This window comes from Clostridium yunnanense (assembly GCF_016595795.1).
GTDB lineage: Bacteria > Bacillota > Clostridia > Clostridiales > Clostridiaceae > Clostridium_AR > Clostridium_AR yunnanense.
Genome location: NZ_JAENHN010000006.1, coordinates 57,672 through 279,928, shown reverse-complemented (window position 1 = coordinate 279,928; position 222,257 = coordinate 57,672). Strand labels below are relative to the sequence as shown.

The 222,257-nt window shown below is 31.3% G+C and carries 198 protein-coding genes, 1 pseudogene, 3 riboswitches and 1 other annotated feature (1 of these 203 only partly in view); of the genes and pseudogenes, 154 read left to right on the top strand and 45 right to left on the bottom strand.

The features are described 5' to 3' along the window. Positions 1-112: 112 nt before the first annotated feature. From JHL18_RS02320 to JHL18_RS02275, 10 genes and pseudogenes are all read left to right on the top strand, one after another. Positions 113-847, top strand: a pseudogene (locus JHL18_RS02320) (TIM barrel protein); the annotation flags it as partial. Positions 848-1,166: 319 nt separating this feature from the next. Then, the gene (locus JHL18_RS02315; RefSeq protein ID WP_200266015.1) at positions 1,167-2,096 is read left to right on the top strand and encodes an ArsR/SmtB family transcription factor; all 930 of its coding nucleotides are present in this window, start codon (positions 1,167-1,169) and stop codon (positions 2,094-2,096) included. Positions 2,097-2,405: 309 nt separating this feature from the next. Next, a complete protein-coding gene (locus JHL18_RS02310) occupies positions 2,406-3,419 on the top strand; it encodes a hypothetical protein (protein WP_200266014.1) in 1,014 nt (337 codons plus the stop codon). 110 nt (positions 3,420-3,529) lie between these two features. Next, on the top strand, positions 3,530-4,795 hold the full coding sequence (locus JHL18_RS02305) for an extracellular solute-binding protein (protein WP_200266013.1): 1,266 nt from the start codon (positions 3,530-3,532) through the stop codon (positions 4,793-4,795). 156 nt (positions 4,796-4,951) lie between these two features. Further along, positions 4,952-5,821, top strand: coding sequence for a carbohydrate ABC transporter permease (locus JHL18_RS02300; RefSeq protein WP_200266012.1), 870 nt, complete (start codon positions 4,952-4,954; stop codon positions 5,819-5,821). A gap of 18 nt (positions 5,822-5,839) precedes the next feature. Further along, positions 5,840-6,682, top strand: a complete 843-nt coding sequence (locus JHL18_RS02295; RefSeq protein ID WP_200266011.1) for a carbohydrate ABC transporter permease — start codon at positions 5,840-5,842, stop codon at positions 6,680-6,682. 33 nt (positions 6,683-6,715) lie between these two features. Next, a complete protein-coding gene (locus tag JHL18_RS02290) occupies positions 6,716-8,488 on the top strand; it encodes a glycoside hydrolase family 2 protein (protein ID WP_200266010.1) in 1,773 nt (590 codons plus the stop codon). Between the two features lie 180 nt (positions 8,489-8,668). Next, on the top strand, positions 8,669-9,070 hold the full coding sequence (locus JHL18_RS02285) for a hypothetical protein (protein WP_200266009.1): 402 nt from the start codon (positions 8,669-8,671) through the stop codon (positions 9,068-9,070). Between the two features lie 365 nt (positions 9,071-9,435). Further along, complete coding sequence (locus JHL18_RS02280) at positions 9,436-9,825, top strand: hypothetical protein (RefSeq protein WP_200266008.1); 390 nt, start codon at positions 9,436-9,438, stop codon at positions 9,823-9,825. A gap of 27 nt (positions 9,826-9,852) precedes the next feature. Continuing rightward, positions 9,853-10,671, top strand: coding sequence for a hypothetical protein (locus tag JHL18_RS02275; protein WP_200266007.1), 819 nt, complete (start codon positions 9,853-9,855; stop codon positions 10,669-10,671). A 301-nt stretch (positions 10,672-10,972) separates the two neighbouring features. Here JHL18_RS02275 and JHL18_RS02270 read toward each other — a convergent pair whose 3' ends face one another. Beyond that, positions 10,973-12,013, bottom strand: a complete 1,041-nt coding sequence (locus JHL18_RS02270) for a glycoside hydrolase family 43 protein (protein ID WP_200266006.1) — start codon at positions 12,011-12,013, stop codon at positions 10,973-10,975. A gap of 510 nt (positions 12,014-12,523) precedes the next feature. Here JHL18_RS02270 and JHL18_RS02265 point away from each other — a divergent pair. The 8 genes from JHL18_RS02265 (at position 12,524) to JHL18_RS02230 (ending at position 28,135) form a co-directional block, all read left to right on the top strand. Then, entirely contained in the window at positions 12,524-15,673 is a 3,150-nt protein-coding gene (locus JHL18_RS02265) for an alpha-mannosidase (protein WP_200266005.1), read from the top strand. Between the two features lie 197 nt (positions 15,674-15,870). Next, positions 15,871-17,526 carry a hydroxylamine reductase gene (hcp, locus tag JHL18_RS02260; RefSeq protein WP_200266004.1) on the top strand — a complete coding sequence of 552 codons (1,656 nt, stop codon included), beginning with the start codon at positions 15,871-15,873 and terminating at the stop codon, positions 17,524-17,526. Positions 17,527-17,868: 342 nt separating this feature from the next. Next, positions 17,869-18,312: a MarR family winged helix-turn-helix transcriptional regulator gene (locus JHL18_RS02255; protein WP_200266003.1), complete on the top strand. Its 444-nt coding sequence runs from the start codon at positions 17,869-17,871 to the stop codon at positions 18,310-18,312. A gap of 4 nt (positions 18,313-18,316) precedes the next feature. Continuing rightward, positions 18,317-20,044, top strand: a complete 1,728-nt coding sequence (locus JHL18_RS02250; protein ID WP_200266002.1) for an ABC transporter ATP-binding protein — start codon at positions 18,317-18,319, stop codon at positions 20,042-20,044. 1,517 nt (positions 20,045-21,561) lie between these two features. Next, positions 21,562-23,424 carry an ABC transporter ATP-binding protein gene (locus JHL18_RS02245; protein ID WP_243277763.1) on the top strand — a complete coding sequence of 621 codons (1,863 nt, stop codon included), beginning with the start codon at positions 21,562-21,564 and terminating at the stop codon, positions 23,422-23,424. Positions 23,425-23,939: 515 nt separating this feature from the next. Continuing rightward, positions 23,940-27,026: a type 2 lanthipeptide synthetase LanM family protein gene (locus JHL18_RS02240; protein ID WP_200266001.1), complete on the top strand. Its 3,087-nt coding sequence runs from the start codon at positions 23,940-23,942 to the stop codon at positions 27,024-27,026. 152 nt (positions 27,027-27,178) lie between these two features. After that, positions 27,179-27,880, top strand: a complete 702-nt coding sequence (locus JHL18_RS02235) for a flavodoxin family protein (protein ID WP_200266000.1) — start codon at positions 27,179-27,181, stop codon at positions 27,878-27,880. Between the two features lie 87 nt (positions 27,881-27,967). After that, complete coding sequence (locus JHL18_RS02230) at positions 27,968-28,135, top strand: hypothetical protein (protein ID WP_200265999.1); 168 nt, start codon at positions 27,968-27,970, stop codon at positions 28,133-28,135. 380 nt (positions 28,136-28,515) lie between these two features. On the opposite strand, the gene JHL18_RS02225 is transcribed toward JHL18_RS02230, so the two are convergent. Continuing rightward, a complete protein-coding gene (locus JHL18_RS02225; RefSeq protein WP_200265998.1) occupies positions 28,516-29,334 on the bottom strand; it encodes a MerR family transcriptional regulator in 819 nt (272 codons plus the stop codon). A gap of 99 nt (positions 29,335-29,433) precedes the next feature. Between JHL18_RS02225 and JHL18_RS02220 the strand changes: the two genes are divergently transcribed. The 4 genes from JHL18_RS02220 to JHL18_RS02205 all read left to right on the top strand — a co-directional run bounded on the left by JHL18_RS02220 (position 29,434) and on the right by JHL18_RS02205 (position 34,855). After that, a complete protein-coding gene (locus JHL18_RS02220; RefSeq protein WP_200265997.1) occupies positions 29,434-31,542 on the top strand; it encodes an FAD-dependent oxidoreductase in 2,109 nt (702 codons plus the stop codon). A gap of 13 nt (positions 31,543-31,555) precedes the next feature. Beyond that, on the top strand, positions 31,556-32,800 hold the full coding sequence (locus tag JHL18_RS02215) for an NADH-ubiquinone oxidoreductase-F iron-sulfur binding region domain-containing protein (protein WP_200265996.1): 1,245 nt from the start codon (positions 31,556-31,558) through the stop codon (positions 32,798-32,800). Between the two features lie 60 nt (positions 32,801-32,860). Beyond that, positions 32,861-34,315: an FAD-dependent oxidoreductase gene (locus tag JHL18_RS02210; protein ID WP_200265995.1), complete on the top strand. Its 1,455-nt coding sequence runs from the start codon at positions 32,861-32,863 to the stop codon at positions 34,313-34,315. Between the two features lie 198 nt (positions 34,316-34,513). Continuing rightward, on the top strand, positions 34,514-34,855 hold the full coding sequence (locus JHL18_RS02205; RefSeq protein WP_200265994.1) for a zinc ribbon domain-containing protein YjdM: 342 nt from the start codon (positions 34,514-34,516) through the stop codon (positions 34,853-34,855). A gap of 180 nt (positions 34,856-35,035) precedes the next feature. Here the strand turns inward: JHL18_RS02205 and JHL18_RS02200 are convergent, their stop codons facing one another. Continuing rightward, on the bottom strand, positions 35,036-36,301 hold the full coding sequence (locus JHL18_RS02200) for a DUF2334 domain-containing protein (RefSeq protein WP_200265993.1): 1,266 nt from the start codon (positions 36,299-36,301) through the stop codon (positions 35,036-35,038). 285 nt (positions 36,302-36,586) lie between these two features. On the opposite strand from JHL18_RS02200, the gene JHL18_RS02195 reads away from it, so the two are divergent. Next, positions 36,587-37,375, top strand: coding sequence for a gluconate 5-dehydrogenase (locus JHL18_RS02195; protein WP_200265992.1), 789 nt, complete (start codon positions 36,587-36,589; stop codon positions 37,373-37,375). Positions 37,376-37,680: 305 nt separating this feature from the next. Continuing rightward, positions 37,681-40,086, top strand: a complete 2,406-nt coding sequence (locus JHL18_RS02190) for a histidine kinase N-terminal 7TM domain-containing diguanylate cyclase (protein WP_200265991.1) — start codon at positions 37,681-37,683, stop codon at positions 40,084-40,086. 153 nt (positions 40,087-40,239) lie between these two features. Here JHL18_RS02190 and JHL18_RS02185 read toward each other — a convergent pair whose 3' ends face one another. Continuing rightward, the gene (locus JHL18_RS02185; RefSeq protein ID WP_200265990.1) at positions 40,240-40,644 is read right to left on the bottom strand and encodes a pyridoxamine 5'-phosphate oxidase family protein; all 405 of its coding nucleotides are present in this window, start codon (positions 40,642-40,644) and stop codon (positions 40,240-40,242) included. Between the two features lie 537 nt (positions 40,645-41,181). Here JHL18_RS02185 and mvk point away from each other — a divergent pair. From mvk to JHL18_RS02160, 5 genes are all read left to right on the top strand, one after another. After that, positions 41,182-42,156 carry a mevalonate kinase gene (mvk, locus tag JHL18_RS02180; protein ID WP_200265989.1) on the top strand — a complete coding sequence of 325 codons (975 nt, stop codon included), beginning with the start codon at positions 41,182-41,184 and terminating at the stop codon, positions 42,154-42,156. 5 nt (positions 42,157-42,161) lie between these two features. Beyond that, positions 42,162-43,139: a diphosphomevalonate decarboxylase gene (gene mvaD, locus JHL18_RS02175; RefSeq protein WP_243277762.1), complete on the top strand. Its 978-nt coding sequence runs from the start codon at positions 42,162-42,164 to the stop codon at positions 43,137-43,139. Between the two features lie 68 nt (positions 43,140-43,207). Continuing rightward, entirely contained in the window at positions 43,208-43,480 is a 273-nt protein-coding gene (locus JHL18_RS02170; protein ID WP_200265987.1) for a hypothetical protein, read from the top strand. Between the two features lies 1 nt (position 43,481). Further along, the gene (locus tag JHL18_RS02165; protein WP_200265986.1) at positions 43,482-44,840 is read left to right on the top strand and encodes a tripartite tricarboxylate transporter permease; all 1,359 of its coding nucleotides are present in this window, start codon (positions 43,482-43,484) and stop codon (positions 44,838-44,840) included. Positions 44,841-44,866: 26 nt separating this feature from the next. Beyond that, positions 44,867-45,991: a phosphomevalonate kinase gene (locus JHL18_RS02160; RefSeq protein WP_200265985.1), complete on the top strand. Its 1,125-nt coding sequence runs from the start codon at positions 44,867-44,869 to the stop codon at positions 45,989-45,991. 216 nt (positions 45,992-46,207) lie between these two features. Here the strand turns inward: JHL18_RS02160 and JHL18_RS02155 are convergent, their stop codons facing one another. Together JHL18_RS02155 and JHL18_RS25760 are read right to left on the bottom strand one after the other, a co-directional pair. Next, positions 46,208-46,645 (bottom strand): ImmA/IrrE family metallo-endopeptidase, encoded by a 438-nt coding sequence (locus JHL18_RS02155; RefSeq protein WP_200265984.1) that lies wholly within the window; start codon positions 46,643-46,645, stop codon positions 46,208-46,210. A 23-nt stretch (positions 46,646-46,668) separates the two neighbouring features. Continuing rightward, entirely contained in the window at positions 46,669-47,073 is a 405-nt protein-coding gene (locus tag JHL18_RS25760) for a helix-turn-helix domain-containing protein (protein ID WP_243277760.1), read from the bottom strand. Positions 47,074-47,335: 262 nt separating this feature from the next. Between JHL18_RS25760 and JHL18_RS02145 the strand changes: the two genes are divergently transcribed. The 29 genes from JHL18_RS02145 to JHL18_RS02000 all read left to right on the top strand — a co-directional run bounded on the left by JHL18_RS02145 (position 47,336) and on the right by JHL18_RS02000 (position 72,613). Beyond that, positions 47,336-47,560 carry a helix-turn-helix transcriptional regulator gene (locus JHL18_RS02145; protein WP_200265983.1) on the top strand — a complete coding sequence of 75 codons (225 nt, stop codon included), beginning with the start codon at positions 47,336-47,338 and terminating at the stop codon, positions 47,558-47,560. A gap of 125 nt (positions 47,561-47,685) precedes the next feature. Beyond that, positions 47,686-47,826: a hypothetical protein gene (locus JHL18_RS02140; RefSeq protein WP_200265982.1), complete on the top strand. Its 141-nt coding sequence runs from the start codon at positions 47,686-47,688 to the stop codon at positions 47,824-47,826. Positions 47,827-47,895: 69 nt separating this feature from the next. Continuing rightward, the gene (locus tag JHL18_RS02135) at positions 47,896-48,228 is read left to right on the top strand and encodes a hypothetical protein (RefSeq protein WP_207752947.1); all 333 of its coding nucleotides are present in this window, start codon (positions 47,896-47,898) and stop codon (positions 48,226-48,228) included. 226 nt (positions 48,229-48,454) lie between these two features. Continuing rightward, complete coding sequence (locus JHL18_RS02125; protein ID WP_200265980.1) at positions 48,455-48,916, top strand: siderophore-interacting protein; 462 nt, start codon at positions 48,455-48,457, stop codon at positions 48,914-48,916. A gap of 180 nt (positions 48,917-49,096) precedes the next feature. Then, entirely contained in the window at positions 49,097-49,600 is a 504-nt protein-coding gene (locus JHL18_RS02120) for a terminase small subunit (protein WP_200265979.1), read from the top strand. Then, the gene (locus JHL18_RS02115; RefSeq protein ID WP_200265978.1) at positions 49,587-50,843 is read left to right on the top strand and encodes a PBSX family phage terminase large subunit; all 1,257 of its coding nucleotides are present in this window, start codon (positions 49,587-49,589) and stop codon (positions 50,841-50,843) included. The genes JHL18_RS02120 and JHL18_RS02115 overlap by 14 nt, the downstream gene beginning before the upstream one ends. A 13-nt stretch (positions 50,844-50,856) precedes the next feature. Next, complete coding sequence (locus JHL18_RS02110) at positions 50,857-52,347, top strand: phage portal protein (protein WP_200265977.1); 1,491 nt, start codon at positions 50,857-50,859, stop codon at positions 52,345-52,347. Then, a complete protein-coding gene (locus tag JHL18_RS02105; protein ID WP_200265976.1) occupies positions 52,340-53,956 on the top strand; it encodes a phage minor head protein in 1,617 nt (538 codons plus the stop codon). Before JHL18_RS02110 ends, JHL18_RS02105 begins: the two co-directional genes overlap by 8 nt. Next, the gene (locus tag JHL18_RS02100; RefSeq protein ID WP_200265975.1) at positions 53,956-54,438 is read left to right on the top strand and encodes an SMI1/KNR4 family protein; all 483 of its coding nucleotides are present in this window, start codon (positions 53,956-53,958) and stop codon (positions 54,436-54,438) included. Before JHL18_RS02105 ends, JHL18_RS02100 begins: the two co-directional genes overlap by 1 nt. A 171-nt stretch (positions 54,439-54,609) precedes the next feature. Continuing rightward, on the top strand, positions 54,610-55,920 hold the full coding sequence (locus JHL18_RS02095; RefSeq protein ID WP_200265974.1) for a phage minor head protein: 1,311 nt from the start codon (positions 54,610-54,612) through the stop codon (positions 55,918-55,920). 96 nt (positions 55,921-56,016) lie between these two features. Beyond that, positions 56,017-56,529: a pentapeptide repeat-containing protein gene (locus JHL18_RS02090; protein ID WP_243277759.1), complete on the top strand. Its 513-nt coding sequence runs from the start codon at positions 56,017-56,019 to the stop codon at positions 56,527-56,529. A 712-nt stretch (positions 56,530-57,241) separates the two neighbouring features. Further along, a complete protein-coding gene (locus JHL18_RS02085; RefSeq protein WP_200265973.1) occupies positions 57,242-57,865 on the top strand; it encodes a phage scaffolding protein in 624 nt (207 codons plus the stop codon). A gap of 16 nt (positions 57,866-57,881) precedes the next feature. Beyond that, positions 57,882-58,697 carry a hypothetical protein gene (locus tag JHL18_RS02080; RefSeq protein ID WP_200265972.1) on the top strand — a complete coding sequence of 272 codons (816 nt, stop codon included), beginning with the start codon at positions 57,882-57,884 and terminating at the stop codon, positions 58,695-58,697. Between the two features lie 108 nt (positions 58,698-58,805). Further along, a complete protein-coding gene (locus tag JHL18_RS02075; RefSeq protein WP_200265971.1) occupies positions 58,806-59,363 on the top strand; it encodes a hypothetical protein in 558 nt (185 codons plus the stop codon). After that, entirely contained in the window at positions 59,363-59,689 is a 327-nt protein-coding gene (locus tag JHL18_RS02070; RefSeq protein ID WP_200265970.1) for a phage head completion protein, read from the top strand. Before JHL18_RS02075 ends, JHL18_RS02070 begins: the two co-directional genes overlap by 1 nt. Next, on the top strand, positions 59,689-60,123 hold the full coding sequence (locus JHL18_RS02065) for an HK97-gp10 family putative phage morphogenesis protein (RefSeq protein WP_200265969.1): 435 nt from the start codon (positions 59,689-59,691) through the stop codon (positions 60,121-60,123). Before JHL18_RS02070 ends, JHL18_RS02065 begins: the two co-directional genes overlap by 1 nt. Then, positions 60,120-60,488: a hypothetical protein gene (locus JHL18_RS02060; RefSeq protein ID WP_243277758.1), complete on the top strand. Its 369-nt coding sequence runs from the start codon at positions 60,120-60,122 to the stop codon at positions 60,486-60,488. The genes JHL18_RS02065 and JHL18_RS02060 overlap by 4 nt, the downstream gene beginning before the upstream one ends. Before the next feature lie 3 nt (positions 60,489-60,491). Beyond that, positions 60,492-61,103, top strand: coding sequence for a hypothetical protein (locus tag JHL18_RS02055; RefSeq protein WP_200265968.1), 612 nt, complete (start codon positions 60,492-60,494; stop codon positions 61,101-61,103). Positions 61,104-61,143: 40 nt separating this feature from the next. Beyond that, entirely contained in the window at positions 61,144-61,572 is a 429-nt protein-coding gene (locus tag JHL18_RS02050; RefSeq protein WP_200265967.1) for a hypothetical protein, read from the top strand. Then, entirely contained in the window at positions 61,533-61,847 is a 315-nt protein-coding gene (locus tag JHL18_RS02045; protein ID WP_200266030.1) for a hypothetical protein, read from the top strand. Before JHL18_RS02050 ends, JHL18_RS02045 begins: the two co-directional genes overlap by 40 nt. Positions 61,848-61,851: 4 nt before the next feature. Continuing rightward, positions 61,852-63,789 carry a phage tail protein gene (locus JHL18_RS02040; protein ID WP_200265966.1) on the top strand — a complete coding sequence of 646 codons (1,938 nt, stop codon included), beginning with the start codon at positions 61,852-61,854 and terminating at the stop codon, positions 63,787-63,789. A 3-nt stretch (positions 63,790-63,792) separates the two neighbouring features. Further along, positions 63,793-64,500: a phage distal tail protein gene (locus JHL18_RS02035; protein WP_243277757.1), complete on the top strand. Its 708-nt coding sequence runs from the start codon at positions 63,793-63,795 to the stop codon at positions 64,498-64,500. Positions 64,501-64,606: 106 nt separating this feature from the next. Beyond that, on the top strand, positions 64,607-64,855 hold the full coding sequence (locus JHL18_RS02030; protein WP_200265965.1) for a hypothetical protein: 249 nt from the start codon (positions 64,607-64,609) through the stop codon (positions 64,853-64,855). Next, positions 64,842-65,069 (top strand): hypothetical protein, encoded by a 228-nt coding sequence (locus tag JHL18_RS02025; protein WP_200265964.1) that lies wholly within the window; start codon positions 64,842-64,844, stop codon positions 65,067-65,069. Before JHL18_RS02030 ends, JHL18_RS02025 begins: the two co-directional genes overlap by 14 nt. Before the next feature lie 20 nt (positions 65,070-65,089). Further along, on the top strand, positions 65,090-70,609 hold the full coding sequence (locus JHL18_RS02020) for a phage tail spike protein (RefSeq protein ID WP_200265963.1): 5,520 nt from the start codon (positions 65,090-65,092) through the stop codon (positions 70,607-70,609). A 1-nt stretch (position 70,610) separates the two neighbouring features. After that, on the top strand, positions 70,611-70,916 hold the full coding sequence (locus tag JHL18_RS02015; RefSeq protein WP_200265962.1) for a hypothetical protein: 306 nt from the start codon (positions 70,611-70,613) through the stop codon (positions 70,914-70,916). A gap of 249 nt (positions 70,917-71,165) precedes the next feature. After that, positions 71,166-71,369 (top strand): BhlA/UviB family holin-like peptide, encoded by a 204-nt coding sequence (locus JHL18_RS02010; protein ID WP_200265961.1) that lies wholly within the window; start codon positions 71,166-71,168, stop codon positions 71,367-71,369. Positions 71,370-71,390: 21 nt separating this feature from the next. Beyond that, positions 71,391-71,648 (top strand): phage holin family protein, encoded by a 258-nt coding sequence (locus JHL18_RS02005; protein ID WP_200265960.1) that lies wholly within the window; start codon positions 71,391-71,393, stop codon positions 71,646-71,648. Between the two features lie 68 nt (positions 71,649-71,716). Then, on the top strand, positions 71,717-72,613 hold the full coding sequence (locus tag JHL18_RS02000) for a peptidoglycan recognition protein family protein (protein WP_200265959.1): 897 nt from the start codon (positions 71,717-71,719) through the stop codon (positions 72,611-72,613). Between the two features lie 526 nt (positions 72,614-73,139). Here the strand turns inward: JHL18_RS02000 and JHL18_RS01995 are convergent. Both JHL18_RS01995 and JHL18_RS01990 read right to left on the bottom strand, forming a co-directional pair. Continuing rightward, on the bottom strand, positions 73,140-73,562 hold the full coding sequence (locus JHL18_RS01995; RefSeq protein ID WP_200265958.1) for an HIT family protein: 423 nt from the start codon (positions 73,560-73,562) through the stop codon (positions 73,140-73,142). 901 nt (positions 73,563-74,463) lie between these two features. Then, complete coding sequence (locus JHL18_RS01990) at positions 74,464-74,853, bottom strand: YmaF family protein (protein ID WP_200265957.1); 390 nt, start codon at positions 74,851-74,853, stop codon at positions 74,464-74,466. Positions 74,854-75,086: 233 nt separating this feature from the next. Between JHL18_RS01990 and JHL18_RS01985 the strand changes: the two genes are divergently transcribed. Both JHL18_RS01985 and ald read left to right on the top strand, forming a co-directional pair. Beyond that, positions 75,087-75,263 carry an aspartyl-phosphate phosphatase Spo0E family protein gene (locus tag JHL18_RS01985; protein WP_200265956.1) on the top strand — a complete coding sequence of 59 codons (177 nt, stop codon included), beginning with the start codon at positions 75,087-75,089 and terminating at the stop codon, positions 75,261-75,263. 145 nt (positions 75,264-75,408) lie between these two features. Continuing rightward, positions 75,409-76,527 carry an alanine dehydrogenase gene (gene ald, locus JHL18_RS01980; protein WP_200265955.1) on the top strand — a complete coding sequence of 373 codons (1,119 nt, stop codon included), beginning with the start codon at positions 75,409-75,411 and terminating at the stop codon, positions 76,525-76,527. 214 nt (positions 76,528-76,741) lie between these two features. On the opposite strand, the gene JHL18_RS01975 is transcribed toward ald, so the two are convergent. Together JHL18_RS01975 and JHL18_RS01970 are read right to left on the bottom strand one after the other, a co-directional pair. Next, positions 76,742-77,914 carry a 3D domain-containing protein gene (locus tag JHL18_RS01975; RefSeq protein ID WP_200265954.1) on the bottom strand — a complete coding sequence of 391 codons (1,173 nt, stop codon included), beginning with the start codon at positions 77,912-77,914 and terminating at the stop codon, positions 76,742-76,744. Between the two features lie 404 nt (positions 77,915-78,318). Beyond that, positions 78,319-79,140 carry a polyadenylate binding domain-containing protein gene (locus JHL18_RS01970; protein WP_200265953.1) on the bottom strand — a complete coding sequence of 274 codons (822 nt, stop codon included), beginning with the start codon at positions 79,138-79,140 and terminating at the stop codon, positions 78,319-78,321. A 923-nt stretch (positions 79,141-80,063) separates the two neighbouring features. On the opposite strand from JHL18_RS01970, the gene JHL18_RS01965 reads away from it, so the two are divergent. The 8 genes from JHL18_RS01965 to JHL18_RS01930 all read left to right on the top strand — a co-directional run bounded on the left by JHL18_RS01965 (position 80,064) and on the right by JHL18_RS01930 (position 88,991). Continuing rightward, positions 80,064-82,154 carry a sensor histidine kinase gene (locus JHL18_RS01965; protein ID WP_200265952.1) on the top strand — a complete coding sequence of 697 codons (2,091 nt, stop codon included), beginning with the start codon at positions 80,064-80,066 and terminating at the stop codon, positions 82,152-82,154. 307 nt (positions 82,155-82,461) lie between these two features. Further along, entirely contained in the window at positions 82,462-83,625 is a 1,164-nt protein-coding gene (locus JHL18_RS01960; protein WP_200265951.1) for an ABC transporter substrate-binding protein, read from the top strand. Positions 83,626-83,663: 38 nt separating this feature from the next. Further along, the gene (locus JHL18_RS01955) at positions 83,664-84,539 is read left to right on the top strand and encodes a branched-chain amino acid ABC transporter permease (RefSeq protein ID WP_200265950.1); all 876 of its coding nucleotides are present in this window, start codon (positions 83,664-83,666) and stop codon (positions 84,537-84,539) included. Between the two features lie 8 nt (positions 84,540-84,547). Next, positions 84,548-85,504, top strand: a complete 957-nt coding sequence (locus JHL18_RS01950) for a branched-chain amino acid ABC transporter permease (protein ID WP_200265949.1) — start codon at positions 84,548-84,550, stop codon at positions 85,502-85,504. Continuing rightward, positions 85,504-86,280 (top strand): ABC transporter ATP-binding protein, encoded by a 777-nt coding sequence (locus JHL18_RS01945; RefSeq protein ID WP_200265948.1) that lies wholly within the window; start codon positions 85,504-85,506, stop codon positions 86,278-86,280. Before JHL18_RS01950 ends, JHL18_RS01945 begins: the two co-directional genes overlap by 1 nt. A gap of 1 nt (position 86,281) precedes the next feature. Continuing rightward, on the top strand, positions 86,282-86,986 hold the full coding sequence (locus tag JHL18_RS01940; protein WP_200265947.1) for an ABC transporter ATP-binding protein: 705 nt from the start codon (positions 86,282-86,284) through the stop codon (positions 86,984-86,986). A 197-nt stretch (positions 86,987-87,183) separates the two neighbouring features. Then, complete coding sequence (gene uvsE, locus JHL18_RS01935) at positions 87,184-88,143, top strand: UV DNA damage repair endonuclease UvsE (RefSeq protein WP_200265946.1); 960 nt, start codon at positions 87,184-87,186, stop codon at positions 88,141-88,143. A 320-nt stretch (positions 88,144-88,463) separates the two neighbouring features. Further along, complete coding sequence (locus tag JHL18_RS01930) at positions 88,464-88,991, top strand: WYL domain-containing protein (protein WP_207752946.1); 528 nt, start codon at positions 88,464-88,466, stop codon at positions 88,989-88,991. 209 nt (positions 88,992-89,200) lie between these two features. On the opposite strand, the gene JHL18_RS01925 is transcribed toward JHL18_RS01930, so the two are convergent. Further along, positions 89,201-90,106, bottom strand: coding sequence for a DMT family transporter (locus JHL18_RS01925; RefSeq protein WP_338025434.1), 906 nt, complete (start codon positions 90,104-90,106; stop codon positions 89,201-89,203). A 140-nt stretch (positions 90,107-90,246) separates the two neighbouring features. Here JHL18_RS01925 and JHL18_RS01920 point away from each other — a divergent pair, with 140 nt between their 5' ends. After that, a complete protein-coding gene (locus JHL18_RS01920) occupies positions 90,247-90,762 on the top strand; it encodes a peptidoglycan recognition protein family protein (protein ID WP_200265943.1) in 516 nt (171 codons plus the stop codon). Between the two features lie 107 nt (positions 90,763-90,869). On the opposite strand, the gene JHL18_RS01915 is transcribed toward JHL18_RS01920, so the two are convergent. The 3 genes from JHL18_RS01915 to JHL18_RS01905 form a co-directional block, all read right to left on the bottom strand. Then, a complete protein-coding gene (locus JHL18_RS01915) occupies positions 90,870-92,102 on the bottom strand; it encodes a DEAD/DEAH box helicase (protein WP_200266025.1) in 1,233 nt (410 codons plus the stop codon). A 453-nt stretch (positions 92,103-92,555) separates the two neighbouring features. Beyond that, positions 92,556-93,914: a PFL family protein gene (locus JHL18_RS01910; RefSeq protein WP_200265942.1), complete on the bottom strand. Its 1,359-nt coding sequence runs from the start codon at positions 93,912-93,914 to the stop codon at positions 92,556-92,558. A gap of 35 nt (positions 93,915-93,949) precedes the next feature. Then, on the bottom strand, positions 93,950-94,219 hold the full coding sequence (locus JHL18_RS01905) for an ACT domain-containing protein (protein WP_200265941.1): 270 nt from the start codon (positions 94,217-94,219) through the stop codon (positions 93,950-93,952). Between the two features lie 355 nt (positions 94,220-94,574). Beyond that, positions 94,575-94,666: riboswitch (glycine riboswitch) on the bottom strand. A gap of 197 nt (positions 94,667-94,863) precedes the next feature. Between JHL18_RS01905 and cbiB the strand changes: the two genes are divergently transcribed. The 4 genes from cbiB (at position 94,864) to JHL18_RS01885 (ending at position 99,887) form a co-directional block, all read left to right on the top strand. Beyond that, positions 94,864-95,826: an adenosylcobinamide-phosphate synthase CbiB gene (gene cbiB, locus JHL18_RS01900; protein ID WP_200265940.1), complete on the top strand. Its 963-nt coding sequence runs from the start codon at positions 94,864-94,866 to the stop codon at positions 95,824-95,826. Beyond that, positions 95,807-96,895 (top strand): aminotransferase class I/II-fold pyridoxal phosphate-dependent enzyme, encoded by a 1,089-nt coding sequence (locus JHL18_RS01895; protein WP_200265939.1) that lies wholly within the window; start codon positions 95,807-95,809, stop codon positions 96,893-96,895. The genes cbiB and JHL18_RS01895 overlap by 20 nt, the downstream gene beginning before the upstream one ends. A 185-nt stretch (positions 96,896-97,080) precedes the next feature. Continuing rightward, positions 97,081-97,641, top strand: a complete 561-nt coding sequence (locus JHL18_RS01890) for a nitroreductase family protein (protein ID WP_200265938.1) — start codon at positions 97,081-97,083, stop codon at positions 97,639-97,641. Positions 97,642-97,934: 293 nt separating this feature from the next. Beyond that, positions 97,935-99,887 (top strand): GTP-binding protein, encoded by a 1,953-nt coding sequence (locus JHL18_RS01885; RefSeq protein ID WP_200266024.1) that lies wholly within the window; start codon positions 97,935-97,937, stop codon positions 99,885-99,887. 166 nt (positions 99,888-100,053) lie between these two features. Here JHL18_RS01885 and JHL18_RS01880 read toward each other — a convergent pair whose 3' ends face one another. Both JHL18_RS01880 and infC read right to left on the bottom strand, forming a co-directional pair. Further along, the gene (locus JHL18_RS01880; protein WP_200265937.1) at positions 100,054-100,536 is read right to left on the bottom strand and encodes a CarD family transcriptional regulator; all 483 of its coding nucleotides are present in this window, start codon (positions 100,534-100,536) and stop codon (positions 100,054-100,056) included. Between the two features lie 215 nt (positions 100,537-100,751). Further along, positions 100,752-101,285: a translation initiation factor IF-3 gene (infC, locus tag JHL18_RS01875; protein ID WP_420839204.1), complete on the bottom strand. Its 534-nt coding sequence runs from the start codon at positions 101,283-101,285 to the stop codon at positions 100,752-100,754. A gap of 240 nt (positions 101,286-101,525) precedes the next feature. Here infC and JHL18_RS01870 point away from each other — a divergent pair, with 240 nt between their 5' ends. The 4 genes from JHL18_RS01870 (at position 101,526) to JHL18_RS01855 (ending at position 104,526) form a co-directional block, all read left to right on the top strand. Further along, on the top strand, positions 101,526-102,401 hold the full coding sequence (locus JHL18_RS01870; protein WP_200265936.1) for a response regulator: 876 nt from the start codon (positions 101,526-101,528) through the stop codon (positions 102,399-102,401). Then, positions 102,383-102,847, top strand: a complete 465-nt coding sequence (locus JHL18_RS01865) for a chemotaxis protein CheX (protein ID WP_200265935.1) — start codon at positions 102,383-102,385, stop codon at positions 102,845-102,847. The genes JHL18_RS01870 and JHL18_RS01865 overlap by 19 nt, the downstream gene beginning before the upstream one ends. A gap of 305 nt (positions 102,848-103,152) precedes the next feature. Beyond that, positions 103,153-103,620: a chemotaxis protein CheX gene (locus JHL18_RS01860; RefSeq protein ID WP_200265934.1), complete on the top strand. Its 468-nt coding sequence runs from the start codon at positions 103,153-103,155 to the stop codon at positions 103,618-103,620. 30 nt (positions 103,621-103,650) lie between these two features. Continuing rightward, complete coding sequence (locus tag JHL18_RS01855; RefSeq protein ID WP_200265933.1) at positions 103,651-104,526, top strand: DMT family transporter; 876 nt, start codon at positions 103,651-103,653, stop codon at positions 104,524-104,526. A gap of 76 nt (positions 104,527-104,602) precedes the next feature. Here the strand turns inward: JHL18_RS01855 and JHL18_RS01850 are convergent, their stop codons facing one another. After that, the gene (locus JHL18_RS01850) at positions 104,603-105,106 is read right to left on the bottom strand and encodes a folate family ECF transporter S component (protein ID WP_200265932.1); all 504 of its coding nucleotides are present in this window, start codon (positions 105,104-105,106) and stop codon (positions 104,603-104,605) included. A gap of 68 nt (positions 105,107-105,174) precedes the next feature. After that, a riboswitch (THF riboswitch) is annotated at positions 105,175-105,276 on the bottom strand. Positions 105,277-105,564: 288 nt separating this feature from the next. Here JHL18_RS01850 and JHL18_RS01845 point away from each other — a divergent pair. The 4 genes from JHL18_RS01845 (at position 105,565) to JHL18_RS01830 (ending at position 110,254) form a co-directional block, all read left to right on the top strand. Next, a complete protein-coding gene (locus JHL18_RS01845) occupies positions 105,565-106,386 on the top strand; it encodes a YdcF family protein (RefSeq protein WP_200265931.1) in 822 nt (273 codons plus the stop codon). A gap of 200 nt (positions 106,387-106,586) precedes the next feature. After that, on the top strand, positions 106,587-107,060 hold the full coding sequence (locus JHL18_RS01840; RefSeq protein WP_200265930.1) for a MarR family winged helix-turn-helix transcriptional regulator: 474 nt from the start codon (positions 106,587-106,589) through the stop codon (positions 107,058-107,060). Continuing rightward, on the top strand, positions 107,044-108,504 hold the full coding sequence (locus JHL18_RS01835; protein WP_200265929.1) for an MFS transporter: 1,461 nt from the start codon (positions 107,044-107,046) through the stop codon (positions 108,502-108,504). Before JHL18_RS01840 ends, JHL18_RS01835 begins: the two co-directional genes overlap by 17 nt. A gap of 397 nt (positions 108,505-108,901) precedes the next feature. Then, a complete protein-coding gene (locus tag JHL18_RS01830) occupies positions 108,902-110,254 on the top strand; it encodes an APC family permease (RefSeq protein ID WP_200265928.1) in 1,353 nt (450 codons plus the stop codon). A 123-nt stretch (positions 110,255-110,377) separates the two neighbouring features. Here the strand turns inward: JHL18_RS01830 and rpsD are convergent, their stop codons facing one another. Together rpsD and JHL18_RS01820 are read right to left on the bottom strand one after the other, a co-directional pair. Continuing rightward, on the bottom strand, positions 110,378-110,956 hold the full coding sequence (gene rpsD, locus JHL18_RS01825) for a 30S ribosomal protein S4 (RefSeq protein WP_200265927.1): 579 nt from the start codon (positions 110,954-110,956) through the stop codon (positions 110,378-110,380). 299 nt (positions 110,957-111,255) lie between these two features. Continuing rightward, entirely contained in the window at positions 111,256-111,696 is a 441-nt protein-coding gene (locus JHL18_RS01820; RefSeq protein WP_200265926.1) for a hypothetical protein, read from the bottom strand. Positions 111,697-112,119: 423 nt separating this feature from the next. Here JHL18_RS01820 and JHL18_RS01815 point away from each other — a divergent pair, with 423 nt between their 5' ends. The 8 genes from JHL18_RS01815 (at position 112,120) to JHL18_RS01780 (ending at position 122,569) form a co-directional block, all read left to right on the top strand. After that, positions 112,120-113,100 (top strand): ribonuclease Z, encoded by a 981-nt coding sequence (locus JHL18_RS01815; protein ID WP_200265925.1) that lies wholly within the window; start codon positions 112,120-112,122, stop codon positions 113,098-113,100. A 111-nt stretch (positions 113,101-113,211) separates the two neighbouring features. Further along, entirely contained in the window at positions 113,212-113,421 is a 210-nt protein-coding gene (locus JHL18_RS01810; protein ID WP_200265924.1) for a hypothetical protein, read from the top strand. 88 nt (positions 113,422-113,509) lie between these two features. After that, the gene (locus tag JHL18_RS01805) at positions 113,510-114,406 is read left to right on the top strand and encodes a DUF2156 domain-containing protein (RefSeq protein WP_207752944.1); all 897 of its coding nucleotides are present in this window, start codon (positions 113,510-113,512) and stop codon (positions 114,404-114,406) included. Between the two features lie 12 nt (positions 114,407-114,418). Continuing rightward, the gene (locus JHL18_RS01800) at positions 114,419-114,970 is read left to right on the top strand and encodes a GNAT family N-acetyltransferase (protein WP_200265923.1); all 552 of its coding nucleotides are present in this window, start codon (positions 114,419-114,421) and stop codon (positions 114,968-114,970) included. Between the two features lie 442 nt (positions 114,971-115,412). Next, a complete protein-coding gene (locus tag JHL18_RS01795) occupies positions 115,413-116,405 on the top strand; it encodes a DUF4003 family protein (RefSeq protein WP_243277756.1) in 993 nt (330 codons plus the stop codon). A 412-nt stretch (positions 116,406-116,817) separates the two neighbouring features. After that, complete coding sequence (locus JHL18_RS01790) at positions 116,818-119,139, top strand: VIT and vWA domain-containing protein (protein ID WP_200265922.1); 2,322 nt, start codon at positions 116,818-116,820, stop codon at positions 119,137-119,139. A gap of 130 nt (positions 119,140-119,269) precedes the next feature. Then, entirely contained in the window at positions 119,270-120,130 is an 861-nt protein-coding gene (locus JHL18_RS01785) for a DegV family protein (protein WP_200265921.1), read from the top strand. 705 nt (positions 120,131-120,835) lie between these two features. Beyond that, complete coding sequence (locus JHL18_RS01780) at positions 120,836-122,569, top strand: ferredoxin hydrogenase (protein ID WP_200265920.1); 1,734 nt, start codon at positions 120,836-120,838, stop codon at positions 122,567-122,569. Between the two features lie 330 nt (positions 122,570-122,899). On the opposite strand, the gene dusA is transcribed toward JHL18_RS01780, so the two are convergent. Then, positions 122,900-123,925, bottom strand: a complete 1,026-nt coding sequence (gene dusA, locus JHL18_RS01775; RefSeq protein WP_200265919.1) for a tRNA dihydrouridine(20/20a) synthase DusA — start codon at positions 123,923-123,925, stop codon at positions 122,900-122,902. A gap of 302 nt (positions 123,926-124,227) precedes the next feature. Beyond that, a riboswitch (Lysine riboswitch) is annotated at positions 124,228-124,400 on the top strand. A 187-nt stretch (positions 124,401-124,587) separates the two neighbouring features. On the opposite strand from dusA, the gene JHL18_RS01770 reads away from it, so the two are divergent. Continuing rightward, a complete protein-coding gene (locus tag JHL18_RS01770; protein ID WP_200265918.1) occupies positions 124,588-125,787 on the top strand; it encodes an aspartate kinase in 1,200 nt (399 codons plus the stop codon). A 131-nt stretch (positions 125,788-125,918) separates the two neighbouring features. On the opposite strand, the gene JHL18_RS01765 is transcribed toward JHL18_RS01770, so the two are convergent. Together JHL18_RS01765 and JHL18_RS01760 are read right to left on the bottom strand one after the other, a co-directional pair. Beyond that, positions 125,919-126,599, bottom strand: coding sequence for a DUF554 domain-containing protein (locus JHL18_RS01765; RefSeq protein ID WP_200265917.1), 681 nt, complete (start codon positions 126,597-126,599; stop codon positions 125,919-125,921). A 32-nt stretch (positions 126,600-126,631) separates the two neighbouring features. Beyond that, positions 126,632-127,744, bottom strand: a complete 1,113-nt coding sequence (locus tag JHL18_RS01760) for a M20 metallopeptidase family protein (RefSeq protein ID WP_200265916.1) — start codon at positions 127,742-127,744, stop codon at positions 126,632-126,634. 292 nt (positions 127,745-128,036) lie between these two features. Between JHL18_RS01760 and JHL18_RS01755 the strand changes: the two genes are divergently transcribed. Beyond that, positions 128,037-129,311: a DL-endopeptidase inhibitor IseA family protein gene (locus tag JHL18_RS01755; RefSeq protein ID WP_200265915.1), complete on the top strand. Its 1,275-nt coding sequence runs from the start codon at positions 128,037-128,039 to the stop codon at positions 129,309-129,311. Positions 129,312-129,518: 207 nt separating this feature from the next. On the opposite strand, the gene trhA is transcribed toward JHL18_RS01755, so the two are convergent. Continuing rightward, positions 129,519-130,166 carry a PAQR family membrane homeostasis protein TrhA gene (gene trhA, locus JHL18_RS01750; RefSeq protein WP_200265914.1) on the bottom strand — a complete coding sequence of 216 codons (648 nt, stop codon included), beginning with the start codon at positions 130,164-130,166 and terminating at the stop codon, positions 129,519-129,521. A 227-nt stretch (positions 130,167-130,393) separates the two neighbouring features. Between trhA and JHL18_RS01745 the strand changes: the two genes are divergently transcribed. The 3 genes from JHL18_RS01745 to JHL18_RS01735 all read left to right on the top strand — a co-directional run bounded on the left by JHL18_RS01745 (position 130,394) and on the right by JHL18_RS01735 (position 132,190). Beyond that, a complete protein-coding gene (locus JHL18_RS01745) occupies positions 130,394-130,975 on the top strand; it encodes a DUF1836 domain-containing protein (protein ID WP_200265913.1) in 582 nt (193 codons plus the stop codon). Between the two features lie 30 nt (positions 130,976-131,005). Continuing rightward, the gene (locus tag JHL18_RS01740; protein WP_200265912.1) at positions 131,006-131,734 is read left to right on the top strand and encodes a PAS domain-containing protein; all 729 of its coding nucleotides are present in this window, start codon (positions 131,006-131,008) and stop codon (positions 131,732-131,734) included. 66 nt (positions 131,735-131,800) lie between these two features. Next, positions 131,801-132,190 (top strand): hypothetical protein, encoded by a 390-nt coding sequence (locus JHL18_RS01735; RefSeq protein WP_200265911.1) that lies wholly within the window; start codon positions 131,801-131,803, stop codon positions 132,188-132,190. A gap of 254 nt (positions 132,191-132,444) precedes the next feature. Here the strand turns inward: JHL18_RS01735 and JHL18_RS01730 are convergent, their stop codons facing one another. Then, the gene (locus tag JHL18_RS01730; protein WP_420839205.1) at positions 132,445-132,942 is read right to left on the bottom strand and encodes an HD domain-containing protein; all 498 of its coding nucleotides are present in this window, start codon (positions 132,940-132,942) and stop codon (positions 132,445-132,447) included. 362 nt (positions 132,943-133,304) lie between these two features. On the opposite strand from JHL18_RS01730, the gene adhE reads away from it, so the two are divergent. Continuing rightward, entirely contained in the window at positions 133,305-135,905 is a 2,601-nt protein-coding gene (gene adhE / locus JHL18_RS01725; protein WP_200265910.1) for a bifunctional acetaldehyde-CoA/alcohol dehydrogenase, read from the top strand. A gap of 424 nt (positions 135,906-136,329) precedes the next feature. On the opposite strand, the gene dapF is transcribed toward adhE, so the two are convergent. Next, positions 136,330-137,298: a diaminopimelate epimerase gene (gene dapF, locus JHL18_RS01720; protein WP_200265909.1), complete on the bottom strand. Its 969-nt coding sequence runs from the start codon at positions 137,296-137,298 to the stop codon at positions 136,330-136,332. 553 nt (positions 137,299-137,851) lie between these two features. On the opposite strand from dapF, the gene JHL18_RS01715 reads away from it, so the two are divergent. The 4 genes from JHL18_RS01715 to speE all read left to right on the top strand — a co-directional run bounded on the left by JHL18_RS01715 (position 137,852) and on the right by speE (position 140,363). Next, on the top strand, positions 137,852-138,418 hold the full coding sequence (locus JHL18_RS01715; RefSeq protein ID WP_200265908.1) for a hypothetical protein: 567 nt from the start codon (positions 137,852-137,854) through the stop codon (positions 138,416-138,418). A 116-nt stretch (positions 138,419-138,534) separates the two neighbouring features. Continuing rightward, positions 138,535-138,708 carry a small, acid-soluble spore protein, alpha/beta type gene (locus JHL18_RS01710; RefSeq protein ID WP_200265907.1) on the top strand — a complete coding sequence of 58 codons (174 nt, stop codon included), beginning with the start codon at positions 138,535-138,537 and terminating at the stop codon, positions 138,706-138,708. 369 nt (positions 138,709-139,077) lie between these two features. Next, positions 139,078-139,494 (top strand): adenosylmethionine decarboxylase, encoded by a 417-nt coding sequence (speD, locus tag JHL18_RS01705; RefSeq protein WP_200266019.1) that lies wholly within the window; start codon positions 139,078-139,080, stop codon positions 139,492-139,494. Between the two features lie 17 nt (positions 139,495-139,511). After that, on the top strand, positions 139,512-140,363 hold the full coding sequence (gene speE, locus JHL18_RS01700) for a polyamine aminopropyltransferase (RefSeq protein WP_200265906.1): 852 nt from the start codon (positions 139,512-139,514) through the stop codon (positions 140,361-140,363). A gap of 141 nt (positions 140,364-140,504) precedes the next feature. Here speE and JHL18_RS01695 read toward each other — a convergent pair whose 3' ends face one another. Further along, positions 140,505-140,774, bottom strand: coding sequence for an acylphosphatase (locus JHL18_RS01695; RefSeq protein WP_200265905.1), 270 nt, complete (start codon positions 140,772-140,774; stop codon positions 140,505-140,507). 252 nt (positions 140,775-141,026) lie between these two features. Here JHL18_RS01695 and ndk point away from each other — a divergent pair, with 252 nt between their 5' ends. Next, on the top strand, positions 141,027-141,443 hold the full coding sequence (gene ndk, locus JHL18_RS01690; RefSeq protein ID WP_200265904.1) for a nucleoside-diphosphate kinase: 417 nt from the start codon (positions 141,027-141,029) through the stop codon (positions 141,441-141,443). Positions 141,444-141,465: 22 nt separating this feature from the next. Here ndk and JHL18_RS01685 read toward each other — a convergent pair whose 3' ends face one another. Genes JHL18_RS01685 through JHL18_RS01665 form a run of 5 tightly spaced genes read right to left on the bottom strand, consistent with a single transcriptional unit; the run spans position 141,466 to position 145,738 of the window. Further along, a complete protein-coding gene (locus tag JHL18_RS01685; RefSeq protein ID WP_200266018.1) occupies positions 141,466-142,521 on the bottom strand; it encodes an extracellular solute-binding protein in 1,056 nt (351 codons plus the stop codon). A gap of 4 nt (positions 142,522-142,525) precedes the next feature. After that, on the bottom strand, positions 142,526-143,302 hold the full coding sequence (locus JHL18_RS01680; protein ID WP_200265903.1) for an ABC transporter permease: 777 nt from the start codon (positions 143,300-143,302) through the stop codon (positions 142,526-142,528). Next, the gene (locus tag JHL18_RS01675; protein ID WP_338025431.1) at positions 143,296-144,132 is read right to left on the bottom strand and encodes an ABC transporter permease; all 837 of its coding nucleotides are present in this window, start codon (positions 144,130-144,132) and stop codon (positions 143,296-143,298) included. Before JHL18_RS01675 ends, JHL18_RS01680 begins: the two co-directional genes overlap by 7 nt. Continuing rightward, positions 144,132-145,181 carry a spermidine/putrescine ABC transporter ATP-binding protein gene (gene potA / locus JHL18_RS01670; RefSeq protein ID WP_338025433.1) on the bottom strand — a complete coding sequence of 350 codons (1,050 nt, stop codon included), beginning with the start codon at positions 145,179-145,181 and terminating at the stop codon, positions 144,132-144,134. Before potA ends, JHL18_RS01675 begins: the two co-directional genes overlap by 1 nt. Positions 145,182-145,198: 17 nt before the next feature. Continuing rightward, positions 145,199-145,738 (bottom strand): helix-turn-helix domain-containing protein, encoded by a 540-nt coding sequence (locus tag JHL18_RS01665; RefSeq protein WP_200265900.1) that lies wholly within the window; start codon positions 145,736-145,738, stop codon positions 145,199-145,201. Between the two features lie 438 nt (positions 145,739-146,176). On the opposite strand from JHL18_RS01665, the gene JHL18_RS01660 reads away from it, so the two are divergent. The 3 genes from JHL18_RS01660 to JHL18_RS01650 all read left to right on the top strand — a co-directional run bounded on the left by JHL18_RS01660 (position 146,177) and on the right by JHL18_RS01650 (position 148,246). Continuing rightward, on the top strand, positions 146,177-147,268 hold the full coding sequence (locus JHL18_RS01660; protein ID WP_200265899.1) for a GNAT family N-acetyltransferase: 1,092 nt from the start codon (positions 146,177-146,179) through the stop codon (positions 147,266-147,268). 108 nt (positions 147,269-147,376) lie between these two features. Further along, positions 147,377-147,802, top strand: coding sequence for a DUF2721 domain-containing protein (locus JHL18_RS01655; RefSeq protein WP_243277754.1), 426 nt, complete (start codon positions 147,377-147,379; stop codon positions 147,800-147,802). 45 nt (positions 147,803-147,847) lie between these two features. Next, positions 147,848-148,246: a hypothetical protein gene (locus JHL18_RS01650; protein ID WP_200265897.1), complete on the top strand. Its 399-nt coding sequence runs from the start codon at positions 147,848-147,850 to the stop codon at positions 148,244-148,246. A 28-nt stretch (positions 148,247-148,274) separates the two neighbouring features. Here JHL18_RS01650 and JHL18_RS01645 read toward each other — a convergent pair whose 3' ends face one another. Continuing rightward, the gene (locus JHL18_RS01645; RefSeq protein ID WP_200265896.1) at positions 148,275-150,806 is read right to left on the bottom strand and encodes a transglycosylase domain-containing protein; all 2,532 of its coding nucleotides are present in this window, start codon (positions 150,804-150,806) and stop codon (positions 148,275-148,277) included. 92 nt (positions 150,807-150,898) lie between these two features. On the opposite strand from JHL18_RS01645, the gene yunB reads away from it, so the two are divergent. Next, entirely contained in the window at positions 150,899-151,558 is a 660-nt protein-coding gene (yunB, locus tag JHL18_RS01640) for a sporulation protein YunB (protein ID WP_200265895.1), read from the top strand. Between the two features lie 17 nt (positions 151,559-151,575). Here yunB and hpt read toward each other — a convergent pair whose 3' ends face one another. Continuing rightward, on the bottom strand, positions 151,576-152,103 hold the full coding sequence (gene hpt, locus JHL18_RS01635; RefSeq protein ID WP_200265894.1) for a hypoxanthine phosphoribosyltransferase: 528 nt from the start codon (positions 152,101-152,103) through the stop codon (positions 151,576-151,578). A gap of 322 nt (positions 152,104-152,425) precedes the next feature. On the opposite strand from hpt, the gene hflX reads away from it, so the two are divergent. The 19 genes from hflX (at position 152,426) to JHL18_RS01540 (ending at position 170,333) form a co-directional block, all read left to right on the top strand. Beyond that, complete coding sequence (gene hflX, locus JHL18_RS01630) at positions 152,426-154,216, top strand: GTPase HflX (protein ID WP_200265893.1); 1,791 nt, start codon at positions 152,426-152,428, stop codon at positions 154,214-154,216. 77 nt (positions 154,217-154,293) lie between these two features. Further along, positions 154,294-154,848: a hypothetical protein gene (locus JHL18_RS01625; protein WP_200265892.1), complete on the top strand. Its 555-nt coding sequence runs from the start codon at positions 154,294-154,296 to the stop codon at positions 154,846-154,848. A 52-nt stretch (positions 154,849-154,900) separates the two neighbouring features. Continuing rightward, positions 154,901-155,122: a hypothetical protein gene (locus JHL18_RS01620; protein ID WP_200265891.1), complete on the top strand. Its 222-nt coding sequence runs from the start codon at positions 154,901-154,903 to the stop codon at positions 155,120-155,122. A 90-nt stretch (positions 155,123-155,212) separates the two neighbouring features. Next, positions 155,213-156,106 carry a nucleotidyltransferase domain-containing protein gene (locus JHL18_RS01615; RefSeq protein WP_200265890.1) on the top strand — a complete coding sequence of 298 codons (894 nt, stop codon included), beginning with the start codon at positions 155,213-155,215 and terminating at the stop codon, positions 156,104-156,106. Positions 156,107-156,149: 43 nt separating this feature from the next. Next, entirely contained in the window at positions 156,150-157,586 is a 1,437-nt protein-coding gene (gene pdxR, locus JHL18_RS01610) for a MocR-like pyridoxine biosynthesis transcription factor PdxR (protein WP_200265889.1), read from the top strand. Further along, on the top strand, positions 157,567-158,214 hold the full coding sequence (locus JHL18_RS01605) for a YigZ family protein (protein WP_200265888.1): 648 nt from the start codon (positions 157,567-157,569) through the stop codon (positions 158,212-158,214). The genes pdxR and JHL18_RS01605 overlap by 20 nt, the downstream gene beginning before the upstream one ends. A 175-nt stretch (positions 158,215-158,389) precedes the next feature. Continuing rightward, on the top strand, positions 158,390-159,130 hold the full coding sequence (locus JHL18_RS01600) for a YebC/PmpR family DNA-binding transcriptional regulator (RefSeq protein ID WP_200265887.1): 741 nt from the start codon (positions 158,390-158,392) through the stop codon (positions 159,128-159,130). A gap of 286 nt (positions 159,131-159,416) precedes the next feature. Next, on the top strand, positions 159,417-159,710 hold the full coding sequence (locus tag JHL18_RS01595; protein WP_200265886.1) for a hypothetical protein: 294 nt from the start codon (positions 159,417-159,419) through the stop codon (positions 159,708-159,710). Then, entirely contained in the window at positions 159,710-160,474 is a 765-nt protein-coding gene (locus JHL18_RS01590; protein ID WP_200265885.1) for a distal tail protein Dit, read from the top strand. Before JHL18_RS01595 ends, JHL18_RS01590 begins: the two co-directional genes overlap by 1 nt. Before the next feature lie 2 nt (positions 160,475-160,476). Further along, positions 160,477-162,543 carry a BppU family phage baseplate upper protein gene (locus JHL18_RS01585; RefSeq protein WP_200265884.1) on the top strand — a complete coding sequence of 689 codons (2,067 nt, stop codon included), beginning with the start codon at positions 160,477-160,479 and terminating at the stop codon, positions 162,541-162,543. Positions 162,544-163,058: 515 nt separating this feature from the next. Continuing rightward, on the top strand, positions 163,059-163,775 hold the full coding sequence (locus JHL18_RS01580) for a PBECR4 domain-containing protein (RefSeq protein WP_200265883.1): 717 nt from the start codon (positions 163,059-163,061) through the stop codon (positions 163,773-163,775). 311 nt (positions 163,776-164,086) lie between these two features. Then, positions 164,087-164,434 carry a hypothetical protein gene (locus JHL18_RS01575; protein WP_200265882.1) on the top strand — a complete coding sequence of 116 codons (348 nt, stop codon included), beginning with the start codon at positions 164,087-164,089 and terminating at the stop codon, positions 164,432-164,434. A 68-nt stretch (positions 164,435-164,502) separates the two neighbouring features. After that, the gene (locus JHL18_RS01570) at positions 164,503-166,563 is read left to right on the top strand and encodes a phage tail spike protein (RefSeq protein ID WP_200265881.1); all 2,061 of its coding nucleotides are present in this window, start codon (positions 164,503-164,505) and stop codon (positions 166,561-166,563) included. Positions 166,564-166,575: 12 nt separating this feature from the next. Further along, the gene (locus tag JHL18_RS01565; RefSeq protein WP_200265880.1) at positions 166,576-166,842 is read left to right on the top strand and encodes a hypothetical protein; all 267 of its coding nucleotides are present in this window, start codon (positions 166,576-166,578) and stop codon (positions 166,840-166,842) included. Between the two features lie 177 nt (positions 166,843-167,019). After that, the gene (locus JHL18_RS01560; RefSeq protein WP_200265879.1) at positions 167,020-167,520 is read left to right on the top strand and encodes an LptM family lipoprotein; all 501 of its coding nucleotides are present in this window, start codon (positions 167,020-167,022) and stop codon (positions 167,518-167,520) included. 107 nt (positions 167,521-167,627) lie between these two features. Continuing rightward, positions 167,628-167,831: a BhlA/UviB family holin-like peptide gene (locus JHL18_RS01555; RefSeq protein ID WP_200265878.1), complete on the top strand. Its 204-nt coding sequence runs from the start codon at positions 167,628-167,630 to the stop codon at positions 167,829-167,831. A 19-nt stretch (positions 167,832-167,850) separates the two neighbouring features. After that, positions 167,851-168,525, top strand: a complete 675-nt coding sequence (locus JHL18_RS01550) for a peptidoglycan recognition protein family protein (RefSeq protein WP_243277761.1) — start codon at positions 167,851-167,853, stop codon at positions 168,523-168,525. 392 nt (positions 168,526-168,917) lie between these two features. Next, positions 168,918-169,100, top strand: a complete 183-nt coding sequence (locus JHL18_RS01545) for a hypothetical protein (protein WP_200265876.1) — start codon at positions 168,918-168,920, stop codon at positions 169,098-169,100. A 720-nt stretch (positions 169,101-169,820) separates the two neighbouring features. After that, positions 169,821-170,333, top strand: a complete 513-nt coding sequence (locus tag JHL18_RS01540) for a hypothetical protein (RefSeq protein WP_200265875.1) — start codon at positions 169,821-169,823, stop codon at positions 170,331-170,333. Positions 170,334-171,339: 1,006 nt separating this feature from the next. Here JHL18_RS01540 and JHL18_RS01535 read toward each other — a convergent pair. The 6 genes from JHL18_RS01535 to sufC all read right to left on the bottom strand — a co-directional run bounded on the left by JHL18_RS01535 (position 171,340) and on the right by sufC (position 178,931). After that, a complete protein-coding gene (locus JHL18_RS01535; RefSeq protein ID WP_200265874.1) occupies positions 171,340-173,565 on the bottom strand; it encodes a sensor domain-containing diguanylate cyclase in 2,226 nt (741 codons plus the stop codon). Positions 173,566-174,012: 447 nt separating this feature from the next. Beyond that, a complete protein-coding gene (gene sufU / locus JHL18_RS01530) occupies positions 174,013-174,441 on the bottom strand; it encodes a Fe-S cluster assembly sulfur transfer protein SufU (protein WP_200265873.1) in 429 nt (142 codons plus the stop codon). Next, a complete protein-coding gene (locus JHL18_RS01525) occupies positions 174,428-175,654 on the bottom strand; it encodes a cysteine desulfurase (protein WP_200265872.1) in 1,227 nt (408 codons plus the stop codon). Before JHL18_RS01525 ends, sufU begins: the two co-directional genes overlap by 14 nt. Continuing rightward, positions 175,647-176,756, bottom strand: a complete 1,110-nt coding sequence (gene sufD, locus JHL18_RS01520) for a Fe-S cluster assembly protein SufD (protein ID WP_200265871.1) — start codon at positions 176,754-176,756, stop codon at positions 175,647-175,649. The genes JHL18_RS01525 and sufD overlap by 8 nt, the downstream gene beginning before the upstream one ends. 13 nt (positions 176,757-176,769) lie before the next feature. After that, on the bottom strand, positions 176,770-178,170 hold the full coding sequence (gene sufB, locus JHL18_RS01515) for a Fe-S cluster assembly protein SufB (protein ID WP_200265870.1): 1,401 nt from the start codon (positions 178,168-178,170) through the stop codon (positions 176,770-176,772). 8 nt (positions 178,171-178,178) lie between these two features. Continuing rightward, complete coding sequence (gene sufC, locus JHL18_RS01510; protein WP_200265869.1) at positions 178,179-178,931, bottom strand: Fe-S cluster assembly ATPase SufC; 753 nt, start codon at positions 178,929-178,931, stop codon at positions 178,179-178,181. A 208-nt stretch (positions 178,932-179,139) separates the two neighbouring features. Between sufC and JHL18_RS01505 the strand changes: the two genes are divergently transcribed. From JHL18_RS01505 to JHL18_RS01410, 20 genes are all read left to right on the top strand, one after another. Further along, positions 179,140-179,727 carry a hypothetical protein gene (locus JHL18_RS01505; protein ID WP_200265868.1) on the top strand — a complete coding sequence of 196 codons (588 nt, stop codon included), beginning with the start codon at positions 179,140-179,142 and terminating at the stop codon, positions 179,725-179,727. A gap of 481 nt (positions 179,728-180,208) precedes the next feature. Continuing rightward, positions 180,209-180,814 (top strand): Holliday junction branch migration protein RuvA, encoded by a 606-nt coding sequence (ruvA, locus tag JHL18_RS01500; RefSeq protein WP_200265867.1) that lies wholly within the window; start codon positions 180,209-180,211, stop codon positions 180,812-180,814. 13 nt (positions 180,815-180,827) lie between these two features. Further along, positions 180,828-181,865, top strand: a complete 1,038-nt coding sequence (gene ruvB, locus JHL18_RS01495) for a Holliday junction branch migration DNA helicase RuvB (RefSeq protein WP_200265866.1) — start codon at positions 180,828-180,830, stop codon at positions 181,863-181,865. Between the two features lie 11 nt (positions 181,866-181,876). Further along, positions 181,877-182,902 carry a tRNA preQ1(34) S-adenosylmethionine ribosyltransferase-isomerase QueA gene (gene queA, locus JHL18_RS01490; RefSeq protein ID WP_200265865.1) on the top strand — a complete coding sequence of 342 codons (1,026 nt, stop codon included), beginning with the start codon at positions 181,877-181,879 and terminating at the stop codon, positions 182,900-182,902. A gap of 23 nt (positions 182,903-182,925) precedes the next feature. Further along, a complete protein-coding gene (gene tgt / locus JHL18_RS01485) occupies positions 182,926-184,065 on the top strand; it encodes a tRNA guanosine(34) transglycosylase Tgt (RefSeq protein ID WP_200265864.1) in 1,140 nt (379 codons plus the stop codon). Between the two features lie 32 nt (positions 184,066-184,097). Then, positions 184,098-184,379 carry a preprotein translocase subunit YajC gene (gene yajC, locus JHL18_RS01480; RefSeq protein ID WP_200265863.1) on the top strand — a complete coding sequence of 94 codons (282 nt, stop codon included), beginning with the start codon at positions 184,098-184,100 and terminating at the stop codon, positions 184,377-184,379. Between the two features lie 53 nt (positions 184,380-184,432). Beyond that, the gene (locus JHL18_RS01475; RefSeq protein WP_200265862.1) at positions 184,433-184,801 is read left to right on the top strand and encodes a TIGR04086 family membrane protein; all 369 of its coding nucleotides are present in this window, start codon (positions 184,433-184,435) and stop codon (positions 184,799-184,801) included. A 69-nt stretch (positions 184,802-184,870) separates the two neighbouring features. Beyond that, entirely contained in the window at positions 184,871-185,008 is a 138-nt protein-coding gene (gene scfA, locus JHL18_RS01470; RefSeq protein ID WP_128212712.1) for a six-cysteine ranthipeptide SCIFF, read from the top strand. Positions 185,009-185,078: 70 nt separating this feature from the next. Beyond that, complete coding sequence (gene scfB, locus JHL18_RS01465) at positions 185,079-186,440, top strand: thioether cross-link-forming SCIFF peptide maturase (RefSeq protein ID WP_200265861.1); 1,362 nt, start codon at positions 185,079-185,081, stop codon at positions 186,438-186,440. A gap of 76 nt (positions 186,441-186,516) precedes the next feature. Further along, the gene (gene secD / locus JHL18_RS01460) at positions 186,517-187,782 is read left to right on the top strand and encodes a protein translocase subunit SecD (protein WP_200265860.1); all 1,266 of its coding nucleotides are present in this window, start codon (positions 186,517-186,519) and stop codon (positions 187,780-187,782) included. 5 nt (positions 187,783-187,787) lie between these two features. Further along, complete coding sequence (gene secF / locus JHL18_RS01455; RefSeq protein WP_200265859.1) at positions 187,788-188,657, top strand: protein translocase subunit SecF; 870 nt, start codon at positions 187,788-187,790, stop codon at positions 188,655-188,657. A 148-nt stretch (positions 188,658-188,805) separates the two neighbouring features. Beyond that, on the top strand, positions 188,806-189,657 hold the full coding sequence (locus tag JHL18_RS01450; RefSeq protein WP_200265858.1) for a DHH family phosphoesterase: 852 nt from the start codon (positions 188,806-188,808) through the stop codon (positions 189,655-189,657). A 38-nt stretch (positions 189,658-189,695) separates the two neighbouring features. Continuing rightward, complete coding sequence (locus tag JHL18_RS01445; RefSeq protein WP_200265857.1) at positions 189,696-190,214, top strand: adenine phosphoribosyltransferase; 519 nt, start codon at positions 189,696-189,698, stop codon at positions 190,212-190,214. A 181-nt stretch (positions 190,215-190,395) separates the two neighbouring features. Then, the gene (locus JHL18_RS01440) at positions 190,396-192,579 is read left to right on the top strand and encodes a RelA/SpoT family protein (RefSeq protein ID WP_200265856.1); all 2,184 of its coding nucleotides are present in this window, start codon (positions 190,396-190,398) and stop codon (positions 192,577-192,579) included. A gap of 15 nt (positions 192,580-192,594) precedes the next feature. Further along, positions 192,595-193,044 carry a D-aminoacyl-tRNA deacylase gene (dtd, locus tag JHL18_RS01435; RefSeq protein WP_200265855.1) on the top strand — a complete coding sequence of 150 codons (450 nt, stop codon included), beginning with the start codon at positions 192,595-192,597 and terminating at the stop codon, positions 193,042-193,044. Positions 193,045-193,056: 12 nt separating this feature from the next. After that, positions 193,057-193,656 carry an MBL fold metallo-hydrolase gene (locus JHL18_RS01430; protein ID WP_200265854.1) on the top strand — a complete coding sequence of 200 codons (600 nt, stop codon included), beginning with the start codon at positions 193,057-193,059 and terminating at the stop codon, positions 193,654-193,656. A gap of 26 nt (positions 193,657-193,682) precedes the next feature. Then, positions 193,683-195,107 (top strand): coproporphyrinogen III oxidase, encoded by a 1,425-nt coding sequence (locus tag JHL18_RS01425; protein WP_200265853.1) that lies wholly within the window; start codon positions 193,683-193,685, stop codon positions 195,105-195,107. A 16-nt stretch (positions 195,108-195,123) separates the two neighbouring features. Next, a complete protein-coding gene (gene hisS / locus JHL18_RS01420; RefSeq protein WP_200265852.1) occupies positions 195,124-196,380 on the top strand; it encodes a histidine--tRNA ligase in 1,257 nt (418 codons plus the stop codon). 11 nt (positions 196,381-196,391) lie between these two features. After that, positions 196,392-198,176: an aspartate--tRNA ligase gene (aspS, locus tag JHL18_RS01415; protein WP_200265851.1), complete on the top strand. Its 1,785-nt coding sequence runs from the start codon at positions 196,392-196,394 to the stop codon at positions 198,174-198,176. 285 nt (positions 198,177-198,461) lie between these two features. Continuing rightward, complete coding sequence (locus tag JHL18_RS01410) at positions 198,462-198,758, top strand: metal-sensitive transcriptional regulator (protein WP_200265850.1); 297 nt, start codon at positions 198,462-198,464, stop codon at positions 198,756-198,758. A gap of 184 nt (positions 198,759-198,942) precedes the next feature. Here JHL18_RS01410 and JHL18_RS01405 read toward each other — a convergent pair whose 3' ends face one another. Together JHL18_RS01405 and JHL18_RS01400 are read right to left on the bottom strand one after the other, a co-directional pair. Beyond that, positions 198,943-199,410, bottom strand: a complete 468-nt coding sequence (locus JHL18_RS01405) for a threonine/serine exporter family protein (RefSeq protein WP_200265849.1) — start codon at positions 199,408-199,410, stop codon at positions 198,943-198,945. A 1-nt stretch (position 199,411) separates the two neighbouring features. Then, complete coding sequence (locus tag JHL18_RS01400) at positions 199,412-200,179, bottom strand: threonine/serine exporter family protein (RefSeq protein WP_200265848.1); 768 nt, start codon at positions 200,177-200,179, stop codon at positions 199,412-199,414. 530 nt (positions 200,180-200,709) lie between these two features. Between JHL18_RS01400 and glyA the strand changes: the two genes are divergently transcribed. The 3 genes from glyA to ymfI all read left to right on the top strand — a co-directional run bounded on the left by glyA (position 200,710) and on the right by ymfI (position 203,925). After that, complete coding sequence (gene glyA / locus JHL18_RS01395) at positions 200,710-201,945, top strand: serine hydroxymethyltransferase (RefSeq protein WP_200265847.1); 1,236 nt, start codon at positions 200,710-200,712, stop codon at positions 201,943-201,945. A 241-nt stretch (positions 201,946-202,186) separates the two neighbouring features. Continuing rightward, entirely contained in the window at positions 202,187-203,122 is a 936-nt protein-coding gene (locus JHL18_RS01390) for a dipeptidase (RefSeq protein ID WP_200265846.1), read from the top strand. Between the two features lie 59 nt (positions 203,123-203,181). Further along, positions 203,182-203,925: an elongation factor P 5-aminopentanone reductase gene (gene ymfI / locus JHL18_RS01385; RefSeq protein ID WP_200265845.1), complete on the top strand. Its 744-nt coding sequence runs from the start codon at positions 203,182-203,184 to the stop codon at positions 203,923-203,925. Between the two features lie 56 nt (positions 203,926-203,981). Here ymfI and JHL18_RS01380 read toward each other — a convergent pair whose 3' ends face one another. Together JHL18_RS01380 and JHL18_RS01375 are read right to left on the bottom strand one after the other, a co-directional pair. Further along, positions 203,982-205,493, bottom strand: a complete 1,512-nt coding sequence (locus tag JHL18_RS01380) for a sensor histidine kinase (protein ID WP_200265844.1) — start codon at positions 205,491-205,493, stop codon at positions 203,982-203,984. Beyond that, positions 205,490-206,164 (bottom strand): response regulator, encoded by a 675-nt coding sequence (locus JHL18_RS01375; RefSeq protein WP_200265843.1) that lies wholly within the window; start codon positions 206,162-206,164, stop codon positions 205,490-205,492. The genes JHL18_RS01380 and JHL18_RS01375 overlap by 4 nt, the downstream gene beginning before the upstream one ends. Positions 206,165-206,412: 248 nt before the next feature. Here JHL18_RS01375 and JHL18_RS01370 point away from each other — a divergent pair, with 248 nt between their 5' ends. The 3 genes from JHL18_RS01370 to JHL18_RS01360 are packed head-to-tail and all read left to right on the top strand — an operon-like array spanning position 206,413 to position 209,494. Further along, a complete protein-coding gene (locus JHL18_RS01370) occupies positions 206,413-207,684 on the top strand; it encodes a M16 family metallopeptidase (RefSeq protein ID WP_200265842.1) in 1,272 nt (423 codons plus the stop codon). Then, positions 207,677-208,318: a recombination regulator RecX gene (gene recX / locus JHL18_RS01365; RefSeq protein ID WP_200265841.1), complete on the top strand. Its 642-nt coding sequence runs from the start codon at positions 207,677-207,679 to the stop codon at positions 208,316-208,318. The genes JHL18_RS01370 and recX overlap by 8 nt, the downstream gene beginning before the upstream one ends. Positions 208,319-208,324: 6 nt before the next feature. Continuing rightward, positions 208,325-209,494 (top strand): transglutaminase-like domain-containing protein, encoded by a 1,170-nt coding sequence (locus JHL18_RS01360; protein ID WP_200265840.1) that lies wholly within the window; start codon positions 208,325-208,327, stop codon positions 209,492-209,494. A gap of 13 nt (positions 209,495-209,507) precedes the next feature. On the opposite strand, the gene JHL18_RS01355 is transcribed toward JHL18_RS01360, so the two are convergent. After that, positions 209,508-209,864, bottom strand: coding sequence for a tetratricopeptide repeat protein (locus JHL18_RS01355; protein ID WP_200265839.1), 357 nt, complete (start codon positions 209,862-209,864; stop codon positions 209,508-209,510). Between the two features lie 185 nt (positions 209,865-210,049). Between JHL18_RS01355 and JHL18_RS01350 the strand changes: the two genes are divergently transcribed. From JHL18_RS01350 to JHL18_RS01330, 5 genes are all read left to right on the top strand, one after another. Then, positions 210,050-214,324 (top strand): 2-hydroxyacyl-CoA dehydratase, encoded by a 4,275-nt coding sequence (locus tag JHL18_RS01350; RefSeq protein ID WP_200265838.1) that lies wholly within the window; start codon positions 210,050-210,052, stop codon positions 214,322-214,324. 56 nt (positions 214,325-214,380) lie between these two features. Further along, positions 214,381-214,682 (top strand) — a binding site (T-box leader). A 176-nt stretch (positions 214,683-214,858) separates the two neighbouring features. After that, the gene (locus JHL18_RS01345; RefSeq protein ID WP_200265837.1) at positions 214,859-217,501 is read left to right on the top strand and encodes a valine--tRNA ligase; all 2,643 of its coding nucleotides are present in this window, start codon (positions 214,859-214,861) and stop codon (positions 217,499-217,501) included. Between the two features lie 14 nt (positions 217,502-217,515). After that, positions 217,516-218,823, top strand: coding sequence for a bifunctional folylpolyglutamate synthase/dihydrofolate synthase (locus tag JHL18_RS01340; protein ID WP_200265836.1), 1,308 nt, complete (start codon positions 217,516-217,518; stop codon positions 218,821-218,823). 491 nt (positions 218,824-219,314) lie between these two features. After that, positions 219,315-221,174 carry an LTA synthase family protein gene (locus JHL18_RS01335; protein WP_200265835.1) on the top strand — a complete coding sequence of 620 codons (1,860 nt, stop codon included), beginning with the start codon at positions 219,315-219,317 and terminating at the stop codon, positions 221,172-221,174. A gap of 12 nt (positions 221,175-221,186) precedes the next feature. Beyond that, positions 221,187-221,489 carry a hypothetical protein gene (locus JHL18_RS01330; RefSeq protein ID WP_200265834.1) on the top strand — a complete coding sequence of 101 codons (303 nt, stop codon included), beginning with the start codon at positions 221,187-221,189 and terminating at the stop codon, positions 221,487-221,489. 434 nt (positions 221,490-221,923) lie between these two features. Here JHL18_RS01330 and JHL18_RS01325 read toward each other — a convergent pair whose 3' ends face one another. After that, positions 221,924-222,257, bottom strand: the end of a protein-coding gene (locus tag JHL18_RS01325; protein WP_200265833.1) for a TIGR03915 family putative DNA repair protein. It continues 407 nt past the right edge of the window; 334 of the gene's 741 nt are visible here — the last part of the coding sequence; the start codon falls outside the window, past its right edge — the gene reads right to left on this strand; it ends in the stop codon at positions 221,924-221,926.

Genomic DNA, 222,257 nt, shown 5'->3' with positions numbered 1-222,257 from the left:
TATTTGCATGCATATTTTCCGATTACTTTCCTTATTCCGATTGCACTTCCAAAGCTAATTGCTAAAAAAGAAGCTATCACGTTGTGTAATAGCTTCTTTAATCACTCTTAACTTAATGACATTGGGGCTAGATGCAATGGAGCTTCTTTTTGTAAGAAATGTTAATGTAACAGACAAAAATAAGGATGAAATCTTGAAAGCTAAGATAGATAATGATATTTATCTATCAGCTCATGGATCTCATTATATCAATCTAAATGCAGATGAAATTGAAAAGCAAGACCAATCTGTAGAAAGAATTATAAAAGCAGCTGAAGGGCTGGAGAAAGTTAGTGGAAGAAGCTTAGTATTTCATCCTGGATTTTATTTGAAAGATTCAAAAGATGAAACATATAGAACCATAAAAGAAAACCTGCTAAAACTTCCGTGCAAAGGGGTGGATTATAGACTTGAAACAACTGGTAAAGGAACTCAATTTGGCACACTTGAAGAATTGGTTTCTATTTGCAAGGAAGTGAAAGCGTGTAAACTATGTATTGACTTTTCTCATATACATGCAAGAGGAAATGGATCTTTAAAAGATTATAATGATTTTGCTAAGATACTTCAATATGTGGCTGATGAACTAGGTTGTTCTACTTTAGAAGATATACATATTCACATGGGAGGAATAAATTATAATGAAAAAGGAGAGAAGCATCATCTACCCTTATTGGAAAGTGACTTTAAATATATTGAATGCTTAAAAGCATTAAAAGATTTTAAGGTCAAGGGCTGTGTTATTTTAGAAGGACCTATGGTTGAAAAAGATGCATTATTATTAAAAGAGACTTACAAAAGAATATAAATAGCTGTGTTTTCTGATTAGGTGTAAAGAGTTGTTGGAATTAGATTCATTATGACAAGAGTGATGATGGTGTTAGTACTGTTTATCACTCTTTTAATTGGCAATAAATTTAAACTTTCTATTAACTAGTAGAACTCTCAAACAAGACTTGTTATACTTATATTTAAGCAGACCAAAAAATATGGAATAAAGTTAAAAATATGAAATAAATACCTTGATTTTCCAAAAAAATAAATATATAATAAAGATGTAATAAAACATAAATATTGTAATAAAGTATTTTGTTTGACGTTGCATACACGGAAGGGAAGATAAATCAATGAGTAAGATTGTAGATTTGGATTTAGAAAGAAGCGATGAATTGTACAACATAGCTAAAGCTTTAGCTTCTGAAGTTAGATTAGAAATAATAAAGCTTTTGAATTATAATAGTCATAATGTAAACGAAATCGCTGAAAAGCTTAATATACCTACTTCAACGGCTGCACTAAATGTAAAAATTCTTGAGGATGCTGGTATTATTAATACAGAATTGCAACCTGGAGTAAGAGGATCTATGAAGGTGTGTAGTAGGAAGATGGATAAAATAAACATACAACTTGATACCGTGAATCTGCATTCGCAAGATAATTCTTTTTATATTAATATGCCGCTTGGAAACTTTGTTGATTGTGAAGTTAGTCCAACCTGTGGTATGGTTAATGAAAATGGCTTTATAGATTCAGAAGATGATCCTAGAAGGTTCTATAATCCTATGAGAACAACAGCTCAACTTATATGGTTCTACAAAGGTTACATAGAGTACCGCTTTCCAAATAATGTTCTTCAGATAGGAAAAGAAAAGTTGTTTGAAGTATCTATGGAATTATGTTCTGAAGCACCTAACTATAGGAATAACTGGCCTTCGGATATAACAATGTGGGTAAATGGAGTGGAAGTTGGAACTTGGACTAGTCCTGGAGATTTTGGTGGTCGAAGAGGAAGATTAAATCCTATATGGTGGTCTGATGGCTGTACCCAGTATGGGATGTTGAAAACCTGGAGAGTTAATAAGGAAGGGTCTTTCATAGATGAAACAAGAATATCAAGTGTTAAAATTGAGGATTTAAAGCTTAAAGATGATAAGTTTATAACTGTTCGAATTGGAGTAAAAGAAGATGCTAAACATGTAGGTGGAGTGAATATCTTTGGTGAAAAGTTTGGCGATTACGAACAGAATATAGTTATGAGAATAGATTACAGTATGTAAGATATAGATTATCTTTGGAAATTTGTTTTAAAGCTCTCACCATTTTTGGTGAGAGTGGCAGAAAAGGTATATTTAATTCGAAGTTGTACATGCGTAGTGAGGTTTGTGTAATAAATTGTAGTATTTTTTTACTTAATCCTACATAAAAATTATTATATTACAATAAATGTGGTTTATATTGCTGTTTTTATGAAAAGCATATAGCGAGCAGACTTAAAAAAAGAATTTCGATGAAAACGATGTCAAATGCTGATGAAGATAGTGTTGATTGTATTAAATTTACTAAGTTACAAAAATATGAGGTGTACGATGAAAAGAGATTTTTCAATAGACATATTTAAAGGACTTCTGGTTATTGGGATGGTTTTGGTACATATAATGCAGTTTTTTTCAGATCAAGCTATATCACCCTCTGTAGAATATGTAATTAATATAGGAAATGTAATCACTTTTTCTGGATTTGTATTTTGTTTTGGGTATGTTGCTGAAATTTCTTATTTGGAAAGAGATCTTAAGAATGTATATAGAAAAATAATAAAAAACAGTATAAAAACATTAATAGCTTTTTATGTTTCTGGTAGTGCATTTCAGCTATTTGTAGCAGGTAGTCAAATTGAATGGAATACTTTCAAGGAAATAATTTTATTAAATACTATGCCAGGATGGTCTGAATTTTTAGCATCTTTTGCTTATTTTAGTTTTGTGACCTTAATACTTTTTGTTCCTTTTAAAAAGGTTCTAAGTAACAAGATTTTATTTTGGATAATTTTCTTTAGCTTATTTTTAACTTGTTTTATACCATATGAAAAGGTAACAATTAATCAATTAGGCGTACTTATTGGAACTAATAAATTTGCAGCTTTCCCTGTGCTGCAGTATATGCCTTTTTATATGTTAGGAATGTACTTTGAAAAATATGACATAAAGTTCAATTTAGCCTTTGCAGGAGGTGCATTATTATTAAGTGTGTACCCTCTATACGAGATAATTGTATTAAAAGCACCGCCTTGCAGATTCCCCCCTTCAATAGCATGGATAGTAGCGCCAATGTTTATATTATATTTGTACTATTTGACAGCTATTATCCTTGAAAGATTTGCTCTATATTTAAGCCCTATTATAGCTTTTGGACAAAATGTGCTCTTTTGTCTAGTAGTAAGCAATATATTTATTTTCACTCTAGACTCAAAGTTTAATAAATTAACACTAAAGCCTTTACAGTGCCTATATATGGAAGTGATTTTCTTAGCTATAGTATATTACTTAGTATCAATAGTATCAAAGATAAAGAAATCATCTGATAATATTATTAAAATGTCTTAGTGAACAATACTTTTATTAATCAGTAAATGAAAATTTTTTTGCTTGTATACGTAAACCTTATCATAGATTTACGTTTTAACATAGAATACATTATTTTTGGAGGAGATATTATGAATCGTAAAATTAAAACAATCCTTAGCATTGTACTTTCGACTTTAACTATTACCTCATTATTTGCTGGATGCGGTAAAGGGGGCAGTTCTGCCACTTCAGCATCTGCATCTAAGAATGAAATCACACTTTGGACACCGCTTACAGGCCCAGATGGTGACACAATGACTTCAATGATAGCTGAGTATAATAAGACAAATCCAAAATATAAAGTTAAACACGTACCTATAGAAGCAAATGATATGTATACAAAGATACCTAGCGTTGTAAGCTCAGGTAAAAATGTTCCTGATTTAACTATTGTACATGCTGAAAGAATTCCTTTGTTCGTAAAAAATGATATGTTAGTTTCTTATGATGATGCTATATCAAAGGATGGAAATAACCTTAAGGAAGAGAATTATCTAAAAGAAGGATGGAGAGTCGGAGCTATAGATAACAAGAGATATGGTGTTCCATTAGATGTTCACTCATATGTTACTTACTACAATCCAGATCTATTAGCTAAATATGGGCCTCATGTACTTGATGACGGAATTATAACAATGGATGAGGTTAAGGAAGTGGGAGAAGCTTCTAAAAAAGATAAAATTCCAGCAATAGGTGTTGATTGGATGAGAGTTATGACCTTAGCTTGGATAAAACAATTAGGTGGAGATATAACTTCTGATGGAACAAAGCCAACTGTTAATACTCCAGAGGCTGAGAAAGCCTTAACAACAATGAAGAGCTTTGTTACAGATAAGATTGCAACACAAGATGGTGATGATCCACAACAATTATTCATGAATGGAAAATTAGTTTTCTGGCCAGAAGGAATTTGGATGCGTAATGGTTTGAAAGATGCAAAATCACCTTGGAAAATGACTAACTTTATGACTTTTGACAAGAACAAGCTTGTTAACTGGTCTTCTTCTCACAACTTTGTAATGTTTAAAAACCCAGCAAGAGATGCAGATAAGACACAGGGAATTATAGACTTCTTAAAATGGTTACAAGCTAATTCATTAAAATGGGCTACTGATGCAGGACAAAATCCAGCTTCAATGGCAGTTCAAACAAGTGCTGAATTTGCAAAAGAGCCACAAGCTTTCTTAGCTAAAGAACCAGAAGCTCTTCATGTATTCAACTATCAATACTACGGATATGTAGCTGAGTCCCTTGATAAGATTGTATTAGATACAGTTTTTGGTAAGATGGATATTAAAAAAGGATTAGAACAAGCACAAAAGGAAACAGAAGATAGAATAGCTAGCGGTAAGTAGTTATATTACTTAATGAATGTGTTGAAATTAAGGTGTCCTATTCTGTGGAACTACCTTAATTTCAACAATATTATTATAGATGTACCAGTTCGAACCGAAATATATTTTTAAAACTTCTCAAATACAACTCTATATTAGGTGAGGTGAAACAATGTAATGGAGAAAAGGAAGTACACACCATATGTGTTTATAGCGCCGCATTTGATTCTATTTATAGTTTTTTTCGGTATTCCAGCTATATTCGGAATAATAATTTCTTTTACTCAGTGGAATCTTATGGGTACTCCTCAGTGGGTAGGACTTAAAAATTACGCTGAAATATTAGCTAATTCTAAGTCAACATTTTATACTCAATTTCATAATGGATTAAAGAACACTCTTACTTTTACTTTGTTCAGTGTGCCTTTTTGTGTAATAGTTCCGTTACTATTGGCTGCAGCTCTTAATGCAAAGCCTAAAGGGCACAAAATATTCCAATCTATATTTTACCTTCCAACTCTTTTTTCAATTTCATCAGTTATATTGGCTTGGGGATTTTTATTTAATAAAAATTTTGGACCAATAAATAAGATTTTAGGTCAGTCCATCAATTGGGGTGGAATTCAACCATATGTATGGATTGCTATTATAACTATCACTGTTTGGTGGTATATAGGTGGAAACATGGTTATATATCAAGCGGCCATAGCAGGTGTACCAGCAGATTTATATGAAGCCGCATCGCTTGATGGAGCTGGAGCTGTGATGAAGTTCCTGAAAATCACATTACCTTCAATAAAAAATCAACTTGCGTATACTCTTGTTATGACAACTATTGCCCAGCTTAATATATATGGACAGCCTCTAATGTTCAGTAAGGGGGGGCCTGCAGGTTCAACCTCTGTACTTTTGATGTATATAAGACAAACAGCATTTGGTACTGGTGAATCAATCGCTGGTATAGCATCTGCCATGGCAGTTATGCTTGGATTATGTATAGTTTTTGTCGCATCACTGCAATTCTACTTTCTTAGAGATAAAGATTAATTAAAGAGGTGATGAAGAATGGTATGGATTAAAAAGAAGGGGCCAAAAGTTGCCGCATTTATATTTCTTTTTGTGATGGCGCTTATTTGGATACTTCCAGTCTTATATGCAGTATTATCTTCGTTTAAATCAAACGTAGAGATCAATTCAGTGGGTTATAAATTACTTCCTCAGCAGTGGATAGTGGAAAACTATGTTAAGGTGTTAACTAATTTTGATAGTGCGCCAATAGTTAGATGGTTTTTAAACTCTTTGCTTATAGCAGTTTCTCAAACTGTCTTAGTTCTAATAATAGCTTCTTCTGCAGCTTATGCCTACTCAAGGCTTAAGTTCAAAGGAAGGGACTTTATATTTTGGATTCTACTAAGCACTATGATGTTTCCAAGTATAGTCAATCTTATTCCATTATACAAAATAGTAAGCATGTTTAACTGGATAGACACACCTCTTGCTATTATAGTTCCAGGTGTCTCAGGTGTATTTAACATATTTTTAATAAAGCAGTTCATGGTAAGCATACCTAAAGAATACGATGAATCAGCAAGGATAGATGGTGCTAGTGATTTTCAAATATATTTTAAAGTAATATTACCACTTATAAGACCTGTATTAACAGTGGTAGCTTTATTTACTTTTACAGGAGCTTGGAATGACTTTTTGTGGCCATCAATTGTATACAACAATATTGAAAACTTACCATTAACCCCTGCACTGCAGCTTTTTCAGGGAATGTATGTAACAGATTATGGTAGATTAACTACTTCGGCGGTTATAGCCATAATACCGACATTTATCTTATATTTATTTACTCAAAAGTATTTCTTAGAAGGACTTAATTTATCATCTGGTATTAAGGGATAGAATAAAAACAAAACAACAATAGGAGGAACCGATATGGCAATAAATAATGTTAGAAATGAACATCCACGCCCAAGCTTTGAAAGGAAGACTTGGTTAAATCTAAATGGAGAGTGGGATTTCGAATATGATGATAATGATTTAGGAGTAAAAAGTAAATGGTACCAAAATAAAACCTTTAGTAGAAAAATCGTGGTACCTTATGTGTTCCAAAGTGAGCTTTCTGGTATAAATGAACAAGAGGTTCATGATATTGTATGGTACTCAAGAGAACTTAATATTCCAGAAGAGTTAAAAAATAAGAGAATAAATCTTCATTTTGGTGCAGTTGATTATAAAGCGGATGTGTGGGTAAATGGGAATCATGTTATAACTCACGAAGGAGGACATGTTCCTTTTTCAGTAGAAATTACTGATGTACTTAAAGATAGTGGAAATAAATTAGTGGTTAGGGTAGAAGATTATACTTATGATTTAGAGCTTCCTAGAGGTAAGCAATACTGGAAGGAAAAATCAGAGGGGATATTTTATACTAGAACGACAGGAATATGGCAAACTGTATGGCTTGAGGCTGTTTCTGAAAATTATTTAAAGAACGTGTGGATTACTCCAGACCTTGATAATAAAAAAGTACATGTGGAGTATGAGCTAGATAGGAATTCTAGTAACACATATCTAGATGTCACAATAACATTAAGAGAAAAAATAATTGTTCAAGATAGAATAAGTATAATAAATGGAAGAGGAAAAAGAGATTTCTGGTTAGATCAGAATATTACTATAGATTGGAATCACCAAGAATCCTGGGCGTGGACTCCTGAAAATCCAGTGCTTTTTGATATTAATTTTAAAGTTATAGCTAACGATGAATGTATAGATGAAGTTAACTCGTACTTTGGACTTCGAAAAGTTTCTATAGTTTCAGGAAAGTTTATGCTGAATAATAGACCTTATTTTCAAAAGATGTTATTAGATCAAGGATATTGGGAAAAGTCACTGCTGACTGCTCCTAGTGATGAAGATTTTGTGAAGGATATAAAACTAAGTAAGGCTATGGGTTTTAACGGTGTTAGAAAGCATCAGAAAATTGAAGATCCTAGATATCTTTATTGGGCAGATAAGCTTGGCTTCCTTGTTTGGGGAGAGATAGCTAGTGCATATAATTATTCGAGAATATATGCTGAACGTATTACTAAAGAATGGATGGAAATGATAAAGCGTGATTACAATCATCCTTGCATAGTGGCGTGGACTCCTTTAAATGAATCTTGGGGAGTTGAAGGCATAATGAATAACAAGAATGAACAGGCTCATTCGGCTGCTATGTATTGGTTAACTAAATCATTAGACCAAACAAGGCCGGTTATATCAAATGATGGATGGGATCATACAAAAACGGATCTTCTTACAATCCATGACTATGAATGGAGAAATGAAGTTTTGAAAGATAGATATTCATCTTTAGATAAGATACTTAATTCTACACCAGCAGGAAGAACCATAGTTGCTCAAGGTTGGGAATATGAAGGGCAGCCAATTATTGTATCTGAAATGGGTGGAATATCTTATCAAAAGAGTGATTGGAAGGGATGGGGATACTCCTCAGCATCCTCCGACGAAGACTATATTAAGAGATACTATGATGTTATATCTCCACTACTTGAGTCGCCATTGGTGCAAGGATTTGTATATACCCAAATAACTGATGTAGAACAGGAGATAAATGGATTACTTACTTATAAAAGAGAGCCTAAAGTGGATGTAGATATAATAAAATCTATAAATGAAGGAAAATGGAAGCCTAATTAAAGAGTTCCTATATCGAAACTTAATTTATACTTGTTCGAAAATCATGCACCTATGAATTTTCGGGCACGTATAAATTAATAGTTGAGTTAGGAATTCTAGAATATTCCTTTTAAGCAGTAATCTATAAAGATACATGTAGATTGCTGCTTGTGTACATATTGAAATGGAAGGAGCATATCTGTGGATAGAAAGTTTGAAAAGATACTAGCTTATATAGGGGGTTCGTGGCAAATAATATCAGGACTAATCACTATAATTCCGTATTCAACTATGATAAAAAGACAAGGAATTAACGTAACAGGCAATTCACAATTATCTATAAATGCAACACAGTCTATTATTGATAGCATATATTCTTTTAGTACCACCATAGGAATATTGTTTGTTGGAATAGGACTGCTTAATTTATATCTATCAAAAAGATTAAAAAGCGGTGAAGTGGAAAAAAAGATTCCTACTTGGTTTATATGTTGCGGAATAATTTCTTTATTTGTAATGGATTTAATAAGTTGTGTAGTTTTTGTTGCATCAGGTTTAGTTGCTATGGCTAGGAATAAGTCCATTAGAGTGATAAATAATTAAAAAATAGAAATCAATGGTTGAATAGTGATTATGATCTCTTTAGTAAAAATACCCTAAAGCAATATTAAGACTATATTAGCAATATAGTCTTAACATTACTTTAGGGTATAACTGTTTGGGAGTATATAAAAAATCAGTATAATCAATCTTTTGAGCATTTTGAAAATTGATTTTGGAACGAACTATATTGGCTTACCCCCTAAAAGAAAAAAACGTTTTCGTATGTAATAGTAAAAGAGTTTGATAGGATAGTTAGTGTTTAGGATAGAGTTAAGATAAATTTTAAAACAAACTATATAGATCTACCCCCTCAAAGGGAAAAATGCTTTCGTATATATTAGCAAAAGAGTTTGGGAGAGGATGATATGAAAGGAAAAGTTATAGCATTATTAATAAGTACTGCATTCCTATTAGTTGGATGTGGGAGTAAAGGAACTACAAATGACATTATACAGGGAAATAAAGTTAGTACAACTCAAGCTAATACTGAGCAGTCAAGTACTATAGAAACTAGTAAAAAACAATCTGGTTCAACGGAATCAAGTACTACAACACAAAACACTACGAATGGACAGGCTGAATCTAGTGGTGTTTCAGGTTCTAACTCTACTAAAACTAAAAATGTAAAAGCCTTAACTCAAGAACAAAAATCAGAGATAAGGCAAAAAGTCGGAACAGCTATAAATAATGTAAATAATGCCTTAAAATCAATACAAGATGTGCCTGATGTGGATATAAGTGAAGCAAATAAATAGATAAACAATAATAGGAGGAATAAATTTATGAAAACAAACAAGGTAGTATCTTTAATTATTGCAGGATTAATGCTTATGCCAAGTACAATGGTTTATGCAAAAGGTAACGACAAAGAACACGGTAAAAGTGCTCAAGTAAAACAACAAATTACTCAAGTAAAAACTACACAAAGTACTTCCACTGAAGTAACACATGGAAAAGGAAATTCTCAAAAACAGAATTTGAGTGTAAATAGCGTAGGCGCTAGTAAAAAAGAAGAAGCACAAGCTAATAAAGAAAGTAAGCAACAAGAAAAATCAGCATTTAAATCACAAATAAAATCATTACATACGCAGATGACAGCTCTGAGACAGCAAATAATTCCTTTACAAAAGGAAGTAGGTCAAAAGAAAGAGCAACTACAAACAATATTAAAACAATTAGAGTCTGGAGAAAAAACTTTACCTACAGATATGTTAGAGGAATTAATAACTCAGTCTCAAAAGCTTCTAGGTGATGGAACAAACTTAAAGGCTACTTCTGGAGTCACAAGCGATGCTACTGAGTCTGAAAATAACTTGAAAAGCGGTAAGTTTAATAATGCTGTCACTTCATTGAATAAGGTAATTGCAAAGTTTCAAGCAAGACTTACTGCACTTAAGCAACTTAATACAGACCTTGATGCAATGCTTGTAATAGCTAATCAAGCTACAACTCCAGTGCCAGAGACTAATACAACGTCTCCAACACCAACAGATTCAACACAACCAGCTACACCAACTGAAGATACTTCTAATACAACAACTACACAACCTGCAGATACTAACACCACACAGCCTACAGAGAGCATAACTACATCGAATTAGTTATGTAAACCTGTAAAGATACCTGTGGTATTTTGGTAAAGTGTTCAAATGTCATAGGTAGAAAAATAAGCAGTTAATGATAATTAGTAATTTTCATTAACTGCTTATTTACTGTAAAAGAAAATATAAAGATTTGACTTAGTTAAAACTTTAATTTCAATTGATTTAGAAGCTTGTGTGTATACATTAAAAAATAAAACTTATTTGCATGTAAGTTTCCTAGTATGCACTGGAGAAGATATATGCGCAAAAAATCACTGAAGAAAGTGGCTTCAGCGATTTTTCATTATAGGTATTAATCCTATTTAGGTGTACCTGAAGGAACCTCAATAGATTTTTCAATATTAATAGGTTGACCAAATTTAGGATAATCATTCTCCCAGGTGAATTTTTGAGTTCTTATACTTCTGCCATCCCATCCGCCATTAGCTGCTTCGCAAGCATGATATACAATCCAATCTTCACTGCCGTCAGGTGATTTTACAAAGGATGCATGACCTGGACCATATGCAGTTTCAGTTTTAGAGAAAACTGGCCCTGATTTTTTCCAAGAAGAAGGGTCAAGTATGTCTCCATCAGTATTAGTTAAAAGACCTAGACAGTAATCTTCAGTCCAACTTCCGCTAGCAGAGTAAACGATATGAATGGTATTACCTTTTTTTAATATCTCCGGTCCTTCATTAATGTAAGGTTGTCCAATTGTCTCCCAAGATTTTTCAGGCTTAGATATAAGTATTCTTTTCCCGGATATTGTATATGGATTACTCATTTCTGCAATATATAAGTTCTGGCTTACGTTTATGTCACCATCCCATCCAGACCAAATAAAGTACAATTTCCCTTTGTTCTCTAGAACAGTCCCGTCGATGGCCCATTTGTTTGTATCGTCGCCAAGTTTACCTTTAAAAATATATTCGCCTTGTGGATCTTCAGTTTTGCTCTCTAATACATACATTCTATGATTTTCATTTTTTCCATCATCTGCGGCAAAATAGATATACCATTTATTATTTATAAAATGTAATTCTGGTGCCCAAGTTTCTTTGGAGTACTCTTTTGCAAAAGGTGATGTCCAAACGTTTACAGGTGCATCAACATCAATATCTTGAAGTCTCTTAGTTTTAGTTACGAAGATCTTATTGTTTCCGTTTGAATAGCAGTAATAGTAATATCCATCTTTCTGAATAACCCAAGGGTCGGCACTTGGAGCAGATCTTATGGGATTTGTAAAAGTTTCTTTCATCTCTTTTTTACCTCCTGTAAAATGATAGATTAAGGTAATTGCTGCGGTTAATAATACCGCGAAGATTAGTATAAATGTAAGCATTCTAGACTTCTTCATAAAACACCTCCTTATTAATAATTAAGTCTTTTTGGTTTTATAGTGAAATATATAATTTTTATACAAGCTAAGTTTAGTGATTTTAATGACTTTATTAGTTTTTTATATAGTAGAAAACAAAGCTTATCTGTTTGTAAGATTCATGGTATGAAGTGCTTACAATTATATTATAATATATTTTATGGTTAAATATAACAAAAATGTTATAATAAAACCATAAGTTTGGAGATATTTATATTGTTAAATCTTAAAAAAGATTTGCATTGACATTGTTATAAAAAATATATGTAAAATGGCTGAATTGTTGGATTTCTATGATAAGTTATATTGTTCTTTTGTCCAATATTTAAGCATAGAATTGTAAAAGAATATAAAATTAGCAACTTAGTTTAATGTACATTTTGAACAATAAATATGTAAATAAACACTTTTTGATTCTAACTGAAGACTCATATAGCATCTTAAATTCAATTAGTCAGTAATTTTAAAATAATGAAAGGAAGAGAGCCTATGTATTTTGCTATCGAAAGGATAAAGAGAATTTTATCAGAGCTTAAGGATTACAGCTGCATTAATAGATTAGACATTGATAACTACAAGATGAAATCCTGTGGATATAATGATTTTTTACTTCTAAATGAAGAGGCAGATCAATGGGAGGACTTTAAAAAAGGACAATTATGGGGAGGTAAGGATAAACACTTCTGGTTCAAAAAAAAGATTATTATACCTAAAGAGTATGAGGGGAAAACAGTTGTTTACGAAGTAACAACTGGTAAAGAGGGGGAGTGGGATGCTACAAATCCTCAATTTTTGGCATTTATAAATGGAAGCTTATCTCAAGGTTTAGATGTTAACCACAGGCAGATTTTATTAACTGACAATGCAAAGGCTGATGAAAGCTACGAAGTTGCATTATATGCTTATTCAGGGATGTTAGAAAGTTTAGTTGAACTAAATTCTTATATCTCCATTCTTGAAACTGAAACGGAGAAATTATATTACAATATAAAAGTGCCAATAGAAGTCGCAGAAATGCTAGATGAGGATGATAAAAGAAGAATCAATATAGTAAGCTTTATGACAAAGGCTGTAAATATGTTAGATCTAAGAATAGCTCTAAATGAAAACTATCATAAATCTATAGCAGACGCCAATAAATACTTGGAAGAAGAATTCTATAGCAAATATTGTGGAAATGATGATGTTGTTGAAGTATGTGTTGGACACACTCATATTGATGTAGCTTGGCTTTGGACTTTAGATCAAACAAGAGAAAAAGTAGTGAGAAGTTTCTCTACCGTTTTAAGTTTAATGGAAAAATACCCAGAATATATTTTCATGTCAAGCCAACCTCAGCTATATAAGTTTATCAAAGAAGATCACCCAGAGATATATGCAAATATAAAGGATAAGGTTAAAGAAGGTCGATGGGAAGTTGAAGGGGCTATGTGGCTTGAGGCAGATTGTAATCTAACTTCTGGAGAATCTTTGGTTAGGCAAATAATCTATGGTAAGAATTTTTTTAAAGATGAGTTTGGAGTAGATAGTAAGCTTTTATGGTTGCCGGATGTTTTTGGATACAGTGCAGCGCTTCCTCAAATTCTACAAAAAAGTGGAGTAAACTACTTTATGACAACAAAGATAAGTTGGAACGAATACAACAAGATGCCTTATGACACCTTTACGTGGAGAGGAATAGATGGTTCAGAGATTCTGACTCATTTTATATCTACAACTGATTATAAAAAGGGCGGAACTCCTGGGACAGGCACTACCTACAATGGCAATACTAATGCTTCTCAGATAATGGGATGCTATCAGAGATATCAGCAGAAGGAGATAAATAGCGAGGTTTTAAATTGCTTTGGGTATGGTGATGGTGGTGGAGGTGCCACAAAGGAAATGCTAGAGATGGCGAAGCGTTTTGAAAAAGGTATACCAGGCGCCCCTAAGGTTAAAATGGGAAAAGCTTTAGATTTTTTCAATAACTTAAATGAAAAGCTTAAAGAAAACAATAAACTTCCTAAATGGGTAGGAGAGTTGTACCTTGAATATCATAGAGGAACCTACACTTCAATGGCCAGAAATAAGAGATATAATAGAAAAACTGAATTCTTAAATTTAGAAGCAGAGATGTTATCAACCTTGAGTAGTATTGAAGCTGGAACTAAATATCCTTCTGGTGAACTAAAAAAATGCTGGGAAACTACACTATTAAACCAGTTCCATGATATAATTCCAGGATCATCAATAAAGGAAGTATATATAGATTCTAAAACGCAGTATGAAAAAATCAATGAAGTGGCAAAGAAAATCATAAGTACAGCAGTGGATAATATTGCTTCAAAACTGTGCCTAGAAGAAACCTCTGTAGTGGTATTTAACCATTTAGGATTCTCAAGAAATGATATAGCTGAGTTTGAACTTCCTTGTGGATGGGATGATGTTGAGATATTTGATGGCGAAAGACTTATAGAATCTCAAAAAGTAGGTGGTAATAAGATTGTGTTTTATGCGCAAGATATACCAGCAAAGGGGTATAAAACCTTTAGTATTAGAAGGAAACAGGAAGTAAAAATTGAGGATGATTATATTAAAATTGGAACTAAGAATATAGAAACAGAGTTTTTTAAAATAGAATTAGATGAAAAGGCTCATTTAATTTCAATATATGACAAGTTAAATGAAAGAGAAGTATTACAAGAAGGTAAAAGAGGAAATGTAATACAGGCTTTTGAAGATAAACCACATAACTGGGATGCATGGGATATTAATATCTACTATCAAGAGAAGATGTGGGAGGTAGACGATGTTTCAAGTATTAAGGTTATAGAAAAAGGGAATGTAAGGTCTTGTTTAGAAGTTGCTAGAAAGTTTTTGAACTCCACCTTGATTCAAAAGATTTATATATATAAAGATATTCCAAGGATAGATTTTGAAAATGAAATAGACTGGAAGGAAAGACACATTCTTTTGAAGGTAGCTTTTCCAGTAGATGTCCATGCAGATAAGGCTACCTATGAAATACAGTATGGAAATGTAGAGAGACCTACTCATTGGAATACCAGCTGGGACTATGCTCGCTTTGAAGTTTGCGCACACAAATGGGCAGATTTATCTGAGGGGGGATACGGTGTAAGTCTTTTGAATGACTGTAAGTATGGTCATGATATAAAAAATTCTGTAATCAGACTTTCCCTTTTAAAATCTCCTTCATATCCTAATGTTGATGCAGATAGAGAAGTACACAAGTTTATTTATTCCCTTTATCCACACAGTGGAGATTTTAAGGAAGCTGGTACAGCTCAAATGGCATATAATCTTAATAATCCTCTTACTACAAAAGTTGAAGAAGCACATAGTGGGAAACTGCCACCGCAAATGTCACTATTCAGAGTAGATAAAGAAAATGTAATAGTAGAGGTAGTAAAGCAAGCGGAGAGAAGTGAAGATATTATAGTAAGAATGTATGAGTGTCATAATAAAAGGACAAAAGTAAAGTGTAGTACATTAAAAGTATTTAAGAGTGCATTTGAATGTGATTTACTAGAAAATACTCTTAAAGAAACTACTATAGAGGATGGAGAGTTTAGCTTTGAAATAAAGCCTTTTGAGATAAAAACTTTTAAACTACGAGATGTTAAGGAACTTTACTAAAATTAAGTGGTATATATAAAGAGAATGCAATTCATTTTTATGAATTATGGTCTCTTTATATATACCATAGAATCCAGCTGTTAATCAAAGTATAAAAAGAGATTACTTAACAAATAATAAAAAAGTGAAAAATATGGGAAATATTAAAAACTATATTATCATAATAAAAATTGATAAGTTAAAAAGGAGTAATGAACATGGAAAATGCAATGTTTTGTTACCAATGTGAGCAAACCTTTGGTGGTAAAGGATGCACTAAAAGTGGAGTTTGTGGGAAAACACCAGAAATAGCAAATCTACAGGATTTGCTGATTTATCAGCTAAAAGGTATCTCATGTTATGTAAAACCTTTGATTGAACAAGGAAAGATTATAGATAAGGAAATAGTTAAGTTTGTAGAAAATGGACTTTTCACAACCTTAACAAATGTAAATTTTGATGCTGAAGTACATGTTAGATTATTAAAGGAGTCACAAAAGATAAAAGAAGCCTTAAGAGATGAGGCACCGGAAGGAAAATATCCTGATCAAGCTACTTACAACCTTAGTGACACAAAAGAGGAAATGTTAAGAGATTCAGTGAAAGCAGGAATAATGTACGATGAAGACCTTAATGAAGATGTACGTTCCTTAAGATCAACAATTTTATATGGCTTGAAGGGGATAAGTGCATATGGACATCAAGCAAGATTTATTGGATACTGTAGCCAACAAGTAGATAATATCTACTTTTTAGGGCTAGAAGCAACTACAAATGATGATTTGACTGTTGAGGAACTTATTCGTATGACGATGAGGGTAGGGGATATGAGTGTAGAGGTAATGAAAACTTTAGATGATGCCAATACCACTAGATATAGTAACCCATCACCTCATAAAGTAAATGTCAATATTGTAAAAGGTCCCTTTATTATAGTATCAGGACATGATTTAAGAGATTTGGAGATGCTTTTACAGCAAACTGAAGGTAAAGGGGTTAATATTTATACCCACGGTGAAATGCTACCTTCACATGGATATAAAGAACTAAAGAAATACAAACATTTGGTTGGCAACTATGGTTCAGCATGGCAAAATCAACAAAAAGAATTTGATGGAATTCCTGGATGTATCCTAATGACTACCAATTGCCTGATGAGACCAAGAGAAACCTACAAAGATAGGATATTCAGCACAAGTGTTGTAGGTTGGGATGGAATAAAGCATATAGATATGAAAGAAGATGGCACTAAGGACTTTAGTGAAATAATAAATAAAGCATTGGAGTTAGGTGGTTTTAAAGAAGGTGAGGAGGAAAAACAAATACTTGTAGGTTTTGGTCATCATGCAACTTTATCACATGCTGAAACTATTGTAAATGCAGTGAAAGAAGGAGAAATACGACATTTCTTCTTAATAGGAGGATGTGATGGAGCAAGACCAGGAAGAAATTATTATACTGATTTTGCAAAAATGGTTCCAGAAGACTGTGTGATACTTACTTTAGCTTGTGGAAAATACAGATTTAATAAATTAGATTTTGGAACAGTAGCAGGATTGCCTAGATTATTAGATGTAGGACAATGCAATGATGCGTACTCAGCGGTTAGGATTGCTACAGCTTTAGCAGACGCATTTGATACTAGTGTAAATTCATTGCCTTTAACGATTGTACTTTCTTGGTATGAGCAAAAAGCAGTTGCTGATCTATTAGCCTTGTTATCACTTGGAATTAAAGGTATGTACTTAGGACCTAGTTTACCTGCATTCATATCTCCAAATGTATTGCAGTATTTAGTAGATACCTTTAATATAAAACCGATAAGTACAGCAGAAGATGACTTGCGTAGTTCATTAAAGCAAGCTATGATTTAGAAATATCAATATAATTAGGTATTACATAAAATACTGGAATATAAACTATATAATTGTCTTGTATTTATTTACTTAGCTAGATAATCTAGCTAAGTTTTTTTGTCCTTAAGTGGATTATAATTGACTAAAATTTCCTAATAATTTTCTGAAATAATATATGAAAAACATAATTTTATAGAGTTCAAATATGTAAAAAAATAAATATTTCGTGTAATCGTATTCGTTCCATATATCTATCTTGACTACGATGTACATGGTGATATAATTGTTTCGTACACGAATTAATCGGTTCCGAATAATTACCATACGAATTAATTCGTCTGAGAAATTGGGGGGAGGAAAATGTCTTTAAGCGATACAAACAAGGATATAACAAGGCTTTTCTTTGAAGTAAGTAAAACTATTCAACAAACCATGCGAAAAAACTTTGAAAAAGGCGAGGTAACTATGCCTCAGGGAATGGTGCTTCATATGTTATGTGAGCAGGGTGAAATGAAGATTAGTGATTTAAGCGATAAGGTTCATCTGTCCAAGAGTACTGTTTCAGGTATAGTTGATAGATTAGAAAATCATGGACTAGTTGAAAGAACAAGGAACTTAGAAGATAGAAGGACTGTCTACGTAAAAGTGACTAAAAAGTTTGAAGATCAGCACAAGGGAATACACAAAAAGGCAGAAGAAAGCTTTGAAGACTTACTTAGTTCTGCAACTCCTGATGATAAGGAGAAAATAATTGATGGACTCAATACTCTAAAGAGAGTATTAATGGATAGAAAGGAGAGGTAGCTTTATGTTAAGACTTTATAAATTTTTAAAACCATTTACTGCTATGGTAATAGGAGTAGTGATTTTTGTAGCTTGCCAAGCTATCGGAGATCTTTATCTTCCTACTTTAATGTCAGACATAATAAATGATGGCGTTATGCAAGGAGATACAAGCAAGATTTTTCACATTGGAGGAGTAATGCTTCTGGTTGCTTTAGGAGCTGTTATTTGCTCAGTTTTAGCAAGTTTATTATCATCTAAAGCTGCAGCAGGCCTTGGAGAGATAATTAGAAGTAAGGTATTCAGAAAAGTTGAAAGTTTTTCACTTCATGAATTTGATAAACTAGGAACAGCTACACTTATTACTAGAACAACAAATGATATAACACAAATTCAAACAGTTACAGTTATGATAATGCGTATGATGATCAATGCACCGATTATGTGTGTTGGTGGTATCATAATGGCATATAGAAAAGATGGATCTCTTACATGGGTATTAGGAGTTTCTATACCAGCACTTATAGTTGTTATAGCAATACTAGCTACTAGAATGATGCCGCTTTTTAAGCAAGTACAGGTAAAGATAGATAGAATTAATCTTGTTTTACGTGAAAAGCTTACAGGAATAAGAGTTATACGTGCCTTTAACACTGTGGCTAAAGAAACAGAGCGTTTTAAGGAAGCAAATACTGATTTAACAGAAAACTACATTAAGGTTAATAGAATTATGGCTTTCATGATGCCATCTATTATGCTTATAATGAATTTTACTTCTTTAGCAATACTTTGGTTTGGTGGATTACGTATCAGTGAAGGAAGTATGGATTTGGGAGCTCTTTCTGCTTTTACACAATACGCTATGCAAATAATGTTCTCAATGATTATGCTTGCAATGATGTTTATTATGGTTCCACGTGCTCAAGCAGCAGCAGTGAGAATAAATGAAGTACTTGATACTGTTCCAGAAATTACAGACCAAGAAACAGTAAGAGAAGATTTTGAAGGTAAAGGATATGTTGAGTTTAAGGATGTAAGCTTTAGCTATCATGGAGCTGAAGAACCAGCACTTAGAAATATTTCCTTTGCAGCAAAACCAGGTGAAATTACAGCTATAATAGGAAGTACAGGATCTGGTAAGTCTACATTAATAAACTTAATAACAAGATTCTACGATGTGCAGAGTGGAAATGTTTTAGTTGATGGTGTGGATGTTAGAGAGATTTCACAAGAAGCGCTTAGAAGTAAGATAGGCTTTGTTCCACAAAAGGCAGTGTTATTTTCTGGAACAATAGCTGAAAATATTAAATTTGGAAATGACAATGCAACTGATGAAGAAATTAAACATGCTGCTGAAGTTGCACAGGCTGCTGATTTTATAGCTACTATGGATGGAGGCTATGATCACGAAATTGCCCAAGGTGGTACAAATGTATCTGGTGGTCAAAAACAAAGACTTTCTATAGCAAGAGCTTTAGTAAGAAGACCTGAGATATATATTTTTGATGACAGTTTCTCAGCACTAGACTTTAAGACAGATGCAAAACTTAGAGCTGCTCTTAAGAAAGAAACGCAGGAATCAACGGTAATTTTAGTTGCACAAAGAGTTGGTACAGTTATGGATGCAGATAGAATAATAGTTTTAGATGAAGGTTCTGTTGTAGGAATGGGAACACATAAAGAATTATTACAAACATGTGATGTTTATCGTGAAATTGTATCCTCACAACTTTCAGAGGAGGAGATAGCATGAGTGAAAACAAAAGAAATAGACCCGCTGGAGGCAGAAGAGGCGGCCCAATGGGTGGCATGGGAAGACCAGTAGAAAAGGCGAAGGACTTTAAAGGTTCACTAAAAAGACTTTTAAAATACTTAAAACCACATAAAATAAATTTAATAGTTGTACTTGTATTTGCTATTTTGAGTACAACCTTTACAATAGCGGCACCAAAAATAACAAGTAAAGCAATGAATAAATTGCAAAATGCATATATGGCTCGTAAGATGCTTTCTGAGATGTCAAAGGGTCAAAACGAAGCTATGGATCAAATGAACAGTAAAATGGGAGATGTCCAAATAGAGGTTTCAGATAAAATTGTTGATAAAATGGCTGATGGACAAAAAACTGCTGTAGATAAGATAACTACAAGCATGGGGGACGCTCAAGCTAAGGCTGTTGACGAAATCTATAATAATGTAGCAATACAAATGTATCAAGGTATAGTTACAGGACAAAAGACTGCAGTTGATAAAATAACTGCTCAAATGGCTACAGCTCAAAAGACAACTGTGGCTCAGGTTAAACAACAAATGGAGCAAATGCAAAAGATGCAGCAAGCCGCTCAACAGGCTGCACAACAAGCAGCTCAAGGTGGAGCAACTAATCAGACTGGGGCTGTTACTCAAAGCGGAACACAAGCTACACAAAGTGTTACTCAACCAGATGCTCAAACATTAGCTGCAATTCAAAATTTAATGAAGCTTCCAATGATTGATGCAACAACAGATAGAGCAACAAGAGTTAAAACTACTCTTGATTTTATCAATATACTTAAGGCTATGCCAGCTAGTGGGCAGATAGATAAGAATTCTTTAGCTACATTAGAAGAATTATTAAATATTCCAATGCTTGATAAAGCTAAGGTTGGAAATGATAAAGTTACTGTAATGAAAAAATTCATGAGTACTGCTAAGAAATTGCCTGGTGGAAGTTCATCATCAAGTTCAATGAGTCTTGATACAGCACAAATGAATGAAGTATATAACAGAATAGCTAAAATGACAGATTTTACTGCAAAGGCTTCAAATTCAACTACAAAAACAGATCAAAAAGCTACAGATGCAGTTCAAAAATTACTGAAGCTTCCATTAATAAATGATATTAAAGATGCTACAGAGAAGAAGAATACTTTAAATCAGCTTATTGATATATTTAAAGACATGCCAGATATGTCAAGTGACAGCAGCTCAACTTCTGGAAGTCAAATAAATAAATCAGACCTAGATACTGTTAAAGAGTTATTGGCTGCAGCTGATTTAAGCACTATTAAAGATTCAAAAGAAAAGACTGTTGCTGCAATAAAACTAGTTGATATATTCGGTAAAATGCCAAAAACTGATAGTACTACAACTTCAGATACAATGAATCCAGATCAACTTAATAGTGTAAAGCAACTATTAGCTTTACCAATGCTTAATTCAATAACTGATACTAACGATAGAACTAAAGTTATAAGTCAGATGCTAGATATATTCGATAGTATGCCTGATATGGGAACAACTACTGATACAGATTCAAAAAATAAGATAGATACTAAGAGTATAAAATCAATTAAGAAGTTTGTAGCACTTCCTAAATTAGATACTTTAACAGATGCAAACCAAAGGGCAGAAGTATCTAGACAAATTATAGATTTAGGTAGTGATTTATCTAAGACAATGGATAACGCTCCTGCAAGTCCTAAAGATAATGTAAAGTTTACTGATGATCAAATTGATTCAGTAATCAAGGCTATAAAAGAAACAAATGGAGAGTATGATTTCAAATACATCGGAAACATAGCACTTGTTCTTATAGGAATGTATATAATCAGTGCGATTTTTAGTTTAATAATGGGTCTTGTAATGTCTGGGGTTGCTCAGAAGACAGTTAGAGACTTAAGAATGGAAGTTGATGCAAAACTTGCAAAATTACCACTTAAGTACTTTGATATGCATGCCCACGGAGATATACTAAGCCGTGTTACTAATGACGTTGATACTATCGCAACTACATTACAGCAGAGTTTAACTCAAATAATTACATCACTTATTACTATAGTTGGTTATATAATAATGATGCTTACAATTAGTCCTATTTTAACACTTATTGTAATAGCAACATTACCTCTATATGTAATAGCTACTGCTACAATAGCGAAGAAGTCTCAAAAGTACTTTGCAGCTCAACAAAAGGAAATTGGTTTATTGAGTGGACATGTAGAAGAAATGTATACTGGTCATAAGATAGTTAAAGCTTTTGGTCATGAAAAAGATTCTATAGAAGAATTTGAAGCTATAAACGGAAGACTTAAAAGCTCTGGATGGAAGGCTCAATTTGTTTCAGGTATAATGTTCCCTCTTATGAACTTTATAAGTAACTTAGGTTATGTTGGAATCAGTATGGTTGGTGGTATTTGGATCACAAAGAGTCTGCTTGGATTAGGTGATATACTTGCCTTTATTCAATACTCAAGATCATTTACTATGCCAATTGTTCAAACAGCGAATATAGCAAATGTTATTCAATCAACCATAGCTTGTGCTGAACGTGTATTCCAAGTACTTGATGAAGAAGAAGAAATTCCAGACAGTGCCGATGCAATAGTATTAGAAAACGCTAAGGGAGAAGTTACTTTCGAACATGTTGATTTTAGATATGTAGAAGATGTACCTCTAATAGAAGATATGAACCTTGATGTTAAGCAAGGACATACAGTTGCTATTGTTGGACCTACTGGCGCAGGTAAAACGACACTTGTTAATCTTTTAATGCGTTTCTATGAAATAAATGCAGGTAAGATAAAAATTGATGGTGTTGATATAAATGATATTAAACGTAGTGAATTACGTAAGATGTTTGGTATGGTGCTTCAAGATACATGGCTATATAACGGATCTATTAAAGATAATATAGCCTATGGAAAAGAAGGCGCTACAATGGAAGAGATTATTCGTGCAGCAAAAGCAGCTCATGCTGACCACTTCATAAGAACATTGCCAGAAGGTTATGATACAGTACTTAATGAAGAAGGAACAAATATATCACAAGGTCAAAAGCAGCTTCTAACTATTGCTAGAGCAATACTTGCTGATCCTACAATATTGATTCTTGATGAAGCAACAAGTAGTGTTGATACAAGAACAGAAGTATTAATACAAAAGGCTATGAACAACTTAATGAATGGAAGAACAAGTTTCGTAATTGCTCATAGACTTTCTACTATTCGTGATGCTGAGCTAATCTTAGTTATGAATAAAGGAACAATAATTGAAATGGGTAATCACAAGCAATTACTAGAAAAGAACGGCTTCTACGCTGATCTTTATAACAGTCAATTCTCAGGTGCAGACTTGGAAGTTGAGACTGTATAGTATAATATAAACTTAATAAGAAATTAGAAGTGGCCATATTTGGGTAAAAATGTTTACTCAGATATGGCCATTTTTTTACTATAAAAGATCTGTAAGTACATTACTTCTATAAACATATAAGAGTATATAGTTTTATTATTATTTGTTGAGCTTATTTTGATCGATAGATATTAGAAAATGTAATGGGAACTTTTCATAGTTGAAAGATTAGTATATAAGATTGCATGATTATTTTTTTCTGGAGAAGATAAAGTAGTCAAAAACTAGAAGGAAAGTTGAGGTTTTAATAAATACACAAATTTAAACTAGAGAAGTGTTTTATATAGCTGGGAAAAAGTATTTTTGATGATAAAAATATCACAATGCAAAAATAAATGTTAATAATTTATTAAAAAGGAAGGATATGTAATAAAAGTGTTGAATATAAAGATAAATATAGTCCCCAAAAAGCCTTTTATATAGTTATGACAAACACAATAAAGTTAATATATATAAGAAAATGGAAGGTGTAGCCCATGACGAATAATGTAAAACAATTAAATATAAGTGCAAAAAATTTTATTTATACGCTTACTATTAAAGAAAGATTAAATGCATTTAAAGAAAATCAATTATTAACGATTGATGATACTGTAATGCTAGATGATAGGTGGCTTAATATTAAAAGTCTTGTAGCTCCTAAAGTGTTTGAAGAAGAACTTGATCATATAGATATCAAAAAGGAAGAGTTAGCATTTGCGATAAAATCTTTTACAGATGAAGAAGAAGATATTCTTAGTGAATATTTAGAGAGACAAGTATGGTTTAAATCATATAAAGAGCTAATGGAAGAATTTGCGGCTAATTATAAAAATGAGACTGTTGTTTGTGAACAACTAATATTACCTTTTAAGTATTTTGCAAAAAAACAATTATATAATAGTCAGAAAAATCTTAAAGGTTTAAAAATTGAAGATGATTTAATTGAAAAGTTAAGTGAGTACATTGCTTCTCAAATTTCCAAATTAACTTTGAAGTGTCTTGTAGTAGAAATCAGCGATTATAAAGCAAAAAATAAGTTGGAGGGAAAGGACGGAAGAGAGAGATACTTAGACTTTTTAGAAAACTGTTATAAATCGCCGAATCAAATACAATCATTCTATAACAAATATCCAGTTTTAAGTCGATTTATTATGCAGAAGTTATTAGATTTAGTAAAAGCATTAAAAGATATGATTTTAGATTTAGATGAAAATTTTATTGAAATTGATAAACTATTTAATATAGAAACAAGTATTGTAAAACATATTGGTTTATCTCTAGGAGATACTCATCAGAATGGAAAATCAGTGGCGGAAATTGAATTTGAAAATGGTAAAAAATATATTTATAAGCCGAGAAACTCTTATATAGAAAAAGCATTTAATAAATTTATAGCATATATAAATAAAAATAGTGATCTTAAGGATTTATATATAAACAAAGTTTTTTATTCAGAAACTTTTACTATTGAACAATTTATTGAGTCCCAGTCTTGTAAGACAATAAATGAGGTTAAGTCTTACTACTATAGATTTGGTATGTTAACAGCGTTAATTAGCATATTAAATGGTTCAGATATGCACTTTGAAAATATTATAGCCCATAACCAGTACCCATGTATAATTGATTTTGAAACACTTTTTACTCAATTCAATTTTCAACATAATGGACCTGATGCAAATGTTAAAGTGCTGGACAAGCAGGTGTTAAACTTAAGTGGAACTGGATTATTACCGATGAGCTTAAATTCAGGGGATGAAGATAATGAGGTTGACGTAAGTGCTTTATCTGGTGGGATAACTAAGCCTATAACAAGAAAAACATTAGTTGCTAAGAATATTTATACTGATGATATGTGTTTTATATATGAGAATAGCTGTATTCTTAGTAGTAATAGTAATAGATTGAATTTAAATGGAGAAGTTCAAGAATATAAAAATTTTAGACAAGATATTTATAATGGATTTAATGATACCTTAGATTGGGTTTTTAAAAACCTTACTGAATTAAAAGTTTTTACACAAGAGATATTTAATGATTTACAGGTACGTCAAGTTATGAAATCTACAGCTGTATATAGTGATTTGATTGATTATATGGATCATCCACACTACTTAAGTGACATGGTAAGGATTGAAAAACTACTGGAGAATAACTGGGCATATTCATATAGTGACAAGCGGTTAGTTAAGTATGAGATTATGGATATGTTACATTTAGAAATACCTATATTTTATACAAATACTTCAAGAACATATTTAAAAACTAGTAATGAGCATTATATAAACAATTATTTCAAAAAAGATGTTTTATCAAAAGTAATTGATACACTCTCCAGCTTGAAAAAAGATGTGATTGAAAAAGAAAAAATAAAACTATGCTTATTATTAGGCGATTATAAAGCTTTATTTAATGAAAGTCATGAAAGACTTACAAAACAAATAAGAAAAAATAATCTAAGGATATATCAAGATGAAGAGGTAGTTGAAACATGTAATAGTATTGGAAAAAGTATAATAAAAGCTGCTATTAAAGATGAAAAAAGCATTTCTTGGGAATATATAGACAATGGTAAAGAATTATCAAGGTATAAATTCATAAACAATGGATTGTATTCGGGAAGGGCAGGTATCTTATTATATTTTTACTACTTGAATTGTATACAAGAGAATGAAACTATTTCAGATTTTACAAAGTGTTTAATACAAGATGTAAAATACTACAAAGAGGCTGTTGAAAATACAATGTTTGAAGGAGCAGCGGGGAGCTTATATGCTTTATTAAAATGTGAAGATAATAATATTAGCTTTGAGATGATACAAAATACTATTATTTTTATCAAAAAAAATAATACTGAAATGAAAAAAATTAATTGGTTAGATGGAGGATCAAGTCTAATAAAATTAATACACAATATTGTTAAAACAAAGCATAAGAGTATTTTAGCTTTAGAAGTTGCAAATGAAATTATTCAATCAATTTGTACCTATTTACACAACAAATCTATTGAATCGGTTGATATAGGATTTGGACAAGGTTTAATTGGATTGTTATATGCATTATTAATAGGACAGTCGTTATTAAGAAAAGATTATAGTGTTGAAATCGAAAAAATCTTATATTTAGTTGATAGGCAACTAAAAAATCTTAAAGTTGAAAAATATATGGGTGGGACAAGTCGCGTTTTATCAGGGTGTAATGGATTTGTTGGTTTAGGTATTGGAGCGCTTGCGTGTAATAAATATATTAAAGATTCTAGGTTAGATAAATATATTAATTTGGCTATTGATTCAATAATGGACTCTAGCTTCGATGATATGAGCCTATATAATGGGATTGCTGGAGAATTAGATTTTTTAGCTTCCTTATCACTATTTAGAGATGATCCAGCTATAAAACATATGATAGCAACCAAAAGAAATCAAATAATTGATTTTTATAAAAGAAATGATGCTGTTTTAATTGATGAACTACCTGAATTTAGAAATTATGGATTGTTTTCAGGTTTATCAGGGGTTGGATACTCAATGCTAAGGACGCTTTTCCCAACTAAAATTCCAAGTGTTTTAATACTTGATTAATTAAAGCCTAGAAACCCTTATATTAAGGATAGTTAAGAATTTTTAGTAGCCCTTATTTATAAAATCAATGAGCAGTTTTATATGTGATTACAAAAACAATGTTGATTATATGGAGTGCAACACTTTATACATGTCAAGAAGATGGAGGAAGTATGAAAGTATTTGGAATTATAGGAAGTATGAATGGTATAAACTCAAGAGAATATCAAATTATTGCAAAGTATTTTAGTGCTGAAAAATATAAAAATGCTGATGTCAAAATAATCACTGCAGATCAATTGAATATTAAATATTGCAGAGGATGTTGCACTTGTTTTAATACTGGTGTATGTCCATTGGATTCTACAGATGACATGGAAAGTATAAAAAAATATCTATTGGAAGCTGATTTGATTATAGTGTCATCTCCTGTGTATATGCATCAAGTATCTGGTTTTATGAAAAATGTGCTAGATAGGATAGCATATTGGACTCATACCTTTCATCTAATTGGGAAGCGTATTGTAGTTTGTACATCAACAAGTAGTTCAGGTAGTGAATATGTAATTAGTTATCTGAAAAAGGTTATGTCTGCTTTAGGTGGGATAGTATTAGGGGAAATAATAGTAGATGACATGACAACTATTGAGGAAATTGAAGAAAAATGCAAATATATTAACAATATGGTTTCACAATCTTCAGTAAGTCTTGCAAATATTAGTGTAAGTACATTTCAACATACTCTTTATAAAGGGTTAAGATCAAATTTGATTGAAAAAGAGGGATATGAACATGATTATTGGTTGGAAAATAATATGTTTGATTATTTTACCTTTAAAGAATATCTCTTATATAGATTAAATTTATATAAATAGATAAGAAATTTGGGTTAGTAAATGCTTATTTGTTATTGATAAAGAATATTTGACTGGGGAAATAATTAATAAAAAGGAGCTGTTAATATGATAGAATATAAGATTGGAAAAACTTTTGAAGATATGGAGTATGAGGAGATGGCGTTACATCAAATGGGTACTGAAGTGAATAATAGTGTAATATTTACTCAACAACAAACGTTAACTTGGTGCCCTATATCTACATTGACTATAGTTAGTATTATCACAAAGTAACAATATGGATGTATCACTTCTTAATAAAATCTATTATTTATAAATTCTCTTACTAAAACCGTGAAAGTTTTAAAAATAGATTTCAGATTAAAGTGGCACGTCTGTTCAGCAGAGTAGATATCCAATTTCTATTCAAATATACAAAGATAATATAAAATCATAACAAATAGGAAAGTTCCTAGTTAAATGTTCTTTAATCAAAATTATTATATTAACCATAACAATTGAATTATATGTTATCTCTGTATGTTGTAATAGATATACTATACCAAGCAATTATAAATGTATGATATTCAAAAATATTAAAATATCCTAGTAAGGCAATAAGATGCTTTACTAGGATTAATTTATTTCATATTTTTATCTATGTACTTAGTTTTTTACATATGATGCATTATTTGAAGTTCCATTAAATAATCATATTTTGAAGAGACAGATAAATCTATCATTTTTGAAACTAAAAAAGCTGTATCATCGAGTTTCATATTTCTTATTTCAGCGTATTTAGTTATATTGTTAATTGCGGATATAGTATTTTCTTCTGAATAAATAAAGCTTTGATTAATATAACGACCTTCACGCAAACTTTTAAATTTTAATTGAGGAATTTTTTTGTCTGAGAATACTCCGAAACCTTTTACATTTAAGTTTTTAGTCTTTATATATTCTGATAAGGAAAATAATAAACACATAGTGTTGTGTTCTGTAATATCTATATTAGTTATATTACTTATATGCCTATTCACATATTTATCAATATCATAAATAGAAGTATTGAGTTCAACATAATAAAAATTTCTGCTCAGTAGATATTGTTCATATGTTTTGATTTTTTTAGGAGACTTTTTCAATTCTTTTATATCAGATATCATACTATCTGTAAGTTGCTTTGAATATTCAATAGCAGCTATTTTTTTATCTAACTGTTCTTTATGAGATTCTAAGAATGCTAATAGTTTATCGTAATCTTTATGCTCATCAAGTATATCTTTAATATCTTCTAATGAGATTAGGAGGGTTTTATTTAAATAGCGAATAACATCAATTATAAAAAGTTGATCATAACTAAAATATCTATACTTAGTGTCTGGTGAAATATAGCAAGGTTTTAACAAATTTAAATGGTCATAATGACGCAATATCTTTGTTGATATGTTCATATAGCGAGATACTTCTCCAATTGTATATAAGTTTGTCATTTTTTTCACACTCCACTATTGACTTTGCCATTATGGCAACGTTTATATTTATAGTATAAAGTAACTTTTGTACAAGAGTCAAGAAAAGTGGAGGTTAACATGAGTAATATCAAAGTCATAATAGATAATATAGAATTGTATGCTGATAAAAATAAAACAATCATGCAGGTAGCTGAGGAGGCAGATATTTATATTCCTCATCTTTGCCATCATCCAGATCTTCATGATGTTGGAGGTTGTAAATTATGTGTAGTTGAAATATCAGGAAAAAATGATATACAAACCTCATGTACTACAACAATTGAAGAAGGAATGATTGTTAAAACAAAATCAGAAAAACTTGATGAGATGCGAAGATTGTCAATGGAACTAATGCTTGCTAATCATGTAGACGATTGTACTACATGTCCAAAATATTTAAAATGCGAATTGCAATCGTTAATTCAATATTTAGGTGTAAGTACCTCAAGATTAAGAAGGACTCTTAATGCTGTACCTGTGGAAACAGAAAATCCATTAATAATTAGAGATTTAAATCGATGTGTAGCCTGTGGCAGATGTGTAAGAGCTTGTCATGATATCAGAGGTGTTGGAATTTTAGATTATGACAAAAATGAAGAAGATAGAATTTATGTTGGAGTTAAAAATGGATTATCATTGTCAGATGCAAACTGCCGTTTTTGTGGGGCTTGCGTTGAAGTATGTCCAACAGGAGCGCTTCAAGATAAAAAAGGTGTATTCAAAGATGGGAATAGAGATGAGGTATTAATTCCATGTAAGCAGGAATGTCCAGCAGGAATTAATGTTCCTAAATATGTTCGTTACATAAAGGATGGAAATTTCGATGAAGCAGCAGCAGTAATTCGTGAAAAAGCACCATTTCCAAAATCTCTAGGCCTTGTATGTATGCGGTTTTGTGAAGCTGCATGTAGGAGAAAAGACATAAATGGAGCAGTTTCAATAAGAGAATTAAAGAGATTTGCAGCTGAGGCTGATTCTTATAGATGGAAAGCTAAAGCTTTTAAAAAGGATAAAACTGATAAAAAAGCTGCAATTATTGGATCAGGGCCAGCAGGACTTACTACAGCTTACTATCTTGCGAAACTTGGACATGCAGTAGATGTATATGAAAAACTCCCAGTAGCAGGAGGGATGCTATCGGCAGGTATCCCAGATTATCGTCTTCCAAAAGAAGTTGTAGAATCCGAAATAGATGTAATTCGTGAAGTAGGAGTAAACATTATCACTAACAGCAAAGTAGAATCATTAAAAGAATTAAAAGAGAACTATGATGCAGTTGTAATTGCTATAGGAACAGATAAAGGTGTAAGAATTCCAATTCCTGGGGCTGACTTGAAGGATGTGTATGTAAATATTGATTTCTTAAGAAGAGATTTGATAGATATAGATATTGACATGAAGAAATCGGTTGTTGTTTTAGGTGGAGGAAATGTGGCGTTTGATTGTGCAAGATCAGCAAAGAGGTTAGGAGCTGAAAGTGTTTCAGTTGTTTGCTTAGAAGGACAAGGACACATGACTGCAAGTGACGAAGAAATCGAAGAAGCAATTGAAGAAGGAATCCAAATTTACAATAGCAGAACTTTTATAAAAGTTGAAGATAATGGTGGAAATGTTTGTGGAATAGTATGTCAGGAAGTTGAAAGTTTTCACTTCGATGAAAATAAGAAATTGATATTAAATATCAAAGAAAACTCAGAACATTTAATTAAAGGTGAAATGATAATTTTTGCAACAGGGCAGAGAGCAGACCTTGGAGCATTTGAAGAAATTGAGCTTAACGGAAGAGGTTTGGTAAATATTGATGATTGTAATAAAACTAATAAAGATGGGATTTTTGCTGTTGGAGATGCAGTGACAGGAACAGCATCTGTAATTCAGGCAATAGCAGGAGCAAGAAAAGCTGTATCAAGCATTGATAAATATTTAGGGGGAGATGGAATAATAGATGAAGTCTTATCATCTGAGCAACCTTTAAATCAAAGGATAGGAATGGAAGAAGATTTTGCTAAAAAGGAATGTAGTCATTATAAATGTATTCCGGTTGACAAAAGAGTGGATAATTTTAAGTTGATGACAGTTGGATTTGATACAAAGACTGCACAATGTGAGGCTTCTAGATGTCTTCAGTGTGATTTACGTCCTAAAATTACAAAAGCAAAATTTTGGACTGAATATAAGGTAAAGTAAAGGCGGTGAAAAAATGATAGTAGAAAACATAAAAATATTAGGGCATGGAATAAAAAATTCAAATCTTATGGATAGATGGAAAAATAGAGAGTGGAGAGAACTAGCATGCCTTTTTATCGAAGATAGTAATCAAAGTCAAAATATAAAATATCTATTAGAAAAACACATGAATCAAGTTATTGATGGAATTAAGATATGCAAAAATGAACTAGGTATAGAAAAAGTTAAAATTTATCTTAGCGAGTTTTATAGTGATTTCAAAGTGAAATTAGAAGAATATGAAATTGAAGTAGTGTTAGTTGGTGATAAGAAAGTTTTTGAAAAAGAGGTATTTAATGAAATAACATTGGTGCATAATGCAGAAACCTTCTATGCACTTAAGAGTTCATTGGAAGAAAATTATATTCCTAAAAAGATCATTTCAATAGCTGGAGATGTTAAAGATTCTAGAATCTATGAAATTCCATTTGGAATATCCTTAAGGCAAATTATAAGTGAATATGGTGGCGGAACTAAATCTGAGAAAGCAATAAAGTTTGTACAGGTAGGTGGAAATACAGGTGCTATTTTCACAGAAGAAGAACTAGATACTCCATTTTTATATTCAAACTTAATTGGGCATGGAACGATGTTAGAAGTATCAAAAATAGAGGTTTATAACGTTGACACCTGTGTTGTGGATTGGGCAACTCAAAGAATGTTAGACAATAGCAAAGAAACCTGCGGAAAATGTGTATATTGCAGGGAAGGAATTTACCAATTATATAAAATCATTAAGGATGCAACCGAAGGAAAAGGTAAAGAGAGTGACATTAGTGTAGCTATGGAGCTATGTGAAACAATTAAAATTGGAACTTTGTGCGATTTTGGAAAGAGTGCTTCTAATCCATTATATACAGCTATTAATAAGTTTAGAGATGAATTTGAAAAGCATATTGATAGAAAAATATGCAATACACTAAATTGTATAGCCTATTCTAATTACTTTATAGATCCAAAGGTTTGTAATGGTTGTGGCGATTGTATTAATTGTCCTCAAGAGGCAATCAAGGGTGGAAATAATTTAATTCATATGATTGATATAGATTCTTGTGATAAATGTAAAAAATGTGAAGAGATATGCAAAGTAAAAGCAGTAAAGAGATATGGGTCAGTAAAACCAAAATTACCATCAGAACTAATAGAAGTTGGGAGTTTTGATGAAAGCGCTTTAAGTGAGAAGAAAGGCCTTGGACTTGGGAGAAGACGAAGAAGATAGTTCATAATCATAATTAATATATATATTTAAGTCATTAATTAAATTTAGGAGGTAACAAATATGCGTGAAATGGAATCAGATGTAATTATTGTAGGTGGAGGAGCAGCAGGACTTGCAGCAGCAATCGCAGCTGCAGAACAAGGAGCTGAAGTTATAGTATTTGAAAAAGCAAATACTACTGGTGGATGTGCCAATATGGCAATGGGGCTTTTAGGAGTAGAAACTAAAATGCAAAAGGAAAGGCTTGTTGATTGCACAAGAGAAGGAGCGTTTCAAAAATTCATGGATTATACGCACTGGCGCTCAGATGCAAGACTTGTAAAGAATTATATTTATAAATCAGCAAGTACAATTGAATGGTTAGAAGCTATGGGGGTAAAATTTGCACTACCATCAAAATATTTTCCTGGTTCAGAAGCCACTTGGCATATTGTTCAGCCAAAGACAGGAGCACCTGGACTTAGAGCGGCAGCTACTATGATCAAAGCAATGACTGATAGAGCGGAAGAATTGGGCGTTAAAATCTGCTTAGAATCACCAATCCAAAGTCTAATTAAAGATAATGGTGAAATTATAGGAGTAGTGGCGAAAGATAAAGATGGAGAAATTGAAGCATTTGGTTCTGCTGTAATTGTTGCAACAGGTGGATTTGGAGATAGTCCTGAATTTATTAATAAATATACAAAATTTGAGTGGGGAAAGGATCTGTTCTCATATAGGATACCAGGGCTTACAGGTGATGGGATCAGCATGGCATGGGAAGCTGGAGCAGCAAGAGATAGAATGGATATGGAATTAGTTTTCTTTGCACCTAATACAGGTGGATATGCGCCAATTGAACTTCCATTTAGACAACCTAATCTTTTTGTAAATCTAGATGGAGAAAGATTTTATGATGAAGCTGTAGTTGAAAATCCTGTGTTTTCAGTTAATGCTATCTGTAGACAAAAAAATAGAACAGTATTCTCTATTATAGATGAAAGTATAATGAAACAATATGAGAAAAATGGTTTAGATTTAATCAATGTTGTTACTTCTAATATTAGTATGGATGATTTTAAACAAGAGATGAATGATCTTATTAAAAATGGAAACGATGTATTATTTATAGCAGATTCCATTGAAGAATTGGCAGAAAAAACAGGAATTGATAAAGAAGGACTTGTAAAGACGTTAAATGATTACAATGAATGCTGTAAGTCAACTGATACATTATTTAATAAAAATCCAAAATATTTAAAGCCATTAGTTGGACCAAAGTTCTATGCGTTGAAATTTGCTCCAAGTGCATATGGAAGCTTAGGAGGAATAAAAATAAACTATAACACAGAAGTAATTGATACTGAAGACAAAGTAATACCAGGATTATTTGCAGCAGGAACAGATGCAAATTCTGTATGTAACCCTGATTATGTATTTGTGCTTCCAGGAAATACTTTAGGATTTGCAGTAAATTCAGGAAGAATTGCTGGTGAAAATGCGGTTAAATATATCAAAGAGAATTTCACAGAATAATAGAGGATTTTAATTATATTTTGGAGAAAGCTTCAAAGGTAAGGATTTTCTTCTACCATAAGAAAAAGATCAATGAAATAAATAATTAGTTTTTTCCTTGCTGTTTGTTAATTGATAGAAATATGATATCATATAATTCTGTTATAAAGCTAGCCATCTGTGTAAGAATTAATAAAAACAAACGGAGGAAATGAACTAATGAATAATTTGCCGAACTGTCCAAAATGTAATTCAGAATATACCTATGAAGATGGAGAGGTTCTAATTTGTCCAGAATGCTCTCATGAATGGACTGTAGGATCAGAAAATCAAAATAATGAAGATGTTAAAGTTGTTAAAGATTCAAATGGAAATATTTTAAGTGATGGTGATTCTATAACAATAATTAAAGATCTTAAAGTGAAGGGTGCTTCATCAGCTTTAAAGAAGGGGACAAAAGTAAAAAATATACGTTTAGTTGATGGAGATCACAATATTGATTGCAAAATTGATGGATTTGGAGCAATGAGTTTAAAATCTGAATTCGTTAAAAAGATATAAGGAATTCTATGTATAAACTAATAGTTGAACTAAGAAAACTATAAAGATGAACCACTTCAATATGAAATTATTTTTAAAACTTCTCTAGGTTATGAGCGGAGAATATTAGAAATATAAATTCTAAAGTGAAGTGGTTCATTTTTGTATATTAAATCTGATTGCAGTCCGCATTTATCAAAATTATTTAATACCTTTAAATTTAGAGTTAAGAAATTTATATAATTTAGAAAAATTAAAAAAAGATTTGATAAATGAACTTTTCTTAGTATTGACGTCTAAGCTTGTGATTTTTGAAAAGTTATAATTTTTATCATATAAAGCTTTTATTATTCGGTGAAGTGGTGAATTCTTTGAATACTTACTCAATGGGTAGCCGTTAGTACCATTTTGAAGAGTTATGTATTCAAAATCCTTATATGGGTGATAAAATAGACTAGCCAAGGTTGATGCATCTAAATTATTTATTCTATTCAGCATTTTTTCCGTACCGTCTTTTCCTTCTACGTAGCTTAGAGGTGTTGGGATATATAAGGTTTTATGATTCCTAGGACTCCTAACTATTTTATCGCCCCAAATGCCTACGCAGCCTTCATAAATTATGTCAAAATATTGTTCAAATATACTTTGCTGAAACTCAGTAGAGGCATAATGAGGACTCTCAAAAAACTTAAATGGAAGTTCCAATTTTTTTGCGGTATTAATAGCTGCTTCAATCCTTTTTCTTATAATATCTTCATCAGTATTCCGTTCTTCATTAAACTCAGTACCTTCTCCACTTACTTCACTGCCATACTGATGAGTATATCCATGTAAACCAAGTATACCGTTTTTATTTAGTAAATATTCAATTGTGAAAAGAAAGTTGGCATTAGGCATGCTATAGTGTTTAGATATATCATTGTCAATGCCATTTGGAGGATCAACAAATCTTGGTATCCACGCTATATGAAAGGGTACACCGGTTGAAAACATAAAATCTGCAACAACCCTAAATTTCTCCAAGTTGTCAGAATCCAAATACTCATCACCTGCAGTGATATCTTCAAATCTTATTAAAGCCACTTTTCCAGGAGTCCTTGTAAGGCTTTCATGTTTAGCCTTATTCCAATATAGTGAAATAGATCTACTATTATAATCCCATCTAGATTTAACGTTCAATATTGTGCACATATCAAATAGTGATAAATACAATATCTTGCCAACTATAGTAAATTTATAATCATCAGTCTTGTAATTTATACTTATTGGAGATTTCTGTTTAAAGAGTATATTTATTTTGCCTGCCGTAATAGTACAATTACCTCCTACTTGGTTAATAAACTCCAGTATGGGAAGGAAATAACGATTGATATCTCTGTATATAGGATTTATAAGCTCTAAGGATTTTCCTTCAAAACTTATTTTCAAATTGGTTTCTATTATAGATAGTTGTTTATCATAAATCATTTTATATCTTCAACTCACTTAATGTTAATTTATATCAGTAAAATATGATTGAGAGTATGCAATTGTTACTATGTATGTATCCCTTTATTCTGAAAACTATCTTCAAAATTCCTATGATTTCTGAAATGCAGATTGTCAATTTTTAGACTGAAAAATAGTAAATATTATTATTGATAGTTCAATATTTGCAATGTTTTTAGAAGAATATAACAAGAAATAGTTTAAATTAAAATGTATAATTAAGGTATCAAAAGAAAAATTGTAAATTCAAGGAGGAATATTTTAATGAGTATATTAAAGAACTTTTCCCTAGAAGGTAAAATAGCATTTGTAACTGGTGCATCTTATGGTATAGGTTTTGGCATTGCAAAAGCTTACGCAGAAGCTGGGGCAACAATAGTTTTTAATGATATTAACGAAGAATTAGTTGATAAAGGAATAAAAACTTATGAAGCAGAGGGAATAAAAGCTTTTGGGTATGTATGCGATGTTACTGACGAAGAAAAGGTAAATGAGACAGTTGAGAACATAGAAAAAGAGATTGGAATAATCGATATTCTTGTAAATAATGCTGGAATAATAAAGAGAATTCCTATGCTTGAAATGAAAGCTGAAGATTTTAGAAAGGTTATAGATGTAGACTTAAACGCACCTTTTATAGTATCTAAGGCTGTAATTCCTGGAATGATTAAAAAGGGGCATGGAAAAATAATAAATATATGTTCTATGATGAGTGAACTCGGAAGAGAAACAGTTTCTGCTTATGCAGCAGCAAAGGGGGGACTTAAGATGTTAACAAAGAACATTGCTTCTGAATACGGCAAATACAATATTCAATGCAATGGACTTGGACCGGGATATATAGCAACACCTCAAACTGAACCTCTAAGAACAGAAGGAAATCCTTTCAATAGTTTTATTATAGCTAAAACTCCTGCTGCACGTTGGGGAACACCAGAAGATTTAACTGGACCAGCTATATTCTTAGCATCTGATGCATCAGATTTTGTAAATGGTCATGTTTTATATGTAGACGGAGGGATTTTAGCTTACATCGGAAAACAACCAGAATAAAAGAAAAGCATATATTAAAATAACCCACAAAAATATAAAAGTTTTTGTGGGTTATTTTAATATATAAGTTCTATTTAATTTGATTCATAAATTAAAGTGTGTTTACTACGCAACTTCTATGAATAAAACTTAGTAGAACCTATAAATTAAAAATAAATTAGAGCAAGAAATAAACTATTAAATGCTAAAGCATAAAGTGTATAACTGTTTTAAATACAGTTTAATGTATAAAATATAAAAATAATACAGTAGTGGTAGAGATTTTTAGTAAATGTTTAGTATAATAGGTAATTGGGGTGATATTTTTGAAGGTTAATATTTTTTTTAGTTTTGTGTTAGTAATATCAGCAATTGCACTTCTTTACATAGGGTATTTTTCTTGGAGAAGAGATAAAATATATGTTTCTATAGCTTTACTTCCAGTATCAATTTATTCTTTTGGATATGCTTTTGAAATATTATGTACAAGCATTGAAGAGGTAAAGTTTTGGATTAAGGTAGAATATTTAGGAATAGCCTTTCTACCTGTAGTTTGGTTATTATTTGCGCTTAAATTTAATGGGCATAAGGAGAAAATTAAGAAAAGTATAGTAGTACTATTATTTATTATCCCTGTCATAACATTAATACTAAATTATACAAATGATTATCACCACCTTTTTTATATAGATCTATACATGAATAATAGTGGTCTCTTTCCTATTGCAAATATTGTACGTGGACCAGGGTATTGGGTTAATATTATTTATACCTATGCAGTAATGGTTGTAGGTCTAATAATTTTTATATTTGCTTATTTTAAAGCAGTTTCGATTATAAGAAAACAAATTTTGTTTTTAATAATAGCCTGGATAATTCCATGGATTTTAGATATTACTTATATGCTGAGAGTGTTTCGCTTTGAGTTGGATTTATGTCCGCTTGCCTTTTCTATTTCAGGAATAATTTCTAGTTATGCTATATTTAAATTTAAATTATTAAAAATTACTCCGATAGCACTAGAAAAAGTTTTTTCAAATATGTTAGATGGAGTTATAATATTAGATTCTGAAAATAACATAGTTAATTTCAATAATGCATCAAAAAATATTATTCCACAATTGAAGTACACACAGGCAGGAGATAAAAAAATTGATGATGTATTGAAAGAGCATAAGACATTATTAAAAGCTATAAGCAGTGAGTCTTATAATGAAAATTTAATCAATATAAAGGATAATGGACAATCAAGATATTATAAGTTGAATATTAATAATATATATGAAGGTTCTGGTGAAAGTATTGGTAAAATATTGATCTTAAATGATATTACTGAATTTGAGCTACAGCGAGAGAGATTGTATAATAACTTGAATTTTGTTGAGACCTTAATGGATGCAATTCCAAATCCTATATATTCTAAAGACGAATACGGTGTATATAATCATTGTAATAGTGCATTTACAGAGTATTTAGGAATTACTAAAGAGGACCTTCTAGGAAATACTGCATATGCGGTATTTGAAGAAAAATTAGCAGAAGTCTATGATAAGGCAGATATGAGTTTGATGAAAGAAGAAGGAACTCAAGTTTATGAATCAAAACTTATACATAAAGATGGAACGGAACATGATGTGATTTTTAGTAAATCAGTTGTTGTAAATGAACAAGGGAAGGATAAAGGGTTAGTTGGAGTTATATTAGATATTACAGAACAAAAAAAGAATAGGGAAAAAATTAATAAGTTATCAACATTAAAAGAAGCCATGCTGAATATTGGCTATTCAATTAATGAAATATCAGATATTAATGATTTGCTTCAATTAATATTAGATAAAGTTATTAATTGTGTTGATCCAACAAACTGTGGATCTATACTGCTTTTAGATGAGCATGAAAATTTGAAAATAGCTGTAGCAAAAGGATATAATTTAGAAGAAATCAAGAGATTCTCAATTAAATTGGAAGATGCATGGTTTAAGAATGGAGAAACTGTGGATAAAACAGTAATTTTTAATGATATTGATAAGATGAAAATTGCGAGTATGCTAGATACAGCAGAGGGGATAAAAATAAAATCGTCTATTAGTTCACCAATTCTTATAGATGGTAAGTGCTATGGCTTTTTAAACATTGATAGTATATTTAATAATATTTTTGACGAAGTGGATATAGAATTGATGGAATATATGACTAGTCAAACTTCTATTGCTATTACTAAGCATAAGCTTTACGAAGAAACTATATATTTGTCTAGATACGATAAATTAACCAATGTATATAATAGAAGTTATTTTGAACAATTACTTCATAACAATATATATAATGAGAATACAGATAAAAAAGAGTTTCTTGCAGCAATTTTTGATTTAAACGAACTGAAATTTGTTAATGATAATTACGGCCATTTAGTTGGAGATGAGTTAATAAAAACATTTGCAAAGGGTCTAATGGGTTTATTGGGAGGTTCTGATATTATAGGAAGATTTGGAGGAGATGAATTTGTTGGAGTCTTCTTCAACGTTAGTTCCCAAAACTTAATTAATAAATTTGAAGAACTGAGTGAACAGTTTAAAAATAACCCAATAATCTTTGGAGAAAATAAAATAATTTGTAGCTATAGTTATGGAGTTGTTAACTTCCCAAGTGATGGAGTTGAATTTGATCAACTTATAAAAATTGCAGATAAACGCATGTATGAATATAAAAATAAAGTTAAAAATAAAATTTAATAAATATTTAGGGATGTATTGATGTTGATTTATGGCTATTAAATCAAATGATTCCATTAATAAGAGGGGAATAAGATTGATTTTTGTTTGATATGCTTAAGGAATATCAAAATAAGTATCAAGGATATCAGACCATGATATCCTTGATATTTTTTATTGGTTAGTATATAGGGAGAAAGTTTCTGGCTCACCAGCGAAGGAAGAAATAGTAGCAGTTCCTTTAGTAAAGTATAATACTGCAAAAACTCCATCTTCGATGCTGTACATTGATTTTAAGGATGGAATAGTCTCAAGTGCAAGTTCTTTTACTTCATGTCTATCATCATGTGCTACTTCTCCAGCTATACGAATCCATTTTCCTTTATTCATAGCTGAGATTTCAACCTTAGGGTTTTCTAGCATTTGCTTAAAACATTCTTTTTTATTATTTGTAACAATGTATAGCTTTCCTTCATATTCAAAAACAGCACCGAAAGGTCTCACTCTAGGTTGATCTCCTTCAGTAGTTGCTAAATAAAAAGTACGGCTTTCTTGTAAAAATTCTAATGCTCTTTTCATAATTATTGCTCCTCTCCATTAGTCACTCTAAAATTGATGACATAGTAATAATATCATGTACAACTTAAATAACAAGTACGATTTTTATATATTGTTAGGATAAAAAGTATACTATCAAAGGAGTGTTATTGTGAAAATAATATTGATTTTTTTCAAATTGCCCGTATGGTATAGCACAAAAAGTATTTTCAGGAGAATAGTCTGTATCAAATATATAACATTTTATAAAAAGATCTCCCATTAAAATAGGAGGAGCTTTAGCTAATTATAAATTTTCATAGACTTAATGTTATAAGAAATACTAATTCTTTTTCACCAATCATAGGCATTCAATGAATTAAAAAACAAGTATGTATAAATACTAATATTTATACATACTTGTTTTTTTATGCGCATATTAATTATTTTATGAAAACAAGTATTATTTGACAATTAAAACTCAATCAATTATTATTATCAATAGATATTTAGTTGCAGTTAGCGGTGTTTAAAAAGAAAGGCTATATAATATTTGTTATTTATAAAGGAAGGTTTTATATGAGTACAGTTTCTACTAAAACAGGCAGCAGCGAGGCACATAGTAAGTTGATTCTAGTTGGTGAGCATGCAGTTGTTTACGGTAAGCCTGCTATAGCTGTTCCATTTCCGCTGAAGGTAAAAGCTGTAGTTGAGCAATCATCTGGAAAAATTATGTTTGAATCTAAAATTTATAATGGTTCAATTGACAATATGCCGATGAAAATGAAAGGAATAGAGGTCTGCATAAAGGAAACACTAGATAGTTTAAAGGAACCTTTTGAAAATTTGAGAATTCGAGTTGAGTCGTCTATACCTTTAGGTCGTGGACTTGGATCTAGTGCTGCAATTGCTATCGCTATAGTAAGAAGTTTGTTTTCCTTTTATGAAAAAAAACCTTCTCAGGAACAATTATTTTCTCTTGTACGAATTTCTGAAACCTATGCGCATGGGAAACCAAGTGGAATTGATACGGCTGCTGAATTAAGCGAATGTCCAATATGGTTTCAAAAGGGAAAAGAGATAGTTTCCCTTATCACAGGCGATCCATTATATTTAGTTGTTGCAGATACAGGTAGAATTGGCGATACGCACACTGCTGTAGATAATGTAAGAAAGAAATATCTTGTGGAAACCAGAGAAGTAGAAAAGTCATTAGATGAGATAGCAAAGATAGCAGAGTTAGCAAGAGAGGCACTTCTTAGCGGAGATATGTATTTACTTGGGAGTTTGCTTTATCGAAATCATGAGGAGCTTAAGGTTCTTGGAGTAAGTGATGATGGTTTAGATACACTAATTGAAGCGGCTAGGAATGCTGGAGCACTGGGAGCAAAGCTTACAGGCGGAGGGCTAGGAGGTTGCATGATTGCTATTGGAAAAGATCTGGAGCACGCAGAGGTTATAGCCAAACAATTAATGAAAGCAGGAGCTTCTAAAAGTTGGTATTTTTCAAGTGAAGACAATATTTTATATGTTACTGAGGGGGAAAAGGAGTGATAATAATGAAAGCTACAGCAAAAGCAAATACCAATATTGCACTGATTAAATATTGGGGAAAACGTGACGAGACATTATTTTTGCCTATGAACAGCAGTTTATCTATTACTTTAGATCACTTTAACACCATAACAACTGTTGAGTTTTGCAAGAGTTTTGATAAGGATATTTTTTTATTAAATAACCTTCCAGCAAGTGATAAGGAGTCAAATAAGGTATTTAGGTTTCTTGATAAAGTAAGGAACTTGGCTGGCGTTAATTTACATGCAGTGGTTTCCTCTGAAAATAAAGTTCCAACAGCAGCAGGATTCGCCTCTTCTGCATCAGGTTTTGCGGCATTAGCCGCAGCAGCAGCGAAGGCTCTTGATTTAGAGTTAAATACTAAGGAAATATCAATACTTGCTCGTCAAGGTTCAGGCTCTGCCTGCCGCTCAGTTTACGGAGGATATGTGGAATGGAAAAAAGGCATACAAGAAGATGGAAAAGATTCATTTGCTAGTCAACTTTTGTCTGAGCAGGACTGGAAGATTAGTATACTTTCAGTTTTAGTAGCAGGAGAACAAAAGAAGGTATCCAGCAGGGAGGGTATGAAAAGAACTGTTGAGACCTCACCTTTTTATGCTGGATGGCTTCAGACTGTAGAAAAAGATCTTGAGGATGCAAAAGAAGCAATAATGTCTAGAGAGTTTGAAAAGCTAGGGCATGTAGTTGAAGCAAATGCTTTAAAGATGCATGCTACAATGCTTGGGGCAAAGCCGCCAGTTTTGTATTGGCAAAGTGGAACTATGGATGTTATTCATCATATACAGTATCTAAGATTGACAGGCATTCCAGTATTTTTCACAATTGATGCAGGTTCAAATGTGAAGGTGCTTTGTTTACCTAAGGATGAAGCTATAGTATACGAATCTCTATTAACTTTGCCTACGGTGCAAAAGGTTTTTATTTGCCATCCAGGTTCAGGGATAACCTATTTAGAATAAGGGTAAAAATTATTGTAAAGTAGTACATCTTGGGGTGAATTTGAAATGTAATAAAAGGAGTTGTGTGAATGAAGAGTTCAAATAATAAGATGAATCATCCGACGGACAGTGAAGATGTAAAGAATAACATTGAAGTTTGGGAAGATATTGTCTCAATTAAAGATTTGATTATTTCGCTTGTTATATGCAGTATAACTACACTTGGAGCATATTTTCTTGCACCTAATGATCCACCTAAGCCGTTATTTTTTGGCTTATTTGGTGCAATTGTTGGCTTTGTAATATGTAGCTTTTTTATCAAACCTAAAAGAACATTTATAGAAAGTAATCAGGAGGATTAATATGGATTTCTCTTTAATTTTACAGATGGTCATTGCAGCTGTCATTGCAGCAGTACTGTATACAGTTATTGGAGCTGCGCCAGGTGCTGATGAGACTGCAACTATTGCACCGGTTATACTTGTGCTTGTTCTATCTGGGTTACATCCAGTTGTGATACTATCATTCTTTATGGCAGCTATTGTATCTTGCAAACTTATCGATGCAGTTCCTGTTTCCATAGCAGGAATTCCTGCTGGAGTTATGTCTACTCCGATGGTTGAACATGCTATGGTACTGAAAAAGTTTGGGTTAACAGACACTAGTATCAGAAAGATTGCTTCAGGAGCCATTATTGGCACATTAGTATCTTTACCTGTGAGTTTATTTCTTGCAAAAGCATTAGTTCCTTTCGCAACTATTATTAAACAATATGGAGATCTAATCTTCTTTATTGGAGCTGTATTATTAGCTCTTATGAGTAAAAAAAGATGGATTTCTCTTGTTTCAATAGTGCCTTTTGCCTTATTGATTCAAGGACTTCGTCACTTATACTGGGGTGTAGGAGCAGTGCCAAAAGGAACAAATGTGTTTATATCATTTTTCTTAGGCATCACTATAGGTCCTGTTATTTTAACTCTTTTTGAACTTTTAAATAAAGATAAAAGAGATAATATGAAGAGATTTAGTAAAAAATATATTCAATTAAAGAAGGTGAAAGAATCTACAAAGTTTCCTAATCCTTTTAAAATATTAACAAAAAAAGAAGCTATGTATAGCGCGCTTGCTTCTCTTATTGGATCAGTTACTTTTTTATTAAGTCCTGTTGGTCTTACCATATTCTTTGGAGAATTGTTTTCTAGTGGTACAAAGGAGCCAGTGGAGAAAGCATCCCTTGCGGTATCTTGTATGGAAGCTTTGGCTCAAGCAACTTATATTTCTGGAACCTTGATTCCACTTATTGCGTTAGGTATACCCTTATCGCCAATGGCCCTTGGACCAGCAAACCCATTATTTAATGCTCCGCCGGTTTATACTTTAAAGAATAATATGCATCATCTACTATCTACTTCTGATTTTGTTTGGGCAACTCTTATTGGAGTGCTGATTGCTTCAACTATTACTTATTTTGTTACAGTGAGATATTCGCAGCAAATTTGTGGTTTTGTATTTAAAAGAATTCCACATGAAGCGATGTTGGGTTTATTTTTTAGTTTGGTCTTATTGCTAGCCTTTATGGATGCAGGCTGGATTAATGTCGCAGGAGTTCTTTTAATTGGGATAGTAGCAGGAGTACTATATCGTTTAGGGGTTAATTACGGTGTTCAGTTTATGATACTATATTCAGCACCATGGATTATTACAAAACTAGCAGCTATATAATAATGAAACGGAGGGAGGAAACAAAAATGTCTTACTCAAGCTATAAAGTAAAAGTACCAGGAAAGTTAATGATTGCAGGGGAATACGCAGTGCTTGAACCAAATCAGAAGTCTGTGGTAATTGCGGTTAATAGGTATGTATCAGCTTGTATCAAACCATCTAAGCAAAATAAAATCTCCCTTCCAAAGTTAGGACTAGAAGATATTGCTTGGGAAATAAACGAAGAGAAAGTTAAATTTAGTATTGTAGATTCACGACTAAACTTTATCGAAAACTCAATTTTCGTGGTGAATGAATTTTTACAAGAAAAATCGATTAAAATTATTCCATTTAAATTACAAATTAAAAGTGAACTTGATGACCCTTCAACAGGTGAAAAGTATGGATTAGGTTCAAGTGCAGCAGTTGTGGTTGCCGCAGTTTCAGCTATGTTAGCTCTACATAGTGATGGGAAAGAACAGCCTTCACTTGATCAAGTCTTTAAACTTTCAGCGATAGCTCATCTAAAATCGCAAAAAAGTGGTTCAGGAGCTGATATTGCTGCTGCGGTTTATGGAGGTTGGCTTGAATATTCAGCATTTATGGGGAATTGGGTATTAAATCAATTAGAACAAGGGACAAAACTTGTAGAAATGGTAGAAAAGCCTTGGCCAAACTTAGCTATTAGAAAATTAAATCCGCCAACTTCACTTAAATTAGCTGTTGGCTGGACGAAATCAGCAGTAGCAACAGCCCCTATGATTAGGGATATTCAAAATTTTCGTGACCATAATTTAGAAGCTTATAACCAGTTTCTAAGGGAAAGTTCTATTGCAGTGGAAAAGCTAATAAGAGGTTTTGAGATGAATGACTGCATAGAAGCAATTGGTGGTGTTAAACAAAACCGTAAAGCACTTCAAAAGCTAGGTGAAAGTGCTGGAATAGATATTGAGACAGAAAAGTTAAAAGTTTTATGTACAGTTGCTGAGGAGTTTGGAAGTGGAAAATCATCAGGAGCGGGAGGCGGTGACTGTGGTATTGCCTTTCTAAAAGAGGGTGATTATACAAAGGAATTGCATGAAGCGTGGAAGGAAGCTGGCATTAGTCCATTAGATTTAAAGGTGTCTGAAGTAGGAGTTTTTGTAGAGTATACGACTGTGAAGAATTTTTAGGATAAAGAGAAATTAAACATGGGAAAACTGGTGGTTCAATAGTTTCACTAAAATGACAAAGCTATATCTTATAAATTCATTGAATAAGATTATATGGTACAAGGATAGAAGAAAAGTTCTAAAAGACGGATAGATTTTAGAGCTTTTCTTTTATTCTTAATGAAGAACTAAATACGAACAAAGTAACATTTGAGTGAACGTATGTTCGTTTGAAGTTTATAAATTAACCAGTTGTTTTAAAGGCTCATAGGGAATCTCTAAACAACTGGCGATTTGTTCTAGTGTCATCTCTCTTAATTCAACTTTATCAAAAGATATATCGCTTAGTTTAAATGCAAAATAGTTTGCCTGTTTTTCTAGTTTGTGTATATTAGAATATAAAAAACCTGCTGATAAAATACCAGTGTGGCATAATGCGTGACCTAATTCATGCTTTAATACAAATTCTTTTAGTGGATTTTCAAGTTTATTACTTATAAAAATTATTTCTGCACCGTTAAAGTGTCTGTAATAAAAAGCTTCATGACCATTAAGTATGATACTCGATGGGTCTAGTCCTCTAATCTCTATCTCTAGACAATCACATAATTCGTAAACATCTCTTGTACCATACTCATCAACTAACCCTAATACAATGTTATCTATCCATTGCATCCTCATCACCTCTTTATCAAATGTTACTTTTTATATTTATGACTAATTAACTCAAATTGATGTAACAACTCGTTAGCAAACTCTATAATTTCTTCATCTGACATCTTGTTTATATCATAACCTCCAAAGGCAGCCATGGAAGGAAGCTTTAGAAGATACTCAGTTGCTTCTTTTGCTGTAGTGAATTCTTTATTTTCTTTTTCAGTTTCTTCATTCCAACCCATTAAATATGAAGGTGTAGTTTTTAAAGCCTTGGCAACTAAATCTAATTTATCTATAGCTAAATTCTTAATAAAACCTGTTTCGTATCTTTGCCAAGTTGACTTACTTATTCCAGTTAGATCTTGCATATCCTGATAGGATAACCCTAATGCTAATCGTCTATTTTTAATTCTATCTATAACGTTACTAAGATCTTTATCATTCATTTTTTTACTCCTCTTTAAGACTATGTGAATGTACCACTTGGTTTATATATCCAAATTTTGATTTCAAGAATTACATGAGTTTTGAAGATAGTTTTTTACGTAAACTAAATTATCCTCATATATATATTATAAAGTATTTTTTCATATATGCAACGGAAAAGTTGTAAAAAATAAAAAAATGTTGCATAAATGACTTGATTTTGAAAAAGAGACCATTTATAATAAAATTATCCCAAAAATGCAACGAAAGGAGAGGATTAAAATGCAAATCAACAAGTTAAAAGCACGAATGATTGAGCAAGGATATACTCAAAGAAGACTAGCGGATGGTATTGGAATAACAGTACAAACGCTAAATTCTAAGATCAATGGAAGATCAGTATTTTCATTGGATGAGGCAATATCCATAACTAAAATATTAGATATCAAAAATCCAGAGGAAATTTTTTTTGATAGTGTATCTCAAAAATGCAACGATATAAGCTAAATAAACTTAAATCAAAGTTCATAGCTAGAAAAATGAGGAGGGATACAAAGCGCTTTATTAAAAAATCATAAAACATAAAAATATAGGATAAAATTTTTAAATAGTATGAGAAAGGATATTTAAGTATGGGAAAAATGATGTTGTTTTACCTAGAAGTAGGTAGGGAAGTTGAAAGGTTAACGTCTAAAGGGTTAGAGTTTAATGCAGCCTTAAGACAAGCAAAAGAAACCTACAACATAAAAAAAGAGTTGCCTAAGCAACTATAAAAATAAAATTAAAAACCAAATTAATTATATTTCAAAAAATATAGATTTACAAGAAATAATTAAAGTCTTTTGTTAGATAGAAAAAAGAAAGATGTTATATATAGAAAAATGAAAGGCAGGAATACTATGCTACAACTAGAAAAGGATTTTAAAAATAACCCAGAGGTACTGCATGAACTAGATGTTGATGTAGATTTGGTATCAATTGCTTTTGAAGTCCCGTATGACTCTATTATAAAGCTTTTATTACATGATAAAACATGGACAAGCTTAGAAAATGAATATCACAGACTCCGTGGTGAAGCCACATTTGAAGAACAGGAAGAGATAATTCTAAGCTTTGAAACCAAGATTGAAGAACTAGAAAATAAATTACAACAGTTTGAAGATTACTATAGTTAGGAGGCAAACATGGTAAGACCGCAAAAAAGTGGACTAGATTATTTTCCTTTGGATGTAGATATAGATCAAGATGATAAAATTGCACTCATAGAAGCCCAGCACGGAATTAACTGTAATTTATAAAAAACAGAATTCCTTCACGGACTATAAGCAAAGAGATTATGACTATGATCAGTTAGAAAGAAGACTATTAGGATGGGACAAATAATTAAGGAGATGATATTTTATGAAGAATGAAGAGTTATTTAAGAATCTTGAAGGAACTTTATATAATTATGAAAATATAGAAAAGGAAATTGAAAACCTGCAGCTAGAAATAGAAAGTGTTAAAAATGAATATACTGGTTGTGGAGCTATAACCTATGAGGAAAGGACTGGACCAACCAATAAATTCAATTCAAGTGTGGAAAATGAAATCATATATAAAGAAAAGATGATAAATAATCTAAACAAAATGATTGAAAGCAGGAAAATAACTTTAAAGAAAATAGATAATGCTATCAATAGCAATGTACTCACTGATGTTGAAAAGGAGTTGATTTATAAAAGGTATATAAAAGGTCATGGAAGAGCTTCATGGTGGAAAATAGCTGTTGAACTAAATCTTACAGAAGCTAGAATATATCAATTAAGAGATAGTTCGATAAATAAGCTTGTCCCTATAGTGTACGTTGGACTTGCAAAGTAAAAACTATAGTAAGTGTAGAGTATTAGCTATATTTTATAGGTGAAAATATGTGTTAAACTATTATTAGTGGAATAAGGCAAGAACGTTGCATAGATAAAAGATATGTAAAACGTGTAAGCTATAATTTATAGGCACTCATAACCTGAGTGCTTTTATTCTACTAAAAAGGAGGTGGCATTAATGGCCAAGTTAACAGCTAAGCAGAAAGCATTTTGTGATGAATATTTAATAGACCTTAATGCTACTCAGGCGGCAATTAGAGCAGGGTATAGTCCTCACTCAGCATCAGATATAGGATGTGAAAATCTTAAGAAGCCTTATATAAAAGATTATATAGACAAAGCTATGGCAGAAAGATCTAAAAGAACTGGAGTAAATCAAGACAGAGTTTTGATGGAACTTGCAAGACTAGGTTTTGTAAATGCCAGTGATTTAGTTGATGTAGATACAGCTGAAGTAAATAATAATATCAGCAAAGATGATGCAGCAGCCATAGCTTCTATTAAGGTCAAGATAACTCCTACAGAAGATGGAGAAGAGATTATTGAAAGGGAAGTAAAACTCTATAACAAAATAAAGAGTTTAGAGCTTCTAGGCAAGCACTTAGGCTTATTTACTGACAAGATAAAAATTGAAGGCACAGTACCTGTTAGAATAGTGGATGATATAGATGAAGGATATTAACTTAAAATCTATAATAGCACCTAGTTTTTACGAGGCTCACAAAGACATAAAAAGAAGGCTTCATACTCATTACTGGTTTAAAGGCGGTAGAGGTAGTACGAAGTCTTCTTTTATTTCTATAGAAATTATTCTTAATCTGATGAAGGATTCTCTAAAGGGAGATATGACTAATGCAGTGGTCTTTAGAAGGGTTAAGGACGTACTTAGAGGTTCTGTTTTTGAACAGTTGTTATGGGCCATAGAAAAACTAGGGGTTAACAATGAATGGGAAGTAAATTATTCTCCTCTAAAATTAACCTATAAGCTAACAGGTCAAGTGATTCTTTTTAAAGGTGCACATAATCCAAAGAAGCTTAAGTCTATAAAAGTATCTAGAGGCTATCTAAAATATATTTGGTATGAAGAAGTAGATGAGTTTGAGGGCTACGATAAAATAAGGAACATCAATCAGTCATTAATGAGAGGTGGTCCTTATTTTTTCGTATTCTACTCTTTTAACCCGCCAGAGAGTCAGAGAAATTGGACCAATATAGAAGTGCTTGAAGAGAGAAATGATAAATTTGTTCATCATAGTACTTACTTAACGGTAGATAAAGAATGGTTAGGTGAACAGTTCATAATTGAAGCAGAGCATATGAAAAAAGTTAATCTAAGTAAATATGAGCACGATTACCTAGGTACTGTAATAGGTACTGGAGGAGAAGTGTTTAGAAATCTAACTATAAGAGAAATAACGAAGGAAGAAATAGAAGTATTTGATAGGTTAAAGAATGGTTTGGATTTTGGTTATGCTGCAGATCCGCTGGCGTACTTACTTATGAACTATGATAAGACCAGAAAGAGACTATATATCTTCGATGAAATTTATAAGGTTCAGTTAAGCAACAGTAAAGCTGTAGAGGAAATAAAAAAGTTGAATCCTTCTAATAAGAGAATAACAGCAGATAGTGCAGAACCGAGAACTATAAATGAATTTAAAAAGTTAGGGCTAAATATAGCTGGCGCTAAAAAAGGTCCTGATAGCGTAGAACATGGTTTAAAGTTCTTAAGTGAAGAGCTAGAAGAAATAATAATTGATCCAGTTAGATGTCCAAATTCTAAAAGAGAATTTCTTGGATACGAACTTGAAAAAGATAAGGATGGTAACTTTAAAGGGGAGTATCCTGATAAGAACAATCATACCATAGATGCTGCTAGATACGGCATGGAAGATGAAATCAATAATAAGAAGTGGTTAATTTAGGAGGTGAAGGAAGTTGTTATTAGATGTACTTTCAGAAAATAGCAGCTTAGCTGCTAGGGCCTTAGATAAGGCTATTTTACAAGATAGAAGTTCAGAAAATAAAAGAAAAGCCAGTTTAGGATTGAATTACTACAAAGGTGAACATGAAATCCTAAATTATAGGCTTTTTTATTTTGACGCAAATGGTGTCCTTAAGGAAGATAAATATAAATCAAATGTAAAGATTCAGCATCAATTCCATACAGAGCTCGTAGATCAAAAGGTTCAATATTTATTGTCAAATCCAATAGAAATTGCAGCACCTGAGGAAGAGCTTCAAGAAAAGCTTAAAGAGTATATTAATGAAGAATTTCATGAACTGCTTCAAAACGCTTTAGAGGGAGCAAGCAATAAAGGACTAGAGTATGTGTATGCATACAAGGATGAAAATAATAAAATATCCTTTCAAATAGCAGATAGTTTAGGGGTTATCCCTGTTTATGATGAAGTAGATAATAGCAGACTCAAAGCTATAATAAGGTATTACGATGCTATAATTTATGACAATGATAATGAAGTTATTATAACTAAAGCAGAGGTATGGACAGATAGTAAGGTGACTTACTATACACAAGATAAAAATAGACAAGGGTTTAAGCTTGATAAGAATATAAAGCCAAATCCTAAACCTCATATAATATTAGAAGATGATAAAGCTATTTATGACGGCGGAGGCCTTGGATATATACCGTTCTTTAGACTTGATAATAATAAATATCAAAAAACAGATTTAGACCCAATCAAATCACTTATAGATGATTATGACTTAATGGCTTGCAGTCTTTCAAACAATCTACAAGACTTCCAAGAAGCAATATACGTAGTTAAAGGATATTCAGGTGATAGTTTAGAGGAGCTTACAACTAATCTAAAGACTAAAAAGACCATCGGAACTGATGCAGAAGGTGGACTTGAGGTAAAAACCATAGATATACCAACAGAAGCGAGAAAAACTAAAATAGAACTGGACAAAGAAGCTATCTATAAATTTGGTATGGGATTTGACAGCAGTCAGATAGGTGATGGCAACATAACTAACATAGTGATAAAGTCTAGATATGCATTACTAGATTTAAAGTGCAATAAGGCAGAAACAAGACTAAGAAGGTTAATAAGACATTTATTAAAGGTCATAGTAGATGATATTAATTCTAGGTATAACACAAGCTATGATTATAATTCTATTCAGATAAAACTAGTAAGAGAAACAATGGTAAACGAGGACTCAGTAGTTGTTAATGAAAAGACTAAAGCCGATACTCAAGGGGTATTTATAAACAATGTACTCCTTGCAGGAAATACAATAAGTAGTGATACTAAGCTAAGGCTTTTATGCGAGATCTTAGAGCTTGATTATGAAGAAGAAAAGAAAGCTTTAGAAACCCAAGAACCTTATGTAGACATGAACGCTCTAAGCGACCAGTTAATCAGCAAAGCTAATACTGGTGGTGATGTAGTTGAGTAAATATCATGAGGAGCTGTTGAAATTAGGAGAAAAGGATGAAGACAGCGCTAAAGCTTTACTCATGAAAGCTCATGTTTCAGCAATAGCTGATATGAAAAACTCAATTGGAGATTACCTTCAAACAAATGAAAATACCCCATTTGCAAAGCAGCTGGAACTTAAAAAGTTAGATAAGCTTCTAGATCAAATGAATGATATATTAGGAAAGATTTATGATAAAAACTATAACACTATAGCTGCTTATGGTAAAAGTACTTTTAACCGTGAATACTTTGGAGTTTTTTATGAGGTTGAAGGTATATTAAATAGTAAGCTTAATTTTGATGGACTAGAGGAAGAAGAGATTAAAGAAGTCCTAGAAACACCAGTAGCAGGACTAAAACTTTCAGAAAGGCTTTATGATAAGCATCTAAATGACATAAAGCTAAAGGTAAAAGGTGCTGTAACGGAAGGTTTAATCAATAATAAAGGCTATGGAGAATTAGCTAAAAACCTAAGTGATATAGGAAATTCTAGTTACAATAATAATGTAAAAATAGCTGTAACAGAAGCTGGAAGAATAAAATCCTTAGCAAAACAAAAAGGCTTAGAAGAAGCAGTAAAAAGCGGAGTTAGTTTAAAAAAAAAGTGGATAGCAGTTTCAGATAAGAAAACAAGAGTAGACCACCAGCAACTAAATGGACAAGTAGTTGATATAGATGAAAAATTTTATCTACATGGCTACTCTGCTTCTCAGCCTAGATTATTTGGAGTAGCTAAGGAGGATATAGGGTGTAGATGTGATTGTGAAACTGTGGTGGAAGAAGCTTATAATGAAGCTACTAATAGTAAAGAAAGCATAGAAGCTAAGAAGTATGAAAATTTTGATCAGTGGTATAAGGATAGAGTAAATAATAATGAGAGATTAGATGGTAATAAATATAATGGTACTTCAAGTGAAGTTAAAAATCCTTCTGTTGTTGGACAAGATAAGGAGGAAGTTTTAGATAAGAACAGTACGGGGGATGCTGGGGCAACAAAATATACTAGAATTGATAATGTCATTGCTTCAAGTTACGATAAATCAGGGAAATTAGTTAAACGATGGGTTGTACCAAAAGGATTTAGTAATATTGATGACTTTTTGTCGAAAGTTGATAATGATACAATTAAAAACTATGGATATAACAACATAGATGATTTCATAAATGCTACTGAAAATGTAAATAGATATTTAAATGAATCGATTTCTAATACAATTATTAATCAATCGCTGGCAGGAAGTGTTCATAAAAATGGATTAGATTATGATATTTTAGGATTTCCTATATTTAAGGGTGATAATCTGAAGTTTGAATTTGATTTACCTAAAGATTTAACTATATCTTTAGATTATGATCAGTTTGTAGCTTGCACCAAAGCTCTAGAAAAGGCTATAATTGATGGTAAGGTTTCGGAAAGTATTTTTTCATCAAATCAATTACAAGATATAATTGATGGAATGCCTAGAATAGAAGGCTTAACTTGGCATCATCATCAAGTTACTGGTAAAATGCAATTAGTTGACTCAGCTATTCATCAAGCAAATCATTTAGGAGGAAATGCTATGTGGGGAGGAAGAATACGATAATGAATGATATTAAATGGAGAAGACCACATCCACCTGTAATAATGGAAGATATTAAAGATTTTGAAAATTTAGTTGGATTTAAATTTCCTGAAGATTATGTTAATTGCGCGCTTTTATATCATGGAGCAAGTGTAATACCTTATCGTGTAGAGGTAAAAGGTAGTGAAAAAGTGTTTGCAAACTTGTTATCATTTTCTCAAGTGAGTGTAGATAGTATAATTAAAATATATGACAATTGTAAGGAGAGATTAAAAAATGGTATAATTCCTTTTGGAATTGATCCATCTGGTAATTTTTTTTGCTTTGACTATAGACGTGATATGGAAAAGCCATCAATCATTTTTTTAAATAATGAGATTAATGTAATTGCTTCAGACTATTCAGTTGATGAATTAAAGAGAATTAACTTAGAAGAAGTTCAAGAGAATGCAATAGAATTTGTTTGTAATAGTTTTACAGAGCTTTTAAGTATGTTACATTAATAATAAGAAAATAAAGTATATTTGTTTACGTTAATAAACCTATAATAAAAGCGCTTGCTATAAAAGGCAAGTGCTTTTATTATACCCAAAATTAAATATTCGTCAAGAAACAAGTTACTATCATAATTAGATAAAGCTAAGTTTCAGCCATAGCTCATATGAAAAACTCAATTGGATGCTACCTTAGGAAAACTTTATAATAAGAACTATAACTCTATGATTAACTACGGTAAGAACACCTTTGATTATGAATACTTTGGAGTTTTTTATGAGGTTGAGGGTGTATTAAATAGTAAGCTTAATTTTGCTGGACTAAAGGAAGAAGAGATTAAAGAAGTCCTAGAAACACCAGTAGCAGGACTAAAACTTTCAGAAAGGCTTTATGATAAGCATCTAAACGACATAAAGCTAAAGGTAAAAGGTGCTATAACGGAAGGTTTAATCAATAATAAAGGCTATGGAGAATTAGCTAAAAACCTAAGTGATATAGGAAATTCTAATTATAATAATAATGTGAAAATAGCTGTAACAGAAGCTGGAAGAATAAAATCCTTAGCAAAACAAAAAGGCTTAGAAGAAGCAGTAAAAAGCGGAGTTAGTTTAAAGAAAAAGTGGATAGCAGTTTCAGATAAGAAAACAAGAGCAGACCACCAGCAATTAAATGGACAAGTAGCTGATATAGATGAAAAATTTCATCTACATGGCTACTCTGCTTCTCAGCCTAGATTATTTGGAGTAGCTAAGGAGGATATGGGGTGTAGATGTGATTGTGAAACTGTGGTGGAAGAAGCTTATAATGAAGCTACTAATAGTAAAGAAAGCATAGAAGCTAAGAAGTATGATAGCTTTGATGAATGGTATAAGGATAGGGTTAGTAAGAATGAAGGATTGGATGGTGGCAAATCTAGTATTACTTCAATTAAAGATAAAACTCCTCCTGTCTATGGACAAGTTGAAGAGGGACTTTTAGATAAGAGTGGGATTAGGTATAATGGAGTTAATGGAGCGGCTAATAATGTTGGCGAAAAGTATGATAGAGTAACACAAGCATACACAGGAGGAAGAACTCAAGTTGAATTAGATGATTTAGCAAGAGATCCTTCTCATGGATTTAAAATAGAAGAACAAGGATTAAAAGAAAGAGAAATAGGACTTGCTTTAGAAGAAAGAGGGGATTTAGGAAGGATTATTCGTGATACGCAAATAGATAAGGGGGCAGAATTTATTGATACAACAACTGGTTTAAAGTGGGATGTAAAAAGCTTTGAATCATATCCAATGGGACGAAATGGAATACCTATTACAAAGGTAAAGAAAGGGGCTTTTAGTGTTGACAAAGGTATGGAAAAAATATACGGAGAATTTGACAAGGGTAATAATATAATTATCGATAAAAGATTATTAATCCCTGAACATATTATACAACTAAAAGAAGCAATTAAAGAAGCAGGGATAGGAGATAGAATAATATGGTATCCATAAGGAGGAGAATAAAAAATGATAAATGATATTGTTAGTCAGCTTGAGTTGCATAAAAAATGAGTTGAAACAATTGGTAAAGAAGGAGAAAAGTTATGTTTGGAAGAAGTAGATTTCAGGAATTTTGATTTATCTGATAAATTGTTGGAACAAGCAAATCTAGTAGAGTGCATTTTTGACAATCTTGATTTGAAAGGTATAGACTTTCATGCATCACTTCTATGTTCGTCAACTTATAAAAATACTACTTTTGATAATTGTGATTTTTATAAATCAGATTTATCATATACTGATTTTTCTAATGCAGATTTAAAAGGCGTTAGATTTAGTAAAAGCGATTGCTCAGAAGCAATATTTAAAAGGGCTGAGTTGACAAATTGTAATTTGGTGAATGTTGGTTTTTTATTAACTGACTTTAGAAATGCAACATTAGATAATGTAGATATTAGTGCGTCAAGATTCAAAAAAACTTTATTTAAAGGAGTAATATTAAAAAATATAAAAGGAATTGACGAGGCCTATTTTCATAGTATTAATATTGGTACACTTGAAGAACCAATTTTATTGGAAAAAGAGCAGGCAAAGAAATGGATATTAGAAAACTGTTTATAGAAAATAGTAAAAAACTACGTTAGTATAAAAATTTGGTATATAATGACTACAAAATTCATATGATATTATCTACAAGAAGTTTATTCCCTAAATTTGGGATGATCAATATAGAATTCCTAAAGCTAGGGTCATTATTTAATACAGTCAAAAAATAAATTTTAATTGATTTAGTGCAACAAGCGATTGTCTAGATGGGGAATATTTCAAATATATAGAAGAAGAATATAAAGACATAACAGTTGAAAGAGTTGATCTAGTAGTAGAAACAGATAGAGCAAGTTTTATTTAACCTAAAATGAAATTGTGATATCAATGGACTATATCTAAATACAGTAAAGGCATTACTAGTAGATTTAGAAAATTAAATCATCACAAAGCAAAAACTATAGTAAGTATAGAGTATCCATTATATTTCATAGACTAAAATCTGTGTTAAACTATTATTGTGGAATAAGACAAAAGCACAGAACAATAAAAAATTAATAGATGTATTCTTTTGCATGTAAGTACTCATAAGTTTGAGTGCTTTTTTTATACCCCAAATTAAATATGTGCAAAGAATAAGACTTTAAATTAATAAGTGAAATCTGCGGCTTATATCTTATAATATCCCGCTACATCTTTTTACCACTATTGCAGATGTAAAAGAACAAAGGTCGAAGCCTAACTTGGGCACATACCAAGTAAAAAAGTGTATTAGGAGGGAAAGTCGATGGACTTAAAGGAATTGTTAAAAGCTCAAGGCTTAAATGAAGAGACTGTAAATAAGATAACTTCAGCAATGAAGGAAAATAAGGTTTACGCAACTTCAGAAGAAAATGCTGATATAAGGATTTTGAAGCTTAAGGAAGAAAGAGACCAAGCTCACAATGACCTAAAAGAAGCAAATAAAACCTTAAAAGAGCTTAAGAAAAGTAATGCTGATATCGAGAGTCTTCAAAGCACCATATCAAAATATGAGGGAGAGATGAAGGAGCTTGAAAAAGCAAGAACTAAAGATAAGAAGGAATTTGACGTAAAGAATAAGCTTAAGGATGCTGGCTGCAAGGATATAGACTATATACTCTACAAACTAGGTGATATTGAAAAGCTGGATGTAGAGAAGGAACTTGACAGTAAGATAAAAAAGCTTAGAGAAAATCATACAGATTTCTTTAATAATCAACAAGATTTAGTAAAACAACAACAAAGACAAGATCCTAAGGTCATTGTAAACAAGCTTCCAGGATTGGAAGGTCAGGTAAAGACCTTTAGTAAGGAAAATGTTTCAAGAATGTCTCCAAAGGAGATTAACGCAAATTGGGATCTAATAAAAGATTTAGATTTAAGTAAATAAGAGAGGATGATGTTAAATGGCAGTATCAAATTTTATACCAACAATATGGGAGGCTAGGTTAATAGCAAATTATCACAAGGCATCTGTTGCTGATGTGATTACAACTCCACCAACTGAAATAAAAGGAAACAAAGTTATATTTAATAATGTAGGATCTGTAGCAATAAAGGATTATATAGGAGAGGTTCAATGGGATGACTTAGAGACTCCAACGGTTGAGATTGACATGGATCAAAAAAAATATTGGGCTATAAAGCTTGATGATGTAGATAAGATTCAAGCGGCTGGGGAGTTAATTGATGCTCATACAGCTGAAGCTGCTGCAACTCTAAACGAACTTATAGACACTCATGTTCTTTCAAAAGTAGCGTTAGGTGCAGGAAAGAAACTTGGTGCTAAGACTGTAAATGGAAGCAATGCTTATGACTTGCTTGTAGATATGGGAACTGAGTTAAATAAGAGAAAGGTACCAAAGGTTAATAGATATGCAGTTATTAACTCTGACTTCTTAGGGTTACTATCAAAGGATGATAGATTTGCTAAGCAGCCAGTAACTTTAGAAAATGGGGTTGTTGAAGGTCAGATTATAAATGGCTTCCAGCTTATAGTATCTGAAGAACTACCTGTTAACGCAGGAGCAGTTACAGTTATAGGACTATATAAAGGTGCAACAGGTCATGGAAAGCAGCTTGAAGAAACAGAAGCAATGAGACTTCAAGGAGCTTTTGCAGATGGTATGAGAGGTCTTTGTGTACATGGTACAGGAGTTATAAAGAAAGAAGGCATAGTAACTGCAGAAGTGACTATACAGAATGCAGCTGCTGGAGCTTAATATGTAAGTTGTTTGCCATCTAGCTTCAGCATATATAGTTGAAAAGAAAGATGGGCAAAAAAGTTACTAAGAAGCTTCACACTAGTATTTGCATAAGGTGGTGATTAGTTGATAATTACTTTAGATAAGGCAAAGAAATTAATACCTGTGGATGACATATCAAAAGACCTTGAGCTTGAGGAAAAACTTAAAGCTCTAGAGATAATGATAAGAAACCTAACGAACAATAAATTTCTAGATAATAAGATAAGAAGTTATAAAGTACTTAATTTCCAAGCTGAAGGTAATGTTATCTCAGGAGATAATTTCTTGAAATTAGGGTTTAGGCAAGGTGATTCAATAGATATAGATGAATGTTTATTAAATAAAGGCATCTTTACTATATCACAAGTAACAGATACCTATATAAAGGTAAATGAAGCTATACTGGAGGAGCAAGGTTCTGCACTTGTAACCAAGATAGCTTACCCTTATGATCTAATCCAAGGAATAATAAAATTAATACAATATGATCTTAAGATGGCTCATAAGATAGGGGTTAAGCAAGAAAGCATATCAAGATATTCAGTGACTTATTACGATGTGAATTCTACTGAAAGCATAGAGGGATATCCAGCAGTCTTAATGAAATTTTTAAACAAGTATAAAAAGCTGAGGTGGTCTTAATGAATTTTGAAGATTGCGATCAATACTCAGTTTGCGCTATAAGTAAGGTTGAGAATGGAATTGGGGGATTTATAGAGATTCCAACAGAGTTGTTTAGAGTTAAAGGATTTTTAGATCTTCTAAATGGAGAAGAAAAAACAACTAATAATTCTTTTATGGAAGAATCTACTCATATCTTCTTAACTGAGTATATAGAAGGTATAAAAAGAAAAGTGCATTATATCAAGGATAAGCATGGCAACAGATATGATATCACTTTGGTAGATGATCCTATGCAGCTTCACAGTCATCTAGAAATATACTTAAAGTTCATTGGTGATAAGTAATGTTTCAAGATAACACACAAGCTTGCAAAGAAGCCATAAGACAGGCTCAAGTAAAGTGGCTTAAGGAAGTTGGAGAATTATTAGTTGCTGCTATAAAACCACTGGTTCCAGTTGATACCTCAAAGCTCAAAAATTCCATATCATATAAGGTTAACGAAAGTGAACTCTCTGTGACAATAGGAACTGGAGAAGATTATGCTGTATATGTTGAGTTCGGAACTGGCGAATTTGCAGAAAATGGGCAAGGGAGAAGAGGCGGCTGGGTGTACAAGGATCCCATAACAGGAGAGAAAATATTTACCCATGGTGAACACCCTAAACCTTATATGAGGCCAGGATTCAGAAGTCAGAAGAAAAATATACAAGCCTTACTAGAAAAGTGCCTAAAAGAAATTGGGGCTAATGCTAGTATAGGTTTTAAGAAGGTGAAATGATGATACCTTTTTTGGAGGAATTGAATAAAGAATTTAAAAAATTATGCTCTGAAAGTTATCTCGAATATAATACGTCTGAAAGTGTTAAGTATCCTTATTTAACCTATACGCTTTCAAGTGAAAGTTTAGAAGATCAGGATGGTTTCTATATTGATGTAGATATATTTGATGATTGTGGAGCAAACACAATTGAATTAGAAAATTTAATGTATGATATAAAGCAGCACTTTAAAAGTAACTATATACTTACTGAAAAAGTGCTGCTTCAGTTTAATTATAATACTACAAGAAATATTCCAACTGGTTCAGAAATGATTAAAAGAAGGAATATTCAATTATATTGTAAAGTTGATTGGAGGGAATAATAAATGGCAACAACAGATTTAAAAACTACAGGGTATAGTTCAGACACAGCAAAGCATTATTTACTTGATGCAGGGGCTATATTTAAAAATGTAAAGTATGATACTACAACAAAAAAATATACAGGAGAACCTTTAGGTGCCACAGTAGGTGGAAGTAAGCTTAATATAGCAATAGGTTTAAGACAACCGGAAGTCGATGGTTTATTAACTGAGGTTAAAGGTAATGACGTAATAGAAAGTGTAAAGGCTACTCTAGAAGGTACTTTAAAGGAATGGAAGAAGGAAAATATAGCAAATGCTTTGTTTGCTGATATTAAAGATGCAGATGGGACAACAGCTCCAACTGGTTATAAGATAATCACTGGAAGAAATAAGGTTTTAGATAGTGATTATATATCAAATATAGCTTATGTAGGAAAAATAGCTGGGGAGAGTAATCCTGTTATAATAATTCTTAAAAATGCTTTAAATACTGCTGGACTTTCAGTAGAAACTAAGGATAAAACTGAAGCTGGTATTCCAATAAAATTTGAAGCTAGAGCTGATGCTGACAAGCCAGAAGACTATAATGGGATATGGCAGATCATATATCCAGAAACAATAACAACAGTTTAGACTAGGAATTAATTCCTAGTCTTTTAATTTAGGAGGAACAATGGAAAATATTAAATTAGAGATGAGAAAGTTAAGTGGACAAGATTTGTTTCCAATGATGAAGATCTTAGCAAAGGTTAAAGTTAAGGATATGATACTTGATTTTATAAAGAAAAGAGCTGAAGTAGCGAGAAAAAGCCAAGAAGCTATAGCTATGGAGGGCACTAAAGAGTACACAGAAGAAGAAAAGATGGAGATAGGTATGGAGCTATTTGCAGATATACTAAATACCACTATGTGTAACTTAGACTTAGCAAAAGAAGATATAAACCTATTATTATCCTCAGTATGTAATGCAGAGGTAAAAGAGATTAGAGAACTTGATATGCTTCAATATACAAGTCTTCTTATGGATTTCTTTTCAAAGGAGGAGCTTGTTGATTTTTTCAAATGTATTGCTTCATCCAACGTGTTTCAGAGTTTAAGATAAAAGATTTATTGTTTAAAAGATATGCAAATGTAAATGAGCTTTTAGAGACTTTTAATGACTTTGGAGACCTAAGAGATTATTTGCTTTCATTATTAGATAAATCTATGGATGAAGAGATGTATGAGTATTACATTCATAAATCGATTTTATCTGATATAACTTATCAAGATTTTAAGGATAAGATAATAAATCAGATAAATGCATCACAAATGACAGCTAAGGATGTAGACGAAATTATGGAAGATGCCTTTAAATATATAGAACCAAGGAGGTGATATTATGGGAGTAATGGAGCTATTCACCATGGGTGGGAGAATAGTAACCAACGCAGACGAGGCAAACGAAGGTTTAGATAAAGTTACTAATAAGGCTAAAGATAGTGAAGGTAAAATGGGCGGTGCCTTTAAACGAATAGGTGGTGCTATTGTTGCAGCCTTTGCAGTAGATAAGATAATAGATTTTGGTAAGAAAATGGTTGAAACAACTGCTAATATCCAAGCTCTAGATTCACAGTTCACTCAAACCTTTAAAGGTGATCAGGCAAAGGCAATGGAGCTTATTACAAAGCAAGCTCAAGATCAGAATATATTTGTTGATAGACTTAAAGGAACTTGGTCAAGCTTTTATGGAACCTTTAGAGGTAATGGTGCAAATGCCAATGATTCTTTAGATTTAACAAAGAGATATATGAATTCAGCAGCAGATGCAGCAGCCTACTATGATACTTCTCTTGAAGATGTTGTAGGAAGAATGAAGTCAATGACCATGGGGAATTTTGAGGCGGGAGATGCTATAGGAGTTAATATCAACGCAACAAAGATGGATACTATAGCCAAAGAAAAGTACAAAAAGTCCTGGCAAGATCTTAATGATACTCAAAAGGAATTTTTGCTTATAGATACCGTCGAAGGGATATATAAAAATTCAGGTGCAATGGGACAGGCTTCTCGTGAAGCTAATAATTATTCAAATGTAGTAGAGAATCTAAAGGCTAGCTGGGGAAGGTTTATATCTATTCTTGGAGCTCCTATATTAAGTGCGGTAGTTGGTGTGATTGGAAATATAACGAACATAATAGATGAGCTTACAGCTAAAGTTCAAAGTTTTAATACAGGTACCTTCATATCACAACTTTCAGATGCAGGAGGAATAGCAGGTAGTCTTGGAAATACAATAAACATTTTGAAAGGTATCTTTTTCAATTTAAGAGATAGCTTTATTGAAATAATATCAGCAATAATAAAAACAGCTCAAGATTGGTATAACAATAATCAAGATACTATAAACAGGATTATTGAAATCTTTAATAATTGTCTTACTATGGTTAAAAGTATCATACAAGATGGAACAACAATCATTATGGCTATATGGGATACTTTCGGTAAATTTATTTTTGATATGGCTGCGGCTTACTTAGGTTGGATTTTAGAAAAAGTACAGGCGGTGCTGCAGATTATAAGTGGGGTGTTTCATGTAATAGCTTCACTTATAAAAGGTGACTGGCAAGGTGCTTGGGATGGTATTAAGGATATCTTGTTTGGGGCCTTAGAATATTTATATATACTGATAGTTGAAAAACTTGTGGGAGCAATAGTAAATCAAATAAAGGGCTTTGGAAGTAAAGTCTCTGAAGTTTTCAGTAGTATAAAAAATTATATTACGAGAGTTTGGAGTGATATAGCAGGTTCGGTTTCTGGGGCTGTAGAAGGTATTGCATCTAAAGTTGGAGGTGCCTTTGGAGGACTAAAAGGAACTGTAGCAAATATATGGGGTGGAATTAAGTCTGCAATATGGTCACCAATATCAGAAGCAGAGCAATTGTTACAAAAGTTTGTAGGGAAGGTAAAAAGTTGGTTTACAGATTTATTTCCTAAGATTAAGCTGCCACACTTTACTTTAAGTGGTAGTATAGATCCACTAAAGTGGTTTACTCAAGGAGTTCCAAAGTTAGGTGTTGAATGGTATGCCGAAGGAGGAATAATGACTAAGCCGATGGCTTTTGGTATTAATCCAACCACTGGCAATGTAATGGCTGGGGGAGAGCCTAGTACAGGAGGAGAAGCAATAATACCTCTAAATAAGCTTCCAGAATTAATGGCACAAGCTTTAAAGCAGGCAGGTTTTGGACAACAACCAATTGTAGTAAGTGTAAGTGGAAAAGAGTTGTTTACTGCTATGTCTCCTCATATGGCAATGGCCATAAAGGGAAGGAGGTAGGTTATGAGTATAACTCTTTTGATAGATGGTGTTGATTCCACAACATACGGATTCAAATACTTACGAAAGGAAATTGGATTTCCAGCAATAATTTCCTACGGTGAGGAGTGGCTGAAAAATTCAATTATTCCACTGTTTGGTCAGAGGAAGCATAGATACACTCCTCTTAGTTGCAGCTTTTTATATCAAGGGACACAAAACCAATATGAGACTATGAAAAGTGTCTTTTTAGATAAGATAGATAAGTGCACTTTAAAATTTAGTGATATAGATTTTTATTACGATGTGGTATTTGAAGGTGAGGATAAGATAAGTAAGATTAATCCAGAAGCACTAGAAGTAGGGATAAAGTTTAGTATTTATTCCAAGTATAAATCCCAGGTAGTTGAAGCTGCTAATAGATTAAGTACAAAGACAATAAATGCTATAGGGAACATGAAGACACCAGTTATTATTGAAATAACTCCTAGTATTGATCTAATAGATATTACTATCTCAGGACTTGGAGACAATTTTACTATAAAGAATCTAAAGCAGGGACAAAAAATAGTAGTTAATGGAGAAGACGGTACAGTACTTCAAGGCGGTGCAAATAAGTTTATGGATACTGATATGTGGGAATTCCCAAAGTTATCTCCGGGAACTAACAGTGTAACCTTTTCTAAAAATAGCTGCGATGTTTCAATAAAATATAAACCCAGATGGATATAGGGTTCATTTGTTTGTATATCAAAACATATTGGGATTTTATGAAAAGTATTATTAATTAAAATACAACTATAAATATATTTAAACCAGAAATGAAAGGATGATTAAAATGCTAAAAGTAAATAAGAATATAACATTAAGTGGGATAAGTGAAGTAAATGGAGTTCAAGTAGTATATATGAGTGCAGTTATAAGTACAGATGGTGCTAATAATGAGAATGTTAGTAAGAGTATTTCTAACCAAGATTTATATATTAAAAATAAAGCTGAAGTAAGGGCTGATATGGTAGCTTTTGAACAAGAAGTTTATAAGGTACAAGACGGGTTAGTTGGAGGTGGTACTAATGAGCAACAATAAAAGTTTTAATAACCAAAAAAACAATGAAATTATAGATGTTGAGCCAATTTCCGAAGAACTAAAAGTAATAGACCCATCAAAAGATTTAGGTAACTATCTAATTCAGGTATTAAGTGAAGATGGCAGTACAATAATTAAGCAGCTTATTACTAACAAATGCACTGTAAGAATTTCAAATTTAGGAGATCAAAGTACAGTTGCAGAAATTAAATAACCTCTCAAAGGAGGGATAGAATGATTCAATTATATGACTTAAACCATAACAAACTTTATGGTTTAACTAATTATAAAGATTTAAAATTGGAGAGAACTTTAGATGGAGAAGAAGTTCTCTCTTTTTCATATCCACAAATTGATAGTAATTACAGTTATATAACAGAAGAATGTTATATTAGAACAAAGCAGAATGAGTATGTTATAAAAGAAGTAAATATAGAAGATGAGTGGACAGAGTTTGTTGCAAAGGTGAATGTAGAGGATATCAAAGGTAATATAGTCTCTCATTTTGAAACTACAGAGCAAACCTGTAATAATGCAATAGAGCTAGCATTAGCAGGGACTGGATGGACTATTGGAAGTTGCGATATTACTAAAAAAAGAACTATAAAGAAGGCAAATTGTACTAGTTATGATATTCTTAGAGAAATAAGAAAAATGTATCTATGCGAATTTAGGTTTGATGCTGTAAATAAGAAAGTATATATATACCAGTCTATTGGAAGGTATAAAGGAACTTATTTTATAGATGAACTTAACTTGAAAAAACTTACTATTAAAAGCAATTCATATGATTACTGTACTAGAATTATACCAGTAGGTAAGGATGGATTAAAAATAGCCGCTATAAATGGGGGCAAAGAATACGTAGAAAATCATCAATATACCAATAAGGTCATAACAATGTATTGGGAAGATAATAGATACAACGATGCAGAAAGTTTAATGGAAGATGCCATATTTAAACTAGAAGGACTATCTCAACCTATTCATACTTATAGTGCCGAAATTTATGATTTGGCCAGCACAAATGATAAATATAATAATATATTGGATTATGATTTAGGTGATACAATACTTTTAATATCTAAGGATAAAAGCGTTAAAGAAAAACAGAGAATAGTAAAAATTGTGGAATACCTTGATGAACCAGAAAAGAATACCTGTGAAATAGCTAATAGAACTGTTGGTTTAGAAGATATAGGAGCTGAGGCACTTAACTCAGTTGATACAGTAAATACAATTACAACCAGTGATGGACTTTTAGATGGTAGCAAAGTAGATAGTGTTGATTATCTTAAAGTAAAGAATGTATCAATAGGTACTGCAGATATCCAGGATGCTTCTATTGTCACAGCTAAGATTGGTGATGCAGCAATAACTAATGTTAAGATAGCAAATGGAAGTATCAATAATGCTAAGATTGCTAATGCAAGCATCGACAATGCAAAGATAGCAAACGCCGCTATAGATACTGCTAATATAAAAACTGGTGCTATAAATAATGCTCTAATAGGGGTCGCTGCTATTAATACAGTAAATATAGCTAATGGAAGTATTACCAATGCTTTAATAGCAGATAGTATTATAACAAACACTAAAATTGCAGATAGTACAATAACTAATGCTAAGATAGCTAATTCTACTATTGATAATACAAAAATAGCTAATGCTACGATTACAACTGTTCAAATTGCACAGGGAACCATAACTTCAGTTAATATTCAAGATGGATCTATAGTAAATGCTGATATTGCTGATGCAACAATTACAGGAGCAAAAATAGCAAGCGCAACTATAGGGACAGCAAATATAAAAGATGCAGCCATAACAACAGCAAAGATAGTGGATGCTACTATAACTACAGCAAAAATAACAGATGCTTCTATAACAAATGCAAAAATAGGAGTGGCTGCAATCGACACAGTAAATATAAAAGATGGTTCTATAACAAACGCAAAAATAGGAGTAGCAGCAATAGGAACAGCCAATATAAATGATGCTGCTATTACAACCGCAAAGATACAAGATGCATCTATATCTGCAGCTAAGATAATTAATGGTACTATAACAAATGCAAAAATTGAGAATGCAACAATTACAGGAGCTAAGATAGCCAGTGCGGCTATTGAAACAGCTAATATTGCAATAGGAGCAATAACTACTGCATTAATTTCTAATGCGGCCATAGGCACTACTCAAATTGCTGATAGTTCTATTACAGATGCAAAGATTGTTGAATTAACTGCAAATAAGATAAAGACAGGAACCTTAGATGCAGCAAATGTAAGTATTGTTAATTTGAGGGCGGATAATATTGTGGCAGGAGCTTTGACCATAGATGGAGATAACCTACTTCATAATACAGAGTGGCTAGCTGACACTTCAAAGTGGAGCTTATCAACAGGAGTTTCACTTGATGTTACAACTAAATTTGATACCTCCAACACTATTAAATCAATTCAAAGCGGATTAGTTACAGATGCATGGAGAGGAATCTATAGTGAGTATATAAAAACAACTCCAGGTCAAACCTTTGTAGCTTCAATCTATACTATGACAGATGATAAAACATTAGTAGATAGAACTGCTACGATTGAAATAGATTATTATGATAATAATTACAGTAGGATAGGTTATGGTGGAGCTGGAATTGTACCCAATACGAATTCAGTATGGAAAAGAACTATATTTAGTTCGACTGCACCTCAAAATGCTTCATATGTTAGACTTTATGCATATGTGACAAGAAACGGAAGCTTATGGTTTGCTAGACCAATGCTTCAAAGAGGTAGCATTGCATCTGAATGGAAGCCGCACACAGAAGAGCAAATTGGAGCTGGTGCTATATCAGGCAGTCAAATAGCTCAAAGCACAATAGGGACTGGGAATATATCGAATGGAGCAATAACAAATACATTAATATCAGCAAACACAATTACAGGAGACAAATTAGTTATCGATTCCATAACTTCAAGAGAAATTGCTGCTAAGACAATAACTGGAAATGAGATAGCGGCTAATACAATAACAGCGGTACAGATTGCAACAGGTACAATTACTGCAACCAGTGGAATTATAGCAGATGCAGCTATTACAAATGCAAAGATTGCAGATGCTTCCATTACAGCAGCTAAGATACAAGATGCAACAATAACTAATGCAGAAATAGCAGATGCAACTATAACTGGAGCTAAGATATCAAATGCTTCTATAGATACAGCCAATATAAAGGATGGAGCTATAACAACAGCTAAAATAGGAACTGCACAAATAACATCAGCATTAATTGTAGATGGTTCTATTACAACAGCAAAAATAGTTGATGCTTCAATAACTAATGCTAAGATATCAACTTTGGATGCTAGTAAAATAACAACAGGAACTTTAGATGCAAATTTAATTGCAGCAGCATCAATTACTACAGAAAAACTTAAAATAGGTTCAGGAGAGCAAGGGGGATATTTAAACAATCCAAGATTTAATAAGTGGTCCGGAATATATCCTGATGGTGCTACAGTATGGAGCTCAGGAGGGATAAGTAAAATAGTAGTAGATAATACAAATACTGCTCAATTTAATTGTTTAACTGCTGGAACACAATATGGTATGAATTTAACCTCCAGCTTTTTTGCAAATGGCATAGATCTAGATGCCTTAAAATACTTTTGTCTGGAGATGAGATTCAGATTAACATCGGGAACAAATCCTAGCGGAGCAGGTTTTTTAGTTGATATATTTAGGCAAGATTCTAGCTATGATAGATTTACATTAAATGCACTAAAGGCTGGAACCACTCTAACAGTAAATACTTGGTATACAGTGAGACAAGTTTTTGCACTGCCAGATACAAGCGTTGCTAAGACGTTTAAAAGCATATCAGGTTACTTATTAGCTAACTGGAGTGGTATAGGCGATGCTGTTAAAACAATTCAAATTGCTTCCATTAATATGTATCAAGCAACTGAACAGGATTATTTATCACAAAGCTGGACCTACACAGGGCAGACTACAATAGACGGAGGTAAAATTCAGGCTGATACTATTACGGCCACTCAAATTGCAGCCAATTCAATAACAGCTAGTAGTGGAATTATCGCCAATGCAGCTATTTCTGCAGCTCAAATTATAGATGGAACTATAACTAATGCTAAGATAGCTAATGCCACTATATCAGGTGCTAAGATAGCTAATGCAACAATTAATAATACTAATATTGCAAATGCAGCTATAGGAACTGCACAAATAGCTAATTTAGCTGTTACAACTGCTCTTATAGCAGATGGTTCAATAACAAATGCAAAAATAACAAATTTAGATGCAGGAAAGATAACTACTGGAACCTTAGATGCAGGAAGGATATCTGCAGGAAGCATAACTGTAGATAAGTTAGCTAGTAATATCGGCAGTTCTTTAGATATATCATCAAATACTTCAATAACAAACAAGGTAAGTACTGGTGATTTTTCGTCATTAATAACTCAAAATGCTACTTCAGTAAAGATTGCGTTTGGGACTACTCCTTCAGCAAACTTGTTGTTCAATGGTAGAGGACTAATGGGAGGGCAGCATTGGAGAAATAATGGGCTTGGTGATGTTTGGTTAGTGGGAGGTTCTAGCCTTAATGCTTACAGTCCTTTCCCTGAAAAAACAGGCTTTGGTATGTATAAATCTACTACTGGAGAAGGGTTCCTTGAATCAGATACTATTAAAGTGATTCCGGGAAAAACTTATACATTTTCAGCTAGATTTGCAAAAGAACCTAATGTATCTAGTGGAGATATCTTTATTATTGGTAGTGCAAATAATGACAGAAATTATACATGGACGCCATGGATTGGAAGTAGTAGTGTTTGGATGCAGAAGGTTACAGCATCATTTACAGTGCCTTCAAATATTAATTATATCTTTGTAAGACTTGATCATAATGGAGCTGTTTCAGGTTCAACTAACGGAGGCTGGGTACTATGGGTTACAGACATACAACTTGTAGAGGGAGATAAGGCAGGAGAGTGGACACCACATTCTGGAGAAATCAAAACAGCTAATGTTGAAATGAATGGTAATGGGTTAACTATTACAGACGGTCAGTTTAATATTGTGAGCCAAGGTAGAAACATCTTCAAGGTTCAGGATGGTTTTCATTATAATGAATGGGGTATGGCTTGTAGATTAGCTGCATCAAGTGGATCAAGTAAAATTGGGAATGGCTCTGTTTACTTTAATGTAAATGAAGGTTGTTTTTACAGACCCTTTGGATTATACCATGAAAGTTTAAGTTCACCACAAGTACCATTGATGTTATTAACTAACACGAGGAGAATAGAAGCTAGAGACTTGGATGCCAACTATTTCAAAGGCTTTGCAGGAAGTACAGGGGAATTTGACAGTTATGTTTACTCTAATAGGTATATTTCAGGTGCTAACATTATCAATAGATCATTAAGAGAGATTAAGACAAATATCACTAAATATGATGATATACAAGCCTACGATGGATTAAAAGGGCTTAATGTTTATAATTTCAATATGGAATGTAAAGATGAGAATGGCAAAGGCGTACCAAGCTTAAATTTAGGTATCATGGTCGATGAAGCACCATTGGAAATTACACAATTAGGTGGAGGTGAGGGAGCAGACAGAAAGGGGATTAACCTATATTCCTACACTTCTTATCTAGCTTCAGCGTTAAAGTCAGCAATAAATAAAATTGAGAAGCTTGAGGAAGAAATTCAGACAATGAAATGGGGTGTTTAATTTGGCTTATCAAAAAGAGTATACCAACAATCAAGGCATCAATGTTCAGTATTGGAGTATAAACAATTTAACAAAAAATCTTAGATATAAGACTGCTGAGATAACTATTTGTGGCTACTTAACAGGTCAAGCTAAAAATCAAGGATATGAACCAGTTGAAACTAGGAGAATAAAAGTTTTATGGGACAAATTTGATGAGTACCTCTCGGTGGATACTTTAAATACTGAAAATACAAATGATATAGCAATGGCTTATAAGTACATTACAGAAAATGAAGAAATGTTTAAAGATGCAATAGAAATATAAAAGGATATAGGTAAAGTAAGGGCTAGAGATAGTCCTTTAATTTTATGTATTTTTAACAAGTAAGGTGAAATATCTGAGATGGTTTAAACAACTGTAAACAGTCTTATGCTATAGATAACTCAAGAGTTTAAAGTTAATAAGAATGATTCCAATATTGAATTTAAGGTAAAAGGTGAATTGTCACAAGGTTGGAGTTAATGTTAGACTTTTAAGTTTTTTGTTTAAATAGAATAATAAGGTAGGCGTAAAATGGATGATTTAATGAAAGCAGCGCTTAGCCAAGGTTTTGGCTATGCGCTATTTGTATTTCTTCTTTTGTATGTTTTAAAAACGACAGGAGATAGAGAAAAGAGGTATCAAGGGCTATTAGATAGACTTACTGAGAAGTTTAACATAATAGAGGATATCAAAGGTGATGTCAAAGAAGTTAAAGATTTTATATTTAAAAAATAATATTTGAGGAGAGTGTTTTAAATGGATATTATTAAATTTGTACCAGAACAATTATTAATCTTAGTGGCAGGAATATATGTTATAGGAATATTCCTAAAATCCACGCCAAAAGTTAAAGATTGGTTAATACCTTGGGTTTTGCTTTTAATTGGAGTTATTGGATCAGTAACTTTACAGCAAGGTTTCACAGCGTTAGCAGTATTTCAAGGCATAGCTGCCACTGGTGTAGCTGTATTAACTAATCAACTTATTAAGCAAACAATTATTAAAGCAACATAAAATGATAATCAAGAAGCTCAATAGGGCTTCTTTTTTACATTAAAAACTAAAATTTAGGAGGAATTGAAATGAATATTATTGAAAGTCAACTAAACTGGAATGGGGATTTTGTAAAGGGAGAAAATAAACCTTCAAAGATTGTGCTGCATCATGCAGAGGCAACAAAATGTACTGTATATGATATACACAACTGGCATTTAGCTAGAGGGTGGGCAGGAATAGGATATCATTACCTAGTTAGAAAAGATGGTACAATCTATAGAGGCCGAAAAGAAGATTGGAGAGGCTCGCATTGCCCATCAGCGAATTTTAATAGCATAGGGGTTTGCTTTGAGGGGTCTTACATGCTAGAAGATATGCCTCAAGCCCAATTAAACTCAGGATTAGAGCTTATTAAAGATATAAAGAGTAGATACAGAAATATGAATATATATGGTCATAAAGAAATATATCAAACATCTTGTCCGGGAGATAAATTTCCATTAGAAGCAATGAAGAATCAAACTATAAGTTCTCAGGTTATAGCTGCAACGCCATCAGAACAATCAACTATTGTGCAAGCTCAATTTACTTATCCTAATAATGCCAGAATCCAAGGGGATTGGTTCTATGTAAGAGATAAAGATGGAAACGTAATACCTGGAAGAAGAGTTGATGATGGAGACTCTATTACTGTATTAAATGTTTTCTTTACTAAGCAATTAGTAGAAATTGAGTATCCAACACCTTCAGGGATTAGAAAGGGATATATAACAAATAGTAGATTAATAAAATACCTAGCACCTTACAATTGGCAAAATAATAGTAGAGAGGTTTCAACATATGATGTTCCAAATGGGGTATTAATAGGATCGCTCGGAGCAAATGAAAAGGCAACTCTATTATATAAGGTTGGCGATTGGGCGCATGTTGTTTATACAACAGTTAAGGGTGAGTTCACTAAAAGCGGATATATAAAAGTCTAGGAGATAGATATTAAAATATATAAGCTTAAGTGCAAACTAATTGGAAGGCGAATGTTTTCTATAAATTCATATATAGTTATGAATTTATGTATGGTAATACTATGATAGGATTTTAGTACAAACAGAAATTAATAATTGTAGTTATAGTTCTATTAATATAGATTTATAAATGCAGTAGAAAAATTCAAGTGAATATTAAAGCTTCATAAGGAAAAGCTAATTTCTGAAAGGAGTGAATAATCATGGTTAAATCAAAAAACAATCCTAAAGAACAAAATAAGCAAAATACTAATATAGGCACTAAAAGAACTGATAGCAGTAAAAGCCAGCAAAAAACTAATAAACCAAAGGATTAAAATATTGATTTTAGGCTGTATTGAAATTAAGGTGTCACTCATCTGATACTTAAATGAGTTTATTAAGAACACCTTAATTTTAACAACTATATTAAACATAGGATGATTTTCAAATATAGTTAAAAGCACTTATATAAAGACTTAAGTGCTTTTATGCAAATGGAATAAGCCTATAAGTTTGCTTTTATCGCAGTAATTATTTCTGCGTATTCTTCATCGCTAAGTTTAAGGTTGTTTGGAGGATTCATTTCGAAAGTTCCACCCCAGCTATATCCATCTTTATACTTTGGTACAACATGGAAGTGAAGATGTGGAAGTTTGTCTGAATAAGCACCAAGGTTCATCTTATCAGCTCCAAATGCAGTTTTAATTGCTTTTGAAGCAGTTGCTACATCTTTCATAAATAAAGCAAGTTCACTTTCGCTTATTTCAAATAATTCATTTACATGATTATCATAAGCAACAACACATCTGCCTTTATATGTTTGTTCTTTGAATAAATATAGTGTTGAAACATTAAGTTTTTTTACCATTAGCATCAAGTTATCTAATCTTTCATCTTTTTCACAATAAAAACAAGTATCTTTTTCCATTGATAACACCTCATTAAATTAGTTTGCACACGTGTGCAATTATATGTATATTATAACTCTTTTTATATACGTTTACAACATCTTAATATAAAGATAATGATTGATTTACATTTTTGTTGTATTAAAGTCCGGCTTGATATGTTAATTATGTCAAGCATTGAAGTTTTAAGAGGTATTAACAACTTATGGTCACTTAGTATTTTCTATTTACTAATTCATAGAATTTATAACATAGTAAAAGTGGAAGAGAATATGATAGAAATGAAAAAAATATGTTCCAATTATTAAAGTAAATCACTCTTCCCATTAATACACCACAGCCTTCTGCTGTAGTTATTAATAACGAACCTATTAACATAGTTATATAAGGATTAAAATTATGCTTTTTACATATGTATATGCAAGTACAAGGAAATGTACAAAACAAACCTAAATTAAAGGGTGTTCCAGCAAGATCAGATAGCTCAAATGGGTAGAGGTTCCAGAAAAAATAAAACCCAAAATCGTTAATGAAAAAAGCTAACATACTAGCTAAAGGAGCTGTAATATAAATGATTTTTCGATCTTTAACAATAACCAATGTTACTATCCATGGGATGATAAAACCTAAAAGAATATTTAAAAGAATAAAAATCACCTCTCAAATTAGATTTAAGCAAATTAATTAAAATTTAATGCATTGTTTATGTTCATTTAGTAACAATAAGTAAAGTGTAAAATAACTTGGAATTTGAATTGTTCATTAGTATATAAAATCCCATAGTATTATTTTCCCAACAGAAAAAGATATTATTCATTACTTTAGTGGTGTTTAAATATTTTTATTAATAATATTTTTACAGCTTATATATTATTTTGCTTAATAGAAATAAAAAGGAGAGGTATCCCTCTCCGTAAAATATTAAGTCAATGGACTTTCAATTAGTGTTGTAAATATAAATCTGTGGCGATGACCATCATTAGTTGTTGTGCAACCAGTAACTAAATGAACGTGTTTACCATTTCCAACATCAATTGCTGGTCCAGTAGTCATGCTTATCACATGAAAATGATCAAAAAAGTCAGTGTTTACATACAATCTATGAACATGTGATCTTCCACATGGTATAGCTTGTCCTGTGACTCCTGCAAAACGATGATTGTGTCTTTCATCATTTTCTTCAGCAAGTCGTGTGCTTCCTAAGAATTCATGAACATGCCTTTGTTCAGTGGATGGGTCAACACATCTTTCATTAAGGTCATCAAAGTCATTATAGTCATCATAAGGTCCTTTTGAGTGTTCATATGCCATATGAATCTCTCCTTTATCTTTAGTATCACTATATTATATGCAATAGCTATTAAAGTGTTCATATAAATTAATAGAATGACATAATAGTCTAGATGTTGGAGGGAATTATTAATAAAATAAAGAGCAATACTAATAAAGTGATAATATTTGTATAAATATATAAGAATGAATAACCTCAGCCTAAAATTACTTTGATTATATGCTGAAGCTTAGACTACTACGGAGGTAGAATAATGGCAGAATTAGAAGATCTATTGAAGGATATTGACAAATTGAGAGAAAGGCTACAGTTGTTAATTGAAAAGAAACAGTGGAATTTAGTTGATAATGAAGTAGTGGAAGCAAGCAAGGCTCTAAATTTTGCTTTAAATCAGTACAATAAATTTTTACAAGAAAAGATTGGTGAATAGTAGTATCAAACATAAACAGATAAAATATAATATAGTATAACAAACAACTAAGGTGATGATATAAATTAATGTCATAATATACGATGGTGTTGCAGATGCTTTAAACTTCTGTGCACTTTTTTTTTGAATATATAGGAGGGGTATAATGATTATTGGGCTTGTTAAAGAGATAAAAAATAATGAGAATAGAGTAGGCCTTACGCCTAGTGGAGTTTCTGTACTAGTAAAAAGAGGGCATAAGGTTTTGGTAGAAAAATCAGCAGGAGTTGGTAGCGGTTTTGAGGATGATCAATATGTAAAGGCTGGCGCAGATTTAATTGATGAGAAGGTTTCTGTATTTAATAAATCGGATCTAATCGTAAAGGTTAAAGAGCCTTTAGAAGAGGAATATGATCTGTTCAAAGAAGGGCAAACGCTATATACCTACTTACATCTGGCACCAAACTTAAAGCTTACCAAAGCATTGTTAAAGAAAAAGGTGATAGGAATTGGATATGAAACTGTACAGTTGAAGAACGGAAGACTTCCACTACTTGTACCAATGAGTGAAATAGCTGGAAGAATGTCAGTTCAAATTGGAGCAAATCTACTTCAAAAATACAATGGTGGATCAGGTATATTACTAGGAGGGGTTCCTGGTGTTATGCCAGGTGAGGTAGTTATAATTGGGGGAGGTATAGTTGGAATGAATGCAGCTAAAATTGCTTGCGGATTAGGTGCAAAAGTAACTATACTAGATATAAATAATGAAAGATTAGCTTATCTTGATGATATATTTTTTGGACGAGTTACTACTTTAACCTGTAATGAATATAATGTGGCTAAAGCTGTAGAGAAAGCGGATTTGTTAATAGGTGCAGTTTTGGTTGCGGGTGCAAGCGCACCTAAAATTGTTACTAAAGAAATGGTTAAATCAATGAAAAAAGGGGCAGTGATTGTAGATGTAGCAATAGATCAAGGTGGATCTATTGAAACTATCGATAGAGTTACAACACATGATAATCCGTGTTATCTTAAATATGGAGTTGTTCATTACTCTGTAGCAAATATGCCAGGTGCAGTTCCAAGGACTTCAACTTTGGCATTAGAAGCAGCTACGCTACCTTATTTAATAGAATTAGTGGATAATGGAGTAAGAGCAGCTATGTTAAAGGATGAAGCGCTTTTGTTAGGGCTTAACACTTATCTTGGCTCAATAACCTGTGAAGCAGTTGCTGAAAGTTTAAAGCTTAAATATACAAATCCAGAAACTTTATTAAAATAAAATCAGAAAAAGAGAATAATAAGCGAAAATAGGAGTGATAATTACATCATGAATTATCACTCCTATTTTGATTTTAGAAATCTTATTTATTATTCAGTAATGTATGGATGACCCACTTCATACTTAAATTTATATTTTCAAATTCTCCTCTCAGAACCCAGCGGAGTTTTGAAAATAAATTTTGGATTGAAGTGTTTCATCTTTAGCATAGATATTACCACTCATTAGGATAAGCAACTATATGAACAGTAATACTTCTTCTTCCCCAAGAAGTGCATTCAGCTTCAGAATTAAAATATAAATCTACTATATTTCCTCGAATTGCCCCTCCGGTATCAGCAGCAATAGCAGTACCGTATCCTGGAATAAATAATTTTGAACCAAGGGGGATTACAGAAGGATCCACAGCTACTGTACTAATGCCTCCAGGTGAACGAAGTGGTTTTAACCCTATGGCGGTAACATAACCACCAGTATATGCAGTGGAACTCATACTAAATGTAGCTTTATATTGATCACTTGAACCTCTTGATACAACTGTGTCAGAAGTAGACTTACTAGCAATAATAGTTGATAACTTGTCTTTAGCAGTACCTAAGTATTTTTGTGCTTTAGACTTAACAGAAGAAGTACTTATTTGAGGTATCAATCCACTTAATGTACTGATAGAATTTCTTAAATCTGTTTCTGACGAGCTATCAGAGTCTATTGTAGATATGGAATGCGATATTAATTTTGTCTCATTAGCTTCAATTACTGCAGCCAAAGCCTCTTTCTGCAATGAAAACTGTTTTGCAAGCTGTTGTTGTTGCTGCTTTTTATCATTTAATGCTTTCAAACTTGCTTCAGTCTCTTTTTTTAATTCTTTAAGCTGTTCATTTTTCTTATTCAAATCTTCCATCGACCGATTTACAGTTTCTTTCTCAGAATTAAGCTGATTTATTAATTGTTTATCCAATGTGATGATTTTTTCTACTGCAGATAATTTTGAAAAGAAATCACCTAAGTCGGTAGAACTTAAAAGGATTGAAAGATAGTTTTTGTCTAAGCCACTCTTATACATACCTCTTAGTCTATTCCCTAAAGTGCTTTTATTTGCCTCAATTTCTTTTTTATATTGTTCCAATTTATTTTCAGTTAATTTTATCTCTTTTTCTGTTTGGACTATATTTTTGTTATCATCATCAAGTTTTTTATTAAGCTTGTCCATTTCTGAGTTAATCCCTGCCATCTCAGCATTAAGTTCTTTAATCTTATCATCTAATTGCTGAAAACTTTTTTTGCTCTCTGCTATGGTTTGCTCTGTATTATCTGAAGCTAGTACGTTAATACCGCAACTTAATGTAATAACAAATGCTAAAACCACATAAAGAATCTTTTTATACATAGCAAAATCTCCTTTTATACTTACAATGACTTATTGATATTATAACATAGTTTTTTAATATTCCAAATTTGTGTAATACAAACATTGGACTTTATACTATAAACTACATTTATAAGTTTATGTATTCAATATATGAAAACAGTATAGTTTCTTTGTAAAGTTTTTATTAAATATAATTTTAATATATTCTGTTAATAAGGTGACTCATTTTTACTATATAGACCAGGATAACTTTTTTTATCGGTTAAACCTAAATATTTCAATACTTTTAGAGTTTCTTTTATGGCTATGCAGTAAAAAACAAAACTTATTCGATTGCCAGATTTTCATCATATACATTCGTAAAATCTGATGCGTTAAAAAAGCTCACTGAAGATCGCTTCAGTGAGCTTTTTTATATTCTTTTAAAGTATTGAGCCTAATAAAAACCAAGGTAATGGATTGAATCCAGGATTATTATAATAATATGGATTGTAGTATGGGTATTTGTATCCATAATTGTATCCGTAGTTTGGATATCCATAATGGCCGTAACCATACTTCTTTGGCCTTGCAAGTACTTGTTGAGAATCATCTGATGTATCAGTCATTTCATCTGGGGAAGTGCTTTGATTAGTTTGAGCACCTATATTAGTTTGCCCCATGGAAGGCATAGGAGACATAGAACCAGGATTAATTTGCCCCATAGGATTCATAGAACCAGGCATCATATGTTCCATAGAAGTCATAGGAGACATAGAACCAGGCATCATCTGTCCCATAGAAGTCATAGGAGACATAGAACCAGGCATCATCTGTCCCATAGAAGTCATAGGAGACATAGAACCGGGCATCATCTGTCCCATAGAAGTCATAGGAGACATAGAACCGGGCATCATCTGTCCCATAGAAGTCATAGGAGACATAGAACCAGGCATCATTTGCCCCATAGAAGTCATAGGAGACATAGTGTTAGGTTGGGACTGCCCCATCATTCCAGTTAGTTGAACACTTCCTTGATAGTATGGATTAGGTAAAAAAGGTAAGTTACATAGATTGCTACTCCAATTAGTATAATCAGTTCCTGGCACTGTACCTTGCATTGTACCTTGGGTATAATTGTTTGGTAGCGTACCTTGCATTGTACCTTGATAGGTATAACTTGGTGTAGTTCCTTGAACATTAGAATTCATTTGAGATTCATCATTTCTTAACTCTTCATTTATTTCATATTGCTCGGTGTACATTGTTTCCTCCAAAAGAATATATCTTACACTTAATGTTATATGAAATACAATTCATTTTGTTCTTGTTAATAACAAAAATTTTCATAAACGTATTTAAAATAGACAATGTTTTGATAAAAATAATAAAGATACACCAATTAATTATGAAAATTATATCTGAAACTAGGATGAATCTTTATAGAAGAATTTAGAAATAGCAATTTTTTAGTGAATTGATATATATCTGTAGAATCCACAATAATTAAATTAAAATCAATATTAACGAAAATATAAGTTCAAGAGAAAATCACTAAGTAATAAGACTACTAGACCTATTATAATGGTTATTGTTACTTCTGGTGGTATAAAGCTTTTTATCTTCATATTGTTCACCTCTTCAATTTAATTAGCACTTCCAAATAAACAGGCTTCATAAAAATAAAATTAGGGGGAAGGAGTTAGAAAATAAAAAGTGTGAATAGGAAGTGGTTACTATTAGTATTGTCACTCTATAAGTAATTAATCTATTAAATATTATTTTAATAATAAACATTTATTTTAGGTAATGTTAAAGCATCTTCTTTATAAACCTTTAATTTTAATAACACTCTTAAATATAAGCTTATTTTAAAAGATTAAGTAAACTGAATATAAAAATTAAAGTGTTAATTAAGACAAAGTCAAGACTAATAAAACTGTATAAAAAGTTTGTAACAAAATTATATGAATTAATTAGTTAAGTTACTATTTAAGTAACGTTTGATTTTCTACACAAAATTCAATTGCTTTCAAATGATGAAAAAAATAATCTGAAATAGGTTTGTATGGCGAATGATGTCGTAAAAAATATGTAACAAAGTAATAAGTTAAATAAAGGAAAACAATACTGATTATAGAATAATATAATTAATAATTTAGTTGCTTATAGAGGAGATGATTAGGATATGGTAAGGAACAACCAGCAGTTGTTAAGACGCTGTGATAGTAAGAATAATTCAGAAATGCTCCACGATTCGTTAAGCTATTTTATGAGAAATAATAAGTTCTATGTTGACTTACTAGATGGGTTATTAGAAGCGGTTATAATTCACAAAAATAATAAGATTGTCTTTGCCAATAGATTTGCATTAAGGATGTTTTCTATAAGCTCTTTTGACAAAATCATAGATAAAAACTTTACAGAATTAGTAGAGAATTATTTAATCTCATATAATAATTTAAACGAAGATAATCAAGATGGTAGCAATTATAACGCTAAGTTAATTGATGGTGATTATGAATATGACGTAAAGATAAAAAATTCTAATATTACATTTGATTATGAGGAATATAATATTACATATATTCAACCGAGCTTTAATGTGTCAAACAATTGTTTTAATGAACAGATATTTCATAAAGAGATAGTAGAAAAGAGTAATCATGGTGATGATAATATAATGAAAGCAATTGATGATGAAGAAAGTAAGTGGGAGATAATTAATAAGTTGAAAAAGGGAATTGCCGTATATAGAAGCTATAATATGGGGAAAGATTTTTCAATAGTATTCATGAATGTAGTAGCGGAGGAATTGATTGATATAAAATATTCTGATTACCTTAATAAAAATATAATTGAAGTGTTTCCAAACTTAGCTAATAGTAGGTTTTTAAGAGTGATTAAGAGGGTATATACTACTGGGAATAATGAGAATGCTTCATTTAAACTATATAAAGATAACAAATATAAGCTTTTTAATGGTAATTATTTTTTTAAACTGAAAAATGGAGATGTTGTTTCTGTATTTGAAAATATACAAGAAGAGATATTTTATGATTCAAAATATAGAATGCTTTCTATGATGTTTGATAAATCGAAAGACATGATATTCTTTATAGGTAATGATGGAGAGATTTTGGATGTAAATAAAGCAGCATTAAAACTTTATGGATATACTAAAAGAGAAATTGTAAGTAAAACAATATTTGATCTGTCGGCATCAAAAGCAAAGGGAATAATAAGCAAACATATACAGTTAGCTTCTAGAGGGGGAATTTTATATAATACAGTCCATAAGGATAAAGATGGTAGGGAATTTATTGTTGAAGTAAGTTCAGTAGGAATTGTGATTAATGAAAAGAAAGTAGTTTGTAGTATAGTTAGAAATATATCTAGTAGAAATACCTCGTATATAGATATGGATATAATAAGACAAAATGAAATAAATCAAAACAGATATGAAGATTATATATCAAAGCTTATACCAATTTTAGCACATGAACTTAGAACTCCACTTAATGTGTTGATGTGTTCTATGCAAGTTTTAAATCTTTATATGGAGGATTCAGATACTATAGAAAATAATTTGTCAAAAATAAAGTATAATTCCTCAGTAATGCAGCAAAGCAGTTATAGATTGTTAAAGCTGATTAATAATATAATCGATTCAACTATAATAGATTCAAATGGTTTTAGACTTAATTGCAGGCTATATGATATTGTGGAAATTATTGAAGATACAGTTTTTATTGTGAGTAATTATGTAAATGAAAATATTAAGAGTAAGGATATTGAGATTAACTTTTTTACTAGTTTAAGTTCTAAATTTATATATTTAGATTTAGAAAGGCTTCAAAACATATTATTAAAAATATTATCAAATTCAGTTAAGTTTTCAGAGGATAGAAATAAAATATACATTTCTATAGGTGAAGATATGTATGAGAACTTAGAAATAGTTATTTATAATATGGGAGCAACAATAGATGGGGGGGATATCCAACATATATTTGATAAGTTCTCCTTCAATAAAAATAAGTTGGCAAAGAGTCATGAAGGTGTTGGACTGGGATTGTTCATAGTAAGAAATATAGTAGAGCTACACGGATGGAGCATTGAGGCTCGAAATTGTGTAGATATGTCTGGTAGCAAATTTATATTAAAAATACCATACAATAGATATATGACAGTGGATGAGTTAGATAGAAAGACACAATATGATATTTTAGAAGAAGAATTAATTCAAAAAATAAAAATCGAATTTTCAGATATATAGCTTCATTTTTAACAATTTGATCATATACTAAGCGTATGATTGAATTGTTTTTTTATTTATTAACATATTATTAATATTTTTATCATTTTAAGATTAAAGTATATAAAAAAACGTTTACCGGAAAGGGTTATTTATTAAAATGTTAAAAATATAGCTGAATATATGTATATTGCTTAATTTATAAATGTTAATTATGAATAATTATTAAAAAAATATGAAAAATGTTATTGATTTTTCATTAATTAGTTGTTAATATAAATAAAAAGACATGTATAAAAAAGTGATGTATAAAAAGGGGGACTCAATTATGAAAAAGAAGATACTTGTAGCTACATTAGCAGTGGCTATGGTTGCTAGTTTATTTGTAGGTTGTAGCAGCAAAAAGGATGGGGAAACAGGAACAAGTGGAGATGTTATTAAGATTGGTTCTATAGCACCACTTACTGGTAAAGTTGCAACTTATGGGCAATCAGTTAAGGAAGGGGTTCAGTTAGCTGAAAAGGAGATTAATGATAAGGGCGGTATCAACGGTAAGAAAGTCCAAGTTGTTTTTGAAGATGACCAAGCTGATCAAAATGCAGCAATTAATGCTTTTAATAAATTAGTTGATGATGAAAAAGTTTCAGCAGTAATCGGGGCGGTTACCTCTGGAGCTACTCTAGCAGTTGCACCAAATGCAACTCAAGCAAAAATTCCTTTAATAACACCAACTGCAACTGAACCAACTATCACAAAGGTTGGAGGAGAATATGTATTTAGAGGTTGTTATGTAGATTCATATCAAGGTCAGGTTATGGCTAATTATGCATCAACTGATCTTTCTAAGAAAACTGCAGCAGTACTTTACAATGTTGGATCTGATTATTCAAAGGGTATCGCTGAAGCTTTTAAAAAGCAATTTGAAGCAAAAGGTGGAAAAGTTGTTGAGTTTTCAACATACAACAATGATGATAAAGATTTTAATGCTCAATTAACTAAGATAAAGGGTTCAAATCCAGATGTATTACTTTTGCCAGATTACTACAATGTTGTTGGACTTATAGCTAAACAAGCTAAGGCTGTAGGAATAAGTTCTCAATTACTAGGTGTAGATGGATGGGATTCAGCAGATCTATACAAGATTGGTGGAGATGCAGTAAAGGGTGCATTCTTTATAAATCACTACTTCCCTGGAGATACAGCTAAAGAAGTTCAAGATTATGTTGCGGCATATAAGAAAGAATACAATAAAGAACCAGATGCTCTTGCAGCTTTAGGTTATGACTCAGCAAAGATACTATTCAAAGCTATAGAAAATGCTAAGAGTACTGATGGAGATAAAATAAAAGATGCTCTTGCTAAGGTTGAATATACAGGAGTTACAGGAAAATTACAATTTAACTCAGAGAGAACAGCTATAAAAGGTGCTGCTATATTAAAGGTTGAGGGAGATAAGAATTCACTTGTAACAAAAGTTGATCCTGTTAAGTAAAAGATAATTAAGGATTAAAGATATATAGGGGGACTACTATGGAGTTACTACAACAATTGATTAATGGACTATCACTTGGAAGCATATATGCTCTCCTAGCGTTAGGTTATACTATGGTATATGGTATAATTCAGCTTATAAATTTTGCACATGGAGACATATATATGATTGGTGCCTTTGCAGGCTTCTTTGTGGCTACAAAGCTTAACCTATCATTCCTACCAACTTTGATAATAGCAATGATCGTATCAGCAGTTTTAGGAATAGTTATAGAAAAGGTAGCATACAAACCACTGAGAAAATCACCTAGAATTACGCTTCTAATCACAGCTATAGGTGTATCGTTATTACTGGAAAATGGAATGAGATTTATAGTGGGACCTTCTCCGAAGAGTTTCCCAAATCTCATTGAATCTGCAAAAATAAATATAGGTTCACTTCAAGTAACCAACATACAACTTATAACTTTGGGAGTTTCATTGCTCTTAGTTGTATTGCTCCAGTTTATAGTATATAGAACTAAAGTTGGTAAGGCTATGAGAGCAGCTTCTTTTGACATAGAAGCTGCATCCCTAATGGGGATAAACGTAAATAATACAATATCATTTACCTTTGCTTTAGGATCTGCACTTGCAGGTGCAGCAGGTGTTTTAGTAGCACTTGCTTGGACTACAATAGATCCTTATATGGGAATGATGCCTGGAATTAAAGCCTTCGTAGCAGCTGTACTTGGTGGAATAGGAGTTATTCCAGGAGCACTTATTGGTGGATTATTTATGGGAGTAGCCGAAACTTTAACTAAGGCATATATATCCACAAGGCTTTCAGATGCAATAGCATTTTCAATATTAATTATAATTCTACTTATCAAGCCTTCAGGTCTTTTAGGTAAGATAACTAGAGAGAAAGTGTAGGTGACAGCATGAAGAAGATAGTGAATTACTTAATATACGCAGTTTTAATAGTAGGCATTTTCTTTTTGCTTAATTATTTATTGCAAGAAAGGATTATAAACAGATTTTATGGTGGACTTATTACCTTAGTATGTATAAATATAATACTAGCAGTTTCCTTGAATCTTATAACTGGTTTTACAGGACAATTATGTTTAGGGCATGCGGGATTTATGTCAATTGGTGCATATACCGCAGCTATCCTTACAGCAAAACTTCATTATAACTTCCCAGTAGCGTTAATTGCAGGTGGAGTACTAGCTGCGGTCGTAGCTTTAATTGTAGGATTACCTACTCTAAAGCTTAAAGGTGATTATTTTGCTATAACCACATTAGGTGTAGGCGAAATTATAAGAGTTATTCTCACAAACATTGATTATACCGGCGGGCCAAGAGGATTTACAGGTATACCTCCAAAAACAACTTTTACCTGGGCGTATTTTGTAATGGTTGCAGTTGTTATAATTGTATTTAATATAATACATTCAGCTCAAGGCAGAAGTATGATAGCAGTAAGAGAGAACGAGATTGCAGCAGAAGCGATGGGGGTTAATACAGCAAGGTATAAGGTAACTGCATTTATAATAGCAGCATTTTTAGCTGGTGTTGGTGGTGGACTTTATGCTCATTACTCTAAATTCTTAATACCAAGCTACTTTGACTTTATGAAGTCAATAGAAGTTTTAACTTTCGTAGTTTTCGGCGGTATGGGATCATTATCAGGATCAATAATAGCAAGTGGTATATTAACTTTCTTGCCAGAGCTATTAAGACCTATAAAAGATTTCAGAATGATTATATACTCAATAGCATTAATAGTTCTTATGATATTTAGGCCACAGGGATTACTTGGAACTAAAGAGGTAAGCTTTAGTATATTCAATAAGTTTTTAAAAAAGGAAAGTAAGGAAGGAGGGGTAGTGTAATGCTAAAGGTAGAAAATTTAACTATTCAATTTGGCGGACTTAAAGCGGTATCTGGGTTTGGACTTGAGATAAATGAAAGAGAAGTTGTGGGACTAATAGGACCTAATGGGGCTGGAAAGACTACGGTATTTAATATGCTTACAGGAGTTTATTCTCCGACTGAAGGATCAATATCTTATAAAGGTGAAAAGATACATGGATTAAAGCCATATTGCATTACTCAAAAGAAAATAGCAAGAACCTTCCAAAATATAAGACTTTTTAAAAGCCTAACTGTATTGGATAATGTTAAGATATCTTTTGGGTACAGTGTCAAATATAATTTATTTCATGCGATTTTTAGAACTCCTAAGTTTTTTAAGATTGAAAGAGAAATTGAAGAAAAATGTCTTGAACTTTTAGAGGCTTTTGGACTCCGAGACAAAGCTTTTGATTTAGCTAATAATCTTTCATATGGTGAGCAAAGAAGATTAGAAATAGCTAGAGCCTTAGCTGCTGGTCCAGAATTACTGCTTTTAGATGAACCAGCAGCAGGAATGAATCCTCAAGAAACACAGGATTTAATGAGAATGATAAATTGGATTAAAGATAAATTTGGTGTATCAGTACTTCTAATTGAACATGATATGAAATTAGTTATGGGTATTTGTGAAAAGATTGCAGTATTAGATTACGGTAAGAAAATTGCAGAAGGAACACCTGAACAAATTAAAAATAATCCAAGAGTTATAGAAGCTTACTTAGGTGAAGCTTATACAAGTGAGGAGGCTATATAGAATGCTTAAGGTTAACAATTTGAATGTTTACTACGATGGAATACACGCCCTTAAGGATATAAATATAGAAGTTAATGAAGGGGAAATAGTTACACTAATTGGGGCAAACGGAGCAGGAAAGACATCTACACTTAGAGCTATTTCTGGACTTACTCCTTACAAGACAGGTGATATTCAGTTCAATAATAAAACAATAAAGAGTGTTCAACCTCACAAACTAGTAGGTTATGGAATTGGTCATGTACCAGAGGGCAGAAAGATTTTTGCGAATCTTTCAGTTAAGGAAAATCTTGAACTTGGTGCTTATCTTCGTAACGACAAAGATGGAATCAAAAAAGACTATGAAATGATATATGACAAATTTCCTAGACTTAAAGAAAGAATAAACCAATTAGCTGGTACTCTTTCTGGTGGTGAGCAGCAAATGCTTGCTATAGGCAGAGCTCTTATGAATAGGCCAAGGCTATTACTCTTAGATGAGCCATCCATGGGACTTGCACCTATAGTAGTAAAGAACATTTTTGATACAATACAGGAAATAAATAAAGGTGGAACTACCATATTATTAGTTGAGCAAAATGCGCATATGGCTTTATCTATTGCAAATAGAGCATATGTTTTAGAAACAGGAAATGTGGTTCTAAGTGGAAATGCTACTGCAGTTCTTAAAGATGAAAAGGTAAGAAGTGCATATCTAGGTGAATAGAAATCTTAAGAACATTTCATTTCAATACCTTGAAACAAGTTGTAGGTTAACATTATATCTAGAGAAGTATTTAAAAGTATTTTAATTGTATGATTAAGATACTTTTTTTATTTTTATTATGTGTTTTTTTATTGTGTAGCATATAAAAATAATGCTTTTAGAGAAACATAATTATAAATACTAAGGGAGATGATAAATTGATTTTAAGATTAGGCTATGTGGCTATTGCTTTAAAGTTACCTAAAACAACCTCATCAAGTACAGTTACTTATGCAACCTATAGTAAACTCACTAACGAGGATAATAAGTTAAATAAACTAAAAGCAACCACACTTTCAAACTTAGATAATCTATATAAAATACTGCAATACAACGTTGAAAATCAATTGCATTTTTATAGGATAACTTCTGCGTTAATACCACTTGCTACTCATCCAGAGGTTATGTGGAAATATAGAGAGATGTTTTCTAAGGATTTTAAAAGAATCGGAGATTTAGTTAGAAAAAATCAAATGAGAGTAGATACCCACCCGGATGAATTTAATGTTATTAATTCTCTTAGAGAGGATGTAGTGATTGCAACAGAAAGAAACTTGTGGCCCCATGTACATCTATTTGAGGATATAAACTACCCAGAAGGAAAGATGGTGCTTCATGTCGGAAGCAGTGCAGGTGGAAAAGAAGAGGCTTTAGAGCGATTCAAAGTTAATTTTAGAAAGTTTCCTAAGGAAATAACTTCAAGGCTTATGATAGAAAATGATGACAAAACCTTTAATGTAAGAGAAGTACTTTCACTTTGCAAAGATATAAATGCACCAATGGTATTGGATGCTCATCATCATTTATGCAATAATGATGGTGAAGAACTTAAAGATTACATAAGTGATATTTTTGATACGTGGAAAGATCAGAGTCTTCCAGCAAAGTTTCATTTTTCTTCGCCAAAGGAAAGTGAAAGGGATAGAAAACATGCAGATTTCATTGATCCCCAAGCCTTTATAAGATTTATTGAATTATGTAGAGATGTAAATAAGGATATGGACGTTATGCTTGAAGCAAAACAAAAAGATCTAGCAGTATACCAGCTGGCTGATGATATAGAAAAAATAAAACCAGAATGGAAAAGGATTGATGTAAGTACCTTTGAGATAAAATGAGGGTTTTGTGACATAATCGTTTTGAAATTAATTGGTTAGTCATCCGACTTTTCAATGAGCATACGCAGAGAATTAATATGATTTTCTCATATTCCACCGAAGCAACACTTCGTTAATGAATTTATATTTTCAGAAACTCTGATCAGAACCAAGCAGAGTTTCTAAAAATGGTTTAATGATTGAAGTGTTGCATCTCCTGCATAACAAATTAATTTTAACCATACTCTTAAACTTAACCCTAATAATATAAAATAAATATATTGTTATTTGTCACTGTGAATTTTATAATATAAATAAAGTATATGGAAAAAGGTGATGCTATGGCAAGTAACTATATTAAGTTTTATACCTTTTTTGACATTTTAAGTAAGCATAGTGATAATGATAATATGTTATCTATGAAAAAAATACTACAGATGATGGAAGAACGAACTGGAGATAAAATTGACAGAAGGACTATATATGAGTACATAAAAAATCTAAAAGAACTGGGTTTTGACATAAGTGACTATTCAAAAAACAATAGAGGGTATTTTTTGAAACCGATAGCGGTTACTTTAAAAAATACTGCTAATAAATTCGTTGATTATAAAAATCAAACCAAAACAGACATCACAATTGAATTTGATAATGATCTAAAACATCAACTTACAAGTGAATTTAAGGAAAGTATTGATTTACTAAGAGAAACAGATACAAAATTTTTAGCTGTAGTCCATATAGTATATGATAAGTCTGTTATTGGATGGATTCTAAGCTTTGGTAGCAAAGCAAAAGTAGTAGAACCGCCTGAACTAAAATATGCAATCAAGGAAGAGATTAATAAGTTAAATGAAATATATTCCTAAGAAAAGATAAAGCACTATCAGAAAGTAAGGTTTAACTGTTCTGATAGTGCTTTTATTATTTAGTGCTATAGCAACATGTTGAAATTAAGTTGTTATACATGCGATGCTTTAATTAGACTCCGCAAAGAATTAATATGATTTTATTAAACTTCATATAAATATATTAATCATAAAATTGAGTCTAACATAAAATTCATAAGATTACAGTTCTATAAAAATAAAATACCTACACCAACTATTGTAATTAAAGCACCTATTACTTCTTTTACATTAGTTTTTTCTTTAAAGATTACAATTGAAGCAGGTATAATCAATATTCTCGAAATTGAAGTTATGGTAGAAGAAATCCCTGTTGTAGTATACTGTACTGATAAAAGTGATAGTGAGACTCCTAAAAATGGGCCGAATAATGAACCTATGGTTATGCTTCTCATAGCAGTAGCATGCTTACAGGCTTTAAAGAGGTTCTTCCATCCTTTAGCAAAAGTTATAACTATGGCAAAACCTATTATAGCGGCAATAATACGTATTTGAGTAGCTGCAAAAGGGTCATAATTTCCCATTCCGAATTTGCTGAAAATCAAACCAAATGCTTGTCCGAAAGCTCCTATAAGTGCATATATTAACCCTTTTACAGGATGAGAAAGCTTGATTTTCTTCTCGCCTGAACCTTTAACTAAAATAACTAAAGCTATACCGACCAAAGTTATGAACATACCAAGTAAATCCTTTATAGACAAGGTTTCACCTAAAATAAGAAAACCAGCTAATGCTGAGATTGGTGGAACTGTGGCCATAATTAAAGTAGATAATCGAGATCCTATCTCTACGTAAGCTTGGAATAAGAAAAGATCACCAATAACAAATCCTATAAGTCCAGAAATAAAAAGCCATGTCCAATTCTGCAATGAAGCATCGAAAGGTAGAAACATACCTCTAGTAAATAAAGTATAGATACCAATAAAAATGAACGCCAATATCAATCTTATGTAATTTACAGATAGGGAACCTACCTTTTTGCCAGCTGTTTCAAAAGCTATTGGTGAAACAGTCCAACATACAGCTGTGGCTAAAGCTGCTATTTCTCCTATGTTTGAATGAAACAAATTGTCCACCTCCGAAGTTGATAAAATTTTTTTCACGTACAACCTATATTAACACAGTATCACAGTAAATTGCTATATCAATTTATAAATTTGTGTCACTAAGAGTTAGAAAACATAAGCTAATATAGAGAAATATTAAGGAGAACAAAATGAATAAATTTCACAGAGCTTTTAATCGTTTATTCAAGAGACAAACTCAACCAAAGATAGTAGAGGTGAACTACAAATGGGCAACTCCATTACAATTTACGATGAAGCCACAAATGTTAGTGTATCATCATACTGTAGAGCTTGGTAAAACTCCTCAGGAAATACATCAACTTCATGTAAATAGAGGGTGGGCTGGAATAGGCTATCACTTCTATATAAGAAAAGATGGGACAATTTATAGAGGAAGACCTGAAAATGCAGTTGGGTCTCATGCACCAGGATTTAATAATATAGCTTTAGGAATAGCTTTTGAAGGAAACTTTATGGTGGAAAAACCAACACAACAGCAACTAGATTCGGCTATAATATTATCTAAATACTTAGTAAAAAAATACGGAATCAAAGATCTTAGAAGGCATAAAGATGTAAAACCAACTACTGAGTGCCCAGGTGTTAACTTCCCATTTGACTATATAAAGTTACAGGTTTTAGGGGGAGGTAGCAGAGCCTTATAGATATATGTAGATTTGTGTAAAATTATATTGTTATTGCACAAATTTAATAAACTATATCATTGAAGCAGTGTTCAGTGATATAGTTTTATTTTTTTATGTAAAGGAAATTACTTTTTCTTTTGGCCTAGATTCTTAGTTGTAGATTTTTTCTTTTTATTAGGATTAGACTGATAATTATCATGCTTAAGTTCTTTTGCTTCATCTAGTTCCAATATTTCCCCTTTATATATGTCCTTTTGTGATATCTTGATATTAAAGATGTTTTCAAATTTATGTATTGTTGGTAGTTCTCTATCAGTAACTATTGATATAGCTGTTCCACTTTGACCAGCTCTGCCAGTTCTACCTACCCTATGTAAATATTCTTTATGATCCTCTGGTAGGTCTAAATTAAAAATATGAGTAATACCTTTTACATCAAGTCCTCTGGCAGCAATATCTGAAGCTACTAGTACTTGATATTTACCATTTCTAAAACCTTCTAAAGCTTTTTTTCTTTCTTCCTTAGTGCTAGTTCCATATATACCATAGGCCTTTACTTTGTGAAATTGAAGCTTTAAAGTAGTATCTTCAGTTTCTTCACTTTTATTTATAAAGACAATGGCTTTTTTTGTACCAGAGGCATGAATTAACTTTCTAAGCACTTCCATCTTATCTCTACGCTCAGTTAAAACAAATAGATGCTCTATAGTTGAACTTACGCTATTATCCTCGTCTAGCTTAATTAGTATAGGATCTTTCATTATTTCCTTTGCAGCTTTTTCACTTTCTGTAGTTATGGTAGCTGAGAAAACCATTATTTGTCTATCTCTAAGTGTAGACTTAATTATATCTTTTACTGGAGCAATATTCTTATCATTTAACAATCTATCGCCTTCATCTATAACGATGGTTTTAACCGTATGAGCGCTTATTTTTTTAAGCTTAATTAGCTCTAGTACTCTACCAGGAGTGCCCACAACTATATGTGGTTTCACTTTTAAGTTTTCTATCTGTCTTTTTATATTAACTTCACCAATTATAGAAGTTGAGGTTACTGGTAAAGCGGAATTTGTAGCTAGAAGTTTTATCTCTCTATCTATCTGCATTACTAGTTCGTGAGTAGGGGCCAATATAATTGACTGCATTTCTCTTTTTGAAGAATCTATTTTGTTAAAGATAGGTAGTAAATAAGCTAAGGTTTTTCCACTTCCAGTCTGTGACTTGCCTATAATATCCTTGTTTTCTAAAGCAATAGGGATAACCTTTTCTTGAATTTCAGTAGGGGTTGATATTTGTGACTTCGCTAATCCCTCAATAAGAGTTACAGGAAGTGATAGTTTTTCGAATGAGTTCACAATAATAATCTCCTTTATTATACGATTTAAGTATGAATTATAACTAATATTATTTTGGAAGATAAAAAATGATGCACAACAAATTTAATTACCTTTGCTAAAAAGTTGCGTACATATGCCTATAAGTATACACTAATCTGATACTTAGGGTTACAAGCTTATATTAAAATATTAGTTTTAGTATTTAATCATTAATTATAGATATACAGTTAATAAGTATAGTGAAAAAACTTATATAAGTCTATACATGTATAGTAATTTGTCAAATATAACTTTTTTTATTCCTTAGGAATTACAATATAATTTGATTTGGGGATAAGTATGAGTAACAGTCTTAAACATAGGAGGTGATAAACATCGTGTTAAAAATAGCCAGAACACAATAAAAGTTAAAATATAAAAACCACTGCCAGTATTAAGATACTTGTTCAGTGGTTAATATTCTAAATTATTATTTTAGTTCTTGAAGCTATGGATAGGCGCAGGCATTCTACCGCCTCTTTTTATGAAAGCTTCAGAAGAGTATTTGCTTACAGCCATTATTGGGGCCGTTCCTAGTAGTCCTCCAAATTCAACTTCATCACCTAAAGTTTTGCCATAAACAGGTATGATTCTAACTCCAGTAGTCTTGTTGTTTATAACCCCTATAGCAGCTTCATCAGCTATTATACCTGAAATTGTAGAAGCTGGAGTGTCTCCTGGTATAGCAACCATGTCAAGACCAACAGAACATACACAAGTCATTGCTTCCAGTTTTTCTAAGCTTAAAGAGCCATTCTTTACTGCTGCTATCATACCTTCATCTTCGCTTATAGGAATGAAAGCACCACTTAATCCTCCTACATGGTAAGAAGCCATTACGCCACCTTTTTTGACAGCATCATTTAACATTGCTAGCGCAGCAGTTGTTCCGTGACAACCACAGCTCTCTAATCCCATCTCTTCCAATATTCTTGCAACAGAATCACCAACAGCTGGGGTAGGGGCTAAAGATAAGTCGATAATACCAAAAGGAGTATCTAGTCTTTTTGAAGCTTCGTGAGCGATAAGCTGGCCGGCTCTTGTTATCTTAAAAGCAGTTTTCTTAATTGTTTCTGCCATAACATCGAAGGATTCACCTCTAACTGACTCTAAAGCGGCCTTAACAACTCCAGGACCACTGATACCTAAATTTATTATTGATTCTGCTTCACCTACACCGTGATATGCTCCTGCCATAAATGGATTATCATCAACTGCATTTGCAAATACAACTAGTTTAGCACAGCCAATAGAATCTCTATCTCTTGTTAAGTAGGCAGCTTGTTTTATTATTTCTCCCATATGGGCAACTGCATCCATATTTATTCCTGACTTAGTACAGCCAACATTTATAGAAGCACATACTTTTTCAGTAACTGCTAGAGCTTCTGGTATAGAGTCAATCAGTATTCTATCACCTTTAGAATAGCCTTTTTGAACTAGAGCAGAAAAACCACCGATAAAGTTTACGCCAACTTCTTTTGCAGCTTTATCAAGAATTTTGGCATATTCAACATAATTAGTGTCGCTAGAGCTTTGAGCTACCAAGGATATAGGTGTAACTGCTATTCTTTTGTTTATAATAGGAATACCGAACTCAGCCTCAAGCTGATTTCCTACCTTAACAAGGTTTTCAGCTCTTTTAGCGATTTTATCATATATAAGTTGTCTTGATATCTTACCATCACTATGGCAACAATCTAAAAGAGAAATTCCCATAGTTATAGTTCTAATATCAAGTTTTTCTTTTTCAATCATGTTTATGGTTTCAAGTATGTTTTGAGTATTTATCAAAATTAATTCCTCCAGTATGATGATATTTAGATTTGTTAGATAGTGTGCATTGAGTTAAAAAGTGATTCTTGTTGAATCCTTATTGATACATCTAAGCTATTTCCTAAAGTGTCTAAAGCCTTCTTTAGCTCTGAAAAATCCATAGTTGCTTTTGAAAGATCTGCAAGCATTACCATCGTGAAGAATCCATCAAGTAAAGTTTGAGTTATATCTAAAACATTAACATTACTTTCTTTTAATACAGAAGTAACCTCATATATTATTCCTACTTTATCCTTTCCTATAACCGTTATTAGTGATCTCATTGAATCATCTCTCCTTAATAAATTTATTTTGTATTAATAGTATGTTTTATGTACGAAAGATAAAGAAAGTAGCTGAATGGACCTTTTTCAGTGAGCTTTCTTTGCACATCTGCTTTTCCAAATGTATAAGAGGAAAAATTAGCAGGTGATAGAGTCTTGTTTTTTACTGTATAGCCATAAAAAAATTCTAAAGCCATTGAAGTATCTGGTTTTAGGTAGCTTGGGGATTTTATGATTTATTAGACAGTAAAGAAGTTATATACTTTTCTATATAATAAAAAAGAGCCTAATATTAGTATTAGCCTCTGAAGATCGAATATTAAAAAGGATTATACACAAAAAAATGCATAAACTTTTCTAATGCTCTGTCCTTTTACCTGAGAGTTTCACCATGAAAATGGTTTTCCCCTTCGGTGCTCAAAAAAGAGTCTCTCCAGAGTTCCGTCCAATAGCGGTTTAAAATATATCCCGCCACCTTCTACCGGAATTATTAAATTAATAAAATTATATCATAAATATTTATATTTTCAATAAGTAAAACTAATTTATATTAATTATTGACTAAATACTGCCTAAAGTGCTACGATTTATGTGATTTTGCACTTTATATAAGTAACTATAATATGAATAAGGAAGTATAGTTTATGATAAGTATATGTATAGCATTAATAGTTGATTTTATTTTAGGAGATCCATACTGGTTTCCACATCCAGTTAGATTTATAGGGAAATACATAAGTATGTTTCAAAATTTAGTAAAGAAGATGAACCTAAAGGATACAGCTTTAAAGGTTGCAGGTATTATTTTAACTTTAACAACAGTATGTTTATGTTTTGGAGTGACCTATTTTGTACTTAAGATTAGCAAGAGTATTTCAATTTATTTATATATAATAGTCAATATTTTTATAATGTGGACAACTATCGCGGCAAAGTGTTTGGCAAGTGAAGGCTTTAAAATATACAAGATATTGAAGCAAGGAAACTTAGTTGAAGCAAGAAAACAACTTTCTTATATAGTTGGTAGGGATACTGAGAATCTAAATGAGAAACAAATTGCAAAAGCAGTTATAGAGACAATATCAGAAAACTGTTCTGATGGTATAATAGCGCCTTTATTTTATATGTTCATAGGGGGAGCACCTTTGGCAATGGCCTATAAAGCTGTAAATACTTTGGATTCAATGGTTGGATATAAAGAAGGAATGTTTTTAAACTTTGGATGGGCATCTGCTAAATTTGATGATATTGTGAATTTTATACCAGCTAGAATAACAGGAATAATGATGGTGGTTGCTGCGTTTATATTAAGATATGACTATAAAAATAGTGCTATTGTTTTTATGAAAGATAGAAAAAAACATTCGAGTCCTAATTCGGCTCATCCAGAAGCTGCTGTGGCTGGAGCTTTAGGAATAGAACTAGGGGGGACTAATTATTATTTTGGGAAACCAGTGGAGAAGCCTACTATTGGATTCAATAAAAAGCACTTACAGGTTGATTATATAAAAGATTCGATTAAACTAATGTATAGCTCTTATATATTATCAACCGCAGCATTTTTTATAGTAAAAGGAGTGATTACAAGTGGAATATCATGGTGGTAATATATATGAACATAATGAATCTGTAATTGATTTTAGTAGCAATATAAATCCATTAGGTGTGCCTCAATGCTTTAAACATGCATTATTTGAAAGTATTAGGGATTTTTCAGTTTATCCAGATAGAGAATATATGAAGTTAAGGCAAAATGTTGCAAGATATATTGGTAATATATCTGTTGACAATATAATTCCTGGTAATGGCGCAGTAGATATAATATATAGGGCCTTGGAAGCGATGGAATACAGCAACTTATATATATCAAGACCAACCTTCTCTGAATATAAAAGAGCAGGGGAAAAGGCGAAAATGGAAGTACAAGAAATTGATATATATAAGCCTGAGTATGAAGGGGTAAACTTAGAAAGTTTAATAGAAAGTATTAAGGAACAATCTGTTGTTTTGCTATGCAACCCAAACAACCCAACTGGTACTTTAATAGAGAAATCAGAGTTTTTAGAATTACTTAAAAACCTTCAAAAAACTAAGTCGTTTCTTATAATAGATGAGGCTTTCATAGAGTTTGCTCCGAAGTTTAAAGATGCCTCTATGGTTGAATATATAAGGCAATATGATAATTTACTTATAATAAGAGCAGCAACAAAGTTTTTTGGTATGCCGGGGATTAGACTTGGATATGGAATCACAAGCAATGTTGAACTCATAAAGAGTATTGAAAGAAATATGGAACCGTGGAGTGTAAATACAGCTGCAGAAATAGCTGCTAGTTGCATTTTTGATGATAAGGAGTATATAAATGCTACCTTGGATTGGATCCAGTCAGAAAGAAGTTATTTATATGAAAAGCTTATTGAAATTAATGGATTAAAGGTATATAAATCAAATTCAAACTTTCTGTTTTTAAAGCTTTTAGACGAAAAGATAGATGCTTACGAGCTACAGAAAAAGCTTTTTGAATACAATATTTTAATAAGACTCCCAAAAGGGTTTAATGGAGTAAGTAGATATAACTTTAGAATTGCTATAAAAGATAGGATAAATAATGACGTTTTAATAAGTTCCTTAAAAGACATATTAGAAACAAATAATACGCAGGTTACTTTATTATAGTAAATTGTATAAAAATATTTGCTTTACTTTTGTGCTAAAAGAGATATAATAGATTACATGAATAAGTTGCTACTATATACCAAACAATAGTTAAGTGTAAAATTTAATTAAGTATTTATAAAACTATAGTGAAAAGGTAATAAGCAATTTTTATGAAATTATATAGTATTTAGGAGGCAAATAAGATGAGTGAGGCAATAAAAGTTTTATTAAACAGAAGAAGTACAAGGGTTTTTAAAGATGAGCAAATTAAGGATGATGAGTTAGAGACAATATTAGAAGCTGGTAAATTCGCGCCAAGTGCGATAAACCAACAATCATGGCATTTTACTGTAATTCAAAACAAGGAAGTTATAGATTTACTTGCTGAAACATTTAAGGAAGTACTTTTAAACTCAAATCAAGAAGCTATGGTTAAGAGAGCTCAAAGTGCAAACTTTAAGCCATTTTATAATGCACCAACACTTATAATAGTTTCAGGAGATAAGAATGCTGTAGTTCCAAAGGCTGATTGCGCTGCTGCTACTGAAAATTTATTAATAGCAGCAGAAGCAATAGGAGTAGGATCTTGTTGGCTTGGAAGCTCAGATTATATATTTAGTTCACCAAAGGCTGCTGAGCTTAAAGAAAAATTAGGAATACCTGAAACGCATGAACCGTTATATTCAGCTATTTTTGGATATAAGGCTAATGACAATGCAAAAGCAGCTCCAAGAAAAGAAAATACAGTTAATTATATAAGATAAATAATAACAGATTGTTATTTTAATAATACTTCAAAAGACATATAACCCAATTATTAAATGGGATTATATGTCTTTTGTTTTTAGTTTCTGTTATGTGTGCTTTTAATATAGTAATTAATAAAAAACTTAACTGTAATATTATTCAATTAGATAATCATAATTATTAATACATTGAATTTTGGTAACTTAAACAGGTATAATCTAATATATATTTATATAAAGATGTGCCACTTCAATCTGAAAACATAAGTTTTATAATGAATTGGGGCGTCCGTATGACTGAGGGTGAGAAAGTGAACAAGACAATTGGACTACTTGCTCATGTTGATGCAGGAAAAACAACTTTTGCGGAGCAGGTATTATTTTCTACTAATAGTATAAGAAATAAGGGAAGAGTAGATTATAAAAATTCCTTTTTAGATAACCATAGCATAGAAAAGGAAAGAGGTATAACCATATTTTCAGAACAAGCGAATTTTGAATATAATGGATCGAAATATTATTTAATAGATACTCCGGGACACATAGATTTTTCCCCTGAGATGGAAAGAGCTTTAAAAGTCATGGATTATGCTATACTTATAATCAGTGCTGTGGAAGGTATCCAAGCTTATACAGAGACTTTGTGGCATTTACTAAGAGCACACAATATACCAACGTTTATCTTTATAAATAAAATAGATAGAGTTGGTTCTGATTTAGAAAAATTGATGTTTGAAATTAGAAAACAGTTTACAGTGGACATAATGTATCTTGATGATGTACTTAGAACTGAGGGGTTAAAGGAATATCAAATAGAATTCATTGCGGAGAGAGATGAAGAACTACTGGAAGATTACTTTAATGGGACGTACACAGTTGAAAGATGTGTTGATGCATTAAGGTGCTTGATAAAGCAAAACAAGCTGTTTCCGATAGTTAGTGGATCTGCCCTGCAGGATATTGGGGTTAAGGAGCTGTTAGATAACTTAGACTATCTAACATATACTAATTATTCTAAAGAAAATGATTTTAGTGGTAGAGTGTATAAAGTTAAATATGATGAGAGAGGAAACCGAATAAGTTATATTAAAGCTACAGCTGGTGTTTTAAACGTAAAAGATCAAATTAAAGTCTCTGAAGAAGAGGAAACGGTTGAAAAGATAAACCAAATAAGAATTTATAATGGAAATAAATATATAACAACTGATAAAGTTTTTGCCGGTGATATATTCGGAGTTACGGGATTAACAAGATTTAATGCTGGTGATGCAATAGGCGAATTTGGTGATAAAGCTACTTATGATATGGTTCCTACACTTAAATCAAAGGTGATTTTTCATAAAATGCTAAATCAGAAAGAAGTGTTTAGTTATTTTAAAATACTTGAAGATGAAGATCCTTCTTTGAATGTAGTGTGGGATGATAGGTTAAAAGAGATACAAATACATGTTATGGGGACAATCCAGCTAGAAGTATTAAAAAAAGTAGTAGAAGAGAGATTTAAAATAGATATAGAGTTTGGACCTTGTGAAATTTTATATAAAGAAACTATCCAAGACTTAGTTGTTGGATATGGACATTTTGAACCATTAAAGCATTATGCTGAAGTGCACATAAAATTAGAGCCGGGAGCTAGGAATCAAGGCATGAAATTTGAAAATTTATGTCATGCAGATGATTTGACAGTAGGTCATCAAAATTTAATAAAGACTCATATTTTTGAAAAAGATCATAGGGGGATACTTATTGGAGCTCCTATTACGGATATAAAAATTTCATTGCTTACTGGACGTGCTCATGATAAGCATACCAGTGGAGGGGATTTTAGAGAAGCTACACTAAGGGCGCTAAGGCAAGGCCTTGAAAAAGCAAATAATAGAATACTTGAGCCTTATTATAGATTTAGAATTGAAGTTCAGCTTGAACAAATGGGAAGAATAATTTCTGATATGGAAAAGCTAAGTTCTCAATGTGAGCCCCCTGTAATTGAGGGGGATAAAGTAATTGTATTTGGTAGAGGGCCGGTCTCTAAGCTTATGAATTATGGAATGGAATTTATAAGTATAAGTAATGGAAGAGGTAGAATTAACTTTATTTTTGATGGATATGATCTCTGTCATAACGAAGAAGAAGTAATAGCTAAAAGTACATATGATAAAAAAGCTGATATTGAATATACTTCTTCATCGGTATTTTGTTCTAAGGGACAGAGTTTCATAGTTGATGGAAGTAAAGCAGAGGATTATATGCACTGCTTACACTAACAAATATAAAATCAAGAAACTAAAAACTTAAAGCTTTGTTTAGTCACTCTATAAAAGTCTATAGAAAGGCTTATTGATGCAAATAAGATTATAAACATGATACGAATATGTAAGTACACAATAGGCTGCTGACTTTATGTCAGTAGCTTTTTGTAATAACTATAACTTATGCTATAACTGAATTAATTAAATTGGATGCCTCTGCTTCAGTTATATTTTTGATTAAAGATATTTCACCGACTAAAAGTTTTTTTGCGGTGTTTAGCATTTGCTTTTCACTAGAATTAAGTGGTTTCTTACTATTTAGTAGTAGTAAATCACGAACTACCTCTGAACCTTCTTTCAAATCACCACTTTTAACTTTTCTTAAGTTTGTTTGGTATCTCTCTTTATAGTTAAGAGCATCGCCTAATTCTACATCGTTAGTACTAAAACTTTGTAATACTAGTTCAAGTGTTTCTTCATCTGATACAGGTCTTATACCAGAATTTGATATTTTATCTTGAGGTATCATAACCTGCATACTGTTATTTACCATATTTATTATAAAATAGCTACACTTGATTTGAGAAATTTCCTTTTCCTCAACTCTGTCTATTATACCTGCACCTTGCATAGGATAAATAATTTTATCACCAATTTTAAACAATAGAGCACCTCCATATGAATAGTCTGCTTAATTCATTATAATATATTAATGAAAAAATAGCAAATTTTAATGATATCACAAGATATATCCACATGTCAATAATTTCCCTTAAGGAAATCTTTTAAAAGAAAAATTAAGTATAAATTTATATAAGAAGCCTATAAGCTTGTGAGCTTATAGGCTTCTTATATAAATTTGATTAACAGATAATCAATCTATTTAACAGTTTTTGGAGAAATGATTATAAACATATTTCTTCCTTCAAATTGAGCGGATTTTTCAACTACGCCCAAATCACCAATCTTGTTAATAAAAATCTCAAGAATCTTAGAGCCGATGCCAGTAGTGTTATTTTGTCTTCCTCTAAACCTAACTGATACTTTTACTTTATTTCCATTAGATAAAAACTTTTTAGCATTATTACATTTTATATCTATGTCATGCTCTTCGATAGTAGGGCTTAATCTTACTTCTTTAAGTTCTACTACTTTCTGATTCTTTTTAGCTTCTTTTTGTTTCTTTGATTGCTCATATAAATGCTTGCTGTAATCCATTATTCTACATACAGGGGGAACAGCAGTGGGAGAAATCATAACCAAATCAAGATTTTGTTCTCTTGCTAATCTTAGAGCATCTTCGGTTTTCATAATCTGACTATTCTCACCAGACAATCTTATTTCCTTACTTCTTATATTTTCATTTAAATCTAAATTTTTATTAATATACAACACCTCCAAAATAATAAGCATTTAGCTCATTATTTAATAGTATAACTTTAATCCATTTTATGCAAGAATTAAATTGATTTCTTACATTATTTTTTCATTTATTTTTATTAATATTCAGTTTATATAATGGCAAATATAAATTATTTAATTATAAAACTTATATTTTTAAGAAATAGAAGCATTTTCAAATTAAATCCAGTCAAGAATATAGAAAAACGCTCGATATTTACAATATATTATTTAGATTGGGAGTGTTTATTTATGGCAAAGACAAAAATTGTTATAGTTGACGATTCACCATTTTCTATAGCTATTATTAGAGATATACTTACCGATAATGGTTTTGAAGTTGTTGGAGAGGCTGGGTCATTAGAGGAAACTATTGAAGTAGTTAGTGAGGTTAAACCTGATCTTGTTACAATGGATATGACTATTCCTGGAACAGATGGATTAGAGTGTACTAGAGCTATTCACGAAATTGATGCTAATATAAAAGTTATTATAATAAGTTCTATGATGGATGAGGAAATTGTTAGGAAAGCAAAGAAGTCTAAAGTATCAGGTTATATACAAAAGCCAGCTGATGCGGAGGAAGTTACTTTGCTTATTAATAGAATAATGGCTAGTGAAGAGCTTTATGGAGAACTTCTGAATTTGTATTACCCATGCTATAAAGAAGCATTTATGGATACCTTTAACAAGGTTGCCAAGACTATTCCTGAATTTAAAAAAGAATACAATGAAAATATTGAACAGATATCTAAAGGAGTTTCAGTTGTAATAGGAATAATAGGTAAATACTCTGGAAGAATAATATTTGATATGTCTTATGAAACCGCAGAAAATATTGCTAAAACAGTATTGAAGAGAGAACCTAAAAATTTAGAAGAAGTAATAAATATGATGAGTGAGTTAAATAATATAATATCTGGACAAGGATGTTCTATGATTAATAGAAAGAATAAGTTATTTGGACTTAGAGTAGCGCCACCAGCAATATTCCATGGTGAATCTATAAATATATCTAAATCAGAACTTGATACAGTTACATCTTCTATGGTAGATACTATATTCGGAGAAATTTATATGAGTGTTGGTTTTAAAAAGGAGGATGGAGAATGGATGTCAAATATATAAATCCTTTTCTTGATGCATTTTCTAACGTATTTCCTCAGTTGGGGATTAATGAAATAAGGAAGGGATCTGTAAGCATAAAAGAAGCTTCAGTGGAAAGTCCTGGTGTAATAATTATTTTAGGCATAATAGGAGATGTTAAAGGTAATGTTATATATACTACCACAATAGATGCAGCAAAAAGTATTGCTCAGATTATGATGATGGGAATGCCTGTTCCAGAATTAAATGAAATGGCACAAAGCGCTATCTCAGAGCTTACCAATATGCTTACAGCTAATGCATGTATGAGTTTTGAACGTGAAGGGATTAATATCGATATATCAACGCCTACATTAATGTATGGAAAGTTTACAGCTAAGGCAAGCTCTAATAAAGTATTGTGTATTGAAATGTTTGTTAATAATATGCCTTTTGAAGTAAATATATCATTGGATAAGTTATTATAAAAATAAAAAATGATATAACATATAAATAAATCGGTGTAATAAAACTACTAATACTGAATTGTTTTCTTATTTATAAGGTATCCTGTATAATTAGGATGCCTTTTTTGCTTTAAATCAAAGTATAAAATTTTTGGATTATCTAAAACTAAATATTTCAATGGATTTACAAATGTTTTAACAGTATTACTTATTTTTATACTAATTACTTGTATATTGTTTATCTATAAAATTAATTTGATATGTAAATAATAAAAATGATATAATTTATTCAATAACCTATAACATAAGAGATTGGAGTGCTTAAGATGAAAGTAGAATATATTAATCCTATCGTAGAAGCAAGTAAAAATGTTATAAATCAAATTACTGGGTTTAACCCTAGTTTAGGTCGAATTTACAAAAAGACCATTCCATATTCAGTTGATTCTGTTATGGTACTTATAGGATTAACAGGACAGATACAAGGAAGTGTTAACATTTCTCTAAATAAAGGGTTGGCGTTGAAAATCGTATCTGCTATGATGGGTGGCATGGAAGTAAATGAATTAGATGAGATAGCAAAAAGTGCTATATCTGAGTTGTGCAATATGATATTAGGCAATGCAGCAACAATATTCTACTCAAATAATATAAGCATTGATATAACTCCGCCTATCATAATGACAGGCACAAATATAGAAGTTAGTCAGGCAAATTCAGTTGTAATAAGTATTCCATTAAACTTTGAGAATGGAGATAAGTTAGAACTAGATATCTCTTATAAAGAAAAGTAATTTTGATATTTAGGAATTAGGAGTAAAACAATGACAAAAGAAATGAAGGCGGATCTATATCTTATAACAGTTACGGCCTTTTGGGGACTTAGTTTTCCAATAATGAGTGTAGCTCTTAAAACAATTCCTCCATATAGTTACATTGCTATAAGATATACATTAGGAGCAATAATTTTAACTGCTTTTTTTCATAAAAAGTTTAAAACTATAAAACTAAGAGATCTAAAAATAGCAGGTTTAATAGGGGCGGCACTGCTAATAGGTATTATATTTCAAGTAGTTGGCCTTACATATACAACCTCAAGCAATTCCGCTTTTATTACAGGGTTGAATGTAGTCTTCGTGCCAGTTATGTTGGCAGTTATTTATAAAAAGATTCCAGATATAAAAACAATTATAGGAATTCTATTATCCCTAATAGGTCTTTATATATTATCTGCAAAAGGAGCTTCAGGAGTTAATTTTGGAGACTTTTTGACCCTTTTAGGGTCAATTGCTTTTGCTGCTCAAATAATACTTGTGGACAAGTATGCGAAAGAAGTAGATTCTGGCCTTTTAACCTCTTTAGAACTTTTTATAGTTGGTATAGTTAGTTTTATACCAGCTATTGGGATTGAAAAGCTACATTTTGAGTTTACAAGAACAGTATTTATAGCTCTTTTGGTAACAACAATACTTTGCACTGTTATAGCAATGTGGGTTCAAAATGAGATGCAGCCATATACTAATCCGACTCATGCAGCTATAATTTATTTAGGAGAACCTGTTTTTGGAGCTATATTTTCTATATTTATTGGGGACAAGCTAACTGGTAATAGTTTTATTGGTTCACTTTTAATTTTAGTTGGGATGGTTGCAATTAATTTAAAGATAGGAACTTCACAACGGAAGAGTGAACAAGTCTAATCAAAGTTATGAAAATAAAAGAAGTTAATATATTAGAGCTTAAGGCATCAGTGAGTATTCACTGATGCCTTATTTATTAGTTTACTTGTGATTTTATAGATGAACCTAAATAAATCCACAATATATATACCAAGAATATTTCTACAGGAATCATTATTAGGGTTTTTGTTACTCTAGGAATTAAAAGTATAGCTACAGCTTTACCTGTAATGATGGATAGCCAAAAAGTATTTAATCCAATATCAATAATAAATTTAACCAAGAGTGATGAAAAAGATATTCTTAAAAGTGATATACTCTTCTTGTGAAGAATACTTCCATATATAAGTCCAGATAAAAAAGCACTTAAGGTAAATCCAGGGAAGTAAGTCCCTTGTGGAAAAATAAACATACCGAGTATATCTGAAATTGCTGCGCATATTCCACCTAGTACTGGGCCAAATAATATGCTTGAAAATATCAATGGAATAAAGCCAAATCCAATACGTAATATTGGGGTTTGAATTGATAAAAATCTTGTAAGTATTATTTGTAAAGTAATAAAAAGTGACAATAAAACAAGCGTCTTTGTATTTTTCAAGTAAAAAGCACCTCCTCTCTTTAATTATGGCAAATAAACCACATTAAGAGATAAATGCTCTTTTATGTGGCAGCGGAATGCAACCATAGTACCGCAAATCTTTAAGACTTTTCGTCCAGTGGCAAACTTCCCGTCCAACTGGCACTTAACGCACTATAATCTACTCTGCCTTATATGCTGATAAAGATGGATAACACTTTTAACATAAAACTATCTTTAAAATTCTGCTGGCTTCTGTGTAGATATTAAAAAAATAGATTTAATTGTAAGGCAATCCCTCTATATTTAGATTTTAAAGTAATAAGTGCTAAAATTCAACTATCTAATGTATAAGTACTATTTTTTTAATATATAAATACAAAGATAATGGTGTATTATATAATTGGTAATTGGTTAATTAATATAAGTTAAATTTTTATATGAAAATTAATATAGTTGAATAAGAAAGGAAGTTAGTGATGGTTAATGATAGTGATGTTATTAATAATCAAATTATAAGTGATATAAACAAAATAGGGATGTTTTTAGCCAAGAGAGATTTAAATCAGTTGAGTTGTGAAGAGTTACATAACAAGTACGGAATTATGAAAGCTGATATAATTCTTCTCCTCGGAAATAGTATAACTAATACCATTGAAGTAGTTCAAAGAGCTTTTAAGGATGGTATAGCTAATAAAATCATGGTTGTAGGGGGAATAGGTCATTCTACTTCGTACCTAATAAACAATGTTGAAGATAATAATGAATATCAAGCAATAGAGACTAGGGACAAAGCAGAAGCGGATATTATAAATAACATACTTATTAATGTATATGGAATAAGTGAAACTGACATAATTAGAGAAAATAAATCGACTAACTGTGGAGATAATGCATATAAGGCCTACGATATGCTAAAAGCTTTGGATATAGAAGCTCAATCAATTATATTGATTCAAGATCCCACAATGCAGCTTAGAAGTGATGCGTCTTTTAGAAAAGTATGGCGTGATGAAGATAAAGTGAAATTTATAAACTATGCTCCATTTTTGCCTAAAGTGAAACTTTTTAATGATCAGATTAAGTTGGAGAATACAAATATAGAGGGAATCTGGAAAGTAGATAGATACTTATCACTAATAATGGGGGAAATACCGAGACTAAAAGACGATGAATATGGTTATGGACCAAAAGGAAAGTACTTTATAGAACATGTTGATATACCAGAAGAGATGATTGAAGCGTATTTAAGAATTGAACCTACACTTAAGAAATACTTGGATATGAGAAAAATAGTGTAATACAGAAAGCTTAAAAGCATATTTAGTTTAAAAAACCATTTTATTGAAATATTTATGATTAAGAGTAAAAGTCAATAGAGTGGTTTTATTTTATTTTTTTATAGTTGACTAGTCAACTATGTGATGATAGTATAATATTTGGCAAAAACATCTATACAGATATAAGAAAATATAAAGAAATTTAGAAGAAGGTGAAGCGGATGGATGAAAGTAAGACTAGTTTAATTAAACTTGTAAATAAATTATACAGATTTACACAGGCTCAACTAGATGTCTCACTAGAAAAATTTAATCTTACTAGTGGAATGTATCCTTATATTTTGATTCTTCATAATCATGAGGGAATCAGTCAAAATTGTATAAGTAAAAAGCTTAATGTTGATAAAGCAATGTCTGCTAGAACTATAAAGAGACTTATAGAACTTGATTACATAAGGAAAGAAGTTGATCAAGAAGATTCAAGAGCATATAGGTTATTCTTGACTGAGAAGTCAAGAAAGATCATTCCTGAAATAAAACAAGAAATTCAGAATTGGATTGATATAATTTCCTTAGGATCATCTGATGAAGATGTGGATAAAGTAATTCTTTTTTTGAATAATGCATTAAAGAATGCAAAAAACTATAAGATGAGCACAGAGAAGGGGGACAAAAATAATGGAGAATGTAAATGATAAAATTTATAAAAACAGATGGCTTATATTATTTAACGTTGTATTGATGACTTTTATGTCCTGTTTAGATAGCAGCATAGTAAATGTAGCACTACCTGTAATGTCAAAAAAGCTTAATGTTAATATGGCTTCAATAGAGTGGGTAGTAACGAGCTATTTAATAACTATTTCATCTATAATTCTTATATTTGGAAGATTAGGTGATATAAAAGGTAAGACGAAGGTATTTAGTTTTGGAATAATTATGTTTACTTTAGGATCATTAATGTGTGGTTTATCAAATTCATTATGGTTGTTAGTAGCAGCTAGAATTATACAAGCAATTGGAGCTTCTGCTACAATGTCAACAAGTCAAGGAATAATAACAAGTGTTTTTCCACCACATGAAAGAGGAAAAGCTTTAGGGATGTCAGGTACAGCAGTAGCGTTAGGTACCATGGTTGGACCTCCTTTAGGGGGCTTTATAGTTTATCTGGTAAGTTGGAAATATATATTTTTGATAAATGTTCCTATAGGATTAATAACTTTTGCAATGTCATATAAGATTCTTCCTAAGTCTAAGAGTAATATATCAAATGAAAAGCTTGATTTAAAAGGAGCTGTTTTATTTACTATAGCTATTGTTATGATGTTTGTATCCATTATAAAAGGACAACAATTGGGGTATGGAAATCCTATTATTTTAGGCAGCTTGCTAATAGCTATAATATCATTTGCCACTTTTATATATGTTGAAAAAAGAGTTAAGGAACCTATGCTGGAACTTTCAATATTTAAAAATAAGCTATTTTCTCTCAGCGTTTTTTGTGGATTTATATCTTTTGTAGCCATTAGTTGCTCTAATATAATTCAGCCATTTTATCTGCAGGATGTTATGAAGCTATCGTCTTCTGTTACAGGATTATTTATGATGGTTTCGCCTTTGATATTAGCTTTCATAGCGCCCATAAGTGGTCATATGTCAGATAAGATTGGATCAGAAGTATTAACTTTTATCGGTCTTATAGCTTCAAGCTTTGGATTAATGTTAATGTCAACCTTAAATCAAAATTCTCCAATGATAATTTTGATTATATTTATGGCAGTACTATCAATAGGAAACGGAATGTTCCAATCACCTAATAACTCTCTAATAATGTCAACTGTTCCTAAGAATAAATTGGGTATAGCAGGAAGTGTTAATGCATTAGTTAGAAATTTAGGCATGAACTTTGGTATTTCTTTATCAACTGCGCTGTTATACAACAGAATGAGTTATAAGATTGGATATCAAGTTGCTAACTTTGTTCCAGGTAGAGAGGATGTATTTGTATACGGAATGAGATACTCATACTTAGCTGCTAGCCTTATATGCGCAATAGGTGCAATATTAACTGCAATGAGGTTATATACTCGAAGGAAATCACAAAGAAGAGTTGAACATAAAGTTGAAAAAATAAGTTAGAAATAAAAAGCGGTATCTAAGGTGAGAGAATCCATTAGATATTGCTTTTTTACTGTAAAATAAATTATATAAATTTCATCCAAAGTTGACTAAGAGTGCTTTTGATTATAGAATTATATAATGTAAATGTGGAAATATAATTAAATAGTATTACTTTTTTAAATCTAATAATGCAAAGATAATAAATTATATTAGTAAAATATAGCTTTACAATAATGAATATATCTATGTATTTTGAAAGTATATAAGTTCTAATAAATTTTATTTGTAGAAGTATTGAAGTAAACATGATTTAGAATATCAATGGATGAAGAAGATTAAATAGAACTTATATATTAAACAAATGATAAAATTATTTGTAGGTTAAAGAAAAAGATGTACTGAAAGGATGAAGCTTATGAAGAATTCAAAGGATATTAGTAACAATGCGGAGTTTGACGAAAGTAGTTTGAAAAAAGAAATAGGGTTATCTGAAGCAATAACAATGGTTATAGGAATAGTTATCGGTTCAGGTATTTTCTTTAAAGCCACAACTGTTTTTGGTAATGCAGGAAGCTCCTTATTAGGTATATGTGCATGGGTGGCTGGTGGTATCATAACGATGGCATCTGCTTTAACTGTAGCAGAAATAGCAGCAGCAATCCCTAAAACTGGAGGCGTTTTTGCTTATTTGAAAGAGCTATATGGAGAACAGTGGGCTTTTTTATTTGGATGGGTTCAGACCGTCATATATGTACCAGGAGTGGTAGCAGCATTATCTATTGTTTTTGCTACACAAGCTACATATTTTATAGATTTATCTAAAACAGGTCAAAAGATACTTGGAATCTTTATTATATTATTTATTATGACTATTAATGTATTATCGACAAAACTAGGTAGCAAGGTTCAATTTGTTGCTACAATTGCTAAACTTATTCCTATTGTAGTTATAATAGGATTTGGTTTGATAAATGGTGGAGAACATAATTTTATTAATTCAAATACAGTAAAAGGTGCAACTTCAGGATTAGCTGGCTTTGGTGCAGCTATCTTAGGGACTTTATGGGCGTACGACGGATGGATAAGTGTGGGCAATATGGCTGGTGAGTTAAAGAAGCCTAAAAAAGACCTACCTAGATCAATAATTATAGGTCTTACTATAATTATCGCTGTATACATTTTGGTAAATTTAGCGTTATTAAAGGTCATGCCTTTAGGATATATAATTACATCCAACAAACCAGCCTCTGATGCAGCTGTAATACTGTTTGGAAGTAATGGGGCTGCTTTAATTGCAGGTGGTATAATGATATCTATTTTTGGAGCTCTTAATGGTTATTTGATGACTGGAGTTAGAATTCCATATGCTATGGCTCAAGAAAAATTAATGCCTTTTTCACAATTCTTCGGTAAAGTTGACGAAAGATTTAATACACCAATGAATGCATTTATATTTGAAGTGTTTTTGGCTATATTATATGTAATTTCAGGATCTTTCGATACACTTACAAACTTAGCTGTTTTCGTAATGTGGATATTCTTTGTAATGACAGTAGCAGGTATATTTATATTAAGAACGAAGCATAAAGATATAAAAAGGGAATATTCAGTTCCATTGTATCCAGTTGTTCCGCTAATAGGAATAGTTGGGGGATTATATATTATAATAAGTACAATGATAACTGATAAGTATAATGCTCTATATGGAGTTTGCATAACTCTTATAGGAATTCCGATATATTTATATATTAAAAGAAAAAATAATTGACATTAAACTAATAAAAAATAAAAGCTATACTTAAATTGTGATTTAAGTATAGCTTAATTTATTCGTTAGCTTAATTTATAAAAATATGATTTTATAGAAAATCATACCAAGAAATACATATAATTAATTCTTTGAGTAAAATTCTATTATTTTTGGGAATTTTACGTCTACAGGGATGTCTTCTATGTTTGGCATGTTTTTTATAGTACCACTTAATGATTCAATATCCTTTTGTATATAGTTTACAGAAGGGAATATAGAATTAAAGTTTTCAACAAACATATCAGTCTTCTTTGAAGCTTCTTTAAGTGAAAGCACATCACCTACTTTTAGTTTATAAGAAGGGATGTCTACTTTTTGACCATTAACTCTTATGTGCCCATGAGTTACCATTTGTCTTGATTGTCTTAAGGTTGAACCGAAGCCCATTCTGTAGACTATATTATCCAATCTCATTTCTAATCTTTGGATTAGAACTACTTCAGATTTTTCCTTCGAACTCATTGCCTCAAACACATATCTTCTGAACTGTTTTTCTAGTACACCATAATATGCCTTTAATTTTTGCTTTTCTAAAAGTTGTTCTCCGTATTCGGATAACTTTTGCTTCTTTATTCCCCTATTTAAAGCTTTAGGGTGATTAAATACATTTACACCAAGTCGTCTCGCAACCTTAAATCTTGGTCCCATTGATCTTGCCATTTGAATCCTCCAATAATATATATTTTCGCGGTTTCAAATTTTATACCAGACAGCCAAGAAAAATTATATCATAGTTAGAGGAAGGTGTAAATGAGATTCATTATCTTTTGTATTCCTTTTTTGTAATATTTTATTCTTTAGGGATTTAAAATCCAATTAAATCTGTAACGAGCTTGAAATACAATATAAGGTAAATGATAATTAAAACTTATTCGCCTGCCAAGTTTTCCTCATGTGTACTCGGAAAGGCAGATACGTTAAAAAGCTCACTAAAGAGGTTCGTCTCATCGATTTTTTTATTAAACCAACAATTCTGAGATTCTAACCTTTAGTTCTGAAATTTTACTTTCATAATCTACAACTGTTATTTCATATAAATCTTTTATATCCTTAAAAAAGTTAAGGAAAGAAGTTTGTTTCGCTTCATTAATGTTAAATGCATCTGCAACCTTAGATAAAAATGTGGTTTCTTCTACAGAGTACAAACCGTCTACAAGAGCAAGGCCAACTAATTCGAAATATATTATATTTTGTATTCTTGAAGTAGAAGAAGCTAAAGCCTTTATAGAGTCATCAAAGGATAATGAATCCACCTCTGAGCTATTTAAAGAAAGTTCTTCTAAATAATCAGATAGTAGCTGTTCTTCTTTTTCTGAAAATACTTTGTCTACATTTGCTAGATTTTTAACTAGGTTAATAAATAGTATTGATTCTTTTTTTGATAATTCGTTTAAAAACATTATATTACCTCCAAAATTAAATGATTTATATATTTATTAAAAACTTGATAGAAACTATTTTGGTTTGCATGAATATATAAAAATAATTGTATAATTATAATCATATGCATATACTTTAATTTGTTTTTATATAATTCTTAAAATTCTTACTTTAATAGTACAACTTAACACAATACTTGTAAATATATGACTGGAATTAAACCGGTGTATTTTAGAAACTATAATTAAAAATTCGGTATATATTATTCAATTAAAATGCTATTTATAAAGATATGTGATTATATTAAAGATGAACCATTTCAATCCGAAATCTATTTTCAAAACTCCTCTGGGTTCTGAGAGGAGAATTTGAAAATATAAATTCAATTATGAAGTGGTTCATCTAGAGTTAAACTGAAAAAATAAAAAAGAGAGGTAATTAAAATGTTAGATGTGGCATTTTTAGGATGTGGAGGAACTATGCCAATGCCTGAACGGTTTCTGGCTTCAATGTTGCTTAAGTATAATGGTAGGAAGATACTTATTGATTGTGGTGAAGGAACTCAAGTAGCTATGAGAAGGCTAGGATGGGGATTTAAATCAATAGATATAATTTGCATAACTCATTTTCATGGGGATCATATACTTGGATTGCCAGGACTTTTAGCAACTATAAGTAATAGTGGTAGAGAAGAACCTATGTATATAATAGGACCTGCAGGCCTATACGAAGTTATGAATGGACTAAAGGTAGTTATTCCTTACTTAGCTTTTGAAGTTTTTATAATTGAGAACCCTAAAGACTCTATATTAGTAGACTTTGAAAAAAATAAAGCTGTTTTATTTCAAAACGATATAAATCTATTAACAGAAGGAAACCAAGAACGTAAAGCTCAACTAGAGATAAGGACGTTAGAACTGGAACATTCCAGTCCATGTATTGGTTATAGTTTTTATATTAGAAGATCTCCTAAGTTTGATGTAGATAAAGCTATTGATAATCAAGTCCCTAAAGTGTTATGGAGCAAATTACAAAAGAATGAGCCTCAAGATTTTGAAGGAAAGACATACACTCCTTCTATGGTTTTAGCTGAAGATAGGAAAGGTCTAAAGATAAGCTATATAACAGATACAAGACCAATAGAAAGCATAAGAGGATTTGTTGAGGGGAGTGATTTGTTAGTATGCGAAGGTACGTATGGAGCTGATGAAGATATAGAAAAAGCCATTAAAAACAAACATATGACCTTTAGAGAAAGCGCAACTATTGCCAAGGAAGCTGAAGCTTATGAACTGATAATAACTCACTATAGTCCAGCTATGATGAATCCAGGAGAATATATTGAGAATGCTGATAATGTTTTTAAAAATACATCCTTGGCTTTTGATGGAGCAGTAAAAACAATAAACTTTAAAGGAAATTGAAGCTATAGACTATTTATAAGGATAAACTGCCAAATTATATTTGTTAAAATATCAAAGTAGGTTGTATAATTATAGTAGATTATAATTAGTAATTGTTTAGGCGGTGTATTTATGAAAAGTTTAAAATGGTCTATATTAGGACCAGAGTTTATTGCAAAGGATTTTGCAATACCATTAAAGGAAGTGAGTGTAGAAATATATGAAGCAGGTTTTCGGGCTTATAATAGTGCAGAAGATTCTGCTAATCAGTTCAATAACATTATTGCTTTAGCAAAATGGATGAAATCAGAAGACAATGGAGTATATCCTATGGTAAATTAGATGAAATTTAAGATATAATTCATAATATATAATAATTAGTATTTTTAAGACAATCATGGTGTTATGTAGACATCAGAGGAGGATACCAATGATACAGTTCAAAACATTAGAGCTTAGTGATAAGGATATATTTCAGAAATATTTAAAAGATTATAAGTTTTCAACATATGAATATTCATATTTAACCTTATATTTATGGAAAAATCTATTTAAAGTTGAATTCGGTTTTTGCCAGGGAGCATTGATCATAAAAAAGACTGAGAAGCATACAGGAACATATTTTATGGAGCCTATTGGTTATACAAATGATAATCTGAGGTCTATAATAAATGAATTAATAAATATAAAAAAAGATGATTCTAATATTAGGACTCTTTTTAGAGATATTGAGGAAAACTTTTTAATAAAGTTAAAGGAATTATATGGGGAAGAGCTCGTAATAGAAGAAGATGAGGATAATTTCGACTATATATATGAGACGGAAAAGTTAGCTACCTTATCTGGGAAAAAGCTTCATAGCAAAAAAAATAAATATAATCAATTTGTAAAAAGTTATAAATATGAGATAAGAGATATAAGAGATGAGAAGGTAATAGAAGACTGCATAGCCTTCGAAACAAAATGGAATATAGAAAAAGATCAATTAGACGAGCAGTTAGTAATAGAAGAACAAGGTGTTAAAGAAGTACTAGAAAATCTTGAGTCCCTAAACGCTATAGGTATAGCTGTATATGTTGATGATGAGATTGTTGGATTTACTATAGGTGAGATAGTAAATGATAATATGGCAATAATACACATAGAAAAAGGAAATATAGATTATCAAGGAATTTATGCTTTTATAAACAGGTCTTTTGTGAGTGAGTATTTAGGTGATATAAAATATATAAATAGAGAAGAAGATAGAGGTATTCCAGGACTTAGAAAGGCAAAGCTAGCTTATCAACCAATAAGACTTGAAAGGAAATATATTGTTAATATATAGAGGTGCTATCGTATGAAAGTGCTACTTAAAGGTGAAAATGTAAAGCTTGGTTCAGTTAAAGATGAAGATTTTACGTACATTAATTCATGGTATGATGATTCGGATTTTTTGAGATATTATGATATGATTCCTTCTATTCCAAAAGGAGAAAAAGAAGTCCAAGAAGTCTTTGAAGAATTTAAAGGAACACAAGAGCGAATGATATTTGCAATAAGGGATGTGTCTTCAAATGAGATAATTGGTGTTATAGGATTTGATGATATAATATGGAGTAATAGGGTAGCGACACTCTTTATAGGCATAGGAAATTTAAAATATAGAAATAAAGGTCTTGGAAAAGAAGCTATAAGACTTTTAATAGATTTTGGATTTGCTGAGCTTAATCTTCATAGGATTCAATTAAATGTATTGGCGTACAATACTAGTGCTATAAAATTATATGAATCTGTTGGGTTTAAGAGAGAGGGAGAATATAGAGAGTTTATATTAAGAGATTACAAAAGATATTCTATGTACTTATACGGTTTATTAAAAGATGAGTGGATAGAGAGTATTAAAGTTTAATGTTAAGAAGTAGACACTGGATTCATCAATATTATATTGATAAATTCAGTGTTTTTTTACTGTAAAGGAATAACTAGTTAAGGCAAAGCCTTAATAAAATATAATGGGAAAGAGCTTGTCTTTTTTGTGAGGAAGTATAAAAATTTTAAGTTGGTAAACTTAGAAATTTCAATGGTTTTAGGAGTTATTTATGACTATTGTTGTAGTGTTACTATGTGGAATAAAAAGGCTTTTTGATGTATATAGATAGAGTACAGAAAAAACTGAAAATATCTATTATTTAATCTTAATGGTGAAATTTGAGTCACGTGAATTCTGGTTAATAATTAGAGATATTAAAAAATATAAGAAAACTTAACAAAAAGACCATTTACAAATAAAGTAATATGTATTATTATATTGTGTAAAGAGTTATTTATTACCGTTTAATATGGAGGGTGTTATGAATTCGTTAATTGCTGATAGAACTAACCTAATGATCGATAATTTTCATAAATTAAAACATGGATTTAGATGGGAAGCTAATTTAGTTAAGCACTTCATAGCAATGTCACTTGCTATAGATAATAGAAAGACTGAAATGGAAAATTTACTAAGGATAAGAGATTATATAAGGACACATACTAGTTGGATATCATATTTTAGAGGGACAAATGAATTGATTTTTGTAAACTTATTATCTGGTGAGGAAAACTATGCAGATTCGTTCAGTGATGTTCAAGCTGTATATGAGCTTATGAAAAGTAGCGGTTTTAAAAGTAGCACATATCTACCTATGGCAGCTTATACAATAGCTGCTGGTTCTGAGAAAGCTCAGTGGAACAAAAGTATTGAAAGAATGACCAGATATTATGATGGAATGAAGAAAAATCACTTTTGGATAACATCTGCTGATGACTATGTTTATGCAGCAATACTCGCAACTACAGATTTTGATATTGAAGAGACTTTAAGTAAAATAGAAAAATATTACGATGTATTGAGTAAAGATGGTTTTTATAAGGGGAATTCATTGCAGACCTTATCTCATATACTAGCTTTAAGTGAAGAGGATGTACAAGAAAACTGCAGAAGAACTGTAGCTTTATATGAAAAATTAAAAGGTGAAAAGTGTAAGCTTAGATATGATGCGTTAGCAACTTTAGGGCTTCTTGCATTATTGTCTACTGATGTTGATAAATTAGTTTCTGAAATAAAAGAGGTTTATGATTATATACATTCGGTAGATGGATATGGATTTTGGAGTTTAGATACATCAAATAGAACTATGATTGCAGCAACTATAGTATCTAGCTATTATGTAGATAATATAAAGAATGGTATTTTACAGATATCAGTAGGGAATACCATACATGCTATATTGATAGCACAACAACAGGCAGCTGCTGCAGCAGCTTGTGCAGCAGCAGCAAGTGCATCCTCAGCGTCTAGCTAAATATTTACTGTTTAAAAAATATTTTTAGAGGAGCGTAGATTTAATATACTATGCTCTTTTTGCTGTAAATGAAAGTAAAAAAATTTATGCCAATTAAAACTATATGTTTAAATGCTTTCAGACGCCTTTTATGGTGATACAGTAAAAAATTATAATAAAGTCTGATTTAAAGAATCTATTTAAGTGATTTTGTCTAAACTATTATTTTGAGAATATTAAAAAAACTCTTTACAATTATGAAAATTAGAAATAAAATTTAAAAAAGACTAGAAAAATATGGTGAGCAAAACTATAGATAACTTTTAAGTTATGATTAATCCACTAATGAAATTTAATATAGCTTAGTTATTAATGAAATTAAATATAACTATCATAAAGATAGGCAATATAGAAGGATGTAGGAGGCAACGAGATGATGAGCTTAAGTGATGTAACAGTAGAAAGATTGAGTATTAATGGTCATATATGCGGTGAATTTGTAGAATTCACATTATCTCAATCATTTAAAAACAATACTGGAAAAACAATAGATGGAGAATACGCTTTTCCGATGACAGAAACTGGGGTGCTTACTGGCTTAGAAGTTAGAGTAGGAGACAGAATTTTAGAGTCTGTAGTTGAAGGAAAAGCTGATGTAGAGAAGATTTATAATGATGCACTTCTGGATGGTATTAACCCTCTCAAATTAGAAAGTTATGAGAATAATTTATATAAACTAACTATAAAAGATATATTACCTAGTGAGCTAGTGAAAATAAAAGTATCTTATATGGATCATATGCCTTATGAGGATGACGGGTATAGCTTAGTACTTCCTAAGATAATGACCAATGGAGTAATACCTAATAAGTTCTATTTTAGTATCATAGTTAAATCCATGGGAGAGATGCTTATAGAATCAGCTTCACATAAAATAAATATAGAGAGAGAAGATGAAACTTTATGTAAGATAACTCTTGAGGATGGAGAACTCTTAGATAGAGATTTTGTACTTGATCTAACAGAAAAATGTCCTATAGAAGCAAGTGGTATGTATTATACCGTAGATGAAGAAAAAGAAGAGTCAATACTTTACTTAAGTATTTTTCCAAAGCTTGATGAAGAAATAGATGATAGTGGAAATAATTATATGTTCATTTTAGACAAATCAAACTCGATGATGGGAGAAAAGCTAGAACAAGGAAAGAATGCCCTTCAGCTTTGTTTAAGAAATCTAGATGACAACGATACCTTTAATATTATAGCTTTTGATGAGGAAATTTTAACTTTTTCAGAACAAGGAAAAGTACCATATAATCAAGAAAACTTAAGAAAAGCTAGTGAATTTATTAATTCGCTTTCACCAAGCAGTGAGGAAGAAAACCTAATTGAAGCTTTAAAGATAGCTTTAAATGAGAAAAATAAGCAAGGGGATTCTACTATTCTGTTATTTACAGATGATAATGTAGAGGATGAAGAAGAAGATATCATCTTAAATTATGTGAAAGAAAATATTGGTGATAATAGAATATTCCCATTTGGTATGGATACCTCAGTAAATAGTTACTTTATAAACAGAATCGCTGAGATAGGGTATGGAAAGCCAGAATTTATTTATTATGATGAAAAAATTGAAGATTTGGTAGTAAGACAATTTAGTAGAATCAACAGTCCTCAGATAGATGTATTAAAAATTGATTGGGGAAATTTAGAGGTTTTAAGGACTTACCCAAGAAGTATTGAGTATCTATATGATAGAGAACAATTCTCCATATTTGCACTGGTTAAAGGAGCAATTGAAGGTGATATAAGGATAATAGGTAAAGTTGGAGAAGAAGATTACAGTGTTACTATAAATATGGACTCTTTTGACTTAGAAGAAAACGTAGATCTTATCAGAAAAGCTTGGAGTAGAATGCGTATAGAATCTATAAGTGAAAGAATGAGGGGCGAGCGTGGAGAAAGTGCGGAATCAATGAGAAACAAGATAATAGAAATATCTAAAGAGAGTGGAATATTAAGTGAAGAGACAGAACTTCTTATGGTAGAAAGCTTCCAGGAACCAGTGTTAGGGGCAACGATTAGGAAGACAGTTCCTCTTATAGTTTCTGAAGAAGCGCTTAAGGATTTTACAAGTGGATATTTCATAGACTCACCACGTTTCCTTTATAATACATCTGAAAAATTGAATAAAAGTAAACCTAAAGTTGAAGAAAGTAAAGAAATTACAAGAGATCAACTATTAAAACTTATAGCCAGAAACCAGTTTGCAGAAGGATCGTTTGATAACTCGGAAGAAAGCACCTTATATGATAGAATAGAAAATACTTGTTTATCATTGATTGCTTTTGGGTTAGGCAAAGAAGATTTAAATCTTTATAACAAGCAGATTGATAAAGGTATAAAGTATGTAGCTAGAACCTTAACTGATGTTGAAGAGTTATTGGATGAAAATCTTTGTATTCTAACATTATGTACATTCAAAGCTGTTGAGAAAAAAGGATTATTAAGATCAAAGACAGAACAGGATGTAGTTGAAGCTGTGAATGTAATCAAGGATGTAATTAAGTATAACGAATACGCTGCATTAGAGGGACTAATGAAACTGAATAGGTTTGATATAATTACTGAAATAGCAATAAGTTTTATAACATCAGAAGCTATTGAAAATGAGCAGTTGTTTGAAAACATGCAATATGATTTAAAAGGTAATATAAGAGATGCGGCTAAATATGCTATACTGAGGTTAATGTAACATTTTATAAATGCTTGTAAAAGTTATCTTTTACAAGCATTTATAAGTTATATAGTGGTAGGAATTATTTGTATTAAGTTATATAAAAGAGTATAATTTTAGACAAAGAATCTTACTGGAGGTAATCATCTTGAGTATAAAAATAATAACAGACAGTACCTCATATATACCAGAGGACTTAATTAAAAAATATGATATTTCTGTATGTCCATTAAATGTAATATTTCAAGGTCAAAGTTATAACGAAATTACAATGGATAGATCAGCTTTTTATGAAGAAATATTAGTATCTAATGAGATACCAACATCTTCTCAACCAGGGTTGGAAGACCTTTATAAAATCTTTGAAAAAGAAGTTTTGAAGAAAAACTCAATAGTAGGTATATTTTTATCATCTGAGATGAGTGGTACATATTCAAGTGCTAATCTTGTGAAAGAAATGGTATTGGACAAATATCCTGATGGTAAAATAGAGATACTTGATTCTGAATCCAATTGCATGCAGATGGGATATGCAGTTCTTGCAGCAGCAAAAGCTTCTCATGAAGGAAAATCAATAGAGGATGTAGTAGCTGCAGTAGAAAATATGAAACTCAGAAGCAGATTTTTATTTGTTCCTAATACACTAGATTATCTAAAAAAAGGTGGTAGAATAGGCGGGGCCTCTGCATTAATAGGAGCTTTTCTGAAGATACGTCCTATTCTTACTGTTGATCAAGGCAAAACTTCAATATTCGCAAAAGTAAGGACAAAAAAGAGAGCTATAGATACTATTGTTGAAGCTTTTAGAAAAGACATTGATGGAAATAATTTGGGTGAAGTAGTTGTGCACCATATTAATTCAGAGATAGAAGGAAGAGAATTAGCTAAAACCATAGAAGAAATAGTGAAATCAGAAGTACAGTTATGCGATATAGGACCAGTAATAGGATTGCATGTAGGACCAGCTACAGTAGGGTTAGCTTATTATACTAAAAAACCTCTTAGATAAATTGGTTTAAATAAAAGTAATATATATCCCGAAAAGTAGACATGCTACTTCAAACCTTACAATAAAAATAATGATTTTCATAAATCTACGAGCTTTATTTTTATATATTTCAATAAGGATTAGTATGTGTATAGATAAACTACTTCATAATTAGAATTTATCCTAGGAGTTTAAGGACTGAAGTAGTGTATATGGATGTACCACTTCGTAATAAAATTTATATTTTTAAATTCTATGCTCAGAATAAGGCAGAATTTTAAAAATAAATTTTGGGTCGAACTGGTACATTTTTTTAGTGGTGTACTTACTTATTTAAATAAGATTGAAAAAATTCTTAGTATAAGTTAAATTTGAGATAAAGTAGGTTAAAAAAATAACAAACTTTTTTATTGACAATTCCGACAATATTGATAAACTTTAACAGAGTGAAGCTATTACGTTAATTTTCCAATTTTCAGACTAATTAAATTATCAAAAAACTATAGGTTTTTTTGATAAAAATAAAAATTTTTTATAACCGAGTGTTTGTAAACGTTTTTATGAGAAAAAAATAAATTTAATTTAAAATATTACATAGGATTTTCTTTAACAATCTGATAAAATATAAATGCACATTATGATTTTGATTATAAGAAGTACAAGATGTAGGGGAAACCTTACTAAAGTCGCATTTATTCAAATGATATTTTAATCAGAGGTGAAAGAATGAAAAATATAATATTAAACGGTAATGCTGTACAAGTAAATGAAGATATGACAATCCTAAAACTTGCTAGAGATAACGGAATAGATGTATCAACACTTTGCTTTTTAAAAGATTGTAACGATGTTGGTAACTGTGGAGTGTGTGTAGTTGAAATCGAAGGAAGAGATGAACTAGCAACTTCGTGTAATACATATGTAGAAGATGGAATGGTTATAACTACTAATTCTGAAAGAGTTCAAAACCACATAAAAGAAAGAGTGTCAACAATGCTTGATAGACATGAATTCAAATGTGGACCTTGTAAGAGAAGGGAAAACTGTGAATTCTTAAAATTAGTAATTAAAACTAAAGCGAAAGCGTCTAAACCATTCGTAGTGGCTGATAAGTCAGAATACGTTGATGATAGAAGTGCTTCACTTGTAATTGATAGAACTAAATGTGTACTTTGTGGTAGATGTGTTGCTAAATGTGAAAAGAAGACTGGAACAAGCTCAATAAAGTTTGTTGAAAAAGATGGACAAAAGGTTATAGGAAATGAAAGTGGTAAGTGCTTTGATGACACTAACTGCTTATTATGTGGACAATGTATTATAGCTTGCCCAGTAGATGCATTGTCAGAAAAACTTCACATTGATAGAGTTAAAGAAGCTTTAGCTGATCCAGAAAAGCATGTTATAGTTGCTATGGCTCCATCTGTAAGAACTTCTTTAGGTGAATTATTCAATATGGGATTTGGAGTAGATGTAACAGGAAAAGCTTATACAGCTTTAAGAAACTTAGGCTTTGATAAAATTTTTGATATAAACTTTGGTGCTGACATGACTATCATGGAAGAAGCTACAGAATTAATTCAAAGAATTGAAGCTAACGGTCCATTCCCAATGTTTACTTCATGCTGCCCAGGTTGGGTTAGACAAGTTGAGAACTATTTCCCGGAAATGCTTGGAAATCTTTCATCAGCTAAGTCGCCACAACAAATATTTGGTACAGCAACTAAAACATACTATCCAGAGATAGCAGGCTTAGATCCTAAAAATGTGTTTACTGTAACTGTTATGCCGTGTACTTCAAAGAAAGCTGAAGCAGATAGACCAGAAATGGAAATCAACGGACTTAGACAGATTGATGCAGTTTTAACTGTAAGAGAAATTGCTAAGATGATAAAAGAAGTTAAGATGAACTTCGCAGCACTTGAAGATGGTGTAGCTGATCCAGCTATGGGAGAATATACTGGTGCTGGTACTATATTCGGAGCAACAGGCGGAGTTATGGAAGCAGCATTAAGAACTGCTAAAGACTTTGTTGAAAAGAAAGATCTTGAAAATGTTGATTACGAAATTGTAAGAGGCTTAGATGGAATAAAGGAAGCTACAGTTGAAATTGGCGGAAACAACTACAACATTGCTGTAGTAAACGGAGCTGCTAATTTATTCGAATTTATGAACTCAAACAAAATGAAAGAAAAAGAATACCACTTCATTGAAGTTATGGCATGTGAAGGTGGTTGTGTAAATGGTGGGGGACAACCTCATGTTAATTCAGCTACTTTAGAAACTGTTGATATAAAGGCAGTAAGAGCATCTGTACTTTACAATCAAGATAAGGGTATGGCAAAGAGAAAATCTCATGAAAATGCGGCATTATTAAAGATGTATGAAACTTACATGGGAACTCCAGGCGAAGGAAGAGCTCATCATTTACTTCACCACAAATATACACCTAAAACTAAGTAAGATAAATATTGAAAGAGTTTGAGATTTCTCAAACTCTTTTTTATGTTTAAAAAATTATAAAATCTTCAAACTAGCTAAACCTAGGTATATCAAAGGGTTAAAAAATATTTTATGGACATACAATAAAAAATAAAACTTACTTCACTGAAAGTTTAAGCTATATAGGGATTTTAAGCCTATTTTCAAAATTAAATAATTAAATAAGTAAATAATCATAAAATCAAATAATCATATAAATATATAGTGTTTTTAAGGGTTTGAGCCTATATTATGGAGTTTCTAGCTCAACTATTAATTTATATGTTATGAGGTAAATTGATAATTAAAAAGTTATATTTCTTTATCAAGAACATCCTTAGGTAGAGAAGCTAAAGCCTCTATTAATAGAGTGCTCTTATTTCCTTTTGAAGGTGTTGAAATCAATCTCTTCCACAAAGAGCTTCCGGGTTGATTTTGGAATAGACCTATTGTGTGTGATAAGGCTAAGTGAGTATTTTCTCCTTTGCTTTCTAAATTCTGGATGTAAGGTATGAAACCTTGGATAACATCACGTCTTGTCAATTGTTCCTTGGGATTAGAATCGTATAACGAATCAAATCTAGCCATAAAAGCAGGATTTGAATATGCTTCTCTCCCTATCATAACACTATCTACATGTCTTAAATGCTCATGTATATCATCCAAGGTTTTGATTCCTCCATTTATCTCAATACTGGAATCTGGAAATTCTTTTTTCAGATTATATACCATGTCATAGTCTAGAGGGGGGACCTCTCTGTTTTCCTTAGGGCTTAATCCTTCTAAAATAGCAATTCTAGCATGTACTATATTTCTAGCAGGGGTTGCTTTATTTACTATGCTCATGAAGTTTGAAAGATGTCCCAAATCATTAAAGTACCCAGAAGGCATAAATGAAGAAGTTACCTTAGAGCTACTTATTCCTATTCGATGTTTTACTGTAACAGGCTTTTTTGTAGCGCTTTTCATTGAAGAAATCATTTCAGCAATTAACTCAGGATAAGCCATAAGTGATGCCCCCATCATATTTCCTGAAACCCTATCTGAAGGGCAGCCTGCATTTAAGTTTATCTCATCATAGTTCCATTCTTCTACAATTTTAACTGCTTTGTATAGCTCATTAGGATTAGATCCTGCTATTTGTAGAGCTATGGGGTTTTCAATAGGATTAAAATCTAAGAGTCTTTTTCTATCTCCATGTATTATTGCATGAGCTGTAATCATTTCTGTATACAGTAAGGTCTTTTTAGTTAATAATCTAGCAAAGTACCTAAAATGTCTATCAGTCTTATCGACCATTGGTGCAACGCTTATTATATGGTTAAAAGAATTATTCATATATAATCTCCTTGTAAACTATTTAAATGTTTGGAGCTGTTAAAGTACAGTAGTAATCATAATCGATTAATAATTATTATAAATAGGAGTAAGCCAAAAATGCAATCTATTCTTTTGTGGATTTACTATAAAACTTAATAGACTGATCATAATTGATATATAAATAATGAATAAATATTCTTTTTATATACATTACAGAGAACCATCTTTAATGAGAAAAATATTTTAATATGTTTAATTTAGGTATTGAAAAGTCTTTGATAATATGTTAGCATAAAGTGAACTTAATATTATCTAAAGAAACCTAGGGTAGAGGTGCTGGATGTTAAAAGTACTCATGAGTAGCTGGCAAGTGATGATTCATGAAGAAAGGAGCAACAGCCGAAGAGAGTCTACAGCAAATATATTCTCTGGCTATACGTATAAGATATGTATAGTTGTCACTTAAATTTATAAGTGGAGAGCTACAAGGTGACACGAGATGCGTATTTGATATTTATGTATTTTTATGCAGCTAAGGTGTACCTTGGCTGCATTTATTTTTTTGTTTTTTATCATTATATAGTGAGTTGGCTTTAAGTATTTTTATTTAAGCTTACAAAAAGTTACTAATGAAGGTTGTATCTTCAATCTTCATTATAAGGGAAAAAGGGGGCTTCTAGTTGAAGACAGTAGTACAGAAATATGGTGGAAGTTCAGTGGCTACAGCTGAAAAAATACAAAGAGTAGCAGATACACTTATCAAGAAGAAAAATGAAGGAAACAACGTAGTTGCAGTTGTATCAGCTATGGGGGATACAACTGATGATTTAATTAATCTTGCAATGTCAGTTAGTAAAAATCCTGACAAGAGAGAGATGGATGCGTTGATTTCTACAGGTGAAATTATATCAGCTTCGCTTTTAGCTATGGCGCTAAAGAGTAAAGGGTACGATGCTATAAGTTACACAGCATATCAAATCGGAATAAAGACTTCAGGTATTTATGGAAAGTCTTTAATTGATGATATTGACGTAAAGAAGATAAGAAATAGTATAAATGAAGGAAAGATAGTTATTGTTGCAGGTTTTCAAGGTGTAAATGAAATTGGAGATATTACAACCCTTGGAAGAGGTGGCTCTGACACTTCTGCAGTGGCACTGGCAGTAAAGCTTAAGGGCGAATGTGAAATATATACTGATGTAGATGGTATATATAGCTGCGATCCAAGAAAGTTTAAAGAAGCAAAAAAGCTTGATTTTATAGATTATGAAGAGATGCTTGAGCTTGCTAGTCTTGGTGCTCAGGTAATGCACTCTAGAAGTGTTGAACTCGCACAAAAATATGATATTCCGATATATGTAGGACTCAGTTGTAGTGATATTAAAGGAACAGTAATTAAGGGGGTAAAGGATATGAATTTAGAGAGTAAACCAGTAACAGGTCTTGCAACTAGTGATGAGGATGTATCAGTAACGGTACAAAACTTATCTTCTAATATAAATATTTTATCAGATTTGTTTGAGGCTATTGCAAATAGAAAAATTAACATAGATATGATTTCTCAGACTGCTCCAGTGGATAATTTAGTAAATGTATCCTTCACAATACCTAAGAATGAAATAAATGAATGTATGGCAATACTAACTGATTTTTCTAGTAAGGAAAATATACTAATAGATGAAGATATTACAAAGTTTTCGTTAGTAGGACTAGGAATGAAAAATACAACGGGAGTTGCCGCAAGACTATTCAAGGTGTTTTCAGATGCAAATATAGAAGTTAAGATGATAACAACATCTGAGATCAGAATTACTTGCGCCATAAAACAAGAGTATAAGATTAAAGCAATTGAAACAGCAGCTAAGCATTTTAATTTGTAATAAAAAGTCAGCTTACAGATACTTGTAAGCTGACTTTTTAGCAATTTATCTTGATCTATATAGCCTTCTAAATGAATCTATAGAAAGTTGTATAGCGTGTTTTCTAATTAAGATGTAATAAAAATGTTTAATTATGCAAAAAAAGAATATATCATAGGTACTATTATGGCAGGAAGTAGGTTAGCTACCTTGATTTTAGTAATACCTAGCATATTAAAGCTTAAACCAATAATAAGCAAACTTCCAACTGCTGTCATACTGTTTATCACTGTAGTTGTTAGAATTCCTTGAATCAGCGTAGCAAGCAGTGTTATTGCGCCTTGATATATCAATACTGCAAAGGCAGAAAATATAACACCAATACCAAGTGATGAAGCAAAAACTATTGATGAAATACCATCTAAAATGGATTTGTTAAACAATACAGTATGATTACCCTCAAGACCACTTTGAAGAGAACCAACTATTGCCATAGCTCCAACACAAAATAATAAGGATGAAGTTACGAATCCTTCAGCAATAGGGGAATTATTAGTGATTTTGTTAAACTTTTTCTCGATAAATACCCCGAATTTGCTTAGTAAGTTATCAATATCAATAAGTTCGCCAATCAATGCGCCTACTGCAATTGATATAATTATTAACAATGGATTATCTCCTTTTAAGGTACCAGATATACCTATATACAAAACACACAAAGCAAGACCATTCATAATAGTTTTGCTTATTCTTTCTGGAATGCCTCCTTTTAGGAGCAATCCCAATATGCCTCCAATGACAATAGCCCCAAAGTTTACTAAAGTACCTAACAAAACTTTTCCCCCCAATAAAAAATAAAATTTGATTACGCGTTTAAAACATAGTTTACAAGAGTATATATGCCATAATACAAGGCTTCGAATGATCCGTCAAAATTAGGTGAATGTAGTGGCGCTTCACCTTTAGAACCGTCAGATATACCAAGTCTAAAGTGTACTGATGGAACTTTCTCACAGTAGAAAGAGAAGTCCTCTGCTGTAAAAGTTTTTTCCAGTGGCTTAACATTATTTTCACCTAAGGCTTTTTTGCTGATTTTAGTAAATTTTTCTGTCAAAGCTTCATCGCTTATAACAGGTGGATAATATACATTATAATGAGATGATACTGTACAATTATGCTTTTTACCTATATCTTGAGCTTCAGCTAAAATTTGATTTTGAAGCTTCTTCTTAAAAGCCATATCAAAGGTTCTTACGGTTCCTTTAACTACTGCTTCCTCAGCTATAACATTGCCTACTGTACCACATTGCAAAGTAGTGAAGGTAAGAATGTGAGGATTTAATGGATTGTTTTCTATTTTTGTTTTTATTGTCATAGTATTTATAAAATCCATTGCTGGGTATAATGGATTAATACAAATATAAGGCATTGCTGCATGGCCACCTTTTCCTTTAAAGGTAATGATAAAATCATCAACTGAAGCCATAGATGGACCAGGTGAAACTTCAATAGTTCCAACAGGAACCTTAGGCCATACATGAAAACCAATCATTTCAGTTACTTCAGGATTTTTTAGAACACCTTCTTCAATCATAACCTTTGCGCCACCAATTGCCTCTTCGGCTGGCTGAAATAAGAACTTAACTGTTTTTTTTACACCTAATTTCTTTAAAACTAGAGCTGTGCCTAGTACTGTTGACATATGAAAATCGTGTCCGCAGGAGTGACGAGGACCTGCTACATTTATAGCATCGATATCTGTCCTTATGCCAATTGCTTTTGTATCATCTCCTAGTACAGCAACTAATCCAGTTTTAGCAATCTTTGTGCTCTCATAGCCCATAGAATTCAAGAACTCAAGAAGTAGTTCTTGTGTCTTATATTCCTCAAATGAAAGCTCAGGAGTAGCATGAAGCTTATGCCACATACTGATTACTTCTTCTAAGTTTTCTTTTATTACTTTTTTTATAATATCCATATAATCAACCCTCTTTTCTAAAATAAAATTAGTATTTATTATAAGGATATGAAAATAAGAGACTTATGTCAATTAAATATAAAAAAGTGTCCAAATTGAGCATAAATGAATTTTTACAGCAATGTAATGAAAAGTTTTGCTGTGTTATAATTTTATAGTTGAAAACATAAGAATACTATTAAGTGAACTCATACTTATATTTATTTAAGAAACCAAGTGTTATAAGATTGTTCTACATTATTAATAGATCAATAATTGAAGTTTTAACACAATAATAAAACGGAGGAATAGCATGACTAAAAAATTAATATTAACATTAGCTTTATTCCTAATTAGTATTTTGTCATTATTAGGATGCAGTAAGAGTAATGATAACGATAAAGCTAGTAAAGAGGATATATTAAATCAATTAAATAAGGTTTACTCTGAAAAGAAGTATCCAGAATCAGTATCTAAATATGTTGAATTTATATCTGCCGGAGGAGATGTAAAAGAATTTAGTAAATTAGATGAACTTATGTTAAACTTTATAAAAGAAAAATTTGCTAAAGATAAATCTTGGACAACCATTGGGGATATGAATAAAGACGGATATGCTTTTGGTGATTTAGATAATGACAAGATTCCTGACATATATATTGTTCCTTATAATAGTAAGGGAGAGAAAAAATCTCCTGTGAAGGTTTATCAATATAAAAAAGACAAATATCAAGATGTAACTGATAGTGTAGCTCCTTCTAACACTGCATTTCCAGGTGAGCTAGTAGTAGGAAAAATAAATGATGAAACTTATGGACTAATAGATAACGCTACTGCATCTAAAGATTCAAATATTGACGTTTATATAATGAATAAAGGTAAGCTTGAAAGACTTATAAATAGTACAGTAAGTGGCTTGAAAAAGTATGCTCAAGATGTTGATGGAGATGGTATCTTAGAAATACCACAGTCAAATGATGATAAAAAAATTACATGGTATAAATTTAATAAGGATTTAAAGCCTATAGCTGTTAAAGAAGAAAAAATAAATGCAAATAACAATTCACAAGTTACAACAAAAGAAAATAAGGATACAAAAAATAGCATTAATTCAAACGAAGCAAAAAAGCCAGTTGATAGTACTACAATTGTAAAGTCTTTAAAAGATGATGAGATTTTAAGTGCTCTAATAGTAGGAAGAAACTTTGAGATTAGCAAACTGATGGGAATAGGGGATAGTAGCAAAACCATTACGATGGATAGCTTGAGTTATGCAGTTATCAAAGATCAGAGTACAAATGTAGAAAATGAAATTAAAGCATTTAATCAGTATTTTTCCAAAGCTTTTGTTAATAATCACGTAAGAAACTTTTTTAAAGAGAGTGATGGAAAGAAGTATGTTCTTTTTGGACAAGGATTAAGTAATGGAGAAACATTTACTAAGGTTATAAGCAGTGATCAAGGGTCAAATAAGATTAACGCCAGAGTGGAATATGTAGATGGAGATGTTTCAGATGTTTGTAATGTAGAGTTAGTATATGAAGACAATGCTTGGAAGATTAACGATGGAACATTATTAATAAAATAAAAAAACATATTACCTGCCAATTTTCCTCATATATATTCGGAAAGGCAGATGAGTAAAAAAGCTCACTGAAGGTCAATTCAGTGAGCTTTTTTACAATATAAGGGTACTAAAAGTGTATGTGAAAGTTTTTTGAGGTATAAGTTTACTAAAAATAATCGAAAGATAGTTTAAAATCAACAGAATAATTTTAAGAAGCCCTCAATAAAATTATAAAATAAAAGCATAAATTAGATAAAAGTGACTTAAACTTCCAAGTAAGACGAAGATATGAAATAATTCATGAAATCCAAACTTAGAGGATATATTCGGGGATTTTAATGCATAAATTACTCCGCCAATCGTGTACAATACTCCGCCGATTACGAGCCAAATAAAACCAGGCATTAAAAGTGTTCTATATAAAGGTGCGCTGAAGGTTAAGGCTAACCAACCCATTATTATGTAAAATGCGGTATATAGCCATCTTGGACAATCGAACCAAAAAATCTTTAGAAAAATTCCTGCGATTGCTAAGGTCCATACTGTGGATAGAACGAATATTTTTAAAAATCCGTCTAGTACTCCTAGGCATATAGGGGTATAAGTACCTGCAATGAGTACAAAAATCATTGCGTGATCTAATTTTCTTAGTATAAGAAGTCTATTTGCAGACGACCTTGACCAATGATATATAGAACTTGCACTATATAGAAAAATTAAAGATAGTCCAAAGATAATGGCCCCTACAAGTCTTGAAGGTAAAGAGTCATGTGCATCAATTACTTTCAAGATCATAAAAACTAATCCGACTAAAGAGGCTACAGCACCAAAAAAATGAGTTAAACTATTAACAGGTTCTCTTATATATTTTACCATAACACCAACTCCTATAAATATCATGTCAAGTAGTTAAGTTAACTACTTGTTATCTTTATTACAGTATACGACATAGTGGGTTGTTTATGCAATATTTATTATAAATAAAATTACAATATTTATTCATTATAACTATAAAATTCTTGTATTATCTAGTGTTTTCTATTAATATTAAAATAAGTGGTTTTTAAAACTACTTATTGCTTTTGCAAACTAGGGAGGAAAATATGAATAACGAAGATTTAGAATTCGACTTAGATAATCTTAAAAGAATATTTGAAGATTTACACTTTAACGATGAAATACAACCTGAGCAAATACCTAATTTGGATTTATATATGGATCAAGTAATAACACTATTTGAAAGTAATCTATTTGAAACCAAAAGAAGTGTGGAAGATAAATTACTTACTAAAACAATGATAAATAATTATACTAAAGATAAATTACTTATGGCAGCAAAGAAAAAGAAGTATACTAGAGATCATGTAATTCTTATGATTATAATCTATAATCTAAAGCAAAGTCTAGCTATCAATGATATTAAGAATATGTTAAAACCTATAGTTGAAAAGATAGAAAATAATGAACAAGTAGATATAGATTCATTATATAAAAAGTACTTGTCAATTAAGACTAATAATTCTGATGAGATAAAGACTTCAGCAGAGCAAAAGTTAAAAGAAGTTAAGGATGAAGATGGAGATGTTTTGTTGTATATCCTGTCTATAATCGATATGGCAAATGGCTACAGAAAAATTGCAGAAAAGCTAATTGATAGTTTTTTTTGGGAGACCAATGAAAAATAAATAAAGCAATCATGTTTATGGAGGGATTCCATGAAAGTTTTTTTTAGTGATGATTTTTTTGATATAAATTTCAATATGGTTAAGAGAGAGTTTTATTTCGTGGCAGACCAAATGAGTAGAATTATATATATAGAAAATGGAATTGAGACCTTATTAGAACAAAAAGCTGAAGAATTGATTGGTAAGAATCTCTCGGACATTATTGGAGAACAAAAGGTCTTAATACAATTTAAGGAAGCGGCGGATAGAGAAAACACTATATCTATTCCAGTTTTGACTAAGAGTAAAATTATTACACATATAAATATATTATATAGATCTCATTATGTTGAGGGGATACATAAAGGATATTACGGTTCGATTATAAACGTAACAAAGGAAAAAGACCTAGAGCATAGGCACCAGTTATTAACAAGGATATTGGATAACTCAAAAGATGTAATATACTATTTTAGAGTAGAACCGAAAGGATTTGAATACATAAGCAAATCAATTGAAAAAGTACTTGGATATACTCCAGAAGATTATTATAACGATCCGGAATTAGTTTTTAGTACTGCACATCCAGATTATCTTAAGGAATTAATCGATAAAGCTGAAGGAAATGCAGATTATTCGAAACCTATCATAACTAGATGGAGAGACAAGAATGGTTTGTATCATTGCGTTGAAGATTATTCGATACCTGAATATAATATGTTTGGAGAACTAATTGGAGTCTTTGGGGTTTGTAGAGACGTAACTAATAAGTTAAAATGATAAATTTTAGAATTCCTTATTAAAGTGAAGCATACATTTACAGTAAAATAATAAAAGAGGGATAATATGGAGGATATAAGAATACAGTCATTTTATCAACATATGAGTTTTACTGGTAGAAAAAATGCAGAAGATTTAATAAAGTCACTTAAGTTATCAAAGGATATGAAAAAAATTAGAGTAGGCATGTACTCAGCTATAGTATTTGTAGGGTCAGTAGAATTGTACTTGAATTTTAGAGAGTCTATAAATATGGTGTTTATACCTTTAGCTACTTTATTAGGTATTGAAGTTGTAGAAAAGCTTACGGCTTCAACAATAAAAAAGCCTGAAGACATTAAAAAGTCTATTATGGCTAGTCTGAAAAATCACTGTTTTCATTGCGATGGTAAGTGTGATTGCGATGAAGAATTTAAAGAATATATGCTCAGTAAACATAATATTAGGTTATTCTAGTAGATAAAAGGCAGATTGGGAAGACAAAAAGGTCGCTGAAGAGGTAGCTTCAGCGACTTTTTTACTGTATAGGAAAATATAAAATTTTCAAGTTAGCTAAGTCTATATATTTCAACTGTTTTAGAAGTTTTTATAACTATACAGTAAAAAAATAAAACTTATTCGCCTGCCATATTTTCCTCATATAGATTCGGAAAGGCAGATGCGTTAAAAAAGCTCACTGAATAAGGTCGCTTCAGCGACTTTTTTATTTGTTAAGATCGCATATAAATAGAATTAAGTAGCTCCTTACCGGAAGAGGTTCTAAAAATCTTTTGTTCTATTACATCAATATTTTCTTTTGGTATTTTATCTTCATATATGTTAACTAAAAAATCAGCTTCCACTAAAATTTGAAAATCTAAAGAGTCTATTTTGTCATAACTATGATGATTTCCTATAAGATAACAAACTCTATCAATTATATATGAATCTAAATGAAAACCACTTAATAAATTCTTTGCTACAGGGGGACCCTCTATTTCTTGATACTTACCGTTTGACGAATTATATTTTTGTTCACTTATCTTAATACCTATGTCATGCAATATTGCGGAAATTTCTAAAATAAAAAGGTTATCGTTAGCCAGTTGTTCTAGCTCACCAATAGTCTTTGCAAAGGAATATACCTTCAACGCATGATTTATTCTTTTGATATCGCCTTCGAAGTATTTGATCATCATATTAGTAATATTAGAAATTATCATATTTATAAGCCTCCTATTTTCTATAATTAAACTTATATTCTTAAGATCAGATTGGTTAATCCTTAATGAGCTTAAGAGAAGAATCAATATGATTCAGTAAAGTAAGTTTTGTTTTAGGAATTTGATATTAATTGAAAGAGCTGATTTGCACTCACTTATAAATAGTATAGCTAAGTATTAAGATTTTTTCTATATTAAGAAATATTAAAATTCAATTAAACCTCACAGGTTTAGAGGCTTATTGCATATTTTTTTAACCTAGAATATTCCTATATACATATTGAGAATAATAAGAAGAAAATTACGTCTATATAATGATAAAAATATTGATTAGGCTTATTATTGCGTAAATAGAAGGAGGAGTTTAAATGAAAGTAACCAATTCGGAAGAGTTGAGTCAAAGGATAGCTAAGGTTAGGGAAGCGCAAAGGATTTACTCTACTTATACCCAAGAACAAGTTGATGAAATATTTAGGCAAGCTGCAATGGCGGCAAACAATGCTAGAATAACTCTTGCAAAGCTCGCTGCTGAAGAAACTGGTATGGGGGTAGTTGAAGACAAAGTTATAAAGAATCACTTTGCATCTGAATATATTTATAATAAATATAAGAATGATAAAACATGTGGATTATTAGATTATGATGAAGCTTTTGGAATAGCAAGGGTTGCAGAACCGATAGGAGTAGTAGCAGCAATAATTCCAACTACTAATCCAACTTCTACAGCTATCTTTAAGTCACTCATATCACTTAAAACAAGAAATGGAATAATATTTTCACCTCATCCAAGAGCAAAGGCCTCAACTATAGCAGCTGCAAAGATAGTTTTAGATGCGGCCGTTAAAGCAGGAGCACCTGAAGATATAATAGGATGGATAGATGAGCCGTCAGTTGAGCTATCACAGATGGTTATGAGAGAGGCAGACATAATACTTGCTACTGGTGGGCCAGCGATGGTAAAAGCAGCTTATTCTTCAGGTAAACCAGCTATAGGAGTTGGTTCAGGTAACACACCTGTAATTATTGATGAAACTGCTCATATAAAAACAGCAGTAAGTTCAATTCTTCTATCAAAGACTTTTGATAATGGAATGATATGTGCATCAGAACAAGCTTTAGTTGTGCTAGAAGAAATATATGATGAGGTGAGAAAAGAGTTTCATGACAGAGGTGCTTATATATTAAACGAAGAAGAAAGAGAAAAGGTAAGAAAGATTATACTAAATGATAAAGGTGGTCTAAACTCAGACATAGTAGGTCAGTCAGCATATAAGATAGCAGAATTAGCAGGTGTTGAGGTACCAAGATATTCAAAGGTATTAGTTGGAGAGGTAGAGTCAGTTGAACTAGAAGAACCGTTTTCCCATGAAAAACTTTCACCGGTACTCGCGATGTATTGTGTTAAAACTTTTGATGAAGCTTTGGTTAAAGCTTCAAGATTAGTTGAATTAGGGGGATTTGGGCATACTTCGGTATTATATACAGATCAGTCAAGAAGTGCAGATAGAATAGGGAAGTTTGGTGCAGCTATGAAGACTGCAAGGACAATAGTAAATATGCCTGCATCACAAGGAGCAATTGGAGATATCTATAATTTTAAACTTGCTCCATCTTTAACTTTAGGCTGTGGATCTTGGGGAGGAAACTCTGTATCTGAAAATGTTGGGCCAAAGCATCTACTTAATATAAAGAATGTTGCAGAGAGGAGAGAAAATATGCTTTGGTTCAGAGTACCGGAGAAAATATACTTTAAGTATGGATCTCTTGGTGTTGCATTAAGAGAACTAGTAGACATGGGCAAGAAAAGGGCGTTTATTGTTACTGATAAAGTTTTATATGATTTAGGATATGCAGATATGGCTATAAAGGTTTTGGAAGAAGGGCATGTTGACTTTAGAGTATTTTATGATGTAGAACCAGACCCAACTTTAGCAACTGCTAAAAATGGAGCGGATCAAATGGATAAATTTAAGCCGGATGTAATAATAGCTTTAGGCGGTGGATCACCTATGGACTGCGCTAAGATAATGTGGGTTATGTATGAACATCCAGAGGTAAGATTTGAAGATTTAGCAATGAGATTTATGGACATAAGGAAGAGGGTATACACATTCCCAGAGTTAGGGCAAAAAGCTATGATGGTATCTATCCCAACCTCAGCAGGAACTGGTTCTGAGGTAACTCCTTTTGCTGTAATTACAGACGAAAAAACAGGGATAAAATATCCTTTAGCAGATTATGAACTTACTCCAGATATGGCGATAATCGACGCTGAACTTATGATGAATATGCCAAAAAGCTTGACAGCAGCATCTGGAATAGATGCCTTAACACATGCAATTGAAGCTTATGTATCAGTCCTAGCGTCCGAATATACAAATGGCTTGGCATTAGAAGCGATAAGACTTATATTTAAGTATCTGCCACAGGCTTACGATGAAGGTACCACAAATATAAAAGCAAGAGAAAAGATGGCTCATGCAGCTACAATAGCAGGAATGTCTTTTGCAAATGCATTTTTAGGAGTATGCCACTCAATGGCACATAAGTTAGGATCAATGCATCATGTACCTCACGGAGTAGCAAATGCATTGTTGATAGACGAAGTTATAAGATTTAATGCAGTAGATGATCCAAGAAAACAGACAGCATTTCCTCAATATAGGTATCCAAATGCAAAATGGAGGTATACAGTTATTGCTGACTATCTAAAGCTTGGCGGAAGCACTGAGGAAGAAAAAATTGAAAATCTTATAAGAGCTATAGATGATCTGAAAGCTAGAGTTGGAATGCCAAGAACCATAGCAGAATGGGGTGTTTCTAAAGAAAAGTTCTACTCTTCATTAGACGAAATGGTAGAGCAAGCTTTTGATGATCAATGTACTGGAGCAAATCCAAGGTATCCACTTATGGGAGAGCTTAGACAGATGTATATAAACGCTTTTGAGGGATACAATATAGAAGTTTAAGTTTATATGGATGAACCATTTTTGAATAAAATTCATTACTTTTAAATTTTCTAAACACAACCTGTGAGAGTTTTAAAAATAGTTTTCTCTTCTAAGTGGTACAGCTATAGATAAACCAGATCCAAATATAATTTATATATGATAATCTATTATTGTTAATAGTTAACAGAAGTATCACTTAGTTTTATTAGAGAGAACTGGAGTATTTATATAAGTATCAGATTAGATGAAAGGTAATTTTATAGGAATAAATAAAAGATCACTAACATTTTATAATGTTAATGATCTTTTTAATGTAAAGGAAAATGCAAAAACTATAAGTTAGCTAAAGTTATATATTTCAATACATTTAGAAGCTTTTTATGAATATACAGTAAAAATAAAACTTATTCGCTTGCCAAGTTTTATTGTGTAATTCTATAGCTTAGGCTATAACATTCTTAGTGAAATCAAGAAAATTATTATAACTAGCCACTTCTTCTTCAAAATCTTTATTCTCTGTAATCGAAGTTAACTTCAATGAATCATTAAGGTCTGCTGAAGAAGAGTATACGTATGAACCGTTACCTATAAATCTTATCTTGTAATTGTTTTTATCATCTTTATTAACATATATCTTTATCATACCACCATCATTATATATTTTAAGTTCTGCACCATATAAATCAGGATTGTTTAAGCAGTAAGCAGCACTGGAAGCTGTCATACCTGTACCACAGGATTTTGTTATACCTACACCACGCTCATAGGTAGTAACATATATACTGCTGTCCTCAAGAACCCTTACAAAATTAACATTTACACCTTGTGGAAAAACAGATTTGTTTGTATTAGCTTCTTTACCTATTCTAACTATTTCATCTCTGCTTAACTGATTAATAAATGTAACTACATGTGGGTTTGTTATACTTACAGCAGTGAAAAGTAAGTTGTCAGATAAAGCCGGGATTTTTTCATTTATTAAGGTATCTTTTGAGTGATTTAAAGGAAGTGAGTTAACATTGAAATTAACTGTATCTATTTCTATTTCAACTGTTCTAACTCCATCGAAGATTTCTGTAACTGCCTTTACATCATATTTAGCTTTCATTGTTTCAACAGTAATAAACTCTTTTTTTAGAACATCAATCAAATATCTTCCTACACACCTCAAACCATTTCCGCACATTTCTGGTTCTGTGCCATCAGCATTAAATATTCTCATTTTTCCATCACAGAAAGAACTGTTTTGAACAAATAATATTCCGTCAGCCCCTATTTTTCCAGTTCTATCACATAGTTCAATGGCTAAACTTCTTCTATTATCTTCGGTTAAATTAAGTGTCTTATTTAACTCATCTATTAATATGAAGTCATTTCCTGAACCATGACATTTTATAAAGTCTATTTTCATTTATATTCCCCCAATACAATATATAGATATTGCTAACTTCGCTAAGGATTACTATATTTAAAGCTTAAATGAAAAATACATTAAAGCTTCAACAAATATATCTTAGATTGAAGTAATTCATCTTCTTTAATTACTTTATTATAGCAAAGTGATTATGTTGTAGCAACCATATCTTGCTGCCTTGGAAAGTATAAAATTTTTCGATATATAAATCCAGCAATATCAAGGAGTTAGAACAGCTATTTAGGGTAAACAGTAAAAAATAAAATTATGATTTCTATAAGATTCTTCATATACGTTTAAAAAAGGAAGATAAGTACCATTAATTGAAAGTAAATGGTAAATTGCTATTGTATAACTATTTTAATTTATCGTATAATACTATAGATAAATTGCGTTATAACTAAAAATTTTTAAATTAAATAAGAAGTTTTTTATTTTTTGATTGCATAGAAGATATTTTATAAGCTTATAGGTAAAATATCTCATATATACTAATAGAATTGGTATAATATACTTACAGCAAAGTATTATGAAAGAAGGAAGTGTACTTATGGGTGAATTAACAGTTAATGATATAATAGCAGATAGACCTTGTGGTAGCATTACTCCATTAGTAGTTGGGCTTGAAGATACTTTATATCCAATTATTATAATAAAAGAAATGAAAGAGGATCTATTGAGTATTGGCGTAGATACACCCATGGGAGTAAAAAGTACATCTATTGGTGACAAAAAAGCTAATGTATATGCCATAATATTAAAATTTGGTGAGGATTTTGAGAATATATATGATATATGGTTTAATTATGGCGATGAAAATCATCAGGATTTCTTAAAGCTTTTGAGAGATCAGCATAGGATTGTGATAGATTTTAGAGATGAAAATAACGAGAGATATTTAACTTTAGAGTTTGAAAATACTGTAAGAGAACATATAGATGATTATATTGAAAAATGTTCTGAAAAGATTCTTGTTAGAAGTGCAAAAGAAAATAATGTAATTAAATTAGATTCATTAGAAAAGTATAATGTGTGGAATGATGACGATATTGATAACTTGATGGATAAGATATTTACGGACTATCCATCAATAGAAGAATTATGGGAAGATTTATAAAAGGGCAGAAGTTCTTTCTTTGTTAATATGTTTCATGTATAGGCTATAAAAAAGTACTAATACTAATATCGTGTTGATTAGTATTACAATAGTAGCTTTTAAGGAGTGATATACCTATGTCTCATAAAAATAATAAGAATAGCAAAAATAATAAGAAGTCGAATCCTAAAACAAAAAAAGAATTAGAGAAAATGAAAATAGAAACTGCAAATGAGATTGGATACTCAAAGGAATCAAGAAAGTTAGGGAAAAATAAGCCTAGACCAGTGCATACTGATACTAATGAATAGACTGTTTTTAACAGTCTATTTTTTTATTTAAATCTAATAATTCAATAATAGCGCATTTTACCAGAATTACCTTAACTTTAATATAAGTATATATTTATTAAATCATAGGTGAAAACAAATTGCAAAATATTGAGTTGAATTAGTAAAAGATATGGTTAGAATATGTGTAAATCGCAAAATCTATTGACAAATTTTTAAAATATGATATATTTTATTTGTACTTAATATTGATAAACTCTTGGTTTAGTAAAAGTAAACTTATTAAACCAAGAGTTTAGTTGAGTTTAGAAGATAAATGGCTAAATATTCATATTAAATTTCAATATTTGAATATTAGTTTCTTTAATATTAGGAGGGGTTATAATGAAAATTGAGCAACTTGGAAGACATATATTGGTAGAGTATTATAATTGTGACAAGGATACAATAAGTAATCATGGCTTGATTGAAGAGTACATGAATGAAGCTGCAAGAAGATCAGGTGCAACTATAGTTACAAGTTGTTTTCATACCTTTAATCCATGGGGAGTTAGTGGAGCTGTAATTATACAAGAGTCACATTTAACAATACACACATGGCCTGAATATGGTTATGCTTCTGTTGATTTATACACTTGCGGCGACAGCGTTAATCCGTGGAAAGCATTTAACTATTTAGAGGATATGCTTAAGGCTGAAAGAAGTGAATCAACTGAGGTATCAAGAGGAATAATTGAAAAGATAAAGAACTATTCTGATGGTCAGTATGACAATGTAGATGTTACACATAAACCAATGAATGAATAGTGTTTGGAGGAATAGAAATGGAATTGTGGTATACAGAAAATCAGACACCTAACGTAAAGTTTTCAATGAAGGTAAAGAGTCATCTCTATGCGGAGAAGAGTCCATTCCAAGAAATAGAAGTAATTGATACTTACGAATTTGGAAGAGTTTTAGTAATAGATGGTTGGACTATGGTTACTGAAAAAGACGAATTCATTTATCATGAAATGATTACTCACGTGGCTCTTTCTACAAACCCTAATATAAAAAAAGTTCTAGTAATTGGTGCTGGTGATGGTGGAACTGTAAGAGAATTAACTAGATATGAGACTATAGAAAAGATAGATATGGTAGAAATAGATGAAGTTGTTGTTAAAGCATCTAAAGAATTTTTACCTTTCACTGCATGTAAACTTGATGATCCAAGAGTTAATCTGTACTTCGAAGATGGAATAAAGTTTGTTGAAGGAAAGATAGCTGAGTATGACCTTATAATAGTTGACTCTACAGATCCTATCGGTCCAGGAGAAGGATTATTTACAGTAGATTTTTATAACAACTGCTTTAAGGCTCTTACTGAAAAAGGAATATTAGTTAATCAAGGTGAAAGTCCGTATTATCCTAATAATTCAAGAGAGATGAAAAGAGCGTACTCAAAGCTTAAGAAGATATTCCCAATATGTGAGGCATATCAATACCATATGCCGACTTATGCATCTGGACATTGGTTATTTGGTTTTGCATCAAAGGAACTTCATCCTATAAAGGATTTTAAAGAAGCAAACTTTGAGAAACGTGGATTAAAAACTAAATACTATAACAAGAACATACATGTAGGTGCTTTTGCGCTTCCAAATTATGTTGTAGAACAACTTAATTCCGAGGAATAGTTACAACTTATAATTGCGCTATAATATTATATCTGTTAACTATTATGTAACTAGGTATATGAAAAACAATAATTCTATATAGTTAAAAAAAGTAGAGTCTTTGTCCTATTAAGAATAGATAAAGACTCTACTTTTTGTAATCTAAACAATCCTGAAAGACTTTTCTTTTTCGAGTGAAGGAATCTCTTCTACATTACATTCAATAACCCTTGAAAAACCATTTCCTCTCTTAACCCTAGCTAAAAAAGCGTCTACGTGTTCGTTGTCACCCTGAGCAAAAATCTCTACATCGCCATTGTCAAGATTTGTGGCAGTACCAGTTATGTTAAGTAAAGAGGCTGTATATTGAACGAAGTATCTAAAACCTACTCCTTGAACCCTTCCTTGGACAATGATATGATATCTTATCACACTCATTCCTCCTCAAGATTTATTTAATAGAATTATAACAGATTTTTGTAGGTCTTAACAATTGAAAATATAACCTAAAGATTCATATGAGATAATCTTATTTATATTATCGTAAAAATTATAATTATATTTATGTTTATTTTTTATGAAAATGAGTAAAAATTACAATGATGGAGTAATTTTAAAAATATTTACAATACAATCCCTAATAAGTATAATAATATTAGAAAACATTTACAGGAGGTGAAGGTAATGGATATCGAAAGAAGTTTGGTTCTTATAAAGCCTGATGCAGTGGAGCGACACGTAACGGGAAAAATAATTGATCTATATGAGAGTAATGGCCTTAGGGTAATTGGGCTTAAAATGGTTAAAGTTAATGAAGAATTGGCTAGGGTGCATTATGCGGAGCATGACGGCAAAGTATTTTTTGATGAATTATTGAAATACATTACAAGAAGCCCATTAGTTGCTATGATACTTGAAGGACAAGGGGCTGTAGAAAAAGTAAGAAAGATAAACGGTAACACAAATCCTGAAATGGCTGAGTATGGAACTATAAGAAAAAAGTTTGGTGTAAACAAAACTGAAAACTCAGTGCATGCCTCTGACTGTAGAGAGAGTGCTCAAAAAGAAATCAATCTATGGTTTCCTGAATTTGAACAATAAAAAAAGCCTATAAAGGCTTTTTTTAATTTGATTTAACTTGCAACCAAGCATCATCATATTTTTTTAGATTTTCTCCAAGATCAACAAAAACTTCGCACTTCTTTAATATATCATCAGAAGGATAAGCAGTAGGGTCATTCTTTATTTTATCATCCAACAATTCTAAAGCGGCTTTATTTGGAGTAGAGTAACCAATATATTGTGTATTCTGTTTAGATACTTCAGGGTCTAGTAGGAAGTTTATAAATTGTTCTGCTTCAGCTTTATGCTTAGCGTTCTTTGGTATACATAAAGTATCAAACCATTTGTTGCTTCCTTCCTTTGGAATAACATACTCTAGGTTTGAGTTTTTTTGCTTCATTGTTACAGCATCACCTGAATAAACAACTGCAAGAGCAGCCTCTTCTGCAACTATTCTATCTTTTACTTCATCATTTACGTATGCAAGTACTAATGGTTTTTGTTTTATTAAATCTTCTTTAGCTTTTGTTATCTCATCATCCTTAGTTGTGTTAAGTGAATAACCAAGTCTCCTAAGCGATACTCCTATAGAATCTCTTATAGATTCTATCATAAAGATTTGTCCTTTATACTTTTGATTCCAAAGTATATTCCAGCTATCCACTGGATCTTTAACTAATTTTTTGTTGTATATAATTCCATATGTTCCCCACATATAAGGAACAGAGTATTCATTTTTTGGATCATAAGAAAGATTTTTGAACTTTTCGTCTATATTCTTATAATTTTCAACTTTGTCAAAGTCTATTTTCTCAAGCATATTTTCCTTAATCATTTTTTCTACCATATAATCAGAAGGTACAACTATATCATAACTAGAATTTCCACCTTTTAATTTTTGGTACATAATTTCATTTGTATCATAGGTTTCATAATTAACTTTTATTCCGGTTTTATCTTCAAATTTCTTTAATAGATCTTCATCAATGTAATCACCAACATTATATACATTTAATACTGTTTTACCTGATTCGTTAGATTTATTGTTACACCCAGCAAATAATGAAGTACAAATTACAAGTGTAGCAATTAGTGGGATTATTTTTCTAATTTTAATCAATTTATTCACCTCTTATCAAAGATTCTTTCCTATTAACTATCAATAGTAAAGTTAAAACTACAATGAACATTAATGTGGATAATGCATTTATTTCAGGTTTTATGCCTCTCTTAGCCATAGAATATACCTCTATAGAAAGATTAGTAACTCCTGAGCCAGTAGTGAAAAAACTTATTACAAAATCATCGATTGACATAGTAAATGCTATTAAAAAGCCAGATATTATTCCAGGCTTGATTTGTGGTAATATGACTTTTCTAAGTGTGTAGCTTGGAGTAGCGCCGAGATCCATAGCTGCTTCTTCGATATTACTCGGTAACTGCTTAAGTTTGGGCAGCACTGATAATATTACATATGGTAAGTTAAAGGTTATATGTGCTAAAAGCATAGTAGTAAATCCAAACTTAAAACTAAAGAAAGCAAATAGACTCATCAAAGCAATTCCTGTAACTATATCGGGATTTAAAACTGGAAGATAGTTTATATTAAGAATTATTTTTTTACTTAATCCTCTCATCTTAAATATACCAATAGAGCTTAAAGTTCCAACAACTGTTGACACTGTTGCGGATATAATGGCTACACTTAAAGTATAGTAAAGCGCAGTTAAAATTCTATCGTCACTAATAAGTTCTTTATACCACTTGAAAGTGAAACCTTCCCATACGGCCATAGATTTTGAATTGTTAAATGAAAATATAATCAATACAATTATGGGAGCGTATAAGAATAAAAAAACTAAGAATAAATAAAATTTAGATCCTAATTTTTTTACCATACTTGTCCACCACCTTCTTTATTTTCATCTCCATCAAATTTAGTCATAATAGCCATTGAGAGTAGTATTATAAGCATCATAAATATAGAAATAGCAGAACCAAAATTCCAGTCTCCTATATTAGTAAATTGCTGCTCTATAAGATTTCCTAAAAGCATATATTGACCGCCACCAAGAAGTCTTGAAATTACAAAGGTTGTTACTGCAGGCATAAATACCATAGTTATCCCTGATATAACCCCTGGTACAGTAAGCGGGAATATTACCTTGCTAAAAACTTGAACTTTATTTGCTCCTAAATCCTGTGCTGCGTTTATAAGGTTTTCGTCTATTTTTATTATTACTGTGTATATTGGAAGTACCATATAAGGAAGAAAGTTGTACACCATACCTAAAAGTACAGCAGAGTCAGTGTATAATAAAGTTATTGATGGAAGACCTATCTTAATTAATAGGGTATTTATAAATCCGTTTTTCCCCAGTATAGACATCCAGGCATAGGTTCTTAGAAGAAAATTCATCCACATTGGTAAAATGAATAATAGTATAAATAGATTTCTTCTTTTTAAGTTTATTTTTGAAATAAAGTATGCAGCGGGGTACCCAATTATAAGACATAATAAAGTAGAAATAAAAGCAAGATAAATTGATCTCCAAAAAACTTTTAAATATACTGGATTAATAAGTTTGTGATAGTTGTCCATAGAAAACACAAAGGAACCGTCAACTTTTTTCGTGAAACTAAAGAATAAGACCATAAAAAGGGGGATTACAATAAAAAGTATACTCCAAATAAAATATGGGTAAGCAGCATAGGAACGCTTTCTCACTATGTAGTTATCCTTTTTTTCATTATATGTATATCTTCAGGATGAATATTTAGCCCTATAATTGAGCCGATTGGAGCACTTTTTGTATTGTGTATCAGCCATTTTCTATCTTGTTCTAGAACTTCCAGTTCGTAATGAACTCCTTTAAAAATAACTGAAGTGACTTTTCCATTAAGCATTCCCTTTTCAGAATCAACTATCTTTATATCTTCTGGTCTTATAACAACATCTACATTTTCATTACTTGAAAAACCTTTGTCAACGCATTCAAATTCACTATCACAGAACTTAACTCTATAATCTTTTAACATAACTCCATCAACTATATTACTTTCACCAATAAACTTAGCTACAAATGAGTTTATTGGTTCGTTATAGATATCTTCAGGGGTTCCCATTTGCTGTACTATTCCCTTATCCATAACAACAATAGTATCAGACATAGTAAGTGCTTCTTCTTGGTCATGGGTTACAAAAACAAAAGTGATGCCTAGTTTTTGTTGTATGTTTTTTAACTCTAATTGCATTTCTTTTCTTAGTTTAAGATCTAGAGCTCCAAGTGGTTCGTCTAATAATAGTACCTTAGGTTCATTTACTAAAGCTCTAGCAATTGCTACTCTCTGTTGCTGACCACCGCTAAGAGAATCTATATCTCTTTTTTCGAAGCCTTCTAAAGCAACTAATTTCAAAATTGATGTAACTTTTTCTTTAATTGTTGATTTAGAGAGTCTCTTTATTTTAAGGCCAAAAGCAATGTTATCATAAACGTTTAGATGAGGGAAAAGAGCGTAATTTTGAAATACAGTATTAATCTGTCTATTATAAGGCTGAACATTATTAATATCATTTCCTTCAAAAGATATTGTTCCAACATCAACGCTTTCAAAACCTGCTAACATTTTTAAAGTAGTTGTCTTGCCACAACCACTTGGACCAAGAAGAGTTAAGAATTCATTTTTTTTAATACTTAGATTTAAATCATCAATTATCTTTATATTATTGAAGCTTTTTGATACATTTTTAATTTCAAGAATATTATCATTCAAAATAAACACCTCTCTTATATTTAGAATGAAGGAGGAGTACTTACCCAAATAACCTTAGCTTCTGTTTTACCGCAATTTGAGATGAAATGATTAGCCTTAGGTTTGAAGTAAAAACTCTCGCCTTTTTTTAACTTTACTTTTCTATCACCTAAGTGAAGATTAATGTTCCCACATAAAACGAAACCAAACTCTTCTCCTTCATGTGGTTCTTCTTCTACATATCTTCCACCAGGCTCAAGAGTTATCATTATTGGCTCCATAGCATTTTTTTGTGCATTTGGAACTAGCCACATAAGCTTATATTTTAGTTCTTCACTTTCAGTTTCAAACATGTCATCATATGTGAAGGTTATCTTTTCATTTGAATCATCACTGAAGAATTCTGTTAGATTCGTTCCGAGAATTTCTAGAATATCCATTAGCGTCGCAATTGAAGGGGATGTTAGGTCGTTTTCCAGCTGAGATATAAAACCTTTTGAAAGTTCACATCTATTTGCAAGTTCTTCTTGTGTAAGTTGTTTTTCAATCCTTAATCTTCGAATTTTATCTCCAATTTGCATGCTGCATATCCTCCATTTTTATAGTAGGTAAAAAGTTACACACACGTATTACTAAACAAATTGTTTATAATTACTAAACAAACAAGGTTATTATATTAATTTTTGCTAACTAAATCAATACTTTTAAGAAAAAAAGTAAAATTTGTTTATTTTTCAGAATCAAGGTAAAATAGCTCGCTTATATAGCATCTCCTTCATAACCTCTTAATTTCAACAATATTCTTAAGCGTAGTGGAAAATATTACATATATAGAGTAAATACTCTGAACTCATTATTTTTTGAGCAGGTCTAAACTATATTTAATGTAAGAATTTTTTGGTCAAAATAATGATGGTAATGTAAAGATTATTATATTAAAAGTAATGTTATTGATATATAATTAGTTTATGAAAATATTACAAGTATAAGTTTTAAATATGGAAATTGGGTGATTTTTTATGAAAATTAGTGATTTATATAGAAGAGATGGAAAATTAGTTTATATAAAGCAACCAAAGTTTGAAGAATTAAATTATGTAAAGCGATTATGGTGTGATTATGAAACAATGAAAGATATAGGTGGTGTATTTGCATTTCAAGAAGATAAGTGGGAAAACTTCTATAAGAAAATGGTCATGCCTACTGATGGAAAAAACTTTTATTGTTTGATTTTTAATAAAGAAGATATACCGGTGGGTGAAGTAAGTTTTCATGGCTATGATTCAGCTACAAAGATTGCCAGATTTAATTTAAAGATAGAGTCTAGTCATAGGGGACAAGGTTATGGAGCCGAAGCTACAAAGCTTATTTTAGAGTACTTTTTTTATGAGTTTGGTGGTCTTGTTATTATGGATACAGTTTCAAACAAGAAATCTCAAGAGTCTTTTTTAAAGTTAGGCTTTGAGGCTGTTGCAAGACACGGAAATGATATAACTTTTAAATTAACTAAAGAAAAATTTCTTGTAGAAGAGAACTGTGAGAATAAAAATGTATCGATCATAGCCCTAGAAGGGGCGGATTTACTAAGTATAAGTGGGCCAATTGAGATATTTTCTTTAGCTAATAAAATACACGATAAAAATATATTTGATGTTAATACAATTGGTATTGAAGAGGGTATGATAGAAACTTCTAGTGGATTTAAGCTTTCTGCAAACTTAGCTTTTTCTGAAAGTGATTGTCCTAATATCCTCATTATACCAAGTGGAAAATATAACGATGATATTTTGAATAATCAAAAACTAAGTGATTTTTTGAAGCGATGTTATTATGAATGTGAGATGGTTTTAGTAATAGATTCTGGTATAATGTTACTTGCAAGATCGAATTTGATAAAAGACATGCCTGTAGCTGTACATTCTAAGTTAAGAAGTAAAATTCAAGAGATCTGTCCGAATGTTAAGATTGTTAATAAGTCATTGGTTGATAATGGGAGAATAATGATAGGTTCGAGTATAATGAGTAGTTTGGATATTTGCATTAATGCAATAAAAAAGCTGTTAGGTGAAGAAAAAGTAGTGGAAATAATAAATCATATGGAAAATAAATAAAAGATATTAGAGAAACATTTAAAGGTATATTTGATGACTATAGTATGTTGGTGATCTTATACAATGGATTTAACATTCTATAGCCAATTTATTTTTAGGAGGGATATTTTGAAGCTTGAGCTTACAACACCAGCATTGCTTTTTACAGCTATTTCTCTTCTTATATCTGCATATACTAGCAGGTTTGCTACATTAGCCCAACTGCTTAGACAACTTGATCTACAGTATAGAAAAATACCAGAAAAACGAATTTTGGCACAAATAAATAATCTAAATAAAAGGGTAAGACTTATTAAATACATGCAAACTATGGGAGTATTTAGTTTCTTCTTATGTGTTTTATCTATGCTAGCATTATTTTTAAATAAACAAGTTATAGGGCAGATTACTTTTGGTATAAGCTTAGTAGCACTTCTAATATCATTATTGCTTTCATTGTTAGAACTGCAGATATCAGTAAATGCTATAGTATATCAATTAGAAGATTTGACTGAAATGAGTAATAAACTAAATGATAGAAATAAAACTGAATAGAGATTAAGCTAAATATCACTTTTACAAATGAGAAGGATGAATATAATGATTGGAATTAAAATTGAAAAAAATAGAACTGGAAACTTAATTCTAAGAGCACATATAAAAGATGGATTTGGAGAAAACCCAATAGTAAGAAGGTGCTTATTGGATAGCAAGAAGTTAAAGGGAAAGAGTATGTATCCTTATGTTATTCCTTTAAAATACCTTGCCATAATAGTAAATAATTTAGATAAGAATTTGCTGAAAATACATAAGAATAGTGTAAATAGTTTCTTAGAGTTTTCTGATGAATATGATGAATGTTATTATTATGAAGTAGAAGCCAATGCGAAATATATGAAAAAGTGGAGAGAAGTAGGGTGTCCTAAAATATATAGAATAAATATTGATATAGATAATAAATGCTTAGAAAAGGAAATTGCTTTTCAGAGAATGATGTAAAAAAGGTAGCTCGTAAGAGCTACCTTTTTTAGTGATTTGAATTTCCATTAGTGTTATTGGTGTTGCCATTGGCTGGAGTCCAAGTGTTATTATTAGTATTGTTGTTTGAAGAGTTATTAGTAGAATCAGTGTTGTTATTCGTACCGTTTGTTCCGGTATTTGCTCCACTATTATTAGTGTTAGTGCCGTTGGAAGTATTGTTTCCATTTGTATTTGTAGGTGGTGAAGTAGGTTTTGTATCATCCTGCTCCGTTGGTAATCCTATCCCTGCTTGAGTTGAATTTTTAACAAATACTCTTTCTTCAATTAAGCTCGCAGGAGTATTGTCAGTGGCAAGTTTACCATTAGCTTTATTTATCTTAGCTGTTACGTGAACATCACATAGTGCTGTAGGTTGAGTACCATCTATAAATATATCCTGAACAACTCTGTTGCCTCTAGAATCTTTGCTGCATAAATCAGTAGGGGACTTTCCAGAGTCTATACAAACAGAAGCTTTCACAATTCCAGAAGGCATTTCTATTTCTTTAGATTGTAGTCCCTTATGAGCTACAGCCATAATCTTACCCCAAATTGGTGAAACAGCAGATCCACTGAAACCTTTAAGGGTAGTTGGTTGATCGTAACCTACCCATACAGCGCCTGATAAGTAAGGAGTTAACCCTGAGAACCATAAATCTTTATTATCAGTAGTAGTACCTGTTTTACCAGCTACTGGTATATCTCCGAACTTTGCTGGAGCAGATGACCAGCTAACAGGTCCTTTTAGTAAATCATACATCACATATGCTGATTGAGGAGATAATATCTTTCTTGTTTCAGGTGTATTATCAAGTATAACCTTACCGGTAGCATCTTTAACTGTAGTATATAAAATTGGCTCAGTGTATACACCTGAATTACCGAAGGTTCCATAGGCTGCAGCCATTATATAGCTGTTTCCACCATCTCTATCCTTTGGATCATTGTTAAACTGACCCAGGGCTAAAGTTGCTATACTTGATTTTGAAGCTTTATTGTATTTAAGACCAAATTTTTCGCCATAAGATAATCCTACATTAGTACCTATTGCATCTTCAATCTTTACTGCAACAGGGTTTCTTGAATATTTAAGTGCATCTCTTAATGATATAGTTCCTTTGTAGGCATGATCCTCATTTTGAGGGTTCCAAAGTTGCCCCTTTTCGTCCCTAGGATACTTTTTGCTTATTTCTTCAGGCAAAGGAGTATCTTCCTCTGCACTAGCTGGGGTCAGTAGCTTCATGTCTATTGCAGGTCCGTATACAGTAAGTGGTTTTGTTGCAGAACCTACTGATCGAAGGCCTGAAGTACTATAGGCTCTGTTTATGCTCATAGGAGGTTGATTGCCTCTACCGCCTACCATGGCTTTAACTTGACCTGTTTTGTAATCCATTATTGTAGCTGAAGCTTGAAGTTTAGGCCATTTGTAGCTTCCAGATTCATAAAATTCATTTTTATTATTTGATAAATTAAAGTTATTGTTGTCATCAAGTAATTGTTGCGTAGCTTGCTGAAGATCTCTATCCATAGTAGTATATATTTTCAAACCACCATTAGTTAGCATTTTTGAAGCTTCAGCCTCAGAATATTTATATTTTTGCATCAAATCATTCTTTACTTGTTGTATAACAGGTCTTGAAAACCATTCAAAATTCATCTTCTCAGTAACGCTTGTTTTTTGTTGGAATCCAAAGTTTCCTGCATCAACATCTTTAATTGCCTGATCGTACTGAGCTTGGGTTATTGTTTCTTTTTCTAGCATCTTTGATAGAACAGTCTTTGTTCTATTACGATAAGATGTAGGACTCTTTTGATTTTGTGGTGAAAATGCATCATAGTATGAAGGTGCCTGATTCATACCTGCAAGGTAAGCACACTGTACTAAAGTTAATTTTTTGTCTTTTACACTTTGACCAAAATATTTAAGTGAAGCGGCCTCAACGCCATATACCTGTCCACCTAATGGGATTGTGTTTAGATAGGCTTCTAATATTTGTTGTTTAGTTAGAAGTCCCTCTAATTTTAATGATAAATACATTTCAGTTATTTTTCTTTGTGTCGTAACAGCACTAGTTAAAATAGTGTTTTTAAGTAATTGTTGAGTTAAAGTTGATGCACCATGAAGTCCTCTTTTTCCTGTAACTATATTCTTAACATCAATATAAAGAGCTCCAAGTATTCTTTGGGCATCAATTCCTTTGTGTTCATAAAATCTTTCATCTTCAATAGAGACAAAAGCATCCTTAAGTGATTTAGGAATATCATCGGAAGATACAACGATACGTTGAACGTCGGTTTGAACATTATCCATTAACTGTTCTTTATTATCATATATACGGGATTGTTGGCTAAGTGAAAGAACGTTATTTACGTTTAATTCAGGTGCGTTCTTTACTATTGCATAAACGTACCCACCACCAACTACAAATGCCGATAATATTAAAAATAAAAATGAAAATAGAAATATTCTAAGTATTTTCCTAGACTTCTTCTTCTTTTTACGTTTGTTATTTATATTCTTTTTCTTCTTCTCTGCCATCTCATCCTCCTAAAATTTAATTTCAAGCAGGAAATAAAAATATTCTACAATATTATAGCATATTAATAAGATGAATACACTATGATAAGTAGGTGAAAAAAATTAGGACAAGCAAATACAAAAAATTAAAAATAATAATTATTTCATGTTCACTTGTAATCATATCCACTTTTTCCTGTTTTATATACTATTTTGATAAAATTATTACTCCAACAGTTATGGTAGTGGCAAATGCTGAAATGAGATCTAAAGCTACGGAAATAATAAACCAAAATATATTAGAGGTTTATTCAGAGAAGTTTAATTATGATGACATAATAAGGGTGGACAAGGATAAAGAAGGGAATATCGTAATGCTAAAGGCTGATACTGTAAAGATGAGTGCTATTGCCTCAGAGGTTGCTTTAAAATCACAAAAAGAACTTAATTCCATTGGATCAGTTGGCATAAAACTACCATTAGGATATATAACTAAAAGCAATATAATGTCATATTGGGGACCCAAAATTACAGTGAAAATGGAGCCTTTGGGAAGAATAGAAACAAAATATTCTTCAGATTTTGAAACTGCAGGAATAAATCAAACTAGACATAAAATTTATATTGAAGTTTACACTAAGATGAAGGTAATAATTCCATTAGAGCATGATGAGGTAGAAGTGAAAAATCAAATACCTATAGCTGAAACAGTAATAGTAGGAAAAATTCCAAGAACATCTATAGATTTAAATACGGATGGAATAAAAAAATAAAACACACAAAGTGTGTTTTATTTTTCTTCCCAGTTAAATACATAAGGAACATTTCTATAGTAATCCCCGTAGTTAAGTCCATAACCAACTACAAAAACATCTTCAATTTGGAAACAGCAGTAATTAGGTTCTATAGATACCTTTCTTCTTGAAGGCTTATCTAATAGCACACAAGTCTTTACAGATGAAGCACCAAATTTCTTGACATGATTTACAACGAAATCCATAGTGATACCTGAATCAACTATGTCATCAACTATTAGTACATCATAGCCTTCTATATTATCAGGAATATCATTAACAATCTTTACTACACCAGTAGTTTCTTCTGAATGTCCATAGCTTGAAGTAGTCATAAAACCTATTTTTGCATTTGTATCTATATTTCTAACTAAATCAGCAGCAAATATAAAGCTACCTCTTAATAAAGATAAAACATATAGATTCTTACCTTTATAATCTTCTGTTATAACTTTACCTATTTCTTTTATTCTAGCTGAAATTTGTTCTTCACTAAAAAGTATATTACGGTTTTTATCCTCCATGATGATCCTCCATCAAAATTAAATTATATAATTATATATTTCTTTATTGTTGGATTTATATGTTTTAATAAAATACTAATATATCTTTAATTTTTATCCACAATAAAAAAATATATTTTATTCGTTTGTAATAGTTACAAGGAAAGTTTAACTAATTATCTGTAACCGAAATTTATTTTAAAATAAATTTATTTTTATTTGTAAATAGAATCTTTATAAAACGTTCAAAATAAGATAGCAACATTTACAAAGTTGTTTTTATAATATAAAATAATATGAAAGTTGTCAAGTAAGGATATACCTTAAAGGAGGTGCTTATATTATGATATATGGAAACGTTGAAGGCGTAAAAAATAGTATATTAAATGAACTGGAGAGTATTTATGATTATAAGATACCTAAATACTCTGTTTGTATAGAAGAAATAGTAGATAAGATGGCAGAGGTTACCAATACATTAGAGAGAGAAGTAAGTGTTGCTATTGATAGAAAAGGCTCAGTTGTAAGTGTAGCTATCGGGGATAGTACATCAGTTGAAATGCCGCTAATTGATATAAGTGAAAAAAAGTTATCCGGTGTAAGAATAATACATACTCACCCAAATGGGGTATCAAATCTATCGGCTTTAGATTTATCTGCTTTGCTTAAGTTAAAACTTGATTGCATAGTAGCGATAGGAGTATCTGAGGGGAAAGTTGCTGATCTATCCTTAGGCTTTTGTTTTGTTGAAAACGACAAGCTAATAACTGAAGAAGAAACAAACCTATCAGTTGAAGCTGTTTTGAACATGAATATATTAGATAGAATTAATCATATAGAAGACATTATTAAGTCTAATAATGTAATAGAAGATTATACAGAAAAGGCTATTATTGTTGGTTGTGATAGTGAGGATAGTTTAGATGAACTTGAAGAATTAACTAGTGCATGTGACATTCCTGTTATAACTAGGGTTTTCCAAAATAGAAGCAAGATTGATGCTGCATATTTTATTGGTAGTGGAAAAGTGGCTGAAATTGCTATGTTAAGACAGACTTATAGAGCTAATTTAATAATATTTGATGATGAATTGTCTGGATCTCAAGTTAGAAATCTTGAGGAAGCTATAGGAACTAAAGTAATAGATAGAACTACTCTCATATTAGAGATATTTGCTAGAAGAGCTAAGACAAGGGAAGCTAAGATTCAAGTAGAGTTGGCTCAGCTTAAATATAGACTTACAAGGCTTGGCGGATTAGGTACTGTTTTATCTAGAACAGGTGGAGGTATTGGTACTAGAGGACCTGGAGAAAAGAAGCTGGAGACTGATAGAAGACATATTAGGGAAGAAATTTATGATTTATCTAGTGAACTTAAAAAGATAAAGAAAAATAGAGAAACTCAAAGAGAGAAGAGAAACAAGCAAAATATACCTCAAATTTCCTTAGTAGGATATACTAATGCTGGAAAGTCAACGCTTAGAAATTCTCTTTGCGACCTGGCATCTTCAAGAGATACACTAAATAAAGAAAAGGTATTTGAAGCTGATATGCTTTTTGCAACCTTGGATACTACTACAAGAGCTATTACGCTTTTAGATAATAGGATTGCTACCCTTACTGACACAGTAGGATTTGTAAGGAAACTACCTCATGACTTGGTTGAGGCATTCAAATCTACATTAGAGGAAGTTATATTTTCAGATATACTATGCCATGTAGTTGATGCATCATCTTCTTATGCTCAAGAGCAAATTTATGCAGTTGAAGGTGTACTTGCAGAACTTGGTGTGAGGGAAAAACCAATAATATTAGTACTTAATAAAATCGATAAAACAACAAATGATGTAGTAGAGGAATTAAGAAAAAATAACTCTCAATATGAAATAATAGAAATATCAGCTAGAAATAAGATTAATTTGGATGGTCTTTTAAGAGAGATGGGTAAGCAATTACCAAACAAAATGAGGGATATAGAAGTTCTAGTTCCTTATTCTGATCAGCATATGGTAGCTTTTCTGCATAGAAACGGAAAGGTTCTTGAAGAAGAATATAAAGAAGATGGTACCTATATTAAAGCTACAGTAGACGAAGAAATTTATAATAAAAGTAAGAGTTTTGAGCTGCAACATTAACTTTATCTAGTATTGAATAAAATAACTACTTGTCTAATATAAATATATATGACTAATATCGAGAGTTGAATATCAATATGGATGAAAAGGATAAAGAGTTTCGGGAAAATAATAGTTCTAATGATGGGGAAACACAAGAAGATGATGAATTGAATGGCACTGTTGATAGATTTATCAACCAAGGGCAGGGGATATATCCAGCTAGTGGTCAGGGTTTAAATCCAAATAGTGCTTTATATCAATTACAAACCAATACTGATAAACAGAAGCAAGCAGGGTCATCATCGGATAACTTAACTACTGCAGGGAAATACTTGTTAGCTGGAGATGTAATTGCAAAAACAGATGAGCTAAAGACTGCTACTCAATCACTACAGGTTAATGAGTTGGAAAAAATATATTTTGATAGAAAGGTTAGACCTTTAGTTGATATAATTTACGAGTTAAGTACCGTAGCACAAAATTTTGCTGGTATGTCGAACCTTATTCAGGCTAATAACTATGGCAAAAAAAGAGAAGTTAAAAAAGCACTAGATTTAGCAGTAAGTGTACTAGATGAGGCTGATGAACTATGGGGTTTAGTTAGAACAAGAGTAAGATTTTTTGAAAAGAATATTGATCCTTATGAATAACCCTCCAAAATTAAGGTTTATATTATAATATAAACTTTTGGAGGGATTTATTATGGAAAGAATTTGTCCTTTATGTAACAGTTTGTCTAATATAAAAATTACATGTTCAGAATGTGGTGGGGAAATGGAAGACAAAGGAAGGGTACAGGAGTTTAGAGACTCTTATGCACCTGAAGATGAGTTAGAATATGAAAATGGCGATTGTAGGCATGTGTTTCAGTGTGATAAATGCATGCAATTAAAAAATATTGGAATAAAAAGTCTATACATATAACAATTTGTGTTGCCACTATATTATGGTGAAGTTTTACGTTTCATAGTATAATAAGTACTGAAATAAATTATATATTGGGGGCTAATATATATGACAAATGAAATTCTGAGATATCAGAAGGTTTTTACCTCTGTTATTGAAAGATTAAGGGAAAATCAGGATATTCTAGCTGTTATGGCTTTTGGAAGTATGGTTACAGGGGATCTTTGGGAAGGCTCAGATATTGATATCTTTGTGATTTTGAAAGAGCAACAAGAGAGTATAAGAAATATTTATACTGAAGAAAATGGTATTTCAGTACATATGAAACTATTAAGTAAGGAAAATTTTTTGAATTTTTATCAGAATAATGTTATAGGTGGATATATGCATAGGATACTAATATCCTCTAAATTAATATTTTCTAAGGATGAGCATATAACCAATGTTTTTAATAGCTTTAGATATATAAATGATAGTGAAAGAGAGAAATGGAACTTAGTATATCTGGGAGATATACTAAAAGATATAAGTCACTGTAAGAAATTAATTGCTAATAGTAATATAAAATCAGCTTATTTAACTTGTATGAGAACAGTTGAGAATTTTGCAAGTTTATTTCTGAATTTTAATGGTTACCTAGTAAGTAAAGATGTTATAAGCGTTGCTATAAATTTAGACGATAACTTTAATGTTATATTAGACGAACTTGTTAATGCATCTAATGATTTGGAAGCGGTTATATATAGCACTTTAAATTTCGTTGAAGGTTTTTTAGAGAAAAATATAAGAAGTTGCTGTAGTGCATTGATAAAATACCTTAGAGAACATAAAAACTTTATGAGCGCTGAAGAGATAAAAGTAGATGTGTTTTTTAAAGGATTTAATATACATATGGAAGATATATTAAAAGAATTAGCCAATAAGAAAATTATAAGAAAAGATCTTAGAAGTATAAAAAGTCAATCTGGAAACTTAATAGGTGAAGAAAATGTATATTGCTAAAGGTATCCATATATAGGGGTGCCTATTGGTTCAGGGGAATATTATGGATAAATATAGATTAAGGTTTAATAATGAATTTAATAAATATATTCAGCTGTATGAACATATAAAAAGTTTAATTGATAAAAATCAAATTGAAGATGGTGAGAAGCTGCCTTCAATAAGGGAATTAGCAGATTTTCTAAAATTGAATAAAGTTACTATAATTAATGCTTACAAAAAGTTGCAAGTAGAAGGATATGCTAATCAAAAAATTGGTAGTGGTACTTATGCTAAGAGAAGAGATAGTATAAGAGGATTTAAGAAGAGTTACTCTATTACCTTTAAAAAGCTTAGTAGCGGGAGACTCGGTGATGTAATAGATTTTACAGGAGAGACAACCTCCGCAGATTTTTTTCCTGTATCAGATTTGAAAGCAGTTTTAAATGATGTTCTTGATAGAGATGGTGCAGAAGCTTTAATATATCAAGATGTTTTAGGTTATGAAAAGTTAAGAGAGAGAATAAATGAAAAGTTTTGGGATAACAAATTAGATTTTGATGATATACTTGTAGTTTCTGGAGCACAGCAAGGAATTGATATAGTTTCAAAAGCACTTATTAATGTAAATGATAATATTATTGTTGAAAAGCCTACCTATAGTGGAGCTCTTTCTGTATTTAAATCAAGAAAAGCAAATATCTTTGAAGTGCCAATAGAGAAGGATGGTGTAGACCTGGAGGCTCTAAAAAAAATACTAAAAAAGAATAAAGTTAAATGCTTCTATTTTATGAGTTACTTTCAAAACCCTTCTACTGTAAGTTATTCAGATTCCAAAAAAAAAGAACTTCTAAAGCTAGCAGAAGAGCATGATTTCTACATTATTGAAGATGACTATCTATCTGAGCTCATATATGATGAAAATACTAAGTATTCTTCTATGAAATCTTATGATAAAAATGATCGTGTAATATATATAAAGAGTTTTTCTAAGATATTTTTACCAGGAATAAGAATTGGATATTTGGTATGTCCTAGAATATTTAAGGATTCAGTACAGAACTCAAAGGTTAATACGGATATATCTACGTCTTCCCTTATGCAAAGAGCTCTTGAAATGTATATGGAAAGAGAGTATTGGGTTGAACATATTAAACTTTTGAATGTGAAATACAAAGAAAGATATGAATTTATGAAAACAGAGATTCAAAAAAAATTAAATGAAAGAGTAGAATTTAATCCTCCAGGTGGAGGTTTACATTTTTATCTTAAACTTAGTGATAGTATACAAATAAATTCTATAGAATTGTTTTATAAGCTGAGGGAGAAAGGCATACTGATAACCCCTGGTGTTATGTTTTATAAGCATTCAAAAGAAGGAGAGAGATATTTTAAAATAGGATTTTCTCAAACTGACAGTGATAAGATAAGAAAAGGTATAGAGATAATTTCTAGTGTACTATCAGAGGAGGCTGAGGTTTATGGCATACCTAACAATTAAAGGTTATGGAGAAGATAGCTTTGACGAGAAAAAGTCAGAGTTTATTGGATATATTAAAAGAACAGAATCAGAAGAAGAAGCAAAGGCCTTTGTAGCTGAGATAAAGAATAAACATAAGGATGCTACACATAATTGTTATGCTTATATAGTTGGGCAAAATATGAATATACAAAGATATAGTGATGATGGTGAACCTCAAGGAACAGCAGGAATTCCGATTCTTGAAGTTATAAAGAAAAATGAAATTACGGATTGTACTGTAGTAGTAACTCGATATTTTGGAGGAATACTTTTAGGTGCAGGAGGACTCACAAGAGCTTATACAAAAGGGGCAGCAGTTGCAATCAAGGCTGCTGGAATAGTAGATAAGGTAGTAGGTATAAGAATCAATATTACATTAGAATATGATTTGTTAGGAAAGGTCCAGTATATATGTGGACAGAATAAATGGCATATCGAGAATGTAGATTATACAGATGTAGTAGACTTATATATTCTGGCTGAGAAGCAAGAAAGTGAAATGATTAAACAAAGTATTACGGAACAAACTAACGGAAAAGCAATCATTTTAGAGGATGAAGAAGGATTATATTTTAGGCAAGAAAATAGGCTTTTCAAAGAAATATAAGTTTATAAGTAATTGAGCTGAATATTAGTAACTTAATCCAGTGCAAAATGTTTAGATTGGCTTAAATGGGCGTATTTAGCACCAGTTGAAGTTTTCATAAGTTGAATATGAAAAATGGCTATGATATAATATTTAGGAATTTATTGTATTCATATGATGGTTAGGAGGAACAATAATGTCAGGACATTCAAAATGGCATAACATACAAGCAAAAAAAGGTAAAGTTGATTCTAGAAGAGGTAAGGTTTTTACAAAGATAGGTAAAGAACTTGCTATGGCAATAAAAAATGGTGGAGCAAATCTTGATACAAATTCAAAGCTTAGAGATGTTGTAGCTAAAGCAAAAGCCGCAAACATGCCTAATGATAATATACAAAGAGCAATAAAGAAAGCTGCTGGTGAAGCGGATACAGTAACATATGAAGAAATTGTTTACGAAGGATATGGCCCATCAGGAATAGCAGTTATAGTGGAAACATTAACTGACAACAAGAACAGAACTGCTGGTAATGTAAGACACGCCTTCACAAAGCAAGGTGGAAACATGGGAGCTTTAGGATGTGTAAGCTTTATGTTCCAAAAGAAAGGTGAAATCGTAATAGAGAAAGCTGATTCAGTAGATGAAGATGAATTAATGATGATGGCACTAGATGCAGGCGCTGAGGACTTTTCAGCTGAAGATGAAGTATTTGTTATAACTACTACACCTGAAGATTTTGGTTCAGTAAGAGAAACTTTAGAGTCAAATGGTTTAGAGTTCTTAGAAGCTGATATTAAAGCAGTTGCAGATACATATACATCAATAGACGAAGAAACAGCAGTTAAGTTCCAAAAGATGCTTGATCAATTAGAGGATGACGATGATGTTCAGAACGTTTATCACAATGCTGAGTTCCCTGAAGGATGGGAAGGATAGTAGTAATATCAACGGTTTCAGAGCTTTTTGTAAAGGTAATTCTATCTTAAATTTTAATAGACGATGATAAACTTAGCAAAAACCATAGTCGTTTTGTTAAGATAAATATCACCTTCAGTTTGTTAGTATATTTCTAGCAGATTGGAGGTGATTTTTTGTTGTTAGAAGATTTAATTAAAGAATATTTGTTACAACAGTTTGGAATCTGATTTCAGGTTTCAAATTTCTAAGTTTTAAACTACCATACTTCAAAATTAGTGGGTCATTCTCTCTAGCACCTCCATCGATGCCAAAATTGGGAGTCAATTGGTACTCTTTGGGTGCAATTTTTACTCAATCAACTATAATGGGTGGAATTGGTGTCGGAGATAAAAATAATGGTTTAGGATCTAATGCTGAAGCGGTATTTCCTATAAACGAGTTATGGAGAATATTGAAAGAACAAGGTATTGTAGGAGGTAGTCGACCTATACATATATATTTAAATGTAGATGGAAGAGAACTAGCACTTGTAGTTGCTGAGAATCAAGACGTTATTGATAGATATAATTTAAGAGATAGGGGAGGTGCTTTTTCATAATGCCAAACAGTTTATATTTTAACAATAAAGATAGCTATGAGGACTTAGATTTGCTTTTTTCTGAAACACCTCATATGCCTTTCACTATAGAAGACGTAGAAAATGTTCCTATTGATATAAGAAATGGAACAGTTACAAGAAAATTAGGTGCTTATAAAGACAAGTCTATTAATGTAAAGTTTAAATTAAAAACAGATAATAACAATTATTACAGTAAAATAGATGAAATTATTGAATGGCTAAATATTATTGGTGATAGTTCTTTAATATTTAGCTTTAATTCTGATAAAAAGTTTATAGTAAAATCTATAAACGAAGTAAGCGACATACAAAGACAAGTTGCATGGGATGGAGAATTTGAACTTACTTTTATATGCGAGCCTTTCAAATATCCTTTGCTTGAAGATAATATAACATTAATAACTATTAGTAGTATATATAATATAGGGAATGTCTATTCTGAACCTTATTTTAAGGTTTATTGTACTGGAAATCTTATATTGACTATTAATGGTAATTCTATAACACTAAATAATATTAGTGGATATATAGAATTAGATGTTTTAAAGGGTTTGGTTTATAAAGATATTTATAACTATAGCTATATGGATAGTACAAATGGAAAGTTTGAAAATTTAAGATTAAAAAGGGGTAAAAATATAATAAACCTTAGTAATAATATAACAAAAGTAGAAATAAAAATTAGGATAAGGTATTTAATAAGATATCTTGTCTTTTATATTTATGAGAAGGAGATGTGGTAAATATGAAAACAATAAGAGAAATCTTAATGGATATAAATAATAGAGTATTAACAAAGCTTGAAGCAAAACAGGATGATGTAAATAGTAGGTTTATTCAAATTACACTGTTAGATGGTAATAACGCAATAAACTTGACTGGTAATACAGTTAAAATATTTGGCGTAAAAGCAGACAATACAAAAATATTTAATGATGTAGAAATTACCGATGCTACAAATGGTGTTATCTTGATCGAATTGACTAACCAAGCTTTAGCTGTTGCTGGAGAATTACAATGTGAATTAGTCATATATGGATCAGAGAATAGTGTCTTAAGCAGTAAAGTATTTACTATAAATGTTTTAGAGAGCATAAGAGATGATAGTGCAATAGAAAGTACAGATGAGTTCACTGCTCTTACGCAAGGTATTAATAAATTAGAAGCTTGGGATCAGCAATTCCAAGCTAAATATGATGGGTTAAATACTCAGTATGCTAGTCAATTAATATCCCATACCTCGCAATTGGCGAACATTGCAACTGATGTGGATTTATTTGGTGCTTATGGAGATGGTGTTCATGATGATTCTATGGCTATACAAAATGCGATAGATTTTGCTGGAGATAACGGGATAATAAGACTTTCTAAAAACAAAATATACTTAATTAAAAATGGTATTGTATTACACAATAATCAAACTATATATGGTTATGGTGCAACTCTAAAAAGGTGTGATGAAAGCAAAACAACTTTATCATCCCAAGCGGATTATACTAGCAGTCAAATTACTGTAAACAATGTCCCTACAGATTGGAAAGCTGGAGACACAATACATATTTATACTGGCAATAGTATAAATATGACAACAGATATAAAAACAATCAGTGATATTAATGGTAATGTTATAACTTTAAATAACTCTATTGGTAAGTTTATTAATAGTTCAAACAATGATGTTTATCCAATAGGTACAGGTGTTAGAAAAGTTTTTATAATGGTTTCATCTCAGCAATACCCTACTCCAGCTGTAACGAAAGTATATGGGGTTACATTTAATGGAAGTAAGAATCATAATTCAAGTAATTATTACTGGTATTTAAACTCTTGCTTAAGTGTATATGGATTTGGAACAGAAGTATGTGATTGTAAATTCATTAATACTCCAAATGAAAATATAATAACTCATGGAGCTAAAATTACAAATAACTATGCAGAAAACCTAAACGGAAGTTTTGTACATTTGTCATCCCCACCTTCAAATTTGGGTGCTGAGTTTATGGGAACAATTATAACAAACAATGTTGTTAAGAAAAGCAATACAATAAATCCTACTATAACTGGTCACAGTCTAGCAGTTATAGAGCAAAGTTGGAATGCAGGAAAAACAATTATAAATAGTAATTATTTTGAGGGAAATTCACTAGCCATTTGTTTTGATTTAATAACTCAAAATACAGGTAGCAGTACATCATATTATGACGAATTTATTGTTACAAATAATATATTTAAGAATTACAGTAAAATCACTAGAGATATTAATAGCTATATTACTTGGGATTTAAATAATAGGATTGTTACAAGTAACTTATTTATTAATTGTGGATCAACAGATCTAACTAATATGGCATCAAAAAACATTATATTTAAGAATAACTTACTAAGTGGAACTACAACCGTATCAGGCGACATAAATATCGATAAGAGTAATCATATAGTTTATTCTGACACAATAGCATCTATTAGTTTGCAAAGCACAGATGGAACATTCACAATTGCTCATTTTGCCAATGGAAGTACGTATTTTCAAAAGGGTTCAAAACAATATATGTATGTTGATTCAAACGACAACCTAATCTTAAATAAAGATGCAAAAATACTAAACCCACTAAGTGGTGTAGTTAATGTAGGAGATTTTAATCGTTTCATTACTGATACAATGACAAGTGCACCGTGGAGAAATTACTTGAATAGCACATATCAAAAATTAAGCATTGGTAGTGAAGTGTATTTCCCTAATATACCAACACCAGCAATATATATAAAAGTTGGAACAGATAGTTGGGTAACAATACAAACTACTATATTTTAATTGACAATAGAAAAAATATTACAACTCAACTTAAGAAATAGGAGTGATAGAATATTTATAATTAGTTCATTGTTAGGAAAATTATTGAGAATAATAAAAAATAAAAAGATAAAATATCTCATATATTTATTGCAAACAAAAATAGATAAAAAGATCTTAGGGTATTGATTATATTACGACTTAAATCACCAAAGACAAAACAGATATTTTATGAGAAATATATGAATACAAAATGGATTTAAACGTATAATTATCATGAAAATTTAAAAAACTATAGGAAAATAGCATCACTTTTAAGGTAATTATATATTTTATCCGTTGACAACGGATTAGTTGTGTAGTATTATTTAAGTATAAATTAAGTTAATAGTTAATTAATATACATAGATGTGAATATGTAGTTTTACATCTAAAGTCGGGATGAAGACTTTAAACTCATTCCCATTCCAGAGTAAACTGTGAAAAATCAGTAAAAGGATGACTTTGTCATCCTTTTATTTTTAGGGGGAAGTTAGATGGAAGAAATTTCTTTTAAGGATAGAGTAAGAAGTACAGCAATTAGTGAAGCAAAAGCATATAAAAATAAATATGTTAACTATGAGTATCTAGTATGCTCAGAAGCATTTGTGTTAAAAGATTATTATATTATAAATTGTAAAGAAGAAAATTATCAGCATCTTATAGGCGTTAATTCAGAACTTCAAGCGCAAGTTTTTTTTGAAAAATGTTATAATGGTACCTTGAAAAATGAGGATTTTGACTTCATAAAAAGAGGACAATCTGAAAAGTCTGTAAAGGGTTCTGTTAGAAGAAAAATAGCAGTTTTATCTAGTATGATGAATTTGTTCTATAACCATAATCTTAAGGTGGAAGAGTCATTTGTTAAGAATCAAATAAGTTGCAGTTTTGCAACTACTGATAATATATGTACTTTAGGCTTTATAAATACTTCTAAATCATATCCCAAAACATTGATAAAAGGGAATGAGCTTAATAGTACTAAAACACAAGATGTTAGTTTGGTGCTAAGAAAAAAAATAGAGAATGAAAAATTTGATGAAATTATTATTGGTGATTTGGAAAATTTAAAGAATCATTCTAGTAAAATTGAAAATTTAATCGATTTGACTCTAATAAATCATAATTCAAATAATGTAATAAAGGAAAATCAAGATATAATTAATGAAGTTGCGGCTACAGAATTTTATGAAGAAAATAATTCAGATAAATAGTACAAGTTATACATACCAAAATTAAGCAATTGCTACATATTATAAGTGTATATTATAGAAAATATGACTCTTGTAAAAAAATTAATAAAAAATTTACAAGTCTGTTAAAGCGCACAATTTCACTAGCACACCATGCAATAATAAATATATTTATTATTGCATGGTGTGCTAGTGAGTTAATCCGTTATTGACAGGGTTATTGGCGTTGTGTATAATATAAGTGTATTTTAAAGCAAACTAAAATTATATACTTAAATAAAAAATAAGTTGCTATATAATTAGTGGCTTTTTGTTTTATAGTGAGGAATTTTATGTTTGAGTTAGAACAATGTATTAAGGATGAGGTTAAGCATCTTAAAAATAAATATAATTTAAAAATAAATCATATTATCAATGAGAGTTCGTATAAAATAATTTATAACGGTAAAGTTATAGCTTTAATAGATTTTATAGAGAGTGATGATATATTTGAAATATTGCACTTTGAAGTGTTTGAGAAATCCAAAGGTTATGGAAAGTTAGTTATTTTAGAATTGTTGAAATGTAAATATTTATTTAAGCTAGATTCATTAGAATCATCAATTGGATTTTGGAAAAAGATGGGGTTTGAGATGTGTAATCATGGAGATGAAATTAATTGTTTCTATGATAATAGGTGAAAAATTAAATAATTTATTGTAGTGAAGAACTTAGAGAAATCTAGGTTCTTTTTGTTTGGAAAAAAATAATGAAATGGGGTGATATTTTGATAACAGTACATAGTAGTACAACTACAGACTTCAATAATAATGGATTAGCTGTATTAACTAATATAATTAAAACAGAAGTCAGTGAAGTTATTAACGGTGATTTTAGAGTTACATTAACATATCCACTAGCAGATAAGAAATCCAAATATCTTATTAAGTACAATATAATTAAAGCAATGACTCCTCGAGGTTATAACATATTTAGAATAGAAAAAAGCAGGCGCAGCAATGATGGGAATAATATTGAGTGCATATGTGTTCATGAATCATATTACGCTTTAGAAAGGAATTTTCTAAGAGATGTAAGACCGACTAGCACCGATGGATTAGGTGCTTTAACTTGGATGAAAGATCACGCTGAAAGTCCTGTTAGATTTAACTTTGTAAGCGATATAGAAAAGATAGGTACTGCTTATTATATTAGAAAGAATTTTCTTGATGCAATAATGGGTGACGATTATAATAGTTTTTTAAAAGTTTGGGGTGGAGAATTAGATAGAAGAATAGATAGTATAGGGGTATATAAGCAACTTGGTACAGATAGAGGATTTAAGGTTACTGAAGGTAAAAATCTTATTACTATAGAGGAAAGTACAGAAGGTACTGAGATAACTCGATTAATGGTTACTGGTCGTGATGAAAATGATAATGTTCTTGAATTACCTGAGAAATATGTAGACAGTCCGCTTATTAATAACTACCCTGAAGTATCATTCAAGCATATAGATTTTCCTAATGTTAAAGTGTCGAGAGAAGATGCAGTAACTGAATATGCAGACAAACAAGCTGTTTATGCTGAACTTAGAAGGCAAGCAGCCTTATTGTATACTGAACAACATATTGATAGACCTTCAGTAAATTTCTCGATTGAATTTGCGGATCTTAGTAAAACTGATGAATACAAGGAAATAAAAGCACTACAACAATTATATCTAGGTGACATAGTTACGATACATAGTAGTAAATTAGGGATAGATATTAAGGCTAGGCTTATAAGTTATACTTATGATTGTGTATTGCAAAAGTATACTAAGATTGAACTAGGTGATTATGTAAAGAGTGAATATACTGTAAGTAATATCTTAAATAATAGAATTGCTACAGTAAGTACAGAATCTAACTTTATAGGTGATAAGATAAAACAAGCTCTTGGTGGACATTGTATAAAGCGTGAGGGCGAGATATTGATTATGGACACTGATAATATAGCAACAGCGACTAAGGTGTGGAGATGGAACTTGAATGGGTTTGGTTATAGTTCTACTGGATACAATGGAACATTTGGAACCGCAATAAATATGAATGGAGAAATTAATGCTTCATTTATAAAGACAGGGGAATTGGATGCGAGTTTAATAAAGGCTGGAACTATTTCAAGTGCTGATGGAACTTTTAGACTTGATTTAGGCAATAATAAACTTACAACATATGACTCGGATGGACTTAAGGCCATCGAAATAGTAAATCAAGATATTAAATTCTACGATTTTCAAACTGGATCAAATCAGCAAACTGCTACAATAATGTCATCATATCATGGTGATACTAGAAAAAATGGATTAACCATAGGAGCAAAGCAAAACAAATATATAGGTATTGGAAAACAAACTAGTGATACTTATAGCGAAAACTACGTTGAATTCGACATGGGTGCATTAGGTAATACATACCCAGTAACATTTTATAAAGATGTTTCTTTGTTTGGTGATATAAGACAAAAAATAAATAATAATTATTATTATCCTGCTTGTGTAGTACAAACTGGAAATACATGGATGACAACAAATCAAGAGATTAGAATTAATTTATATGACGACTTCAACTATTGTAGCAATAAAGCCATTCAAGTTGGAGCAATAGGAATATATAGAAATAGTTACAACTCTTTAGCAGAATTTTATTTAAATAGTTATTATATAGAAAGTAACCAATTAGTGCTAAAGGGTGGTATAACTCACAAATTAGTGGTAAACGGTAGTGATACTTGGGTTACAGATGGACAGATAAATGTACACTGGATGGTTATAGGAGCAAAGTAGGAGGGGAAATAATTGATATATATAACATATTATAAAAGTGATGGAGAAATAACAACGCCTTGCATAGTAAGCGAGACAGAACAAAATTTTAATGATATATTTGGCAATAGAGCTGAAGAAATGACTTTGATTTATGATTCTTTGTCTTTTAGTTTGGGAAATATAGATCAAGAGAATATATTTCTTAATGATATTATTCGAGGAAATTACAAAGTAAATTTAGAAACTAAAACATTAGAGAAAAAGCAGCTTGGTGAATTAAATATTAAGTATAATTAGGCACTTCATTAATTTGAGGTGCTATTTTTTGATGCTTAATTAAGCCTGAATAAATAAATTGCATAAAGATTTACTTAATATGTAATATATGAGGTAAAATGCAGGGTTTTTTTCCTTGATGTGGTTATGTTGTAAAATTATAATTGAATATGTACTAATTTTAGAGGGGGAAAATAAATGAAGAAAATATTAGTATCTTTAATAGTAGGTGTATTATCTTTAAGCCTAGTAGCGTGTGGTCAAGCGAAAGATTCAAAACAAGCTACAACGGAGCCAACTAAACAAGAGCAGAAACAACCAGAAGAACCAAAGAAAGAGTCGAGTGTAAATTTTCCTGAAGGACAAAGTGAGTCTGGTAAAGGTAAAATATTCGTGTCAACTCCTGCTGGAACTTCAGAGAATGGAAATGTGCCAGCGATTTTAGTAAAGTCGGATACACTTATAACACAAATAGGACTTAATGCTCAAGAAATGGATGGTAGTAAGATTAGTTATATTTATATAAATAAGAATTTTATAAGTAAAGAGCAACTAGCAAATGGTGAAGTATCATTAGATCTAAAAGAAGAGAATCTAAAGGCAGGTACTTATACAGTTGGTGTAATCCAATTTGATAATGATCAACCAAGTGGAAAAGTAGTAACATATCACGAAACTAAATATCAAGTTAAGCAATAGTAGGAGAACCTTTTGGTTCTCTTATTTTTATGTAATTAATTTACTAATGGGATGAGTACAAGAAAGTAAACATAACTAAAAAGATGTTATAAGAGAGTCGGTGTAAAATGGACGATTTAATGAAAGCAGCGCTTAGTCAAGGTTTTGGCTATGCGCTTTTTGTATTTCTTCTCCTATATGTTTTAAAAACAACAGGGGAGAGAGAAAAGAGATATCAAGGATTATTAGATAAATTGACAGAGAAATTCAGCATTATCGAAGACATAAAGGGCGATGTAAAAGAAGTTAAGGATTTTATATTTAAGAAATAGGAGATGATCAAGATTGGATATGATACAAAATAATTTCTCTTGGAATGGTACATTTACAGATGGAGAGAATAAACCTAATAAAATAGTTTGGCATAATGCAGATTCTTCAAATTGTACCGTAGAAGATATACATAGATGGCATTTGGCAAATGGATGGGCTGGTATAGGGTATCATTTGTTTATAAGAAAAGATGGATCAGTTTATCAAGGTAGACAATTTGGTTGGAGGGGAAGTCATTGTCCTTCGGCAAATTATAATAGCATCGGTGTGTGCTGTGAAGGGAAATACATGACAGAACAAATGCCTTCAGCTCAATTACAAGCTTGCTTAGAAGTTAAGGCATATCTACAGGGGATTTATGGTAGTATACCTAGCTTTGGACATAGGGAACTTTATAGTACAAATTGTCCTGGAATAAAATTTCCTTTAGATGCTATAAAGAATGGTCAAGCACAAAGAAATACAGTAGTACAAAATAATAATGTAGAAGGTGATTATATGAGTAAAAGATATCAAAATGGAAAGACACCAGAACCAGTATATGCTGATGAAAGATTAACTATTAAGATAGGAAGTTTAGATCCATTCGAAGTGTGTGATGCTATAGCTGATGTAGATGGAAAAATAGTTGTAATGTACAATACACCAAATGGAAAAAAGGCTGGTTGGGTTGGATATAGAGGTGGACTATAAGGGCTTGTTCGAGGGTCATCGGTGCATTTAATATTCCTTCACCCCCATTCTGCTCCGCTCCTACCATTTCTAATTGATTGAATTTTTTAAGTCTATTACTTAATTGGAGTATGTTTTTATTGGTCTATTAGACTTTGTTTTATACCAATATTGATACCAAGTTGGATGCTAAAAAATAACTGATGGGAGTAAATCACATGAGATTATATCATTTGGGGATTCCCCCAACTGTTATTGACGTTCGCAATTTCGCTATCGTCAGTTTGGGATTCCCCAAAGCGATTGAGAAATCGCGAACGATTGGAATTTTCCAAACGTCAAGTAGGTTTTTCGCTATTTCGCTATTAACCTATTTAGTAAAAAATAAATTATAAGTAGGAGATGTTTATATAATGAAAGAAAAATTAAGTAAACTTATAGAAGTAAAGAAATTAATAGCTCTAGTACTTACATTAGTATTTTGTGTATTGGCTTTTAGAAATGAAATCAATACATATTTTATGGCTATTTACACAATGATTATTGGTTTTTATTTCGGTCAATCTACAGCTAAAGAAACTAAGGTAGTAGGATAAGGATTACCGAACTTGGGTAACCTTTGATATTTATCCGAAGCCAAAACTGGATTTGTTTAAGTATCAAGTTTTGGGGATGGCATAAAATGACCTAGGCAAGATGGTCAAAGAATAGCTTATTACTATTTAATATGGTCAATGATTGGCTTGTTTTTATTATAGAAATTAAACTTAAGTATCTATTATCAGTTGTTTTTATAAAAATTTAAGCTAAACGTTGACCTTAAAAAAATAATATAAGCCATTTATTGACCAAGAGCTTAGAACATATGCTCAAAATTGAGTTGAGGTTATTTCTCGACTTCACCAGAATTGGCGAGGTCGGTGTAAAGTTGGGCTATATTTGGATGTAGCAGAACGCTACTACCGAAAGTTTAGATGTCGCTATCCTTTTTCGGGATAGCAGATTTTACTAGGTTTGACAAAACTGTCAAAGGGTATTCAAAGAATGAATAACGTCATGTAAATTCCTTTGAAGGAATTACTAAGAACAAAATTGTGCTAAGTTATGTAATGTCTTTATAGAACTTTACATTTATGTCTCCTTCGGTATGAAGGTAACACCAATAAAGGATATGCATAGTTTACGTATCCTTTTAACCAAGGGGAATTTCCCGTCAGTGATTACCATCATAAATAATGACATAGTTTTATAAGTGGGTAAGTATTCCTGTTACTTATATGGTAAAATATTGATATAAGTAGAAGGAGGCTGGTACTATGAAAAAAGCTCTATATTCATTATTCCTAATATCATTACTGGTTATGACTTCATGTAGTAGTAACACAAAATCTCAAGTAAGCAAAGAGACAAACACTAATAATATTAACCAAGATAAGGCAAATAACACTACTTCTGATAATATTAAATCTGATGAACAAAAGAAAGATATTCAGATGGAAGACATCAAACTCCCATCTGGACTTAAAGACAAAGAGTTATTTAGTCTTGAAAAACAGATTTATCCAATTCTTGAAAAGAGCTTGAAAGAAAAAAAGGGACTTACAAAAGAAGATATTCAAGTTTATGAAAAATTTAATAAATATTTAGGAACGAATTTTCCTGACAATAAAACAGAATATGATATTGTAAGATGTTTTCAAGATGCTCATCAAGAGGCTGGAAGAATTACTATGGATATCTTAGATGAAAAGCCACAGAAAGTAATTGATTATGAATCAGAGCAAGGATTAATGTGGTTAGATAAAGTGAAAAATTATTTTGAAAATTAGAAACTATAAAATAAAAACGAACTTGATAGAAGTGCTACTAAAAATAATATTATAGTAGCCTTTTTGTTTTTGATTAATTTCATTAATATGCTTATACAAGGTGCGTCAAATTTGACCTTTAAGGCTAGTCGGCAATTCCGACGAGATTTATCTTAGTAAGATTGGGTACAAGTAAATTAATGAAATTAAGAGTATTGTAAAATAATAGTTGAAATAAATTAAGATAAATGTTAGTATTGAACTGTAAAATATAAGTATTTTAATTATGATATATACTAACAGAAATTAAGATAGAAAACTAATGAAACCTATTGGAATTACTAGGTTTACGGTTGTAATGACGATGATGTTCAGAACGTTTATCACAATGCTGAGTTCCCTGAAGGATGGGAAGGATAGTAGGCTTTAAGAAAGAATTTGAACGTAAGAGGGGAGCTTTTATTGTTTGAAAAATGGGTTTTGGATAGGACGTAGATAAAAAGATTCATTTTGTTATGATATATGTCAAATATAAAAGTATCTTCATGATGATATACAAAAAAACACTCTTAAAAGTTGTATGAAAACAACTATAAGTGTGTTTTTTTTATGTAAAGGGAAATATAAAATTATCTGAGTAAAATGGAAAGTATTATAAAAAATAAGGGGGGACACTGCGTGTAGCGGTGTCCAGGTAAGGTTAGGAGAAAGAACACAACAATCTAAGTGTTCTTGTGTATAATTATAAACTGAATTAACATTAATATCAAGCTTTATGTGACAAAAATAATTATTTAATGTAAAAAAATCAATACAACTGTTTAATTTTGGCACAATGATTGAGTGTTGTCTTAAAATTAGATTTAATGTATTGAAAAAGAAGTTGTATTATTAAAGAATTACCTGTTTTTATATTTTTCTTTAAAATTGATTTAAATGCTTAAAGACACTAAGTAAGCAAAAATTTAACTTGATTAGTGTCTTTAAATATAATATAACTTATAAAGTTATGTGTAGAGTATTATCTTCAATTAATAAAACTAGCTATCTGATTTTTTCCTCTTTTCTTTGCAAGATATAGAGCGTCATCAGCTTTGTTCATAAATTCATTGATAGTTAAGTCCGTGCTTGGAACAAGTGAAGTTATTCCAATGGATAAGGTTACTTTATCAGATACTGTGGAGAATTTATGTGGTATATTTGCATTAGCAACTTTTTGTTTTAAACTTTCACCAAAGTCTAAAGCTCTGTCTAGTTGATATTCGGGCAATACAACTACAAACTCATCTCCTCCGTATCTTGCAGGAAAATAATTTTCGTCTTTAACACTGGATAGGATATTAGCTATGGTCACAATGCAATTATCGCCGGCAATATGACCATAGTTGTCATTATACTGTTTAAAGTTGTCAATATCAAAAATTATCAGTGATAAAACCTTTTTTTCTTGTACATGCTTTTCCCATAGCTCATATAAATATTTATCAAGCTTTCTTCTATTGGGAATTTTAGTCATACTATCATTTTCAGAAAGAAATAATAATTTTTCATTTAATCTTTTTAGCTCAAATTGAACGGCATGAGTTTTCTCTATCTCCATCTCTAATTGTTTTGACTTTATGGCGTTGTTTATTGCGATAGCAGCATAAGACGAAAGTGACTTAACCATTTCTACATGGTAAGAGGTAAAAGAATTTTTTTCCTCACTCTGTATAGACATAACACCAATTATATTAGAATTCACCTTAAGTGGACAGAAAATTAAAGATTGTAGCTCGTATTGATCTTTTTCCATAACTGACTTGTAAGTTTCACTATCCGTGTATTTTAAAAATTCTTTGTTCATATCATTTATGATTACAAAGTCTTCGGTTTCAATACATATACTTGTGAAGTTTGAGCGGTTCTTAACATTAGTGCTTTTCTTTTTTTTCTTTTTGCCACGTTCGATTACATCTAAGTAATTAACTACTGAGTTTTCTTTATCGTATAGACCAATGCTCAAATAGGTCAAATCCATGAAGTCCTTTATACTTGAATAAAGGATATCAATAATAGAGTCTAAATCTAAATTAGAAGTGATTTTTTGACCTAATTCACTTATTATAGAGAGTTTCTCTACAACCATTTGAAGAGATTCAGATTTTCTTTGAAGATTTTCATTATTATTTATGATTTCCTTTTTTTCTATTTCAATTTTTTTGATTTTTTTACTTATATTCAAGTTGTTTATTCTATGTTTATTTAAATAAGATGCATTAATTCTTTCGTTTTCTAGATGCATATTAAAGTAATTAAAAGCAGTTTGAAAATCTTTAATCTCAGCATAAAATATTGATAGGATAGAAGCTGTTTCTGATATTTTTTCAACAAAATTATTTTTTATAGATAAATCGTAAGCCTTGTGAAGAATCACTAAAGACTTTTTTAAATCATTTCTATCCTTAAGATATTGATAATAATTTATATAAACATCTATTTCGTTATAAGGTGAACTTTGAGCTTCAATTCTATCTATCGTTATATTAAAATATTCATCTGCCTTATCAAAATCATTTTTCTTCCAATACGTAAGGGCAGCAAGTTTATAACACTCTGGTTGGCCTAATGTATAGTTGTATTTTTTGAAATATTCAAGTGCTCTAAAGGATAGGGTATTTGCCTTATCATACTCGTGAAGTAAATAATACAGTTCTCCTAAACTGAGAATTGTTACACCTTTAGAAAATTGAAAGTCATAATTTTTATCAATATCATAGGCTCTATTACAGTATTCTAATGATTCGTCATAGGCTTTGAGAAGTTTATAGTTTTCAGCGATATTGTTCAATGTACGAACCATTGCTTTTTCTTTAGACGAGTTAGTATAAAACTTCTTCCCGTCATCGACTAAATATGCTATTTCTTCAGCATTATTATAGAAATCCATACCTCTTTCATAATCGCCAAGTTCACTAAAGGTGTTGCCCAATAAATTGTAAGAACTCCATTGAAGATCGTATATATTTTCTTTAACAAAAAAGTCTAAAGAGTCAAAGGTCAAACTTATAGCTTCTTCATAATTTCCTATAGTATAGTAACAGCTAGATATCATATGCTTTGATGCAGCTGTACCTAAATCGTAATTTATATTTTTTGATAGTGATAGGGCTTCTAATGAAAGCTTTATGGCTTTTTCAGGATTATCATATCTAACTTCATTTATTCTTAAGAGAAGCATGTCTATTTCGTTTATATTAGTTTCTGTATTCATAAGAACTCCCCATTTTATTTACAAAACTTTTAATTTTATTTATAAATATACCATAAATCTACATTGAATCCAATAAAATTATAATAATGTGTTAAATTTTAATTGGATAATAACAAGGTGAAAGTTAGAGCGGTAAACTTTTGATATTAATAATTGCTTTAATAGTTTAACCAAATATAAATAATTAATGAAAATAAAAGTGGAGAATTATATTATATAGAAATAACAAATAGAAAAGTTCTTATAAAATAACACATTTGAACTATCTTCATGTTTTTATAGTTTTAAGCTTTTGATGAGTGGATTTTGGAAGACAGGTTTTATAAGAACTGATATAGTTACATAAAAAAAAGGATTCTCTAAAAAATTAGGAATCACTTTTTATTGATAACCACTTAATTTCAATAAAATACTTTATCAGAACCTTTATAGTAATATGAATTCAAGTTATTCAGCTTTGATTGCTTCATTTAAAGTATGCCATGCTAGTACAGCGCATTTCACTCTTGCTGGCATATTAGATATATTTTTGAATATGAGAGCATCTTCAAGCTTCTCTAATTCTTCATCATCAGTTATATCTTTCTTAATCATTGATATAAAGGTATTTACAAGGTCTAATGCTTCGACTTTTCTTTTTCCTTTAATAAGGTCAATCATTATAGAAGTAGAAGCTTGCGAAATAGCGCAACCTGTACCTGTGAAAGCAGCATCTTTTATATAATCACCATCAAATTTTATTTCAAGCTGTATTTCATCACCGCAGCTTGGATTGTGGCCTTTTTCAACTCGATCTAATTCTTCTAAGTGACGTTTGTTTCTAGTTGAGTTGTTATGCTCCATTATTAATTGAGTGTATATATTACTGAGATCCATAACCAAATAACCTCCTAGCATACTCAAGTGCAGTTACTAGAGTATCAATATCTTCTTTATTGTTATAGATTGAAACACTTAGTCTGCAGGTAGAGTTTATATTTAGATATCTCATAAGTGGTTGAGCACAGTGGTTACCAGCTCTTACACATACGCCTTTTGAGTCAAGTATTGTAGCTAAGTCGTGGGGATGTATACCGTCAATGGTAAAGGATAAAACCGAGCCTAGCAAATCTTTATTGTCAGTAGTATAAATCTTTACAAAGCCAAGTTCATTTAATTTATCGTAGGCATATGAAATTATTTCATGCTCATGTTTAATTATATTGTCTATCCCTATTGAATTTATGAAGTCAATAGCCTCTGATAGACCGATAACACCTTCGACGTTTTGAGTACCGCCTTCAAATTTGTGAGGTAATTCAGCAAAAGTAGTCTCTTGCTCATAAACATATTCTACCATGTCTCCACCATATAAGAATGGAGGCATTTCTTCTAATAATTCTTGCTTTCCATAAAGTACGCCTATTCCCATAGGTGCAAACATTTTGTGACCTGAGAATACTAAAAAATCAGCATCTAATTTTTGTACGTCTACTTTTCTATGGGCTATGCTCTGTGCGGCATCAATAACAACTTTAGCTCCAACTTCATGGGCTTTATGAATTATATATTCTACAGGATTTAAAGTTCCAAGTACATTAGAAGCATGACCTATAGCTACTAATTTAGTCTTGTCTGTTATCTTTTTATCTATTTCATCCGTTGTATATTCATAGTTAGAGTCAATATATAAATAATTTAGTTTGCAGCCTTTTGCAATAGCTATTTGCTGCCAAGGAATAAGATTTGAGTGATGTTCTGTAATTCCTATAACTATTTCATCATCTTTATCTAATTTTAAGTTTCCGTAAGAATATGCTATTAAATTTAGAGCTTCAGTAGTTCCCTTAGTAAAGATTACTTCTTTTGATGACTTGGCATTTATAAAATCCTTAACTTTTTCTCTACCTTGCTCAAAACTATCAGTTGCTTTAACACTTAAAGTATAAGCTCCTCTATGAGGATTTGCGTTTATTTCCTTATAATATTTATTCAAAGCTTCTATAACAGATAATGGCTTTTGAGTGGTGGCAGCACTATCAAGATATACCACTGGTAAGTCATTAAGACTTTGATTTAAAATAGGAAAAAGTTCTTTAAGCTTATTCATTTTTTAGCCTATTCTTAACCGAATTCATTAATTGCTGCCTTAAATCATCTATTGGAATTTTATCTATTATTGGTGTTAGATATCCTTCTATCATAAGCTTTTTGGCATTAAGCTCACTTATTCCTCTGCTCATAAGATAGAATAATGCGTCTTCATCGATTTTTCCTGCTGAAGCAGCGTGTTGACCTTCAACGTCATGTTCGCTACAAAGAAGTAGAGGAATCGAGTTGTTTCTTGCACTTTTGGATAGAAGCATAACATATTCTTCCTCAGAACCTTTTGATTTAGAAGAACCAGTCTTGAAATCTAATGTTCCTCTAAAAGTCTTTTTAGACTTATCGGCTAAAACACCTTTTACATCTATATTGCTAGAGGTCTTTTTACCGATATGAGTCATTTTAAAGTTTATATCTATTAATCTATCCGAATCTCCATAGTAAACAGAACTAATGGTGCTTTCGCTATTATCGCCTACAAGATCAGATGAATAGTTTGTTATAGCTTTTCTAGCTCCCAATTCTATAGGAATAAGATTAACTTTTGCTCCTTCTTCTACTTTGGAGAAGAGAGAATTAAAATGATTAGTATTGTAGTTTAGATTTTGAACTATAAAAATATTTAAAGTAGAATCTTTTTTTGCATGTATTTTAGTAAAGCCATTGTGATAGTAGATATTTTCATCAACAGATGTATATTTGATTAAAACATTAACTGTGCTTTTTTCTCCTAACACAATTAGATTTTTATCTACAACTTTAGAATTTTCAGAGTTTAATTCGTAATCAATACAAATTAAGTCTTCAATAGATTTATTGGCTTTAACTTCTAATGCAAAACCACAATTATTTGAATCAAGGGTTTCATCTAATTGTAATCTTGAAACACCTTCAAAATTATTAGTATTAAATGTATTGGCTAAAGTATTTGATTTTTCTATTGGATGAAGAGAGTAGTCTGAAGTTTCTTTGAACTCGCAGTATTCTCTTTCGTAATTAACGCTTGGAATAGATATCTCTTCATTTAAAGATATAGTATTTACTTTAAGCCATCTAAATGTGCTTACTGGTATTGTGTTTAAGTCCTTTAATATTTTGTTTTCCAACCTTCATCCCTCCTTATCCAATAGTACCTTCAAGTTCTATATTTATTAAGTTATTCATTTCTACAGCATATTCAAGAGGTAGTTCCTTTGTGATAGGGTCAACAAAGCCTCTTACGATCATAGCCTTGGCTTCTTCTTCATCAATACCTCTGCTCATTAAATAGAAAATTGCATCATCGCTGATTCTTCCTATTTTAGCTTCGTGTCCGATATCTACTTCATCATTTTCTATCTGAATTACTGGTATAGTATCTGATTTTGATTTACTGTCTAACATCAAGGATTCACAAGATACATAAGATTTAGAGTTTACTGCATTACTGTTAATCTTTACTACACCTCTATAGATAGCTGTACCACCATCTTTAGATATTGACTTTGAATGTATAGTAGAAGAAGTATTTGGGGCTGCATGAACTACCTTTGTACCTGTGTCTAGGGTTTGGCCGCTTGATGCAAATGTTATTCCTGTAAATTCCGATTTTGCTCCTTCGCCTTTTAGTATGCTCATTGGATAAAGCATAGAAACTTTAGAACCAAAAGATCCTGATACCCATTCGATTGTGCCATTTTTTTCTACAACACATCTTTTTGTATTTAAGTTAAGCATGTTTCTTGACCAGTTTTCTATAGTTGAATATCTAAGTTTTGCATCTTCTCTTACAAATAGCTCTACACATCCGGCATGTAGATTTGTTACGCTATATTTAGGTGCAGAACAACCTTCAATAAAATGAAGCTTTGCTCCTTTTTCTACAATTATTAGTGTATGTTCGAATTGACCTGATCCAGGGGAGTTTAGTCTGAAATAACTTTGTAATGGAATGTCTACTTGAACTCCTTCTGGCACATATACAAAAGAACCACCTGACCACACAGCACCGTGAAGTGCAGCAAATTTATGATCACTTGGAGGAACTAGTTTCATAAAATGTTCTCTTACTATATCCTCATGATCTCTTACAGCTGTGTCCATATCAGTATATACAACACCTTGTTTAACCAATTCTTCCTTAACATTGTGATAAACTACTTCAGAGTCGTACTGAGCTCCAACCCCTGCAAGGGATTCTCTTTCAGCTTGAGGTATACCAAGTCTTTCAAAGGTGCTTTTTATATCTTCGGGAACCTTATCCCAAGAGCCTGTCATTGGAGTATCTGGTTTAACATAAGTTACTATGTTATCCATATCAAGCTCGCTTATATCTGGACCCCAGGTAGGTACGGATATAGAATTATAAATTCTTAATGATTTAAGTCTAAAGTTTAACATCCATTCTGGCTCGTTTTTTTCCTTAGATATATTAATTATTATATCTTCTGTTAACCCTTTTTCAGACTTATAGCTAAAGTTATCTTCATTATAGATATCGTAAATGCCTCTATCTATATCATCAACATATGTTTTACTCATGTTATCACCTACTTATTTATCTCACTTAGAAATTTTTCGAAACCATTACTATTTATTTCTTCTACTAAAGATGCATCTCCAGTATGAATTATCTTACCATCAACTAAAACGTGGACAAAATCTGGACTGATATGCTCCAGTATTTTTGTATTATGAGTTATTATAAGCATTGAGTTCTCATCGTTCTTATACATGCTAACACCTTGGGATACAAGTTTAACTGCATCTACATCCAAGCCTGAATCAGTTTCATCAAGAATAGCTAGCTTAGGTTCTAAAAGTATCATTTGAAGAATTTCATTTTTTTTCTTCTCTCCACCAGAGAAACCTACATTTAAATATCTTTCAGCATATTCTTTATTTATTTTTAATAAATCCATTTTCTTTTGAAGCTTCATGTTAAAGCTTAAATAACTTATCTGTTTATCTTCGATATTTGATTTTGCTGTTCTTATAAAGTTTTCAACTGTTATTCCAGGTACTTCTTCTGGAGCTTGGAAGGATAAGAATATTCCTTTCTTAGCTCTTACATCTGGTTTGAGATCATTTATATTTTCGCCTTCAAATAAAATATCTCCATTTACAACAGTGTATTTTGGGTGGCCCATTATTGTATTAGCAAGAGTTGATTTGCCTGCGCCGTTTGGACCCATTACAACATGAACTTCACCTTTATTTATTTTAAGGTTTAAACCTTTTAAAATTTCCTTATCATCAACCTTTGTTTTTAGGTTATTAATTTCCAAAAGTAAATCTTTCATTGTTATTGCACCTCAATTTCTTAATGTAGAGTGTTTTACTCTGAATTATATTTAAATCATAGCACTATGTGCTAATTAAGTCAATATTGGATGAATCTATATAATTCTTTTGTATTATTTACAAAACTTAAAGTTTAAATACCATTGATTACAAAAATATGTATAGAATTTTTATTAGTAGTCAAAAATATCCAATAGAGGTGATTATATGAAGAAAAATTTATTAAAAATATCAATTTTTATGTTAATTTCTTCCATGGTATTTTTACTAAGCTGTTATATTACTAGATCATACTTAGCTGATAAGAAGACAAGTGGAAGTAATGTTGTATATAATTCGGAAACTGGCTATTTGAAAGATAGTCTGAAGTTGATACTTAAAACTAAAAATCAAAGTTCAAACGAATTTGTTATTGATGGAGAGTATACTGTAAAGGAACTAAAAAAAGATTTAGGATTAGAACAAGGATTAAATAAGGAACAGTTAGAAAAACATTTTAAGGATTTAAATTATACTATAGAGAGCATGAATGATTCTCAAATAATTCTTAGCAGATCATTTGTAAGCAAACTTCAGCCTAAGAAATATTATTTAGGGGAAAAAAACGATTTTTTTGCTATATATAAAACAGATGATAAAGGAGTGCCTTATATAGAAAATCCAGCTTCGGATATCTATACAGATAAAAAGAAAGTAAGTACTTTACCTGAACAAGATAAAAAAGATATAGTGAGTTTTAAAAAGCAGTTTAACACTAGAGATGATGCTGAAGAGGCAGCTAGTGGATATTTCTAGTAATTGTTTTAAACTACAAGAAAATGGTTGGATTTTTGACTGAATTTTTAAGAAGTTATGGTCAAAGGTAATATATTAATTCTTTGAAAAATTTATTAAAGAGTGGAAGATGTTTTGGTTTAATTTCATAACAACTCTTAAAAATATTCTTGTTTTATTATAATAAAAAATAAATTAGGGCTTAGTAGGTATAGATTTTTAATGTGCTTTTCTACTAAGCCTTTTATTTTTGGTTTTTAGTTTATATGCTTAAGCGGAATCGATAATCCGTTTTATTTAATAAAACTAAGTTATAATTTTGTTAACTATTAATTTAGAGGGCTTCCTAATAGTTAACTATAATTTTTAGGCAAATACTGAAAGTAAGCTGTCATAAAATTCAATATCAATAAATAGATTTCCTCTGTTGATAAAAATAAGGTAAAATGTTAAAGTAATATGTAGGTTTAAAACTGTTTGATAGGCATTTGGAGGTATTTTAATGTACGAGTATATGATTGGTAAATATAAAGGCATAAATAAAGACTATGCTGTTTTGGAGAATAACGGAATTGGATATAAAATTTTTACATCAGGAAGTACACTTGCAAAAATGCCTAAAGTCGATGAGGAAGTAAAGTTGTTTTTAGAGCAGATAGTTAGGGAAGATTTTATAGGTCTATATGGTTTTTTAACGAAGGAAGAATTAGACTTATTTAAATTATTGTTAACTATTAATGGTGTGGGATCAAAAGCTGCGTTGTCCCTATTGTCCATAAGCTCACCTTTAAATTTGAAGTACGCTATAATGACTGGTGATGAAAAACATATTACAAGAGCGCCTGGAGTAGGAAAGAAGACTGCGCAAAGAATAATACTTGAGCTTAGGGATAAGCTTAAGCCTAATGAAGATTTAATGCCAAGTGATTTAGAAAAGAATCTTTGTGAAGATGACAATAGTTACTCTTCAAATATATCTGAAGCTTTATCAGCATTACTAGCATTAGGATATACTGAGAAGGAAGCTCAGAGAGCTCTTGGTAGTGTTAAACAAAATGATAGTTTAGAGAATATAGTTAAAAACTGTTTAAAAGTACTTATGAATTAAGAGGTGAACGTATTTGGAAGATAGGATAACATCATCTAACAAGAATGAAGAAGAATTTAATTCTGAATATAGCTTAAGACCTCAGAAATTGAGTGAATACATAGGCCAGGATAAGGTTAAGGAAAGACTGAGTATTTTTATACAGGCTGCCAGAAATAGGGGAGAAGCGCTAGATCATGCTTTGCTATATGGGCCACCAGGACTTGGGAAAACAACTTTAGCAAACATTATAGCAAAAGAAATGGGTGGTAATTTGAAAGTTACTTCTGGTCCTGCAATCGAAAGAGCTGGAGATCTTGCTGCTATACTTACAACACTAAATGATAATGATGTGCTTTTTATTGATGAAATTCATAGACTTAACAGAAGTGTTGAAGAGATACTGTATCCTGCTATGGAAGATTATGCTTTGGATATAGTGATAGGAAAAGGAGCATCAGCTAAATCAATTAGGATAGACTTGCCTAAGTTTACATTGATAGGTGCTACTACAAGAATTGGAATGTTAACTGCGCCGCTTCGTGATAGATTTGGAGTGCTCTGTTCCATGGAGTATTACACTGATATACAATTAAAAGAAATTATAGTGAGGTCGGCTAGTATACTTGATTGTGAAATGACAGAAGAAGGTGCTTTCGAGATAGCAAGAAGATCTAGAGGTACACCAAGAATCGCTAACAGACTTCTAAAAAGGGTTAGAGATTATTCAGAGGTTAAGGGGAATAATATTGTAGATATAGATGCTGCAAGGGACGCTCTAGAGCTTTTAGAAGTTGATAGTCAAGGGTTTGATCGAATTGATAATGGGATACTAGAAGCTATTATTGATAATTTTAGCGGAGGTCCTGTTGGAATTGAGACCTTAGCTTATTTTATAGGCGAAGAATTTGATACTATCGAAGATGTATATGAACCATATCTCCTTCAAAGGGGATTTATAGTTAGGACACCAAGGGGGAGAGTTGCTACTGATAAAGCATACAAGCACTTGGGTAGAAGCAAAACAAAGAATAATGGAGACGTTAGGCAATCTAGCTTATTTGACAAGTAGGAGAGGATAAAATGAAAGCAAGTGATTTTTATTTTGATTTACCAGAAGAACTTATAGCACAGGTTCCTTTAGAAGAAAGAGATTCTTCAAGGCTTATGGTTCTTGATAAGAATAGTGGAGAAATACAACATAAGATATTTCATGATGTTTTAGATTACTTTAATGAAGGTGATACTTTAGTACTTAATAATACTAGAGTGCTGCCTGCAAGGCTTATCGGTGAAAAAGAAGACTCTAAAGGTAAGATTGAGTTTTTGCTTCTCAAAAGAGTAGATAATGATAGATGGGAATGTCTTGCAAAGCCTGGCAAAAGAGCTAAGGTGGGTACAAAATTTACCTTTGGAGATGGCAAACTAACAGCTGTGGTTAAAGATATAGCTGAAGAAGGAAATAGAATTATTGAGTTTAGCTATGATGGTATATTTGAACAGGTTTTGGATGAATTAGGGCAAATGCCTCTTCCACCATATATACATGAGAAATTAGAAGATAAAGAAAGATATCAAACAGTATATTCAAAGGAAAAGGGATCTGCAGCAGCACCTACAGCAGGTTTGCATTTTACAAAGGAATTGCTTGAAGAGATAAAACAAAGAGGTGTAAATGTAGTGTATCTTACTCTTCATGTTGGTCTTGGAACATTTAGGCCAGTTAAGGTTGAAGATGTAGAAAATCATAATATGCACTCAGAATTTTATCAGCTTTCTAAAGAAGCTGCTGAAATTATAAATAATACAAAAGAAGCAGGGAAGAGAGTAATAGCAGTTGGAACTACTTCCACTAGGACTTTGGAGACTATAGCTGATAGCGAAGGGGTATTAAAAGAGTCTAGCGGGTGGACAGATATATTTATATATCCTGGATATAAATACAAGGTTGTAGATGCTTTGATAACAAATTTTCATCTGCCAGAATCTACTCTTATAATGCTAGTTAGCGCATTGGCAGGTAAAGAAAATATACTAAATGCTTATAATATAGCTGTTAAAGAAGGCTATAGATTTTTCTCCTTTGGAGATGCTATGTTTATACACTAAAAGTTAGATAAGGAAGTGGAACTTTGACTAAGAGATATACTTTACTAAAAAAAGATGGAAGAGCAAGAAGAGGGCAATTTGATACTCCTCATGGAACCATACAGACACCTGTATTTATGAATGTAGGGACTTTAGCGGCTATTAAAGGTGCTGTATCTTCAATGGACTTAAAAGAGATAAATTGCCAGGTGGAACTTTCAAATACATACCACTTACATTTAAGACCAAGTGATAAGGTTGTTAAAAAGATGGGTGGATTACATAAGTTTATGAATTGGGATAGACCAATTCTTACCGATTCAGGTGGTTTTCAAGTATTTTCTTTATCAAGTATGAGAAAAATTAAGGAAGAAGGAGTTTATTTTAACTCACATCTAGATGGTAGGAAGATTTTTATGGGACCAGAAGAAAGTATGCAGATACAGAGTAATCTTGCATCAACTATTGCTATGGCTTTCGATGAATGTGTTTCTAATCCTTCACCTAGAGAGTACGTCGAAGCATCTGTAGAACGAACTACAAGATGGCTTGAAAGATGCGTAAAAGAAATGAAAAGACTTAATTCTTTAGAGGATACAATAAATAAAGAACAACTTCTATTCGGGATAAATCAAGGTGGGGTTTATGATGATATAAGAGTTGAGCACGCAAAAACGATAGCTAAGATGGATTTGGATGGTTATGCTATTGGAGGTTTAGCTGTTGGAGAAACTCATGAAGAAATGTATAGAATTATTGATGCTGTAGTTCCACATCTGCCAGAAGATAAACCGATATATCTTATGGGGGTAGGACTGCCAAGTAATATACTTGAAGCGGTTGAAAGAGGTGTAGACTTTTTCGATTGTGTACTTCCAGCTAGAAATGGAAGACATGGACATGTGTTTACTAAGAATGGTAAGATAAATATAATGAATGCACAGTTCGAGACAGATGCGAGACCTATTGATGAGGGATGTCAATGTCCAACTTGTAAGAATTATACAAGGGCGTATATAAGACATTTATTTAAAGCTAAAGAGATGCTTGCGATGAGATTGTGTGTACTACATAATTTATATTTCTATAATACTTTAATGCAAGATATAAGAGATGCTATTGATGGCGGATACTTTGCAGACTTCAAGAGACAAAAGCTTGAAGAATGGGGAGGAAGAGCCTAATATAATTTATAAATTTATTGAGGAGGAATAACATGGGCGGAAATCTTATTCAACTTTTATCGCTAGTAGTAGTATTCGTGGTTTTTTATGCTTTCCTAATAATACCGGAAAGAAAAAGAAAAAAACAATTTCAAGCAATGTTAAATAATTTAAAAATTAATGATGAGATCATTAGTAAAGGTGGTATCATCGGTAAAGTAGTGAATCTTCAAGATGATTACATAATATTAGAGAGTGGTCCTGATAGAGCTAGAATAAAGCTTTCAAAACAAGGCGTAGCTAATGTTATAAATACAAAAGAAGATAATAAATAGGTTATATTACACCCCTTGTCCACATAGAATTTAGTGGATAGGGGGTGTTTATTTTGGAGTGGAGCAGATATTTTGCAAATGTTGCAAAAGGAGTTTTGAGAGCGCTCATTGCTACTATGATTTTTGTTGTAATAATTAGTATAATAATGAGCTTTAGTTTACTAAGTCTTAAAGCCTTAAGCGTGATGTGGGTAGTTATCACTTGCTTAAGTATTTTACTAGGTGCTATATACTCTTCCCGTAAGAACGGTGAAAAAGGTTGGCTTGTAGGATTTGGTGTTGGTCTTTGCTATTTTATTATTGTTTTGATTATCTCCGCTGTGTTTAAAGGTAATATTGCTTTGTCAATAAATGACCTTTGGAGAGGTCTACTTGCTTTGGCAGTAGGAGCATTATCTGGAATGTTAGGAATAAATCTATAAAAAGTCTTTATTATACCTATTTTATGTGATATAATAACGTGGTAATCGAATAGAATGGAGGAGTATGAAATGAAGCATATTAAAACAATAAACAGATCAAGCCTTAAGAACAGTCTTTGTAAGCCAGGATGTAAGGAATGTGCTAATTCATGCCAATCAGCGTGTAAGACTTCATGTACAGTAGCTAACTTAGCGTGTGAAAATTAATTATAAAATAATGAAGTAGTGGCAGTAACTTTTAAGTTACTGCCATAAATCTAGTTAGGAGGAATTTAAATTGGCATTAATCCACAAATTTACTAAAGGTAATGAATATTATGTGATTGATGTAAATTCTGGCAGCGTTCATATAGTTGACAAGCTTATTTATGATCTTATAGATGATGAGAAGTTAAGAGATAGAGAGCAATTAATAAATGATTTTTCAGGAATTTACACAAAGGAAGAAATAGAAGAAGCTTTTTATGATATAAATGAATTAATTGAGGAAGGTATGTTATATTCTAAGGATTTATATGAGGATATAGCAATGAGTGATAGAGATGATAGCTACATAAAAGCCCTTTGCTTAAATGTAGTGCATGATTGTAACCTTAGATGCAAATACTGTTTTGCAGATGAAGGCGAGTATAAAGGTTGCAGAAAACCAATGAGTGCAGAAACAGGTAAAAAGGCAATAGATTGGGTTATAAAGAAGTCAGGCCCAAGAAAAAATATAGAAGTGGATCTTTTCGGTGGTGAACCACTTATGGTATTTGATACTATTAAAGAAATAGTTGATTATGCTAGAGTACAAGAGAAGATACATAAAAAGAATATTCGATTTACAATGACAACAAATGCAACATTATTAAATGATGAAATAATGGAATATATTGATAAAAATATGGGGAATATAATACTGTCTATAGATGGTAGGAAAAATATCAATGATGCTGTAAGAGTAAGAGTAGATGGAAGTGGCAGTTACGATAGAATATTACCTAAAATAAAGCAAATGGTGGATAAGAGAGATAAGTCTAAGCAATATTATGCTAGAGGTACTTTCACAAGAAATAATACAGATTTCTTTGAAGATGTAATGGCTTTAGCTAATGAAGGATTTAAAGAAATATCCATAGAACCAGTTGTTCTTCCTGATGAACATGAACTTTCACTCAGAAGAGAAGATTTACCAGTTATATTTGATCAATATGATAAACTTTATGATGAAATGGTTAAAAGGTATAAAGATGGAAAAGACCAATTTACATTCTATCATTTTAATATTGATTTAAATGGTGGACCATGTGTATATAAGAGAATATCTGGATGTGGTGCAGGGCATGAATATGTTGCTATAACCCCTGATGGAGAAATTTACCCATGTCATCAATTTGTAGGAAATAAGGATTTCCTTATCGGTAACTTAGATACTTTAGAAATTGATAGCGATTTAGAACAAGAATTTAAAACAGCGCATATTTACAATAAACCAAAATGCAAAGAATGTTGGGCAAGATTTTATTGCAGCGGTGGTTGTCAAGCAAACAACTTTAACTTCAATGGCGATATACATGTACCATATGAAATAGGTTGTGAGATGCAAAAAAAGAGAATTGAGTGCGCGATTGCTCTAAAAGCTGTTACAATGGAATAGAAACCTCCCATTTATTGACATAATGTGGGGCAGGTATTATAATTTAGTGTATGAGAATTAACAGAGGGGGATAAAAATGAAAACAAAAGGCAAAGGCAAAAGTATTATACTTTTTACTCTCTGCGTTGCAGGAATATTTTTTCTAGCATTCGCAGGCTTTCATGGTCTTGTTGTCGGTTCTGGGTCAAACCAGTGGGAATTCAAATCATTTGAAAAGTCAATTACAAAAGGGTTGGATTTACAAGGTGGAGTTTCCGTAGTTATGGAAATCCAATCAGACAAAACAGTTAGTAAAGATGATCTTGATAAAACAAAAGAAATGCTTTCTCTTAGAGTTAACAAAGCTGGTGTTGCTGAAACAGTTGTAACAACTGAAGGTAACAAAAGAATTAGAGTTGATATTCCAGGACAATATGATTCTAAGAGTATTGTAGACAGCTTAAGTAAAACTGGAGAGTTAAGTTTTAAAGATCCTGACGGAAATGTGTTACTAACTGGTAAGGATGTTAAAAAAGCAACTTCAGGAACAGATCAACAAACAGGACAAATAATTGTATCATTAGAATTTAATGATGCTGGAAAGAAAAAATTTGCTGATGCAACTACAAAGCTTATTGGAAAGCAGATTTCAATATCAATGGATGAAGACGTTCTTACAAGCCCAGTGGTTCAAAATGCAATTATAGATGGAAAAGCTCAAATTACTGGAAATAAAACAGCTGAAGAAGCTAATAAAATAGCTGCAATAATAAATGCAGGGGCACTTCCAATGCCTGTAAAAGCAGTGTCTACTCAAACTGTAGGTGCTCAGCTTGGTGCAAATGCATTACCTAATGCATTAAAAGCAGGAGCTGTGGGAATAGGTATCATATTTGCGTTTATGCTTTTATACTACAGAGGACCAGGATTAATTGCATGTCTTGGATTAACTTTATTTATAGCGCTTGTTTTATTCACGTTTATAGGTGTTGGAGTTACTCTTACATTACCTGGTATAGCTGCACTTTTGCTTACTATAGGTATGGCGGTAGATGCAAATGTACTTATGTTTGAAAGAATTAGAGAAGAAATAAGAACTGGAAAGTCAATAAAAACATCAGTTAAAGCTGGTTTCCACAACGCTATGTCATCAATAGTTGACTCAAATTTAACTACCATAATTTCATCACTTGTATTATATTTCTTAGGGTCAGGACCTGTAAAAGGATTTGCTCTTACACTTTTAATAGGTGTTATTTTAAGTATGTTTACTGCTATTGTAATAGTTAGGCTATTAATGAATTTAGCAGTAAATGCTGGGTTCTTAAACAAACCATCGTTATTTAGAGTTAAGAGGGGGTAAAGCAGATGTTTAAGATTATTGAGAAAACAAAAATATGGTTTATTTCCTCTTTATTAATAATAGCGATTGGTAGTGGCTTTATGATTTATAGAGGTGGATTGAACTTTGGAATAGACTTTAGAGGCGGTACGCAAATAACAATAGACTTCAAAAAGTCTTTTGACAAAGCGGAAGTTGATACGATAGTAAAGAAATATTTGGATGATGCTGTTACAAATACTGTTAATGATACTCAGCTAGAAGTAAAAACAAAATATATGGATACCACTAAAGTTGGTAACTTGACAAAGGACTTGAAAGATAAGTACAAGATTGAAGATAAAGAGTTTACTAAACAAGAAATAGGTCAGTCAGTTGGTAGTGAGCTTACTAAAAATTCTTTTATTGCATTAGGAATATCGTTAGTAGTAATACTATTATATGTTGCAGTAAGATTTGAGTTTAATTTTGGTATAGCATCAATTGCAGCGTTGGTTCACGACGTGCTAATAACTTTAACTGTATACTCGGTATTTAATATACCAGTTAACACTCCGTTTATAGCAGCAATTCTTACAATAATAGGTTATTCTATGAGTGATACAATAGTAATTTTTGATAGAATAAGAGAAAATACTAAGAAATATAGAAGAATGCATTATGTTGAACTTGCTAATAGAAGTATAACTCAGACTTTTGCAAGATCAATTAATACTGCATTGACTACGTTAATAACAACAAGTGCAGTTTACTTCTTTGTACCTTCTGTAAGAGATTTTGCTTTCCCTCTTATAATAGGTATAGTTTCAGGTGCTTATTCATCAATATTCATAGCAAGTCCAGTTTGGGTTATGCTTAAGAATAGAAAAGAAAAAGCTAAAGTAAAGACAGCTTAGAATTACTTTTTTTATCACATAATTTGACAAAAAGTTGCAGACCTTCACGTAAATTGTGGAGGTCTGTCATATTTTCTCCAAAAGTGTTTGTCAAAACTACAAATTTAAATTATAATATAGTTGTTTTCTATTTTTGGAGGAGTTAGTCATGGAAAAATTTTGGGAGAGCATTTATCGCCCTAGCTATATAACTGGATATAATCCATTTATAATAAAAAATATGAATAAGGCCATAGAAAGATTGGTTAAAGCAATAAACCTAAGAGAAAAGATCGTTATATACTCAGGTTGCGATGTTGATGGTTTGTGCGGCTTAGCCTCCCTTTTACTTGTTTTAAAATACTTAAATGCAGATGTTGAGTATTATGTAAGTGATGAAAAAAACAATTCGCACAATTTAGAGACTGAAACTCTAAAAAATCACATACATTTTTTAGGAGCAGAACTTCTTATAACTGTTGGCTGTGGCATAGAATCAAAAGAACAAGAAATTCTCTGTAATAATCTAGGTATAGATTTAATTGTTACAGAAAATAGAAGATTGAAACCTGATTTCCGAGCAATTTATATAAATCCAAGTCAAGAAGGATGCTCGTATAGATATAAAAGTTTATCTGCTTCTGGAGTGACTTTTAAGTTGATGCAAGCAATTGCAATATATTATAATATGAAGAGTATAAATAGATATTTGGACTTGATTTTAATTGGAACAATTTCATCTGAAGCAGAGGACAAAGGAGAAAATTCTATTTTTATTAAGGAAGGAGCTAACTTTCTTAATAATACCAATAATTATGGACTAAGAGCAATAATGGAATTCTATAATATTGTTGAATTTAATTATGACAGTATAAGAAAAATAATAGATGTTATAACTCCTGCAATTGGGGCTGTGGACAAGAAGGACAATGCTAGAATTGTTGTAGAGCTTTTAACGACCAATGATATATCAAGAGCAAGACAAATAACAAAGTACTTATATAATGAAAAGATTAGATAAAATTACATAATCAATTAATAATTATTGGAGGAATAAAAATGGATATTAAAAGTAAAATTAGAATAATTGATAACTTTCCTAAGGAAGGAATAAGCTTTAAGGATATTACAACTTTAATAGGTGATGGAGAAGGTTTAAGAGCTTCAATTGATGAGATTGCTAACTACTTAAAGGAAAAGCAAATTGATGTTGTGGTAGGACCTGAAGCTAGAGGATTTATTTTTGGAGTTCCAGTTGCATATGCATTAGGAGTTGGTTTTGTTCCAGTTAGAAAAAAGGGTAAGCTTCCTTTTGACACTGTAGCGGTAGAATATGAACTAGAATATGGTAAGGATTGCTTAGAGATTCATAAGGATTCTATAAAACCAGGTGCAAGAGTTGCCATTGTAGATGATTTATTAGCTACAGGAGGTACTATTGGTGCGGTTGCTAAGCTTATAGAACAAGTTGGTGGTGAAGTAGTATCACTTGCTTTTGCTATAGAACTTACTGATCTTAACGGAAGAGATAAACTTAAGAATTATGATATAACATCTTTAGTTCAGTATGATGTGTAAAAAAATTCACTAAACAGTTAATACTAAGAAAAATATATAATAACAAAACATGCATCTATATATTCATTGAAAAATCGATATATATATAATATAATAGTAGATATATTTGTGGCTGGTTAATAAACCAGCCTTTGACTTTAGATACGGAATTTAACAATTATGAACGAGGAGTGTAATTCGTATGCTTGATATTTTAATTGATAAAGTTAAACATAACTGTAATAACGTAGATCTAGCACTTATAGAAAAAGCATATAATTTGGCTGCAGATGCGCACAAAACCCAAAAGAGAGAATCTGGTGAACCATACATAATTCATCCTGAGAGTGTAGCTTCAATACTGGCAGAGTTAGGTATGGATACAAATACTATAGCTGCAGGACTTTTGCATGATGTTATAGAAGATACGAATTATACTTATAATGATATAAAAAACATGTTCAATGAGGAAGTGGCTAATCTTGTTGAAGGTGTAACTAAGCTTGATATGATTAGATATAAGACAAAAGAGGAACAACAGGCTGATAATGTAAGAAAGATGCTTCTTGCGATGGCAAAAGATATAAGAGTGATTATTATAAAGCTTGCTGATAGACTTCATAATATGAGAACTTTAAAGTTTATGCCTGAAGAAAAACAAAAGGAAAAAGCTAAGGAAACCTTAGATATTTTTGCACCTCTCGCTCATAGACTTGGTATGTCTAAAATAAAGTGGGAACTTGAGGATTTAGCGTTTAGATATCTACATTCTGAGGAATATTATGATTTAGTAAAACAAATTGCTGAAAAAAGAGCAGAGAGAGAAAACTATATTGAAAGTATAATAAATGAACTTACTGAAAACCTAGAAAATGCAGGTATAGACTCAGATATAGATGGGAGACCAAAACATTTTTATAGCATATATAGAAAAATGGTAAATAAGAACAAGAATATAGAGCAAATCTTTGATCTTACTGCCATAAGAATCTTAGTAAATTCTGTTAAGGATTGTTATGCAGCTTTAGGTATAGTTCATACAATTTATAAGCCATTACCAGGCAGATTTAAGGATTATATAGCTATGCCTAAACCTAACATGTATCAATCTCTTCATACTACTGTAATAGGTCATCAAGGAAAGACTTTTGAAATCCAAATTAGGACCTTTGAAATGCATAAAACTGCTGAATATGGTATAGCTGCACATTGGAAGTATAAAGAAGGTGCGGCAGAAGGTAGAGAAGATTCTTTTGAAACTAAACTTTCTTGGCTTAGAGATATGCTTGAATGGCAGAAGGACACTGCAGACGCAGAAGAATTCATGGAAGGCTTCAAGATGGACTTATTTTCAGATGAAATATTTGTCTTTACCCCAAAAGGAATTGTTATAAGTTTACCAAATGATGCAACGCCAATTGACTTTGCATATAAGATACATACTGATGTAGGGAATAAGTGTGTAGGATCAAAAGTAAACGGTAAAATGGTTCCTCTGGATTATAGATTAAAAACTGGTGAAATAGTTGAAATCCTTACATCATCAGTTGCCAAGGGACCAAATATTGACTGGCTTAATATTGCTACAAGTAATCAAGCTAAGAGCAAGATAAAACAGTGGTTTAAGAGAGCAAAAAGAGAAGAAAATATAGATAAAGGTAAAGACATTATAGAACGTGAAGCAAAAAAACAACTTGTAAATTTTGTAGACCTTTTAAAAGGTGAAGGCTATGAAAAACTCTTAAAGAAGTATAACAATCTTAGAAATGTAGATGATATATATGCTGCTGTTGGTATTGGTATGGTATCTGCATCTACAATAATATCTAGATTGAAAGAATATAATGTTACTGATAAGACAGTACAATCTAATGAGCAGATAACAAAGAGCATAGAAGAACATATATCAAAAGGTGAAAGAGTACATAAAAAAGATATTAATTATGGAATAACTGTAAAAGGTGAAAGTAATTTGATGGTCCGTTTTGCTAAGTGTTGTAATCCAGTGCCAGGTGATGAAGTGGTTGGATTTATTACAAGAGGTAGAGGGATTTCGGTACATAGAAAAGATTGCACTAACTTTAAAACAATAATGAGCGAAGAACCAGAAAAGATAGTTGAAGTAAACTGGGGTGGAGCAAAAGGTGCTTATACAGCTGAAATTCAAGTTAGGTCAGAAGATAGAGATGGGCTTCTTGCTGATATTATGACTGTGATTACAGAATCAAAGCTTCCACTAAATGGACTGAATGCAAATTCAACTAAGACCAATACAGCTTTAATAAATATTAAAGTAAAGATAGATAATGTGGAGCAACTTAAAGAACTAATGAGAAAGATTAGAAAACTCAAAGGTGTTCTAGATGTATATAGAATGAATAGTTAAATAGGATGTGATAGAATGAGAGCAGTTGTTCAAAGAGTAAGTAGCTCTTCTGTTGCTGTTGACAATAATGTTGTAGGTAAAATAGCTGTTGGTTTTAACGTGCTTCTAGGTATAAGTAAAGAAGATAATGTTGATGACCTAAAGTACATAAAGGATAAAATTATAAATCTTAGAGTATTTGAAGATGAAAATGGAAAAATGAATAAATCTCTTCAAGATGTGAAGGGCGAACTTCTTTTAATATCTCAGTTTACTTTATATGGTGACTGTAGAAAAGGAAGAAGACCTAATTTCATGGAGGCGCTTGCAGGAGAGGAAGCAAAAAAACTTTATGATATGTTCGTTGACATGTGCAAATGTGAAGATATAAAAGTAGAAACAGGAGTATTTGGAGCAGATATGAAAGTTCAGATATTAAATGATGGGCCGGTAACTTTGATGCTCGATAGTAAAAAGAATTTTTAAGGAGGTCTTGATATGGATGTAGCTAGAATCACAGTAGGCTCAAATTTTGAAAATTGCTATATTGTTATAAATGACGAGACTAATGAAGGTATAATTATAGATCCAGGTGCAGACAGTGAAAAGATAATAGATTTTATAGAATCTAAAAATATAAAACCTGTAGTTATTTTAATAACCCATGGACATTTTGACCATACTGGGGCAGTTATAGATATTAGGGATAAGTACGGAATAGAGTTTTATATAAATGAGCTTGACGAACAACTTATTCAGAAGAAAACTTATATTTATGGAGATTTGCCGATAGCTAATCACTATCTAACTGATGAACAAGAGTTAGAATTTGCAGGAATTAAACTTAAATGTATCCACACACCAGGTCATACTCCAGGTGGAATAAGCTTCTTAATAGGCGACATACTTATATGTGGTGATACTTTATTCCAGCAGTCATTAGGAAGAACTGACTTTACAGGTGGAGATTTTGCAACTTTAATAAATAGTATCACAAAAAAGCTTATGGTTTTAGATGATTCTGTAAGAGTATTGCCAGGTCATGGGGATACTACAACTATAGGATTCGAAAGAAGTAATAATCCATTTTTAGAATAGTTTATACCTTTATGTTAGGAGCGCATATGGAAATTAAGATAAAACTAAATGATGAAAAGTATAGATATGATATATATCAAATGTTTAATATTTTCTTCACCTTTCAAGACATTTCTTTTGTTAAGGAGGGTGAAGATTTCTGCGTGTCTATAAATGGTGATTATATGGAATTACTTAAAGACCAAGAAATTCTTTTTAAAGGAAATATAAAAGACGGTAAAAAAGAGGAAATGAAGAAAAGTATTTTTACTGCTTTATCAAGCCTTACTGGAGAAAAATATCCGTGGGGAACAATGATTGGAATAAGACCTAGTAAGAGAGCACTGAAGCTTATAAACGAAGGTGTTTCAGAAGAGGAGATAATAAAACATTATTCTGATGAGTTTTTGGTGGAAAAAGAAAAAGCTGAACTTTGTATCGAAGTGGCTAAGTATGAAGAAAAATTTGTAAATAAAGATTCAAAAACCATCAGTATATATGTTGGAATGCCATTTTGTCCTACAAGATGTTTATATTGTTCCTTTGCATCTAATCCAATAGGTGGATGTAAAAAGCAAGTTGATCCTTATCTAGATGCCCTCTCAAAAGAGATTGCTTCAATTAAAGATTATGTTAAAAGCAAAGAGTTGATTATTGAAACTGTATACTTTGGTGGGGGTACACCTACAGCAGTAGACGATGAACAGTTTGAAGATATAATGAAGAAAGTTTATGAAAGCTTTGTTTTAGATAACAATATTAAAGAATTTACAGTAGAGTGTGGAAGACCTGACAGTATAACTTCAAAAAAACTCGAAACGATGAGAAGATATTCAGTAGATAGAATAAGTATAAATCCTCAGACTATGAATGATGTTACTTTAAAGGAAATAGGTAGAAATCACACTGTAGATGATGTAATAGACAAATTTAATCTTGCCAGAAGTTTAGGCTTTGATAATATAAATATGGATATTATTGTTGGATTGCCAAATGAAGGGTTGAAAGAAGTAGAAAATACCTATAGAAGAATCCTTGAGTTAAAACCAGAAAGTTTAACAGTACATGGAATGTCTATAAAGAGGAGCTCTAGGCTGCATGAGAATTTAGTCTTAAAACAGACTATACATATTCCAAAGCAAGAAGAGCTTAATAAAATGTACAAAGAAACAAAAAAGTTGGCTGAAGATTTAGGTATGCACCCATACTATATGTATAGGCAAAAAAATATGGTTGGAAACATGGAGAACGTAGGATATTCAAACGCTGATAAAGAATGCATATATAATATTCAAATGATTGAAGATAGTCAAACCATTATAGCACTTGGGGCAGATGCAGTCTCAAAAGTGGTGTTTTTAGATGAAAATAGAATAGAGCGATTTGGAAATGTTAAGGATGTTAAAGAATATATAAATAGAATTGACGAAATGATAGAAGGCAAAATAGCCTTATTTAACACATTATATTAGTTTTGGAGGTAGTAACATGTCATCAATACAGGCACCTAAAGGAACCAAGGATATGCTGCCAAGTGACGCATATAAATGGCATTATGCAGAAGAAAAGTTTAGAAAGTTATCAAAAGAATATGGCATAAGAGAAATAAGAACTCCTATGTTTGAACATACAGAATTATTCTTAAGAGGGGTTGGAGAGACTACTGATATAGTTCAAAAGGAAATGTATACTTTTGAAGATAAAGGTGGAAGAAGTGTGACTTTAAAGCCAGAAGGAACTGCGCCAGCAGTTAGAGCTTTTATTGAAAGTAGCTTGTATGCAGATGCACAGCCTACAAAGCTTTATTATTTTACTCCTGCATTTAGATATGAAAATGTTCAAAAAGGAAGACTAAGACAGTTTCATCAATATGGGATAGAAGTATTTGGGTCTAAAGAAGCATCAATAGATGCTGAAATTATATCACTTGCAATGAGAGCTTTAGAAGAGTTTGGACTAAATGATCTTAGTTTAAATATAAACAGTTTGGGCTGTCCACACTGTAGAGAGAAGTTTAATAACGCACTTAAAGAGTATCTTAAGGAAAATTACGACAATCTTTGTGCAACCTGTAAAACTAGATTTGAAAGAAATCCAATGAGAATACTTGACTGTAAAGAGCACAAGTGTAAGGGAATCACTGAAAAGGCTCCAACTATACTGGATTTTATTTGTGAAGAGTGCAATACTCATTTTGATAATTTAAAAGGATACTTAGATGCATTAGGAATAAAATATAATGTTGATTCTAAAATCGTAAGAGGCTTAGATTATTATACAAAAACAGTTTTTGAGATAATCCATGATGGATTAACAGTTTGTGGTGGAGGAAGATATGATAAGCTGATTGAAGAGATTGGTGGACCTTCAATGCCAGCCTTTGGATTTGGATTAGGACTTGAAAGGCTTCTTATGATAATAGAAAATCAAGGAGTAGAAATCCCAAAACCAATATATATTGATTTATTTGTTGGGTCTATTGGAGAAAAATCTAATTTTGAAGCATTAAAATTGATTTGCGATTTAAGAAAATATGGAATATACTGTGAATGTGATCATATGAAAAAGAGTGTTAAAGCTCAAATGAAATATGCTAATAAAATAGGAGCAAGATTCACTTTAGTATTAGGTGAAGATGAAATTGCTAATAAATCTGCAAAACTTAAAAATATGAATAATGGCGAAGAAAGTATAGTAGATCTTACTGATTTAGATTTCTTAGCTAAATTAATAAAAGAGCAATAGGAGGATACACCATGGGTGAAGCATTACAAGGATTAAAAAGAACCATAATGTGTGGTGAAGTAAGAGAAAGTAATATAGGTGAAAACATAACAGTGATGGGATGGGTTCAAAGAAGAAGAAATTTAGGCGGATTAGAATTCGTAGACTTAAGAGATAGAACAGGAATACTTCAAGTTGTTTTTGGAGATGAGATAAACAGTGAAGCATTTAGCAAAGCTGGCAGTATAAGGTCAGAATACTGTATTGCTGTTACTGGCGAAGTAGTAAAAAGAGAAGCTCCAAACAACAATATTCCAACTGGTATGGTGGAACTTAAGGCTGAGTACATAAAGATATTATCTGAATCAGAAACTCCACCGATATATATAAAAGAAAATTTGGATGCAGCTGAAAATATAAGATTAAAATATAGATATCTTGATTTAAGAAGACCAGATATGCAAAATATATTCAAGATAAGACATAGAGCTACTAAAGCTATCAGAGACTTTTTAGATAATAATGGTTTCTTAGAAGTTGAGACTCCAATACTTACAAAGTCAACTCCAGAAGGAGCTAGAGACTACCTAGTGCCTTCAAGAAATTATCCGGGAATGTTTTATGCATTACCTCAATCACCACAGTTGTTTAAACAACTTTTAATGGTTTCAGGTTTTGATAAATACTTCCAAATAGCTAAATGCTTTAGAGATGAAGATTTAAGAGCTAATAGACAACCTGAATTTACTCAAGTTGACTTAGAGATGAGCTTTGTTGAAGCTGATGATGTAATAGCATTAAATGAGGGCTTAATAGCTCATGTATTTAAAGAAGTTTTAGGTGTAGATGTTAAACTTCCAATAAAGAGAATGACTTTTAAAGAAGGTATGGAAAAGTACGGTTCTGATAAACCAGATTTAAGATTTGGTATGGAGATTACTGATCTTACTGAAGTTGTTAAATTTGCAGAGTTTAAAGTTTTTGCTGATGCAATAGCAAATAACGGATCTGTTAGAGCTCTTAACTTAAAAGGTGGAGCTTCAATGGGAAGAAAAGATATAGATAGATTAGGTGAATTCGTTAAGACGTTCAAAGCTAAAGGATTAGCTTGGATACAACTTAAAGAAGGCGAAGTAAAATCGCCAATAGCTAAGTTCTTAAAGGAAGATGAACTTAAAAACATCATAAATACAATGAATGCTGAAGATGGAGATCTAATTTTAATCGTTGCAGATAGAAACTCTGTAGTTTTCCAAAGTTTAGGTCAACTAAGATTAGAATTAGCTAAGAAGTTTGATTTAGTAAAGGATAAAAATGAATTTAACTTTACTTGGATCACTGAATTCCCACTTTTCGAATATGATGAGGAGGAAGGAAGATACTTTGCAGCACATCATCCATTCACAATGCCAATGGATGAAGATATTGAGTTCCTAAATTCAGATCCAGGAAAAGTAAGAGCTAAGGCTTATGACTTAGTTTTAAATGGAGAAGAACTTGGTGGCGGATCTATAAGAATCCACGATACTAAGCTTCAAGAAAAAATGTTTGAAGCACTAGGTTTTACAACTGAATCAGCATGGGAAAAGTTTGGTTTCTTACTTGAAGCCTTTAAGTTTGGACCACCACCTCATGGCGGATTAGCATTTGGTCTTGATAGAATGATAATGTTCTTAGCTGGAACTGATAACATAAAAGATGTTATAACATTCCCTAAGAATCAAAATGCATTCTGTTATTTAACTGAAGCTCCTAACGTTGTTGATGAAAAACAATTAACTGAGCTTGGAATTGCAACTGTAAAAAGTGATAAGTAGACTGATATAAACTAAGGCAGTGACTTATATAAAAATAACTTCAATATTCATTATTGGAGTTATTTTTTTATCCATCAATAATAAAAAAATTATTAGTAAATATAGTGAGAATAAGTTTAAAAATATAGCTTAAATTATAAGTTATATAATGATGCTCATAAGTTTGTAGTTTTAGACATATTTCAAAAGCAATTTGTTGTAATAAAGAAGTTATTTATTGTATAAAAGAGGCGTAGATGATACAATATATACCGTATACTGGTATACTAACAGGAGTGATATATTATGGATGAAATAATTGATGATATCGTAGATGAAAAAAGTGAAAAACTTAAGAAAGATATTTTAGTAAGGCTAAGAAGAATAGAAGGTCAAGTTAAAGGCATTCATGGAATGATAGATAAAAACGTATGCTGTCCAGATGTTCTTGTCCAAATAGCAGCTATAAGAGCGGCTATAAATAAAGTTGGAGCATTAATTATAGAAGATTACGCTAGGAATTGTATGGGTATTCCTAATGATTCAGAAGCAGAAGAAGGTCTACAGCAGCTAATAAAAACAATCAATACCTTTATGAAATAATTGAAAGAATAGGTATGGTTATGTAGTATTAAAATGTTTAATTTTTCTACGATAAATTAAGAGTAGTTAATAGAAATTTGCAAAATAAGTAATTTGCATATAATAAAGGAGTTAGTGCATGTAGTATTTAATGCATTAACTCCTTTTTGAAGCTCTTTAAAGTATTTGCTATGATTAAACTAAATTAATAAGGTCTCCTATTCTTATCTATTATCTGTATATAATGATGTCTAGCAGAGCTAATCAATCTTGTAATTGTTGAAACAAATATTACTCCAAGTGCCAAGGTTCCAGCACTTGCTAAAGTAGTAGCTAAAGTCTGAAATGATTTATTCATATCCCCTCTAATAGCTTCATACATTGTATAATACATTCCTCCACCTGGTACTAGAGGTATAAGAGCACAAATAACTAATGTGGTAACTGGAGTCTTAAGAATTCTGGCACATGATTCAGAATATGCACTGAATACAATTGATGAGATAAATAAGCCAGCTATATCTGAACCTGTTTTCTGCAGAGCAAGTTTATAAATTATCCAGCTTATCATACCGCCAATAGAAGAAAAAACTAAGTTTTTTCCTTTTATATTAAATATAATACCAAATCCGAAGGTAGCAATAAAAGCAGCTATAGTCTCTTTAAATAACATGTTATATACCTCCAAACCTATTAAACCAAAGAATAAGAACAACGCCAGTACCGACAGCTATAGAAATAGCTATTAAGAATGCCTCAGCAGCTCTTGTGAGACCAGAAACTAAGTCTCCAGCAATAGTATCACGTATGGCATTTGTTATTGCTAGACCTGGGACAAGCAACATCACTGAACCTATTATAACTTTATCTATATTAGAACCTATACCTTTACTAACTAAAATTAGAGCCATACCAGCTACAATAGAGCCGCTGATACTATTTATAAAGAAGTCATTTATGTTAAGTTCACTGCAGAAGTTGGAAAATAGCTTTATGACAACTCCAATGATAAATGCAGCGATGAAGTCCTGAGTATTACCACCAAATAGTATGGAAAATGCTGCAGCACCTAAGGCTGAGAAAAATATAGTTACAGGAGCGCTATATCTTTTTCCGTTCTCAATATTTATAAGTTCGTTATAAAATTGGTCTACTGTAAGGTTCAAAGTCTTTATATTACGCGATAAATCATTAACTCTAGAAATTTTTTCTAAGTTTACAGTTCTTCTATGTATTCTCTTTACAAGAGAAGTAGTTTTATGATTTTCATCGGAAACAGAAGACATTATACCTGTTGGTGTAACAAAACTTTCAGCGTATTCAACTCCAAATGCTTTGCATATTCTCCAGATGGTTTCTTCAACTCTGTAAGTTTCACCACCATTCTCTAGTATAATTTGGCCAGCAAATGTGGCTACATGCAAAATTTTATTTATATCCATAATAACCTCATTGAAATTTTATAATTGATTAATAGCGATCTCATAATATTAGCAGTGTTATAGGAATTTGTTGATTTTAAAAGTCATGGTTGCGTGATTTTTGAATAATTATAAATTAATATTAGGTAATGGAACACAATATAAGGTTGTTCACTAAATTTTTAAAGTTCATTTAATCTTATAACCTTATTTATTAGCAGTCTTAAAAACAGTATTATTGAAATTAAAACCCTAAAATTATTATGCCAAAATCACACCAGTTGTATTATAACATATATATTGTAGGAACTTAATTATTTACATAAGATTTAAATAATAATCAAACATAGAGCAGTTTTAATATAAAATTTTTAATATTTATGATGGTTTTGGTAGTAAAGTTTGAAATACCTAAAATAGCATTAATGAGATATTTTAACAATATATATAGGTGAAAATGATTTCATTACAATTTTTATTGGGTAGTTATGTTGATTAAATTCTTATTAAAACATATAATCAATATAAACGAAAGAAATTGGGGTGATTTAATGGATTTTAATAATTTAAAAAACGATGACAAAGAAATATATAATCTGGTAGAAAAAGAACTACATAGACAACAAAATGGAATAGAGCTTATAGCTTCTGAAAATTTTACTAGCGAAGCGGTTATGGAAGCCATGGGATCATATTTAACTAACAAATACGCTGAGGGATATCCAAGCAAAAGATACTATGGTGGATGTCACGTAGTGGATGAAGTAGAAGAAATAGCAAGAGAAAGAGCAAAAAAACTTTTTGGAGCTGAACATGCTAATGTACAGCCACATTCAGGTTCCCAAGCAAACATGGCAGTTTATTTTTCAGTATTAAATCCTGGAGATACAGTTTTAGGAATGGATCTAAGCAATGGCGGACATCTAACTCATGGATCACCAGTTAATTTTTCCGGAAAGTTATTTAAATTTGTATCTTATAAAGTAGATAAAACTACTGAAACGATAAATTATGAAGAAGTTAGAAAGATTGCTTTAGAATGCAAGCCAAAAATGATAGTTTCTGGAGCAAGTGCATACTCAAGAACTCTTGATTTTGAAAAATTTAGAGCTATTGCTGATGAGGTTGGCGCATACTTAATGGTAGATATGGCTCATATTGCTGGCCTTGTAGCCACAGGAGATCATCCATCTCCAGTTCCATATGCTGATTTTGTTACGTCAACAACTCATAAGACTTTAAGAGGTCCAAGAGGTGGATTAATTCTTTGTAAAGAAAAGTATGCAAAGGATATTGATAAAACTATTTTTCCTGGAATGCAAGGTGGACCACTTATGCATATAATTGCTGGGAAAGCTGTTTGTTTCAAGGAAGCATTAGAGCCTTCATTTAAGGAATATACAACTCAAGTCATAAAGAATGCTAAAGTTCTTGGTGAAGAGCTAATTGCTAGAGGTTTTAAATTGGTATCCAACGGTACTGATAATCATTTATTACTTGTAGACTTAAGCAATAAAGATATAACAGGTAAAGAAGCAGAAATACTTCTTGATACTATAGGAATAACAGTAAATAAAAATACAGTGCCAAATGAAACTAGAAGCCCATTTGTAACAAGCGGTGTAAGAATAGGGACTCCTGCAGTTACAACAAGAGGTTTTGTTGAAGCTGATATGAAAGAAATTGCTGAAATAATTGACTACGTAATAACCAATAAGGATGGAGATCTTTCTTTTGCAAAGGAAAAAGTAAAAGTACTTTGTGATAAATATCCATTATATAAATAATTTTTATTAAGCTGATGAATGAACCATTGTAGATCAATATCCACTTAGCCCTCTAAAGTTGTAGGAAGGCTGATGTGATTAGTTGAAGCTGCAGTGGTTCATATTTATTTATCAGTATATTTAGTAATGCTTTGAAATTAAGATGTCCATATCTGTATTTTGATAGTAGTAAAGAGAATTAATAAGGATAGGTACATCTTTAGCACTAAAATGATAAAATAGTATAAAAGGGAGTGATTGTATGAATTTTATTGATTTACACTGTGATACAGCTTTAAAACTACTTGGTGATAAAGATGCTAAATTAAGAGAAAACCAGTTTTCAGTTGACATTATGAAATTAAAGGCTGGTAATGCTAAAGCTCAATTCTTTGCATTATTTTTAGAAAAAGATCAATGTGGGGATATAAAGAATGATTGTATTGATATGTATAAAAGATTGGTTAGTGAATTAGATGAGAATCAATCTGACATAGCTTTAGTTAGAAATTATGATCAGTATTTAAAGTGTCAAAATGAAAATAAGCTAGGAGCTTTTATAACTATAGAAGAAGGCGGAGCAATAGCTGGTGATATAAATAATCTGAAAGAATTTTATGATATGGGAATTAGATTAATAACCTTAACTTGGAACTTTGAAAATGAAATTGGATATCCACATTGCAAAAAAGAATATTCAGATAAGGGATTGAAACCATTTGGTATAGAAGTGATTAAAAAAATGAATGATCTCGGAATGATTATCGATGTATCTCATCTATCTGATGGCGGTTTCTTTGATGTAGCTAAATATTCAACAAAGCCTTTTGTGGCATCACATTCAAATTCTAGAGCTATAAGAAATCATACTAGAAATTTAACAGATGAGATGATTAAAATACTAAGCTCAGCAGGCGGAGTAATGGGATTAAATTTCTGCAGTGGTTTTGTAGGTAAGAGTAAGACTACTAAAATAGAAGATATGGTAGAACATATTAAGCATATAAGAAAAATTGGTGGAATAGAGTGCATAGCTTTAGGTAGTGATTTTGATGGAATAGAAAATGAAGTTGAGATCAAAGATGCAAGTGAAATGGGAAAATTAGCAGAGGCTCTTCTAAAAAATAATTTCTCTTATGATGATGTAGAAAAGATATTTTATAAAAATGCGGAAAGAATTATAAGAGAAGTATTATAGTGAAAGATAGTCAGCGCTACAAACTTTAAGGAGATACAAATTTAGTAGGTGAATAATTTATGAATGATTTAAATGGAAGAGTAGTTATAGTAACTGGAGCTTCAAAAGGTATCGGAAAAGACATAGCGATAAATCTAGCTTCTAAAGGAGCATCAATTGTGGTCAACTATAATAAAGATCATGTAGGGGCAGAGGAAGTTGTTAGTTATATAAAAGAGAATGGTGGCTATGCGGTAGCATTTCAAAGCAATGTAGGAGTATATTTAGAAGCTCAAAAACTGATAGAATTTGCAGCTCAAACCTTTGGCAAAATTGATATTCTTATAAATAATGCAGGTGTTTCCCATATTGGACTATTTATGGATATGAATGAAAATGAAATAGATGGGCTTATAGATACTAACATTAAAGGTGTAATGTATACATCAAAGTTTGTAATTCCATATTTCTTAAGTAAAGGAAAAGGTATAATTATCAATATATCTTCAATATGGGGGCAGTCAGGTGCAGCTTGTGAGGCTATTTATAGTGCAACCAAAGGAGCAGTAAATAGTTTTACTAAAGCCTTAGCAAAAGAACTTGCACCTTCCAAGATAAGAGTAAATGGTGTAGCACCTGGTGTTATAAATACATCAATGAACAAGTGGCTCTCAGAAGAAGAAAAGAGCATGCTCATTGATGAGATTCCAATGTGTAGATTTGGTGAAGGAAATGAGGTTGCCGAAGTCGTAAGCTTTCTATGCGCGGAACAATCATCTTACCTAACAGGTCAAATACTTACAGTAGATGGTGGAATGATTTAAAATAATAAGCCATACATAAATGAGGAAAGATATCTCATACTATGTATGGCTTAATACTATAAATGATCAATGATTTGTTCAGTCTGAGCTGTGCTGCTATTGGATAAATTTAAGTCAAAGAAAAATTCTACTCCATTTGAGGTGTTCCTAACTCCGAAGGTACTATTATGTTGTGTGAGCATCTGTTTAACAATTGCGAGGCCAAGACCACTACTTCCTTCAGAGCGGCTTCTCGCTTTATCAACTCTATAAAATTGAACCCAAACTTTTTCTAAATCATCTTTTTTCAAGAAAGCACCTGTGTTTTCTATGGAGAATAAAGCTTTTGTATTATCAACACCTATGAATATATTTATACTTTCATTTTCGTTAGTATACTTAATGGCATTGGTTAAAAAGTTTGTTATAACACTCTCTATTTTAAATTCATCCCCAACTACCATGATAATATTTTCAGCTGAATAAGATTTATTTATTTTTAAGTTTTTTTCTGTAAAATTGTTTGAGTATTTAAAAAGTATTTCGTTAGTAAGTGATACTATATCAAAAGAGCTTATTTGAAGTTTATTACTATCTGCTTCAAGTCTTGAAAGTTCAAGCATATCCATAACTAGCTTATTCATTTTATTAGATTCATCAATTATTATGTCTAGATAGATATCCTTAGCTTCTCCATCAACAATATTATCCTTCAATCCTTCTGCATATCCTTCTATGATTCCTATTGGAGTCTTTAGTTCATGTGAAACCCCTGCAATAAAATCTTTACGGATCTTTTCAAGTTTACGTTCTTTCTCTATATCTGCTTGTAGTTCTTTGTTTTTACTTCTCAAATCATCTAAAGCATTTGAGAGGTTTTCTGATAAAAAGTTAAGAGTTTTAGCAAGATCGCCTATCTCATCTTCTCTATCTGATATACATTTTTCGGTAAAGTCCATTGAAGACATTTTACGAGCAACCTTATTTAGCCTTTTTAATGGCTTTGATATTAAATCTGAGTATATAAAAGACAGTATAAGACCTATAAAAATCAAGGCAACAAATATATATTTATAAAACTGTCCTATTATTGAAGAGGCTTCTTTAATGCCTTGGAAAGAAAAAACTGTTATTAATATTGAGTCGTTTTTTGTATTAAAAGACATAGGTGTTATGACTACTATATGTTTTATATTATGTTTTTTATCGTCATATACCTGACTTAAAGTTTTTCCTGAAGTAAATATATCTGAGATGTTATCTGGGTTAATTAATGAATTATAAATACTACTTGTTACATCTATACTTTGCTCAGAACCATATATGGCGCTCCCATTTAATGAATATAGGCCTACCAAAGCACTGGTACTATACTGTAAAATGTTTAATCCATTGAGTATTGCATTCTTGTTTGTGGTACCAGAGTAAGAAGTTTTAAAGCTTTCTACATTAGCTATCAGCAGTTTCGTCTTTTTATCAGTATAAAACCGCTCAAAGAAAAACATCTGAAACAATGCAGCGAAAACCATTAAACCTACAATTAGACCAAAGGTTATTATAAAAATTCTCTTTGATATACTTTGCTTCATTCTTTCACCTCGAACTTATATCCACTACCTCTAACAGTAGTTATGAATTCAGATTTATCCAAAAGTTTTTCTCTTAACCTTTTAATATTTGTATCAACAGTTCTTAGATCACCATAATAATCAATTCCCCAAACACTATCTAGTATCTGGTCCCTTGTAAGTGCAATGCCTTCATTGGAAACTAAGTAAATCAATAGATCAAACTCCTTTGGTGATAGGTTTATAGTTTTATCGTAAACCATAACCTCATGGGAAGTTTTATTTATCTTAAGACCGTCGTAGTCCATTATATTAGTATCAGTTTTATTATTAGTTCTTTTTAAAAGAGCTTTTGCCTTGGCTACTAAAACTTTGGGGCTAAATGGTTTTGTTACATAATCATCTGCACCAAGTTCATACCCTAATAATTTATCATCTTCCTCGCTACGAGCTGTAAGCATTATTATAGGAGTTGTAGAAACTTCTCGTATTTTTTTACATACTTCAAATCCGTTAAGTTCAGGCATCATTATATCTAGGATCACTAGATCAATTTTTTCTTCAGAATATATGTTCAATGCTTCTTTACCGTTCTTTGCTTCAAATATTTTAAAGTTCTCTTTTAGGAAATAATCCCTTAAAAGAAAGCGAATTCTTATTTCATCTTCGACAATAAGTAATGTTAAACCCATAATTAAACCTCCTTGAAACTTTTACAATTTAATTATACCTAAGAAATGTGTCAATATATAGACAACGAATATAATTATTCAAACAATATTATAATTGAGTTTATATTGATATTATTATAAAATGTATAGATATAGAGTTCTTGAGGCAAAGCTTAAAATATACTTCTTTGAAAATATAAAGTTATTACTAAGAGGTATATGTATACTTAAATATAAACTTGAGCGTTAATGAGAAATGGAGATTTTTAATGTATAAATTGAATTTGGACAGTAAAGCTACAAAGCTTAATAATGGGCTTAATGTAATTACAATAAAAAAAGATACCCAACTTGCTTCTATAAATGTAGGGGTTAAGGTTGGCTCACTAAATGAAGGAATCAATGAAAAAGGTGTGGCACATTTCATTGAACATATGTTGTTTAAAGGAACTAAGACAAGAGATAATAAAACTTTGAATGATGAGTTGGAGTTTTTAGGTGGAGAGTATAATGCATACACTGATTTTTGCTCCACTGTTTATAGTGTGACTTGTCTTCAGGAGGAGATTGAGAAAGCAATAGAACTTCTTGGAGATATGGTTATAGAATCAACATTTGATAAAGAAGAACTTGAGAAAGAAAGAGGAGTCATTCTAGCTGAAATAAAAACCAGTAAAGATGATATTGAAGATTTGAGTTTCAAGAGAATTAATGAAATTGCTTTTGAGTATAGTCCTTTAAGATATGATATAAGTGGAGATGAAGAAAGTGTAATTAGGTTCACTAGTGAGGATTTACTAAGTTTTTATAATAAATTTTACACTCCAGATAATACTACAATAACAATTGTTTCATCTTATGATCATGAAGAAGCTATATCACTGATTTCTAAATTTTTTGGTGCATGGAATGGCAGCTTAAATAATAAAGATGAAATAGAATTTGAAAAGAATAAGGAAGTTACCGTAACTACGTATAAAAGGGATATAGAGTTAAGCACTATAACATATTTATATACTTTAGATAATATAGACAAAGATGAAGAACTGGCTCTAAAGATTCTTAATCACAAATTTGGTGAAAGTGCTAATTCTATACTTTTTAGAGAGCTTAGGGAGGATAGGGGACTTGCATACGATATCTACACTAACTTAGATTTAGGAAATGATATTAGAACTTTATATATATTTACTTCGGTTGAAGATGAGAATATCGAAGAAGCTCTTAGTGCTATAAATGACTGTATAGAAAAGATAAAAACAGAGGAAATTCCTTTTCCTAAGAGCACCATAGAACTAATGAAAAAGGTTCATAAAACTGCAGTGGTATCTACTCTAGACGATAGCTCGGAGCTCTCAAGTTATGTACTTAATCAAGTTCTTGAAGAAGAACCAATAGATGAATTTATACATGATATGGAAAGGCTTAATCATATAGAAAATGTAGATTTATATGATATTGCAAGAAAGATCTTCAATAACCCTACAATTCATATTTTAAGATCAGACGCAGATAAGGAAGCAGAGGATTTAGATGAGTAAAATCACTGGTATAGAGGTGCAAAAAAAGAATCCTAAAAGAGTAAATGTATTCATTGATGAAGAATTTTCTTTTGGCTGTGATGCAGAGTTGATTTATAGATACGGTCTTAGAAAAGATGAAAAAGTTGATGTAGAGAGAATAAAAACAATAATCGAAGAAGAAGATTTTATTAAATGTAAAAATGCTGCATTAAAGACAATTGAAAGAACTTATAAGACTGAGAAAGAGATAAGAGATAAACTAATAGCAAAAGCTTTTCCAGAAAATTTGATTAAAAGAACATTAGATTTTTTAAAAGAATACAATTTTTTAGATGATAAATTATATACTGAAATGTATTTAAAAGATAAGATAGGTAATCAGGGAAAGAATAAAATTTATTATAGTTTATTAAGAAAAGGTGTTTCAGAAGAACTATTAAAGGATAAGATCAATAATATAGATACAGATAGAGAACAAGAGGGTGCCTATACACTTTGTAAAAAAAAGTATGATTCTTTAATAAAGAGAGAATCAGATACATTAAAAATATCACAAAAGCTATTTAGGTTTATGGCATCAAAGGGATATGATTTTGATATGATTAATAGATTGATAAAGAAGGTAATGAAAAGTGATCAATTTATGGAGTAGATGATTATGAATTTTAATACTACAAATCTTATACTTATAGCTGTGTTTGTAATACCTGTAATAGCAGGTTTCGTGAACAAATTTAGTTCAGAAGATGCTATGGAAGAAATACTTGATATAGAAAAAAGTATAGCTCTATTTTTATCAATAGTTCTTGCAGTAATTTATTGTTCTAAACAAGAATTATTACCTAAAATTGTAGATTATTTAAGTACCTTATCAGATTACTTAGATACTATCTTAAATGGATATCGGCAGATAAGCTATTATGCAGTTTTTTTGATTATAATTTATTTAGTGTATAATATAATATTTATTATAATAAGGATATTAAACAAGCTCACAGTACAACCTTTTATTGATATATTGAGTAGGTATTCTCAGAAAAAAGGAAACGTATTTAGGGGATTTATAGGAGCTATATTCGCATTGCCAAGAGCTATTATATTTTTAATAGTTATCTGTATATCTTTGAATTTTGTAAGCTACCTTAACTTTCCTAGTGAAGTAAAAAAATCAATCAATGGAAGTGCTATATACAAAACTATAAGCAAAAATGTAATAAATCCTATTACAACTTCTCCTATAGTAAAAGAAATACCAAGAGTTTTAAATGACTCTCTTAAGATAAAGGTAGTAAAAGTTGATGAAAATCAAAATAGTAAAAGTAGTAGCAAGAGTACAAACGCAAGAGAAGTAGTTTATTATAATGGCGTAACCTTAGAACAAGGTATTAAATCAAATGAAACAATAAATCAAGAGGCTTTAAAACTTACTAGATTTAAAAGCAGTGACAAAGAAAAAGCTAAGTCTTTGTATGCCTGGATTGGTACAAACATAGAATATGATGATAATAAAGCTAATGAAATACTTAGCAATAACTTTAGAGTACAGTCCGGAGCTATACCTACTTATGAGACAAGAACAGGTATTTGCTTTGATTACTCATGTCTTTATGTAGCAATGGCAAGAGCTGCAAACCTTAAAGTCAGATTGGTTATAGGTCAAGGATATAATGGTGAACAATGGGTAAATCATGCCTGGAATGAAGTCTATTTGAAAGAAGAAAATCGTTGGATTACGGTAGATACTACTTTTTATAAAGCTGGAAGTTATTTTGATTCTAAAAGATTTTATAACGATCATAAAATCGAAAAAGTAGCAGGAGAATGGTAAAAAGCACCTAACTTTAAGGTGCTTTTTTGTATTTATTAACAATTAGATTAATTGCCTTTTCACAATCCTTGTCGCTGTTATCTAATGCCCAAGCCATATTGAAATAACGTAGTGCTTTTTGAGGACTATTAATCATAGAATAACAATAAGCTAAGTTAAAAAAATATTTGGCATCTAAATTTAAGTCAATGGCTTTACTAAGCATATCAATTGCCCTTGAGAAATCCTTGAGTTTTATATAACAAACACTTGCATTGTAGTAGGAATAAGGCTCATTATCCTTTTCTTCTATAGCTTTGATATAATAGGAGAGGGCTTCCCCATAATTTTTACTGTTATAAAGTTCATTGCCTTTAACAAAACTACTCATAAAAATCCTCCAATACTTTTACAACAAATGTAATTATTCTCTTTAATAATTATTGACATAGGATATAAGAATATTCATGTAAAAAAATATTACTTACATAATTAACGAAAATATTTTATAATATAATAATGATATTATTTATATTATTTATATTTACTTATTATTATTAGTTTGGAGATGAGAATATGACAAAGTTTCATATGGGACTTGATGTTGGTTCTACAACTGTTAAGATGGTGTTGCTTGATAACAGAGATAACATAGTCTATAGCAAGTATAAGAGGCACTTTTCAGATATAAGAAGTACTATAATAGCACTTATAAGAGATGGCTATAAGCACGTAAAAGATGTCGATGTTACTGTAAATGTAACCGGTTCTGGTGGACTTTCAGTTTCCAAATGGCTTGATATAACTTTCATACAAGAAGTAATTGCATGTACTAAAACTGTAGAAAGCTACATTCCAGAGACTGATGTTGTAATTGAGCTTGGTGGAGAAGACGCTAAGATAACATATTTTGATGGCAATTTGGAACAGAGAATGAATGGAAGTTGTGCTGGTGGAACAGGTGCTTTTATAGATCAGATGGCATCACTGCTTAAAACGGATGCAAGCGGTTTAAATGATATGGCTAAGCTACATTCTGTTATATACCCAATAGCAGCAAGATGTGGCGTTTTTGCTAAAACAGATGTACAACCATTATTGAACGAAGGAGCTAGAAAAGAAGATATAGCAGCTTCAATTTTTCAGGCGGTAGTTACTCAAACTATTAGTGGACTTGCCTGTGGAAAACCAATAAGAGGTAAGGTGGCGTTCTTAGGAGGTCCACTGTACTTTTTATCAGAGCTTAGACAAAGATTTATAGAAACATTAAATCTAACTGAAGAACAGATAATATTCCCGGAAAATTCTCAGTTATTTGTTGCTATGGGAGCAGCTTTATCATCAAAGGAAGATAAGCTGATATCTTATAAAAAGTTGTTAGAAAAAGTTAGTGAAATAAAAACTATGCAAACAGCTGAAATAGAAAGATTGGCACCACTTTTTGCTGATCAAAAGGATTATGATGAGTTTAAAGCAAGACATGATAAGGCTACAGCAAAGAAGAGAGATATGGATAGTTACTCTGGTAAGGCATATTTAGGAATTGATGCTGGGTCAACAACCACTAAAGTGGTATTGATTAGCGAAGATAATGAGATACTTTATTCTTATTATGGAAGTAACCAAGGCAGTCCTTTAAATAGAGTCATAGGTGTATTAAATGACCTTTATTCAAAGCTTCCGGCAGATGTTGAAATTGCGAACTCTACAGTTACTGGTTATGGAGAAAGTCTAATTAAGGCAGCTCTTCATATTGATATAGGTGAAATAGAAACAATAGCTCATTACAAGGCTGCAGAACATTTCTTACCTGGTGTTGATTTTATATTAGACATAGGTGGACAGGATATGAAATGTTTTAAGATAAAGAACGGGGTAATAGATAGTATCCTGCTTAATGAAGCTTGTTCATCAGGTTGTGGGTCTTTTATAGAAACTTTTGCTAACTCTTTAAATATGGAAATAGCTGATTTTGCTAAGGAAGCTGTTTTATCTGAACAACCCGTTGATCTTGGTTCAAGATGTACAGTATTTATGAACTCAAGAGTTAAACAAGCACAAAAAGAAGGTGCTTTAGTTGGAGATATATCTGCTGGACTTTCTTATTCCGTAATAAAAAATGCGGTTTTCAAAGTTATAAAGATAAGAGATCCTAAGGAATTAGGAAAGAAGATAATTGTTCAAGGTGGTACTTTCTATAATGACGCAGTACTTAGAGGATTTGAACTATTATCTGAAAGAGAAGCCGTAAGACCTGATATAGCTGGTCTTATGGGAGCTTTTGGAGCTGCTATAATAGCTAAGGAAAGATTAGAAGAAGGAAGAAAAACAACTCTTCTTGAAAGAGAACAATTAGAAAGTTTTACTATAGACACTGATTTAAGAAGATGTGGACTTTGTGGAAATAATTGTCTTTTAACTATTAACAAATTCTCTACGGATGAAGAGTACATATCAGGTAATAGATGTGAAAGACCATTAGGCAAAGATAAGAAGAAGAATGATATACCAAATTTATATGACTATAAACTTAAAAGAACCTTTAGCTACAGACCGCTTAAGAAGGATGAAGCGAAGAGAGGTACTATAGGAGTTCCTAGGGTATTAAATTTCTACGAAAATTATCCGTTTTGGTTCACAATGTTGACTAAGCTAGGTTTTAGAGTTGAACTTTCACCAATTTCATCAAAGAAAATTTATGAAATGGGTATAGAATCAATACCTTCAGAATCAGCTTGTTACCCTGCAAAAATAGTTCATGGACATATAGAGGCATTAATAGAAAGAGGAATAAAGAATATATTCTATCCAAGTGTTGCTTTTGAACAAAAAGAGTTTAAAGAAGCTAACAACAATTATAATTGTCCTATAGTTACTTCATACCCAGAAGTTATAAAGAATAATATGGATGTTATTAAGGAAAAAGATATAAACTATATGAATCCTTTCTTCTCACTTAACAATAAAGAAAGACTTTATAAGAGAATTGAAGATGAATTTAAGAGCTTTGGAGTAACAGCTGCTGAAGCAAAAGAAGCTATCGATGCTGCTTGGGAAGAAAGAGAGCAGTATAAGAGGGATATCCAAGCAAAAGGCGAAGAAGTACTGGAATACTTACAGAAGACTGGTAAGAAAGGAATAGTACTTGCTGGTAGACCATACCATATAGATCCAGAAATAAACCATGGTATACCAGATGTTATTACAAGTTTTGGTATGGCTGTTCTTACTGAAGATAGTGTAAGTCATCTAGGAAAAGTTCAAAGACCTCTTAGAGTTGTAGACCAATGGGTTTATCATTCAAGATTATATTCAGCTGCAAGCTTTGTAGCTACTCAAGAAAATCTTGAGTTAATCCAGCTTAATTCTTTTGGTTGTGGACTAGATGCAGTAACAACTGATCAAGTTCAAGAGATTTTGGCAAGTGATGGTAAGATATATACAGTATTAAAGATAGATGAAGGTAATAATTTGGGAGCTATTAAGATAAGAATAAGATCTTTAAAAGCAGCTTTAGAGGAAAGAGAAAGAAATGGCTATGTTCCACACAAAGAGGATACAAGTTATCACACAGTTCCTTTCACTAAAGAAATGAGAAAAACTCATACGATTTTGGCTCCGCAAATGTCACCAATACATTTTGAGATAGTACAAGAAGCTTTTAGAGCAAGTGGCTACAATATGGAAGTACTGCCGTCTACAGATAAACAAGCTGTTGAAGAAGGATTAAAATTTGTAAATAATGATGCTTGCTATCCATCAATCATAGTTGTAGGACAGATGATACATGCTCTTAAGTCAGGAAAGTATGATCCAAACAATACTTCGGTTATAATAACTCAAACTGGTGGTGGATGTAGAGCGACTAACTATGTTGGTTTCTTGAAGAAAGCATTAAGGGAAGCAGGTTATCAAGGAATTCCAGTAATATCTTTAAATGCAGTAGGATTAGAACCTCAACCTGGCTTTAAGATAACTCCAAAACTTTTAGACAAAGCACTTATGGCACTAGTTTATGGAGATCTTTTAATGAGAGTTCTATATAGGGTTAGGCCATATGAAAAAGTTAAGGGATCAGCTAATGCTCTATATGAAAAGTGGAATAAGCTAGCTAAGGAAAATGTTATAAAAGGTGGACATAGATTATTTAAGAATAACGTGAAGAATATAATAAGGGAATTTGACGATTTCGATATAACTGATGAAGTAAAGCCAAAGGTTGGAGTTGTAGGAGAGATACTTGTTAAATTCCACCCAACAGCTAACAATGATGTGGTAAATCTTCTTGAAGCTGAAGGTGCTGAAGCTGTTGTACCAGATTTACTTGATTTCTTCTTCTACTCAGCTTATGACCAAGACTTTAAGTCTAAGTACTTATCTTTTGGTAAGATGGGAAGAGAAATATCTAATGCAGCTATATGGTTTATGGAGAGATACAGAAACACAATGAAGGAAGAACTTGCAAGAAGTAAAAGATTTTCTCCGCCAAAGCATATTAAAGAATTAGGAGAACTTGCATCAACAATATTATCTCTTGGACATCAAACAGGAGAAGGTTGGTTCCTAACAGCTGAAATGCTTGAACTTATAGAAAGTGGAGTTAATAATGTAATCTGCATGCAGCCATTTGCGTGCCTGCCAAACCACGTTACAGGTAAGGGTATGATAAAAGCTATAAGACATAAATACCCTATGTCAAATATAACTGCAATTGATTATGATCCAGGTGCTTCAGAAGTTAATCAGTTAAACAGAATTAAATTAATGCTTTCTGTAGCCTTTAAGAATCTTAAAGAAAATGAAGAAATAAAGAAAGAAGTATTTGAAGAAGTAGCAACAAGTAAAAAATAATATCACAATAGTTGACAAAATATGATGTTGTAATATAATATTACTATAATTTATATGTAAAAGCTTTGAAAAAGAGGAGTAAAGGCATAGAACATAGTAAGAGAGAAAAATCCGTAGGCTGTAAGGTTTTTCGTATGGTGTGCTTTGAAGGTAGCTTTTGAGCTTCTCTGCTGAAACAAAAAGAAATATAATCTATACTATCTTGTGATTTTATATTTACTTTATAGATATAAAAGACCATAGTAATAAGTGGTATTTCTAGAGTAGGCAGAGACGGTAGCGATATCGTTAAAGGTTAAAGAGCTCTTAACCTAAGGTTGAGAGAAAAAAGGTGGTACCGCGAGTCTTCGTCCTTTTATGGATGAAGGCTCTTTTTTTATTTCATTTTTTATTAAAAAGATTTATCTACATTTGGTAACTGCTAAAAACTTGTAAATCATATGGGATTTTAAGATTAGAAGCTAAAATATGTTGTAAATCTTTATACAAAACATTTAGAAAATTTATTTGCTTAGAAATTAAGGAGGAACTTAGATGCTAGAAGAAAAAAACATTGCAACTACCTACAATCCAAAAGAATTTGAAGAAAGACTATACAAGACTTGGGAGGAAAAGAAATACTTTACTCCAGAAGTTGATAAAAATAAAAAGCCGTACACAATAATAATGCCGCCACCAAATATAACTGGTAAGCTTCACTTAGGGCATGCACTTGATAATACTCTTCAAGATATGCTTATAAGATTTAAGAGAATGCAAGGTTTCAGTACTTTATGGCTTCCTGGAGAGGACCATGCAAGTATAGCTACTGAAGTAAAAGTAGAAAATGAATTGTTAAAGCAAGGTCTTAAGAAAAAGGAAATGGGAAGAGAGGCCTTCCTTGAAAAAGTTTGGGAATGGACTGATGAATACAGAGAAAGAATAAGAACTCAGCTTAAAAAGATGGGGTGCTCTGCTGATTTTACAAGAGAAGCTTTCACAATGGATGAAAATCTAAATAAAGCTGTAAAGCATGTATTCGTAAAATTATATAATGAAGGTCTTATATACCAAGGTAATAGAATAACTAACTGGTGTCCAAAATGCCAAACAGCTTTATCAGATGCTGAAATAGAATATGAAGAGCAAGAAGGAAGCTTCTGGCATATAAAATACCCAGTTAAGGATTCAAATGAATTCTTAGAGATTGCAACAACAAGACCAGAAACTTTACTTGGAGATACAGCTGTTGCAGTAAATCCAAATGATGAGAGATTCAAGCATTTAATAGGAAAAACTTTAATATTACCATTGGTAGGAAGAGAAATTCCGGTAGTAGCAGATGACTATGTTGATATAGAGTTTGGAACTGGAGCAGTTAAGATAACTCCAGCACATGATCCAAATGACTATGAAGTTGGAAAGAGACACAATCTTCCACAAATTAGAGTTATGGATGATAAGGGTACTATAAACGAATTAGGTGGCAAATACCAAGGTTTAGATAGATATGATGCTAGAAAGCAAATGGTTAAAGATTTAGACGAGCAAGGTCTTTTAGTAAAGATTAAGCCGCATACCCACAATGTAGGAACTCATGATAGATGTAGCACAGTTATAGAACCAATAATATCAAAACAATGGTATGTTAAGATGGAATCTTTAGCAAAGCCAGCAGTAGAGGCTGTAAAAGAAAAGAAGACAAAGTTCATACCTGAAAGATTTGAAAAGACGTATTTTAACTGGATGGAAAACATTCAAGACTGGTGTATATCAAGACAATTATGGTGGGGACATAGAATTCCAGTTTGGTACTGTAAAGATTGTGGAGAACTAATGGTTTCTGAAGGAACTCCAACAACATGTTCAAAATGTAATTCAGAAAATCTTTACCAGGAAACAGACGTGCTTGATACTTGGTTCTCATCAGCACTATGGCCTTTCTCAACACTTGGATGGCCTGATAAAACTGATGATTTAAAATATTTCTATCCAACAAGTACATTAGTTACAGGTTACGATATAATCTTCTTCTGGGTAGCAAGAATGATATTCTCAGGTATTCATAACATGGGAGAAGTTCCATTTGAGAATGTATTAATCCACGGAATCATAAGAGATTCTGAAGGTAAAAAGATGAGTAAATCTCTTGGAAATGGTGTAGATCCACTAGATGTAATCGAAACTTATGGTGCAGATGCTTTAAGATTTATGCTTGTAAATGGTAATGCACCAGGAAATGATATAAGATTCTTCCCAGAAAAAGTTGAATCAGCAAGAAACTTTGCAAATAAGATCTGGAATGCTTCAAGATTTGTTATGATGAACCTGGATAGAGAACTTATGGATAAATATAAAGACTGTACTGAATATAGCTTAGCAGATAGATATATTCTTTCAAAGCTTAATACTATTGTTAAAGAAGTAACTGATAATATGGAAAACTTTGAATTAGGTATAGCTCTTCAAAAAATATATGACTTTATGTGGACTGAGCTTTGTGACTGGTATATAGAGCTTGCAAAACCAGTTTTATACGGTAACGATGAAAAATCAAAAGGTGTTGTATACAATGTATTATTTAAGGTGCTTACAAATGGATTGCAACTTCTACACCCAGTAATGCCTTTTATAACTGAAGAAATATATACTCACTTAGATTCTCAGTATGAATCAATAACAATATCAAAGTGGCCAGTGTATGAAGAAAAGCTTCATGATGAAATAGCAGAAAAGGACATGACTTTAATAATTGAAGCTATAAAATCATTAAGAAATATAAGAGCAGAAATGAACGTACCTCCATCAAGAAAGGCTAAAGTTATTGCATATATTGCTGATGAAAGTAAAAGAGCTTTCGAAAATGGAAGATCATATATAGAAAAGTTAGCGTCTGCTTCAGAAGTAGAGTTCATTGCAGATAAAAAAGAAGTTCCTGAAAATGCTGTATCAGTTGTAGTTCAAGGTGGAGAATTATTCATGCCGCTATTTGACTTAGTTGATAGAGAAAAGGAACTAGACAGACTTAACAAAGAAAAGGCTAAATTAGAAGGCGAAATAACAAGAGTAGAGAAAAAAGTAAACAATCCAGGCTTTGTAAATAAAGCACCAAAAGAAGTTGTTGATGCTGAAAGAGCTAAGGGAGAAAAATATAAAGAAATGCTAGAAGCAGTTCTTGCAAGAATTAGTTCATTATAATAGGTGGCACTCTTATGAATTATGATGAAGCTATAAGATATATAACTGAAACTGCAAAGTTTGGAAGTAATTATGGTTTGGAGAGAACTGAGAAGCTTTTAGAGCTTCTTGGCTCTCCTCATAAAAAGCTAAAAGCAATACATATAGCAGGAACAAACGGAAAAGGGTCAACTACATCAATGATAACCTCAATCCTTATAGAGGCTGGGTATAAGGTTGGAATGTACACTTCCCCATATATTGAGGAGTTTGAAGAGAGAATTCAGATTAATAAAAATAATATACCTAAATCTGATTTAGCAAAAGTAGTTACTGAGGTTAAAGTGGCTGTGGATGAAGTGATTAGACTCGGTTATGATAGTCCAACAGAATTTGAAATAATAACAGCAGCTATGTTTAAGTATTTTCATGATGAAAATGTAGATTATGCTGTAGTAGAGGTTGGTCTTGGTGGAAGGCTAGATTCTACCAACGTTGTGACGCCAATACTTTCTGTAATAACTTCAATAAGTTTTGATCATATGAATATTCTAGGAGATACCTTGGAAAAGATAGCTTATGAAAAGTCGGGCATAATAAAAGAAAATATCCCTGTAGTTGTTTATCCACTAGTGGATGAAGCTATGAAAGTTATTGAAAAAGTAGCTAATGAGAGGGATTCTAGAATATATAAGGTAAGTAATCAATGGGCAGAACTTATAGAACCAAAAGCTGGAGATAACTCTCAAAGGGTCTTAATAACAACAGATAAAGAATCTTATAATATTAAACTTTCTCTACTTGGTAAACACCAATTATTAAATTGTACTGTTGCTATAAAGGCTATAGAAACACTTAATGAAATTGGTGTTTTTATAGAGAAGCAGCATATATTAAGTGCATTAACCAAGGTAACCTGGAGTGGAAGAATGGAAGTTATGAACTCTTCACCTTTAGTTGTTATAGATGGGGCACACAACATAGATGGGATTACCAAACTTGTTGACAGTATAACCACATATTTTAATTATGATAAGCTTAAAGTTATAGTTGGCATACTAGCTGATAAGCAAGTAGAAGCTATGGTGGATAAGATAAGTACTGTAGCTGATTCTGCCATAGTAACTACCCCTCATAATGATAGAGCTGAGGCGTCTACTGTTATCAAAGAATTGCTTGATAAAAAAGGAATACAGACAGAAATAGTAGAAGACTATAGAGCTTCTTTTATTAAAGCTTTTAGTACTTCACAAAAAGATGACTTAATACTTGTGTGTGGATCATTATATATGATAGGCGATATGAGAAAAACTATAAGATCTGTTTTAAAAGAAGTACTTTAAAAAAGAAGAGTACTTCTTTTTTTTATTCTTTAGGAGTTTATACATCAATTATGTCTGTGTATAATTATGCGAACAAACTTAAGACATAGTATAGGTTGAAGAATAAAAAAAGAAGAATATGTGGCCTGTAAGATTCTTCACATACGCTTAAGAAAAGGCAGATGCGCAAAAAAAACTCACTGAAGAAGGTCGCTTCAGCGACTTTTTTATTTGGTCATGGTTAAAAATATTTTTGAGATTAAATTGTTATTAAGGAGATGCTATATAAATTCTTTGCGAAGATTCATTAAAGCATTGTATGAATAATCATTTAATTTTAACACAAAGCTTTAACACAATTTTAAAAATTAAAATTTAAGAATTGGTTAAGATTTTGTTAAAATTTTGTTCATAGACAAAAATTTTAACCATGTTATAATTAAAGAGTTCCATTGCCAAAATTTAAAATCAAATATTAACTCTTGATTCAATCCTAATTTGGAGGTTACTATATGTTAAATTACAAAAGCCCCGTTAAAAGAAGAACACCAGGTGAAATAATAAAAAAAGCAGCTTTAACTATAAAAGAAAGCTACTTTTTTTGGTATTGTTTTGCAGCAATATTAGCAAAGTCATTATTGTTCATGGCTTTAATATCAGATGATAAAGCTAATGGAATTATTCCAATGAGAGTTTTTTATTCTATGCCTCCGTTCCTTGTCTATTTCAGTTTTATTTGTTTAGTTTTATCCTTTGGATTTTTGTTTAGAAATAAAGGACAAACTATAGCTTTCTTAGTGATAAATACAATAATAAGTATTCTGTATATTGGGGACTTGTGGTATTTTAGAAGCAATAGCTCATTTTTAAGTTTACATATGTTCAGTATGACCTCAAACTTAGATAATTTGAGTAGTAGTATAATTTCTATGATAAGAATAGTGGATATAATATTCATTATAGATTTGATAATACAAATAGTTCTTATGATTAGAAGGCATTCAAAGGCAAAGTATCATAGAAGAAGTGTTATTGCATTTTTGATGTTGTTAATTGTTCCAACTTTATATCTAACTTATGCTCACTATAAAATAGATAAGCTCAATAAAGGCTTCACTAATCAGATGATTTTTAGAAAAAGTTGGTCACCTAATCAAACAATGTCGAACCTTACTCCAATAGGATATCATATATTCGATTCTTACAATTTTTATGTTGAGAGTAAACCATATGTTATTTCTAGTTCAGAACAAAAAAACGTAGAAAAATGGTTTGAGGATAAAAAAGAAAATCTTCCTGATAATGAATATAAGGGGATGTTTAAGGGGAAAAACCTATTGGTAATACAATGGGAATCTTTAGAGACCTTTGCTATAAATCAAAAGGTAAATAATCAAGAGATTACACCAACTTTAAATAAAATTTTATCAAATAGTATATATTTTAATAATTTTTATGAGCAGACATATAACGGTACAAGCTCTGATGGTGAGCTTATAACGCAGACTTCAGTATTTCCTGTTAGAGAGGGAGCAACTTTTTTTAGATATCCAAGTAACACCTATGAATATTCATTGCCTAATGTAATGAAGAGTTTAGGATATACTACGTTAGCATCACATCCTGATAAAGGATCTTATTGGAATTGGATGCCTGCGCTTAAATCTATAGGGTTTGAGAAAGCAATTGACTCTACAAATTATAATGTTGACGAAGTTATAAACTTAGGTATAAGCGATAAAAGTTATTTGAAGCAGCTGCCTGAAAAGATAAAAGCTCTTAAATCTCCATTTTATGCTTATACAGTTACTTTAACTAGCCATGCCCCATTCGATATACCAGAAAAATATAGAGAAATCAAACTACCAAAAGAGCTGGAGGGTACAAAACTCGGAGGTTACTTCCAAAGTGTCCAATATACAGATAAATATATAGGGCAAATGCTTGAACAGTTAGACAAATCTGGAGTACTAGATGATACTGTAGTAGTTTTTTATGGAGATCATGAAGGTGTTCATAAATTCTATGATGACGAAATTAAGAACATTTCATATGAGGGAGATTGGTGGAAAGAAAATAATAGAAGAGTTCCTCTTATTATATATTCAAAAGGATATAAAGGGAAAACTATATCAACCTATGGTGGTCAATGTGACACACTACCTACCTTAGCTTATCTTTTCGGTGCTGATGTTAAGGCTATGGAAGATAAGATATTTGGAAGAAATCTTTTGAATACAAAAAAGAACTATACTGTGTTATCAACTAGACAATTCTTAGGCACTGAAAGCACTCCTGGTGAAAAAGACAAAATGCTAGAAAGCATTGACTTAGGTGACAAGCTTATCAGAGCAGATTATTTTAAGAAGTAGGTGAAGGTTAACTTGGAAAATAATATTTTAGAAAAAGAAATTATAAATGATACAGAGATAAGGCTGGCTAATAGAAGTAAAGTTCTATATATTATACCATTATTAAGTCTAATTTTCCCTATAGTATCTATTGAGGGGCTAGTACCTTGGGCTGTAGCTATATACTTTTGTTATAAGGGAATCGGGTCTATAAATAAATATGAAAGACCAGTTAAAAGATGTATAGGCTATTTGATTCTTAGTGGAGTGATAGTAGCTTTATATAATGTACTAGTTTATTTTGTAAGTAATTACCTTGTTAAATTGTTAATGTAATCTTATAAAGACATGATAGTTTAATTGAGTGAAAATATATTTATGAAGAGAAACTATATAAAAAAGCTTGAAGAGTATTTGCTTATATGTAAGTTAAGATTCTAAACTAGAAATATAATAAAAATCAGCTTTATAGAAATCCTAAAGGATATTCTTAAAGCTGATTTTTGACATTTTTATTAGATTAAGTTTTAATATTATTTATGAAATTAAGGTGTTAATATGTAGATGCTATATGAGCGAGCAGCTAGAATTAAATGATTTTCGGAGATGAAATAGCGTAAAAAAACTGTATTGTCCGAACGTAGTGAGTTATACAGTTTTAGCTATTTCATTGGAGAAAATCATATTAATTCTTTGCGAAGTTCATTTGAGTATCGGAATAGTGACACCTTAATTTCAATAACATAACTAGCAATACATAATATCACATTTTATTTAACTTCAGTGAGATGAGACCAATATCTTTTAGGCATATGTTGTCTTCTTAGTCTTTCATTTTTTCTTTCTTCTATATTAACTGAGCTATAAAAGGTTTTCCAAAGCTTTTCAAAGTCAGAATCAGCTTTAAGATTTTCTAATTTTAAACCATCTTCCTTAGAAAAATCGATTATGGTTGCTTCTTTCCTATCATAAAAGATAGCTATTTCGCGTTTTGTATCATGGATTATAAAATTCTGATCTGAAAATCTAGCGCTAAAATGATTTATCAAAAGTGGCAGTATGTTATGGTCTGGCTCAATAGAAGCATAATAGGTTAAAGTACCT

What these genes read in the sequence shown, in the direction of transcription:
- JHL18_RS01340 (WP_200265836.1), top strand. Translation starts at nt 217,516, where the DNA reads ATGAATTATGATGAAGCTATAAGATATATAACTGAAACTGCAAAGTTT.
- JHL18_RS01970 (WP_200265953.1), bottom strand. Translation starts at nt 79,140, where the DNA reads ATGTACACCGAGCAATATGAAATAAATGAAGAGTTAAGAAATGATGAA.
- JHL18_RS02185 (WP_200265990.1), bottom strand. Translation starts at nt 40,644, where the DNA reads ATGAAAAGAGCATTAGAATTTTTACAAGAAAGCCGTACTTTTTATTTA.
- JHL18_RS01440 (WP_200265856.1), top strand. Translation starts at nt 190,396, where the DNA reads ATGCTTGATATTTTAATTGATAAAGTTAAACATAACTGTAATAACGTA.
- JHL18_RS01680 (WP_200265903.1), bottom strand. Translation starts at nt 143,302, where the DNA reads ATGGTAAAAAAATTAGGATCTAAATTTTATTTATTCTTAGTTTTTTTA.
- JHL18_RS01715 (WP_200265908.1), top strand. Translation starts at nt 137,852, where the DNA reads ATGGGTGAATTAACAGTTAATGATATAATAGCAGATAGACCTTGTGGT.
- JHL18_RS02215 (WP_200265996.1), top strand. Translation starts at nt 31,556, where the DNA reads ATGATAGTAGAAAACATAAAAATATTAGGGCATGGAATAAAAAATTCA.
- recX (WP_200265841.1), top strand. Translation starts at nt 207,677, where the DNA reads ATGAGTAAAATCACTGGTATAGAGGTGCAAAAAAAGAATCCTAAAAGA.
- JHL18_RS02085 (WP_200265973.1), top strand. Translation starts at nt 57,242, where the DNA reads ATGGACTTAAAGGAATTGTTAAAAGCTCAAGGCTTAAATGAAGAGACT.
- JHL18_RS02120 (WP_200265979.1), top strand. Translation starts at nt 49,097, where the DNA reads ATGGCCAAGTTAACAGCTAAGCAGAAAGCATTTTGTGATGAATATTTA.
- JHL18_RS01350 (WP_200265838.1), top strand. Translation starts at nt 210,050, where the DNA reads ATGACAAAGTTTCATATGGGACTTGATGTTGGTTCTACAACTGTTAAG.
- JHL18_RS02035 (WP_243277757.1), top strand. Translation starts at nt 63,793, where the DNA reads ATGAGTATAACTCTTTTGATAGATGGTGTTGATTCCACAACATACGGA.
- JHL18_RS01760 (WP_200265916.1), bottom strand. Translation starts at nt 127,744, where the DNA reads ATGGATATTATAAAAAAAGTAATAAAAGAAAACTTAGAAGAAGTAATC.
- JHL18_RS01505 (WP_200265868.1), top strand. Translation starts at nt 179,140, where the DNA reads ATGAAGAAAAATTTATTAAAAATATCAATTTTTATGTTAATTTCTTCC.
- JHL18_RS01375 (WP_200265843.1), bottom strand. Translation starts at nt 206,164, where the DNA reads ATGGGTTTAACATTACTTATTGTCGAAGATGAAATAAGAATTCGCTTT.
- sufU (WP_200265873.1), bottom strand. Translation starts at nt 174,441, where the DNA reads ATGGATCTCAGTAATATATACACTCAATTAATAATGGAGCATAACAAC.
- JHL18_RS25760 (WP_243277760.1), bottom strand. Translation starts at nt 47,073, where the DNA reads ATGAATGATAAAGATCTTAGTAACGTTATAGATAGAATTAAAAATAGA.
- JHL18_RS01950 (WP_200265949.1), top strand. Translation starts at nt 84,548, where the DNA reads ATGAAGAAGATAGTGAATTACTTAATATACGCAGTTTTAATAGTAGGC.
- JHL18_RS01585 (WP_200265884.1), top strand. Translation starts at nt 160,477, where the DNA reads ATGAAAACAATAAGAGAAATCTTAATGGATATAAATAATAGAGTATTA.
- JHL18_RS01945 (WP_200265948.1), top strand. Translation starts at nt 85,504, where the DNA reads ATGCTAAAGGTAGAAAATTTAACTATTCAATTTGGCGGACTTAAAGCG.
- JHL18_RS02080 (WP_200265972.1), top strand. Translation starts at nt 57,882, where the DNA reads ATGGCAGTATCAAATTTTATACCAACAATATGGGAGGCTAGGTTAATA.
- ruvA (WP_200265867.1), top strand. Translation starts at nt 180,209, where the DNA reads ATGTACGAGTATATGATTGGTAAATATAAAGGCATAAATAAAGACTAT.
- secD (WP_200265860.1), top strand. Translation starts at nt 186,517, where the DNA reads ATGAAAACAAAAGGCAAAGGCAAAAGTATTATACTTTTTACTCTCTGC.
- JHL18_RS02295 (WP_200266011.1), top strand. Translation starts at nt 5,840, where the DNA reads ATGGTATGGATTAAAAAGAAGGGGCCAAAAGTTGCCGCATTTATATTT.
- JHL18_RS01345 (WP_200265837.1), top strand. Translation starts at nt 214,859, where the DNA reads ATGCTAGAAGAAAAAAACATTGCAACTACCTACAATCCAAAAGAATTT.
- JHL18_RS01930 (WP_207752946.1), top strand. Translation starts at nt 88,464, where the DNA reads ATGGCAAGTAACTATATTAAGTTTTATACCTTTTTTGACATTTTAAGT.
- JHL18_RS01955 (WP_200265950.1), top strand. Translation starts at nt 83,664, where the DNA reads ATGGAGTTACTACAACAATTGATTAATGGACTATCACTTGGAAGCATA.
- JHL18_RS02165 (WP_200265986.1), top strand. Translation starts at nt 43,482, where the DNA reads ATGGATTTCTCTTTAATTTTACAGATGGTCATTGCAGCTGTCATTGCA.
- JHL18_RS01975 (WP_200265954.1), bottom strand. Translation starts at nt 77,914, where the DNA reads ATGTATAAAAAGATTCTTTATGTGGTTTTAGCATTTGTTATTACATTA.
- JHL18_RS01595 (WP_200265886.1), top strand. Translation starts at nt 159,417, where the DNA reads ATGCCAAAATTGGGAGTCAATTGGTACTCTTTGGGTGCAATTTTTACT.
- JHL18_RS01390 (WP_200265846.1), top strand. Translation starts at nt 202,187, where the DNA reads ATGAATTTTATTGATTTACACTGTGATACAGCTTTAAAACTACTTGGT.
- JHL18_RS02300 (WP_200266012.1), top strand. Translation starts at nt 4,952, where the DNA reads ATGGAGAAAAGGAAGTACACACCATATGTGTTTATAGCGCCGCATTTG.
- JHL18_RS02005 (WP_200265960.1), top strand. Translation starts at nt 71,391, where the DNA reads ATGGATATTATTAAATTTGTACCAGAACAATTATTAATCTTAGTGGCA.
- JHL18_RS01920 (WP_200265943.1), top strand. Translation starts at nt 90,247, where the DNA reads ATGAATAAATTTCACAGAGCTTTTAATCGTTTATTCAAGAGACAAACT.
- JHL18_RS02270 (WP_200266006.1), bottom strand. Translation starts at nt 12,013, where the DNA reads ATGAAGAAGTCTAGAATGCTTACATTTATACTAATCTTCGCGGTATTA.
- JHL18_RS01615 (WP_200265890.1), top strand. Translation starts at nt 155,213, where the DNA reads ATGACAAATGAAATTCTGAGATATCAGAAGGTTTTTACCTCTGTTATT.
- JHL18_RS02060 (WP_243277758.1), top strand. Translation starts at nt 60,120, where the DNA reads ATGATGATACCTTTTTTGGAGGAATTGAATAAAGAATTTAAAAAATTA.
- JHL18_RS01540 (WP_200265875.1), top strand. Translation starts at nt 169,821, where the DNA reads ATGAAAAAAGCTCTATATTCATTATTCCTAATATCATTACTGGTTATG.
- JHL18_RS01800 (WP_200265923.1), top strand. Translation starts at nt 114,419, where the DNA reads ATGAAAGTGCTACTTAAAGGTGAAAATGTAAAGCTTGGTTCAGTTAAA.
- JHL18_RS01890 (WP_200265938.1), top strand. Translation starts at nt 97,081, where the DNA reads ATGAGTGAGGCAATAAAAGTTTTATTAAACAGAAGAAGTACAAGGGTT.
- JHL18_RS01855 (WP_200265933.1), top strand. Translation starts at nt 103,651, where the DNA reads ATGACAAAAGAAATGAAGGCGGATCTATATCTTATAACAGTTACGGCC.
- JHL18_RS02025 (WP_200265964.1), top strand. Translation starts at nt 64,842, where the DNA reads ATGAGCAACAATAAAAGTTTTAATAACCAAAAAAACAATGAAATTATA.
- JHL18_RS01560 (WP_200265879.1), top strand. Translation starts at nt 167,020, where the DNA reads ATGAAGAAAATATTAGTATCTTTAATAGTAGGTGTATTATCTTTAAGC.
- infC (WP_420839204.1), bottom strand. Translation starts at nt 101,285, where the DNA reads ATGCTTATTATTTTGGAGGTGTTGTATATTAATAAAAATTTAGATTTA.
- hflX (WP_200265893.1), top strand. Translation starts at nt 152,426, where the DNA reads ATGATATATGGAAACGTTGAAGGCGTAAAAAATAGTATATTAAATGAA.
- JHL18_RS01620 (WP_200265891.1), top strand. Translation starts at nt 154,901, where the DNA reads ATGGAAAGAATTTGTCCTTTATGTAACAGTTTGTCTAATATAAAAATT.
- JHL18_RS02145 (WP_200265983.1), top strand. Translation starts at nt 47,336, where the DNA reads ATGCAAATCAACAAGTTAAAAGCACGAATGATTGAGCAAGGATATACT.
- JHL18_RS02305 (WP_200266013.1), top strand. Translation starts at nt 3,530, where the DNA reads ATGAATCGTAAAATTAAAACAATCCTTAGCATTGTACTTTCGACTTTA.
- JHL18_RS01865 (WP_200265935.1), top strand. Translation starts at nt 102,383, where the DNA reads ATGGATGTCAAATATATAAATCCTTTTCTTGATGCATTTTCTAACGTA.
- dapF (WP_200265909.1), bottom strand. Translation starts at nt 137,298, where the DNA reads ATGAAAATAGACTTTATAAAATGTCATGGTTCAGGAAATGACTTCATA.
- dtd (WP_200265855.1), top strand. Translation starts at nt 192,595, where the DNA reads ATGAGAGCAGTTGTTCAAAGAGTAAGTAGCTCTTCTGTTGCTGTTGAC.
- JHL18_RS01575 (WP_200265882.1), top strand. Translation starts at nt 164,087, where the DNA reads ATGTTTGAGTTAGAACAATGTATTAAGGATGAGGTTAAGCATCTTAAA.
- JHL18_RS01430 (WP_200265854.1), top strand. Translation starts at nt 193,057, where the DNA reads ATGGATGTAGCTAGAATCACAGTAGGCTCAAATTTTGAAAATTGCTAT.
- aspS (WP_200265851.1), top strand. Translation starts at nt 196,392, where the DNA reads ATGGGTGAAGCATTACAAGGATTAAAAAGAACCATAATGTGTGGTGAA.
- JHL18_RS02195 (WP_200265992.1), top strand. Translation starts at nt 36,587, where the DNA reads ATGAGTATATTAAAGAACTTTTCCCTAGAAGGTAAAATAGCATTTGTA.
- JHL18_RS01535 (WP_200265874.1), bottom strand. Translation starts at nt 173,565, where the DNA reads ATGAATACAGAAACTAATATAAACGAAATAGACATGCTTCTCTTAAGA.
- JHL18_RS01995 (WP_200265958.1), bottom strand. Translation starts at nt 73,562, where the DNA reads ATGGAAAAAGATACTTGTTTTTATTGTGAAAAAGATGAAAGATTAGAT.
- JHL18_RS01335 (WP_200265835.1), top strand. Translation starts at nt 219,315, where the DNA reads ATGTTAAATTACAAAAGCCCCGTTAAAAGAAGAACACCAGGTGAAATA.
- speE (WP_200265906.1), top strand. Translation starts at nt 139,512, where the DNA reads ATGGAATTGTGGTATACAGAAAATCAGACACCTAACGTAAAGTTTTCA.
- JHL18_RS01835 (WP_200265929.1), top strand. Translation starts at nt 107,044, where the DNA reads ATGGAGAATGTAAATGATAAAATTTATAAAAACAGATGGCTTATATTA.
- JHL18_RS01380 (WP_200265844.1), bottom strand. Translation starts at nt 205,493, where the DNA reads ATGAAGCAAAGTATATCAAAGAGAATTTTTATAATAACCTTTGGTCTA.
- hcp (WP_200266004.1), top strand. Translation starts at nt 15,871, where the DNA reads ATGGAAAATGCAATGTTTTGTTACCAATGTGAGCAAACCTTTGGTGGT.
- JHL18_RS02275 (WP_200266007.1), top strand. Translation starts at nt 9,853, where the DNA reads ATGAAAACAAACAAGGTAGTATCTTTAATTATTGCAGGATTAATGCTT.
- JHL18_RS01355 (WP_200265839.1), bottom strand. Translation starts at nt 209,864, where the DNA reads ATGAGTAGTTTTGTTAAAGGCAATGAACTTTATAACAGTAAAAATTAT.
- JHL18_RS01830 (WP_200265928.1), top strand. Translation starts at nt 108,902, where the DNA reads ATGAAGAATTCAAAGGATATTAGTAACAATGCGGAGTTTGACGAAAGT.
- secF (WP_200265859.1), top strand. Translation starts at nt 187,788, where the DNA reads ATGTTTAAGATTATTGAGAAAACAAAAATATGGTTTATTTCCTCTTTA.
- JHL18_RS01580 (WP_200265883.1), top strand. Translation starts at nt 163,059, where the DNA reads ATGGAAGAAATTTCTTTTAAGGATAGAGTAAGAAGTACAGCAATTAGT.
- JHL18_RS02065 (WP_200265969.1), top strand. Translation starts at nt 59,689, where the DNA reads ATGTTTCAAGATAACACACAAGCTTGCAAAGAAGCCATAAGACAGGCT.
- JHL18_RS01790 (WP_200265922.1), top strand. Translation starts at nt 116,818, where the DNA reads ATGATGAGCTTAAGTGATGTAACAGTAGAAAGATTGAGTATTAATGGT.
- JHL18_RS01645 (WP_200265896.1), bottom strand. Translation starts at nt 150,806, where the DNA reads ATGGCAGAGAAGAAGAAAAAGAATATAAATAACAAACGTAAAAAGAAG.
- mvk (WP_200265989.1), top strand. Translation starts at nt 41,182, where the DNA reads ATGAGTACAGTTTCTACTAAAACAGGCAGCAGCGAGGCACATAGTAAG.
- sufC (WP_200265869.1), bottom strand. Translation starts at nt 178,931, where the DNA reads ATGAAAGATTTACTTTTGGAAATTAATAACCTAAAAACAAAGGTTGAT.
- cbiB (WP_200265940.1), top strand. Translation starts at nt 94,864, where the DNA reads ATGATAAGTATATGTATAGCATTAATAGTTGATTTTATTTTAGGAGAT.
- JHL18_RS01985 (WP_200265956.1), top strand. Translation starts at nt 75,087, where the DNA reads ATGGCAGAATTAGAAGATCTATTGAAGGATATTGACAAATTGAGAGAA.
- JHL18_RS02040 (WP_200265966.1), top strand. Translation starts at nt 61,852, where the DNA reads ATGGGAGTAATGGAGCTATTCACCATGGGTGGGAGAATAGTAACCAAC.
- JHL18_RS02010 (WP_200265961.1), top strand. Translation starts at nt 71,166, where the DNA reads ATGGATGATTTAATGAAAGCAGCGCTTAGCCAAGGTTTTGGCTATGCG.
- JHL18_RS02160 (WP_200265985.1), top strand. Translation starts at nt 44,867, where the DNA reads ATGTCTTACTCAAGCTATAAAGTAAAAGTACCAGGAAAGTTAATGATT.
- JHL18_RS01590 (WP_200265885.1), top strand. Translation starts at nt 159,710, where the DNA reads ATGCCAAACAGTTTATATTTTAACAATAAAGATAGCTATGAGGACTTA.
- JHL18_RS01665 (WP_200265900.1), bottom strand. Translation starts at nt 145,738, where the DNA reads ATGCAAATTGGAGATAAAATTCGAAGATTAAGGATTGAAAAACAACTT.
- JHL18_RS02225 (WP_200265998.1), bottom strand. Translation starts at nt 29,334, where the DNA reads ATGACAAACTTATATACAATTGGAGAAGTATCTCGCTATATGAACATA.
- JHL18_RS02250 (WP_200266002.1), top strand. Translation starts at nt 18,317, where the DNA reads ATGTTAAGACTTTATAAATTTTTAAAACCATTTACTGCTATGGTAATA.
- JHL18_RS02265 (WP_200266005.1), top strand. Translation starts at nt 12,524, where the DNA reads ATGTATTTTGCTATCGAAAGGATAAAGAGAATTTTATCAGAGCTTAAG.
- ndk (WP_200265904.1), top strand. Translation starts at nt 141,027, where the DNA reads ATGGATATCGAAAGAAGTTTGGTTCTTATAAAGCCTGATGCAGTGGAG.
- JHL18_RS02140 (WP_200265982.1), top strand. Translation starts at nt 47,686, where the DNA reads ATGGGAAAAATGATGTTGTTTTACCTAGAAGTAGGTAGGGAAGTTGAA.
- JHL18_RS02290 (WP_200266010.1), top strand. Translation starts at nt 6,716, where the DNA reads ATGGCAATAAATAATGTTAGAAATGAACATCCACGCCCAAGCTTTGAA.
- JHL18_RS02310 (WP_200266014.1), top strand. Translation starts at nt 2,406, where the DNA reads ATGAAAAGAGATTTTTCAATAGACATATTTAAAGGACTTCTGGTTATT.
- JHL18_RS02155 (WP_200265984.1), bottom strand. Translation starts at nt 46,645, where the DNA reads ATGCAATGGATAGATAACATTGTATTAGGGTTAGTTGATGAGTATGGT.
- JHL18_RS02280 (WP_200266008.1), top strand. Translation starts at nt 9,436, where the DNA reads ATGAAAGGAAAAGTTATAGCATTATTAATAAGTACTGCATTCCTATTA.
- JHL18_RS01740 (WP_200265912.1), top strand. Translation starts at nt 131,006, where the DNA reads ATGAAAGTTTTTTTTAGTGATGATTTTTTTGATATAAATTTCAATATG.
- JHL18_RS01400 (WP_200265848.1), bottom strand. Translation starts at nt 200,179, where the DNA reads ATGGATATAAATAAAATTTTGCATGTAGCCACATTTGCTGGCCAAATT.
- JHL18_RS02220 (WP_200265997.1), top strand. Translation starts at nt 29,434, where the DNA reads ATGAGTAATATCAAAGTCATAATAGATAATATAGAATTGTATGCTGAT.
- JHL18_RS02050 (WP_200265967.1), top strand. Translation starts at nt 61,144, where the DNA reads ATGGAAAATATTAAATTAGAGATGAGAAAGTTAAGTGGACAAGATTTG.
- glyA (WP_200265847.1), top strand. Translation starts at nt 200,710, where the DNA reads ATGGATTTTAATAATTTAAAAAACGATGACAAAGAAATATATAATCTG.
- JHL18_RS01405 (WP_200265849.1), bottom strand. Translation starts at nt 199,410, where the DNA reads ATGTTATTTAAAGAGACTATAGCTGCTTTTATTGCTACCTTCGGATTT.
- JHL18_RS01845 (WP_200265931.1), top strand. Translation starts at nt 105,565, where the DNA reads ATGGTTAATGATAGTGATGTTATTAATAATCAAATTATAAGTGATATA.
- hpt (WP_200265894.1), bottom strand. Translation starts at nt 152,103, where the DNA reads ATGGAGGATAAAAACCGTAATATACTTTTTAGTGAAGAACAAATTTCA.
- JHL18_RS01570 (WP_200265881.1), top strand. Translation starts at nt 164,503, where the DNA reads ATGAAATGGGGTGATATTTTGATAACAGTACATAGTAGTACAACTACA.
- JHL18_RS02235 (WP_200266000.1), top strand. Translation starts at nt 27,179, where the DNA reads ATGAAAGTATTTGGAATTATAGGAAGTATGAATGGTATAAACTCAAGA.
- JHL18_RS01755 (WP_200265915.1), top strand. Translation starts at nt 128,037, where the DNA reads ATGACTAAAAAATTAATATTAACATTAGCTTTATTCCTAATTAGTATT.
- JHL18_RS02125 (WP_200265980.1), top strand. Translation starts at nt 48,455, where the DNA reads ATGAAGAATGAAGAGTTATTTAAGAATCTTGAAGGAACTTTATATAAT.
- JHL18_RS01360 (WP_200265840.1), top strand. Translation starts at nt 208,325, where the DNA reads ATGAATTTTAATACTACAAATCTTATACTTATAGCTGTGTTTGTAATA.
- JHL18_RS01860 (WP_200265934.1), top strand. Translation starts at nt 103,153, where the DNA reads ATGAAAGTAGAATATATTAATCCTATCGTAGAAGCAAGTAAAAATGTT.
- JHL18_RS02030 (WP_200265965.1), top strand. Translation starts at nt 64,607, where the DNA reads ATGCTAAAAGTAAATAAGAATATAACATTAAGTGGGATAAGTGAAGTA.
- JHL18_RS01745 (WP_200265913.1), top strand. Translation starts at nt 130,394, where the DNA reads ATGAATAACGAAGATTTAGAATTCGACTTAGATAATCTTAAAAGAATA.
- JHL18_RS02210 (WP_200265995.1), top strand. Translation starts at nt 32,861, where the DNA reads ATGCGTGAAATGGAATCAGATGTAATTATTGTAGGTGGAGGAGCAGCA.
- hisS (WP_200265852.1), top strand. Translation starts at nt 195,124, where the DNA reads ATGTCATCAATACAGGCACCTAAAGGAACCAAGGATATGCTGCCAAGT.
- adhE (WP_200265910.1), top strand. Translation starts at nt 133,305, where the DNA reads ATGAAAGTAACCAATTCGGAAGAGTTGAGTCAAAGGATAGCTAAGGTT.
- scfA (WP_128212712.1), top strand. Translation starts at nt 184,871, where the DNA reads ATGAAGCATATTAAAACAATAAACAGATCAAGCCTTAAGAACAGTCTT.
- mvaD (WP_243277762.1), top strand. Translation starts at nt 42,162, where the DNA reads ATGAAAGCTACAGCAAAAGCAAATACCAATATTGCACTGATTAAATAT.
- JHL18_RS01840 (WP_200265930.1), top strand. Translation starts at nt 106,587, where the DNA reads ATGGATGAAAGTAAGACTAGTTTAATTAAACTTGTAAATAAATTATAC.
- JHL18_RS01555 (WP_200265878.1), top strand. Translation starts at nt 167,628, where the DNA reads ATGGACGATTTAATGAAAGCAGCGCTTAGTCAAGGTTTTGGCTATGCG.
- JHL18_RS02205 (WP_200265994.1), top strand. Translation starts at nt 34,514, where the DNA reads ATGAATAATTTGCCGAACTGTCCAAAATGTAATTCAGAATATACCTAT.
- JHL18_RS01605 (WP_200265888.1), top strand. Translation starts at nt 157,567, where the DNA reads ATGGCATACCTAACAATTAAAGGTTATGGAGAAGATAGCTTTGACGAG.
- queA (WP_200265865.1), top strand. Translation starts at nt 181,877, where the DNA reads ATGAAAGCAAGTGATTTTTATTTTGATTTACCAGAAGAACTTATAGCA.
- JHL18_RS02240 (WP_200266001.1), top strand. Translation starts at nt 23,940, where the DNA reads ATGACGAATAATGTAAAACAATTAAATATAAGTGCAAAAAATTTTATT.
- yajC (WP_200265863.1), top strand. Translation starts at nt 184,098, where the DNA reads ATGGGCGGAAATCTTATTCAACTTTTATCGCTAGTAGTAGTATTCGTG.
- JHL18_RS01805 (WP_207752944.1), top strand. Translation starts at nt 113,510, where the DNA reads ATGATACAGTTCAAAACATTAGAGCTTAGTGATAAGGATATATTTCAG.
- pdxR (WP_200265889.1), top strand. Translation starts at nt 156,150, where the DNA reads ATGGATAAATATAGATTAAGGTTTAATAATGAATTTAATAAATATATT.
- JHL18_RS01710 (WP_200265907.1), top strand. Translation starts at nt 138,535, where the DNA reads ATGTCTCATAAAAATAATAAGAATAGCAAAAATAATAAGAAGTCGAAT.
- JHL18_RS02100 (WP_200265975.1), top strand. Translation starts at nt 53,956, where the DNA reads ATGAATGATATTAAATGGAGAAGACCACATCCACCTGTAATAATGGAA.
- JHL18_RS02020 (WP_200265963.1), top strand. Translation starts at nt 65,090, where the DNA reads ATGATTCAATTATATGACTTAAACCATAACAAACTTTATGGTTTAACT.
- JHL18_RS01795 (WP_243277756.1), top strand. Translation starts at nt 115,413, where the DNA reads ATGAATTCGTTAATTGCTGATAGAACTAACCTAATGATCGATAATTTT.
- JHL18_RS01525 (WP_200265872.1), bottom strand. Translation starts at nt 175,654, where the DNA reads ATGAATAAGCTTAAAGAACTTTTTCCTATTTTAAATCAAAGTCTTAAT.
- JHL18_RS02045 (WP_200266030.1), top strand. Translation starts at nt 61,533, where the DNA reads ATGTATTGCTTCATCCAACGTGTTTCAGAGTTTAAGATAAAAGATTTA.
- JHL18_RS02115 (WP_200265978.1), top strand. Translation starts at nt 49,587, where the DNA reads ATGAAGGATATTAACTTAAAATCTATAATAGCACCTAGTTTTTACGAG.
- JHL18_RS01820 (WP_200265926.1), bottom strand. Translation starts at nt 111,696, where the DNA reads ATGTTTTTAAACGAATTATCAAAAAAAGAATCAATACTATTTATTAAC.
- JHL18_RS01870 (WP_200265936.1), top strand. Translation starts at nt 101,526, where the DNA reads ATGGCAAAGACAAAAATTGTTATAGTTGACGATTCACCATTTTCTATA.
- JHL18_RS01960 (WP_200265951.1), top strand. Translation starts at nt 82,462, where the DNA reads ATGAAAAAGAAGATACTTGTAGCTACATTAGCAGTGGCTATGGTTGCT.
- JHL18_RS02200 (WP_200265993.1), bottom strand. Translation starts at nt 36,301, where the DNA reads ATGATTTATGATAAACAACTATCTATAATAGAAACCAATTTGAAAATA.
- ymfI (WP_200265845.1), top strand. Translation starts at nt 203,182, where the DNA reads ATGAATGATTTAAATGGAAGAGTAGTTATAGTAACTGGAGCTTCAAAA.
- JHL18_RS01780 (WP_200265920.1), top strand. Translation starts at nt 120,836, where the DNA reads ATGAAAAATATAATATTAAACGGTAATGCTGTACAAGTAAATGAAGAT.
- JHL18_RS02055 (WP_200265968.1), top strand. Translation starts at nt 60,492, where the DNA reads ATGGCAACAACAGATTTAAAAACTACAGGGTATAGTTCAGACACAGCA.
- JHL18_RS01810 (WP_200265924.1), top strand. Translation starts at nt 113,212, where the DNA reads ATGAAAAGTTTAAAATGGTCTATATTAGGACCAGAGTTTATTGCAAAG.
- rpsD (WP_200265927.1), bottom strand. Translation starts at nt 110,956, where the DNA reads ATGGCAAGATCAATGGGACCAAGATTTAAGGTTGCGAGACGACTTGGT.
- JHL18_RS02315 (WP_200266015.1), top strand. Translation starts at nt 1,167, where the DNA reads ATGAGTAAGATTGTAGATTTGGATTTAGAAAGAAGCGATGAATTGTAC.
- JHL18_RS01735 (WP_200265911.1), top strand. Translation starts at nt 131,801, where the DNA reads ATGGAGGATATAAGAATACAGTCATTTTATCAACATATGAGTTTTACT.
- JHL18_RS01550 (WP_243277761.1), top strand. Translation starts at nt 167,851, where the DNA reads ATGATACAAAATAATTTCTCTTGGAATGGTACATTTACAGATGGAGAG.
- JHL18_RS02245 (WP_243277763.1), top strand. Translation starts at nt 21,562, where the DNA reads ATGGGAACAACTACTGATACAGATTCAAAAAATAAGATAGATACTAAG.
- JHL18_RS01660 (WP_200265899.1), top strand. Translation starts at nt 146,177, where the DNA reads ATGAAAATTAGTGATTTATATAGAAGAGATGGAAAATTAGTTTATATA.
- JHL18_RS01905 (WP_200265941.1), bottom strand. Translation starts at nt 94,219, where the DNA reads ATGAGATCACTAATAACGGTTATAGGAAAGGATAAAGTAGGAATAATA.
- JHL18_RS01990 (WP_200265957.1), bottom strand. Translation starts at nt 74,853, where the DNA reads ATGGCATATGAACACTCAAAAGGACCTTATGATGACTATAATGACTTT.
- ald (WP_200265955.1), top strand. Translation starts at nt 75,409, where the DNA reads ATGATTATTGGGCTTGTTAAAGAGATAAAAAATAATGAGAATAGAGTA.
- trhA (WP_200265914.1), bottom strand. Translation starts at nt 130,166, where the DNA reads ATGGTAAAATATATAAGAGAACCTGTTAATAGTTTAACTCATTTTTTT.
- JHL18_RS01450 (WP_200265858.1), top strand. Translation starts at nt 188,806, where the DNA reads ATGGAAAAATTTTGGGAGAGCATTTATCGCCCTAGCTATATAACTGGA.
- JHL18_RS02000 (WP_200265959.1), top strand. Translation starts at nt 71,717, where the DNA reads ATGAATATTATTGAAAGTCAACTAAACTGGAATGGGGATTTTGTAAAG.
- JHL18_RS02230 (WP_200265999.1), top strand. Translation starts at nt 27,968, where the DNA reads ATGATAGAATATAAGATTGGAAAAACTTTTGAAGATATGGAGTATGAG.
- sufB (WP_200265870.1), bottom strand. Translation starts at nt 178,170, where the DNA reads ATGAGTAAAACATATGTTGATGATATAGATAGAGGCATTTACGATATC.
- JHL18_RS01545 (WP_200265876.1), top strand. Translation starts at nt 168,918, where the DNA reads ATGAAAGAAAAATTAAGTAAACTTATAGAAGTAAAGAAATTAATAGCT.
- dusA (WP_200265919.1), bottom strand. Translation starts at nt 123,925, where the DNA reads ATGAATAATTCTTTTAACCATATAATAAGCGTTGCACCAATGGTCGAT.
- JHL18_RS02170 (WP_200265987.1), top strand. Translation starts at nt 43,208, where the DNA reads ATGAAGAGTTCAAATAATAAGATGAATCATCCGACGGACAGTGAAGAT.
- JHL18_RS01940 (WP_200265947.1), top strand. Translation starts at nt 86,282, where the DNA reads ATGCTTAAGGTTAACAATTTGAATGTTTACTACGATGGAATACACGCC.
- JHL18_RS01370 (WP_200265842.1), top strand. Translation starts at nt 206,413, where the DNA reads ATGTATAAATTGAATTTGGACAGTAAAGCTACAAAGCTTAATAATGGG.
- JHL18_RS01600 (WP_200265887.1), top strand. Translation starts at nt 158,390, where the DNA reads ATGTCAGGACATTCAAAATGGCATAACATACAAGCAAAAAAAGGTAAA.
- JHL18_RS01650 (WP_200265897.1), top strand. Translation starts at nt 147,848, where the DNA reads ATGATTGGAATTAAAATTGAAAAAAATAGAACTGGAAACTTAATTCTA.
- JHL18_RS01410 (WP_200265850.1), top strand. Translation starts at nt 198,462, where the DNA reads ATGGATGAAATAATTGATGATATCGTAGATGAAAAAAGTGAAAAACTT.
- JHL18_RS01445 (WP_200265857.1), top strand. Translation starts at nt 189,696, where the DNA reads ATGGATATTAAAAGTAAAATTAGAATAATTGATAACTTTCCTAAGGAA.
- JHL18_RS01425 (WP_200265853.1), top strand. Translation starts at nt 193,683, where the DNA reads ATGGAAATTAAGATAAAACTAAATGATGAAAAGTATAGATATGATATA.
- JHL18_RS01625 (WP_200265892.1), top strand. Translation starts at nt 154,294, where the DNA reads ATGGATGAAAAGGATAAAGAGTTTCGGGAAAATAATAGTTCTAATGAT.
- JHL18_RS01965 (WP_200265952.1), top strand. Translation starts at nt 80,064, where the DNA reads ATGGTAAGGAACAACCAGCAGTTGTTAAGACGCTGTGATAGTAAGAAT.
- JHL18_RS02070 (WP_200265970.1), top strand. Translation starts at nt 59,363, where the DNA reads ATGAATTTTGAAGATTGCGATCAATACTCAGTTTGCGCTATAAGTAAG.
- JHL18_RS01815 (WP_200265925.1), top strand. Translation starts at nt 112,120, where the DNA reads ATGTTAGATGTGGCATTTTTAGGATGTGGAGGAACTATGCCAATGCCT.
- JHL18_RS02255 (WP_200266003.1), top strand. Translation starts at nt 17,869, where the DNA reads ATGTCTTTAAGCGATACAAACAAGGATATAACAAGGCTTTTCTTTGAA.